This is a genomic window from Massilia sp. 9I (assembly GCF_902506415.1).
Classification (GTDB): Bacteria; Pseudomonadota; Gammaproteobacteria; order Burkholderiales; family Burkholderiaceae_D; genus Telluria.
This window is the reverse complement of the sequence record NZ_LR733275.1, coordinates 1771466-1997917: the sequence shown is the minus strand read 5'-3', so window position 1 is coordinate 1997917 and position 226452 is coordinate 1771466. Positions and strand designations below refer to the sequence as shown.

Below are 226452 nucleotides of genomic sequence, written 5' to 3'. Positions count from 1 at the left end.
CCGCGCCGATGGCGAACAGGGCGTTCGGCAGCGTGATGTCGAGCGAGGCGAAGAAATTATGGACGTTGGCGTAGAAATTATTCAAACCGGACTCCTTTTGGACGGGGCCGCCCATGCGGGAGGCGGCGCCGGCCGCGCGTGCCGGAGGAGCGGGGTAGGGCAAGCGGCGGGCGGCGCGGATGCAGCCTCACCGGTGACGGTGCTGCATGGACGCAGGCCCTCGGGCCCACGGGAATGCTGGATAGGGTGCTGCGGGAGCGGGCGCGCGGCCCGCTCCGTGGATCAGTGCTTCTTCAGGTGTTCACGCACGGCGTCGGCGCTTGGCCCGACCTGTTTCACGGCGCGTTCGAGCTCTTCCTTGCTCACACCCAGCGCCTCGGTCCAGTGGCGCACTTCCCATTCTTCATGCACGTTGATGCGGGCGCGGTCCTGGCCGCCACGGTTTTGCAGGTTGTCAGACATGGTTGTCTCCTTGATCACATTGCCTGGGTCCAGAGTGCCAGTCCCAGCAGAAGGCTTCCGTACGGTGTTTCACGTAACAAGATCATAACGACCAGGAATCGACCCGCAGGCCCGTGCCAGTGGCAACATTTTGAGGTACGCTTGCACTATCAACACCACCACCCGCACCAAGAGGAGGAGACCGCATGTCCGCACCCTATGAAACCGCCCAGCCCGAGCGCAGCGCCGTCGACGCGATGCCCGGCACCGTGATGCTCGATTTCGGCGCCAACTGGTGCGGCTACTGCCGCGCGGCCGAACCCCTGATCGACGAGGCGGTGTCTGGCAGCCAGGCGGTGCGCCACGTGAAGGTGGAGGACGGCCCGGGCCGGCCGTTGGGCCGTTCGTTCCGCATCAAGCTGTGGCCGACCGTGGTCGTGCTCAAGGACGGGCAGGAAGTGGCGCGCGTGGTGCGCCCGGTCTCGGCCGACGAAGTGCGCGTGGCGCTGGCCCAGGCCGGTGCAGCATGACGGTGCAGACAGCAGCAGCGCCCGTCAACAAGCCGCGCACCGTCCTGTTCGCCAGCCTCATCGGCACCACCATCGAGTTCTACGACTTCTACATCTATGCCACCGCCGCGGTACTGGTCTTCCCGCGGCTGTTCTTCCCGGCGGCCGACCCGGCCGCCGCCACCCTGCAGTCGCTCGCCACCTTCGCCATCGCCTTCTTCGCCCGTCCCGTCGGCTCGGCCGTGTTCGGGCACTTCGGCGACCGCATCGGGAGAAAAGCGACGCTGGTCGCGGCCCTGCTCACCATGGGGATCTCCACCATCCTGATCGGCCTGCTGCCGACCTACGCCGCGATCGGCACCCTGGCGCCGCTGTTGCTGGCCCTGTGCCGCTTCGGCCAGGGCCTGGGCCTGGGCGGCGAGTGGGGCGGGGCGGTGCTGCTGGCAACCGAAAACGCGCCGCCGGGCAAGCGCGCCTGGTACGGCATGTTCCCGCAACTGGGCGCGCCGCTCGGCTTCTTCCTGTCCGGCGGCACCTTCCTGCTGCTTAGCCAGTTGATGACGGATGAGGATTTCTTCAGCTACGGCTGGCGCATTCCCTTCCTCGCCAGCGCCTTGCTGGTGCTGGTCGGTCTCTACGTGCGCCTGAAAATCACCGAGACGCCGGACTTCCAGAAGGTGCTGGACAGCGACCAGCGCGTCAAGCTGCCGGTGCTGGCCGTGCTGCGCGAACACCGGCGCGCGCTGGTGCTGGGCACGATCGTCGCGCTCGCCACCTTCGTCGTGTTCTACCTGATGACCGTGTTCGCGTTGAGCTGGGGCACCACCAAACTCGGCTTCTCGCGCCAGCAGTTCCTGACCCTGCAGCTGGTCGCGGTGGTGTTCTTCGGCCTGACCATCCCGCCCTCGGCTCTGCTGGCCGACCGCTATGGCCGGCGCACGGCGATGATCCTGGTGAGCGGCGCGATCGCCCTGTTCGGCCTGCTGTTCGGACCGCTGTTCGGGGCGGCGACCCTGGTCTCGGTGGCGAGCTTCATGATCCTCGGCATGTGCCTGGTCGGCTTCACCTACGGTCCGCTCGGGACCCTGCTGGCCGAGATGTTCCCGGCCGAGGTGCGCTACACCGGGGCTTCGCTGACGTTCAACTTCGCAGGCATTTTGGGCGCTTCGCTGGCGCCCTACATCGCGACCTGGCTGGCCACCAATTACGGCCTGCCGTGGGTCGGCTATTACCTGACGGCGGCAGCAATGCTCAGCCTGTTCGCACTGCTGGCGATTGGCGCAAGCGCTCCGAAGGTACGGGCGGAAGTGGCCTAGGGTAAATATTGCTTGCCAACATGCATATGTCTGCACCAGAATGTATTGACGATAAATACAGTCGGGGCAGACGTGCAGCAGGCAGACATCCAGCAGATTGCGGCGCTCGAACGCGAGGCGCTCCAAGCTTCGTCCAGGAACGATGTAGGTCGGGCCAGCCAGCTATGGGAAAGCATCCTGGCGCGCGTGCCCGGCCACCCGCGCGCCTTGCGCTCGCTCTCGCACATCGCGTTCCAAGCCGGCGACCTGGCGCGCGCACGCAGCCTGCTCGAATGTCTTGTCGAGGCCGATGGACGCGAAGTGCAGCAGTGGCTGAACCTGTCCGTGGTCTGCCTGGCGATGGGGGACGAAGCGGCCGAGGAGGCCGCCCTGCGCGGCGCGCTCACGGTGGATCCCTATGACCTGGTGGCCCTGGTCCTGCGCAGCCGGCTGTGCATCCGCCAGGGCCGGCGCCAGGAAGCGGCCGCCGCCTGCTCGGCGGTGGCGGCGGTCGCACCGCCATTGGAGACCATCGCCCCGGACCTGCAGCCTGCGGTGCGCGAGGCGCTCGACTGGCACGCCGCCTACAACCGCGAATTCGGCAGCTTCCTGGACGACTACCTGGCGCCGTTCTACCGCGAACTGGGCGGTGAACACGGAAGCCGCGAACTGCGGCGTTTTCGCGAGTCGGTCGAGGTGATGACCGGCCGCAAGCGCCGTTACGATCCGCAGCCGCAGCTCTTCCATTACCAGGGCCTGGCGCCGGTCAGCTTCTTCGAACGCAGCGACTTTCCCTGGCTCGATGCCTTCGAGGCCGCCACCGAGCAGATTCGCGACGAATTCCTGGCCGTGCTGGCGGAGGACCGCGGTTTCACGCCCTACATCAATTATTCGGACGACCAGCCGCTGGCCCAGTGGGCGGAGCTGAACCGCAACCTGGACTGGAGCGCCTTCCGCCTGATCGACAATGGCGCGCGGGTGGAAGAGAACGCGGCGCGCTGCCCGCGCACCATGGCCCTTTTGGGGAGCGCGCCCCAGCCGGACCAGCCCGGACGCACGCCGAGCGCGATGTTTTCGCTGTTGAAGCCGCGCACCCGGATTCCGCCGCACACGGGCGTCAGCAACGTGCGCCTGGTGACGCACGTCCCCTTGATCGTGCCGCCGGGCTGCGGTTTCCGGGTCGGGAACGACACCCGCGAATGGGAAGTGGGGAAGGCCTGGGTGTTCGACGACACCATCGAACACGAGGCCTGGAACGACAGCGACGAGATGCGTGCGGTGCTGATCTTCGACGTCTGGCACCCGGCCTTGTCGGCCGCGGAACGGGCAATGATCACGGCGATGAGCGCCGGGATCAATGCCTTCGCGAAGAGCGCAGACGGTTTCGGTCTTTGACTCGGTTTAGAACGAATAGACCATCGTCAGCGAGGTCTGGGTATCGGTGTTCTTCTTGCCGATCGGGACGCTGGTGTCGTTGCGGGCGCTGAAGCCCGCCTTCATCTGCATGGTCGAATTGATCTTGGTGCTGAGGGAGGCCTCGGCCACCGAGTGGGTGTTGGAGGTGCCTTTTTCGACGCTGACGCTCTGGGCGAAGTAGGCCGAGGGGCTGACGCGCCAGCGGAACTGGGCCGCGCCGCGCACGGTCAGGCCGCTTTCTTCTTCACCGGTGGCGCGCTCGCCCGCGAAATAGCCCGGACCGATCTCCACGTCCAGGGTCTTGTTGCCGGTGTTCAGCCACTGCGAACCGTGACCGACGGAAACCGACGAATAGCGGGTATAGGCGCCGAAGCGGTCGTTGACGTGGGAGCCCAGGATGAAGGCGCGCTTGCCTTCGCCCAGCAGCTTGAACGAGGCCTTGGCCGACGCGGCGAAACGCTCGGCCGACTTGCTGCGCTCGATGTTGCCCTCGTCGTCTTCGTACTCGTCTTCCTTGAAGAAGCCGCTCACGACGAATTCGTGGCTCCAGGTCGCGGTCTCGTGACGGGCGTCGATCTTGCCCGTGATCGAGGTACCGGTGGTGTTGCCGGAAGTCGTGATTGCGCCAAGCTCGGCCGACGTGAACCAGCCGCCTTCGGGAATCTCGGGCAGGGCCACCGTAAGCGGTGCATGCGGGTTGCCGATGGGCGGCATGTTGTCATCGGCCATGGCGAGGCCGCAGAAGGTCATGCTGAGGGGCGCGCAGAGCAGGAGCGCCGGCGCCTTTGCCAGGAAGCGGAGAGAGTTCATAAGCCTCGTGTTGCCGACAGGATGCGCGACATTGTAGCGCAAAGACGGCGCGTTTCGATGCTTTCCGACACAATTAACTCAATCCGCGTAGCCGTTCAGGTACCGACGTAGACGATCTTGAAGGTGAACAGGGCCGCAATCACCCACACCACCGGCGCCACTTCACGCGCGCGCCCCGTCAGCAGCTTGAGCACGGCGTAGCTGATGAAGCCGAAGGCGATCCCTTCCGCGATCGAGAAGGTGAAGGGCATCACCAGCGCCGTCACCGCGGCCGGGATGCTCTCGGTGGAATCGCCCCATTCGACTTCGCCCAGGTCGGACAGCATCAGGCAGGCCACGAACAGCAGGGCCGGCGCGGTGGCATAGGCCGGCACCACGCCGGCCAGCGGCGCGATGAACAGGCAGGCCAGGAACAGCACCGCGACGGTCAGGGCCGTCAAGCCGGTGCGGCCGCCCGCCTGCACGCCCGAGGCGCTTTCCAGGTAGGCGGTGGTGCTCGAGGTGCCGAGCAGGCTGCCGGCGACGATGGCGCCGCTGTCGGCCAGCAGGGCCTTGTTCAGGCGGTCCATCTTGCCTTCGACCAGCAGGCCGGCGCGGCGCGCCACGCCCATCAGGGTGCCGGTGGCGTCGAACAGCTCGACCAGGAAGAACACGAGGACCACGTTCAGGACGCCCACCGAGAGCGCGCCCGGGATATCGAGCTGGAGCAGGGTGGGCGAGATCGAAGGCGGCGCCGAGAAGATACCCTTGTAGGTGTTCCCGCCGAAGAAGAACGAGAGCACCGTCACCAGCACGATGCCGATCAGGATCGCGCCTTTCACGCGCAGGCGGTCGAGCGCGACGATGGCGAAGAAGCCGACGATGGCCATGATGGCTTCCGGCTTGTGCAGGTCGCCGGCCTTGACCAGGGTCGGCTCGCTGGCCACCACGATGCCGGCATTCTTCAGGGCGATCAGGGCCAGGAACATCCCCAGGCCGACCGTGATCGCGACCCGCATCGATTTCGGTATGCCGTTGACGATCATGCCGCGCAGGCCCAGCAGCGAAACCAGGATGAACAGGCAACCGGAGATGAACACCGCGCCCAGCGCCGCCGGCCAGGCCACGCCCATGCCCAGCACTACGGCATAGGCGAAATAGGCATTCAGGCCCATCCCCGGCGCCATCGCGATCGGGTAGTTGGCGTACAGGCCCATCACCGCGGTGCCGAGCGCCGCCACGATGCAGGTGGCGACGAACACCGATTCCTTCGGCATGCCGGCGTCGCCCAGGATCGAGGGATTGACGAAGATGATGTACACCATCGTCAGGAAGGTAGTCAGGCCGGCCAGCAGTTCGGTGCGCACGTCCGTGCCGCTTTGGGTGAGCTTGAAGAATCGGTCGAGCATCGAGGGCTCCATGGTTGTTTTGGCTGAAGCATAACATCGCGCAGGCCTGGGGCGCGTGCGCCTGCATGCTAATGCGCTAACATGGCGCTTCCATCATCATCGAAGCATTGTCATGCCAAAGAATAAGCGCCCGCTGCCCCGCACCTCCAACAATCCGCGCGAACCGGACAGCGCGTCCCAGGCCCAGGAACTGGCCGACCTCGCCCTGGCCATCGCCGAGCGCGAAGAAGCGCCCGGCTTCGGCAGCGCGGACGAGCGCGAGGAAGAACTGCTCGCGGCCGTGCGCAAGCTGCTGCGCAAGAAGCGCGACGACGCCTTGTACGAAGCGATCGAGATCGCGCGCTATACCGACCCGGAAGCCTGCCGCCTGCTGCGCGGCCGCATCGAAGAAGAAGCCGCCAACCTGCGCCTTCGGCGCGAGGACGGCAGCGAATACGAGATCGACGCCTTCCTGATTCCGCTGTTCGTGCGCAGCCCGGGCGGGCTGCAGGCCGAACAGGCCTTCCAGGACCCGGATGCCTTCGAGCTGGTGGCCACCAGCTTCCACCCGGCCGGGCTGGAAAGCGCAGGCGGCAAGGTGGTGCTGGTCCAGCATGCCTACGACCTGGCCGAGATCGACCACATCTCCTACTCGACGCTGCAGGAGATGCTGCGCGAGGCCGCCAGTTCGCTGCTCGAGAAGAAGCTGCAGCCGGCGCCGACCATCGAAGCCAGCGTCCGCGGCTGGACCGGCGAGCGCTTCGCGCCGGACGAGTCGGCGCTCGAGCTGCGCTTCCTGCTCGGCTTCTCGCTCAAGCGCCTCGATGATCCCTTCTATGCGGTGCCGGCAGACGAAGCCGGCGCCGACGCCTGGTATGGCGCGCGCGAAGAACGCTACCGCAGCTGGACCATGCAGGCCGCGCCGCTGGTGCGTCGCCTGCTGGCGGCGGATCCGGACGCGATCCACGTCGACTTCCTCTACCAGGACCTGTTCTACGGCGCCAAGGAGCAGGGCGTGAGCGAACTCACCACGCTCGGCGTCCTGTCCGATGTGGCGCGCACCCTGAGCGCGAAGGACCTGGATGCCGATCGCGTGCATGCGGCGGTGGCGCCGCTCGATGCCGGGGAGCACATCGTCCTGCGCATCAACCTGTACGCGCTCGACGGCGGCAGCCCCTGGGGCAGCGTCGAAACCCCGGTCGACCTGGCGGCCGACCTCGGCGCCGAGATCGACAACCTGTGCGACGCGCTGCTCTCGCTCGGCCTGGAAGGGGTGTCGGTAGCCACCGGCTTCAGCGAAGACGGCCATGCGGAAGGCGCGGAACCCTACCAGCCGGGCTGAGTGCGGCGGGCGTTGATCCGACAAGGCGCCCATGAGCTACTTTCCTACTACCTCGACGGTAGCCGGCGGCCGTGCCGCCGGGCTAACCCAAGCATGCTTTCCGAATGAAAAACGTAATATTTGACGCATCGCCAGCGGGCGTTTGCGGGGCTTTCCACGCCCGGGTACGGTAAAAAAAGTGTTGACTTTTCGTAGTGGATTTTCTTGTATGGATGTAGGAAATCCCCTACATGAGTGCGCTCATCCGTCTTCTCTCTCCTATGAGGGCCTGTTGTAACATCTGGTTGCAACATTACCTATTCGAAATATTGCAATGCATAAATGAAAATATTAGAAATTTTGCATGTTACGATTCGGGGGTCCGGTACGCCACAGCGCGTTTCCGGGGACTGGCTCTGAGAGAAAAACTGCCAGGCTTTGCCAACAAAATAGCGCCACGAAGGCGAAAGGAATTGAATATGCCGACCTTGATCGTGTTTTGCCACCTGCGTTGGGACTTCGTCTTCCAGCGTCCACAGCACCTGATGACCCGTCTGGCGGAACACTACGATATCCTGTTTGTCGAGGAACCGGTGTACAGCGAAGGAGAGGCATACCTGAAGAAGACGGCCGTCGCGCCGAACATCACCGTGTGCCGTCCGCATACCGCGATCCATGCACCAGGTTTCCATGACGACCAGCTCCCGACCCTGCAGACCCTGCTGGCCGACCTCGTCCCGAGCGACGAGCAGCCGGTGGTCTGGTTCTACACCCCGATGGCGCTGCCGCTGCTGCAGGGCCTGAACCCGTCCAAGATCGTCTATGACTGCATGGACGAACTGGCGATGTTCAAGAACGCGCCGAAGCAGCTCCTGCAACGCGAAAGCGCGCTGCTGAACATGGCCGACGTGGTCTTCACCGGCGGCCCGAGCCTGTACCAGTCCAAGCGCGACCGCCATGCCAACGCCCACTGCTTCTCGAGCAGCGTCGACGCCAAGCACTTCCGCCAGGCCCAGGACCGCGAGATCTCCCACCCGGACCAGGCCCACATCCCGCATCCGCGCCTGGGCTTCTACGGCGTGATCGACGAGCGCCTGGACGTCGAACTGGTGTCGAAGATGGCCGATGCCCATCCGGAATGGCAGATCGTGATGGTCGGCCCGGTCGTCAAGATCGACCCGGCGACCCTGCCGAAGCAGCCGAACGTCCATTACATGGGCCAGCGCACCTACGACCAGCTGCCGCAGTTCCTGGCCGGCTGGGATGTCTGCCTGCTGCCGTTCGCCATGAACGATTCGACCAAATTCATCAGCCCGACCAAGGTGCTCGAATACATGGCGGCCGAGCTGCCGGCGGTCTCGACCCCGATCACCGACGTCAAGGTCCCGTACGGCGACGTGGTGGCGGTAGCCGCGACCGCGGAAGAGTTCATCGCTGCCTGCGAACGCCAGCTCGCGCTGAGCGACACCGAACGCCAGCAGTTGGCCAAGCGCATGCGCGAAGTCGTTGCCGGCACCTCCTGGGACCTGACCGCATCGCGCATGCACGAGCTGATCGAGCAGGCCGTACCGGGCCGCCACGCGCGCCTGCCGGCCAACCAGGACGCCGCCCGCGCCGACGTGCTGCCGGTGAAAACCAGCGCGGTACCGGTCGCGAAGAGCGCGTAACAGGGTAAGCGGCCAGCGCATCTGCGCTGGCTGGCGACGGCACGGCGGCGGACCCGGAAGGGTACCGCCGCCGTGTTCTTTGGCGCTGTCATCGCTGGGTGTGGAAAAGGCCGATTGCCCTCTCAAGCAGCTGCTCTGGCGCCGCGATGCGCTCGCCGTCCAGTGCCCAGCGCCAGCCGAGATAGTTCGGCAAGTATCGCGAAGCCACGCCGTTGAAACGTGACAACCAGCCCCGCAGGCGCTGGTGGTAGGCGTTCACGTTCTGGACGTGGACCGCGCCCCGCACGCGTTCGCCCGCACGCAGATTGACGAACGCGTGTGCAATACGCGCCTCGCGAGCAAAGGTCCGGTAGGCGCGGTGTCCGTCTGTCACTAATAAAATGTCCGGATCAAGGACGGGCAGCAGGTGCCGGTGCAACTGTCTGGCCGTGACCGCGGCCCGTCCCGTGACGAAGGAGCAGGTCAGGCCGCTGCGGTCGCGGGCAACAAGGATGCAGTCGTGCTGGTGGCCGATGCCCCGGTGAGGCGCCACGCCGCCGCGCTTGCGCGCGGGCCGCTCCAGCTGGCGCGATCCCTTTTGCGATTCGAGCAGGAACATCTCATCCGCCTCGGCAATGCCGGCGAGGCGCTCGGGCTGATCATGACGCACACCGTCGAGGAAGCGGTGGCGCCAGCGAAAGCTGGTGTTGCGATGCACGCCGATCAGTTTCGCCGCTGCCCGTACGCTGCGCGAGCCGAGCATTTCTTTGAGATAGTCCAGCCACTTCGATCGATAGCGCAACCGGGCCAAAGGCGTACCGCTCAGGGCGCTGAAGGTGCGAGAGCAGGCACGGCAGCGGTAGCGCTGCAGACCTCGGACGACACCGTGACGATAATGGCGACTGTTGCCGCAAGAGGGACAGCACAGCGGATCGGGCCGCGCACTGTCGATTGCCTCGCACACCTTGTCCAGGCTAATGGCCGGGCGCAGGGCGTCGACCAGTTTCGAACGCTGTTGCCTGGTGAGCGAATCAACCTGGCGTAGCAAGCGGCGAAAGCCTTCCGACTTCATCGTCCCTCCTGGTCATTTGACTCAGGTTGGACATCCGGTCAGCTCAACAGTTCAATTTCTACACGTAGTGGTGACAGCGCCTGTTCTTTTGTGGGTTTGTGCCGACCAAAAACAAAACCGGCGAAGCTCCGTGAGGATGCTCCGCCGGTTTTCGTGATGCTGCGAAGTTCAGCGCATCCGCTTAGCGGTTGCCGCCACGTCCGCCGCCATTGCCGCGATTGCCGCTTTGCTGGTTGCCATCATTCTTGTGGCTCATGCGGCCGGCCTCGCGTGCTTCTTCCGAGGTGAACTCGTGGGCATTGCCCGAAGCGTGGGCGGCGCGGCCGCCCTGCGAAGCGATTTCGCGCTGGCGCTGCGGATCCATCGACGCGAAGCCGCGGTTGCTGTTGCCGCCGTTGCCGCTTTGCGAATTGCCGCCGCTGCCGCTCTGCGAATTATTGCCACGGCCGCTCTGCGAATTGCCACGGTTGCCGCCGCCGGATGCGCGGCCGCCTGCCGAGGCGATTTCACGTTGCTGCTGCTGGTCCATGGATGCGAAGCCGCGCTTGCTGTTTCCCTGATTGTTCGATGCCATGATGGTCTCCTTTATCGATGACAGGGTTGGTCGGATTCCCTTCCGGCCATTCGCCCCGCGTCCTGCGTGGCGTTTTCCGGAAGAGGTGAGTTCATCTTAGGCCTGCGGTCGCGGCTGCGGAATAGGACTGCCCGGCCCGGCACTGTAGGACCGGTCCGGCGCATACCGCCGTGCTCAATGCTTCAGCACTGGGCCTGCTGCATCCGCTGGCGGCCAGCCGCCTGCCGGGTCGCGGTGGTCGGCCACGCGCACCACCGACAGCGGGTGCGCAAACTGGATGCCTTCGCGCTGGAAGGCGCGGTAGATGTGCAGCAGGATGTCCTGCTGGGCGTCCATGTGCAGGATGTAGTCCGGACTCTTGAAGTGGTACACCACCTCGAAGTCGAGCGACCAGTCGCCGTAGCGGAAGAAGTGGGCGCGCTCGAAGTCGACATCGCTGCGACCCTTGATGATCTCGCGGATCATGGCCGGGATCGCCGTCACCTGGGCCTCGCTGGTGCCGTAGGCCACGCGCAGCACGAAGGCCACGCGGCGCGAGGCCATGCGCTTGTGGTTGTGGATCCGGCTGCGCAGCAGCTCGCCGTTGGAGAACACGATCTGCTCGCCGCCCAGGCCGCGCAGGCGCGTGGTCTTCAGGCCGATGTACTCGACCGCGCCGAGCGCGTCGCCGACGATGATGAAGTCGCCGATCTCGAAGGGCTTGTCGAGCATGATCGAGAGCGAAGCAAACAGGTCCCCGAGGATGTTCTGGGTGGCCAGGGCTACCGCGATGCCGCCGATGCCCAGGCTCGCCACCAGCGTGGTGATGTTGAAGCCGAAGTTATCCAGCATCATCAGGAAGGCGACGGTCCAGACCACCAGCCGCATCATGAAGAACAGGATGGTGCTGGAGGCCTTGCGCGCGCCGTCGCCGGGCGTGGCGAGCAGCTGGCTGCGCCATCCGCGCAGGGCGGTGTCGCCCCAGATGCCGAGCTGCAGGACCAGACCCGCCACCGCGATGCGCGACACCACCATCCGCCAACTTTCCGGCATCACCAGGAAAATGCTGCCCAGGTAGAGGCCGATCGCCAGCTGCGGGGTGACGAAAGTGCGGCGCAGCATCTTGACCACCAGGTCGTCGAGCCGGGTCACGGTGCGCCGCGACAGGTCGCCCAGGCGGCGCAGGGCGATCATGCGCAGGAAATGCATGGTGGCGGTGGCGCCGATGCAGACACCGATCGCCATCATCCAGTTTTCGAGATCATTATTGTGCAACAAGAATTCCATCCACGACTCCCAACGCATTGCAGCAAAAGGAGCCAGTGTGCGGCTCAGACGGCCAGCGGCGCGCACAATTGACAATGCTCGTGGCTGGCCGATACAGTGGACTCACGACATTACCCAGGCCGCCCGCAGGGCGGCAGCGCATGGCAAAACACACCGTCTCCTGCGGCACCCTGATCGTCAACCCGCGCCGCCAGCTGCTGCTGTGCCACGTCACGCACACGCCGAAATGGGACATCCCGAAGGGCATGCGCGACCCCGGCGAAACCGAGCTGGAAGCAGCAATGCGCGAACTGCGCGAAGAAACCGGGCTGGTATTCGAGGCCGAGCAATTTTGCGAGCTCGGCCCCTTCGCTTACCGCCGCGACAAGCGCCTGCACCTCTATATGCTTGAATCGGGGCCCGCGCTGGACAGCCTGGGGCACCTCCACTGCAGCACCAGCTTCCCGCATCACGTGACGGGTGTGCCGACGCCGGAAATGGATGGTTACCGCTGGGCTACGCGCGAGGAGGTCGGCGGCCTGTGCTGGCCGCGCATGGCGGAAGTGCTGCTGTCGCTCGACTGGTAGGACAGGGCCGGATCAGGCCAGCACTTCCTCGATCGCGGCGGTGGTCGCCGGCTTGGTCAGGTGACGGTCGAAGCCGGCGCGGGCGGTGCGCTCGCGGTCGGCTTCGCCGCCCCAGCCGGTCAGCGCCACCAGGCGTACCCCAGTGTGGCGCGGGTCGCGCCGGATCGCCTCGGCCACCTCGAAGCCGGACATGCCCGGCATGCCCAGGTCGAGGAACACGACCTCTGGCTGGAAGCCGGCCATCATGCGCAGCGCCTGGTGGCCGTCGTTGGCGACCAGGGCCTGGTGCCCGAGCTGGCCCAGCACCGCCGACAGGGTCTCGGCGGCGTCGCGGTTGTCGTCGACCACCAGCACCCGCCGCGCCCGGCGCGCCGCCGGATCGGAAGCGCCGTCTGCCGCGGCAGGAGCCGGCGTTTGCGTGATCGGCTCCGCCAGCGGCAGGCGCACCGTGAACACACTGCCGGAATTGGTGCCGGCGCTGGAGGCGCGCACGCTGCCGCCGTGCAGCTCGACCAGGCTGCGCACCAGCGACAGCCCGATCCCCAGTCCGCCCGCCGCATGGCGGCGGCCTTCGCCGATCTGGGTGAACATCGTGAACACGTCATCCAGCCGTTCCGGATCGATGCCGATGCCGTTGTCCGACACGGCGATCACTGCCTCATTGCCGTCGCGCTCCGCGGCCAGCACGATGCTGCCGCCGCGCGGGGTATAGCGCGCCGCGTTGTTGAGCAGGTTGGACACCACCTGGGTCAGGCGGGTGGCGTCTGCGTCCACCACCAGGGCCTGGTCCGGCGGCGGCAGGTGCAGGTCGAGGTGGTGGCGCTGCGCCTCGATCAGGGGCATGCTGGTCTCGACCGCGGCGGCCAGCACGGTGGCCAGGTCGATGCGCTCGCGCTTGAGCGCGATCTGGCCGCGCGTGATGCGGGCCACGTCCAGCAGGTCGTCGACCAGGTGCACCAGGTGCCCCAACTGGCGGTCCATGATCTCGTGGATGCGCGCCACCGCGGCCGGGTCGTGCGCTTCGTGCCGGATGAACTGCAGGCCGCTGCGCAGCGGGGCCAGCGGGTTGCGCAGTTCGTGGGCGAGGGTGGCGAGGAATTCGGTCTTGATGCGGTTCGCTTCTTCCAGGTCGGACGCCATGCGGCGCAAGGACTCTTCGCTGCTGCGCCGTTCGGTGATGTCGTTGAAGACGACCGCGATCCGGTGCTGCTCGGGCGGGCCGATGCGGGCGGCGTAGACGTCGAACCAGCGGCCCAGGTCGCCCGCCTCGTTCACGAAACGCACCGGGGTGCCGGTCGCGGCGACGCGGCCATAGATCTCGAACCAGTTGCGCTCGTGGCGCGGCGCGATTTCGCGGATGGTGCGCCCGACCGTGTCCGACAATCCGGTCTGCTTGACGAAAGCCGGGTTGGTCTCGAGGAAGCGGTAGTCGCAGGGCTGGCCGGCACTGTCGTACAAGAGCTCGATCACGCACACGCCTTCGTCGATCGAGTCGAACAGGGTGCGGTAGCGCTCCTCGCTCAAGCGCAGCTGCTGCTCGGTCTCGAACTGGCGCGAGGCGTCGATGACCACGCCGCGCACGCGCGGCCGGCCGCCATCCTCCGTCCGCACCACGTTGCCGCGCGCGATCACCCAGCGCCAGCCGCCGCCATGACGGCGCACCCGGAAGGTGGCGTCGTAGGGCACGCCGCGCTCCAGCGCGGCGCCCAGCAGGGCCTGGACCGTGGCCAGGTCGTCGCGGTGGATGGCGTTGAAATAGCGCGCCGCCGGCGCCCCGCCGAGCAGCTCCTCGGGCACGCCGAACAGCGCGCCCATGCGGCTGTCGCCCATCACCCGGTCGGCCTCGACGTCCCAGGACCAGATCGCCAGCTCGGCCGCCGCGATGATCGACTCCAGGCGCGACCTGGCGTCGATCAGGGCCGCTTCGGCGCGGCGCCGCTCGGCGCTCGCCAGGAAGGCGTCGATGTAGAAGCGCAGCTTGGCGCGCAGGATCACGGGCGACAGCGGTTCGCCCAGCACGGCGACCGCACCTGCCTCATACAGGGGCTCGACCGAGGGCATGGCCGCGGCGGGCACGCCGAGCGCCACCACCGGGGTATGCACCGAGCGCCGCGTTGCGCGCACCTGGCGCACGGTCTCGGCCAGCGCTGCCGCGTCACCCGCATAACCCACCAGGATGAGGGCAAAATCCTTGTGGCGCGCCTGCTCCAAACCTTCGCTTGATGAACGCGCGTGCACGACGGTTTCGCCGAGTTCGGCGGCGACCCTGCCCAGCACCGGATCCGGGACCGGGCGCTCGCAGATGAACAGCACGCTGGCGTGGCCAGGCGCCGTCAAGTGTTCCTCCAGCGAGCGGATGCGGGTCTCATGCGTGCGTTCTCCTTGGGTCAGGGCGTCAATCTACGGTCCCGATGCCTTCCTGTCAACGCCCAAGCGCGCAAGCGGCCGGGCTCGCGCCGCGCCTTGGCAATTGCCAGTAGTATTTGCGCAGGGTCCCGCCAGGGGCCAGGCTTCATGCAAGGACAGAGGAGGATTCAGCATGGATAGCGGAGCAAGCACCGCACAATACGAAGTGGCCGACATCATGCGCGGCATCTACGGCGACGGCATCATCGCCTGCCGCGGCGCGTTCAGCCGCGAACTGGTCCAGGAACTGCGGGCCGACATCGACCGCCTGTTCGACGAAGCGCTGGGACGCGAGGGCGGGGCCCTCAACCGCGGCCCCAACCGCTACTACGTCGAGGTGCATCCGGAGCGCCTGCGCTCCTTCGTGGCGATCGCCAGCCATCCATGGGTGCACGCGGTGTGCAGCGCGGTGCTGGGGCCGGAGTGGCGGATCGTGGAAGTGGGTTTCGACGTGCCGGGCCCGGGCGCCATGCACCAGCCCTGGCACCGCGACTTCGCCTCGCCGCCGGAAACGGTGCAGCGCCGGCGCCTCAGTTCGCTCGCCTTCAATCTCACCACGGTCGACGTGACCGAAGACATGGGCCCGTTCGAGATCGCGCCCGGCACCCAATGGGACCTGTACGAGGGCGACCCGATGTTCCCGGACAAGGCGCTGTTCCCGCGCTACGAGGCGCTGGCCCAGCGCAAGCTGCCGAAGGTGGGCGACATCTCGGCCCGTTCGGCGCTGACCATCCACCGCGGCACCGCGAACCGCTCCAACCTGTCACGTCCGGTGCTGGTGGTCGGCGCCGACGCGCCGGACGCGACCAACGCCATCAAGCACGACCTGCAGATGTCGCGCGCCTATTACGAGAGCCTGCCTGACGAGGTGCGGCAGCATCTGAACTGCCGCGTGGTGGACCAGCTCGAGCCGATCTACCAGGCCCACACGATCGAGGGCCTGAAGATGGGTGTCACGATGGGCGGCTAAAAGCCAGGCGCCTCATTCCTTGGACGGAATGCCCTGCGAGGGAACGGGCGTCTTGAGGGCGTCCGGTACGGCGTCGGCGATGCCGTTCTCGGACACCTGGCCGACCCGGCGCGCTTCGTCGGAATGCTGGTCGAGGCTGACTTCTTCGGCGACGTCGAAGCGGCCGTCTTCGGCGCCTTCTTCACCGGGAAGCAGGTTCTCGGAACGCTGGTCCTGGCCGCCGCCCGCGATCGGGTTGCTGCCGGATTTGGATTGGTTGGTCTGGGCTTGGGCCATGCTGTCCTCCTGTTGACGGTTTTTCATGGCCCATTATCGCGCCGGCCCCAAGGGCCGGGCGCACGCTAGTCGCGCCGGTCCCTGGGCGGCAGGTTCTTCTCCACGATGGCCCACACGATCAGCCCGTAGGCCGCCACGCGGATCAGGTAGTGCAGCGGCGAATCCTCGCCGGCCTCGTTCAGCACCGCCGAGTAGATCCGGTGCACTCCCTCGATAAAGAAGGACAGCGCGAAATACAGGAAGAAGCGGTCGCCCGTATTGCGCCAGAAGCGCAGGAAAAACAGGGCGATGGTGAGCGAGGCCATCGAAATCGCGCCGTACATCAGCTGGGTCATCGCTTCACTCCTTCTCGTAGATCAGGCCGTAGAGCAGCAACAGGCAGGCAACCAGGGCGCTGATCAGGCGCAGCGGCATGAAATCGACATTCGGGAACACGATCTTGTCGAAAATCAGGAACAGGTTGTTGAAGGTCATCACGCCGAAGCACAGCGCGCTCCAGAACAGCAGGCGGTAGCGCGTGCGGCGGTAGCTGCCCCAGAGGAGCCAGGTACAGGCAAGCGAGGTCAGCATGCACAAGGTATAGATGAGTTCGCCCATTTAAGTATCCTTACGCAGGCGGAAGGCGTCGGCGAACTGCTGCGCCTTCCGGTCGAGTGTGGAATGGATGAGGTTGGTAACGTCCACCAGGTGACGCGCATACAGTTCGGCCAGGCCGTCGATGCGTTCGCGCAGGACGGCGGAAGCGGGCGCATAGCAATAGCAGTGCTGGTGCGGCGGCGGGCAGGGGGCGGCCATGCCGGAGCGGCACAACTCGTCGAGCAGGCCCTGGGCCGTGCGCTCGCTCGTGTACAGCCGGCTCGCCAGCATCTCGCCGGACCATTGCTGGCCGGCATTGGCGCGCAACAGCAGCAGCGCCTCGAGGAAGGGCACGGAGGGGACGCTCGTCAGGACAAAACGGCGCAAGTCCTCTGAGATCGGGGGACGGATCATTCGCTTCGGGTTGAATTTCCCAAAAGGAATCTTTGGTTGAGAAAGGCAAAAGTGTAACGCATTCTTGCTGGAAATGTATTTTCAATTGTGCGCATGTATTTCTCCGGCTGTGTTTGACGGCCCTCAAGGGCCCTCGGCTACAATGCGCGCTATTGATAGCTTGATTATTCTCAAATGTTACGTGCTCAACTGGCTCGCCTTGCGCGCTTCTCCGTCTTCTGCGCATTGCTGGCCACCGGCCTGGTCCAGGCTGCGGATTGTCCTTCCCACTACCTGGACGGCCGCCCGCCCGAGATCCGCAACCCGAAACTGGGCGCCGCCACACGCGAGCTGTGCTACAGCGAATTCGGGGTGATGCACTCGGGCGTGACCCGCACCGCCCTATGGTCGGCCGAGCACCTGGCCCCCGGCCAGCTGGAAGCGGCCCAGGGTTTGGACCGCGACAACGCTTTCCATCCCGAGCCGCGCCTGCCGCGCGGCCAGCGCGCCGAACTCGCGGACTACGCTCGCAGCGGCTTCGACCGCGGCCACCTGGCGCCGAATGGCGACATGCCCGACCGCCGCGCCCAGCGCGAGAGCTTTTCGCTCGCCAACATGGTCCCGCAGGACCGCGAGCACAACCGCCACATCTGGGCACCGATCGAGGGCGCGGTGCGCAAGATGGCGAAGAAGGAGGGCTCGCTGTACGTGATCACGGGGCCCGCCTTCCTGGGCAGCAGCCTGCGCAAGGTCGGCAACGTGATCGTGCCGAGCCACCTGTACAAGGTGGTGTACAGTCCCCGCCAGAGGGCCGCCGCCGCCTGGTTCGTCGAGAACCGGGCCGACGCGCCGATCCAGGTGATTCCGGTCGCCGAGCTGGAGCGCATCATCGGCATCGAACTGCTGCCTTCCTTGAGCCAGCAGCAGAAGGAGCGCATGCTCGCGCTGCCGAAGATCCGCCAGGGCAAGAGCCGCAACCGGGACCGCTACTGAACCGCGGAGAAGACATGAGCAAGAAGAAAAGCTTTACCCCCTTTGCCAACGAGGCCGACGTGCTCGAGATCGGCGACCTGATGCTTGAGAACCGCCTCGACCGCATCACCATCTCGGGCGACCTCGACATTACTGCCGACAAGGCCGGGCTGGAAGCGGCGCGCCGTCTGCACGCGCAGCTCGGCGAGGTAGTCGCGGCCCTCGAAGCGCGCGAGCTGCCGGACCGTCTGCCGCCACCCGAGGTCAAGACCGTCGACAATCCTTTCTCCTAAGATTTCTCCGTCCGCATAGCGCACGTGCCGCCCGTCAAGGGTGTGCGCCGCCTCCACCGTTTGGAGTAGTCTGACCTGCTCGCATATGCGATACGAGGAGGCGGCAGATGTCCAGCAATACCCACGCATCCACGGGCCAGGACGGCCTGCGGATTCCCGTGATCGAGGAACAGCTTGCAGTCGGTACCCGCACCGTCGAGACGGGCCGCGGGGTACGCATCCACAAGACCGTGTCCGAGCAGCCGGTGACCATCGACGAGCGCCTGCTGCGCGACGAGGTGGAGGTCCGGCGGGTCGCGGTCGATCGCGTGGTGGCGGCAGATGAAACGCCCGCCCCACGCTACGAGGGCGACGTCCTGGTCGTTCCCGTACTCGAGGAAGTGCTGGTGGTCGAACGCCGCCTGCGCATCAAGGAAGAACTGCACATCACCCGCATCCAGCGCGAGGAGCGCTACCTCGACACCGTCCCGCTCAAGGCGGAACGCGTCGAGGTGGAACGCTTCGACGACGCCGGTGCGCCGCCTTCGCCATGACAACCATAGTTTCGGAGGTTTGACCATGCAACATACGCTAGTAGCTGTCTTCGACAACCGTACCGACGCCCAGAGCGCCCTGGACGAACTGCTTGCCTCGGGCTTTTCCCGCAACGACGTGCGCCTCTCCGGCGGCGACGCCGGCAGCGCTTCCGCTTCGAGCGCCGATGACGACATCGGCATCGGCGGCGGCATCAAGAGTTTCTTCAGCAACCTGTTCGGCACCGACAATAGCGAGCATGCAAACCGCTACGAAGGCGCCTTGACACGCGGCCAGCACGTGGTGACCCTCACCGCCGATTCGCTGCCGGAAGTCGAGCGCGCGGCCGACCTGATCGAACGTTTCGGGCCGACCGACATCGACGAGCATTCGGACGGCGTCGGCACGGCGGGCGCCGGCGCACTGCTCACGGGCAGCAGCAGCGGCATGGGTTCGCAGTCGATGTCGGCGCAGTCGTCCTCGCTGCAATCGGGATCGCAGCAAGGCCTGTCGAGTGGCGCTTCGCTGCAACGCGACACCGCGATGGAAACCGGCCGCACCGGCGCCAACATCGCCGGCACCCAATCGATTCCTGTGGTGGAAGAGCAGCTGAAGGTCGGCAAGCGCGAAGTACAGCGCGGCGGCGTACGCATTTTCTCGCGCGTCGTCGAGACCCCGGTCAATGAAACCGTCGGCCTGCGCGAGGAACACGTCGACGTCCAGCGCCGTACGGTGGACCAGCCGATCAGCCCCGCGGACGCCACCGCCTTCAAGGAGCAGACCATCGAAATGCGCGAGACCGCCGAGGAAGCGGTGGTCGAGAAGTCCGCCCGCATCGTCGAGGAAGTTACCATCGGCAAGCAGGTGAACGAGCGCCAGGAACAGATCACCGATACGCTGCGCCATACCGAAGTTGATGTGCAGCGCCTTGGCGGCGCGCAGTCGGACCTGCGCGACGACGACAGCTATTTCCGCAGCCACTTCACCAGCAACTATGGAAGCTCCGGGGCTTCCTACGATGACTATGCACCGGCCTACAGCTACGGCTCGCAGATGGCCAGCAGCGGGCGCTACACCGGGCGCCAGTGGGACGACGTCGAATCCGACCTGCGCACCGACTGGGACAGCCGCTACGGCAGCGGCGGCCAGTCGACCTGGGAAAAGATGAAGGCAGCGGTGCGTCACGGCTGGGACCGCATGACAGGCGAGACCAGCAGCAGCGGCCGCACGTACTGAGCGGCTTTGCGTAGCGAAAACGGCGCCTGCGGGCGCCGTTTTCATATCGTTCCCACTGTCCGGTCAGCCGCGCGCGGTTACTGTCGCGATTGGAGTAATCTCGTTTCGTGCATGCGCGCACCAGCAGCTTCGCAGCCCGATTGCGCGCGCCGACCATTACCAAAACGGAGGAACGACCATGCAACATACTCTTGTAGCCGTGTTCGACAACCGGACCGACGCACAAAATGCGATGAACGAGTTGACGTCCTCGGGCTTTTCGCGCGACGAGGTCAAGCTTTCCAACGCCGATCCGACCGGCATGACTGACAGCGTCACCGGCAGCAGCGCCACCACCGATACCGACACCCTGGCCGACGGGACCGGCGCCAGCATCGGCGCCAGCATCAAGCATTTCTTCACCGACCTGTTCGGCGCCGACAACAGCACTCACGCCAGCAAGTACGAAGGCGCGGTCACCCGCGGCCACCATGTGCTCACCGTGCGCGCCGATTCGCTGCCGGAAGTCGAACGCGCCGCCGACATCGTCGAGCGCTACGGCCCGACCGACATCGACGAGCAGGCATCCGGGACCGATACCGGCATCGGCGCGATGGGCGCGGGCGGCGGCCTGTCCGAATCGATGCGCATGAGCGGCGCCGGCGGCATGCAGCAGTCCGCGCAGATGTCGGCGCAGTCCGGCACCGGATCCAGCCAGGGGGGCGGCACCACCAGCACGGGCGCCGCGATCGCATCCACTCCTGTCGGCGCCAGCATGGGGGCAGGGGCGGGACCGGGCTCGATCCAGCAGCTCGACAACCCGGGCGACCGCAAACTGTTCCAGCAGCAGTCGCTGAACCAGGCCGAGCCGATGGGCACCACCTACCAGGAGCCCCAGGGCAAGAGCGGCCTGACCGCGACCGGGGGCACCTCGCTCCAGGCCTCGACCCTGCAAGAGAACTCGGTGCAGGCTTCCGCGCTCGAAGGTACCCAGAGCGACCGTGGCCTGCATAGCTCGGGCATCCAGGGCGGCACCCTGCAAGGCTCCTCGCTGGAAGGCTCGGCCCTCCAGGGGGGCGCCGGCGGCTCGATGCAGCGCGACACGGCCATGGGTTCGGGCTCGGCTTCCTCGAGCTACTCGGAAAGCCAGCGCGGCAAGTCGCGCATCTACTCGCGCTCGGCCGACAGCGGCAGCGGCCTGTCGATCGGCAGCAATTTCTTCGGCGACGATGACGATTATTACCGCAACCACTTCCTCGCCAACTACAGTGGCGACGACTACGACAGCGTCAAGCCGGCCTATGCCTACGGTTCCGAAATGGCGCGCAGCGATAAATACCGCGGCCGCAAGTGGGACGAGGTCGAGAACGACCTGCAAAGCGACTGGAGCGCCCGCAACGCCGGCGCGGCCGCCGGCGCCACCTGGGAAAAAATGAAAGCCGCCGTGCGCCGCGGCTGGGACCGCATGACCAGCGACGATGACGACACCATCTACCGCAGCCACTTCAGCAGCACCTACGGCAGCGCCGACGGTACCTACGACGAGTACAAGCCGGCCTATTCCTATGGCTCGGAAATGGCGATGAACGACCGCTTCCGCGGCCGCAAGTGGGACGATGTCGAAAACGACCTGCGCAGCGACTGGAGCAGCCGCAGCGGCAGCACCGCCGGCGACACCTGGGAAAAGATGAAGGCCGCCGTGCGCCGAGGCTGGGATCGCATGACCCTCGACCGCGATGACGACAGCTATTATCGCAGCCACTACGACAGCAATCTGAGCAGCACCGGGATCGACTACGACAGCGCCAAGCCGGCATATTCGTATGGGTCGGAGATGCGCAAGAGCGAGATGTACCGCAACCGTCCATGGGACGACATCGAGGGCGACCTGGCGCGCGGCTGGGATTCCCGTGTCACCGGCACCACCGGCACCTCCGGCGTGTCCTCCAGCGCCACCGGCGCCGGCGCGGGTGCAGCCGTGGGCGGCGCCTGGGACAAGATGAAGTCCGCCGTCCGTCATGGCTGGGACCGCATGACCGACGACGATGACGACGACCGCGAATACCGCAGCCACTGGAACGCCACCTACAGCACCGCGACCGGCGCCGGCAGCTACGACGAGTACAAGCCGGCCTATTCCTACGGTTCCGAAATGGCGCGCAACGAGAAGTACCGCGGCCGCCAATGGGGCGAGGTCGAGAACGACCTGCGCAGCGACTGGGACAGCCGCTACGGCAGCGGCGACCAGTCGAGCTGGGAAAAGATGAAGTCGGCCGTGCGCCACGGCTGGGATCGCATGACTTCGTAATCCTTGTGCGCCGCCGATAAGGCGGCCATACGAAAATCGGCGCCCGCGGGCGCCGATTTCATTTCGATACCTATCGAAGCGTCAGCTCATTCGGCGAAAGCCTGCGCCGCCGGCGTGATCTTCACCGCCTCCGGCTTGATGCCCAGCTTCATCGAACCGACCTGCTGGTCCTCGTCCAGCAGCGCCTGCGGCTTCTTGGCGTCATAGGCGATCGGCGAGAAGGCGTCGCTCACCAGCTTGTCCTTCATTCCCGCCGCGTCCTTGGTGATGATCACCACCGACAGGTTCTTGCTCGACAAGTGCTTCTTGATCGCCGCGTTGACGTCGTTCACGGTCAGCTTGGCCAGGGCATCACGCATCATGCGCGTGAATTCCGGCGTGCGGTACCACTGGGCGTCCAGCGCATAGCCGAGCTGCTGGTCCTGGGTTGCGGTCATGACGAACACGTTCTTCATCAGGTAGCCGCGGGTGGTCTCGAAGTCCGCCTGCGACAGGCCGTTCGCGATCATCTTGTCCAGCTCGAACAGGGCCGCGCGCAGGGCGAAGTGGCCGTTCTGCGGTGCCACCGGGCGGATCCAGACTTCGAACAGCTGCGCCTTGCGGCCCAGGTTCGGGTTCGGGAAGAACTGGAACATCCCGCGCGGGAAGGCTTCGATGTAGGCGTAATCGCCGTAGTTCATGCCGCGCTCCTCGCGGATGCGCTGGTACAGGCGCGCGCTCGAGGCGCGGTGTTCGCCGAGCCAGGTCTTGGCCATCCACAGGGCGGCGAAGTCCGGGTGCGAACGGGTCACGACCAAAGGCAGGCCGAAGGAAATCGCGGTCGCGCGGGTGTTCTTCTCGATGATCTCGACGTCCAGCCCGTTCGGCATGCGGCCGCGAATGGCTTGCGTGGCCGCGAGGCCGGCGCCACCCGGCAGGCGCGCCAGCGCGCTCTTGAGCGAAGCGACCATCTTGTCCGACACGTCACCCGAGATGCCGACCCGCACCGCGCCCTGCTGATAAGCCTGGCGGTAGAAGTTCTTCACATCGTCCAGGGTGATCGACTCGATGCCTTTCACCGTGCCGAGCACCGGATGGCCGTAGGGCGTGCCGGCGAACACATTGGTCTGCAGCCGCTCCTTGCCGAATTCCTCTTCGTTGTTGTCCTTCAGGTCGAGCACCAGCGCGTTCTTCTGGGCGTCCTTCAGGCGGCGGAAGTCTTCCTCGCGGAAGCCCGGGTCCACCAGCAGCGGCAGGGCGATGCCGAGGTACTGGTCCCAGTTGTCCTTGTGGGTCGAACCGGTGAAGGTGGTCATTTCCTTGTCGGTCTGCTCGCTGAAGCTGCCGGCCAGCGGGAACAGGGCCTTGGTCACTTCATCGATCTTGCGCTCGCGCGAGCCGCTCGACGCCACCATGGCTGCGGTGAGCGCCGCCAGGCCTTCCTTGCCCTGCGGGTCGTGCGCCGAACCGGCCGCGAACAGCAGCTTGAAGCGGATCTGCGGCAGCGCCGACTTCTGCACCAGCACGTCGAAGTTCGCGTCCTTCGCCTTCGGGGTCAGGTCGGCCAGCTTCGGCAGCGTGCCGACGGCCGCCGGCAAGGCCTCATGCGACAGGGTGGTGACCACCATCGAGTCGTCCACCAGATACTTGCGCGCGGCAGCCTGCAGGTCGCCAGGGGTGAGGCTGTCGACCACGCGGTAGTAGCTGTTCAGGGTGTCGTAGGAACGATTGAAGTGGACGTACGAGGCCAGGGTCGAGGCGATCGCTTCGGTATTGTCGAGCGAGCGGATCAGGCCATATTTATTGGCCGACTTGGCGTCCGCCAGCGCACTGGCCGTCACCGGCTCGTCGCGCAGCTTCGCGACTGTCTCCATGATGGCGTCGCGCACGTAGACGGCGTCCGTCGGCTTCTTGACGCGGGCGCCGATGGTGGCCAGGTTCGGATCGACGCGGTTCGGCACGAAGTCGAACAGCTGGTCGACCTTCTGCTCGTCCTGCACCAGGCGCTTGTACAGCGGCGAGGTACGGCCGAAGGAGAGCGACAGCAGCATCGACAGGGCCGCCTGGTCCTTCTGGGTTTCCGAGAAGGCGGGAGAGCGGAAGGCCACCGTCACCAGCGGCAGGGTCGGGGTCGGCCAGTTGACGTGGCGGTACTGGGCGCCCTTGGCGGCCGGCTCGACCGGAACGTTCGACTTGAAGCTGCCGCGCTTCCAGGAGCCCCAGTATTTTTCCACCATCGCCACCGCCTTGCCTGGGTCGACGTCGCCGGCGATGATCACGGTGGTGCGCTCCGGACGGTACCAGCGGTCGAAGAAGACCTTCGAATACTCGTACTGGTTCGGCATGTCCTCGATGTCCTTCAGGAAGCCCATCGTGGTGTGGCGGTAGGTGTGGGTCGAGAACGCGGCTTCGCGCTGGACCTCGAACAGCTTCTGCATCGGATTCGCGCTGTTCTTGTTGTATTCGCCGAGCACGGCGCGCGATTCGGTCTTGAAGGCTTCGATCGGATATGACAGGTGCTGGAAGCGGTCGGCTTCGACCTTCAGCACGGTGTCCAGGTCTTCCTTGGCGAAAGTGGTGTAGTAGTTGGTGAGGTCGTCGCTGGTGTAGGCGTTCTGGCGCGCGCCGGCCTTGGTGATGATTTCCTGGTACTTCTCCGGCGGGTAGCTCGGGGTGCCGCGGAACATCATGTGCTCGAAGAAGTGGGCGAAGCCCGACTTGCCCGGCTCGACTTCGTTGCGCGAACCGGTCTGCACCGGGATGTGCACCGAGACCAGGTTCGGGAAGCCGGTCGGCACCACGATCACCTTCAGGCCGTTCGGCAGCGTTTTCTCGGTGGCTTTGAAAGGCAGCACGTCGCCGCCGGCGGCTTTTGCCGTGGCAGGCTTGGCGGCCGGGGCGGCGCTGGCTGGCGCCGCGAATGCGAGCAGGGCGGCCGTCGCGAGCAGGGTGCGCGACAGTGAGGATATCAACACGTTCTCTCCTTTTTGGAATATTGCTATCCGCAAAGGATAGATTATTCGACAAGGAAAGAACAGGACAATCAGGTATGCATACGTGGGTGTTTACGCCGCTTCGCTCAGGGGCAGGCTGATCCGGTTACGCCCCAGGTGCTTGGCCCGGTACAAGGCGGCGTCGGCCGTGGCCACGAGCTGGCTGGCATTGTTGTCGGGGCCGGCGACTGCGGTGGCGGCCCCGATCGACACGGTTACGTGCCGCGTCGGCGCAGTCGATGGCAGCTGCAGCTGCTCGACCCGGCAGCGGATGCGTTCGGCGACGATGGCGGCGCCCTTGAGCGACTGGTTGGGCAGGATCACGGCAAATTCCTCACCACCATAGCGCGCCACCAGGTCATTGGCCCGCATTTCGCTGGAGACGGCGCGCGCGATGCGCTTGAGGCATTCGTCGCCGCCCAGGTGGCCGTTGGCGTCGTTATAGGCCTTGAAGTTGTCGACGTCGACCATCAAGAGCGACAGCGGCTGCTGCTGGCGCAGGGCGCGCGCCCATTCCGCGTGCAGGGTGTCGTCGAAGCAGCGCCGGTTGGCCAGGCCCGTCAGCCCGTCGCGGGTGGCGAGCTGTTCCAGCGCCACTTGCGCCATCTTTTCATCGGTCAGGTCGCGCAGGGTCTCGACCACCGCCGCCAGTTCGCCGTCGGCCCCGAAGATCGGACTGGCGTCGGCGGCCAGGTAGCGCCGCCGGCCGGCGCGCGGCATGTCGAACCAGCTTTCGATGCACAGGCTGTTGGGAGATCCTTCGATGGTGCAGCGGGGCAGGACGCGGCGCACGTCATCGCTGCGGTTCTGCAGGACCAGGTCGGCGAGGGTGGGGCGGCGGTGGTCGTAGAAGCTGCGCCAATGCTCGCCTGTGCCCAGTACCTCGTGGGCGGGCACGCCGGTCAGCTGTTCGCAGGCGCGGTTCCAGATCATCACCCGCCCGTCCGTGTCGAGCACGAAGACGGGAATCGACAGGGACGCCACCAGCTGGCCGACGAAGGCGCCGTCCTGGACGAGTGCGGTCGGGGCCGGGATGCTGGTGCTGGAACTTGCTGAACTGATCATGGTCGTCCTCTGCGGGTTTCCGGTCGTCGATTGACTGCCGACAGGAAACAATTTTGCTACCACGAGGGTGCAACCTTATTGATTTGCAGCAAGATTCGATCAGGGCTTGTCGTGTCCCCGTATGGACCCCAGGTGGCGGCGCCTACGCATACGTTGTCGTTCGGAACAGGGGCAGGCTTGCGCAGACGACAGTCCCGCCGCGGCGGCCCGGCGCCAGCGTGAGGCTGCCGCCGTAGGCCTCGGTGCGCTCGCGCATGCCGTCGATGCCGCAGCTGCGGACGTCCGGCCGGCTGGCCGGCTGGGTGCCGATGCCATCGTCCTCGATCTTCAGCACCACCTCGCCGGCTGCCTCGGCCAGGGTGACGCAGACCATGGTGGCGCGGGCGTGGCGCGCCACGTTCGACAGCGATTCCTGCAGCACCCGTAACAGCACCGCATCGCGCTCCCGGTCGGCGCTGTCGTCCATCATGCAGCCCGCATCGAAACGGTAGTCGAGTCCGTGCAGGCGGGCGAAGTCGGCCAGGTGGCGTTCGGCTGCCTGGCGCAGGCTCTGGCCGGGGGCGATCGGGCGCAGGCCGCCCACGAGCGCGCGCACCGAGCGGATCGCGGCGTCGAGCTTGGCGATCGCGTGGGTCAGCTTGTCGTACACAGCGGGGGAGGTGCCGCGCACGGCGGCCTGCTGCAAGGCGAGTTCCACCCGCAGCGACAAGAGCCGGTGGCCGAGCTCGTCGTGCAGGTCGCGGGCGATGCGGGCACGTTCGGTTTGTCGCACGCTTTCCTGCTGGCGCACCAGCCGGCACAGTACTTCGTGGCTGCCGGACAGCGCGTTCTCGGCCTCGGCATGGGCGCCGCGTTCGGAGTGCAGCTGCCGTTCGAGGGCATTGCCGCGCTCCTGCGCCGCCTGGGCGCGGCGCTGCTGCAGCAGGGCGACGGCCACGGCGGCCAGGCTCAGCATGGCGGCCGCGACGATCTCGGGCGCTTCGCCGTGCAAGGGCAGGGGGAAGGGCAGCGCGGCGGAAGCCGGCAGGCTGATCGCCAGCGCGGCAAATGCTGATAAACGTATTAGGAATGCAGAGTGGTTGTTCATGACATCCTTCTGACGGGCATTCGGAAGATTCCGTATGAAGGTACATCGGTTTCCGACAGGGAATGTTGCTCATCCTCAATGCATGGAACCGGGGCTGCCCAGCCCCACGGCGTCAGGACAGCGCGTTATAATGGAAGGTTGACGAGAGGCTTACCGTGACTTACAGCATCAAAGAGATCTTCTACACCCTGCAGGGCGAAGGCGCCCATGCCGGGCGCCCGGCCGTGTTCTGCCGCTTTTCCGGCTGCAACCTGTGGACCGGCCGCGAAGCCGACCGCGCGAGCAGCATCTGCCAGTTCTGCGACACCGATTTCGTCGGCACCGACGGCGAACGCGGCGGCAAGTTCCGCGAGCCCGAGCTGCTTGCTGCCGAGATCGACGGCCTGTGGCCTGCCACCCACGCCGCCAGTAAATATGTCGTTTTCACTGGCGGTGAGCCGCTGCTGCAACTGGACCGCCCGCTGATCGACGCGATGCACGCGCGCGGCTTCACGATCGCGATCGAGACCAACGGCACCCTGCCGGTGCCGGAAGGCGTCGACTGGATTTGCGTCAGCCCGAAGATGGGTTCCCAGCTGGTGGTCGCAAAGGGCAATGAGATCAAGGTCGTCATCCCGCAGCTGGGCCAGGACCTGGCCGCCTACGAGGGGCTCGACTTCGAGAACTTCTACGTGCAGCCGATGGACGGGCCGCTCGCCGCGCACAACACGCGCCTGGCGATCGAGACCTGCCGCCAGAACCCCAAGTGGAAGCTCAGCCTCCAGACCCACAAACTCCTCCAGATTCCTTAAGAGATTTACAAGATCGCACCGCAATGCTGACCATTACCCGCAAGCTGGAATTCGATGCCGGCCACCGTATTCCCGACCACAAGAGCCAGTGCCGCAACCTGCACGGCCACCGCTATACCCTCGAAATCACCCTGACCGGCGATGTCATCGACGTTGAAGGAAATTCCGACAACGGCATGATCATGGATTTCTCGGACGTCAAGACGCTGGCCAAGGAACACCTGGTCGACGTGTGGGACCACGCCTTCCTGGTGTACGAAAAGGACGACAAGGTGCGTGAGTTCCTGGCCTCGCTGCCCGGGCACAAGACGGTGGTGATCGACTGCATCCCGACCGTGGAAAACCTGGCGCGCGTCGCCTTCAAGCTCCTCAAGACGGTATTCACCGACCGCTTCGGCACCGGCCTGCGCCTGCACAAGCTGGTCTTGCACGAAACCCCGAATTGCTGGGCCGAAGTCACCGATGCATGATCAGTACATGCAGCTCGCCCTCGAGCAGGCCCGCCTGGCCTGGGCCGAAGGCGAGGTGCCGGTCGGCGCGGTCGTGGTCAAGGACGGCGAGGTCATCGCCACCGGCTTCAACCAGCCGATCGGCCGCCACGATCCGACCGCGCACGCCGAGATCGTCGCGCTGCGCGCCGCCGCCGAGAAGCTGGGCAACTACCGCCTGCCGGGCTGCGAGCTGTACGTCACCCTGGAACCCTGCATCATGTGCTCGGGCGCGATGATGCACGCCCGCCTGGCGCGCGTGGTCTACGCCGCAGTCGATCCCAAGACCGGCGCCTGCGGCTCGGTCGTGAACCTGTTCGACGAAGAAAAGCTGAACCACCACACCGAGGTGGCGGGCGGCGTCATGGCCGAGGAGGCGAGCAGCCTGCTCAAGGCCTTCTTTGCCGAGCGCCGCGCCGCAAGCCGCAAGCTTCCCGCAGCCGACTGAGCACCGCTGCGCGGCCGTAAGACAAATCGTACGACGGCACGAGCGCACCCTCCGTTATGAAAGTGGTATGCTGGCCGCATGCCGCTGGTGCGGCGAAACGAATGCTGCCCCATGCCCACGCTGAACGCCAACGGAATCCGCATCGCCTTCGATACCGCAGGCGACCCCAAGGCCCCACCGCTGTTGCTGGTGCACGGGCTCGGGATGCAGCTGACCGCCTGGCCGGAAGAATTCGTCGATGGCCTGGTCGAACTCGGCTTCTACGTCATCCGCTTCGACAACCGCGACTGCGGACTCTCCACCAAATTCGAACAGGCCGGCGTGCCCAACCTGGGCCTGGCCTGGATCAAGTCCAAGCTCGGCTGGCCCCTGCGCGCCGCCTACCGCCTGGAAGACATGGCCGAAGACGCGATCGGCGTCCTGTCCGCCCTCGGGGTGGCGCGCGCGCACGTGGTCGGGGTCTCGATGGGCGGCATGATCGCCCAGATCCTGGCCGCCCGTTATCCGCAGCGCATCCTGAGCCTGACCTCGATCATGTCGAGCAGCTGCCGGCGCGGGCTGCCCGGGCCGCAAAAGAAAATCAGCAAGCTGCTGGCCCGGCGTCCCGCCGACCCGGCCAACATCGACAGCATCATCGACCATGGCGTCAGCATCATGCGCGCCATCGGCAGCCCGGCCTATCCGACCACGGACAAGCTGCTGCGCAAGCGCGTGGCCCGCTCGGTGCGCCGCAGCTATTGCCCTAGCGGCGTGGCGCGCCAGATGATGGCGATTGCGGCCTCTGGCGACCGCTGCGCGCTGCTGCGCACCATCACCGCGCCGGCGCTGGTGATCCACGGCGCCAACGACCCGCTGGTGCCGGTCGCCTGCGGCGAAGACACGGCCAGCCGCATCCCCGGCGCCCGCCTCGAGATCATCGAGGGCATGGGCCACGACCTCCCGCCGCAGCTGGCCGAGCGGCTCCTCGCCTTGATTGACGCCCACGCCAGGGGTAAGATGTTGCCAGACTCAACACCCAGGCTATTTGTCAAACAGTGATCACACCCCAAATCGGCATCGCCATCGTGGCCCCGGCCGGCCAGGCCCTCGACCCGTGCGCGATCGACCGCGGCATCGCCCGCCTCGAGCAGCACGGCTGCCTCGTCCACAATTACTATGACCACGCCGCCATCCACGAGCGTTTCGGCGGCACCGACGAGGGCCGCCTGGCCCAGCTGCGCGCCGCGGTGGACGATCCGGACGTGCAGATCATCATGGCCCTGCGCGGCGGCTACGGCGCCACCCGTCTGCTGCCGCACATCGATTTCGAGGCGATGGCCGCGAGCGGCAAGCTGTTCGTCGGCTTTTCCGACATGACCGCCATCCACATGGGCCTGCTGGCCCGGACGGGCGCGCTCAGCTATGCCGGCCCGATGATCGCGGGCGACTTCGGCTGCAAGGAGCCGGTCCAGTTCACGCTGGATAATTTCTGGCAATGCCTGGCCGGACCGACCCACACCATCACCGAATGCGCAACCGGCAACCCTGTTCTCGAGGCTACGGGCACCGTCTGGGGCGGCAACCTGGCGATGATCGGCTCGCTGCTCGGCACCCCGTATTTCCCGCAGATCGAGGGAGGCATCCTGTACCTGGAAGACATCGCCGAACATCCCTACCGGGTCGAGCGCATGCTGCTGCAGCTGCACCAGGCCGGCGTGCTGGCGCGCCAGCAAGCGGTGATACTCGGCGATTTCTCCGGCTACAAGCTGGCGCCGAACGACAACGGTTATGATTTCGACACCATGCTGGCCCACCTGCGCGCCATCTTGCCGGTGCCGATTCTCACAGGCCTGAGCTTCGGCCACATCCCGCGCCGGGTGACGATTCCCTTTGGCGCCCAGGGCAAGCTGGTCTCGCATGAGGAGGGCTTCAGCCTGAGCCTGAGCGACTATCCGACCCTGCGGAGCGGCCCGGTCTGCGGCTGAGCCGGGCGGCCAGCGCGGCTCTCCTTTGACGGCGCACACGGGTGCGCCGTTTGCATTCCTGGCCACGATTTCGCCTTGACGATCCTGCGATGGTAAAATCGCGGGTTATCCGGCAACACCGTTGCTAACTCCGCTTCCAAAGGTTTCCTCGTGCTATCCACTGCCAATATTACAATGCAATTCGGCGCCAAGCCGCTGTTCGAGAACATCTCCGTCAAGTTCGGCGACGGCAACCGTTATGGCCTGATCGGCGCAAACGGTTGCGGCAAGTCGACCTTCATGAAGATCCTCGGCGGCGACCTGGAGCCGTCGGCCGGCAATGTCAGCCTCGACCCGGGCGAGCGCCTCGGTAAACTCCGCCAGGACCAGTTCGCCTACGAAGACGTGCGCGTGCTGGACGTCGTCATGATGGGCCACACCGAGCTGTGGAACGCCATTTCCGAGCGCGACGCGATCTACGCGAACCCGGAAGCGACCGACGAAGACTACATGAAGGCCGCCGAACTCGAAGGCAAGGTCGCCGAGTACGACGGCTACTCGGCCGAAGCGCGCGCCGGCGAGCTGCTGCTCGGCCTGGACATCGCCAGCGACCTGCACCAGGGTCCGATGAGCGCCGTGGCGCCAGGCTGGAAGCTGCGCGTGCTGCTGGCCCAGGCCCTGTTCTCGAACCCGGACATCCTGCTGCTCGACGAACCGACCAACAACCTGGACATCAACACGATCCGCTGGCTGGAAGACATCCTCAACCAGCGCAACTCGACGATGATCATCATCTCGCACGATCGTCACTTCCTGAACCAGGTCTGCACCCACGTCGCCGACATGGACTACGGCACCCTGAAGGTCTATCCGGGCAACTACGACGACTACATGCTGGCCTCGACCCAGGCGCGCAACCAGCAGCTGGCGAACAACGCCAAGGCCAAGGAAAAGGTCGCCGAACTGCAGGACTTCGTGCGCCGCTTCTCGGCCAACAAGTCCAAGGCGCGCCAGGCGACCTCGCGCGCCAAGCAGATCGACAAGATCAAGATCGAGGAATTCAAGCCGTCCTCGCGCGCCTATCCCTTCGTGCGTTTCGAAGGCGAGAAGAAGCTGCACCGCCTGGCCGTGGAAACCGAGGGCCTGTCGAAAGCCTATGACCGCCAGCTGTTCAAGAACTTCTCGATCATGGTCGAGGCGGGCGAACGCATCGCGATCATCGGCGCCAACGGCGCCGGTAAAACCACGCTGCTGCGCTGCATCGGCGGCCAGGACATCACCGGCCTGGCGGCCGACCAGGGCCGCGTGAAGTGGGCCGAGAACGCCAACGTCGGCTACATGCCGCAGGATCCGACCGAGGAATTCGCCAGCGGCGACAACCTGACGGACTGGATGAGCCGCTGGACGCAGGAAGGCGACGACGACCAGGCCGTGCGCTCGATCCTCGGCCGCCTGCTGTTCGGCGGCGACGAAGTCAAGAAGTCGGTCAAGGTGCTGTCCGGCGGCGAGAAGGGCCGCATGATGTACGGTAAGCTGATGCTGGGCCGTCACAATGTGCTGCTGCTCGACGAACCGACCAACCACATGGACATGGAATCGATCGAGTCGCTCAACATCGCGCTCGACAAGTACGCCGGCACCATGATCTTCGTGTCGCACGACCGCGAATTCGTGTCCTCGCTAGCCACCCGCGTGCTCGAAGTGCGCGAGAACGAAGTCGTCGACTTCCGCGGCAGCTATGAAGAGTACCTGACGAGCCAAGGCATCGACTGATCCATCCGGGAGACACATCACATGATGACGGTACCGATCAAGACCTACGAATACGACCACCCCCAGGTGGGCGAGTCCTGCACCATCAACCCGGCGACGGCCGAGGCCTGGGCGCGCGTGCCCGCGACCCCGAGCGCCGCCGAAAAGGTGGAACTGAAGGCGCGCATCAAGCGCCTGCTGAAGGAACGCAACGCGGTGCTGGTGGCCCACTATTACGTGGACGCCGAGCTGCAGGACCTGGCCGAGGAAACCGGCGGCTGCGTTTCGGATTCGCTCGAGATGGCGCGTTTCGGCCGTGACCACCCGGCCCAGACCTTAGTCGTAGCCGGCGTGCGCTTCATGGGCGAATCGGCCAAGATCCTGAGCCCGGAAAAGACCATCCTGATGCCGGACCTGGACGCGACCTGCTCGCTCGACCTGGGCTGTCCGGCCGATGAATTCGCCGCCTTCGCCGACCAGCATCCGGACCGCACCGTGGTCGTCTACGCCAACACCAGCGCCGCCGTGAAGGCGCGCGCCGACTGGATGGTGACTTCGTCGATCGGCCTCGACATCGTCAAGCACCTGCACGAGCAGGGCAAGAAGATCCTGTGGGCGCCGGACCGCCACCTCGGTTCCTACATCCAGAAACAGACCGGCGCCGACATGCTGCTGTGGCAGGGTTCCTGCCTGGTGCACGACGAATTCAAGGGCGTCGAACTCGACCTGTTGAAGAGCGAATATCCGGATGCGAAAGTGCTGGTGCACCCGGAGTCGCCAAGCTCGGTCGTGGCCCAGGCCGACGTGGTCGGCTCGACCACCCAGCTGATCAACGCCGCGGTGAACCTGCCGGCGGATACCTTCATCGTCGCCACCGACAACGGCATCCTGCACAAGATGCGCGCCGCCGCGCCGGGCAAGCGCTTCATCGAAGCGCCGACCGCCGGCAACAGCGCCACCTGCAAGAGCTGCGCCCACTGCCCGTGGATGGCCATGAACGGCCTCAAGAATCTGGCCGACGTGCTGGAAAACGGCGCCAATGAAGTCCACGTCGATCCGGAAATCGGCCGCCAGGCCAAGCGCGCGATCGACCGCATGCTCGATTTCGCCGCCGCCAAGAAGGCGCAAGCCCTGCCGAGCGGCGCGCTCGAGCAGAACGCGACACTGTTCAATGGAGTAGGTCCCGCATGACGCTGCTACGCAATCCGCACGATCAATTCGACGAGAAGCTGCAATCAGCCTTCGAGGCCAACATCCTCGCGGCGCTGCTGGAAGACGTTGGCACCGGTGACCTGACCGGCATGCTGGTGCCGAACGACACGCGCGTGAAGGCCCGCGTCATCGTGCGCGAACAGGCGGTCCTGTGCGGCGCGCCCTGGTTCGAAGGCGTCATGCTGGCCATCGATACGGACACCGAGATTACCTGGCAATACGCCGAGGGCGACCTGATGGCCGCCGATTCGGTGGTGTGCACCATCGAGGCCAATCCACGCTCGCTGCTCACCGCCGAACGCGCGGCGCTGAACTTCATGCAGCTGCTGTCGGGCGTGGCCAGCGCCACCCGCAAGTACGTCGATGTGATCGAGGGCACCAAGGCGGCGATCCTCGACACCCGCAAGACCCTGCCGGGCCTGCGCCTGGCGCAGAAATACGCGGTGCGCGTCGGCGGCGGCAAGAACCAGCGCATGGCGCTGTACGACGGCATCCTGATCAAGGAAAACCACATCGCGGCCGCTGGCGGCGTGAGCAAAGCCCTGGCTGCGGCCGAGGCGCTCGGCTCCGGCGCGCCGGTGCAGATCGAAGTCGAGACCATCGCCCAGCTGGAAGAAGCACTCGGCGCTGGGGTGAAATCGGTCCTGCTCGATAACTTCGACCTGGAGATGATGCGTGAAGCGGTGCGCGTGAATGCGGGCCGGGCGCTGCTGGAAGCCTCGGGCGGCATCAACATGCAGACCGTGCGTGCGATTGCCGAGACGGGTGTCGACCGCATCTCGATCGGCAGCCTAACCAAGGACGTGCGCGCGACCGATTACTCGCTTCGCATCGTAGGCTGAACCATGATGGACTGGACCAGACTGCGTATTTCGACGGGCGCGCGCATCCTGTGGCTGGCCTTTGGCCTGTTGCTGGGCGGCCCGACCCTGGTGAACGGCCTGCAAACGGGCGGCACCGCCGACGTGTGCTTCGGCATCGGCATGCTGCTGGTGGGCGTGCGCGGCTTCCTGCGGCCGGTGATGTTCGGGAAGGCCGTGCGCATGGAGATGGATCCGCGCACGGCCCAGGTGTCGATCGGCTCGCCGATGCTGCATGGCGGTCTGTCGCTCGTGATCTTCGCCGCGCTGACGGCGGGGATCGTCATCAAGTACGTCATCAAGGGCTGATTCGCCCGGCTTAGACCCCGCTTTCGCTGGCCTGTGCCAGCGCTTCCGCTTCCGGTGTGCGCATGTGCACCGGTTCCCCGACCTGCGCCGCGATCTCGCCGATTGCGGCCATCACTTTTTCCGGATGCGCGTAGTGCGTCATGTGGCCGACGCCCGCTTGCAGCTGCAGCTGGCTGTCCGGCAGGCGTTCGCTGAGGCGTTCCGAGTTGTGCCCGCAGTCGACGATCTTGTCGCGCGTTCCGGCGACGACGATCGCCGGCACCTTCAGCTCCGCATAACGTGTCGAGAGCGCAAGCGCAGAGGGAATCATCAGCGCCGTCTCCGCCGCGCTCGCGCGCAACTGCTTGGGCCGCAGGGCCATCCAGCGCGGGAAGGCATCAAAGCGTTTGGATACCGGCAGCGGGGAGAAGGTGCGCTTGGCCAGGGCCGGCCACATCAGCCGCGTCAGCACGGGTGACACCGTGTAGCGCAGCAGGTCACCGATGACCGGAATGGCGGGTGTGGACAGCGCCACGTCGAGGCGCACGCTCGGATAGTAGTAACCCGACAGCAGCACCAGTCCGCGCACGACATCAGGCTGCTGCAGCCCCATGGCCAGGGCGACCATCGTGCCCCAGGAGTGGCCGAGCACGATCGCCGATTCGACCCCGATTTGCGCCAGCGCGCGGTGCAGCAGCGCCGCCTGCTTCTCGGGCGTCCACACCGTGCTGCGCGGCCGCTCGCTGTAGCCGAAACCGGGGCGGTCGAAAGCGATCACGCGGTAATGTGCGGCGGCCTGCTGCAACAGGCCGCTCGTTTCGAAATCTTTCGAATAGACGCCATTGCCGTGCAGGAGCACGAGCGTCGGCCCGGTGCCGCGCTCCAGGTAGTGCAGGCGCACGCCGTCCACGTCGACAAACTTGCCCTGCGGCGGGTTCTCCTGCTCCGCTTGTCGCGTTTTGGCGCGCACGTAAAGAAACGAGGCGGCCAGGCCGATGCCGGCCAGGATTGCGGTAGTGCGGTAGCGTGTGGTCACAAAATCCCCCTGTGGTCGATTGTTGGATGTGACTCCTCCGGCTCCTCCGCGTGGAGCAGGTCGGCGACGCGCGGCAGCAACCGCTCGGCCGACTCTTCTATTTTGAGTGCGATCAGCTCATCGGCGCGGGTGCGACCGAGATTGACCGCGGCGATCGGCTTGCCCGCTGCATTCGCCATGCGGCAGAAGCGGAAACCCGAATACACCATCAGCGACGAACCCACCACCAGCAGCGCGTCGGCCGCTTCCATCTGGGCCAGCGCGCAGGCGGTGCGCGGCGGCGGGATGCCATCGCCGAAGAATACGACATCCGGCGACAGCGCGCCGCCGCAATGGACGCAGAAGGGCAAATGGAAGTCTTCGAGCGCATCCGGCTCGATCGCGGCGTCGCCATCGGGCAGCGGGGTCGCCAGCACGTTCGCCAGTTCGGGATTGGCCTCGTTCAGCAGCGTTTGCACGAAGGCGCGCGGAAACTGTGCCTTGCAGTGCATGCAGACCACGCTGTGGACGTTGCCATGCAGTTCGAGGACCGCCAGGCTGCCGGCCTGCTGATGCAGGCCGTCGACGTTCTGGGTCAGCAGGTGGCCAAAGCGGCCGTGTTTTTCCAGCCGCGCGAGCGCCCGGTGCCCGTGATTCGGCCGGGCCTTCGCCATGATCGGCCAGCCGACCATGCTGCGCGCCCAGTAGCGGCGCTGGACGTCGATCGAGCGCCGGAATTCCGGACCCTGGATCGGCATGCGGCCGCGGCGGGTGCCATCACGGTCGCGGTAATCGGGAATGCCCGACGCGGTCGACAGGCCGGCGCCTGTCAGGACCAGCGCGCGCGGATACCGTTCGAGGAATTCCGCCAGCGCCTCGGCCTGGTCTTGAACGGTGAAACCTTCTGCCATGTTACGGTACCTCCATTGGATGGGATCGTAACATCCCCTCCCGGCGCATGGACACACCTTTCCGGCCTGAACGACCGCCAGGCGTCAGCGCGCGGAGACGGCGATCCCGCCCACGATCATGCCGAAGGCCAGCACGTGGTAGAGGTGGGGCGCCTCGCCCAGGAAGGCGGAGGACAGCAGCGCCGTGAACAGCGGCGTCAGGTTGATGAAGAAGGCGCCGATGCTCGGGCCGGCGCGCTGCACGCCGGCGCCCCAGCAGCGCATTGCCAGGATCGCGGGGCCGATCGCCACGTACAGCAGGGCTGCCGCGAGCGGCCAGCTCCAGGCGATGTGCGTGTCGCGCAGCGCCCATTCGCCACCGGCCAGCGCGGCCGACCACAGCACCCCGTAGCCGACCTGGGCCAGCAGGAACGCCGCCCAGTCCGCGCGCAGACCCGGCACATCCTTCTGCTGCATCAGCATCCAGCTGTAGAAGGACCAGGCGATGGTGGCCAGGATCATGTACAGGTCGCCGATCACGAGGCGCAGCTGCAAGAGCTGGTGGATGTCGCCGCGGCACAGCACCACCAGTACGCCCAGGATCGACAGCAACGCCCCGACGATCTGCTTGCGCTTGACCGGCACGCCGTAGAACAGGCGCCCAACCAGCAGCATCCAGACCGGCACGCCGGAGGCCACCAGGGTGACGTTGATCGGCGTTGAACTCTGCAGCGCCAGGTATTGCAGTGAATTGTAGAGCCCCACGCCGAGCAGCCCGAGCATGGCGTAGCGGCGCCAGTTGGTCAGAACGCCGCTGCCGTGCCGCAGCGCCGCGCGCCCGAGCGGCACCAGCACCAAGAGCGCGATCGACCAGCGGATCAGGTTCAGGGTCATCGGCGGCACGGCGTCGCGCACCAGCCGGCCGACAATGGCGTTGCCGGCCCAGAGGATGGGCGGCACGCTCAAGAGGGCGATGGTGGATGGTGTGAGGGCAGGGCGGTTCATGGCGGGGATCCGGCCCACGCGAGCGGGCCGGAGAACAACGATTAGCGGCGTTCCGGCGTCAGCACGCTCGGCAGCGCCTTCGGCAGGGTATCCGGGAAGTCGCGAGAATAATGCAGGCCGCGGCTCTCGTGGCGCGAGAGTGCACTGTTGACGATCAGGGACGCCACCTCGACCAGGTTGCGCAGCTCCAGCAGGTCGTGGGTGATGCGGAAGTTGCGGTAGTATTCGTCGATCTCTTCCTTCAACAGCTTGATGCGGTGCTGCGCCCGCTCCAGGCGCTTGGTGGTGCGCACGATGCCGACGTAGTTCCACATGAAGCGGCGCAGCTCGTCCCAGTTGTGGGCGATGACCACTTCCTCGTCCGCATTCGTCACGCGCGATTCGTCCCAGGGCGGCAGCACCGGATTCTCGATCTTTGGCGCCGCCGCGATCTGGTGCGCGCAGGCGCGCCCGATGACCACGCATTCGAGCAGCGAGTTGCTGGCCAGGCGGTTGGCGCCGTGCAGGCCGGTGCAGGCGGTCTCGCCCACGGCGTACAGGCCCGGGATATCGGTGCGGCCGGCCAGGTCGGTGACGATCCCGCCGCAGGTGAAGTGCACCGCCGGCACCACCGGAATCGGTTCCTTGGTGATGTCGATGCCCAGCTCCAGGCAGCGCGCGTAAATGGTCGGGAAGTGCTCCTTCAGGAATTCCGGGTCCTGGTGGCTGATGTCGAGGTGGACGTAGTCCAGGCCGCGCTTCTTCATCTCGAAGTCGATCGCGCGCGCGACCACGTCGCGCGGGGCCAGTTCGCCGCGCTCGTCATGGGCCGGCATGAAGCGGGTGCCGGCAGCGGGTCCCGCTTCCGGCGGAAGTTTCAACAGGCCGCCTTCGCCGCGGATTGCTTCCGTGATCAGGAAGGATTTCGCATATGGGTGGTACAGGCAGGTCGGGTGGAACTGGATGAATTCCATGTTCGACACGCGGCAGCCGGCGCGCCAGGCCATTGCGATGCCGTCGCCGGTGGCGGTGTCGGGATTCGTGGTGTACAGGTAGACCTTGCCGGCGCCGCCGGTGGCCAGCACCGTGTGCTCGGCTTCGAAAGTGAGCACCTGGCCGCTCTCTTCGTCCTGCACGTACAGGCCGTAGCAGCGTGGCTGCCCAACCAGGTGCGGCGCGCCGCCGTGCACACCCTTGCCGGTGAGCTTGTCGGAAGTGATGACGTCGATCGCGCAGTGGTGCTCGAACAAAGCGATGTTCGGATGCGCGCGCACTTTCTGCTCCAGCGTCACCTGCACCGCGTGGCCGGTGGCGTCGGCGGCGTGGATGATGCGGCGCTGGCTGTGGCCGCCCTCGCGGGTCAGGTGAAAGCCCAGCTCGGCCGAGGCGTCGCGGGTGAAGGGCACGCCCTGTTCGATCAGCCATTCGATCGCGGCGCGGCCGTTCTCGACGATGTAGCGGGTGGCCGCTTCTTCGCACAGGCCGGCGCCGGCCACCAGGGTGTCGGCGATATGCTGGTCGTGGCTGTCGCCCGAGTCGAGCACGGCGGCGATGCCGCCCTGGGCCCAGTTGCTGGCACCGTCCAGCAGCGCGCGTTTGGAGATGATTGCAACCTTGCGCGTCTGCGCCAGGTGGAGGGCCACCGACAGGCCGGCCAGACCGCTGCCGACAATAGCGACGTCAAATTTCATGGCGAGTTAAGTTTTGTACAGAGGCATCACTATAGACGATTTGGCTAGAGCGTGTGAGGGCTGGGCGCAAGGTCAAGGCCGGGTCAGTGTACGCCGACGCACGGATGGGCGGCCTGGCGCAGGCTAGGATCGGGATTCAACCAATCAGCGAGGAATGCCATGCCAGACCATAACGCCCAAGCGCACGCGGCCGCCCTGTCCGAGAAGATCGGCTCGATGCGCTTCGCCATGTTCACCACGCGCGACCAGAATGGCCACCTGGTCAGCCAGCCGATGACCAACCAGCAGGTCGACGCCGAAGGCGGCCTGTGGTTCTACACCCGTACTACCACCGAACTGTGGGACAACATCGCCCACGAGCCCGAGGTCAACGTCAGCTTCGCCAACAACGATGACAGCACCTACGTCTCGGTCAGCGGCCATGCTGAGCGCGTGGTCGACCGCAACCAGATCCACGCGCTGTGGAATCCGATGGTGCAGGCCTGGTTCCCGGCCGGCCCCGAGGACGAGCACGTGGTGCTGGTGCGGGTAATGCCGCACGCGGCCGAGTACTGGGATTCGAACGACAGCAAGATGGTGCGCATGTTCGCGATGGCCAAGGCGGCCGTCACCGGTTCGACGCCGGACGTCGACGCCGATCACGGCACCATCCGCATGTAAGTCAGCTTGCCGGGTCGCCCCGGCTCGCTTACAGTGCTCCCTTATTGACAGGGAGCCTGCATGACCCCGCTCGAAATCGCGGCCAACGCCTTCACCGCCGTGGCGATCTTCCTCGCCGGGCGCAATAGCGTCCACACTTGGTGGACCGGAATCATCGGCTGCACCCTGTTCGGCATCTTGTTTGCACAAAGCCGGCTGTATGCCGACGTTGTGCTGCAGGTGTTCTTCGTGGGGACCAGCATACTGGGCTGGTGGCGTTGGCTGCACGGCAGGCAGGGCGCGCCACTGCCGGTCACCCATGCGGGCTGGCGCACGCTTGGCTGGATAGCGCCGGCAGGGCTTGCCGCCACCGCCATCTACGGCGCGCTGCTGCACCACTTCACCAACGCCTACGCGCCTTTCATCGACTCCGCCGTGCTGGTGTTCAGCGTGATCGCCCAGCTGTTGATGATGCAGCGCCGGATCGAGAACTGGCCGGTCTGGCTGCTGGTGAACACGATCGCCGTTCCCCTCTACGCCAGCCGCGAACTCTATCTGACCGCGGTGCTGTATGGCGCCTTCTGGGTGAACGCGATCGTGTCCTGGATCTGGTGGCGCAAGCTGGCCGCGCGCGACGCCACCGCAAAGGCGGCGCCGGTGATCGAGACGGCCTAGCGGCCGGGCGGCAGGTCGCTTTCGTCCTGGTTGCCGCCGGTTTCCGGCGTACCGAGGCCGGTGCCCGTGGGGCTGGCCTGGTTCGGGCGCGTGTCCTGCGCTCCGCGGCCGACGTTCGTCATCGCGCTGCCTTCGGCCTCCACGTGCTGGCGCTCGCCGGCTACGGCGCCGTCGGGTGCGTTGGTGGTTTCGCCCGCCTGGTTGCGGGTCAGGCCATCGCCGCCGCTGCCGCCGGTTTCCTGCTGGGTTTCATGGGTGGGGGTGGCGCCTTGCTGGCCGCTGGTGACGCCGCCGACGCCAAGCGTCGTCGAGGGATCGTTCTGCTGTGTGCTCATCTCTGGCTCCATCGAAACTGAGAACCCATTATGCCGACGATCCCGCGGGGCCGGCGCAGGCTTACGGGTAGCGCTTGTAGACGCTGGTCTTGCCGCCGTCCTGCACCAGCAGCACCTCGTAGGGATCCTTGCGCGGTCCTTCCATGCCCGGCGAACCCATCGGCATCCCCGGCACCGCCAGGCCGCGCGCCTTCGGTTTCGTGGCCAGCAGGCGCTTGATGTCACTGGCCGGCACGTGCCCTTCGATCGCATAGCCGTTCACGCGGCCCGTGTGGCAGGAGCCATACTCGTTCGGGATGCCGAATTTTTCGCGGTAGTCGGAGGTATTGGGGACGTCCTGGGTTTTCACGGTGAAGCCATTGGCCTCCAGGTGCTTGACCCACTCCTTGCAGCAGCCGCAGGTCGCGCTTTTGTAGACCTCGATCACGGGTTGGGCGGCGCTGGCCGCGAGGGGCAATGCGAGCAGGACGGCGGACGCCGCCTGGGTAAGAAAACGCAGCAACATGTGAGCTCCAAGGGCGACAGAAAAAAACGCATTATGCCGCAGCCGTACGCTTGGTGCCCGTTGTCGAAGCTGCTATACTGTATAAAAACACAGTATCAGAAAGCAACATGCCGACCTTCATCCCGATCGACCTCGACCCGCTGCCGGAAGATTCGCCGCAGCGGCTGGCTGCGAGCGCGCGCGGCGCGGTTTTCCGCAGGGTGAACGACGAGCCGGTCACGGACGCGAAAAGCGACGCCGAACTGGCGCGCGAGTACATCGGCCAGGGTGAACTGAGTCCGAAATCGGTCGCCAACACCCAGAAGGAGCTGTACCGTTTCCTGACCTGGTGCCGGGAAGAGGCGCGCAAGACTTTCCAGCAGCTGACGGTCGCCGACCTGAACGCCTACAAGGAATTCATCCGCAATCCGCCGCCGGAATGGATCTCGACCACCAAATGGCCGCGCAACGATCCGCGCTACCGGCCATTTTCGGGGCCCTTGTCCGACGCCAGCCGGCGCCAGGCCATGATCGCGGTGAAGGGCCTGCTCGGCTACGCGGAGCAGACCGGCTACCTGCGGCGCAACCCGGCGCGCCTGGTGCGCAATGTGCGCGCGAACCAGGCCAAACGCATCTCGCGCTACCTCACGCCGCAGGCGATTGCACACGCGCTCGATGCAGTGTCGAACCGCGCGGCCGATACCCCGGCGGCGATCCGCCAGCGCGAACGCGACCGCTTCCTGCTGATCGCCTTTGCCCAGACCGGGGCGCGCCTCAACGAGATCGTGGGTGCCAGCATGGGCGCCATCTACGACGAGGGCGACGGCCGCTGGTGGCTGGACGTGATGGGGAAGGGCGCCAAGCCGCGCCGCCTGCCGGTGCCGCCGGCGATGCTGGCCGCCTACCGCGACTATCGCCAGGCTTTCGGGCTGCTGCCGCAGGCCAGCCGCGCCGACCGCACGCCGCTCGTGCTCTCGAGCCGCAGCAAGGAAGCGGTGCGCATTACGGACGAAGCGGCGTCGGAAGCGCTGAAAGCGGTGTTCGTGGCAGCGGCCGACCGCGCCGAAGCGCAGGGCGATGGCGACAGCGCCGCGGCATTGCGCCAGGCCTCGACCCACTGGCTGCGCCACAGCATGCTGACCAACCACGCCAACAGCGGAGTGCAGCTCAAGACCCTGCAGGACACCGCCGGCCATGCGAACATCGCGACGACGGCGGGCTACCTGCACAAGCAGGACCACGAACGCCACGACGAAATCGTAGGCTCGAAGAAGGATCTGCTGCCTTGAAAAGCTGGTTGGCGATCAGATCGGCAGTTCGGAGGTGCCGCCGTCCGAGCTGCCGAATTCCTGCAAGGCGTCCAGCGACAGGCGGCCATCGTTCAGCGCTGCGACGATCGACGTGAGCTGTTCCGGGTCAGGATTCAGGTAAATGATGCGTTGCTCGAGTTCGTTGTCCCAGTACTTCGTGTACGGGACGTCGGTCTCCGCCATGACCTTGGCGTCGAACTTCCCGTCCATCATTTCGCCCACCAGGGTGACCTTGGCCGTGTCCGGTGTCGTGTTCTTCACGGTGATGCCCATGCTCTTCCTTTCGAGTGATCAGTTCGCATAGCGCATTCTTACCCACCTAAGCATCGTGACGCAAACGGCTGGAGTTCAGTCGTGCGCGCCCGGGAGGCAGGCAGGCGGACCATCGAGGTAGACCCAGCCGCCAGTCGCATGCTCAATCCTGACCTGGCCTCCCGCGCCACACAGGCTAGTATGCGCCGTCCGGCTATCGGCCTTGAACAGGATTTTCACCGGATGCTGCGGCGATGGATAGGGCGCCACCACGTCGGCGTGGACGGCGCCGTCCTGGTGCAAGGTCCGCTCGATGAAGATTTCCGGCTCGGGCGCGTAAAGGGCAGGGAAGCGCGCCAGCATGAATCGCGCGGCCGGGCTGAACTCGAGGTAGTCATAGCTGCGCGCGAACGTCATGGCGCCGGCCTGTGCCAGCAGGATGGCGGCCACCAGCGCGGGCGGCCAACGCGGCAGGCGCTGCAGGTAGACCAAACCCAGGTAAAGCAGCGGCATGCCGCCCCAGAGGGCGTAGCGCATCATGCCGGAGGCGCCCGAATTCCAGTTGACCGTCGACAGCGTGGGGATCGCCATCGCTACGCTGAACAGGATGGCCACGAGCAGGTGCGGCAGCCAGCGCAGACGGTCCTGCGCCGCCAGCTGGGCCAGCACCAGCAGCATCGCCACCGGGAGGCCCACGATGGCGCCCTGGTTCAGGTCGAAGAAAAAGGACACGAGCCGTCCGAGCGTCATCAGGGAGCGATCGGTCGACAGCACCGCGATCACACTCGGTACGCCGAACTTCGCCAGGTTGAACATGACCGGCAGCGCGGCAAGCGCCACCAGCAGTATCGAGGCCAGCACTGTGTGGCGCGTGACGACCTTGCGCCACGCCGCGGCCCACGACAGGTTTTCCTGCGCATGGACGTACGTGAGCCGGATCAGCGGCGCGAACAGTCCGAAGGCGACCAGCGGCGGATTCTGCATCGCGGCGACGCTGGCCAATAGGGCGCCAGCATACGGACTGCCGGCCAGCACAAAGAAAAGGCCGGACAACAGCGCGCAGGCGCTGAAGAATTCCGGGCTGCCCCAGTTCGCATACAGCAGGCCGCCCGACAGCAGGAAGAACACGGTGCCGAAGATCGCGCGCCGCGGCGTGCCGGTGAAACGGTACAGGGCAATTGTCAGCAGGGCGAGGGCGCCGAGATTCAGCAGCTGGAATGCCTTGAACGGCTTGCCGCCGGCAGCGTCGATCAGCTTGAAGGGAATCGCCGCCAGGGCAGGATAGGCAAAGAAGTGGATCGCGTAATAGCTGCCATCGTGGCCGCGCACGAAGCCCGGGAAGGGATATTCGGCAGCTTGGCGCATGCCGACGCGGAGCTGGTCGTGTATCAGTTCGAAACCTGGCTCGGGCGAGAGGCGAGAGGCGGTGTCGACGTCGGACAGGCGGAGATCGGGTGTCGCGTGGCTGGCGAGGGCGATCGTCATCAGCGCGTACTCCTGGAAGTCGCCGCTCTTCGAAGGGCGGGTCAACAGCAGGGTCGCGAGCGACAGCAGGACAATGAACAGTGCGACGCGGCCAGCGGGCCGGGCGGGCAGAAAGCGCTGCATCGAATCCTTGGAAACGTTTTGGGAACGGCCGAGATTCTAGCTTGCTATCTCTACAATAGGAACGATGCCGCCCGATTTACCTGTCAGGGATTGAAAGTATGTCTTTCCCTAAAGGCGCTGCTGACAAGAGATTTTCTTCCAAATTTCACTCGACATTAGCATATATAATGTCGAGTTCACTTCAAACTGAGTCTTTGGATGGGAATTCGGCTTCCGAAGGGGTCAGTGGTCACGAACGTATCGTTTGGAAGAATGTTCATGCAGATCGAGCTTGTTTCATCCGGCGCAAAGCCGCATCACAACGAAGACTGGGCAGGAAGCTTCCAGGCGCCCGAGCGCCTTGACCTCGTCATCATCGACGGCGGCACCTCGGTCGCCGACCGCGATTACATCGATCCGGAGAACGGCGACGTGGTCTGGTTCGTCACCAGCTTTGCTGCGGCGCTCGGCGCGCGCATCGATGCTGGTCTGGACCAGCAGAGCGCGGTGCATGCGGCGGTCGAATCCGTGTACGCCGCATTCCAGGCGCGCAGCGCCGGCCAGGACGTGCCCGTGTACGCGTGGCCGATTGCGGCCTTGACGTGGATCCGCGCAAGCAAGGTGGGACAAGGCAGCCGGCTCGAGCTGTACTGCCTGGGCGACTGCAAGGCGCTGATGCGCACGCCGGACGGCAAGGTCCACGACCTCGATCCCTTCGTGAATCCGCAGGAAGGCATTCTGCGCGCTGAAATCGCCAGGCTGCAGGCCGAAGCCGTCAGCGATCCGGTCGCCAGGCAGGCGCGCTTGCTCCCGATGCTGCGCGCACGGCGCGAATTCCAGAACACGACGGTCGACACGAACTCCCTGTGCCTGCGCCCAAACGGGCCGTTTGGCGCGCGTACGTTTGCGTTTAATGCGCCGGCAGGTTCTGCCGTGCTCGCAATGACGGACGGCTTTTACCGGCTGGTCGACACCTACGGGCTGCACACGCCGGAGAGCCTGTTCGCGCTGTGCGTCGAGCGAGGCTTGCAGGAAGCGCTGGACGAGCTGCGCGCGTTTGAGGCGGTGCAGGCCACGGCGTCGAAGTCCGTCAAGCGGGCAGACGATGCGTCGGCGATCCTGTGGCGCGCCTAGATCAGCCCACACAGAGCAAAAGAACGTGCACCCGGGGACAATGCCGCATCGGCCGCGCTGGACAGGGGCCTAGGATTGGAGCCGGTGAGAAGCCGATCCCTGCAGCAGGCCCTAAAGGCGTTCATCTACAGATAGCGCATTTAACATAATATAGATTATGCGTACATTGGACGATTTCCTATCTGTGCCCGCTAGCTCGACACCGTCCCGGTCGGCCATTGAAACTCCTGCCTTTTCAGCATGGCCAGCGCCAATAGATCCCGCTGATATGTCAGCAGCCTGATAGCACGGTTCACGAGCATGCCGCCTGTTGCCAAGCCAACGAGCATCGCTAATCCAAGCAAGTACGCTTGGCCTTGCCATGACAAGCTCGATTGAGGAAAATTCTTCCAGACGGTCCATCCCGCACTGACAAGCGCGAACACTGCCACCTTATCCGACCCACCCAGATAGTTCCCGATTCGCATCTTCATTCGTTCGATCTTCAATGCGAGCCATTTATCCGTCAGTTTGAGGATAGCCGGATCAAACCCTACCAGTCCCTCAAGATGCCCCAGATCGTATTCGATCTCACGCTTCCGACGCTGATACGCATAGGTGTCAAACCGCATTACACTGACCGCCACCGGCACGGTGTCTACGAACATCCACGACAAGGCCAAAAGGATCTGCATCAAGCCGATGTATTGCACCAAAATGAATAATTCCCTCGATGGGTGCTGGCTTTGCACGACGCACCATCCAGCAAATCCCATTACAGGAAAACAGGAAACGGAAAATATGCACAAACCTTTGCTGAGCTTCCTCACTCTCCTTTCGAAGCCCGTTTCAAGTAACTCGCTCGGTGCTTCGCGCTTCTGATGCAACATCTCCAGTACTTCTGCCACAGCTTCATTCAGCACGAAAAGGCTCCAGTTTAGGTCGCGACTTGCGTGCCGCGGCATTCCCAAAGGATTCATTTTCGCATGAAGCACTTGCAGCACCTCATACCTGGACGAGACGCTGTGGCTAGTAGCAAGGCACATTCCTAGCGGTCTGCGGTAGTGGTTGCGCTACCTTGGTCCGTGCTAGGGCCGCGCGGATGTCGGATGATTCACTGCACAGTCATTTCGCGCGCCGCTTGACGGCATAGCCATATTGCACCGGCCAATCCGGCTCCTCCTCGAACGCATGCTGGGCCTTCAGCGCCCAGTACGGCTCGCGCAGCAGTTCGCGCCCGACCAGCACAAGGTCGGCGTCGCCACCGGTGACGATCTCGTCGGCCTCTTTCGGATCCGTGATCAGCCCCACCGTACCGGTCAGGATGCCGGCATCGTCACGGATGCGGCGGCTGCATGGCACCTGGTAGCGCTTGGCGACGGGAATGCGAGCGGTCGGCAGATTGCCGCCGGTTGACACGTCGATCAGATCGACGCCGAGGTCCTTCAGGCGTCGCGACAGTTCGACCGACTGCTCGATGTCCCAGCCGCCGGCAACCCAGTCAGTGGCGGATATGCGCACGAACAGCGGCAGCTCGGCGGGAACGATTGCCCGCAAGCGCTCGGTCACGCGCAGCGTGAAGCGCATCCGGTTCTCCAGGCTGCCGCCGTACTGATCCTCCCGCTGGTTACTCTGCGGAGACAGGAACTGGTGGAGCAGGTAGCCATGCGCGGCGTGGATCTCCAGGACCTTGAAGCCGGCCGCCAGCGCGCGCCGCGCGGCTGCTTCGAACGCGTCGACGATGCCGTCGATGCCGGCTTCGGTGAGGGCGATCGGTGCCGGATCGTTCGGATGGAACGGAATCGCGCTTGGCGCGACGACCGGCCAACCGCCCTCCTCCTCGGTCTTCAAGGTCTCGCCGCCTGTCCATGGCGCGGCGGTGCTGGCCTTGCGCCCGGCGTGCGCGAGCTGGATGCCCGCTATCGCGCCCTGGCTGTTCACGAAGCGGGCGATGCGGGCCAGAGCTTCGATGTGATCGTCGCTCCAGATGCCGAGGTCGCCCGGGGTGATGCGGCCGTCCCAGGTGACGCCGGTCGCCTCGACAATCACGAGTCCGGCGCCGCCCACGGCGCGGCTGCCCAGGTGCACCAGATGCCAGTCATTGGCCATGCCTTCTTCGGCTGAATACTGGCACATCGGCGCCATGGCGATGCGGTTGCGCACGGTCAGACTTCGCAGCGTTAAGGGGCTAAGCAAGTCGACTTCCGGCACTTCCTGGTCGTGCGCGGCGCCGGCCATCGCACCGTGCGTGGGTTGGACACTATCCGGGCTCATGGTCTGCCTCCGGGCGAAAAGAATTGTGGATGGGGAGATGCGCCCGGCGGGCCGGGCGTTGTGGTTCAGTAGCGCCTGCGGCGGTTGCGCAGGGCCATGATGCCGCCTACGACTACCGTGGCAATGAGGGCCTTGCGTACCAGGCCGGCCGGGTTGTAGCGCAGCTCGGAGCGGATGCCCATCTCCCCGAGCACGTTGGGTACGTGGCCGTGCGCCAGGTCCTCGACGACGCCCTCGACCATGTTGACGCGGTCCGCGGCAATCAGCATCAGCCAGTGGCGAATGTCGTTCTCGGGCAGCTTGTACGCGAGGCGCCGGATGGCGCCGGACAGCCACTTGGGCGGCTCCGCCGTGCCGAAGATCGGCGTGATGCCGGGCCGTTCAGGCGAACAAAACACTTCGACGGTCTGCGCCTGCTGCACCGGCTGTCCCTGCGGCACGTGGATGAAGCGCGGCGGGGTGCGTTCCATCGGCACAGCCGGCCGGTTCTTCTTGTCGAGATCCGAACCCCAGCCCGGGATGCGCTGAAGCTGTTCGACGGGTGGACTATGCCGGTTCAGGTCGTAGTCCATCTGCCTTTCGTAGCCGACGTGGCCGTGGTGGTGCGGGTCGCGCCGCTGCTCGGCAAGGTCGCGCTTGGCGATTTCTGTGTCCATGGCTGCTCCTTCAATGGATGACGCTGGTCGCCGTCGCGCGCGCCGAGCCTGCGCGTGGAGGAATCAGCACGGTTTTAATACAGTTGTCATACTTGCTCGAGAAGATGTGGTACGCGTCCGACACCTCCTCCAGCGGCACCCGGTGGGTGATGATTTCTTTCGGGTTCAGGTGCCCCTGGCGGATGTGCTCGATCAGGTGCGGCACATGGCGCTTGACGCTGGCCTGGTTCATGCGCATCGTGAGGCCCTTGTTCAGCGCGTTGCCGATGGGGACCGCGTTGAAGGTCGGCCCGTAGACGCCGACGATCGACACGTTGCCGCCCTTGCGCACCGAGTTGATGGCCCAGAACAGCGCGGTCGCGGCGCCCGCCTGCAGCATGGTCCAGCGCCCGGTGAGGGTCTGGGTCAGGCTGCCCGAGGCTTCGCAGCCGACAGCATCGATGCACACGTCCGCGCCGAGCCAGTCGGTCATCTTCTTGATGTGCAGGGCCACGTCGCTCACTTCGCGGAAATTGATGATTTCGCAGGGAGCGTAACGCCGCACGAAGTCGAGCCGGTAGTCGACATGGTCGACCACGATCACGCGGCCGGCGCCGAACAGCCAGGCGGATCTGGCGGCGAAAATGCCCACCGGGCCAGCGCCGAACACGACCACGGTGTCGCCTTGCTGGATGTCGCCCATCTCCGCAGCCTGGTAGCCGGTCGGCAGCGCGTCCGTCAGCAGCACCGCGTCGTCATCCACGATGTCTTCAGGGATCTTGTATGGTCCCACGTCGGCCATCGGGACGCGCACATACTCGGCCTGGCCGCCGTCGTAGCCGCCGGTCGTGTGCGAGTAACCGTAGATGCCGCCCACCGCCGTCGCTTCCGGATTGGTGTTGTGGCAGTTGCTGTACAACTCTTTCTGGCAGAAGAAGCAGTTGCCGCAGAATAGGTTGAACGGTACCAGCACACGGTCGCCCGGCTTGAGCGTCTCGACGGCCGATCCGACCTCTTCCACGATACCAACGAACTCATGTCCGAAGGTGTGCCCGATGCGGGTATCGGGCACCAGGCCGTGGTACAGGTGCAGGTCCGAGCCGCAGATGCAGGCGCGTGTCACGCGGACGATGGCGTCGCCCGGGTGCTCGATCACGGGATCCGGCTTCTGGGAAGCGCGGATACGGTATGGTCCACGATAGTTAGTTGCTAGCATAAAAGCCTCCTGTCAAGATTGTCTTCGCGCTCCCGCATCGGCCGCCATGGGGCGCAAAAAGTTGGACACCAGCGATGGCGGCACGTTCGTCCTCAGGACGCGGGCCCTCCTTGCGGATGAGCGCCCTGCTCCATCAGGAGCCCGGGTGCAGCACCACCTTGGTCCAGCCGTGGTCGCGCGCGTCGAAGTGCTTGTATGCGTCCGGCGCCTGGTCCAGTTTCAATTCGTGCGAAACGATGAACGAGGGCTTGGCGCGGCCGGCGTGGATCAGGTCGCGCAGCTGCCGGTTGTAAGCCTTGACCGGGCACTGGCCGGTGGCGACGCGCTGACCCTTGAACCAGAGCATGCCCCAGTCCAGCGCGATCTTGCCCTCTTTCTCCAGCGGGTCCGGACTGCCCGGATCCTGCGGCACGAACACGCCGACCACCCCGATTCCGCCGGTGAACTTGACCGAGTTGACCAGGTTGTTCATCGTCAGGTTGGGAACCTCTTGCCGGTGATGATGATGGTCGTGGCACTGGTATCCGACGCATTCGCAGCCCGCGTCCGCACCGCGCCCATGCGTCAGGTCCATCACGCGCTGCACCGGGTCCTCTTTCGAATAATCGATCGCGATCGCACCGATCGACTCGGCCAATTTGAGGCGGTCGGAATGGCAGTCGACCACCATCACGCTGCAGGCCCCCTTGATCATCGCCGAGTGCGCCGCCATGAGGCCCACCGGCCCGGCGCCGTAGATGACCACCGCGTCCCCGGGCTTCATGCCCGCCAGTTCGGTCGCATGCCAGCCGGTCGGAAAGATGTCGGCGCACATCACGTAGTCGGTCTGTCGCTGCTCGGCGTCCGGCGGCAGCTTCAGGCACATGAAGTCGGCCCAGGGAACGCGCAGGAATTCGGCCTGGCCGCCCGGGTAGGGGCCCATGTCGGCAAAGCCGAAGGCGGCGCCGGCCACGCCTGGCTCATTCGCCTTCAGGCAGTAGTTGGTGAGGCCGCGTTCGCAGTTCTTGCAGTGGCCGCAGCTGATGTTGAAGGGCATGCACACCCAGTCGCCGGGCTTGAGATTCTCGACCGCCGGACCGACTTCCACGACCACGCCAAGGTTCTCGTGGCCGAAGGTGCGGCCCTGCTCGAAATCGGTCCGGCCCTCGTACATGTGCAGGTCGGAACCGCAGATGTTGGTGCTGGTAATCTTGACGATCGCATCCGTCGGACGTTCGATCTTGGGATCGGGCACGTCTTCAACTGCAACCTGGTTGGGACCTCGGTAGACGACAGCTTTCATAATCTGCTCCTGTGATCTCCCAGGACGCACCTGCCCCGCACGACAGGACGCGGCATCTCCTGGCAGTTGTTGGTGAAACCGCGGGAAGGCCCACAGTCGTATGTGCCGGCGCGTGAGCGTCGGCCCACCGCGAAAGCATTCATTCACAGTGAACGCAAGCCGTCCGATAACAAGGGCAGTGTTCGATTTTTTTTCTTTATTAGTCCACCTATTCAAATAGCCTGCAGTGCGCTTCTTCCCGCGAAGACATTGAACACGCGGCGCCAGTACAAGGTATTTGCGTGTCCTTGTGCGGTTCGGGATGTGCGCCTACACATACATCGTTTTTACCGTGCCAGAATGGCGTCCCCGTAGTGGATTGCTGTCGCTTTTCGAAAGGAAGAGTCATGCGAATCCCACCGATGTTTCTGGCACTCGCCTTCGCAGCAGCCGGCTTGTCCTCGGGCTTGGCGCCGCCGCAAACGCAGGCTGCACGTGCCGTACCGACCGCAGAATCAACACATCGCCGGGGCGATACGGCGCTGCAGCAGGCGGCCCAGTTCGAACACCAGGTCACCGGTGTGACCGTCAGCGAACGGGGCCGCATCTTCGTCAATTTTCCGCGCTGGACGGAAGACTCTCCCGTCTCGGTCGCCGAACTCATGAAGGATGGAAGCCTGCGCCCCTATCCCAACGAACAATGGAATGCCTGGCGCAACGTACGGCGCGATGAGGTCGATCCATCGGACCACTGGGTCTGCGTGCAGAGCGTGGTTGCCGACGGTCGCGGCAGTGTATGGGTCGTGGACCCGGCCGCCCCGGCCGTCGACGGCATGGAGGCGCACGGCACCGGACCGCAATACGCGTATGACCTCGTGAAGCAGGCCTTGCGGCTCGAGACGGACCGCGGCCAGGCCTTGCGCGAGGCCACCATGGCCTGCCGTAAGGGCGGCACGCTGTCGGTGCTCGGCGTCTACGGACTGATCGACAAGTTCCCCATGGGCGTCATCATGAACAAGGGCATGACGGTGCGCAGCGCCCAGCAGCACGGGCAAGCCTATATGGAGCGGCTGCTGGCGCATGCGCAGAAAGGCGAGCTCAACCCGGCCTACCTCGCCACGCACCGGTTCTCGCTCGAGGACGGCCCGCGCGGCTACGACATGTTCAAGTACAAGAAGGACGGCTGCGTGCGCGCGGTGTTCGCCCCTTAGGATCGCCGGAACGACCTCCTAGAGGCGATATGCACAATACCAAATACTTCGACCCCCATCGGCATTCCACCTGGCTCGAGGCGTTCTTCGACCTGATTTTCGTGGTGGCGATCGGTGACCTCACGGAAATCCTGAGCGAAACGCACGAGGGCCATCTCGACCCGCTTCAGTTCTTGAAGTTCGTATTGATCTTCATACCCTTGTGGTGGATCTGGGTGAGCCACACGATGTATGCCAACCGCTTCGACGCGGATGACCGCAAGCACCGGCTGGCCACCCTCTTGATCATGTTCCTGTTGCTGATCATCTCGGGCTTGATCGGCAAGCGCTTCCTGGCCAATTTCGAGCTCATCGTGGCCTGCTACGCAGGAGCCAAGTTCATCATTGCCATCATGTATTTCGTGTCGAGGCAGCGGCACAAGGAAAGCGGCGCCCTGACGACGGTGGTCGGCTGGACGGTCCTCGGCGGCGCCGCAATCAGCCTCGCTTCGGTCCTGTTCGCGGCGCCACAGCGCTATGCGGTGTTCTACCTTGGCATCGCGTTCGACCTGCTTGCGTTCATCGTCTTCCTGAAGCACCGGTTGCGCGTCATCCCGGCGCATACCAAGCACCTGATCGAACGTGTGGGCCTGCTCACGATCATCATCCTCGGTGAATCCATCAGCAGCCTGGCATCCGGACTCGCCGACTTCGAGTGGACCGCGGAAAAGCTGATGACCGCGACCACGGGGTTCGTGATGATCACGAGCATCTGGTGGGTCTATTTCGACAGTTTCAACCTGCTGTCCGAACAGAAGTTCGCGACCGGACACTCGATCCTGTACTCGCACCTGTTCGTCTTCATCGGCCTGTCGATCCTGGCGAGTCTGGTCCGGCACGCAATCGTGGACGACATGGCGCCAGCCGACTTCCGCGTACTATCCGTCATCGGCGCGGTCAGCTTTTTCCTCGGCAAGCAATATGCCTATTTCAAGCAACGTCCCGAGCTGCGCTCCCGACTGGTCGTCAACACCCTCGTGGTCTTTGTCCTGATGGGGCTTGCCCTGCTGTTGCCGAGAACCGATCACATGCTGATGGGCATGACCGCATCGGTGATTTGTTATGCTCTCCTCAGCCTCAGGTACCAGAAGGACACTTCCGCGCGTCACGAACAGCCGCGCAACACGGCCATCGCAGGAGACCGGCCATGAGCGACCCGCTTGTGGCGGGCCCGAATACGACAGGAGCATTCATGCGCAACACGCAATTACCGTCTGGAGAACAACTACCGGTGCTTGGCCTGGGTACCTGGCACATGGGCGAACGTCCGCAGAAGCGCCAGGACGAAATCGGTGCGATACGCTACGCCATCGACCACGGGATGACGCTGATCGACACCGCGGAAATGTATGGCGACGGCGCGGCCGAGGCACTGATCGGCGAGGCCCTCGCCGGCCGCAGGCCCGAAGCGTTCATCGTCAGCAAGGTGTTGCCCCATCATGCGACCCGGCAGGGAACAGTGGTCGCCTGCGAGGACAGCCTGCGCCGGCTTGGCACCGATTACCTCGACATGTACCTGTTGCACTGGCCTGGCCCGGTGCCGCTCGACGAGACGCTGGAGGCCTTCGACGCCCTGCGGCGCGCAGGGAAGATCCGTCATTGGGGCGTCAGCAATTTCGATACTTCCGACATGGAGGAATTGCTCTCCCTGCAAGGAGGGGACGCGGTCGCGACCAACCAGGTGCTATATAACCTGACGCGGCGCGGCATCGAGTTCGACCTGTTGCCCTGGTGCCGGCAGCGCAAGATCCCGGTCATGGCCTATTCTCCCCTCGAGCAGGGCCGCCTGCTCGGCAATTCCGCGCTGCAGCGCCTGGCCGCGGAATATTCCGCCACGCCCGCCCAGATCGCATTGCGCTGGGTGCTGCGGGACGACCTGACGATCGCGCTACCGAAGGCCGGTACACCCGACCACGTCGAGCAGCTTCGCAGCGCGCTCGACATTCCTTTGTCGACGCAGGACTTGGCTGCGCTGGATGCCGCCTTCCCGCCGCCGAAGCGGAAGCGGCCGCTGGAAGTGATCTGAGGCGTGATCCCGGGAACAGACTCGTGGGCTGGCGGTCTACCATCTACCATGTAGGCGTCTCGCAATTACCTGCTGCCATGCCCGAAGACCAGCGTCCAGATGCTCTGCCGTCCGTCGGCGAATCCCCAGGCCAATTTGGCTTCTGGGAGCTGGACTTGCGCGACATGGCGCTCACCCTGTCGGACGCGACGCGCGTCGTCTACGGCCTTGCGCCGGGCGCGTGTCGCTTGGGCGAGCTGCTGCAACACGTACACCCGGACGAGCGGCAGCGGGTCACCGACACGATGCTGGCGACGCTGCACGCCGGGGCGCGGCTCGATGTCGGCTACCGGATCTTTCGCGCTAACAGCCAGGAGCGGCACGTCCGCATGCGCGCCGAGCCCCTGCGTGCGGACCACGGCAGCGTGCGCTACCTGGGCACAGTACAGGACGTGACCGAAGTGGTGCGGCGCGAAGCCGAGGCCGGGCTGAAAGCGCGTCTGCTGCAGATGGCAAGCGCGGTCGCCCACGTCGGCGGCTGGATCTACGACAGGGAGCAGGACCGCGTCATCTGGTCGGACGAAGTGTGCCGCATCCACGAGGTGCCGCCCGGGACCAGGCCCACGGCCGAGGAAGCGATCGCCTATTTTGCGCCGGAATCGCGCGACAGGCTGCGCCGCCTGGTCGAGACCTGCCTGCGCGAGGGCACGCCCTACGACGAAGAGCTGCGGCTGATCACCGCGCGCGGGCGCAGCGTATGGGTACGGGCGATCGGCGAAGCGGTGCGCAGCGCGCTTGGTGCGGTCACGGGCTTGCAGGGCGCGTTCCAGGACATCAACGACAAGCGCAAGGCGGAACAGGAAACCGCCCGCATCGGCGCACTGCTGTCGGACACGCTCGAGTCGATCGGCGACGCCTTCTATACCCTGGACCGGGAGTGGCGCTTCACCTACCTGAACCGGGAAGCCGAGCGGCTGTTCAAGCGCCCACGCGCGCAGCTGCTCGGCGAGGTGCTGTGGGACGAGTTCGCCGCGCTCAAGGGCCAGATCGGCTACTGCGAATTCCACCGAGCGTTGCGCGAAAACCGCAGCGTCGTGTTCGAGGAATACTACGCGCCCCACCAGGCGCTGTCCGAGGTCCGCGCCTATCCTACCAAAGACGGCCTCAGTGTCTACTTCCGCGACGTCACCGAGGCGCGCAAGACCGAGGAGTCGCTGCGCATCAGCGAGCAGCGCTTCCGCACTATCGCCCGCGCCACCACCGACGTGGTATGGGATTGGAACCTGGAAGACGACAGCCTGTGGACCAGCGACAGCATCGAGTCGGTGTTCGGCTACACCACGGTCGATTTTTCCGGGCCGATCCGTGCATGGTCGGACCACATCCACCCGGACGAGCGCGAGCGCGTCGTCAAGCACATCAAATCGGCCATCGAGGGCGGCGAGGAACAGTGGATCGACGAATACCACTTCATGCGCAAGGACGGCTCGCTCGCCCTGGTGCTGGACCGCGGCTACATTATCCGCGACGCCTCCGGACGCGCCCTGCGCATGATCGGCGCGATGGTCGACATGACCGAGCGCCGCCAGGCCGAACGCCGCATCGAATACCTGGCCTATTACGATTCGCTGACCCAGCTGCCCAACCGCCAGCTGCTGATGGACCGGCTGCAGCAGGCGGTCGACGACAGTGCGCAGCGGCGCCATGCCAACGCGCTGTTCTTCATCGACCTGGACAACTTCAAGTCGCTCAACGACACCCTCGGGCATGCGGTGGGCGACCAGATGCTCAAGCAGGTGGCGCAGCGCCTCAGCGGCTGCGTCAACCACGATGACACCATCGCGCGCTTCGGCGGCGACGAGTACGTGGTGCTGCTGCAGGAGATGAGCACCGACATGGTGGAGGCCACCACCCAGGCCCGGACGGTGGGCGAGCGCATGCTGAAGTCCCTGCGCCAGCCCTACAAGCTCGACCAGAACTGCCACCACAGCACGGCCAGCATCGGCATCGTGCTGTTCAGCGGCGCCGGCGACGACATCGGCGAGCTGCTCAAGCGCGCAGACATGGCGATGTACGAGGCCAAGGCCTCGGGGCGCAACACGCTGCGCTTCTTCAACCCCGGCATGCAGGCCGCGCTGTCGGCGCGCATGGCGCTCGAGAACGACCTGCGCCAGGCGGTGCGCCAGTGCGACGCCCAATTCGAGCTGCACTACCAGCCCCAGATCGACCGCCACGGCCTGGTCACCGGCGTCGAAGCCCTGGTGCGCTGGCGCCATCCGGCGCGCGGCATGATCTCGCCGGCCGAGTTCATCCCGCTCGCCGAGGAAACCGGGCTGGTGCTCTCGCTCGGCCAGTGGGTGCTCAAAAAGGCCTGCGGGCAGTTGCTGGCCTGGGCCGCCAACCCGGCGACGGCCCGGATCGAGATAGCGGTCAATGTCAGCGCACGCCAGTTCCACCACCCGCAGTTCGCCGCCCAGGTGCTGGACGTGGTGGCGGCGGCCGGGATCGATGCGCGCCTGCTCAAGCTCGAACTGACCGAAACCTCGCTGCTGGAAAATCTGGCCGACACCATCGCCAAGATGAACGTGCTGCGCACGCACGGTGTGAGCTTTGCGCTGGACGACTTCGGTACCGGCTACTCCTCGCTCGCCTATCTCAGGCAACTGCCGCTGGACATGCTCAAGATCGACCGCTCTTTCGTGCTGGATCTCCTGACCAATCAAAACGACGCGGCGATAGCGCGCACGATGATTGCGCTGGGGCGCAGCCTGGGCTTGCGGGTACTGGCCGAAGGCGTCGAAACGGTTGCCCAGCGCGACTTCCTGTTCGAGCACGGCTGCGACGCTTACCAGGGCTACCTGTGCGCCAGCGCCTTGCCGGCCGATGCAGCGGCCGCGGTCGTCTGCAAGCCGTGAGCAATCCAGCTCTGCGCGGGCTTAAGCCAGATCAAAATTCGCGAAACCGCGAACTGTGCGCGCCGCCGGCGATCCTATAGTGGACGGATTGGTTAACCGAAAAGGAGACGTCATGAAACGCATGATCGCTGTCTTGACGATGTCGGCTGCGCCGCTCTGGGGCGGCCTTGCAGCGGCGCAAACATCGGCGCAATCGAGCGCACAGGCCCCCTCCGCTCCGGTCGCCGGCAGAGCGCCGGTCGGCGTCACCGTGATCGAGATGGAGGCAATTGTCGTTGGCTGGAGCGCCAAGCGCGACCTGCTTGGCAAGACCGTGGTCAATGACAAGAATGAAAAGATCGGCAAGATCGACGACCTGATCGTTTCTCCAAGCAAGGGCAGCGCGCCCGCGGCCCCGTTTGCGATCGTCGGCGTGGGTGGCTTCCTGGGCATGGGCAAACACGACGTCGCCATTCCGATGGCGCAGTTCAAGGTCCAGAATAGGCAGTTGAGCCTGCCTGGTGCGACGAAGGATGCGCTGAAGGCCATGCCGGCTTTCGAGTACCGGAAAAAGTAAGGCTGTCCCGTGGCCTTGCGGGCAGCGCAAGAGTAAGGGCGAACACTATGGCTACGACAAAACTTGATAGAGCGGCTTGGCAGAACACCTTTGACCAGTTGTCGAAAACACAGCTGGCCGGCAAACAGGTCGAAATCGAGGTGACAGGGCTGAGTATCGGCGATCAGATCGAGCAGGAGTGGATCCAGCTGCTCGGCATCGCCTACGACCCCAGGAACGAGCGCATCGAAGTTCTCGTCGAAGGTCTCGACCACCTCATTTCCCGGCCGCGCGAAGTCTGGGTCGAGCACGGTCCCGCCGGACTGGTCAGCATGGAAGTGATCGACGCCGATGACGTGCGCCAGATTATTCGGCTGCGCGATCCCCTCATGCTGCCCTACTCCGGCCCGACATGAGCGCCACCCGCAGCTGATGCTCCGGGCCAGCGCGGTGGAGAACGCGGCGGCCTGGAAGGTGGACTCCCGGGATTTGTAGTGAATCCACTACAAAGATGTACCGCGCGCGGGTCTTGGAAAAGATCGGAATGACGAGCCGTGCCGAACTGACACGCTATGCGCTTGAGCCCGGCTTTCCGGGCTGAGGCCCGGGGCTGCTTGCTTCAGCGCGGGGCTTTCGCCCGCGCCGCGTGCAGCTTGCGGTAGCTGTCGATCAGGCGCGCGTGACGGTCGAGCCCTTCGAGCTTCATGCTGGTCGGCGTGAGACCGTAGAAGCGCACACTGCCGTCCACCGAACCGACCACCGCGTCCATGCGCTCGGCGCCGAACATGCGGCGGAAATTGACGATGTAGTCGTCCAGGTCCATGTCGTCGTCCAGCTCCACTTCCAGCACCGCGCTCACGGCCTGGTAGAACAAGCCGCGTTCGAGCGTGTTGTCGTTGTACTGCAGGAAGGCGCCCACCAGCTCCTGGGCTTCCTCCAGGTCGCCCAGCGCCAGGCGGATCAGGAGCTTGAGTTCCAGGACCGTCAGCTGCCCCCATACCGTGTTCTCGTCGAACTCGATCCCGATCAGGGTCGCGATATCGCCGTATTCATCCAGCTCGTTGTTCTCCAGGCGCTCCAGCAAGGCTTCCAGCTGTTCGTCGTCGAGCCGGTGCAGGTTCAGGATATCGCTGCGGAACAGCAGCGCCTTGTTGGTGTTGTCCCAGATGAGATCCTCGACCGGATAGATTTCGGAATAGCCCGGCACCAGGATGCGGCAGGCGGTCGCGCCCAGGTCCTCGTACACGGCCATATAGGCTTCCTTGCCCAGTTCGTCGAGGATGCCGAACAGCGCGGACGCCTCGTCGGCGTTCGAATTCTCGCCTTCGCCGGAGAAATCCCATTCGACGAATTCGTAGTCCGATTTGGCGCTGAAGAAGCGCCAGGACACGATGCCGCTGGAATCGATGAAGTGCTCGACGAAGTTGTACGGCTCGGTCACGGCCTCGCTCGCGAAGGTCGGACGCGGCAGATCGTTCAGGCCTTCGAAACTGCGGCCCTGCAGCAGTTCTGTCAGGCTGCGTTCGAGGGCGACCTGGAAACTCGGGTGAGCGCCAAAGGAGGCGAACACGCCACCGGTACGCGGATTCATCAGGGTCACGCACATGACCGGGTAGGTGCCGCCCAGCGAGGCATCCTTGACCAGCACCGGGAAGCCCTGCTCTTCCAGGCCCTTGATGCCGGCGACGATGCTCGGGTACTTGTCCAGCACTTCCTGCGGCACGTCCGGCAAGGCGATTTCGCCTTCCAGGATCTCACGCTTCACGGCACGCTCGAAAATCTCCGACAGACACTGCACCTGCGCTTCCGGCAGCGTATTACCGGCACTCATGCCGTTACTGACGAACAGGTTTTCCACCAGGTTCACCGGGAAGTACACGGTCTCGCCGTCTGACTGGCGCACGAAAGGCAGCGAGCAGATGCCGCGCTCGGCATTGCCGGAATTGGTATCGACCAGATGCGAGGCGCGCAGTTCGCGATCGGGATCGTAGATGTCGCGGGTACGGGCATCGAGGATCTCGCTTGGTAGCGCATCCTTCTTGCCCGGCTTGAACCAGCGCTCGTTCGGATAATGCACGAAGGGCGCCTGGGCGATCTCTTCGCCCCAGTAGGAACCGGCATAGAAGTGGTTGCAGTTGATGCGCTCGATGTATTCGCCCAGGCTGGACGCCAGCGCGCTTTCCTTGGTCGCGCCCTTGCCGTTGGTGAAGCACATCGGCGAGTGCGCGTCGCGGATATGCAGCGACCAGACGTTCGGCACGATGTTGCGCCATGAAGCGATCTCGATCTTGATGCCCAGGTCAGCAAGGACCTTCGACATGTTCGCGATGGTCTGCTCCAGCGGCAGGTCCTTGCCCGCGATATAGGTGCTGTGCGAGGCATCCGGTTTGGCCAGCAGCAGGCCCTGGGCGTCGGCGTCGATGCTCTCGACTTCCTCGATCACGAATTCCGGCCCGGTCTGCACGACCTTTTTGACGGTGCAGCGGTCGATCGAACGCAGGATGCCCAGGCGGTCTTTTTCAGAAATATCCGCCGGCAGCTCGACCTGGATCTTGAAGATCTGCTTGTAGCGGTTTTCCGGGTCGACGATGTTGTTCTGCGAAAGACGGATGTTCTCGGTCGGGATATCGCGGGACGAGCAGTACAGCTTCACGAAATACGCTGCGCACAGGGCGGACGAGGCCAGGAAATAATCGAAGGGGCCCGGCGCCGAGCCGTCGCCCTTGTAGCGGATCGGCTGGTCGGCAATGACCGTGAAATCGTCGAACTTGGCTTCGAGGCGAAGCTTGTCGAGAAAATTGACCTTAATTTCCATGGAGTTTCCAAACCAGTGCTAAGTAGAAGACCCGCCATTATCCGTGCTTTTGCCGGAAGCTGAAAGACGATCTTCCGTCGCCGCGGGCTCATCGTCCTGCACGAATTTGGTCTGGCCACCTATCGATGGTAGTGCGCGCGAGGGCTTGAGCTGGACCGAAGCCGCCAGCACCAACGTGACCGCGCCAACCCTGTGCGTGGGCATGGCCGTCTCGTCCGGCAGCAGTACGGCTGCCCAGTCCGCGAGCTTCAATAGGCTCGGCGTCGTGGGCGGCGGCCTGAACTGACACGTAGCACGGGCAGGCCGTCGTGCTGCGGCGCGTCAGCATGCCGGCGCAGGTGCCGGAACCGGCGTCGATTTTCCTGGTAGGCGCAGCGCTTGCCGGGATGGGCGCTCTGCGCCGCAAGCGGCGCCGGTGATGCACGCCGCTTCTATATAGAAGCGGCTTTCGTCAGCCGGCGTTCCCAACCGGCTTCGTGGCGGGACGCTGAGGCGGCCCCATGCGCTGGTTGCCGTTCTCGATATCGGCGGCGATCAGCCAGCGGCCGTCGACCTTGCGCAGCACCAGCACGAACTTGCCGTGATCGCGCTGCTGCCCGGCCGGGCCGTAGGCGCCGACCACATAGGCCAGGTCGCCGGCGGCGCGGTAATCGAGAGCGCGTAGCGTGGTCGGCTGGCCGCCGCCGCCGGAATATGCCTGTTCGATCGCAGTGTGGCCGCGCGCCGGCGGCTGGCTGCTTGGCAGTGCGAAGCCGTCCGGGGCGAACAGCGCGGCCAGGGCGGCGGCATCGTTGGCGGCCCAGGCGCGCTCGTATTGACGCAGGATCTGATCGACCTCGGCCGGCACCGGTACCGATGGCAGGCTCTGGGCAATAGCGGAGGCCGCGGGCATGGCAAGCACGGCGGCGAGGTTCAAGGCGATCAGCAGTTGGCGCATGGTGGTCCTCGTGGGGGAAAGCGCCGATTCTAGCGGTGACTTGCGTGGATGACTACGGAAAATGGATATGCATTGGCGCGGGGACTACGCTAAATGCATATATAGAGACCCATTCTGTGATGTTTCTGGCACCAAAACAAAATATTTAAAAAAATTTCCGTACGGCACTTAATGAAGTTTCCGCGAATGTCGCCTTGTACTTGTGAGCGCGAGTGAGGTACTCGCCACCAGAACAACACTCTTAACGGAACTGACATCATGCTGAGCCTTCACACCAACAACGCTGCACTGTCCGCACAGAATTCGATCAGCCGCACCCAGAGCTCGCTGTCGACCTCGATGACCCGCCTGTCGACCGGCTACCGCATCAACTCGGCAATGGACGACGCTGCCGGCCTGCAGATCGCTTCGCGCCTGAAATCGCAGACCTCGGGCATGGCCGTCGCCATGCGCAACACCCAGAACTCGACTTCGATGCTGCAGACCGCCGAAGGCGCGCTGGACGAAGTCGGCAACATGCTGGTCCGCATGAAAGACCTGGCAACCCAGTCGGCTGACGCTTCGTCGACCGCCGCCGACAAGACCGCCATGCAGTCGGAATTCGACGCGCTGGGCCTGGAACTGAAGAACATCCTGCAAAACACCACCTTCGGCGGCACCAAGCTGCTGGTCGGCGGCACCGTCGCTTCGTCGATGACCTTCCAGATCGGCGCTTCGTCGAGCGAGACCATGGCGGTCAACCTGTCGACCGACATGACCTCGATGGCATCGCAGGTCAGCGCTGCAACCGCGAACTACACCACCACCACCACCGGTACCGAACTGACCGCCAGCGCCAACGCCACCATCGGCAAGCTGGAAACCGCACTGGACAGCGTCAACAAGGTGCGTTCGGGCCTGGGCGCTGCAGCGAACCGCCTGGAACACGTGTACAACAACCTGTCGAACATCAGCACCAACAGCAAAGCTGCTACCGGCCTGATCATGGACGTGGACTTCGCGACCGAAAGCGCGAACATGACCTCGAACCAGATGCTGCTGCAAGCTGGTACCGCGATGCTCAAGCAGTCGAACAGCATGTCCTCGATGGTCATGTCGCTCCTGCAGTAATCGGCTTTCGCTTCACCCTGAAAAGCCAGCCCTAAGGGGCTGGCTTTTTTTCGTGCGCGCGACGCAGCTTGGATAAAAATAAATTTTGTCGAAGGTGCATCCAATTCGCTCTCTCCAGCGTAGAGCCTGTATCGACCCGCGGCAGCCGGCAGGTCGGCAGCAGTATCCATCCAAACTCTACGACAGGAACCGACATGAACGCACGCACTCCTTCCAGGCTTTTCCTCGCCGCCACCCTCACGGCCCTGCTGGCCGCCTGTGGCGGTGACGACGATCCTTCTGCCATGGCGCCGGTGACGACGCCGCCTCCTCCCGTCGCCACGGCCGGCGACGTGGTCGTGCTCACCGCGAGCAACCGCCTGGTCTCGTTCGACCGCGCGACGCCCGGCACGGTGCGGACCTCAGTGGCGGTCACCGGCCTGCAGGCCGGCGAGAACCTGGTGGGCATCGACTACCGGCCGGCGGACGGCCTGCTCTACGGCGTCGGCAGCAGCGGCCGCATCTACACCCTGAATCCGGATACCGGCGCTGCGAGCTTCAAGGCGACCCTGAGCGCCGACGCCACCGACACCACGGCCCCGTACACCGCCCTTGCCGGCACCGACTTCGGGGTCGACTTCAATCCGATGGCGGACCGGCTGCGTGTAGTGAGCAACACAGGCCAAAGCCTGCGCATCAATGTCGACACGGGCACGACGACGACCGACGGCAATATCAACGGCGGCGCCGCGAATAGCGCCATTACCGCGTCCGCATATACCAATGCCTTCGCCGGCACGGCCAGCACGACCCTGTACGCCCTCGACAGCGCAACCGACACCCTATACGTGCAGAACCCGCCGAACAACGGTACGCTGGCCTCGCCGGTGGCGCTGGGCGTGGATGCGGGCGCGGCCAACGGCTTCGACATCGACGCGCAGACCAACGTGGGCTATGCGGTACTGAACGTGGGCGGCGCCCGGACCCTGTATACGATCAACCTTGCGGCGACGGCCAATGCCGCCAGCCCGGCCGGCGCGCTGGCCGTGAGCGAAGATGTGCGCGGCCTCGCCCTGCGCGCCGCGCCGGCGCCGGTAGTGCTCGGACTCACCGACGCCGGCCGCATCGTCGCCTTCCGCCCAGCCACGCCGAACGTGCTGACGCTCGATATCGGGCTGGCGGGACTGAATGCGAACGAGACCTTGGTCGGCTTCGACTTCCGTCCGCGCGACAACATGTTGTACGGGATTACGTCGGCCGCACGGATCGTCACGATCGACGCCGCCACTGGCGTCACGACGGTCAAGGCCACCCTGGCCGCCGATCCGGCCGACACCAGCCAGCCCTATGCGGGCCTGGTCGGCACCATGTTTGCCGTCGACTTCAATCCGGCGGCCGACCGGCTGCGCGTGATCAGCGACCGCGGCCAGAGCCTGCGCATCAACGTGGACACCGGCGCCACCACGACCGACGGGACCATCAACCGTGCCGGTGCGACGCCCGTGGTGACGGCCGCCGCCTACACCAACAGCATCCCGAACGCGGCCTCGACCCAGCTGTTCGACATCGATATCGACAGCGACAACCTGGCGCTGCAGAACCCGCCGAACGACGGCACCCTGGCCAATGTCGGCCCGCTGGGTGTGGCGGTGGCGGGCGACGCTGCCTTCGACATCGGCGGCGGCGCCAACGGCATCGCACTCGCCGCACTGCGCACGGCAGCGGGCGGGCCGTCGTCGCTGTACCGGATCGACCTCGCCACCGGCGCCGCGACCCTGGTGGGCGCCGCGGCGACGCCGGCCAATTCGGTCGTCGGCGCCGGGCTGGGCCTGCGCGACATCGCGATCTCGCTGCGCTAAGCAGCGGCGCCGCGGGCTAGATCAGCTTCACGGCGCGTCCGATGAAGAGGATCGGGCCCGTCGGCCGGCCGAGCGGCGAGCCGGCCGGCGGTTCGAGGGTGATTTCGAACAGCTGGTTCGGCTGCAAGGGCGGGAGGCGATCGAGCGCGACGTCGACCGCCTTGCCCTGTTCCACCAGGCCGAGCGACACCGGACCGGTCCAGCCGTCCGCCTTGGTCCACAATTGCAGGGCGCCCGCGGCAGGCACGCTCGTCGCACGCAGCGGCTGCAGGCGCAGGCGCCCGTCGTCGGCCGACTGCAGGATCCAGCCGGGCGACATCGACCCCGGCGCCGCCAGCACCACCATGTAGCGCGGCGCCGGCGCCTGTAACGGCCGGATCGGAACGCTTGCGAGCAGGATCGCAGCCGCTGCGCCGGCCGTGGCGAGCCCGCGCCACAGCCACAGGCTGTCCCACCAGCGCGTGCGCGCGTCCCCGCGTTCGCGCTGCGCCGCGACGGAACCTGCAATGCGCGGCCACAGCTGCGCCGATGGTTCCTCGGGCGCGACCAGGTCGGTCAAGGGCAGCAGCCGGGCTTCCCATTCTCCGACGGCGATGCGCAGCGCGGGGTCGCGCGCCATCGCCTGTTCGACTTCCCGGCGTACGCCGGCGGGCAAGGTGCCGAGCACATACTCGCCGGCCAGCTCCTGCGGGTCTCGATTCTGTAAGCCGCTCATCCCATGCACTCCCTCAGGGCAGTCAGCCCGCGCTTGATCCAGGCCTTGACGGTGCCGAGTGGCGAGCTCAGGCGCTGCGCGATCTCGCTATGCGAACAGCCGTCGAGATAGGCGTACAGGATGCTGCGCCGTTTGGCGGGATCGAGCCCGACCAGGCAATCGTGCAGGCGGCCGATGTCCTGGCGCAGCGCAATCGTCTCATCGACTCCCCCGGCATGCGCCGCCCCATCCGCGGCCAGATCTTCCAGGACCTCGTCGTCGACCGCGATTTCGCGTTCGCCGCCGCGCACCAGACTGAGCGCCTGGTTGCGCACCACGCTATAAATCCAGCCGCGCCCTGCGCCGCGCGCCGGGTCGAAACTGGCGGCGCGGGTCCAGATGTTCAGGAAGGCGTCGTGCAGGACATCCTCGGCGATCTGGCGATGGCGCACAATGCGCAGCGCAACGCCGAGCAGCCGGCGGCCGTCCCGGTCATAAATGCGGCGCAGCGCGTGCTGGTCGCCGCGCGCACATCCGGCAAGGGCCGCTTCATAGTCGAACTCGCTGGTCACGCTCATCCGGCGCGCATTTGCTTCATGGGAACTCCATTGTCGAGATAGTTGCTATCATGTTAATGTAACACCTGCGCTGAGGGAATGGAGCGGGCACGCGCGGCACGCCAAGCGCGCGTCGGAGGCGGGTCACAGCGCCGCCTACTTGGCGAACACGACTTTTTCCTTTATACATACCCGGTTTTCATCTCTCCAGGCGACGACGTCCCGCATGAATCTCCAGCCCCCTTCCCTGCGCCTGACGGCAAGCACCGTCGTCAGCGCCACCTGCGTCGTCGCCCTGCTGTATTTCGGTCGTGAAGTGCTCGAGCCGCTGGCTCTCGCGCTGATCCTGAGCCTGGTCCTGGCGCCGCTGGTGCGCAGCATGACCCGGATCGGCCTGGCGCGCATGCCGGCAGTGCTGCTGTCGGTGGCCCTGGTTGCCACCTGCGTGGGCGGGGTCGGCGCGGTGCTGTTCGACCAGCTGGTGACGATCACGCGCGACCTGCCGCAGTATCGGGCCGCGATCAAGACCAAGGTGGCCAAGGTGCGTGAACTGGTGGAGCGCCCGATCAGCCGCATCGAGGCGGAACTGAGCGCGGTATCGCCCGTCACGGCGGCGGAGGCGGCGCGCGTGAGGCGCGGCAACCTGGTGGTCAATCCGAACCAGCCGCTGCCGGTGGAAGTGCGCACGCCGCGCACCATGAAGGACACGCTGGGACGCGTGATCAACCTGGTGTGGGGACCGATCGGCGAAGCCGGCGTGGTGCTGATCCTGCTGGTCTTCATCCTGCTTGAACAAGGCTCGCTGCGCGACCGCCTGGTGCGCCTGGCCGGCCAGGCCGAAGTGAGCCGCACCATCCGCACCCTGGGCGACGCCGCCCAGGGCGTGTCGCGCTTCTTCTTCTCGCAGTTCATCGTCAACGCGACCTTCGGGGCAGTGATGGGTGTGTCGCTATGGCTGGCCGGGGTGCCCCACGCGGTACTGTGGGGCGTCCTGAGCGGGGCGCTGCGCTTCGTGCCCTACCTGGGCGTGCTGCTGGCCGGCGCGATCATCGCCGTGTTCGTAGCCGCCATCGATCCCGGCTGGTCGCTGGCCGTCACCTGCATGGCGATGTTCCTCGCTTTCGAACTGGTGCTGGCAAACTTCATCGAGCCCAAGGTCTACGGCCACAGTTCGGGCCTGTCGCCGCTGGCGGTGATCGTCTCGGCCCTGTTCTGGGGCGCGCTGTGGGGCCCGGTCGGCCTGCTGCTGTCCACGCCACTGACCCTGTGCCTGGTGGTGGCGGGCCGCCACGTGCGCGCGCTGGCGCCGATCACGATCCTGCTGGGCGACGCCCCCGATATGTCAGACGCCGAGCGCTTCCACCAGCGCGTGCTGGCGGGCGAAGCCGATGAACTGACCAAGGATGCGCGCACCTACGTGCGCCGCTACAGCTTCGCGCGCTACTGCGACCACGTGCTGCTGCCCGGCCTGCGCATGGCGGTGTCGGACCTGGGCACGGGCACCATCGACAAGGCGCAGGAGGCGCGCATGCGCGCCGTGATCGCCAACATCGCGGAGACGGTCGCTTCGGCATCGAGCGGCAGCGTGCGCAACCGGCGCAAACCGGTGCCGCTGCTGGACGCGAACATCGGCGCCCACCTGCGCCAGATGCGCGAAGCGCGCTTCGGCCGCTGGCAGGGATCGCTCGACGTGCCGCTCGGTTCGATCGTGCTGTGCGCCGGCCTGCCGTCGGAGCGCGACGAATTCCTGACCGAACTCCTGGTGCGCGCGCTGCGCGAAGGCGACGTCGACGCGCGCAGCCTGGTGGTCGGCGCCGAGCTGGAGCGCCCGGAAGGCAGCACCCCGGAGCTGGTTTCGACCGTCTTCATCACCTATCCGCGCCAGGACAACTTCGACGCCTGGCGCGCCGCGGTGGCGGAACTGCGGCAGGACCTGCCGGAGGCCCTGATGGTCACGGTGCTGCTGCCCTATGACGAGCAGTTGCCGAAGCGGGCGCTGGTCGAGGCCTATGTCGACATGATCCTGCGCTCCTTCGAGGAAGGCCTGGCCTTCGTGGCGCCGGACCGCGGCGCGGCGGTCAAGGCAGCCGGGACGCCGGAACTCGCGCGTTAAGCGAGCTGGGTAATCAAATTTGTTGTTTTCCGGCCGTGTTGATGTGAAAAATCACGGCCTTTTTGCGGCAGTCTTTACGGTTGACGATCTTTCCCACGTAAAATGCTTTCCTATCGGCATTAATCTTTCTCGTGGCGGAATATGAAATCGGTTCAACAAGAAGTCGACGAACGCAGCAACCTGACCAGCAATAACAAGTTCGAGCTCCTCCTGTTCCGCCTCGGCGGCGACGAAAACGGCGAGCGCAGCGAACTGTTCGGCATCAACGTATTCAAGATCCGCGAGATCGTGGCCATGCCCGAAATCACGGCCGTGGCCGGCTCGATGCCGCACGTGCTGGGCGTCGTCAACCTGCGCGGCCAGATCATCCAGGTGCTGGACTTGCCGGCGATCGCCGGCGTCAAGCCCAAGACCGGCCTGAACATCATGCTGGTGACGGAGTTCGCGCGCACCACGCAAGCCTTCGCGGTCGAGAGCGTCGAGGAAATCGTGCGCCTGGACTGGAACCAGGTGATGTCGGCCGAGCGCACCGCCGCCAGCGGCATGGTCACCAGCATCGCGCGCCTGCCGGAAGAAGCCGGCCAGCCGGGCCGCCTGGCACAGGTGCTCGACGTCGAGACCATCCTGCGCGACATGAATCCGGATTCGGGTCCGGAGATCAACCAGCAGATGGTCGGCTCCAAGATCCAGATCCGTCCGGGTTCGGTCGTGCTGGCCGCCGACGATTCGGTGGTCGCACGCGCCCTGATCGAGCAGGGTTTCGAAGCGATGGGCCTGCCCTTCATCATGGCCAAGAGCGGCAAGGACGCCTGGGACCAGCTCAACAGCATCGCCAGCAGCGCCGAAGCCGAAGGCAAGAGCATCCACGACAAGGTCGCCCTGGTGCTGACCGACCTCGAGATGCCGGAAATGGACGGTTTCACCCTGACCCGCAACATCAAGAAGAGCGCGCGCTTCACCGGCCTGCCGGTGATCATCCACTCCTCGCTGTCGGGCACCACCAACGAAGAGCACGTCAAGAACGTCCAGGCCGATGCCTACGTCGCCAAGTTCTCGGCGGAAGACCTGGCGAACACCATCCGCCGCGTCCTGCGCCAGTAAATCTCGCGTCAAACAACGGTCGGCCATGCGGCAGCGCCTGGGGGGAAACTCCCCGCGCTGCCGCTATCATTTGCGGCGTCGGTCAACCCGAAGTGCATGAAAGTCGTTCTGTTGTAACAAACGCTAACATAATCGACGAGTGCCCTACTGCCAACGGATATAATATTGACAACAAGCCGGTACGACAGCATCGGGGGTATCGGCCAGGCGGAGGGCAACTTCCGCCGACTGGACAAGCGGGCGCACATCCCCGCGGAAAGCGAACAATGCCGCAACGACGACGAGACGACGACACCGCAGTGACTGCCGAGTACGCCTTCTTCCTGGCGGAGACCCGCGGCCTGCGCTTCGCCCTCGATTACCTCGACAACTGCCACATCCCGCGCGACGTCTTGCTGCGCAGCGTCGACCAGCCCGAGCATCGCCGGCGCACGGAACGGCGCAAGTATCCCCGCAACGACTGACTCCCCAAGCGTCCTGCCCTTTCTCCGGCTCCGTGCTACCTTTAGCTGCTGGAGGAGGACTCGCCCATGCAGCAATCCTACCGTTGGCGGCCCGAGGAAGGGCCCGGACTCGAACACCTGCACCTGGCCTACCGTGAAGACGTGATCGTCGCCGACGCCGTCGTCATCGGCGACCGTGGTGACGGCGCCTTCGGCTGCAGCTACCGCATCTGCTGCGACCTGGGCTGGCGGGTGCGCTCGCTCGAAGTGCACGCGGCCGGCGGCGCCTCCCTCGTGCTCACCAGCGACGGCAACGGCCACTGGCACGACGGCGACGGACGGAGGCAGCCGCAGCTGGACGGCTGCATCGACGTCGACATCGCCGCCACGCCCTTCACCAATACCCTGCCCATCCGGCGCCTGGGCGCTGCGCTGGCGCAGCGCAGCATCATCGCGGTCGCCTACGTTCCACTTCCCTCGCTGAAGGTGGAGCGCGCCGAGCAGGCGTACACCCGGCTCGCAGCGGGCCGCTACCTGTACGAAAACGCCGACGGCAGCTTCGAATCCGAACTGGAAGTCGACGCCGACGGCCTGGTCCTGCGTTACCCCTCGCTGTTCGCCCGGCTCGATACGCCATGAGCGGCGCCGGCGCGCAGGCTTTCCTGCACGCGCTCCAGCAGGGATGCGAGCTGGGCTCGCTCCGCCGCGTCAAGTCCCGCCAGTGCCTGGGCCGCGAGAGTAACCCCATGCCCGTGCAGCTCGGCGTGCACCGCCTGGCCGTCGGCGCTGAGATACAGACGCGTACTGCGACGGTCGAGCTCATCGGCCCGCGCCTCCACCAGGCCCTTCTCGCGCAAACCCTGCACCAGGCGCGTCACCTGCGCCTTGTCGCGCCCGGAACGCTGCACCAGGTCGCGCTGGGTCGCACCCGGGTGGCGGGCGATGTAGCCGAGCGCCCGGTTTTCCATGTGGGTCAGTTCGTGCTGTGTTGCGCGCAGCGAACGGTACTGCTGGGCGCGGTACAAATGCATGATCTCGTGGATCGCTTCGAACACGCCGCCGTCAAGGATGGCCGCACTCTGGTTGACATCATCAACTAATTTTTCCATAATGGGTGACATTATCAACTAATTTGGATCAGTATGGAACACGCACACCGCAAGGGCGTCCAGCGCGTCCGCCGCGAGCTGCACATCCGCGACGTCGCCGTCAGCAACATCCAGCCTCTGGGCGACAGCTTCCTCAGCATTAGCTTCCAGGGCGAGGGCCTGGCCAACTTCGTGTCTAGCTCCTTCGACGACCACGTCAAGTTCATGTTCGACGGCCCGGACGGCCAGCAGGTCCGGCGCGACTACACGCCGCTGTGGTACGACGCCGCCACGCGCGAACTGACCCTCGAATTCGCCCTGCACGACAGCGGTGGCGCTTCCGATTGGGCCCGCAGCGCCACGCTCGGCCAGCCGGCCATTATCGCAGGTCCGCGCGGCTCGATGATCATTCCGGAGGACGTCGACTGGCACCTGCTGACGGGCGACCGCGCCGCCCTGCCCGCCATCCGGCGGCGCCTGGCCGAGCTGCCCGTGGGGAGCCGCGTGATCGCCGTCATCGCCGCCCAGGGCGCCGATCGCCTGCCGCTGTCGACGCAGGCGGATGTCGAGGTGCACTGGGTCGACAGCGACGCGGCGCTGCTCGGCGCGCTGCGTGGCCTGAAGCTGCCCGCGGGCGAAGGTTTCGCCTGGTTCGGGGGCGAGGCGGCCACCGCCAAACAGGTGCGCGCCCTGCTGCTCGACGAGAAAGGCATGCCCAAGGGGGCGCTGCGGGTCTCGGCCTACTGGAAGCAAGGTGTTGCCGATCACCACGAGAATCTCGAATAAACCGGGATTGCTGCCACCCGGGCAATGACTTAAGACCTTGATTTGGCTATAATTTCGGCCTTCGCATCCAGGATCCCCGCCATGTCACTGCTCGACCACCAGCTTGAACTGCTGTCGCCCGCCAAAACCGCCGAGATCGGCCGCGAGGCGATTCTCCACGGCGCCGACGCGGTGTACATCGGCGGCCCGGCCTTCGGCGCGCGTCACAATGCCAGCAATCCACTGGAAGACATCGCCAGCCTGGTCGAGTTCGCGCATCGTTACCGTTCGCGCATCTTCGTGACCATGAACACGATCATGCACGACAGCGAGCTCGAGCTCGCGCGCAAGCAGATCTGGCAGCTGTACGAAGCCGGCGTGGACGCCCTGATCATCCAGGACATGGGCCTGCTGGAGATGGACCTGCCGCCGATCCAGCTGCACGCCAGCACCCAGTGCGACATCCGCACCGTGGAAAAGGCGAAATTCCTGGGCGACGTCGGCTTCTCGCAACTGGTGCTGGCGCGCGAGCTCACCGTCGAGCAGATTCGCAAGATCAAGGCCGAGGTGGACACCCCGCTGGAGTACTTCGTGCACGGCGCGCTGTGCGTGGCCTTCTCGGGCCAGTGCTACATCTCGCACGCCGACACCGGCCGCAGCGCCAACCGCGGCGACTGCTCGCAAGCCTGCCGCCTGCCCTACACCCTGAGCGACGGCCAGGGCCGCGTGGTGGCCTACGAAAAGCACCTGCTGTCCATGAAGGACAACGACCAGAGCCGCAACCTGGAAGCCCTGGTCGACGCCGGCATCCGTTCCTTCAAGATCGAGGGCCGCTACAAGGACATGGGCTACGTGAAGAACATCACGGCTCACTACCGCCTGCTGCTGGACGAGCTGCTCGAGCGCCGCCCGGAATTCGCGCGCGCCGCCAGCGGCAACACGCGCGTGCTGTTCACCCCGGACGTCGACAAGAACTTCCACCGCGGCCACACCGACTACTTCGCGCTCGGCCGCCAGGAAGACATCGGTGCCTTCGATTCGCCCAAGTACATCGGCGTCGAGCTGGGCACCGTGACGCGCATCGGTCCGGACTTCATCGAGCTGGCCGCGAATGCAGCCATGGCCAATGGCGACGGCCTGAATTACATGAACAAGCGCGAGACCGTCGGCATCCAGGCCAACACCGTGGAAAAACTGGGCGAAGACGCCGACGGCCAGCGCTGGCGCGTGTTCCCGAACGAGATGGTAAAAAGCCTGGCCGGCCTGAAGGTCGGCACCATCGTCCACCGCAACCGCGACCGCCAGTGGGAATCGGCGCTGAACAAGAAGTCGTCCGAACGCAAGGTACGCATCGACCTGCTGCTTGCCGAACAGCCGGGCGGCCTGCGCCTGACGATCCGCGACGAGGACGGCATCGAGACGGTACTCGGCGCCGACATCGCCCTGCAGCCGGCCCAGCAGGCGGCGCAGGCGGAAAGCGCGCTGCGCACCAATATCGCCAAGCTCGGCAACACCATGTTCGAAGCGGGTGCGGTGGAACTGCAGCTGTCCCAGCCCTGGTTCGTACCGGCTGCCGCCATCAATGCGCTGCGCCGCGACGCCGTCGCCGCCCACGAAGCGGCGCGCCTGGCCGCCTGGGACCGTCCGGAGCGCAAGGCGCCGGTGGAACCGCCTGCCGTGTATCCGGAGGAGCACCTGAGCTACCTGGCCAACGTTTACAACGAAAAGGCGCGCGCGTTTTATCAAAAGCACGGCGTGCAGCTGATCGACGCGGCTTACGAGTCGCACGAAGAGCCGGGCGAAGTGTCCCTGATGATCACCAAGCACTGCCTGCGCTTCTCCTTCAACCTGTGCCCGAAACAGGCCAAGGGTGTCCAGGGCGTGCAGGGCCAGGTCCGCGCCGAGCCGATGACCCTGGTCAGCGGCAACGAGCGCTATACCCTGCGCTTCGACTGCAAGCCTTGCGAGATGCACGTGGTGGGCGCGATGAAGGACAACATCCTGAAGTCGCCGCCGCCGTCGGCCGTGCCTTACAGCCCGCTGGTCTTCCACAAGCAGCGTCCACGCGCCTGATTTTTTACCGTTCGGTAAAAAAATAACGCCGCCCGGTTGCCCGAGGCGGCGTTTTTCATTGCAGCGAGCGCCTGTCAGTCGACCGTGGCGCCGCTCTGCTTCACGACCTTGCCCCAGCGATCGTGCTCGGCAGCGACGAACTTGCCGAAGTTCTCAGGCGTGTCGCCCACGAAGTCCGAACCGGTATCGGCCAGCACCTTCTGGAACTCCGGACCCTTCATGACCTTGATCGCCTCGGCGTTGATCTTGTCGACCACGGCCTTCGGGGTCTTGGCCGGTGCGAACATGCCGTACCAGGCATAGGATTCGATCTGCGGCAGGCCCGCTTCGGCGAAGGTCGGCACGTCCGGCAGCAGCGGCGAGCGCTTGGCGCTCGAGATCGCGATCGCTTTGACTTTGCCGCTCTTAATGTGCGGCATGATCGCGATGGTACTGTCGAACATGATCGGAATATGGCCGCCCAGCAGGTCGGAAATGGCCGGCGCCGAACCTTTGTACGGCACGTGCGTCATTTCGAGCTTGGTCACGCTGGAGAACAGCTCGCTGGTGAGGTGCTGGGGCGTACCGTTGCCCGAAGAGCCGTAGGAGAACTGGCCCTTCTTCGACTGGATGTAGGCCATCAGTTCCTTCAGATTCTTGGCCGGCACCGAGGGGTGGGCGACCAAGACCAGCGGCACGCGCAGCAGGTTGGTGACCGGCGCCAGGTCCTTCAGCGGGTCGAAGTTCATGTTCTTGTACAGGCTCGGGTTGATCACGATCGGTGCGCTCGAGGTGATCAGGAGGGTCTGGCCGTCCGGCTTGGCGCGGGTCACCGCCGCCGTGCCGATGTTGCCGCCGCCGCCCGCGCGGTTATCGATGATGAAGGTCTGGCCCAGTCCCTGGGTCAGCCCCTTGGCCAGCGGACGCGCCGCGATGTCCGACGGACCGCCCGGTGGCCACGGCACGACCACGGTCACCGTCGAGCTTGGCCAGGCTTGCGCCAGGGCGCTGCAGGAAATCACCGATGCCGCCACGGCGCAGGCAAGTTGTTTGGCGGTGCCAAGAAGTAGTCGCATAGTCTCCGTCCTTGTTAATGAATTGGCATGAGTGGACAGTGTAGCGCATTCGGGGCAGCGCAACACAGCGGCTATTACGTACGTGTTTGCATCGGCGAACGAGCGCCGCCCCGCGCCCGTTAGGCGAATTACAACGCTATCGTCAATTTCCGCAAAAGAAATGTAGATTTATTATTGGAAATATACTACGCTGTAGGAACTCTCCTACTTTCCGATCAATAATGGACCGCAGCTACCCCTACAGCCGCCGCCTGCTAGCACGAGCCCGCCTTCACAAGCGCATGGCTGCCGTCGCTGCGACGGTTATGGTGGGCTCCACTGTTGCATTCATGTTGAGCTGGAAGCCCGACCCGATCGCCAGCGCGATGGAACCGGCGGCAGTCCATCTGGCCCTGGCTGACGGCCCGGCGACCGTGCGCGGCGTGCGCCGCATCTATCCGTATTCCGTGGTTCCCGGCGGCGTCTCGGGGCAGGCCGAACTCAAGCGCGTAATCCGCACCGACCGCGTGGTCGCTGCCCACTACGCCGAATTCGACGTCGACAAGGCGCGCCCCGTCGCGGTCGGGAAAGCGCGTGAAGTCTACGTGTCCTACCGCAAGGGCGGCCAGGTGTTCTGGACCGCGCACAAGGTCAAGCTGGCCGAGGGCGAGACCCTGCTGAGCGACGGCCGCAACGAAATGCGCGCGCGCTGCGCCAACCGCATTTCGGACGTCGCCCAGTACCCGGTGGAGCCGCACCGCCCGGCGATGGAAGAACTCGACGACGCAGCCGACCTCGACGAAGGCGAGGAATATGCGCTCGGCCCGGACGGCCTGCCCGTCTCGACCAGCGGCGGCATCCCGCGCCACACCGGCCAGCGCGGGCCGGGCCGCGGCGGCGCCAGCGGCATCAGCGCGCCAGCCGCCACCGGCCAGGCTGACACCATGCTGGCGAGCAGTGCTTCCTCGCCAAGCGCCGGCATGAGTTCGGCGATGGGCATGTCCGGATCGTCGAGCAGTACCAGCAACCGTCCGCGCCCGGCCGCCACTTCGCCATCGACGACGACCAACCCGAATACCTCGGGCTCCGACGGCAGCGGCGGCAGCTCGTCCGGCGCCCAGCCACCCGTGAGCGGCGGCGCGGACCCGGTTCCCGTCCCCGAGACGGAAACCGTGGTACCGGTGACGCCTCCCGAGCCCATGCCCGACACTGGCCTGCCGCCGGTCACCACGCCGCCGGTCATGGGCAATCCTGACCCGGCGCCCCAGCCGGAACCGGAGCTACCGGTGTTCACGCCGAATCCCCTGCCGCAGCCGGGTACGCCGCAAAGCGGCGGCGGCAGCACCGAAGGCCAGCCGCCGCTGACGCCGCCTGCCGGCCCCGGTCCGCTGTTCCCGCAACCGGGCGGCGATACCGGCCCCTTCATTCCGAAGCCGGACCTGAACCCGCCGCCGCCCCAGGAAAGCGTCGAGGAACCGCAAGCCCCGGCCGACGTGCCGGAGCCGGCCAGCATCTGGCTGTTCGGCGGCGCGCTGGCTGTGCTCGTGGCGCTGCGTCGCCGCGCCCGGATCACCCTGGGATCTTGAGCCCGGCCGCCACGGCTGGACGGGCGCGGAAGACTTCCAGCGCCGCCTGCACCCGCGGGAAATCCTTGAAACCCACCAGCTCGCCCGCGTCGTAGAAGCCGACCAGGTTGTTCACCCAGGGGAAGGTCGCGATGTCCGCGATGCTGTATTCCTCGCCCGCGAGCCACTGGTGCCTGGACAGCTGGCTTTCCAGCACGCCCAGCAGGCGCTTCGATTCCGCCACGTAGCGGTCGCGCGGCCGCTTGTCCTCATACTCACGGCCGGCGAACTTGTGGAAGAAGCCCAGCTGGCCGAACATCGGCCCGATCCCGCCCATCTGGAACATCAGCCACTGGATCGCCTGATAGCGCCCGGCCGGGTCCTGTGGGAGGAACTTGCCGCTCTTCTCCGCCAGGTAGATCAGGATCGCGCCGGATTCGAACAGGGGCAGCGGTTTGCCGCCCGGACCGTTCGGATCGAGGATGGCCGGGATCTTGTTGTTCGGATTGAGCGAGAGGAAGGCCGGCGACATCTGGTCGCCCGTCTCGAAGCTGACCTTGTGTGCTTCGTAGGGCAAGCCGGTTTCCTCTAGCATGATCGAGGCCTTCACGCCGTTCGGCGTGGGCAGCGAATACAGCTGGATACGGTCGGGGTGTTGCGCGGGCCACTTGGCGGTGATGTCGAAAGCGCTGAGCTCGTTCATGGTGTCGTCCACACGAATTGATGGACTGCCAACGATAGCAAACTTCCTACAATCCCGCCGGGGGCGGCCCGGTTTTGCCTTTCTACCCGAACAGCTTGGCGGCGGTCTTCGCGATCAGTTCGCCCTGGTGGCGTGCGCCACCCAGTTCGTTCTCGCTCGGCTGGCGCTGGCCCTGGCCGCCGGCGATGGTCGAGGCGCCGTAGGGGCTGCCGCCGACGATCTCGTCCAGCGTCATCTGGCCCGCATAGCTGTACGGCAGGCCGACCACCGTCATGCCGAAGTGCAGCAGGTTGGTGATGATCGAGAACAGGGTGGTTTCCTGGCCGCCGTGCTGGGTCGCGGTCGAGGTGAAGGCGCCGCCGACCTTGCCGTTCAGCGCACCGCGCGCCCACAGGCCGCCGGTCTGGTCGAGGAAGGCCGCCATCTGCGAGGGCATGCGGCCGTAGCGGGTCGGTGCACCGATGATGATGGCGTCATAGTCGGGCAACTCGTCCACGGTGGCGATCGGCGCGGCCTGCTGCAGCTTGAAGTGGCCGTTCTTCGCGATCTCTTCCGGCACGGTTTCCGGCACCCGCTTGACGGTCACCGTGGCGCCGGCCGCGCGTGCGCCTTCGGCCACCGCATTGGCCATCTGTTCGATGTGGCCGTACGTCGAGTAGTACAGCACCAGCACTTTCGCCATGTCTTCCTCCCTGTGGTGATCGGCAAAACCCCTATTCTGCGGCGAACAGGTTTTTTGCGGCACGCGAGAGGAAAGACCCCGTCAGATCCAGTAGATCAGGGCAGCCAGCGCGACGACCAGCGCCACGCGGGTGATGTTATAGACAGTCTTGTTCCAGGCCTTGAGGCGGCGGCGGTACTGGCCCATGTAGAAGGAAATGCGGAACAGCTTGCTCACCAGGCCGACCTGGTCGCCGGTTTCGTTGGGCGAAGCGGCGGCGGTCATCACGGTGCGGCCGAACCAGCGGTTGAAGGCGCCCATCCAGCGGTAGCGCATCGGACGCTCGACGTCGCAGAACAGGATGATGCGGTCGCTGTCGCTGCCATTGATCGCCCAATGGATGAAGGTCTCGTCGAACACGACGCCCTGGCCGTCGCGCCAGCTGTGGCGTTCGCCGTCGACTTCGATGAAGCAGCGGTCGTCATTCGGCGTGGCCAGGCCCAGGTGGTAGCGCATCGAACCTGCGAACGGGTCGCGGTGCGGGTTGAGCTTGCCGCCCGGCGGCAGCTCGGCAAACATCGCCGCCTTGACCGAGGGAATCGATTGCAGCAGCGCATAGGTCTGGGGGCACAGGCGCTCGGCCGAGGGATGGCTGGCGTCATACCATTTCAGGTAGAAGCGTTTCCAGCCGTTCTTGAAGAAGGAATTGAAGCCGGCGTCGTCGTTCTGCTCGGCGGCCTTGATTTTCTTGAGGGCCAGCAGGTTCTCCGCTTCGGCGCGGATGATCGGCCAGTTTTCCTGCAGGCGCGACAGTTCAGGGAACTCGCTCACCGGAATAAAGGGTGTGCTCGGGACCCGCGAGAACTTGTGCATGAAGATGTTGATCGGCGCCATGAACGACGAGTGGTCGAAGATCTGGCGACGGAAAGGCAGGCGCACACGGCCGCGGAAGTGAATGTGCAGGATCGACAGAAAATAAAACCCGACCACTAACCACTTCATTGCGTCCTCCGCCCTTGCTGGCTTGCCTTGATAAGGGACGCAGGATACCACAACGCCCAGTCAGCCGTCGAAGGCCGGGGCCTTATTCCGCGGAACTATGTTGCGCCGGTTAGGCACTGGGCCGAAACCGGCGCTGGATCGCTACAGGCAGTCCGGCATAGGGCCGGACTCAGGGAAACTCAGTGCTGGACCGAGGTGATCGCATACCCTTTTTCGCTGATCTGGCCTGCCACGTTGTCAATATCGTAGTCTTCCAGCTGGTCGGCGTCGTCGGCCACCTCGATGGCGCGAACTTCGATTTCCCAGTCGGTATTGGTGGCTTCTTCAGGGATGTTGCGGGCTTCCGGTACTGCCAGGTAAGACAGTTTGCCGTCGCTTTCGGGTCGGCGGTAAATATCCAGGCGCATAGTCGTTTCCTCAAAGTCAAAGCCCGCTTTCCCGATGAAAGCGGGCATTTCCACAGTAGAAGATCTAAGCGCTGTCGTCTGTTAATTGACCCACACTCAGCCGGACACCGGTTCAACGGCCAGGCGAGGCGCCGAGTATGCGCGCCGGCAACATGACGATGGCGCGCAGCAGCTCGAATACGGCCTCGACGCCGATGCCGAGCAGCCGGAACGGCAGCAGGAGCAGCCAGACCAGCGGATACAGCACCAGGGCAAGCAGGGCAATGGGCCAGCACAGGAACAGCAGGACCAACCATAGCAGGAAACCTAACATTGTTCTCGTTCCTTTGAGAGTTATTTCTGCCGGTGGCAGAGATGACGGGTAGGAGAACTGTAAGTTACCCAGGTGGGCGCCACAATCCGTGTGCGACGGACGGGGCAAAAGGCGGGGTAAATGGGAGATTTTGCAGGGTAGGCGGATTGCCGCCTACCCCATGGGAGTTACGCGAAGGCCGCGACCTGCTCCGTCACGCGCTGGTTCACCACCTGCGCCCGCAGCGAGGCCTGCAGCGACGGGATCGACCCGCCGGCGCGGTACTGGAAGGCCACGTGCACCAGGTCACCCGCCTGCACCTTCACCGGCTCGGCCAGGGGCAGGGTCATGTAGTGATTGAGCCAGTCGATCGTATTCGATTCTTCCTGGACGATGGCCAGCACGTTCTTGGTAATGAAACGCATGGCATTGAGCGTACCGCTCTTCTCCGCCACGATCCCGCCTTCCCAGGCGAAGATGCTGTCGACCGGCTGGCTGAAGTCGATCAGGCTGTACACGGCCGGCTGGCCCAGCTCGACGGTGCCCGGATAGACCACGCCGGTTTCCTGGAATTGCACGATCGGCGCGTGGAAGCCTTCGAAATCGTATTCCTGCTCGATCGGCTGGGCCGCCATGATCACCGCTTCCGGCAGGAAGATCGGCAGCGGACCGCCGAACTTGGCCAGGTAGCGGCGCTTGAAGGATTCGATCACTTCGACCTGCTTCTCGCGCAGCATGGCGACGTGGATCATCTCGCAGATGACGACGTCCACCGGCTCGGGCGGCAGGTAATCGAAGGCGTCGGCGTGGATCACCTCGACCTTGTGGCCGTTCTGGTTGATCGCCAGGAACTTGCGCGCCTCGCGCACCATGTCGGGATTGAACTCGACGCAGTAGACCTTTGCAGCCTGCTGAGCCGCAAAGAAGGACAGCACCCCGGTGCCGCCGCCCAGTTCCAGCACCTTGGCGCCCGGCTTGACAGCGTAATGGATGGCAGACTTGAAGCTGTGCATCCGGTTCTGGTCCATCAGCATGTTGTGATGGTAGTGCACTGGAATGAACTGCCCCAGGTAGCAGCTTTCGATTTCGCGTTCGTTCAGCATCGGTATCCTCGACGTACGGTTTGTACAGTGAAGCCATTATGGCCAAGGATGCATGCCGTCCAAGCGCGGAGCTGGAGGGTGTTTACCGTCCAGTTCCCCGTGGAAATGTAAAAACGTTAGCGTTTGAAGGAAGAAATGCTCGCCGCAATGTCGGTCTGGCCGGCGCGTTCGGCAATCTGGGCGGCCGTCAGCCCTTCGGTATTCTTGAGCAGCGGATTGGCGCCCTGCTCCAGCAGCAGGCGTACCAGGCCGGGCTGGCCCTCGCGCGCGGCCATCATCAGGGGTGTGTAGGAGCCGCTTTCGCGTGGCGAGACGGCGTCCAGCTTGGCCTTGCGGGAGATCAGGAGGCGCGCGATGTCCTCACTGCCGCTGGCAGCGGCGTAGTGCAAGGGGGTCCAGCCGGCGCGGTTGACCTGTGCACCCTTGGCCAGCAGCGCCTCGGCGGCGCGCTTGTTGTTCTTGTAGGCGGCCATCATCAGGGCCGTGTTGCCATTCATGGCCTTGGCTTCGAGGTCGGTGCCGGGATGCGCCAGCAGCGCATCGAACACCCGCATCGCGCCTTCGCGCACCGCCAGCACCAGGGCCGGCTCGCCGCCGACCGGGTTGATCTCGTTGGCGTTGACTTCCTTGCCAACCATGTCCCGGACCGCGGACACGTTATCGACCTGCACCGCGCGGAAGAACTCCGCGATTTGCTCGGGCGTTGCCGCCGCTGCGGAGGCGGCAGTCAGGAAGGCTGCGAACAAGGAGATGGCGCGGCGCGATAGGGTCATGGCTCAGGCTTTCGCAGTCTGGAATAGCTTGAAGAAGTTCTCGCTGGTCTGCGCCGCGACGTCGCGCAGCGACACGCCCTTCAGGTTGGCGATGAACTCGCCCACGTGGGCCACGTAGCCCGGCTCGTTCATCTTGCCGCGGAAGGGCACCGGCGCCAGGTAAGGCGAATCGGTCTCGATCAGCATGCGCTCCAGCGGCACGTGTCGCGCCACTTCCTGCAGTTCCTTGGCGCTCTTGAAGGTGACGATGCCGGAGAAGGAGATATAGAAGCCCTGCTCCATCGCGGCCTGGGCCACTTCCAGCGATTCGGTGAAGCAGTGCATGACGCCCGCCACGCCGCCCGCATCGGTACCGGCGCCCTCTTCCTTCATGAGGCGGATCGTGTCGGCGGAAGCGGAGCGGGTGTGGATGATCAGCGGCTTGCGGGTCTCGCGCGACGCACGGATATGGGTGCGGAAGCGCTCGCGCTGCCATTCGAGGTCACCCTCGAGGCGGTAGTAGTCGAGTCCGGTTTCGCCGATGGCGACGATCTTCGGGTGGTCGGCCAGCTCGACCAGCTGCTGCACGGTCGGCTCGGGAGTGTCTTCGTAGTCGGGATGGACACCGACCGAGGCAAAGATATGTGGATGCTGTTCGGCCAGGGCGAGCACCTGCGGGAAGTCCGGCAGGTCGACCGACACGCACAGCGCGTGCGTGACCTTGTTCTCGGCCATCTTGGCCAGGATCTCGGGCATCCGGGCAGCCAGCTCCGGGAAATTGATGTGGCAGTGGGAATCGATAAACATCCGGGTATTGTACCCGGAGGAGTGGGGGCAGGCATGACGCCTGCCCTGCGCCACGGGCTTATCCGGCGACGCGCTTGCCCAGGATGATCAGGTCGCGCTCGATCCCGTCCAGGTTGGCCACGCGTGGGAAATGCGCCCACTTCTCGAAGCCGTACTTGCCGAACAGGGCCAGGCTGGGCGCGTTGTGACCGAAGATGAAGCCCAGCAGCGTGTGCACGTTCACGTTCGGGGCAAAGGCGATGGCCAGCTCCAGGCAGTAGCGCCCGATGCCCTTGCCGCGCGCCTGTTCGGCGATGTAGATCGACACCTCGGCCGTGCCCGAATAGGCCGGGCGGCCGTAAAAGTTGGAATACGACAGCCAGCCCAGCACTTCCGGGTGCTCGCTCTTGTCGTCGGCGTCATGGATCACCCACAGGGGCCGGCGCTCCGGCGTATGGTCAGCGAACCATTGTTCGCGCGACTGGACCGTGATGGGTTCCGTATCGGCGGTGACTTCACGCGAGGCGACGGTGGAGTTATAGATGTCGACGATGAGCGGCAGGTCGTCGCGGGTGGCCAGGCGGTGGACGTAGGACGGCATAATTAAGCGCAGCTGATACAAGGACCAGCAAAGATTAGAAATATTGAATCAGAGGGTATGGGTCGCGCGCGACGATCGCAGCGCGGCGCCGAGGATTTCTTCGATGCGCAGCTTGGCGCGCTGCCCGGCTTCGTCGGCCGGAAAATGCACGCCGATGCCCTGCGCCTTGTTGTTGTTCGCGCCCGCCGGGGTGATCCAGGCAACCTTGCCGGCGATCGGGTATTTGTTCGGATCGTCCATCAACGACAGGATCAGGTAGATCTCGTCGCCGATCTTGTAGGGCTTGGTGGTCGGCACAAACATGCCGCCGTTCTTCAGGAAAGGCATGTAGGCCGCGTACAGCGCCGCCTTTTCCTTGATCGCCAGCGACAGCACGGACGGCCGCGGCTGCTGCGGGGCGTTCGGCTCTACGGGGTTGGCGCTCATCGGATTCCTTTCATGCACAGCACGAAGTGTACTCAAGCAACATATCTTCGACAAATAATTTTGCCGAAAGCGGGTGATCGGCCACGGCGCGGCGCTCGTTGGCGGCCTTGATCGCCCGGTTCAGCTTGGCACTCGATACCCGACCCGCCAAGGCCGCAACTTCCTTCTGGTAGCGCGGATAATAGCGGATCCGGCCGGACAGCTTCATCGACAGCACATCGTACAGCCAGCGCTGCTGCCACGCGACCAGCGCCGACAGCTGGGCCTTGGCCAGCTTCTCGGCCGCGCGCAGGGCGCCGTCCACGGCGGGGTTCGCCAGGAAATGCAGCAGCGCGTCCATGTCTTCGCGGCTGCCAGCCTCGGCTTCCGCCAGGGCGGCCAGCGGCGCACCGCCCTGCTCGCGCAGCCAGCTGTCCGCATCCTGCACGCCTTGCGCCTTCAGCCAGGCCAGCGCTTCGTCGTGACCCGGCATCGGCAGCGCGAACTTGCGGCAGCGCGACAGGATCGTCGGCAGCAGCCGGTCCAGGCTGTTCGAGGCGAGCAGGAACACGGTGCCGGGAGGCGGTTCTTCCAGGGTCTTGAGCAGCGCGTTCGAGGCCGGCATGTTCAGCGCCTCGGCCGGGTACAGCACCACCACCCGCAGGCCTTGCCGGTGGGTCGAGATGTTCATGAAGTCGGCGAGCGCGCGCACCTGCTCGATCTTGATCTCTTTCGAGGGCGCCTTGGTCGACTTGGACTTGGTGGTGGACTCCGCGCCTTCCTCGCCCTCGCCCGCCGGCTCGTCTTCCAGCGCCTCGGGGCGCACGCGGCGGTAATCGGGGTGATTATTCTGCAGGAACCAGCCGCAGGATGCGCATTCGCCGCAGGCATGGCCGTCGGGGCGCACGTTCTCGCACAGCAGGGACTGCGCGAAGGTTTCCATGAAGTCGGCCTTGCCAACGCCGGCCGGGCCGTGGAACAGGATGGCATGCGGCAGGCGTTCGCGCATCTGCTGCAGGCGTTCCCACGCCGCTTGCTGCCAGGGGTACATCGTCACAACAATTTCTCCAACACTTCTGCCAGGCGCAACTGGATGGCCTCGATCGTCTGGGTCGAATCGACCACCACGATGCGCTCCGGATGCTCCGCTGCGCGGCGCAGGTATTCGTTACGGCATTTCTCAAAAAAATCGGCCTGCTCGCGCTCGAACTTGTCGAGGGTGCGGGTGGCGTCGAGGCGCTGGCGCGCCACCGCCAAGGGCACGTCGAACAGCAGGGTCAGGTCCGGCTGCAGGGTCGGATGGACCCACTGCTCCAGCGCTTCCATCTTGGCCCGATCGAGGCCGCGGCCGCCGCTCTGGTAAGCGAAGCTGGCGTCCGTAAAACGGTCCGACAGCACCCAGTCGCCGCGCTCCAGCGCGGGCGCGATCACCTGGGCGATGTGCTCACGGCGGCTGGCGAACATCAGGAGCGCCTCGGTTTCCAGGTGCATCTTCTCGTGCAGTAGCAGGTCGCGCAGCTTCTCGCCCAGCGGCGTGCCGCCCGGTTCGCGCGATGAGACGACCGTCTTGCCGCGCGATGCCAGGAACTCGGCGACAAAGCCGATGTGGGTCGATTTGCCGGCGCCGTCGATGCCTTCGAAGGTAATGAACTTCCCGCACTGCGTCATTGGGTGGTCCGTCGCTGGAACTGGTTGACTGCCCGGTTGTGGTCGTTCAGGTTGTCCGAGAACTGGCTGGTGCCGTCGCCGCGCGAGACGAAGTACAGGGCCTGGGTCTTGGCCGGCGCCAGTGCGGCCGACAGCGACTGCACGCCCGGCAGCGAGATCGGGGTCGGCGGAAGGCCCACCCGGGTATAGGTATTGTAGGGCGTGTCGGTCTGCAGGTCCTTCTTGCGGATGTCGCCGCCGAAGCGCTCGCCCATGCCGTAGATCACGGCCGGATCGGTTTGCAGCATCATGCCGACCCGCAGGCGGTTCACGAACACGCCGGCAATCATGTTGCGCTCGCTCTTTTGACCGGTTTCCTTTTCGATGATCGAGGCCATGGTCAAGGCCTCGTACGGTGTCTTGTAGGGCAGGCTCGGATCGCGCGCTTCCCAGGCAGCCTTCAGGTGGTTCAGCATGGCCTGGTGCGCCTGCTTGTAGATCGCCAGCTCGGACGAGCCCTTGGCGAACAGGTAAGTGTCCGGGAAGAACAGGCCTTCGGGCGTGGTGTACTCGTTCGAGATCTTCTTCATCAGCTCTTCATCCGTGAGCTTGACGGTGTCATGGCGCAGGCGGTCGTGGGCGGCCAGGGCGGCGCGCATCTGCTTGAAGGTCCAGCCTTCGACGATGGTGACGGCTTCCTGGGCGAATTCGCCGCGCACCAGTTGGCTCAGCAGGCGGCGCGGCGAGGTGTTCGGCTTGAGCTCGTAGCTGCCGGCCTTGATGCGGCCCGCTTCGCCGGTCACGCGCGCCAGGATGTTGAACAGCTGCGGCTGGACCGGCACGCCGGCCTTGACCATCTGCTGGGCGGCGGCGCCGACGCCGCTGCCCGGGTTGATGCTGAACTCGATTGCCGGGCCTTCCGTCGTCAGCGGGCTCTTGGCCCAGTACGAGAAGCCGGCAACCGCGGCCACCGAGACGATGACGCCGGTGACCAGTAATTTTTTGATGAATGCCATGGATTGTTTTTTTGGTTTTCGCCTTGGGTTTTGCCCCGAGTTTGACCTCTTCGGGCGCGATTTTGCCGACATCTTTATAATGAGCCCGTAATGATAAAGCTTATTTGCTACTGAATTGCTAATACTAACTGGATTTATGAGTAACTGGACAGATACCCTCTCCTCGCTCGGCGCCCGCTTCCATATTGACGAAGCCGCCCAGGTGGAAGATTTCGGCCGCGCCTTGAGCGCCGCCGAGCTGGCCGATGGTTTCGTGGCGACCGTCACCGACCTCGGCATCATCGCCGTCGCCGGCGAAGATGCCGCCAGTTTCCTGCACAACCAGCTGACCAACGACGTCGAGCACCTCGGCCAGGCTGAAGCCCGGCTGGCCGGCTACTGCACTCCGAAGGGCCGCCTGCAGGCCACCTTCCTCTACTGGCGTAGCAGTGAAGAAAATCGGGACGCAGTGTACCTGCAGCTGCCGCGCACGATCCAGCCTCCGCTGCAAAAACGCCTGACCATGTTCGTCCTGCGGGCCAAGGCCAAGCTGCGCGACGCCACCGAGGAAGCGCCGTTTGCGGCCGTGCTCGGCCTGGGCGGCGCCAAGGGCGAGACCGCGCTGCGTCGCCATGTCAATACGCTGCCCGACGCGCCCTATGGCAAGGTCAGTGGAGAATTCGGCACCGTGATCCGCCTGGCGGATGTCTTCGGCGCACCGCGTTACCTGTGGTTCACGAGCGCAGAGACCGCGACCGCGGCCCTGCCCGGTCTGTCCGGCGAGCTGGCCCTGGGCGGAAACCAGGCCTGGCACCTGGCAGCTATTCATGCAGGCGTCCCGCAAGTGACCGCGGCCACCCAGGAACAGTTCGTCCCGCAGATGGTGAACCTCGAGCTGCTGGGCGGCGTCAACTTCAAGAAGGGCTGCTATCCGGGCCAGGAGATCGTCGCGCGCAGCCAGTACCTGGGCAAGCTCAAGCGCCGCACCGCGCTCGCCACCGTCGCCAACCCGGCGGCGCGCGCCGGCGACGAGGTGTTCTCGATGGTCGATCCGGGCCAGCCCTGCGGCATGGTCGTGAATGCGGCCGCCAACGGCCTGGGCGGCGCCGACCTGCTGGTCGAGATGAAGCTCGACGCGCTTGGCGAGGATGTGCGCCATGGTGTGGCCGGTGGACCGGCCCTGGCTTTCCAGCACATGCCCTACCACCTCGACGCGATCGACATTTAGCAATGATCGACCTGTACGTCTACTACAAGGTGAGCGAGCCCAACGCCGCCAGCCTTGCACCCCGGGTGCGCGCCATGCAGGCGCAGCTGGGCCTGCCTGCACAGCTGAAGCGCCGCCCCGAAGCGCGCGACGGCCTGCAGACCTGGATGGAAGTCTATCCATCCGTACCGGGCGGCTTCGCGGCCGCCGTCGAACAGGCGGCGCAGGATGCCGGCCTGCTTGCATACATCGAGGGGCCGCGCCGGTCCGAAATCTTTACGGACCTGGACCTATGTGCCTGATCGTCTTAGCCTGGCAGGTGCTGCCGGGCGTGCCCGTCATCGCCGCGGCCAACCGCGACGAATTCTATGACCGCCCGGCCACCCCGGCCGCCCCCTGGCCCGAGCATCCGCATGTGATCGCGGGGCGCGACCTGCAGGGTGGCGGCAGCTGGATGGGCGTCACCACCACTGGCCCCAACGGCCCGAAGTTCGCGGCCCTGACGAATATCCGCGGCCCGCTCGAACGCCGCGAGAACGCCCCTTCGCGCGGCGAACTGGTGGCCGGCTTCCTGACCGGCGGGCTGTCGGCGGCCGATTACCTGGACGAGGTGATCGCGCGCGGCGACGTCTACAACGGCTACAACCTGGTGCTGGGCGACCGCGACACCCTGTACTGGTATTCGAACCGCGGCGGCGAAGACCCACGCAACGGCAAGCCGCTCGAGCCGGGCCGCATCTACGGCATCTCGAACGGCCTGCTGGACGCGCCCTGGCCCAAGGTCTTGCGCACCAAGGCGCAGTTCGCCAGCCTGCTGTGCCAGGGCGCGCCGGAAGACGCCTATTTCGAAATGCTGGCCGACACCACCCGCGCGCCCGACCTGCGCCTGCCGGAAACCGGCATGCCGATCGAAGTCGAGCGCATGCTCTCGCCGGTCTGCATCGAGATGGAAGGCTATGGCACCCGCACTTCCACCGTGGTGAAGCTGTACCGCGAGGGCGAGCCGGAGCTGCACGAGCGCGTGGTGCAGCCAGATAGCAAAGCGGCTTGAGCTAACTCAGCGAGCGCCCCGATCCCCCCACCCGTGGGGGCATTACATTTACGCGACATATTTACAGCCAGGCCCGATGTTACATTGTTTCCCTGTGGCAACCACATAAGGAAACGATATGAAAACTTCATTCAAGCGCCTGGCAGTGCTCTCCCTGCTGGCCGCAGCCGCGCACACGCCATGGACGGTGCAGGCGGCCGAGCCCGCGACCAAATGGGTGACCGGCTACTACGGCGGCTACTTCTGGGACAACGGCGACTACCAGGCTCCCGAGCATGTTGACATGACCGCGATGACACACTTCGTGTTCGCGCGCATCGGTCCGGGCGGCGGCAAGAGCGGGAAACCGGGCGAGATCGTCCTCGGCGCCGGCAGCGCTCATGACCGCCGCGACCTCGGTCCCGGCGCGGCATGGGACAAGACGGTCGAGGAGTACATGATCATGCGCGCCCACCAGGTGGGCACCAAGGCCCTGATCATGCTGGGCGGAGAAGGCGACAACGCCGGCTTCATCGCCTCCTCGCAGCCGGGCGTGCGCGCCACGTTTGTAAAGAACCTGGTCGACTACATGGTCGCCAAGGGCTACGACGGCGTGGACGTCGACTGGGAAGGCATCGCCGACAAAGCCGTCGAAGAGCAGGCCCTGCTGGAAGCCCTGATCGCCGATATCCGTGTGGAGGCCAATTCGCGCCCGCGCTATCAGGCGCAGCCGGTGATCATCACCTTCCCGGCCGGCATGCTGAACACCAATATCGACAAGGTCCTGGACCACCACAAGCGCGTGGCCAACCTGGTCGACCAGTACAACTTCATGAGCTATGGCATGGGCTGGTTCGGCCAGGGCTGGACCTCGACCACCTTCGCGCCGCTGACCGGCCACAAGGGCTCGCGCCCGATGTCGATCGCCAGCACGATCCAGATGTACGAGGACCAGGGCATCCCCCGCTCCAAGCTGGGCATGGGCCTGGGCTTCTACGGCATGAACTACGCGCCGCCCTACACCGGGCCGGACCAGGAGACCGACGGCGACCTGAGCCAGTGGTCCGTGTTCGACGTGCGCTGGAACTACGCGCAGCTGTACAAGCACGGCTACCTGGACAAGGGCATCTATGCCTGGGACGCCGCGACCCAGACCAGCTACCGCACCTACCCGGGCGGCTACACCCCGGCCACCCGTACCGACTGGGCCACCGGCTACCTGAGCTACGAGGAGCCTGCCACCATCGCCGCCAAGGGCGCCTGGGCCCATTCGAACCGCGCCGGCGAAGGCGCGGCCGGCACCATCATCTGGCTGGTCAACTACGGCACCACCGACGGCGTCAACAATCCGCTGCTGACCGCGACCAAGAAAGCCTTCCTGGATCCGAACGCGGTCGAGCCGGGCCCGTACCCGAACCCGCTGCCGCCGGCCCCTAGGCCGACCGTGTCGGTCACCTTCGATAAGCCGAACGACTGGGGCAGCGGCTGGTGCGGCACCATGACGGTGAAAAACGTGGGTGACGTGGCCGGCTGGTTCGTGGCCGAGACCGACTTCCCGGATACCATCACCGCGCTGTGGAACGGCAGCTACACGCTCGAGAACAAGAAGCTCGTCGTGAAGGGCATGAACTGGAACAAGATGCTGCGTCCGGGCGACTCGACCGAGATCGGCTTGTGCGCGACGCGCCCGGCCAAGCCGGTGGAACCGCCGCCGCCACTGCCGGCAGGTGCGCTCACCGCGAAGCTGGTCATCACCGGCGACTGGGGCAGCGGTTACTGCGCCAAGGTGGCGGTGACCAATACCAGTGCGGTGAAAGCGGTGCGCTGGACCGTGCAGCTACCGGTGCAGGGCACGCCGAGCGGCCTGTGGAACGGCAAGTACACGCTGGAGAACGGCATCATGAGCCTGTCGGGTGCGGACTGGAATCCGGATCTGGCGCCGGGGGCGACCAATGATGATGCGGGGTTCTGCGCGGCGCGTTAATTCGATCCCGATTAGTTAATTAGCAGTACGACCGTCGTCCCGGCGAAGGCCGGGACCCAATTTTGCTGGCGCACCGATAACGCATGCAGAACTTGGGTTCCGGCCTGCGCCGGAACGACGGGCTAAGGGCTTCGTTTAACGCCTGCCTTTGATCCCGGCTCTCAGCATGTCCGTCACCTGCGGCGTCGCCGCATACGGATCGGCCGGCTGGCTTCCCTGCACGATCGCCTCAAACCGCTCCTCCGCCGCCTGCAAAGCCTGCGGATGCGAGTAGATGTAGAAACGCCCGTCTCGGATCGCATCGAAGGTGATCCGCGCCACGTCAGCCGCCGTCACCTTGCCCGACTCCACCGCCTTCTCCGTCAACAACTGCGCCGCCATCTGGCTAGGCGTGATCCGTTCATCGGCCGCCAGTTCATCCGGGCGGTTACGGTGGGACTGCGCGATCCCGGTCGGCACAAAATACGGGCACAGCACCGACGCCTTGATCGGCGCATCGACCAGGCGCAGGTCCTGGTACAGCGTCTCGCTAAGCGCCACCACCGCGTGCTTCGACACGTTGTAGACGCCCATCGCCGGCGGCGTCAGCAGGCCAGCCATCGAGGCCGTGTTCACGATATGTCCTTCGAAATCGCCGTCGCGCGCCGCGCATTCCAGCATCACGCGGGTGAACACGCGCACGCCATGGATCACGCCCCACAGGTTCACGCCGAGCACCCATTCCCAGTCCTGCTCCGAGTTCTCCCAGATCAGGCCACCGGAACCGACGCCCGCATTGTTGAAGACCAGGTTCACCTGGCCGAAGCGGGCGATCGCCGAGTCGGCCAGTTCCTGCACGTGCGAACCCTTGCTGACGTCGCACACCATCGACAGCACCTCGGCGCCCCCAAGCAGCAGCTCCTCGGTGGCGTGTTCGAGCGCCTTGGCCTGGACGTCGGCCAGCACCAGCTTCATGCCAAGGCCGGCCGCCGTGTTGGCGAACTCGCGTCCCAAGCCGCTGGCCGCGCCGGTGATGACGGCTACCTTGCCGCGAAAATCCTTCATGCTCGCTCTCCCCTGTGTACGGTCAGACGGCGGACACGCCGCCATCGACGGCCAGCGTCTGCCCGGTGATGTGCTTGCCGGCGTCGGAAGCGAACAGCACGACCGCGCCTTTCAAGTCCTCGTCGTCGCCCAGGCGGTTCAGCGGCGCATCCTTGGCCAGGTTCTCGGCGCCGAACGCAGCCAGCACGCCCTTGGTCATCTTCGATGGGAAGAAGCCGGGTGCGATCGAGTTCACCGTGATGCCGTAGCGGCCCCATTCGCCCGCCAGCGCGCGGGTGAAGTTCACCACCGCGCCCTTGGAGGTATTGTAGGCGATGGTCTGCATCGTGCCCGGCGGATTGCCGGCCAGGCCGGCGATCGAGGAGATACTGATGATACGCCCGTAGCGGCGTGGGATCATCGACAGTTTGGCGACCGCCTGGGTGACAAGGAAAATGCTGCGCACGTTCAGGTCCATCACCTTGTCCCAGGCTTCCAGCGGATAGTCTTCCGCCGGCGCCCCCCAGCTGGCGCCTGCATTGTTGACCAGGATGTCGACGTGGCCGAGGCGATTGATGGCTTCCTGCACGAAGGCCTGCACCTGGGTTTCGTCCGACAGGTCGGCGGCGATGGCGGACGCGTCGATGCCGCGTTCCGCTAGGTGCGCGACGGCCTGGTCGAGTTCTTCCTGCTTGCGCGAGGAGATCACGACCTTCGCGCCCTGCTCGCCGAGCGCTTCGGCCATCTGCAGGCCGAGGCCGCGCGAGCCGCCGGTGATGATGGCGGTCTTGTCCTTGAGTGAGAAGAGTTCCTGGGTGGTGCGCATGTTGTCTCCGTTAGTTCTTGTATGTTGTCCCGCTAGGCGACTTTGGATGGGAACTTGGGTTCCGGCCTGCGCCGGGACGACGTGCATAATTCCACGGCCTACAGAATCACACCTCGTAATCCATGCACTGCCGCCCTTCCCGGATCGCCCCGATGAAAGGCACCACCGCCTTGTGCGTCGGGTGGTCGATGTATGCCTGCAGCGCCGCCTTGTCTTCGAACTCCGAATACAGCACGACGTCGTAAGTCGCTTCCAGCCCCGGCTGGGCCAGCATCACCTCGAAGCTGATCTGGCCCGGCACGATGTTCGCGCACTCGTCCAGGCGGCGCTTCATTTCGCGCGCATTGGTCAGGCGGTCCGCGCCTTCGGCTTCATCCTTCAACTTCCACATCACGATATGCTTGAGCATCTCTATTCCCTTCACACCACTTCGAACAGCCCCGCAGCGCCCTGGCCTCCGCCGACGCACATCGTGGCAACCACATATTTCGCTCCGCGGCGCTTGCCCTCGATGAGCGCGTGGCCCACCAGGCGCGCGCCCGACACCCCGTACGGGTGGCCGACCGCGATCGCGCCGCCGTTCACGTTCAGGCGATCCATCGGGATGCCCAGACGATCAGCACAATACAGCACCTGCACCGCGAACGCCTCGTTCAGTTCCCACAGGCCGATGTCGTCCACCGTCAAGCCGGCGCGGGCGAGCAGCTTCGGGATCGCGAACACCGGCCCGATACCCATCTCGTCTGGCTCGCAGCCGGCCACGGCGTAGCCGCGGAAGATGCCGAGCGGGCTCAAACCCTTGCTCTCGGCCATGCGGCTGCTCATGACGATGGTCGCGGCCGCGCCGTCCGAGAACTGGCTGGCATTGCCCGCGGTGATGACGCCACCCGGCAGCGCGCTGCGGATCTTCGACACGCCCTCGATGGTGGTGTCGGCGCGGATGCCTTCATCGGCATTAATGGTCACTTCACGACTCAGCAGCATTCCGGAAGCCTTGTCGGCCACGCCCATGGTCACGGTCATCGGGACGATCTCGGCATCGAAGCGTCCGGCGGCCTGCGCGGCAGCTGCACGCTGCTGGCTCTGCGCCCCGTATTCGTCCTGGCGCTCGCGGCTGATCGCGTAGCGGCGCGCCACGGTTTCGGCGGTCTGCAGCATCGGCCAGTAGAGTTCCGGCTTGTGCTGCTTGAGCCAGGTCTCGTACAGCATGTGGCGGTTCATTTCCTGCTGCACGCAGGAGATCGACTCGACGCCGCCCGCGGCGAAAATCTCCCCCTCGCCGGCCAGGATGCGCTGGCTGGCGCTGGCAATGGTCTGCAGGCCCGACGAGCAGAAGCGGTTGATCGTCATGCCCGGCACCGTCACCGGGCAGCCGGCGCGCAGCGCGATCTGGCGCGCGATATTGACGCCAGTCGCGCCTTCCGGATTCGCGCAGCCCATCAGCACGTCTTCGATCTCGCCCGCTTCGATGCCGGCGCGTTCGATCGCGGCCTTCAGCACATGGCCGCCGAGGGTGGCGCCGTGGGTCATGTTGAATGCGCCTTTCCACGACTTGGCAAGGCCCGTGCGGGCGGTCGATACGATGACGGCGTCTACCATGTTGGTCTCCTGGTGGTGGGGTCTGGACCGATCGAGAATAGCATAATTAAGTACGGTCGTTCGTAAATAAATTAGCAAGACATATTGCGCAATGCACCATCAGTTCCCTCTAGAGTGAAGAAGCGTGTTTACGCGCCGAGTTGACAGCTTGTCAAAGCTCATCTGTAAGCTTCGTGTAAGTTTGGAGTAATTATCGTGTAAGGAAACCGGAACACACTCCGCGACAGCTGACAAACAATCAGCATTTCCGGTGACACTAAAACCTATACGGAGACACACATGGCAATCACACCCGGCATGACCGCTGGAGGGAGCGCTTCATCTTCCTCCGCCGGAATCACCAAGGAAGAGCGGAAAGTCATTTTCGCTTCTTCCCTCGGCACGGTGTTCGAGTGGTATGACTTCTACCTCTACGGCTCGCTCGCTTCCATCATCGCCAAGCAGTTCTTCATCGGCGACCCCACCACCACCTTCATCTTCGCCCTGATGGCCTTCGCCGCCGGCTTCATCGTGCGTCCGTTCGGCGCGCTGGTGTTCGGCCGCCTCGGCGACATGATCGGCCGCAAATACACCTTCCTGGTGACGATCCTGATCATGGGCGCCTCGACCTTCCTGGTCGGCCTGCTCCCCAGCCACGCGTCGATCGGCATCGCGGCGCCGATCATCCTGGTGTCGCTGCGCATCCTGCAGGGCCTGGCGCTCGGCGGCGAGTATGGCGGCGCCGCCACGTACGTGGCCGAGCACGCGCCGCACGGCAAACGCGGCCTGTTCACCTCCTACATCCAGACCACGGCGACTGTCGGCCTGCTTCTGTCGCTGCTGGTGATTCTGGGCACCCGTACCGCCATGGGCGAGGACGAGTTCCAGGCCTGGGGCTGGCGCATTCCCTTCCTGGTCTCGGTGCTCCTGCTCGGCATCTCGGTGTGGATTCGCCTGTCGATGGCGGAGTCGCCGGCCTTCGCCAAGATGAAGGCCGAGGGCAAGACCTCGAAGGCGCCGCTGTCGGAAGCCTTCCTGAAACCGAAAAACGCCAAGATCGCTTTCCTGGCCCTGGTCGGCCTGACCATGGGCCAGGCGGTTGTCTGGTACACCGGCCAGTTCTACGCCCTGTTCTTCCTGACCAAGACCCTCAAGATCGATGAACCGACCGCGAACATCCTGCTGATGATCGCGCTCTTGCTGGCCACCCCGTTCTTCATCTTCTTCGGTTCGCTGTCGGACAGGATCGGCCGCAAGTGGATCATCCTCGGCGGCTGCGTTATCGCCGCGGCGACCTACTTCCCGATCTTCAAGGCGATCACGCACTATGGCAACCCGGCGCTCGAGCGCGCGATCCAGAGCTCGCCGGTGGTGGTGGTGGCTGATCCGGCGACCTGCCACTTCCAGGTGGACCCGACCGGCACCAAGAAATTCCCGTCGTCCTGCGACATCGCTACCCGCATGCTGACGGCTGCCTCGGTGAGCTACACCATCCAGGAAGCCCCGGCCGGCACGGTGGCCTCGGTGAAAGTGGGCGACACCACCTTCCAGTCCTTCAATGCCGTCATGACGCCGGATGGACTGAACTTCGACGCCGCGTCGAAGGGCCAGGAAGATGCGATGAAGAAGCAGGTGACGGGCGCCCTGGCTACCGCAGGCTATCCGGCCAAGGCTGATTCGGCCGCAATCAACAAGCCGATGGTGGTGCTGCTGCTGTTCATCCTCGTGCTCTACGTGACCATGGTGTACGGCCCGATTGCGGCGATGCTGGTCGAGATGTTCCCGACGCGGATCCGCTACACCTCGATGTCCCTGCCCTACCACATCGGTAACGGCTGGTTCGGCGGCATGCTGCCGACCGTCACCTTCGCCCTGGTGGCGCTCAAGGGCGACATCTACTACGGCCTCTGGTATCCGATCATCATCGCCTTGATCACCGTCGTCATCGGCGGCCTGTTCATCCGCGAGACCAAGGATAACAACATCTACGCCCACGACTGAGTTTCAACCGGTCGAACGAAAAATGCCGCTGGAGACAGCGGCATTTTTTTTGGCGGGGACGCCTCAGTCTTCGGGCAGCTCGACCGCCGCCAGCTTCCAACTCCACAGGCCGTCGCGATCCAGCACGAAGGCGACACCACCGCCGTCGGCGCGCTGCACCAGCACCTGGTTCCAGCTGCGGTAGGACAGGTCGTAATTCACCTTCTCGCGCGCCCCATCGTTGGAAGCCGCCGGCCCATCCTGCGGCTTCGGCTGCATGCGGATGTCCCCGGATTCCAGCATCGTCGCCACGCCATCCGGCGACACCGCCGCGTCCACTACCGGATTGATCACGGCAAGCGCCATCGCCTGGCCAAACGCCGCGAACGGGTTCGAGCGCGATTCGCGCACCACACCCTGGGCGCCCAAGCGCCGCATGATCTGGCCCTTGACGCTCTCGCGCAAGCGAGGAAAGTCGACGTAGCGCGAAAGCGCCTGCGCATCACGCGCCTCGACGGCAGCGCGCATCCGGTAGAGCTGCCAGTGCGGACTGGCGTACATGGCAGCGGCGATGGCGGCAATGCCGACTGCGGCAACGACGAGCGATGTTCTTTTCATGGCGGTGCTTGGAATGATTGAGCTCAGCCGACAGTATATGCATGCCGGCCACCCGGTGCGCGCACCATGCGCGCCGGGCCTCAGGGAAGCGGCAGCGCGATGGTGAAGGTGCTGCCCTGACCGACGCCCTGGCTGCTCGCGTGAATCGTGCCGCCATGTGCTTCGACCAGCTGGCGCGTGACCCACATGCCCACCCCCAGGCCGCCGGCGCCGGCCCTGGCGAGTTCCGCGTCGTCGCCCCTGGCGAACAGGTCGAACAGGCGCTGGCGCGTTTCCACGGACATCCCAATGCCGTCGTCGCTCACTGCGACCAGTGCGCGGTCACCCTCGCGCCGCACGTCGACTCGGATGTCGGTCCGGGCCGGCGAATACTTGATGGCATTCGTGATGATGTTGGCGATCGCCTGCGTCAGGCGATCCGGATCGGCCTCCACCGCGAGCTCGTCGCAGTCCTCGCTGCATGACAGCAGCTGGTGCTTGGCCGAAGCCGCCGGGCGGGCCGCCTCCACGGCCGACTCCACCACCTGCCACAGCGATACGCGCTCCAAGTGCAGAGACATGCGACCGTGACAGATATACGAGACGTCCAGGACGTCCTCAATCAGGCGTCCCATATGGGTGAATTGCTGCTCCATCAGCTGCACGACCCGGTCCTGAGGGACCGCCGGACCGGCGATCTTCAGAAGGTCCAGCCCATTGCGCACGACCGCCAGCGGGTTGCGCAGTTCATGGGCGAGCACGGCGAGGAAGCGATCCTTTTGCCGGTCCGCTTCGCGCAGCGCCGCGACCAGCCGCAGGCGCTCCATGTGCACCCACGCGCGCTCGCTGACCTCACGCAGGAACTCCCGGTCGGCCGTGCTCCATGGCCGCGGCACGTCGCTGCAGACGGCGGTGATGCCGACGACCCTGCCGTCACTGGTGAAAGAGCACCCCAGCACGGCGCGGCCGGCAGCCGGATACACGGCCTGCGGCGCCGGCTCCGCGAGCAGCTGCTCCAGGCAGTCTTCGTCGAGCCATGGAGGGATATTCTGCAACCGGTCCTCGTCCACCTCCAGCAGCGCACACTCGACGTCCCCGAAATACTGCCGCAGCAAGCGGATCGTGCTCGTTTCGATGTCCGCCGCCGTGGCGGCTTCGCGGATCGCGACGCCCAAGGCCTTGAACAGGAGCAGCCGCCGTTCCTCGGACTTGCGATCGCTGATATCGTAGGAGACCACCAAGGCGCCCAGGATCTCTCCTGCCTTGTCAGTCAGAGGAACGCCGTGGGTAACGAAACTCAGGCCGTTGACCTCGTGCTCGCGCGTGAACTCACCGCCCTGGAGGATCGTCAGGTAATCGCGCTCGTAGTGGGGATAGTCCTCTTCCGGAACCGCGTCCTTCAGCAACCGTCCCTCGAAATCGGACGGAGTGAAACCGGCTGCGTCGAGACTGGCGCCGGCAGCAAGCTGGTAGCGCAGGTCCGGGTCCACCACGAACACCACGCCACCCGGCAGGCACTCGGCGACACGCCGATAAAATGCAATACCGCTGTCCTGCGTCAGGCTGTCGGTGGCCGTGTGATGGAAAGCGGAAGCAAGCTGGTGCACATGTGCTTGTGCAGACCGGTTCTCGGCGGGCGAAGTCGGCATCTTGAGACGTTGGCGATCGGGGACAGAGCAACGATTACCAAGAATCTTATCATGCCAACAACCGATGTGGTCGCCCTGACGTCGCGCAGTGTCAGGGCGGCCCTGCGTCAGCCGTTGAAGCCTTTGCCCTCGCTTGCCAGGCGCTCCAGCAGCGGCGCCGGCGTCCAGGATTCACCGTGACGGCTGCGCGCGTACTTGCGGATGGTGTCGAGGACGTTCGACAGGCCAACTGAATCGGCGTAGAACATCGGGCCGCCGCGGTGCAGCGGGAAGCCGTAGCCGGTCAGGTAGACCATGTCGATGTCCGAGGCGCGCAGCGCGATGCCTTCGTCGAGGATCTTGGCGCCCTCGTTCACCAGCGCGTAGACCAGGCGCTCGACGATCTCGGCATCGGAAATGGCACGGCGCTCCAGGCCGATGTCCGCCGAGTGCTTGACGATCATGTCGTTGACTAGCTGCGAGGGATAAGCCTTGCGGTCGCCCGCCTTGTAGTCGTACCAGCCGGCGCCGGTCTTCTGGCCGAAGCGGCCCTGCTCGCACAGCAGGTCGGCGGTCTTCGAATAGGCGATCTCCGGCGACTCGATGGCGCGGCGCTTGCGGATGTACCAGCCGATGTCGTTACCCGCCAGGTCGCTCATGCGGAACGGGCCCATGGCAAAGCCGAACTTCTCGATGGCGCCGTCGACCTGCTCCGGCAGCGCGCCTTCCTCGAGCAGGAAGAAGGCCTGGCGCAGGTACTGTTCCAGCATGCGATTGCCGATGAAGCCGTCGCACACGCCCGAGACAACACCGGTCTTCTTGATCTTCTTCGACAGTGCCAGGCCGGTTGCCAGCACGTCCTTGCCGGTCTCGCGCCCGCGCACGATCTCCAGCAGCTTCATCACGTTGGCCGGGCTGAAGAAGTGCAATCCGATCACGTCCTGCGGGCGCTGGGTAAATGCAGCGATGCGGTTCAGGTCCAGGGTCGAGGTGTTCGAGGCCAGGATGGCGCCCGGCTTCATGACGGCGTCGAGCTGGCGGAACACCGACTGCTTGACACCCATGTCCTCGAACACGGCTTCGATCACGATGTCGGCCTGGGCGATGTCGGCGTCGGCCAGCGTGCCCTTGATCAGACTGACGCGCTGCTCGGCCTTCTCCGGGGTCAGCTTGCCCTTATTGACGGTGTTTTCGTAATTCTTGCGAATCGTGGCCAGGCCCTTGTCCAGCGCTTCCTGCTTGGTCTCCAGGATCGTCACCGGAATGCCGGCATTGGCGAAGTTCATGGCGATGCCGCCACCCATGGTGCCGGCGCCGACCACGGCGGCACTCTCGATCTTGCGCACCGGCGTATCGGCCGGCACGTCCGGCACCTTGCTGGCGGCGCGTTCGGCCATGAAGGAGTGGCGCAGCGCCTTCGATTCCGGGGTCTGCATCAGGTGCAGGAAGCGCTCGCGCTCGAACTTCAGGCCCTCCTCGAAAGGCTTGGTGACGGAAGCGGCGACCGTCTCGACGCATTCGAGCGGCGCCGGGAACGGACCGGCCATCGCTTTCACGGTATTGCGCGAAAACTGAATGAAGGCTTCGTGGTTCGGGTAGTCGACCTTGCGGTCGCGGACTTTCGGCAGCGGCCGGGTGTCGGCTACCTTATTGGCGAAGTCGATGGCGGCGGCGATCAGATCGGTCCCGGTTGGGAAGACTTCGTCGAACAGCGCGGTGCCCGCCAGTTTTTCGGATGGGATCGGGGTGCCCGAGACCACCATGTTCAGTGCCATCTCCAGGCCCAGCACGCGCGGCAGGCGCTGGGTGCCGCCGGCGCCCGGCAGCAGGCCGAGTTTCACTTCCGGCAGCGCAATCTGGGCGCCCGGCAGCGCGACGCGGTAGTTGCAACCGAGGGCCAGTTCCAGACCGCCGCCCATGGCGACGCTGTGGATCGCGGCGACCACCGGCTTGCTGCAGTCCTCGACCACGCGGATCAGGGTGTGCAGGGTCGGCTCGGTAAGGGCCCTCGGCGAGTTGAATTCGCGGATGTCGGCGCCGCCCGAGAAAGCCTTGCCGGCGCCGGTCAGTACGATCGCCTTGATGGCGGGGTCGGCTTCGGCCTTTCGGATCGCATCGACGGCGGCGCTGCGCGTCGCCAGTCCAAGGCCGTTCACCGGCGGATTATTCAGGGTCACAACGGCAACGCTGCCTTGCACAGTGTAGTCGGCGCTCATGTCTCTTCCTTCTCCTTATAAGTGGTGCTGGGTGCTGCCAATCTTCTTAACTATACATCAAATAAAAGTACGTCCGTATTATTTTCTGGCGGCTTCCGGTATGCCAGAATATCGGGTCCGCACTCGCATACAATGCCGCACATGGAAAAAATGATCGCCCAACTGATCCGCCTCTATCTCATGCCGGGGACAATCGTGCCCGCCGCGCTGGAACCCCAGCTGCAGGGCGGCCAGACACAGGCCGTGCCGCTGGTCTCGAACGAGGGCCTGACCCGCGCTATCGTGATCGACTTCCCGCGCGTGCCCGGGGACGAGAGCCGCCACTGGACCCAGCTGTGCGAGGTCGCCAACGCGCTGCAGGAGAAGCTCGGTTTCCCGGCGCCTGCCGTCAGCATCACGGGCGGCAACAGCTTCCGCCTGTGGATCTCGCTCCTGGAGCCGGTGCCGGTGGCCGACGTGCGCCGCTTCCTGTCGCTGCTGCGCACCGCCTATTTCCCGGAACTGGCTCTGCACGCCGACAGCACGGTCGAGCTGCCGCCTTGCCTGCACCAGGCAACCGGCAAGTGGGCCGCCTTCATCCATCCGGGCATGGGCGCGTCGTTCGCTGGAGAGGAAGGACTGGAGATGGCGCCGCCCGCGGCCGCACAACTGGCCTTCCTCGAGGGGCTCGAGAGCATCGGCACCACGAAATTGCAGGAAGCGATGGCGGCCATGCACCGCCCGCGTGAAGCGGTTTCTACCCTGGCGCCGCTGGCAGCGCCACCGGACGGGCTACTGCTGAAGGACGCGACGCTGGAAGACATTGTGCGCCACCTGCACGCCCTGAACATCGAGCCAACCTTCCGGCACATGCTACCGCGCTGACATGAACCAGGATCCCAGTCTTGGCACGTGTCTAGCTGCGACAGGGCCGCGGACTACACGTGTCTCGAGCCTTCCATGAACCGAGTCGCCCTTGTCGCTAGCATTTTGCTTGCATCACTCTCACTGATATCCGGGTGCAACCACACAGTCAGCAATGTCAGCCCGGCTGGCGTTGTCAAGGCTCCTCTCACGTTGAATCACTACGTCACTCTCACAGATGGGCTCGCGGGGCCAACGACCCAAGAGTACGGAGGGCGTCCAGGTCATGCCGTACTCAGCATGAAATTATGGGCGTCCTCGTCCGAGGAGGCAGCCCACATGACCCGCCTGTTCGCCAAACGAGCTGGATTCCGGATTTTCAAAGAGATTGAAATCTATGCCGGCGGTGAGATTACTGCGCCCGCTCGGCCGGAGCCCTATGGATATGCGATCAACTTCTATCCCTACGATTCGAACACGAAGGAGTGATTACCTCGCCACCGACTAGGAGGCAACTTTTCGATGCGGGTGAAGCAACGGACACTAGGATGCCGAAGGCACTTACTTCCTCGACGATTGCCAAGAACGCATCCGTATTGCACTCGGCTTACAGCCGTTCTGCCCGCTGAATTACACGACCCGATGTTCGAGCGGTCGAACGCAATCGGCAGCTGCTAAAGCTTGCGCATCAGATCCTTCAGCGCCACCACCGTCGACTCAACACCCATCCGCACTGCCGGCCCATGCTCCACCTTGAACAGCGGACTATGATGGCTCGGCAACCGCAGCTTGCCCGCCTTGGCCGCGGCGATGTCCTGCACCGCCGTCCCGCCCACGGTGAAATACACACTCGGGATATACGGATCCGTGACGAACATTGGGAAGTCCTCCGACCCCATTCCCTCACGGAACTCCTCCGCGCCAATGGCGCCGGCGCCCAGCTCCTTGGTCCACGCAGCCTGTAAGCGCCGCACCAGATCGACGTTATTGACCACCGGCGGCGCCGGCGTATCCACCAGTTTCACCTCCGGCAGCTCCGACTCCGACATGCCCACCGCGCGCGCCGTGTTCTCGGCCATGCGCTTGATACCGTCGAGCAGGAGCGCCCGCGTCTTCGGATTCTCGCTGCGCACGGTCAGCTGCAGCCGCGCGTTGTCGCCGATGATGTTGGCCTTGGTCCCGCCGTGGAATGACCCGACCGTAATCAAGCCGGGTTCGCGCGGACTGAGTTCCCGGCTGACGATGGTCTGCAACCCCATCACGATCATCGCTCCCAGCACAATCGGATCCTTGCCGCGGTGCGGCTGGGCGCCATGCGCACCCACGCCCTTGATCGCGATCTCGACGGTGTCCGCGCCCGAGTAAGGCGAGACTTCCGATGCCAGCACCGTCCCCACCGCCATGTCCGCCTTGACGTGGAAGCCCAGCGCGTAATCGGGCTTGCCGAAGTGTTTGTACAGGCCATCCTTCATCATCGCGAGCGCGCCGCCGATGCGCTCTTCCGCCGGCTGCCCGATCAGCATCAAGGTGCCCGACCAGTTAGCGCGTTCCGCGGCCATGCGGCGCGCCGTGCCCACCAGGCTGGTCATGTGGATGTCGTGGCCGCAGGAATGCGCCACCGGCGTCACGTTTCCTTCCATGTCCTTCTGGGTCGCGGTCGAGGCGTTCGGCAGGCCCGATTTTTCGATCATCGGCAAGCCGTCCATGTCGGCCCGCATCATCACCAGCGGGCCCGGGCCGTTCTTGAGGATCGCGACCACACCGGTGCCGCCGACACCTTCGGTTACCGTGAAGCCGGCGGCGCGCAGCTCCTTGGCCAGGCGCGCGGCCGTCTTTACTTCGAGGAAGGAGAGTTCGGGATTGCGGTGGAAGTAGTCGAGCAGCGACTCGAGGTGGGCGTCATAGTCGCGCGCAACGGCCTTCGACAGATCGTTTGGCGCGTCGAACGCACCGGCCGGCAGTACGGCGGCTGCGAGCAGCAGGGGAAGCAGTTTTTTCATCGTTCTCATTCAGGCAGTAGTCAACTCAGGCGGTCGGCAGGCGATGTTCGCCGTATGCGTCCCGCAGCTTGTTTTTCTGGATCTTGCCGGTGCCGCCGACCGGCAGAGCCTCGGTGAATACCACATCGTCCGGAATCCACCACTTCGCCACCTTGCCCTCGTAAAAGCCGAGCAGCTCCTCGCGCGACAGCTCCGTGCCGGGCCGCTTGACGACCACCAGCAGCGGGCGCTCGGCCCACTTCGGGTGCGCCACGCCGATGCAGGCCGCCTGCAGCACCGCCGGGTGCGACATGGCGATGTTCTCCAGGTCGATCGAGCCGATCCACTCGCCGCCGGACTTGATCACGTCCTTGCTGCGGTCAGTGATCGCCAGGTAGCCGTCCGGGTCGATGGTCGCCACGTCGCCGGTCGGGAACCAGCCATCCTGCAGCACGTCGCCGCCCTCGCCGCGGAAGTAGCCCGACACCACCCACGGCCCCTTCACCAGCAGATGGCCGTAGGTACTGCCGTCCCAGGGCAGCTCGCTGCCGTCGTCGTCGACGATCTTCATGTCCACGCCGTAGATCGCGTGCCCCTGCTTGCGCAGCACGGCGCGCTGCTCCTGAGGCGACATGGTCGTGTGCTTGCCCAACAGCGTGCACGCGGTGCCGAGCGGGGACATCTCGGTCATGCCCCAGGCGTGCACCACTTCCACGCCGAGCTTGTCGATCAGGGCGTCCATCATCGCCGGCGGACAGGCCGAGCCGCCGATCACGGTACGGCGGAAGCTCGAGAAACGCAATTCGTTCTGCATGACGTAGTTGATCAGGCCGAGCCAGACGGTCGGCACGCCGGCCGAGAAGGTCACGCCCTCGCTTTCGAACAGCTCGTACAGCGACTTGCCGTCCAGCGCCGGGCCCGGGAACACCATCTTGGCGCCGGACAGCGGCACCGAGTACGGCAGGCCCCAGGCATTCACATGGAACATCGGCACCACCGGCAGCACGGTGTCGGCAGCGGACACGTTCAGCGCGTTCGGCATGGCCGAGGCGTAGGCGTGCAGCACGGTCGAGCGGTGCGAATACAGCGCGCCCTTCGGGTTGCCGGTCGTGCCCGAGGTGTAGCACAGGGCCGCGGCGAAACGTTCGTCGAACTGCGGCCAGACGTAATCGCCGGACGAGGACGCGATCAGATCCTCGTAGCACAGCAGCATCGGGATGGTGGTTTCCTTCGGCATGTGGGCGCGCTCGCACATGGCGACATAGCCCTTGATGGTCTTGCAGTGGCGCGCCATCGCCTCGATCGCGGGCAGGAAAGTCATGTCGAAGAACAGGTACTGGCCTTCGGCGTGATTGATGATGTAGGCGATCTGCTCCGGGTGCAGGCGCGGGTTGATGGTGTGCAGCACCGCGCCCGAGCCCGACACGGCGTAATACAGTTCCATGTGGCGGTAGCCGTTCCAGGCCAGCGTCGCGACGCGGTCGCCCATCGCCACGCCCAGGCCTTGCAGTGCCTGGGCCATGCGGCGGGCGCGCAGCTCGCAGTCGCGGTAGGTGTAGCGGTGGATGTCGCCTTCCACGCGGCGCGAAACGATCTCGCTGCTGCCATAATGGCGGGCGGCGAATTCGATGATGCTCGACACCAGCAGGGGCTGGTCCATCATCTGCCCCATCAGGGGGCTGGTCGGGTAGGCAGGCAAAGCGGCGGTCATCGGGACTCCATGAGCATATTGGCAACAAACAGTGCAGTGTCAACTGTTGACTTACGCTCCGTCAACGGGAATCGATGACGCGCCGCAGCAAGCTTCGCCCTAGCCCGTATCGCCCCTATGCGCGGTGGCTGGAAACAGGCGTGCGCCGATAGAATCTGCCCGGTACGGTAGAATCCTGCCAATACCAGATGCATAAGCGAAGGAACGACCATTACTGCTGACGAACTGCCATTCAACAACTCGTTCGCCGAGTTGCCGCCGGCCTTCTATACCCGGCTGATGCCGACGCCTCTGCCGTCGCCCTACTTCATCGCTGCCAGCGCTCCCGCGGCAGCGCTGGTGGGACTCGATCCGCAAGCCCTGGCGCAGCAGGATTTCGTCGACGTTTTCACCGGTAACAAGGTGGCGGTGCGCTCGCAGCCGCTGTCCGCCGTGTATTCCGGCCACCAGTTCGGCGTCTGGGCCGGCCAGCTGGGCGACGGCCGCGCGATCGTGCTCGGCGACCTGCCGGCCGCGAATGGTTCGATGGAAGTTCAGCTCAAGGGCGCCGGCCTGACGCCCTATTCGCGCATGGGCGACGGCCGTGCCGTGCTGCGCTCCTCGATCCGCGAATTCCTGTGCTCCGAGGCGATGGCCGCGCTCGGTATCCCGACCACGCGCGCCCTGATGCTGACCGGCTCGCACCAGCGCGTGATGCGCGAAACCGTCGAGACCGCCGCGGTGGTGACGCGGATGGCGCCGACCTTCGTGCGTTTCGGCTCCTTCGAGCACTGGCACTATCGTAATAAGCAGGACGAACTGCGCCTGCTGGCCGACTACGTCATCAAGAACTGGTACCCGGAATTCGCCGGCGCCGCCAATCCCTACAAGGAACTGCTTGCCGAGGTGACGCGCCGGACCGCGCGCATGATCGCGGGGTGGCAGGCGGTGGGCTTCATGCACGGCGTCATGAACACCGACAATATGTCGATCCTGGGACTGACCCTGGATTACGGCCCCTTCGGCTTCATGGAAGCGTTCGATGCTAACCACATCTGCAACCATACCGACCAGGGCGGGCGCTATTCCTATGCCAACCAGGTGCCGGTGGGCCACTGGAATTGCTACGCCCTCGGCAACGCCCTGCTGCCGCTGATCGGTACGCCCGAAGACACCGAGGAAGCGCTGGATGTCTACCGCCCCGCCTTCGGCGCCCGGCTGGACGAGCTGCTGCACGCCAAGCTCGGCCTGTTCGATGCGCGCGACGGCGACAGCGCCCTGTTCGACGCCATGTTCCAGCTGCTGCAGGCGAACCATGCCGACTTCACGCTGTTCTTCCGGCGCCTGGGCGATCTCCAGGTGGAAGGCGGCCCAGAACAGGATGCGCCCCTGCGCGACCTGTTCCTCGACCGCGAAGCCTTCGACGCCTGGGCCGTCCAGTACCGCGCGCGCCTGAAAGCGGAAGACAGCCGGGACGAGGTTCGCCGCGCCGCCATGCACCGCACCAACCCGAAATACGTACTGCGCAACTACCTGGCCCAGACCGCCATCGAACAGGCCCAGAATGGCGACTACAGCGGCGTCCACAAGCTGCTGGCCATCCTCGAGCGCCCCTTCGACGAACAGCCCGAGAACGAATCCTATGCGGCCCTGCCGCCCGATTGGGCAGCCCACCTCGAAGTGAGCTGCTCTTCCTGAGACCCGAGAAGACGACCATGAACGACAAAGTGACCAAGAGCGACGCCGAATGGCGCGCACAGCTCGACCCGATGGAATACCAGGTGACGCGCCACGCGGCGACCGAGCGCGCCTTCACCGGCAAGTACTGGGACCACCATGAGCACGGCATCTACCACTGCGTGTGCTGCGACACCCCGCTGTTCGAATCCGACGCCAAGTTCGATTCCGGCTGCGGCTGGCCGAGCTATTTCAAGGCGCTCGACCCGGACAACGTCATCGAGAAGGTCGACCGCACCCACGGCATGGTGCGCACCGAGATCATCTGCGCGGTCTGCGACGCCCACCTCGGCCACGTGTTCCCGGACGGCCCGCCGCCGACCGGCCTGCGCTACTGCATCAATTCCGCCGCGATGCGTTTCGAGCCGCTCTAAGAAAGTACAGATATGATCAAGTTCTTGTTCGACATGCTGCCGGTGATCCTGTTCTTCGGCATCTACAAGTATGGCGAAAACAACCAGGAATGGGCCCACGGCCTGACTACCGACTACCTCGGTTTCCTGATCTCGGGCGGTGCGGTGCCGGCCTCGCAGTCGCCGATCCTGCTCGCCACCGCGGTGACGATCCTGGCCACCGTGCTGCAGATCGTCTACCTGCTGGCGCGCCGCAAGAAGGTCGATGGCATGCTGTGGCTGTCGCTGGGCGTGGTCGTGGTCGCCGGCGGCGCCACCATCTACTTCCACGACGACACCTTCATCAAGTGGAAGCCGACCATCCTGTACTGGGCCTTCGGCGCCGCCCTGCTGCTGGCCCACCTGATCTACCGCAAGAACCTGATGCGCACGGCCCTCGGCGGCGCGATGAACCTGCCGGACGCGGTCTGGAATCGCGTACTGTACGCCTGGATCGGTTTCTTCGTCGGGCTCGGGCTGCTGAACCTCTTGATGGCCTTCGTGGTCTTCCGTAGCGATACCGGCGCCTGGGTCAGTTTCAAGCTGTTCGGCATCACCGGCATCCTGTTTGCCTTCATCATCATCCAATCGCTGTTCCTGTCCAAACATATCCAGGAGGACGCTCAAAATGGAAGCTAACCGCACCGAACGCCTGCGCGAGCGCCTGCAGGCCGAACTTGCGCCGTCCGTGCTCGAGATCACCGACGACTCGCATCTGCATGCCGGGCACGCCGGCGCCGCCTCGGGCGGCAGCCATTACAGCGTGAAAATCGTGTCCGACAAGTTCCAGGGCCTCACGCTGGTCATGCGCCATCGTCTTGTGTATGATGCCGTTCACGAAATGATCAATAAGGCCGAAATCCATGCGCTGGCCATTACTGCCCAGACGCCCTCGGAACAGTCCTGAACTCATCATTTCAGTCAGCTTTAAGAATAGTGGCCGACAATCTATAACGCGAAGTACCAGAACTTGAAGTACAAGAACTAATCAAATCTCGTCCAAGCACATCCCTCCACAGGAATTCCAGAAATGACTTTTAAGCCAGCACGCCTGCTGTTAGCTCTGATCGCCGTTGCCGCAGCACCTGCCTTTGCGCAGAACCTCGCCGTCGTGAACGGCAAAGCCATCCCGACCTCGCGCGTTGACGAAGCCGTCAAGCAGCTGGTCGCTGCCGGCCAGGGCGAGGACTCGCCGCAGCTGCGCATGGCGATCAAGCAGGAAATGATCGCCCGCGAAGTGCTGATGCAGGAAGCCATCAAGCAGGGCTACGACAAGAAGCCGGAAGTCAAGCAGGCGCTCGACAACGCCCGCCAGGCCATCGTCGTCAACCAGCTGGCCCGTGACTACATCACCAAGAACCCGGTGACCGACGCTGAAATCAAGGCCGAGTACGACAAGTTCAAGGCCCAGACCGGCGACAAGGAATACCACGTGCGCCACATCCTGCTGGATACCGAAGCCGAAGCGAACGCCGTGATCGCCAAGATCAAGGGCGGCGCCAAGTTCGAAGACCTGGCCAAGCAGTCGAAGGACACCGGCACCGCCAACACCGGCGGCGACCTGGACTGGGCAGTCCCGGCCTCCTTCGGCCCTGAATTCGCCGCCGGTCTAACCGGCCTGCAGAAAGGCGCCGTCACCGAGAAGCCGGTGAAGACCGCCAACGGCTTCCACGTCATCAAGCTGGACGACACCCGCGCGGCCAAGCTGCCGGCGCTGGAAGAAGTCAAGCCGCAGATCGCCGATGCCATCGCCCAGCAAAAGCTCGCGGCCTACCGTGAGCAAATGGTCAAAAAGGCAAAGGTGCAGTAAGATGTACTACCGCCGGTGCTTGACGGCACCGGTTCTTGCCGCCGCGCGGCGAACTTTTCGTGTTTAGATAGGACTTAACAATGATTTTGAAGCAAGCCCGCCTGTCTTTGGCAATCAGCCTGGCCGTGACCGCGATGCTCGCCGCGCCTGCATTCGCGCAGAACGTCGCCACCGTCAATGGCAAGCCCATCCCGGCGGCAAAGGTTGACCAGCTGGTCAAGCAAGTGGTCGCGCAAGGCCGCGCCACCGATTCGCCGCAGCTGCGTGACGCAATCAAGAAAGACCTGATCGGCCGCGAAGTCCTGATCCAGGAAGCCGACAAGGCAGGCATCGGCGGCCGCGCCGACGTCAAGGCAGCCATCGACAACGCCCGCCAGAGCATCATCATCAATGCGATGCTGGCCGACTACGTCAAGAAGAACCCGATCAAGGACGCCGAGATCAAGGCCGAGTACGACCGCTACAAGGCTCAGGTTGGCGACAAGGAATACCACGCACGCCACATCCTGGTTGCGACCGAAGACGAAGCCAAGGCCATCATCACCAAGCTGAAGGGCGGCGCCAAGTTCGACGAGCTGGCCAAGGCCCAGTCGAAAGACGGTTCGGCGGCCAACGGCGGCGACCTGGACTGGGCAAGCCCGGCCAACTACGTGCCTGAGTTCTCGAAAGCCATGGTCTCGCTGCAAAAAGGCGCCATCACCGACACCCCGGTGAAGAGCCAGTACGGTTTCCACGTCATCAAGCTGGAAGACGTGCGCGCAGCCAAGATCCCGGCCCTGGACGAAGTCAAGCAGCAAGTCGCGGAACAGCTGCAGCAGCGTCAGCTGGCGCAGTACCGCGAAAGCCTGGTCAAGAAGGCCAAGATCCAGTAAGCACGACTTGCCGATCGAAGAGGCGCTCCCGAGGGAGCGCTTTTTTTTCGTCGCGAGAATGCCGCTCAGTCCTCGTCGCAGTGCTTCGGCGCTCCCGGATAGTCGCCGTTGTTGTACTCGTCGAGCACGCTGCCCCAGGAACGCTGCAGCTGGCAGGCGCCCTTGACGCAGGTGCCGGGCACGGCGCTGGCGAACCAGGCGCCGGACGCGAGCACGATCGAGCGCAGGCTGTTCGGCGCCGAGGCGCCGGCGCCGATATTCAGCACCGCCGCGATGTACTGGTGGGCCAGGATGAAGTAGGCGTCGCCCCGTACCGGGCTGTCGAGCACCTGCTGCCAGGTGAGCCCACTGCGGAAGAAGCTCGCGTTGCGGCTATATCCTCTGGGCCAGACCACGCCCGGCTTGTTGCCCCAGTAGCCCTGGGTGCGCACGCAGCCCTTCGGCGGGCAGGTGCAGTCGGCCAGCAGCGCTTCCGGAGTGGCGCCCTCGGCCAGCAGCAGGTTGTCGCAGGCGACCGCCGCAGGCGCTCGCATGATTTCCTGCGCCGACACGGCTGGACTGATGCCGATGCCGAGCACAAGGCCCGCGGCGAGGATGAGTCGAACGGCAAGTTGCGACGAGCGGAAACGGACAATCATGTGTTCCTCCGTGGAAGTTGAGACGGCCCAGGCCGCCTTAGCTTCATCATGCGCTGAGGCCGACATCAAGCCTTGCGTGAACTCATCCTTGCAAACGCTTGATTCTCATAGAAATTTTTCCTGAATGCAGCTGCGGGTTCAGACCCCTCCTACGCCGGCGCGGAACGTGCGCCTATTCAATCTCCTGCCCGGATGACTAAGATCGTCTACAAGGCCAACTACACAGGAGACCATCATGAATACCGATAAACGGAATCAGGACGGAAAAGCACTCGACGGCGGTCGCGAAGGTCCGGGCGAAGACATGTCCTTGCCGGGCGCAGCCGGCGCACCGATGGGCTCCGGCGCAGGCAGCGACCAGTCGGCGGAGCCCGTTTGGCGCTACCAGGTGCCGCCGCCAGGTAGCGGGGCCGGCGCCGCCGAATCGAATGCGGGACACTACACAGCCAATGCGGCGGGACATGGCGGCGGGATCGTCAGCGCACCGCCGGAAAGCAACGTCAATGCGCCAGGACAGCCACTAAGCGGCGCCGGCAGCGCGACCGACCCCACCGGCGCTACCCTGGGCGGCATCCAGGCCAGCCGCGAAGCCCAGGCCAATGGCGGCGCGGCCGGCGGCCCGCCGGACATGGCGAGCAATGCGGACGGCAACATGAGCGGCTCGGCCGGTACCGACCGGTCCTGATCCTCCCTTGGCTCGAGCAGCCCTGCGCCCTCTCCTACGCACGCCTGCTCGCTGGTCCTATTGAACGCCCGCCAGATGGGACTACCATCTATCTGGCGATCGTTCCAACAGGAGGACAGCATGGACAAGGAAAAACCGAACAAGCAAGGCGGGCTGTGGCAATACCAGGTGCCGCCCCAGCAAGCGGGCGCGGGCGCGGTACAGTCGAACGCCGGCCACTACACGGGCGGCGCCCATGGCGGCGACAGCCAGGCGGGCGACTTCCTGCCCTCCCCGCCTGATGCCAACGCCATGCCCGCGGGCGCCGCGCAGACCAGCCGCGGCAGCGCTGGCCGGCCGGAAACGGGCGGCGGCGGTGGCGGTGGCGATACCGGCACTGGCGGTGGCGGCGGCCGTGCCAATGACAGCGGCGGTGCCGGCGGCGGCACACTCGGCGGCGCCGGTGCGGGCGCCGGCAAGACCCCGGGTACGCCTGGCGGCAACGGCACCCCGGACGAGCCGATCTGGGGCAGCTGAGCCTCTGCAGACATGAAAAAAGCGCCTCCGAGGAGGCGCTTTTCGTTGTGGACTCAAACGCTTAGCCGACCCACTTGCGCGCATTGCGGAACATGCGCATCCATGGCGACTCGTCCGGCCAGGTCTCCGGCGCCCACGAGTGCACGACGGTGCGGAACACGCGCTCGCCGTGCGGCATCATGGCGGTGAAGCGGCCGTCCTCGGTCGTCACGGCGGTCAGGCCGCCCGGCGAGCCGTTCGGGTTGAACGGATAGGTCTCGGTGGCCTGGCCGCGGTTGTCGATGTAGCGCATCGCCTTCACCACGCCATTCAAATCGCCGGTCAGCGAGAAGTCGGCGAAGCCTTCGCCGTGGGCGATGGCGATCGGGGCCTGGGTGCCCGCCATGCCGGCAAAGAAGATCGACGGCGAATCCAGCACCTCGACCATGCCGAAGCGCGCTTCGAACTGTTCCGACTTGTTGCGGGTGAACTTCGGCCAGGCGTGCGCGCCCGGGATGATCGACTTCAGGTTGCTCAGCATCTGGCAGCCGTTGCAGACGCCCATGCCGAAGGTATCCTGGCGCGCAAAGAACTTCGCGAACTGGTCCGCCAGCTGCGGATTGAACAGGATGGTCTTGGCCCAGCCTTCGCCCGCGCCCAGCACGTCGCCGTAGGAGAAGCCGCCCACCGCGATGATGCCCTTGAAGTCATCCAGCTTGGCGCGGCCCGCGATCAGGTCGCTCATGTGCACGTCGATGGCCGCGAAGCCCGCTTCGTGCATGGCCCAGGCCGTCTCGATGTGCGAGTTGACGCCCTGCTCGCGCAGGATCGCCACGCGCGGACGCACGCCAGTCGCGATGAATGGCGCCGCCACGTTGTCGCGCAGGTCGAACGTCACGACCGGGGTCATGCCCGGATCGCTTTCGTCCAGCAGGCGGTCGTATTCCTGGTCGACGCAATCCGGATTGTCGCGCAGGCGCGCGATGCGCCAGCTGGTCTCGCTCCACAGGCGGTGCAGCTCGCTGCGCTTCTCGCTATAGATCACCTTGGCGTCGCGGGTGAATTCGATCACGCCACGGTCGTTCAGCTTGCCGATGATGTGGCTGCAGGCGCCCAGGCCCAGCTCGCGCAGGACCGCCATCACGGCCTGCTTGTCGTCTGCCTTCACCTGCAGCACGGCGCCCAGCTCCTCGCTGAACAGCGCGCGCAGGGTCATCTCGTTGCGGCGCTCGCCCACCTGGGAGGTCCAGTTCTTGGCGTCGCCCCAGTCGGAAGCGTGCTCGCCCTCCATGGTCAGGATGTCGAGGTTGACGGACACGCCGGCGCGGCCGGCGAAGGCCATCTCGGCCAGGGTGGCATACAGGCCGCCGTCCGAACGGTCGTGGTAGGCCAGCAGCTTGCCTTCGCGGTTCAAGCGCTGGATGGCGTTGAAGAAGGCCTTCAGGTCTTCCGGTGCATCGACGTCGGGCACGCTGTCGCCGATCTGCTGGGTCACCTGGGCCAGGGCGGAGGCACCGAGACGGTTCTTGCCGCGGCCAAGGTCGACCAGCACCAGTGCGGTGTCGCCCAGATCGGTGCGCAGCTGCGGCGTCAGCGAACGACGCACGTCCGGCACTGGCGCAAAGGCCGAGACGATCAGCGACACCGGCGAGATAACGGACTTGTTGCTACCGTCGTCGTTCCAGGTGGTGCGCATCGACAGCGAATCCTTGCCGACCGGGATCGACACGCCCAGCGCTGGGCACAGCTCCATGCCCACCGCCTTCACCGTATCGAACAGGGCGGCGTCCTGGCCCGGCTGGCCGCAGGCCGCCATCCAGTTGGCCGACAGCTTGATGTCGGAGATGTCGTCGATCGCCGCGGCGGCGATGTTGGTGATCGCCTCGCCCACGGCCATGCGGCCCGATGCGGCGGCGTTGATCACGGCCAGCGGGGTGCGCTCGCCCATCGCCATCGCTTCGCCCACGAAGCCGTCGTAGGACATCGCGGTGACGGCGCAGTCGGCGACCGGCACCTGCCATGGGCCGACCATCTGGTCGCGCACGGTCATGGCGCCCACGGTGCGGTCGCCAATGGTGATCAGGAAGGATTTGTCGGCGACGGTTGGCAGCAGCAGTACGCGGCGCGCGGCTTCCACCAGTTCGATGCCGGTCAGGTCGATGGCCGGGAACTGGTAAGTCACGTGCTCGACGTCGCGCAGCATCTTCGGCGGCTTGCCGAGCAGGACGTCCATCGGCATGTCGACGGGATTGTTGCCCGCCAGCGGGTCAATCACCTTCAGCTGGCGTTCCTCGGTCGCGGTGCCAACCACCGCGTACGGGCAGCGCTCGCGCTCGCAGATCGCGGCGAACTTGTCGAGGTCCATCGGCGCGATCGCCAGCACGTAGCGCTCCTGCGATTCGTTGGACCAGATCTCCTTCGGCGCCATGCCCGACTCTTCGAGCGGGACCTTGCGCAGGTCGAAAATTGCACCGCGCTTGGCGTCGTTGACGATTTCCGGGAAGGCGTTCGACAGGCCGCCCGCGCCCACGTCGTGGATCGAGATGATCGGATTGTCCGCGCCCATCTGCCAGCAGCCGTTGATGACTTCCTGGGCGCGGCGTTCCATTTCCGGGTTGCCGCGCTGGACCGAGTCGAAGTCCAGGTCGGCGGTGTTGGTACCGGTCGCCATCGAGGACGCGGCCGAGCCGCCCATACCGATGCGCATGCCCGGGCCGCCTAGCTGGATCAGCAGGCTGCCGACCGGGATTTCGTCTTTGTGGGTGTGCTCGCTTGAAATGTTGCCGATGCCGCCCGCGATCATGATCGGCTTGTGGTAGCCGTACACGTTGCCGGCGGCGCCGACGTTCTGTTCATAGGTACGGAAGTAACCGCCCAACACCGGACGGCCGAATTCGTTGCTGAAGGCGGCGCCGCCGATCGGGCCGTCGATCATGATCTGCAGCGGCGAGGCGATGCGTTCCGGCTTGCCGTACACCGCATCCACCAGGCCGGCTTCGCCCTTGGTCACGTCGCTCGCGTTCTCCCACGGACGCCGGGCGCCGGGGATCAGCAGGTTCGACACGGTAAAGCCGGTCAGGCCGGCCTTCGGCTTGGCGCCGCGGCCGGTCGCGCCTTCGTCGCGGATCTCGCCGCCGGCGCCGGTCGAGGCGCCCGGGAACGGGGAAATCGCAGTCGGGTGGTTGTGGGTCTCGACCTTCATCAGGATGTGCACCAGTTCCGTCGACGGGCCGTATTCCTGCCCCAGGCGCGGGAAGAAGCGGGTCACGGTAGCGCCCTCGATGATCGAGGAGTTGTCGCTGTAGGCGACCACGGTGCCGCGGGGTTGAAGCTGGTGCGTGTTCTTGATCATACCGAACAGCGACTTGTCCTGCTTCACGCCATCGATGATCCAGTCCGCGTTGAAGATCTTGTGGCGGCAGTGTTCCGAGTTCGCCTGGGCGAACATCATCAGCTCGACGTCGGTCGGATTACGCTGGGCGCGGGTGAAAGCCTCGTGCAGGTAGTCGATCTCGTCGGTCGACATCGCCAGGCCCAGCTCCGTATTCGCACGCACCAGCGCTTCGCGGCCCTGGCCAAGCACGTCCACGGTCTCGAGCGGACGGCCTTCGAGTTCGTCGAACAGGCGCTGCGCCTGGTCGGCGCTGCGCAGCACGGTTTCGGTCATGCGGTCGTGCAGCAGGCTTGCCACGGCCGCGATCTCGTCGTCCGCCAGCTTCTTCGGGGCGCCGATGCCGGTGCCGAGGATGCCGCCCTTGAGCACGACGGTGTAGCCGACGCCACGCTCGATGCGGTGCACGTGCGCCATGCCGCAGTTGTGGGCGATGTCGGTGGCCTTCGAGGCCCACGGCGAGATCGTGCCCAGGCGCGGGATCACGAAGAACTCCTCGCTCACACCTTCGTACAGCGTCTCGGCGGCCGGCTCACCATAGGTCAGCATGGCGGCGAGGCGCTCGGTATCCTCAGTGCTCAGCGGCGCACTGGCGTCGATGAAGTGGTAGAAGCGTGCCTGGACTGCGGCGATCGACGGGGCGACGGCTTGGAGCTGCGACAGGAGGCGTTGGCTACGAAAGGCGGAAAGGGCGTTGGAACCCGGCAGAATCAACATGGCTGAGAAGTTGGTTGATGCAGCGTAGCTGCTAGGGTGGAAGATAGCCCGCCATTATACAGTGTTGCAGTGCAGCGTTGCATTCCCGTCAGGGTTCACCTTGTAGAACGGACATTTCTTGATCCTGCAGGAACTTATCGGTATTGTAAGGGCTACATAATGACACTCGGTGCGTACGCACTTCACGAGGAACGGAGCACATGCAAGAGAACGCCAACCTGTCGGTCCTGATCGTCGATCCCAACCAGGGGATGCGCGGCAGCCTGCAAAACATGCTGAACCAGACCGGCATTACGAAAGTCGAGTCGGCGATCAATGCCAGCACCGCGATCAAGCAGCTGGCCAAGCGCAGCTACGACATCATCCTCTGCGAGTACGACCTGGGCGGCCCGTCCGGCGACGGCCAGGACGGCCAGCAGCTCCTGGAAGACCTGCGCCACCACCGATTGATCACGGCCTCGACCATCTTCATCATGCTTACCTCCGAGGGCGTGTACGACAAGGTGGTCAGCGCGGCCGAGCTGACCCCGACCGACTACGTGCTCAAGCCTTTCACCGTCGAGATGCTCAGCACCCGCATCAAGCGCGCGCTGGAACGCCGCACCGCCCTGCTCCCGGTCTGGCAGCTGGCGGCGCAAGGCAAGCCGGTCGACGCCATCCGCGCCTGCGCCACCGCGGCGATTGCCAGCCCGCGCTACGCGCTCGATTTCCTGCGCCTGAAGGCCGAGCTGCACGTGTCGGTCGGCGAGCATGCCCAGGCCGGGTCGATCTACCGCGACGTGCTGGCGGAGCGCCCGCTGGGCTGGGCAGGCCTCGGGTTGGCGCGCACCATGGTCGCGCAGGGCCAGTTCGAGGACGCGCGCGACACGCTGGAGCAGCTGGTGCAGGCCAATCCGCGCCTGATGGCGGCCTACGACCTGCTGGCGCGCTGCCACGAGCAGCTGGGCGCTTCGAACGATGCGCAGAAAGTGCTGGAAGAAGCGGTCTCGATCTCGCCGCACATGGTGCGCCGCCTGCGCAAGCTCGGCGAAGTCGCCATGGAAAACGGCGACGCGGAAGCGGCCGAGAAATCCTTCAAGCAGGTGGTCACCAAGGCGCGCTACTCGGAATTTCGCAATCCCGAAGACCACGTCAACCTGGTCAAGGCCCTGGTCACCCGCGGCGACGTCACCGGCGCCGGCGGCGTGATCCGCGACCTGGAACGCTCGATGCGCGGCAACGCCAACGTCGACGCCTGCAAGGCCTATTCGAACGCCCTGCTGCAGGAAAAAATGGGCAATGTCAGCGCCGCCGTGGCGGAACTCTCGAACGCGGTCAGCGCGGCGCGCACCAGCAGCGGGCTGTCCTCGAACCTGAAGATCGGACTGGCCCAGGCCTGCCTGGAGCATCAGCTCGACGAGCAGGCTTCCAGCGTCATGATGACCGTCATGCACGACACCGCCAGCCAGGTGTCGGTGGACCAGGCGATGGGCGTGTTCGTGCGCGCCGGCCGTCCCGACCTGGCCGACGGCATGGGCCAGCAGCTGCGCGCCCAGGCCCAGATCCTGCTCGGGGTGGCGGATGAGAAGCGCAATATGGGCGACGTACGCGGCGCCGTCCAGACCTTGCTCGAGGCGCTGCATATGGCGCCGGGAAATCTGCAGGTGATGGTGGCGGTGGCGGGCGGCATCCTGCGCCAGGTGAACGAACTGGGCTGGGATCACACGCTCAGCGAAGTGGCCGCCGAACAGATCGAGCGGCTGCGTGCAATCGACCCGGCGCATCCACGCCTGGCTGCACTGAACGAAGAATTCCAGCAGGCCAAACGCAAGTACGGTATCTCGACCTGAAGCTGATTGCAGCGCTGCAACCAGGACTTGCGCCTGCGCGCATTCCCATTGCATTCGCGCAAACCCTGGCTGCACTGAACGAAGAATTCCAGCAGGCCAAACGCAAGTACGGTATCTCGACCTGAAGCTGATTGCAGCGCTGCAACCAGGACTTGCGCCTGCGCGCATTCCCATTGCATTCGCGCAAACGTAGACTGCGGGCTCCACATACAAGGAGATCCGCAATGAACACTACCGCTGTCTACGCTTCCATGCCCTCGGCCACGCCTGCCGCATCCGAACTTGGTCTTACCCTGCTGCGCGGCGCGCTCGGGCTCATGTGGATCGCCCACGCGCTGCTCAAACTCCTGGTCTTCACGCTGCCCGGCACGGCCCAGTTTTTCGCCAGCGTCGGCTTCCCGGGCTGGATGGCCTACCCGGTCTTCGTGCTGGAACTGGCCGGCGGCATTGCCCTGCTGCTCGGGATCTATGCGCGCCAGGCGGCGCTGCTGCTGGTCCCGGTAATGGTCGCCGCCGCCTGGGTGCACCTGCCGAATGGCTGGGTCCACACCAGCGCCGGCGGCGGCTGGGAGTATCCGGTCTTTCTCGTCGTGGCCTCGCTCGCGCTGTGGCTGGGCGGCGACGGCGCCTGGACCCTGCGCCGCAGCGGGCGTTTCGTGCCGGGCGCCTGAAGCGGGGCGCGTTACCTCAGCCTTGCTCGAAGATGCAGCCGACGTAGGCGACTGTGATCTTCTGCAGGCGGCTGGTCTGGCCGATCTCGCCGGGAAAGCGCTGCGCGGTCGCCGTTGCGCAAACGTCCTCGCGTTCGCGCAGGCGTTCGATGCAGGCGCTTTCGCTCAATCCGAACTTGTTGCGCGCGCAGCTTTTCTCCAGACGCCCGGCGAGTTCCTCCAGCAGCGTGGCGTCGACGCCGGATGCATGTAGCGCCGCGTCGAGCGCCGCCACGCCCGGTACCATGTCTTCGTGTTCGGTCGCAGCGCTGACTTCCTCCGCGGTTCCGCGGCGCTCGAGATACGAGTTCGCGCCCCAGCCGAAGGCCAGCAGCGGGATCGCGAGAATGAGCCAACCCAGCTGCCTGCCTGGCCGCAAGGCGATCTGCGCCTTGTGCGCGGGGCGCGCAGGCACCGGTTCCCGGCCGTTGACCTTGGCATAGCACACCAGGCAGCTGGGGCATTGCCAGTCCGGGTTGGAGGCATCGAGCGGACGCACATGGCTGCACTTCGGGCAAATCACTCGCATGGAAAGCCCGGGTCGAACGAACGGAGCGCAAGTCTAGCAAGCGAATGCCCTGTCAAAAGACGTCAATTCTCACGGCCGGCGCAAAACAGCGGCGGCCCAATCAAGCCTCAGAGAACGACGCTCAGGCGTCCTTCGGGTGTCCGAATCCGCCGCCGCCCGGCGTCTCGATCACGAACACATCGCCCGCCGCCATACCGACCTTGCCGATGTGGCCCAGCGCTTCCACGCTACCGTCCGCACGCACGACCGTGTTGCGTCCGCGCGCGGCCGGTTCGCCGCCCGCCATGCCGAAGGGCGCATGGATGCGGTTGTTCGACAGGATCGCCGCCGTCATCGGCTCCAGGAAGCGGACCTTGCGCACACCGCCGTTGCCGCCGTGCCAGCGCCCGGCGCCGCCCGAGCCCTGGCGAATCTCGTAGCTCTCCAGGCGCACAGGGAAGCGGAACTCGAGGATCTCCGGATCGGTCAGGCGCGAATTGGTCATGTTGGTCTGGACCACGTCGGTGCCGTCGAAGCCCTCGCCCGCTCCCGAGCCGCCCGAGATGGTTTCGTAGTACTGGTAGCGTGCATTCCCGAAAGTGAAGTTGTTCATCGTTCCCTGGCTGGCCGCCATCACGCCCAGTGCGCCATACAGCGCATTGGTGATGCAGGTCGAGGTCTCGACGTTGCCCGATACGACCGAGGCCGGATAGTGCGGGTTCAGCATCGAGCCCGGCGGGATGATCACCTTGAGCGGCTTGAGGCAGCCGCCGTTCAGCGGAATCTCATCGTCGACCAGCGTGCGGAACACGTACAGCACCGCCGCCATGCACACGCTCGAGGGCGCGTTGAAGTTGTTCGGCAGCTGGCCGGAGGTGCCGGTGAAATCGACCTCCGCGCTGCGCCTTAGGCGGTCGACGCGGATCGCCACCTCGATGCGCGCGCCGTTGTCCAGATCGTAGCTGTAGTGGCCGTCCCTCAGCGCCGAGATCACGCGCCGCACCGCTTCCTCGGCGTTGTCCTGCACGTGCCCCATATAGGCGCGCACGACGTCCAGACCGAAATGGGCCACCATCTTGTGCAGCTCTTCGACACCCTTCTGGTTCGCCGCCACCTGGGCGCGCAGGTCGGCCATGTTCTGGTCCGGGTTGCGCGCCGGGTAGCGCGCGCCCGTCAGCAAGGCCCGCGTTTCCTGCTCGCGCAGCACGCCGTCAATGCCGTCGACCAGCTTGAAATTGTCGATCAGGACGCCCTCCTGCTCGATGTGGTCCGAGTCCGGCGGCATCGATCCAGGCGTGGTGCCGCCGATGTCCGCATGGTGGCCGCGCGAGCCGACGTAAAAGAGGATCTCGCGACCGGCTTCGTCGAACACGGGCGAGATCACGGTCACGTCCGGCAGGTGGGTACCGCCGTTATACGGGTCGTTCAGCACGTAGACGTCGCCCGCTTTCATTTGGCCCGCGTTCTTGCGCATCACGGTCTTGATGCTCTCGCCCATCGAGCCCAGGTGCACCGGCATGTGCGGTGCATTGGCGACCAGGTTGCCGTCGGCGTCGAAGATCGCGCAGCTGAAGTCGAGGCGCTCCTTGATGTTCACCGAGTAGGCCGTGTTCTGCAGGCGCAGGCCCATCTGCTCGGCGATCGACATGAACAGGTTGTTGAAGATTTCCAGCATCACCGGGTCGGCCGTGGTGCCGATGGCGCGCCGCTCGGGCAGCGCCTCCACGCGGCGCAGCATTAGGTGATTGTATGGCGTCACCTGCGCCTGCCAGCCCTGCTCCACGACCGTGGTCGCATTCGCTTCAGCGATGATGGCCGGACCGCGCACGATGTCGCCTGGTCGAATGGCGTCGCGCAGGAACACACCGGTATCGACCCAGGCGCCGCCACTGAACATGCGCACCTGCTCGCCCGCCATTGGCTGGGCGCCGCCAGAGGTGGCCTGCGCCTGTGCTTCGGCTGGCGCGTCGGAGTGCCCGATGGCTTCCACCGACACCGCCTCGACCACCAGCCCACGCGAGGGCATCAGGAAGGAGTAACGGCGCTTGTAGGCCTGCTCGAAGGCAGCCTGCATGGCATCCACGTCAGCGAAAGGCACGACGATGGCCGAATCGGTCCCTTCGTAGCGCAGGTGCACGCGCTGCACCAGTTCGATCCTTGCCGCATCCACGCCCTGCCCCAGCAGCTGGTCGCGCGCCTTGGTCCCCAGCGCCGCCAGCCGTGTGGCGAGCGCCTTGCTGCCGGCGTCTTTCAGGCGCTGTTCGACTGCCTGCTCGCGCATCGCGGTCTGGTCGGCCAGGCCCATGCCGTAAGCCGAGAGCACACCCGCAAGCGAGTGGATGAACACCGTCTTCATGCCCAGCGCATCGGCAACCAGGCAGGCGTGCTGGCCGCCGGCGCCGCCGAAGCTGGTCAGCGCGTACTCGGTGACGTCGTGGCCGCGCTGCACCGAGATCTGCTTGATCGCGTTGGCCATGTTGCCAACTGCGATCTGGATGAAGCCTTCGGCCACCGCTTCCGGCGTCGGAACGCTGCCAGTGGCCTCGCCGATTTGCTGCGCCATCGCGGCGAAGCCGGCGCGCACCGCGTCCAGGTCCAGCGGCTCGTCGCCGCCTTTGCCGAACAGGCGCGGGAAGTGCTGCGGCTGGATCTTGCCGAGCATGACGTTGCAGTCGGTGACCGCGAGCGGGCCGCCGCGACGGTAGCTGGCCGGGCCGGGATTGGCGCCGGCGCTGTCGGGTCCCACGCGGTAGCGGGTGCCGTCGAAATGCAGGACCGAGCCGCCGCCGGCGGCCACGGTGTGGATGCTCATCATCGGCGCGCGCATCCGCACACCGGCCACCTGGGTCTCGAACACCCGCTCGAACTCTCCCGAGAAATGCGAGACGTCGGTCGAGGTGCCGCCCATGTCGAAGCCGATCACGCGCTCGAACCCGGCCAGCCGGCTGGCGCGCACCATGCCGACGATGCCGCCCGCCGGGCCGGACAGGATGCTGTCCTTGCCCTGGAAGGCGCGTGCATCGGTCAGGCCGCCGCTCGACTGCATGAACTGCAGGTTCACGCCCGGCAGTTCGCCGGCGACCTGGTCGACGTAGCGGCGCAGGATGGGCGACAGGTAGGCGTCGACCACCGTGGTGTCGCCGCGCGCCACCAGCTTCATCAGGGGGCTGACTTCGTGCGACACCGAGACCTGTGAATAGCCGATCTCGCGCGCGATGCGGGCCGTGGCCGCTTCGTGGGAGCTGTAGCGGTAGCCATGCATGAAGACGATGGCGATCGAGCGCACACCGCGCGCGAAAGCCTGCTGCAGCGCGGCGCGGGTGGCGGCTTCGTCCAGCGGCTGCACCACGTCGCCGTGAGCGCCCATGCGCTCGTCGATCTCGACGACGTCCGCATACAGCAGCTCGGGCAGCACGATGTGGCGGTCGAACAGGCGCGGACGGTTCTGGTAGGCGATACGCAGGGCATCGCGAAAGCCCCGCGTGATCGCCAGCACGGTCGGCTCGCCCTTGCGCTCCAGCAGCGCGTTGGTGGCGACCGTGGTGCCCATCTTGACGGCTTCCACCTGCGCCACCGGGACCGGCTCGCCGTCCGCAAGACCCAGCAGGTAGCGGATGCCGGCCACCGCCGCGTCGCGGTACTGCTCGGGGTTCTCCGACAGCAGCTTGTGCGTCACCAGCTGCCCGTCCGGCTTGCGCGCCACGATATCGGTGAAGGTGCCGCCGCGGTCGATCCAGAACTGCCAATCCATGTAAATACCCCTGCGCTGCTTCTGAAACGACTATTGTAGTCCGGCCGCGCGACCGTTTTGGCGAAAATGCATGACAATACCTTCATGAATACCGACCTCTACTCCGTCGCGCAGCTGCGCGAGATCGAGCGGGCTGCCTATGCTGGAGTGGAGCCCGGCACGCTCATGCGCCGCGCCGGCGAAGCCGCCGCCCGCTTCGCCCTCGAACTGCTGGGCGAGCGGCGCGACCGCCCGGTGCTGCTCTTGGCCGGCCCCGGCAACAATGGCGGCGACGCGCTCGAGATGGCGGCCATCCTGGCCGATGCCGGCGTCGATGCCACCGTGCTGCATCTGCCGGGCCAGCGCGAGACTACGGACGAAGCGGCCAGCGCCCACGAGCGCGCCCGCGCGGGCACCGTCGGCTTCATCGACATGCTGCCGCCGGACGCCGACTGGGCCCTGGTGGTCGACGGCCTGTTCGGCATCGGCCTCACGCGCCCTCTCGACGGTGAATACCGCGAGCTGGTGGCCTCGCTCGACAGCCTGCGCTGCCCGATCCTGGCGCTTGACGTACCGAGCGGGCTGGATGCCGATACCGGCGCCGTGATCGGCCCGGACGGCATCGCAGTGCGCGCCACCCACACAATTACCTTCCTCGCCGACAAACCTGGGCTGCATACGGCTGATGGCCGCGACCACGCAGGCCAGGTGCAGGTGGAAGCGCTCGGCGTCTCACCCGAACTGCTGCCGGCGCCGGCGGCGCGCCTCGCGTCGGCCGACGTATTCGCCGGGCGCCTTTCGGCACGCCGCCACAACACCCACAAGGGCAGCTTCGGCGACGTGGCCATCGTCGGCGGCGCCCATGGCATGGCCGGGGCGGCGGTGCTGGCCGCGCGCGGCGCCATGTATGCGGGCGCCGGCAGGACCTTCGTCGCCATGCTCGATCCCGGCCCTGGCTACGACAGTGTCCAGCCCGAGATCATGTTCCGGCTCGCGGACGACTTCGATCACGCGGGCCGCACACTGGTGATCGGGCCCGGCATGGGCGGCTCCGCCAACGCGATGCGCCCGCTGGCCAAGGCGCTCGGCAGCGACAGCCCCCTCGTGATCGACGCCGACGCCATCAACCTGATCGGCGCCAGTCCGGATCTTCTGGGCCGACTTGCCGGGCGCAGCGCCCCCGCCATCCTGACCCCGCACCCGCTGGAAGCCGCGCGCCTGCTCGGCACGACGGCGGCCGTGATCCAGGCCGACCGCCTGGCGTCGGCGCGCGAGATGGCCCTGCGCAGCAATGCGACGGTGATCCTGAAGGGCTCCGGCTCGGTCATTGCGCACCCCGACGGCGCGCTCCTGATCAACCCGACCGGGAACGCCGGCCTGGCGACGGCGGGCAGCGGGGATGTTTTGGCGGGGATCTGCGGCGCACTGCTCGCGCAAGGCTGGCCGGCATGGGAAGCGGCGGCAGGCAGCGCCTGGATCCATGGCGCCGCGGCGGACCTGCTGGTGGCCCACGGCGTCGGACCGATCGGCATGACGGCGGGTGAATTACCCGCGGCGGCGCGGGCGGTGCTGAACCTGCTGGTGCTGGAGTCGGCGCGGACTTAGGCCAGGCGGCCCGCGGAGATCGTGATGGTGCGGCCGCAGCGCGCCGCCATCGCCGGATCGTGCGTGACCAGCACAAGGGTCGATCCGCGCTCGCGGTTCAGTTCGAACATCAGCCCGATGATCGATTCGCCGGTGGCGGCATCGAGGCTGCCGGTCGGTTCGTCCGCGAACAGCAGCGGCGGCTCGGTAACGAAGGCACGCGCCAGCGCGACGCGTTGCTGCTCGCCACCCGACAGGTATTTCGGATAGTGGCGCAGGCGGCTGCCCAGGCCGACCCGTCCCAGCATCGCCTCGGCCTTGGCACGGGCGTCGCCGTCGCCGCGCAGTTCGAGCGGCAGCATCACGTTCTCGACCGCGTTCAGGTGGGCCAGCAGCTGGAAGGACTGGAACACGAAGCCCAGCTTGGCCTTGCGGAAGGCGGCGCGGCCGTCCTCATCGAGCGCGAAGATGTCGGTACCATCGAGCAGCACCTTGCCTTCGGAAGGCGTGTCGAGGCCGGCCAGCAGGCCGAGCAGGGTCGACTTGCCCGAGCCCGAAGCCCCGACGAGCGCGAGCGTCTCAGCCGGTTGCACGGTAAAATCGATGTTTTGCAGGATGGTGAGTTCGCCGCTGGCGTCCGCCACCCGCTTCGACAGGCCGCTGACGGCGATGGCCGGGGTACGGACATCCGGCGTCCCTGCCGCATCATTGGCCAGACCGTTCTTGTACGCCTCGGGATAATCTCGCATGCTAGCTATTCTGAAAAAGTTGTTCTTCCTTGCGATGCTGGCAGCATCGGCGAGCGCCTATTCTGCACCAAAAACCGTACTCGTGGTGGGAGACAGCCTGTCGGCGGAATACGGCATCACGCGCGGCACCGGCTGGGTGGCACTGCTCGAACAGAAGCTCAAGCGCGAGAAGATTCCGGCCAGGATCGTCAACGCCAGCGTCAGCGGCGAGACCACGATCGGCGGTCGCACCCGCCTGCCCGCCCTGCTGGAGCAGCACAAGCCGGACATCGTGGTCCTAGAACTCGGCGCCAACGACGGCCTGCGCGGCCTGCCGGTGGCCTCGGCCGAAGGCAACCTGCGCGCGATGGTGAGCATGGCGCAGCAGAAGAACGCGAAGGTGATGCTGGTCGGGATGCGCATGCCGCCCAACTACGGCCGTGCCTACACGGAGAGCTTCTTCAACATGTTCAAGAAGGTCTCCCTGGACACCAAGTCGCCGCTGGTGCCCTTCATGCTGGAAGGCGTGGCCGACAAGCCGGCCCTGTTCCAGCAGGACCGCCTGCATCCGCTCGCCGCCGCCCACCCGATCATCCTGAACAACATCTGGCCGCAATTCGCGCCGCTCGTGAAAAAATAATGAAATACCCTGCCGTCCTGAGTTTCGCCGACATCCTCCCGGAGCTCGACTCCTTCGACACCATCATCGACGCGCGCAGCGAGTCGGAATACGCGCTCGACCGCATCCCCGGCGCGATCAATGCGCCGGTGCTGGACGACGAACAGCGCATTCGCGTAGGCACCCTGTACAAGCAGGTCGGCGCCTTCGAAGCCAAGAAGGTCGGCGCGCCGCTGGTCGCCGCCAACATCGCGCGCCATATCGAAGCGCTGTGGGCCGACAAACCGCGCGATTGGAAGCCGCTGGTCTACTGCTGGCGCGGCGGCAACCGCAGCGGCTCGATGGCCCACATCCTGGCCAAGATCGGCTGGCCGGTGGTGCAGCTCGACGGCGGCTACAAGGCCTACCGCGCCCACGTGGCCAGCGCACTGGAGAATCCGCCGGAGCTCGACTTCCGCGTGGTGTGCGGCACAACCGGCAGCGGCAAGAGCCGCCTGCTCGAGACCCTGGACCGCATGGGCGCGCAGGTGCTCGACCTGGAGAAACTGGCGGCGCACCGCGGCTCGGTGCTGGGCCACTTGCCGGACGAGCCGCAGCCAAGCCAGAAGATGTTCGAAAGCCAGATCTGGGACAAGCTGCGTCACTTCGATACGAGCAAGCCGGTGTTCGTGGAATCCGAGAGCAAGAAGGTCGGCAACCTCCGGGTGCCGGATGCCGTGATGGAGCGCATGCGCGCATCGCGCTGCATTTCGCTGTCGCTGTCGCGCGAGAACCGCGTGCGCCTGCTGATGGAAGACTACGATCACTTCTGCAGGAACCCGGACGCCCTCACCAGCCAGCTGGCGCACCTGGTGCAGCTGCATGGCCACGAGAAGATCAAGTCCTGGCACGAGATGGCCAACGGCGGCGCGATGGCGGAGCTGGTGGACCAGCTGCTGGTGGAGCATTACGACCCGGCTTACCTGCGTTCGATCGACCGCAACTTCGTGCAGTTCCCGAAGGCGGAGGTGCTGGAGTTGAAGGACATCGCTGAGGGTGACTTCGAAGCGGCAGCGCGCCGTCTGCACGCCGCTTGAGAGCCGCTCGCCTCGTTCTCACCACCGCAACATAATCCGTCGTCCCGGCGAAGGCCGGGACCCAAGTTCCCATGTATTGCCACGAATGCAGGCGTTCTCACGGTGCACCGGCATTGGATCCCGGCCTGCGCCGGGATGACGTGCTAGGGTAACGGAACGAATCGGGCGCAAGCGTCGGATCAAGCACAAAAAAACAAAAAGCCCGGCTGCTCACACAGCCGGGCTTTTTTACATGCCTCTACCGCTTACTCGGTCTTCGCGCCCAGCTGCGATGGGGTCACGTTGATCTTCGACTTGGCCTTGACCTTCAGCGCCTCGACGAAGTTGAACATCTCGGCCTGGCCCATCATGCCGGCGATGGTCTGCGCTTCCTGCTTGCGGCGGTTCGCGTCCGGTGCGGCCGGTTGCGACACCTTGCCGATGCGGTACACGCCATAGCCCTGGCCTGGAATCTCCACGCCCACATAGGCCGGCAGCTTGCTCGCATCCGCCTTCAGCACTGCGAGGGCCGCGGTCGGGTTGATGGTCGGTTCCTTGGTGCGCGACACCAGCTTCGCTTCGCCGAAGCCGGTCGCATCGCCCGATGCCTTGGCGGCGTTCAGCTTCTGCTCACCGGCGGCGCGCGCCAGGCGGGCTGCTTCCTCGATCGTCACGCGCTGGCGGATCTGGGCGTCGACTTCAGCCAGCGGACGCTTCGCTGCAGGCTTGAACTCGACCACGCGGCCCGAGATCAGCACGCTCGGCGACACTTCCACGGCTTCGGTGTTGCGCTTGTTCTTGACGGCGTCCACGCCGAAAATCGCGGCCAGGAACTTCTCGTTGTTGAACGGCGCCTGGGCCAGCTGCGGGCTCGGCTTGCGGGTCAGGTTGTCGACGGTCTCGATCTTCAGGCCCAGCTTGTCGGCCACCGGTTTCAGGCTCTCCGACTGCTCGTACACCATGTTGGTGAAGATCTCGGCCATCTCCGAATACTTCTTCGACATCTTCTGCTTCTTTAGGTCGGCGGCGATCTCGTCCTTCGCGGCGTCCAGCGGCTTTTGCTGGGCTGCCTTGAGCGAGGTGAGCTTGATGATGTGGTAGCCGAACTCCGACTGCACCACGCCGCTCGTTTCGCCTTCCTTCAACGCGTAGATCACGTCTTCCACCGGCTTGACGAAAGCGCCCTTCTCGACCACGCCCAGGTCGCCGCCGGACGGGGCCGAGCCCGGGTCCTGCGAATTGGCCTTCGCGATCTCGGCGAAATTCGCCGGGTTCTTGCGCACCTCGGCCAGCAGGCTTTCCGCCTTGGCTTTGGCTGCCGCCTGGTCGGCCGGCTTGGCGTCGCGCGCCACCGTGATCAGGATGTGGCTGGCGGTACGCTGTTCCGGCGTGGTGTAGGTCTTGAGGTTCTTGTTGTAGTAGTCGGTGACTTCGGCATCGGTCACCTGCACCTGGCTGGCGACGGCGTCGGCGTCGAACACGACGTACTCGGCCTTGACCTGTTCCGGAATCGTGAACAGGGCGGCGTTCTTGTCGTAATAGGCCTTGACCATCGCGTCGGTGAGCTTCACCTGCGGCAAGAACTGGGCGATCGGGAACACCATCTCCTGGACTTCGCGTTCCTGGTCGTTGATGTCCGACAGGCGGGTGCTCACGCTACGCGGTGCGAAAGCCGTCGCCTGGATCGAGCCAGACAGCTGCTGCACGGTCAGGTCGCGGCGCAGGCGCTGGTCGAACATCGCCGGGGTCATGCCCTGCGCGGCCAGCGCGGCCTTGTACTGCTCCATGTCGAAGCTGCCGTCCGGCTTGCGGAAGGCCTGCACGTCCTGGATGGTCTTGGCCAGCGCGGCGTCGCCCACGGTCATGTGGGTGCGCGCGATCTCGGCGTTGATGGCGCGTTCGGCCACCAGGTTGTTCAGGATCGCCTGCTTGGCTTCCGGGGTCTCGAACATCTTCTGGTCGAACTGCGGACCCATCATCTGGCGCGCCTGGTCGATCTGGCGGCGCTGGGCTTCTTCCCATTCCTGCTGGGTGACCTTCTGGCCGGCCACGGTTGCCACGCCGGCGGCGGCATCGCCGCGGTTCTGGTAGCTCTCGACACCGACGAGCACGAACGACGGCAGGATAATCACGAGCAGCAGACCCTGCATCACGCGCTTGTTATTACGGACAAATTCAAACATGGTCAGCCATTCAAGGTTGAGAATGCTTTAACAGCACAAGTTAAAAAAAAAGGCGAACTCGCGTTCGCCTCTTCTCGTCTTCCGAGACCTTTGCTGGCGTCGGATCTTACTGAATTCTGGCGGAGCGGACGGGGCTCGAACCCGCGACCCCCGGCGTGACAGGCCGGTATTCTAACCAACTGAACTACCGCTCCAGAATCATGTTGTGGACGTTGGCGGAGCGGACGGGGCTCGAACCCGCGACCCCCGGCGTGACAGGCCGGTATTCTAACCAACTGAACTACCGCTCCAACAAACTACACTACATCGCACTGCATTTTCAGCAGCGCCCTCTGCATGTCACTGCAGAGAAGGCATTAGTTTACAGCATCTTTCAGAGCTTTACCAGCCTTAAATTTTGGAACCTTCGCAGCTGCGATCTTGATCGGTTCCTTGGTGCGCGGATCGCGGCCGGTACGTGCGGCGCGTTCGCCCACCGTGAAGGTGCCGAAGCCGACCAGCGTGACGCTGTCGTTGTTCTTCAGCGACTCGGTCACGGCATTGATCATCGCGTCGAGAGCACGCGTGGCCGAGGCCTTGGTAATGTCCGCGGACTTCGCGATTTCTTCGATCAGTTCTGTCTTGTTCACTCTAACCCTCGTTTATACGTTGGACGCCGCAGCGCCTTTCCTGCAAAAGTGCAAGGGCGTATTAAACAAGGGCAACATTGGTCTGTCAAGCAACATCCATGGAGGGTGGGATCAGGTTGCGTGCATGCGTCAATTCAAGGTCCCAACACAAGGCGAAAAAAAACGGGCGCCCGAAGGCGCCCGTCCTATCAATCACTTGATGATCAGTGCTTGACCACCTCGGTCGATGCGTCGGTGCTCGCAGCCGGGGTGACGGCCACGGTCGCGGGCACGTCGGCCAGCGCTTGCGGCTGGCGTTCCAGCGCGACTTCCAGCACCTTCTCGATCCAGCGCACCGGCACGATCTCGAGCTTGTTCTTGACGTTGTCCGGAATCTCGGCCAGGTCCTTCACGTTCTGCTCGGGGATCAGGACCGTCTTGATGCCGCCGCGATGCGCTGCCAGCAGCTTCTCCTTCAGGCCGCCAATCGGCAGGACTTCGCCGCGCAGCGTGATCTCGCCGGTCATCGCCACGTCGGCGCGCACCGGGATACCGGTGAAGGCCGAGACCAGCGCCGTCGTCATGCCGATACCGGCCGACGGACCATCCTTCGGCGTCGCGCCTTCCGGCACGTGGATGTGGATGTCGGTCTTTTCGAAGGCTTCGGCCTTGATGCCGAAACGCTGCGCACGGGAACGCACGACGGTGCGGGCCGCTTCGATCGATTCCTTCATCACGTCGCCCAGGGTACCGGTGCGGATGATGGCGCCCTTGCCCGGCACGTTGACGGCCTCGATCGTGAGCAGGTCGCCGCCGACTTCGGTCCACGCCAGGCCGACCACCTGGCCGATCTGGTTTTCCTTCTCGGCCACGCCGAAGTCGTAGCGGCGCACGCCCAGGAATTTATCCAGGTTCTTGGCGTTCACCAGGATCTTCTTCTCGGCCTTGGTCAGCAGCAGCATCTTGACGACCTTGCGGCAGATCTTCGAGATTTCACGCTCGAGCGAACGGACACCGGCTTCACGGGTGTAGTAGCGGATGATGTCGCGGATCGCCGATTCCTCGACCTTGATCTCGCCTTCCTTCAGGCCGTTGTTCTTGATCTGCTTCGGCAGCAGGTAACGCTGCGCGATGCTGGTCTTCTCGTCCTCGGTGTAACCCGACAGGCGGATCACTTCCATCCGGTCCAGCAGCGCCGGCGGGATGTTGAAGGAGTTCGAAGTCGCCACGAACATCACGTCCGACAGGTCGAAGTCGACTTCGACGTAGTGGTCGCTGAAGGTGTGGTTCTGCGCCGGGTCCAGCACTTCCAGCAGGGCCGAGCTCGGATCGCCGCGGAAGTCCGCGCCCATCTTGTCGATCTCGTCCAGCAGGAACAGCGGATTGCGCACGCCGACTTTCGACAGCGACTGCAGCACCTTGCCCGGCATCGAGCCGATGTAGGTACGGCGGTGACCGCGGATCTCGGCCTCGTCGCGCACGCCGCCGAGCGCCATGCGCACGTACTTGCGGTTGGTGGCGCGGGCGATCGATTCACCCAGCGAGGTTTTACCCACACCCGGAGGACCGACGAAGCACAGGATCGGGGCCTTCAGCTTGTCGACGCGCTGTTGCACCGCGAGGTACTCGAGGATGCGTTCCTTGATCTTGTCGAGGCCGTAGTGATCCGACTCCAGCACCTGCTGGGCTTTCTCGAGGTCGATGGTGACCTTCGACTTCTTCTTCCACGGCAGGCCGACCAGCGTGTCGATATAGTTCCGCACGACAGTGGCTTCGGCCGACATCGGCGACATCATCTTGAGCTTCTTGATTTCGCCCATCGCCTTGTCGAGTGCCTCTTTCGGCATCTTCGCAGCGACGATCTTCTTCTCGAGCTCCTCGATGTCGGCGCCGTCTTCGCCCTCGCCCAACTCTTTCTGGATGGCCTTGACCTGTTCGTTCAGGTAGTACTCGCGCTGCGACTTCTCCATCTGGCGCTTGACGCGGCCACGGATGCGCTTCTCGACCTGCAGGATGTCCAGTTCGCCTTCCAGCTGGCCGAGCAGGTGCTCGAGGCGCTTGGCGACGTTGAAGATCTCCAGGATGACCTGCTTCTGCTCGAGCTTGAGCGGCAGGTGCGCGGCGACAGTGTCAGCCAGGCGGCCGGCGTCGTCGATGCCTGCCAGCGATGCGAGGATCTCCGGCGGGATTTTCTTGTTCAGTTTGACGTACTGGTCGAACTGCTGGACGATGGCGCGGCGCATGGCCTCGACTTCGGAATCGTCACCGATTTCCGATTGCACCGGGGTCAGCTCGGCCGTGAAGTGGGTGGCGCCATCGGTGATCTGGTCGATGCGCGCGCGCTGGGCGCCCTCGACCAGCACCTTTACGGTACCGTCCGGCAGCTTCAGCATTTGCAGAATATTGGCCACGCAGCCGATCTCGTAGATGTCTGCGGCGGAGGGTTCGTCCTTGGCGGCGGCCTTTTGGGCTGCCAGCATGATGCTCTTGCCCTGCTCCATCGCGGCTTCCAGCGCCTTGATGGATTTTGGACGGCCGACGAACAGAGGTATCACCATATGCGGGAACACGACCACATCGCGCAACGGCAGAAGTGGCAGCGTCGTTTGCTCGGTTAATTTCGAAGTTGTCATGGCATACCTTATAGAAACGTGTTGCTGAACTTGGGCGCTCGCAGCTTAAATCTCAAGACCACTGCGAATATATTTTCTAACCGTAACAATTAGGCACTTGGTTATTAATATAGCCGTTCCGATAAAAAACGCGTTTTCAAATGAAAAAGCCACCGCGCAGGGGATCCCGCGAGTGGCTTTTCGATTGAAGCCCGGTTTCTTATTAAGACCTAGTGTACCCTCAAGAATCCGTACGGCAAGACTTTTGTGACAAAAGTGTGGCGCTTTTTCAGTTCTCGCCGGAAGCTTTTGGCGTTTCGCTGTAAATCAGCAAAGGTTTCGCGCCGTTCGTGATCGTATTTTCATCGATCACGACCTTCACGACGTTTTGCTGGCTTGGCAGCTCATACATCACATCCAGCAGCGCGTGCTCGAGAATCGAGCGCAGGCCGCGGGCGCCGGTCTTGCGTGCCAGGGCCTTGCGGGCGATCGCATGCAGGGCCGCAGGACGTATTTCGAGTTCGGAGCCTTCCATTTCAAGCAGCTTCGAGTACTGTTTGATCAGGGCGTTCTTCGGCTCGATCAGGATCTGGATCAAGGCTTCTTCCGTCAGCTCGCTCAGCGTGGCGACGACCGGCAGACGACCGACCAGTTCCGGGATCAGACCGAACTTGATCAGGTCTTCCGGCTCGGCTTCCATCAGGATTTCGCTGTTGGCGCGCTCGGTCTGGCTCTTGACCGTGGCCGCGAAACCGATGCCGCTCTTTTCCGAACGGTTCTGGATGATCTTGGCCAGGCCGTCGAATGCACCGCCGCAGATGAACATGATGTTGGTCGTGTCGATCTGGACGAAGTCCTGGTTCGGATGCTTGCGGCCGCCCTGCGGGGGCACCGAAGCCATCGTGCCTTCGATCAGCTTCAGCAGCGCCTGCTGCACGCCCTCGCCCGACACGTCGCGGGTGATCGACGGATTGTCCGATTTACGCGAAATCTTGTCGATCTCGTCGATGTAGACGATACCGCGCTGGGCCTTCTCGACTTCGTAGTTGCAGCTTTGCAGCAGCTTCTGGATGATGTTCTCGACGTCTTCGCCGACATAGCCGGCTTCGGTCAGCGTGGTCGCGTCGGCGATCACGAAAGGAACGTTGAGCATGCGCGCCAGGGTCTGGGCCAGCAGGGTCTTGCCGGAACCGGTCGGGCCGACGAGCAGGATGTTGCTCTTGGCCAGTTCGACGTCGTCCTTCTTGCCCAAGTGCTTGAGGCGCTTGTAGTGGTTGTACACCGCCACCGACAGGATGCGCTTGGCCGTCTGCTGGCCGATCACGTACTGGTCGAGCAGTTCGGTGATTTCGTGCGGAGTCGGCAGGTCGGACTTGGCGCCCGCCACCGATTCGACGTTCGAGGTCTCGTCGCGGATGATGTCGTTGCACAGGTCGATGCATTCATCGCAGATGAACACCGACGGTCCCGCGATCAGCTTCTTGACTTCGTGCTGGCTCTTTCCGCAGAACGAGCAGTACAGAAGTTTTTCGCCGCTGGAGGATTTTTTGTCAGACATGGGGCAGGTAATTTAATGAATTGCAATGAATATATCGCTAATACGGGTACGCAACAAGTGCGCACACGACCATGCTACCTGAAATAAAAACGAAACGCCCGAACGTAGTTCCGCCCGGGCGTTTTTTGGCAACACCTTGTTGGCTTGGTGTCGACTATTTATGCACGGTTTGTCAGAACGCGGTCGATCATGCCGTACTCGACGGCTTCTTCCGCCGACATGAAGCGGTCGCGGTCGGTATCGCGGTGGATCTGCTCGATGCTCTGGCCGGTGTTGTCGGCCATGATGCGCGCCAGGCGCTCGCGCAGGTACAGGATTTCCTTGGCCTGGATTTCAATGTCCGAAGCCATGCCCTGCGAACCACCGGACGGCTGGTGGATCATGACGCGCGAGTTCGGCAGCGAAAAACGCTTGCCCTTGGCGCCTGCCGCCAGCAGGAAGGCGCCCATCGAAGCCGCCAGGCCGGTGCACAGCGTGGAGACGTCCGGCTTGATGAAGTTCATCGTGTCGAAGATCGCCAGGCCCGCCGAGACGGAACCGCCCGGCGAGTTGATGTACAGCGAAATATCCTTGTCAGGATTCTCGCTCTCCAGGAACAGCAGCTGGGCCACGATCAGGTTGGCCATCTGGTCGTTGACAGGGCCGACCAGGAAGATCACGCGCTCCTTCAGGAGGCGCGAGTAGATGTCATAGGCGCGCTCGCCGCGGCCGCTTTGTTCGACCACCATCGGCACGAGGCCGAGTGCTTGGGTATCCAATGCCGGATTACGAATCATACCTGTCTCGTTCCTTGTAAATAGGGTGAGGACAACTAATCCACAGACAACGTAGGGTGGGCAGCTTCGCTGCCCACGCGGTGATCGGACTCGGCTCCATCATCGAGCACGATGATCTTGCTGCCAACTATCACCGCGTGGGCGGGAAATCCGCCCACCCTACGATTAAACCACAAAGGCTTTTCAGCCGTTGCCTGTTAACCTTGTGGGTTGCCACCCATCAGTTCATCGAAAGCGATGGTCTTGGTGCTGACCTTTGCCTTACCGAGGACATAGTTAACGACGTTTTCTTCCAATACAAGAGCTTCCACTTCGGCCAGGCGGCGGCGGTCGCTGTAGTAGTACTTCAGGACTTCCTTCGGATCTTCGTAGCTCTGCGAGAAGTCTTCGATCTGTGCCTTGACCTGTTCCTGGGTTGCGTTCAGGTTGTTGTCGCTGACCAGCTGCGAAAGGATCAGGCCCAGGCGCACGCGGCGCTCGGCCTTGTCGGCGAACATTTCGGCCGGGAACGGCATTGCCTTGACGTCCATACCACGCTGCATCATGTCCTGGCGGGTCATCTCGGCCAGACGCTCCGAATCCTGCTGGATCATGGCCTTCGGCACTTCCATGTCGGTGGCCTTGACCAGGGCGTCCATCACGGCTTCCTTGTTGCGGGCCTTGACGCGGGCGGTGACTTCACGCTCCAGGTTGGTCTTGATGTCTTCGCGCATCTTCTCGATGGCGCCGTCTTCAATGCCCAGCGACTTCGCGAATTCCGCGTCGACTTCCGGCATGTGCGCCCACTCGAGCTTCTTCAGGGTGATGGTGAAGTCGGCGGTCTTGCCTGCCACGTCCTTGCCGTGGTAATCCTCAGGGAAGGCCAGCGGGAAGGTCTTGCTCTCGCCAACTTTCAGGCCGACGGTGGCGGCTTCGAACTCCGGCAGCATGCGGCCTTCGCCCAGCACGAAGGCGTAGTTGTCGGCCTTGCCGCCCGAGAACTCTTCGCCGTCGATCTTGCCGACGAAGTCGACGGTCACGCGGTCGCCGTTGGCAGCGACGGCGTCGCCGCCGGTGCCGTGCTCGCCTGCCTCACCCTTGGTGTGGTAGTGCACGCGCTGCTTGCGCAGGATGTCGATGGTCTTGTCGATTTCGGCGTCGCTCACGTCGGCAGCGACGGTTTCGACTTCCACATTGGCCAGGTCGCCGATCACGACTTCCGGGTAGACTTCGAAAGTCGCGTCGAAGGCCAGCATGCCTTCCGGCGCGTCCTCTTTCGGCTCGATTTTCGGGAAGCCGGCAACGCGCAGCTGGTTCTCGTTGGCAGCGTCATTGAAAGCACGGCCGACCTTGTCGTTCAGCACGTCGGATTCGATCTGGTAGCCGTATTGGGCCGCGACCATCTTGATCGGCACCTTGCCCGGACGGAAGCCCGGAGCCTTTGCCGTCTTGGCCTGCTGCTTGAGGCGCTTTTCGACCTCCGTACGGACGTCAGCTACCGGAAAAGTGATCGTCAAGCGACGCTCGAGTTTACCCAGGGTTTCGACTGCAGTTGCCATTATAAAAATCGTCCAAAAAAATAATTATTCGTGGTGCGAGGAGGGGGACTCGAACCCCCACACCATTGCTGGCGTCAGGACCTAAACCTGGTGCGTCTACCAATTTCGCCATCCTCGCTCAGGATTGCATTTTTGCCACAAAAACAAAGGGCGCCCGACAGTGAAACCGGCCGCCCTGCACTCCGCTGTTTAGGGGCTACAACTTCAATCGATTATTTTACTGGATTTTCTGACACTATTGGGCGTTTTTTGCTAGGCGTGCGGGGGATTGGAGCTCATCTATATAGACGTAAAGTAACTCGACCGTATGCATAATGAGTCGAACGCGTGGGCGGACAAGCCGCCCACCCTGGCGCCGGGCCACCTTGCAGGTAGGGTGGGCAAGTCTCTTGCCCACGCGGTCAGCAAGCAGACGAGCTTACGCAACTTTCGGGCCGACCGGCTTCTTGACCCTGAACCAGGCCGCGTACAGCGCCGGCAGGAACAGCAGAGTCAAGGCCGTCGCCACCAGCAGCCCGCCCATGATCGCCACCGCCATCGGCCCCCAGAACACGGAACGCGACAGTGGAATCATCGCCAGTGCAGCCGCCGCGGCGGTCAGCAGGATCGGGCGGCAACGCCGCACCGCCGCCTCGACGATCGCATCCCAGGCTTCGGCCCCGGTCGCGATGTCCTGCTCGATCTGGTCGACCAGGATCACCGAATTCCGGATGATCATGCCGAACAGTGCGATCACGCCCAGGTTCGCGACGAAGCCGAAGGGCCGGTCGAACACCAGCAGCGCCATCGCGGCGCCGGCGATGCCCAGTGGCCCGGTGAGAAAGACCAGCAGCGAACGCGAGAAGCTGTGCAATTGGAGCATCAGGAGCGTGAAGACGATGAACAGCACCAGCGGCACGTTGGCCATGATCGAGGCTTCCGCCTCCGAACTGTCGGCCGCGGCGCCCTCCACCGTCACGCGGTAGCCGGCCGGCAGCTTGCTGCGGATCTCGGCCAGTTTGGCGTCCACCTGTCCGGTGACGGTCGGGCCCTGGATGCCTTCGATCACGTCCGACTGGACCATGATGGCCCACTCGCGGCCCTCGCGCCACACCACGCCCGGCTCCCACACGAAGGCGACGCGCGCCACCTGCCCGATCGGCACGGCGCCGCCGCCGGCGGTCGGCACCAGCGCTTCCGACAGGCGCGTGATGGTCGAGCGCTCTTCCAGGGGCTGGCGCACGACGATGTCGATCAGGCGGTTGGTTTCGCGGAACTGGCCCACCGGGGTGCCGGTGAGCGTCGTGTTGATCACACGGCGCACCGCCTGCGAGGTCACGCCCAGCGCGCGCAGCTTGTCCTGGTCGAGGTCGAGCCGCAGCACTTTCACCGCCTCGTTCCAGTTGTCGTTGACGCCCACGGTGTTCGGGTTGGCGCGCATGACTTCCTTCACCTGGTCGGCCACGTTGCGCACGATGCCGATGTCCGGGCCCAGCACCTGGAACTGCACCGGATACGCCACCGGCGGCCCGTTCGGCAGCAGCTTGACGCGCCCGCGCACCTCGGGGAAGTCGTTGCGGAAGGCTGCTTCGATCTTCAGGCGCAGCGCTTCGCGCGCGTGCGCATCGACGGGCAGTACCACCAGCTGCGACACGTTCGACTGCGGGAAGATCTGGTCCAGCGGCAGGTAGAAGCGCGGGCTGCCGGTGCCGACGTAGCTGGTCACGCTCTGCACGCCCTGCTGCCCCTTGAGGAAGCTTTCGAAGCGCTTCACCACCGCCTCGTTGGCGGCGAAGCTGGTGCCTTCCGGCGACCACATCTCGACCATCAGCTCGGGACGGCTGGAATCCGGGAAGAACTGCTTCTCGATGAAGTTAAAGCCGAACACGCCCAGCGCGAACACGCCCAGGCTCAGCGCGATGGTGGTCTTGCGCCACTCGACGCACCAGTTCACCAGCCGGCGGAAACGCTGGTAGGCCGGGCTGTCGAACACGTCGTGCGAGGATTCGCCATGCCCGTGCGGCTTCACGCGCAGCAGGATGTAGCCGATGTAAGGCGTGAACACCACCGCCGCCACCCAGGAAATCAGGAGCGCCAGCGCGTTCACCGAGAACATCGTGAAGGTGTATTCGCCCGCCGCCGACTTGGCCAGGCCGATCGGCAGGAAGCCGGCGGCCGTGATCAGGGTGCCGGTCAGCATCGGCATTGCAGTCGAGGTATAGGCGAAGGTGGCCGCCTCGAAGCGCGACAGGCCCTCTTCCATTTTCCGCACCATCATCTCGACCGCGATGATGGCGTCGTCCACCAGCAGGCCGAGCGCGATGATCAGGGCGCCGAGCGAGATCTTGTGCAGCGAGATGTCGAGCACGCGCATGAAGAGGAAGGTAATCGCCAGCACCAGCGGGATGGTCAGCGCCACCACCAGGCCCGGACGCACGTCGATGCGCAGCTTGGGCTTGGTATGCAGGCCGAGCGCGATGAAGGAGACGGCCAAAACGATGATCACCGCCTCGATCAGCACCTTGACGAATTCGTTCACCGAAGCGGTGACGGCCTGCGGCTGGTCGGTGACCCGTTCCAGCTCGATCCCGACCGGCAGCTGGGCGCGGATGCGCGCCACGGTCGCGTCCAGGCCCTTGCCCAGCTTGATGATGTTCCCGCCCTTCTCCATCGACACGCCCAAGCCGATCACTTCCTTGCCGTTGAAGCGCATCTTGTCCTTGGGCGGATCCTGGTAGCCGCGCTTCACCACGGCGAAGTCGCCCAGGCGGAAGGTGGTGTTCCCGGCGCGCAGCTGCAGGTTTTCCAGCAGCTCGACGTTCTTGAATGCGCCGGTGACGCGCACCTGCAGGTAGTCGCTCGGCGTCACCAGCACGCCGCTGGCTTCGACCTGGTTCTGGGTCGCGATCTGGTTGACGATCTGCTCGAAGGGCACGCCCAGCTGGGCGAACTTCTTGCTGGAGAACTCGATGTAGACCTTCTCGTCCTGCACGCCGAACTGCTCGACTTTCGACACCAGCGGCACGGTGAGCAGCTGCTGGCGCACGAAGTCGGCGTAGTCGCGCATCTCGGCCTGGTTGAAGCCGTCGCCCGAGAGCGCGAAGATCGAGCCGTAGGTATCGCCGAATTCGTCGTTGAAGAAGGGCCCGATCACCCCCTGCGGCAAGGTGGCCGCCATGTCGCCGATCTTCTTGCGCACCTGGTACCAGGTCGGCGCGGTATCAAGCGGCGGGGTCGATTCGCGCAGCTCGAGGATGATGGTGGTCTCGCCCGGCTTGGAGAAGCTGCGGATGCGGTCGATGTAGGGCGTCTCCTGCAGCTTGCGCTCCAGCGGGTCGGTCACCTGCTCGGCCATCTGCACGGCGGTGGCGCCTGGCCACACGGCGCTGACCACCATCGCACGGAAGGTAAAGGGCGGATCCTCGTCCTGGCCCAGCTGCTGGTAGCTCAGGATGCCGCCGATGAGCAGCGCGGCGATCAGGTAGCGCGTGAGCGGGATGTGCTCCAGCGCCCAGCGCGACAGGTTGAAGCCTCTCATCGAGCGCCTCCCCCTACCGCGGCAGCCTCGGTATCACCGCGGCGCGATACGTCGGCGGTCAGGATGCGCACCTTCTGGCCGGGTTTCAGCAGATGCACGCCGGCCGTCACGACCGTCTGCCCGGGCTGCACACCGCTAGAAAGCAGGATGTCGTTGCCCGACTGCCCTGCCACCTGCACGCGGCGCAGCTGCACCGCATCCTTTTCGACCACCCAGACGCTGGTCACACCTTTGTCCTGCACCAGCGCGCTGAGCGGAACGCGCAGCTGGGAATCGCTTTCCTTGCGGGCTCCGGCCATGTCGACCGTCGCCGTCATGCCCAGGCGCGCTTCAGCGCTGGCCGGAATCGACACCTTCACGGTGTAGGTGCGGGTGGCCGGATCGGCCACCGGCGAGACTTCGCGGATCTTGCCGGGAATGAGGACGTCGCGGTTCGACCACAGGCGCACGTTGACGTCGCTCGCGTGGCGCAGCTGCTCGACCCGGTCTTCCGGAATGCCGATCACGACTTCCTTCTCATCGGTGCGGGCTACGCGCACCACCGGCGCACCGGCTGCCACCACCTGGCCAACCTCGGCGTCGACCGCCGTCACCACGCCGTTCGTATCGGATTCCAGATTGGCGTAGCCGGCCTGGTTCGACTGGCCGCGGAAGCCCGCGCGCGCAGCGTCGACGTTGGCCTGGGCCGCGCGCAGCGCCGCCTGCTTCGCATCCAGCACCGCCTGGCTGACGAAATTCTGGGCGCGCAGGTTCTGGTGGCGCTTATAGTCCGCCTGGGCCAGATCGCGCTCGGTCTCGGCGGCGCGCAGGGTGGCGCGGGCTTGCGCCTCGGCCAGGCGCAGGTCCTGCGGATCGAGCCGCATCAAGACCTGGCCGTCCTTGACGTTGGCGCCGACGTCGACCTTGCGCTCGACGATCTTGCCGCCGACCCGGAAGCCCAGGCGCGATTCGTAGCGCGGGCGCACGTCGCCCGAGAACTCGATGCGCTCGGCGCCATCGCCTGCGGCCAGCTTGATCGCGCGCACCGGGCGCACGTCTTCGGTTTTCGGCGCTGGTTTGTCGCAGCCGGCCAGCAGGGCAAGGAGAAGTGGCGCAGCATATGCGGCGCGGGTAAGGCGAAAATGCGGAAGAGCGAACACGGAAGTCCCCTGTCGATGGGTGCCAAGTTAGGGCATTTGTAATCAAGCAATTATAATCAGTGAAACTCTCAAGAACCCGACATTAGAGTCATCAGTCAAATATGCCAGTTGAGCATTACGAGAACTTCCCGGTTGCTTCCTTCCTGCTGCCGCGCCGCCTGGTGCCGGCGGTCGAGGCCATCTACGCCTTCGCACGCAGCGCCGACGACATCGCCGACGAGGGTAATGCCGCCCCGCCCGAGCGCCTGGCCGAGCTCGAGCGCTACGGACGCGAGCTGGCGGCCATCGAGCGCGGCGCCATTCCATGCGAGCCGCTGTTTGCGCGCCTGGCCGACGTGGTCACCGAATTCCGGCTGCCGGTGGCCCCCATGCACGACCTGCTGTCAGCCTTCCGCCAGGACGTGGTGACGGCCCGCTATGCCGACTACACCGCCCTGCTCGATTACTGCCGGCGCTCGGCCAATCCGGTCGGACGCCTCATGCTGGAACTCTACGACGCCGTGGACGAGCGCAACCTGCGCGATTCGGACGCAATCTGCACTTCCCTACAGTTGATTAATTTCTGGCAAGACGTCGCCATCGACCTGGCCAAGGGCCGCATCTACCTGCCGCTGGAAGACCTGGAACGCCATGGCGTGAGCGAAGCCGACCTGGCAGCCAGTCCCGCGACCCCGGCCTGGCGCGCGCTGATGCGCTTCGAAGTGGACCGGGCGCGCGCCCTGATGCTGAGCGGCGCTCCGCTGGTGCGCCGCCTGCCGGGCCGCATCGGCTGGGAACTGCGCCTCATGGTGCAGGGCGGCCTGCGCATCCTGGAAGCCATCGAGCGCGCCGACTACGACGTGTTCCGGCGCCGCCCGACGCTGGCCCCGTCCGACTGGATCGTGGTCGGCTGGCGCGCGCTACGCATGTAGGGTGGGCGGGTCTTCCGCCCACGCGGTGATACCTGGAACACGATTGGCCACGACGGATCTGGCGCCTGTTGACCGCGTGGGCGGGGAACCCGCCCACCCTACAACACCTCCCATCGGCTAAGATAGCGGATTCGCTTCGCATACCAACAGCAATAAATACATGTCCCCCGACGAATACTGCCAGCAAAAGACGGTCCAAAGCGGCTCCAGCTTCTATTACAGCTTCCTGTTCCTGCCCCCGGAGCGCCGCCGTGCGATCACCGCGCTGTACGCCTTCTGCCGCGAGGTGGACGACACCGTCGACGAGACCTCGGACGCATCGGTGGCCCGCATCAAGCTGGCCTGGTGGCGCACCGAGGTGTCGACCATGTACAAGGGCAGCCCAACGCACCCGGTGACGCAGGCGCTGCAGCCGCACGTCGCTGCTTACCACCTCGAAGAACAGCACCTGCAGGCGATCATTGACGGCATGGAGATGGACCTGGACCAGAGCCGCTACCTCGACTACGCCGGCCTGCAGAAGTATTGCTGGCGGGTGGCGGGCGTGGTCGGCATCCTGTCCGCCAGCATCTTCGGCTACAGCGACCCGCAAACCCTGGCCTATGCCGAAAAGCTCGGCCTGGCCTTCCAGCTCACCAACATCATCCGCGACGTCGGCGACGATGCGCGCAAGGGCCGCATCTACATTCCGGTGAACGAGCTCCAGCAGTTCAACGTGACTGCCGCCGACATCCTCAATTTCCGCCATAGCGAGAAGTTCGAGGCGTTGATGCAGTACCAAGACGAGCGCGCCCAGCGCACCTATGACGAGGCGCTCGCCCTGCTGCCGAAGCAGGATCGCCGCGCCCAGCGTCCGGGCCTGATGATGGCGGCGATCTACCGCACCCTGCTGGATGAAATCGCACGCGAGAACTTCCAGGTGCTGAACCAGCGCATCTCGCTGACGCCGCTGCGCAAGCTGTGGCTGGCCTGGAAGACCTATGTCCGCACCTGAGGGGGCCCTAGCGGTCCTGGTCGCCGGCGGCGGGTGGGCCGGCTGCGCCGCCGCGGTCGAGCTAAGCGCCAGCGGCGCCCGGGTCACGCTGGCCGAGAGCGCCCGCACGCTTGGCGGACGCGCCCGGGGCGTCGAGGTGAACGGCAAGCTGCTCGACAACGGCCAGCACATCCTGCTGGGCGCCTACCACGAGACCCTGCGCCTGCAACGCCAGGTCGGCATCGATCCGGACCAGGCCATGCTGCGCCTGCCGGTCCAGATGCGCTATCCGGAGGGTGCCGGCGGGATGGATTTCGTCGCCCCGCGCTGGCCGGCGCCTTTGCACCTGCTGGGCGCGCTGCTTCGCGCCACGGGCCTGGCACGTGAGGACAAGCTGGCGCTGGCCCGCTTCACGACCGCCGCCCGCACCATGGGCTGGGTGCTGTACCAGGACTGTTCCGTCCATGAGCTGCTCGAGCGCTTCGGCCAGACCGAGCGCCTGGCGCGCCTGCTCTGGTACCCGCTGTGCATCGCGGCCCTGAACACGCCGCCTGCGCGCGCTTCCGCCAAGGTCTTCCTCGCCGTGCTGCGCGACAGCCTGGGCGCCAGGCGCCGGGCGGCGTCCGACATGCTGCTGCCACGGATGGACATGGGGGCGCTGTTCCCCCAAGCGGCCGCGCGCTACCTCGGAGAGCACGGCGCAACCGTGCTGACCGGGACCAAGCTCAGCGCCATCGCGCGCGCAGGCGACGGCTGGCAGGTGACGCTGAACGACCGCCAGGCCACGTTCGATGCGGTGGTGCTGGCCACGCCGGCCACGCAGTCGGCGTCGCTCCTCGCCCCGCACGTCCCCGAACTTGCGCAGCAGCTCTCGGCTCTGGGATACGAGCCGATCGCCACCTGCTACCTGCAGTACGAAGCCTCCGTCCGCCTCGACCTGCCCTTTTACGCCCTGTTTGATGACCCGGGCGCCGGCCGCTGGGGCCAGTTCGCTTTCGACCGCGGCCAGCTCGACGCTGCGCAGCCAGGTCTGCTGGCAGTCGTCGTCAGCGCCGCCGGCGACGCCGCCCGGCTCGACCAGGACGCGCTGGCGGCCGCCATTGCCGCCCAGCTGGCCCAGGACCTGCGCCGCCCGGAACTGGCCACGCCCACCTGGACGCGGGTGATCACCGAGAAGCGCGCCACCTTCTCCTGCACCCCCGGCCTGGTCCGCCCCGGCATTGAGACGCCGCTGCCGGGACTGGTGCTGGCGGGCGACTATACGGCCAGCGACTACCCGGCCACGCTGGAAACGGCGGTGCGCAGCGGTGTTACGGCCGCGACGGTTATCCGCTCCTACGGCACCCTGCCCCGCGAAAACCGCAGCCTGTCGCACGGTGGTAGCCCCGTGGACCCGACTTCCGTAAGGTAGCAGCATCGACACACCCCTTACGGATCGTACAACATGAACAACATCCAACTCGGTTTGCGCACCCTCGGCCTGCTGGCCCTGGTGGTCCTCAGCACCGCGGTGCTGGTCAAGCCGGAACTGATCGGCGGCTCCACGTTGGCGATCGGCGCAATCCCGGTGCTGGCGCATCACTGACATTGGAAGAACGGCAGCACATGGGCAAACTGGAATATCTCGACGCGCTCAAGCGGGCCATGACCGGCCTGCCGCCTGAAACCCAGGCCAAGACCCTGGCCTGGTACGAGCAGCGCTTCGTCGACGGCGTGGCCGCGGGCCGCAGCGAGGAAAGCATCGCCGAGGAGCTCGACGACCCGCGCAAGGTCGCGGTGACCCTGCGCACCAGCGCCCACATGAGCGCCTTCAGCGAGAAAAAGAGCCCGGCGAATGCCCTGCGCCTGGGCGTGGCCGGCGTCGGCCTGCTGGTCTTCAACCTATTCATGGCGATCCCTGCGGCGGTCTACGCGGCGCTGCTGGTCGCGGTCTACTGCAGCGCGCTCGGCTTCTACGTGTCGGGCATCGCCATCACGGCGAGCGGCCTGGCCGGCGCCAATGAGCTGGTCCTGAACAATCCGCTGCACCGCATCGAAGTGATGGAGGACGGCGAGCGCCGCGAAACCCGGGAAAACGTGCGCACCCGCGTCTCGATCGGCCAGCAGGGCATCCACATCTTTGAAGAAGATCCGGCCGAGCCGGCGGACATGGACAGCGAGCCGAACGACGAAGCCAAGTCGGCGATGGTGATCCGGCGCGCCGAAAAGGTCGCCGACACCGGCGTGCAGATCACCACCGACATGGATGGCGAATCGCGCACCACCCAGACCCTGTTCGGGCTGGTCATGGTACTGGGCGGGATCCTGCTGTTCCTGCTGTCGCTGGTCATCACCAAGTATACGTTCGCCGGTCTCAAGCGCTACTTCAAGATGAACATGTCGCTGTTGAAGGGGGCCTGAACCATGCGCGCTTTGCTGAAAGTGGGTTTTAGCCTGCTGGTGCTGGCCTTCGTCCTGATCGGCCTGAGCTACGGCATGCTACGCGCCAACGGCGTGACGGCGAAAGCCGAGGGACGCCAGGTGTCGAGCGAGACGCGCGAGATCGCGGGCAGCGTCAGCGCGGTGGAACTGGAGGGGCCGATCAACCTGAGCGTGCGCTACGGCGCAGCGCCTGCGATGAAGGTGCGCGGCGAATCGCGCCTGCTGAACAACATCGACGTCAGCAACGACGGCTCGACCCTGCACATCGGCATCCGCGGCATGGTGCTCAGCCACCGCCATCCGCTCGAAGTCGAGCTGGTGCTGCCGCGCCTGGAAAGCATCACGATCGACGGCAGCGGCGCCAGCACCGTCAACGGCTTCTCGGGCGAGCGCATCGACGTGCGCATGGAAGGCCGCGGCAGCCTGCGCTTCAACGGGCGCTTCCAGGAAGTGGATGCGGCCCTGAGCGGCAACGGTGAACTCGACCTGAACGCCGGCGCCAGCATCGAACGCTTCGAGGCGGTACTCACCGGCTCCGGCCACATGACCATCGTCGGCAGCGTCAAGGAACTGCATGCCAATGCCAGCGGTTCCGGCGAACTCGATGCCCGCCACCTGCGCGCCGACAAGGTCGAAGTGAGCCAAACAGGCTCGGGCCGCAGCACGGTTCAGGCGCGCCAGACCCTGTCGGCTTCGATCTCGGGCAGCGGCGACGTCGAAGTGACCGGCAACCCGGCCGAGCGCAGCGTCAGCCGCACCGGCAGCGGCGCGGTTACTTTTTCCGATTGATCCAGTCGAGCGCGTCGCGTCCCGCGGCCCGGCCGCTGCCGAAGCAGGCGGTCAGCAGGTAGCCGCCGGTCGGCGCCTCCCAGTCGATCATCTCCCCCGCCACGAACACGCCCGGCAGCGCGCGCAGCATGGCGCTGCCGCCTTCCAGTGCTTCGAAACGCACGCCGCCGGCGCTGCTGATCGCTTCATCGATCGGACGCGGGCGCCGTAGCACCACGGGCAGCGCCTTAAGCGCGGCCGCCAAGCTGGCCGGATCTCCGTACGCTTCCTTCGACAGGCATTCGTGCAGCAGGCCCACTTTAACTCCCTTGATGCCGAGGCGGCCCTGCAGGTGGCTGGACACCGAACGCGAGCCGCGCGGCCGCGCCACTTCATCGAGCACACGCCCGGCGTCCAGGTCCGGCAGCAGGTCGAGCCAGATGGTGGCGCTGCCGCTCTGGGCGATCTGGTCGCGCAGGGGCGCCGAGATCGCGTACACCAGGCTGCCCTCGATGCCGGTCGCGGTGACCACGAACTGGCCCTGGCGGCGCAGCATCTCGCCGTTGCGGCCACGCCAGGCGATGGCGACGGTGGTCAAGGGTGCGCCCGCGTGCTTCTCGCTGAAATGCGCGCTCCAGTCGACGTCGAAGCCGCAGTTGGACGGGACCAGAGGCGCGACCTCCACATTCTTGTCAGCCAGCAGCGGCGCCCAGGCGCCGTCGGAACCCAGCCGTGCCCAGCTCGCGCCGCCCAGGGCCAGCACGCTGGCGTCGGCCTCGACCAGGATCTCGCCTTCCGGCGTGGCGATGCGCAGACGCCCGTCCTGCCAGCCGAGCCAGCGGTGCCGCATGTGGAAGCGCACGCCGGCCTCGCGCAGGCGGTGCAGCCAGGCGCGCAGCAGCGGCGCCGCCTTCATCTCAAGCGGGAAGACCCGGCCGGAAGTGCCGACAAACGTATCGATGCCGAGACCGTGGATCCAGTCGCGCACCGCCTGCGGATCGAAGCCGTCCAGCCAGCGGGCGACTTCCCCTGCACGGGCGCCATAGCGGCCGCGGAATGCGGGCAGGTCCTCGGAATGGGTGATGTTCATGCCGCCCTTCCCGGCCAGCAGGAACTTGCGGCCGACGGAGGGCATCGCATCATAGACGTCCACCTGCACGCCACCCGCCGCCAGGACTTCGGCCGCCATCAGGCCGGCGGGGCCGCCGCCGATCACGGCGACGCGTTGAAGGTGGCGAACAGGCTGGTTCATCGGGGAAGTCGAGGGAGGCAGAGGAGCGGCATTGTAGTCGAGATTCCACCTCGCATAGAAATGTAAAGGGAGCTTGACATGTCTAGTTTCCTTGACTACGATGTCAAGCATACTTTACTTCACGGAGGATGTCATGCACGAAAAGCGGGTAGGCCGCGCGTACACACGCGAGATGCTGGGATCGCTGGCGCTGTACACGGTACTGCTGGTCCTTGCGATCCGCTGGGGCCGGCCAATGGAAGAAGGCGTGGCGCGCACACTGGTGCTGCTGTCGCCGATGACCGGCTTCGGCCTGGCGCTGTGGGCCATCGCGCGCCACTTCGGCCGCATCGACGAGTACGTGCGCATGCGCCTGCTGGAAAACGTCGCGCTGGCCGCGGGCATCACCGCTGGCCTGACCTTCACCTATGGCTTCCTCGAGACCGCCGGCTACCCGAAACTGTCGATGTTCACGGTGTGGTGCGTGCTGTGCGGCGCAACCATGCTCGTCCAGCTGGCGCGCAAGCTGCTCGATCGATGAAGAACCACATCCGAGCCCTGCGCGCCGAGCGCGGATGGAGCCAGGCCGAACTCGCCGAGATGCTCGACGTCTCGCGCCAGAGCGTGAACGCGATCGAGACGGGGCGTTACGATCCCAGCCTGCCGCTCGCCTTCGCCGTTTCCCGACTATTCAAGTTACCGATCGAATCGATCTTCACCCCTGACCAGGAGCCCGCATGAAAACCACCTTGTTCGCAGCTGTATTCGCCGCATCCCTGGCTGCCTCGACGCCGGCCCTGGCGCAGACGACTCCCGCACAGCCCAACCGCTTCCTCGCAGCCCAGCCGGCTGCCGCCGAGCGCTTCGAGCTCAAGGGCATGCTGGTCGAGCGCCACGGCAGCGGGCCGCGCGCCCTGATCCTGGTGCCGGGCCTGTCCAGCGGCGGCTGGGTATGGAGCCAGATGGTGCGCGACTTCGCACCCACCCACAGCGTCTACGTGGTCACCCTGCCCGGCTTCGACGGCCGCCCGGCGGTGAGCGGCGACCCGTTCGACGCCAGTCGCGACGCGCTGGCCGAACTGGTGGTTAGCCGCAAGCTGGTGAAGCCGGTAGTGGTCGGCCACAGCATCGGCGCCACGCTCGCCCTCGCGTTGGCCGAAGAACGGCCGCAGCAGATCGGCGGCGTGGTCGCCATCGACGGCCTGCCGGTGTTCCCGCGCACCGAGGACATGCCGCCGGAGCAGCGCGCCGTGATGGCGGAGAAGACCCGCCAGCAGATGGCGGCATTGTCGGCCCCGGCCTTCGCCGCGCAACAGCTGGCCTACATGCGCAGCATCGGCATGGTCGACATGGGCAAGGCCGACGATGCCGCCCGCCTCAGTGCGCGCAGCGATCCGCAGGCCGTCGCCGCCTACATGGGCGCGGCGCTGGCGCGCGACCTGCGCCCGGGCCTGACGCGCATCGAAGCGCCCGTGCTGGTGCTGGCGCCCTACTTCGCGCCCGACGCGCCGCTCCTGAATAACATGACCGCGGCGGACAAGGTGGCGTATTATCGGGAACTGATGGCCGGCACCCCGAAGCTGGAAGTCGAGACCATCGACAAGGCACGCCACTTCACCATGATCGACCAGCCCGAAGCGGTCAGCGAGGCCGTCCGCCGTTTCCTGAAGCGCCTTTGAACCGATAGGAGCACAGCATGCAGAAAATGATCTACTGGGGAGGACAATACCTGCTCGCGGCAAGCACCATGTTCGCGCTGCTGGTCTGCATCGACGTGTTCCTGCGCGGCGAAGCCTTCGCGCGCATCTGGCCGATGTCCCTGGCCTGGTCGCTGATGGCAGCCGCAATCTTCGTCGCCTCACGCTATTACCGCAGCGATGCGGGCGCCCTGCCGCCGCGCCGGCGCTGATCACCACTCCTCCAAGCTGCATCAAGACGGAACCAGGGCGGCAGGCCCATACTGCCGCCCTGGCATATGCATGTATTTGCCATATCTATAAGATTCCGCTTGACAATAGTTTTAACAGGAATATTCTTGTACGCGCAATAACGAACGATGGCTTCCCGCTCGACGAGGAATCCACGATTCGCGAAGGCAGTCCGTTTCAACATCTTGGAGGATGTGTATGTCGGTAATGACAAGGGCAGCAATGTCCCGTAGGACGGTGCTGGGCGCAATCGCGTCCGCGCCACTCTGGATGCAGTCCGCATGGGCGCAGCCAAACAACCTGAAAATCTCCCACCAGTTCCCGGGCGGCAGCATCGCCGAAGGCGATTTCCGTGACCGCTTGTGCCGCATGTTCGCGGCCGACGTCGAACGGCGCACCCGTGGCGGCATGAAGTTCTCGATCTATCCCAACTCGAGCCTGATGGCCCCGAACGCCCAGTTCGCGGCCCTGCGCAGCGGCGGCCTGGACATGGCGCTGGTGCCGCTGTCGTATGCCGGCGCCGAGGCGCCGGAAGCGAACATCGGCCTGATGCCGGGCCTGGTCACCTCGTACGAACAGGGTTACGCCTGGAAGAATGCCCCGGTCGGCAAGGAGCTGACGCGCATCCTGCACGACCAGGGCCTGGTGGTGGTCAGCTGGATCTGGCAGGCCGGCGGCGTCGCTTCGCGCGGCAAGCCGATCCTGCATCCGGAAGACGTGGCCGGCCTCAAGGTGCGTGGCGGCTCGCACGAGATGGATCGCCTGCTCCAGGATGCCGGCGCCACGGTGGTCAACATGCCGTCCAATGAGATCCAGGCCGCGATGCGCGAAGGCAGGCTCGATGCTGCGCTGACCTCCTCGACCTCGCTGATCTCGTTCCGCCTGCAGGAGTCCAGCCGTGCGCTGACCACGGCGCGCGGCGGCGCCTACTGGTTCATGTTCGAGCCCCTGATGATGTCGCGCACCGTGTTCGACCGCCTCACCAAGCAGCAGCAGGCGGCGGTGATGGCGGTGGGCGCCGAGCTGGAAGCCTTCGCACGCAAGGCCGCGCGCGCCGACGATGCGGCGGTGGCGGCGGTCTATGCCAAGAGCGGCGCCCAGGTGGTGGACATGAACGCCGACGCCCTGCGCAAATGGCAGGCGGTCGCGCGCACCAATGCATGGCGCGAGTACGGCGAGCGCAGCGCCAACTGCGCCAGGCTGCTGGAACTGGCCGAGCAGTCGATCGCGATGATCTGAACCCGGCGGCGGGCGCTCAGCCGCCCGTCACTGGAGGGAAGAACGCCACTTCGGCCCCGTCGGCGACCGCCGTCTCGGGGCCGCACATCACCTGGTCGCAGGCCATGCGCACGGCGCGATCCTGGCCCAGCGCTTCCGCCCAGGCGCCGCCGCGTGCGACCAGGGCCTCACGCACCGCGCCCACGGTCGCCGCGCCCTGCGGCAGTTCCAGGCTGTCCTGGCCGGTGCCGAGCGCTTCCCGCACCGAGGCGAAAAATTTCAAGCTGATCTTCATGCTCATCCTAGTGCTGCAGTTCGGCGAAGGGAATGAAGCGCACCAGGTCGCCCTCGGCGATCGGCTGGCCCGGCGGGTTGTCCACCAGGCCGTCGCCCCAGACGGTCGAGGTCAGCACGCCCGAACCCTGGTTCGGGAACAGGTCCAATCCACCGGCCGCGTTCACCCGAACGCGCAGGAATTCGTTGCGGCGGTCGGCTTTCGGCAGCGAGAAGTCGGCGCGCAGCGCGTAGCCACGCGGCTCCACCGGACCAGTCGCCCCCTGCAGGCGCAACAGGAAGGGCCGCACGAACAGCAGGAAGGTGATGAAGCTCGACACCGGGTTGCCAGGCAGGCCAATGAAGAACGCAGAACCTTCTTCGCGGTTGATTTCACCGAAAGCCAGCGGCTTGCCCGGCTTAACCGCGATCTGCCACATGTTCAGACGCCCTTCGGCTTCGACCGCGGGCTTGATGTGGTCTTCTTCGCCGACCGATACGCCGCCCGAGGTAATGATCAGATCGTGCTCTTGCGCCGCCTTGCGCAGCATCTCCTGGGTCGCGTCCAGCGAATCCGGCACGATGCCGTAGTCGGTGAATTCGCAGCCGAAATTTTCCAGCAGGCCGCGCAAGGTGAAGCGGTTGGAGTTGTAGATGGCGCCGGGCTTGAGCGCTTCGCCCGGCATCGCCAGTTCGTCGCCGGTGAAGAAGACCGCGACGCGCACGCGGCGCAGCACCGGCAACTGGGCCAGGCCGACCGACGCCGCCAGCCCAAGTTCCTGGCTGCGCAGGCGCGTGCCCGCTGGCAGGATCACCGAGCCGGCTGCGACGTCCTCGCCCTGGCGACGGATCCATTCGCCGGATCGCGGCGCATGGCGCACGGTGACGCTGTCGCCCACCGCCTCGCACTGCTCCTGCATCACGACCGCATCGGCGCCTGGCGGAATCAGGGCGCCGGTGAAGATGCGGGCGGCCGTGCCCGGCTCCAGCGGCTCGCCGACCTGGCCGGCCGGAATGCGCTGGGCCACGCGCAGGGTCGCGCTGCCGCTCTCGCAATCGGCGGCGCGCACCGCGTAGCCGTCCATTTGGGTGTTGTCGGCGGACGGTACGTCGATGGTCGCCAGCTGGTCTTCGGCCAGCACGCGGCCGTTGGCTTCCAGGGTCGGCACGACCTCGCTGGCCGTGACCGGACGCACCGCGTCCAGCAATTGGGTCAGCGCCTCGCGAACGGACAGCATCGGAGCCTTCATCTCACAGCCCCGTATGCTGGGCGATATAGGCCTTCATGCTATCCACGTCGGGACGCATGACCACGAAGCGCTGCGGCAGCGTTTCGATGTCCTCGAAACCGCTCGGGCGCTCTGCATCGGCCCCCAGCGCTTCCAGGATGGTCTCGTTGAACTTCGCCGCCAAGGCGGTTTCCAGCACGATCATCGGCACGCCCGGCTGCATGTGTTCGCGCGCGACCTTGATGCCGTCCGCAGTGTGGGTGTCGATGGTGATCTCGTAGTCGTCGGCCACGTCGCGGATGGTCGCCAGGCGATCTGCATGGGTCGATTTGCCCGAGGCGAAGCCGTATTGGCCCACCAGCTTCCACTCGTCGCCGTCGCTGCCCTGCGCGCCGGACAGGTCGAAACCGCCATGGGTGTCGACCTTCTTGAACAGCGCATGGGTGCGATCGGCATCGCGGCCCACCAGTTCGTAGACGAAGCGCTCGAAGTTGGAGGCCTTGGAGATGTCCATCGACGGGCTGCTGGTGTGATAGGTCTCGGCAGGTTTGCGCACGCGGTAGACGCCGGTGCGGAAAAATTCGTCGAGCACGTCGTTCTCGTTGGTGGCCGCGACCAGTTTATCGATCGGCAGGCCCATCATGCGGGCGATGTGGCCGGCGCAGATGTTGCCGAAATTCCCGGACGGGACAGTGAACGACACCTTCTGGTCGTTACTGGTGGTGGCGGCCAGGTAGCCGCGGAAGTAATAGACCACCTGCGCGACCACGCGCGCCCAGTTGATCGAATTGACCGTGCCGATCTTGTGACGCGCCTTGAAGGACAGGTCGTTCGACACCGCCTTGACCATGTCCTGGCAGTCGTCGAACACGCCTTCGACAGCGATGTTGAAGATGTTCGGGTCCTGCAGGCTGAACATCTGTGCGGTCTGGAAGGCGCTCATCTTGAGGTGCGGCGACAGCATGAACACGCGCACGCCGCGCTTGCCGCGCATCGCATACTCGGCCGCGCTGCCGGTGTCGCCGGAGGTGGCGCCGAAGATGTTCAGCTCATCGTTGTTCTTGGCCAGCGCGTATTCGAACAGGTTGCCAAGCAGTTGCATGGCCATGTCCTTGAAGGCCAGGGTCGGGCCATTGGACAGCGCCTGCAGGACCAGCTTGCCCTGCGCGCCGTCTTCCAGCACGCGCAGCGGGGTGATGTCGTTCGCGGATTCGTCGGCGCGCGCGTTGCGGTAGACCTCGGGGGTGTAGGTCTTCGCGGTCAGGGCGCGCAGGTCGGCGTCGGGAATGTCGGTCGCAAATTTGCGCAGGATTTCGTAGGCGAGGTCGGCGTAGGAGAGCTTGCGCCAGGCGTCGAGCTCCGCGCCGGTGACCTGCGGGTATTCCTCAGGGAGGTACAGGCCGCCGTCCGGGGCCAGGCCGGCCAGCAGGATGTCGGAGAAACGCTGGGGATTGCGTGCTGCGGACGCGCTGGTCGCGCGGGTGGAGACGTAATGCATACGGTAGGAGATCCGGTTCGGGCCAAAGTTGAACTTTTATTATAGCGTCCGAATGGCTCGTATGCTGTGGTGCAAAAAAGTTGGGGGGCTGCGGTGCGAACTTGAATCCCGGCCTGCGCCGGGATGACGCGCTGGAGCAGCAGGCAAAAAAGTAATACCACTAACTTTAAGACCGTCGTCCCGGCGAAGGCCGGGACCCAAGTTGACCTTGAACTCAGCAGGCCGCGTGATTCACCGTCACCACATGCACCGCAAGACCACCCAGCGAAGTCTCCTTGTACTTCACCTGCATGTCCGCCCCGGTCTGGCGCATGGTCTCGATCACGTTGTCGAGGCTCACGAAGTGGGTGCCGTCCCCTTTCATCGCCAGCGAGGCCGCGGTGATCGCCTTGATCGCGCCCATGCCGTTACGCTCGATGCAGGGAATCTGCACCAGGCCGCCGATCGGGTCGCAGGTCATGCCCAGGTGGTGTTCGATGCCGATTTCGGCCGCGTTCTCGATGCGTTCATTCGAACCACCGAGCGCCGCCACCAGGCCGGCCGCAGCCATCGCGCAGGCCACGCCGACCTCGCCCTGGCAGCCGACCTCCGCGCCGGAAATGGAAGCGTTCTTCTTGCACAGCATGCCGATCGCGGCGGAGGTGAGCAGGAAGTCGCGGATGCCCTTGGCCGCGTCAAGCGGGCGGCAATCCTCGGCGTAGTAGCGCAGCACCGCCGGGATGATGCCGGCCGCGCCGTTGGTCGGGGCGGTCACGACACGGCCGCCGGCCGCGTTCTCTTCGTTCACCGCCATCGCGAACAGGGTCACATGGTGCGTCGCATCATGCGGCAACTCGTTGACGCGCTTGCCCTCGGTGCAGTGGGCCTGCTGCCACAGCTTGGCGGCGCGGCGCTTGACGTTCAGGCCACCCGGCAGCTGGCCTTCGGTGACCAGGCCGTGGGCGATACAGTCGCGCATCACGTTCCAGATCCGGTCCAGGCCCGCGTCGAGATCTGCCTCGCTTATGCGCGACAGCTCGTTCGCACGCAGCATGTGCGGGATCGACAGTCCGTGTTCCCTGCCCTGCGCCAGCAGTTCGGTCATGGTACTGAACGGGAATGGCACCTGCACGCTCGATGCGTCGGCCGCCCGGTTCTGGCCTTCGCCCGCGGCGGTGATGAAGCCGCCGCCCACCGAGTAGTAAATGCGTTCGATGATGCTGCCGTCCGCCAGCTGCAGCACGAACTTCATGCCGTTCGGGTGCTCGGGCAGGGTCGACTGCTTGTGCCATACCAGGCCCGTGCGGTATTGGAAGGCCACTTCCTTCTCGCCCAGGAGCTTGAGCTTGCCGTCCATCTCGGCTTCGGCCAGCTTGTCCTCGACCGTATCGGGGTCGACGCCCTGCGGGGTCTCGCCCATCAGGCCGAGGATCACGGCCTTGTCGGTGGCGTGGCCGACGCCGGTCAGGGCCAGCGACCCATACAGGTGGGCTTCGACGCCCACGGCCTGCTCGAGCGAACCGCATTCCAGCAGGAAGCGGCGCGCCGCCACCATCGGTCCCACCGTGTGGGAGCTCGACGGCCCGATACCGATCTTGAACAGATCAAAAACACTCATGTCCATCGTTGTCTCGACTTTTCAGTTTTTTATTATTGTGTTGATTGCTACGACTCAGGCGGCCACGCCCACGTCGATGTTCTTCAGCATGCTGGCTACCATCTCTTCCACGCCGATGCGTGCCTTCCAGCCCCAGTCGCTGCTGGCGCGGCTGTCGTCCAAGCTCTTCGGCCAGGAATCGGCGATCTGCTGGCGGCTGTCCGGCTTGTAGGCGATCTCGAATTCCGGCAGCGCCTTCTTGATGGCGGCGGCCAGCTCGCGCGGGTTGAAGGAGACGCCCGCCACGTTGTACGAGGAACGGATCGCGATCTTCTCGCTCGGCGCGTCCATCAGTTCGATGGTAGCGCGGATCGCGTCCGGCATGTAGATCATCGGCAGCGTGGTTTCCGGACCCAGGAAGCACTCGTAGGTCTCGCCCTTGAGCGCCGAGTAGAAGATGGCGATCGCATAGTCGGTGGTGCCGCCGCCTGGAGGCGACTTGAAGCTGATGATGCCCGGGTAGCGGATCGAACGCACATCCACGCCGTACTTGCTGTGGTAGTACTCGCACAGGCGCTCGCCGGCCAGCTTGCTGATGCCGTAGATCGAGGTCGGGTCCATCACCGCGTACTGCGGGGCGGGATCGGCCGGGGTGTTCGGGCCGAAGGCCGCGATCGACGATGGCCAGAACACCTTCAGCAGCTTGCCCGCCTCGCCACGCTCGCGCGCCACTTCCAGGATGTTCAGCAGGCCGTCCATGTTCAGGGTCCAGGCCTTGAGCGGGGCCTTTTCACCGGTAGCCGACAGCAGCGCCGCCAGCTGGTAGACCTGGGTGATGGCCTCCTGCTCGATCAGGGAAGACAGGCGTTCGCGGTCCAGCACGTCGAGCTGGGTGTAGCGCGCCGCGCCGTAGACGTTGTTGGCGCCGATGTCCGAGGCGATCACGTTATCCGCGCCGTGCTGCTCCGCCAGTGCGGTAACCAGCTCGCTGCCGATCTGGCCGTTGGCGCCGATGATGAGGATGCGTTCCATTGTTCTGTTCCGATCTTATTGATTCTTGAGGATGCCCAGCTCTTTGCCGGCTTGTTCGAAGGCCTTGAGCACCGTGTCCAGCTGCTCGCGGGTGTGCGCGGCCGACAGCTGTACGCGCACGCGCGCCTGGCCCATCGGCACCACCGGGTAGAAGAAGCCCGACAGCAGCACGCCCAGTTCGAACATGCGGGCGGCGAATTTCTGGGCGATCGGCGCGTCGAACAGCATCACCGGCACCACCGGATGGGTGCCCGGCTTGATGGTGAAGCCGATGCGCTCGATCTCCTTGCGGAAGTAGGCGGTGTTCTCGTGCAGGCGGTCGCGCAGCTCGGTCGACTTCGAGATGCGGTCCAGCACCGACAGGCTGGCGCCGGCGATCATCGGCGCCAGGGTGTTCGAGAACAGGTAGGGACGCGACTTCTGGCGCAGGGTCTCGATGACTTCCTTGCGGCCCGAGGTGAAGCCGCCCATCGCGCCGCCCAGGGCCTTGCCCAGGGTGCCGGTGATGATGTCGATCTTGCCGATCACGCCGCAGTGCTCGTGGGTGCCGCGGCCGGTCTTGCCCATGAAGCCCGATGCGTGCGATTCGTCGATCATGGTAAGGGCGCCGTACTTCTCTGCCAGCGCGACGATCTTGTCCAGCTGGGCGATGGTGCCGTCCATCGAGAACACACCGTCGGTGACGATGATCTTGTGGCGCTTGCCGGCTTCGGTAGCGGCGACCAGCTGCTTTTCCAGGTCGGCCATGTCGTTGTTGGCGTAGCGGTAGCGCGCGGCCTTGCACAGGCGGACGCCGTCGATGATCGAGGCGTGGTTCAGGGCGTCGGAGATGATCGCATCGTTCTCGTCGAACAGCGGCTCGAACACGCCGCCGTTGGCGTCGAACGCGGCCGCGTACAGGATCGTGTCTTCGGTGCCGAGGAATTCCGACAGCTTCTGCTCCAGTTCCTTGTGCACGGTCTGGGTGCCGCAGATGAAGCGCACCGAGGACAGGCCGTAGCCGTATTTTTCCAGGGCGGCGGCGGCGGCCTGGGAGGTCTGCTCGTCGCCGGACAGGCCCAGGTAGTTGTTGGCGCACATATTGATGAGCGTACGGCCGTCCTGCGAAACCACTTCGGCGCCCTGGCGCGAAGCGATCACGCGCTCCGGCTTGAACAGGCCGTCGCTGCGCAGCGTGTCGAGTTTCGCTTGCAGGCCGCTATAGAATGCTCCGTCGCTCATTGTTTACCCCTCCTGGATTCGACCGGCTTGACCGGCGGTTGGCGAATGTCGTATCGTTGGCTCGTTCGATTCAAGAAACCAAGTTCTGTATGTCGAACGTAAATTCAATATATTGAATATTACCCCCAGCTAATGAACTTGGCAAGCCACGCTAATAAGCATATTCAGGTAATGACTAAAACTCTAACAAATAACGCTCCGCCCGAAGTTGGCGCCACGCTACAGCGCCTGCGCCTGGCGCGCGGCCTGACCCTGGAAGATCTGTCGCGGATCGCCGGCGTGTCCAAGTCGATGCTGTCCCAGATCGAGCGCGAAAAGGCAAATCCCACCATCGCCATCACCTGGCGCCTGGCCAACGCCCTGGGCGTGGAGATCGGCGAGCTGCTGTCGTCCGAGGTACGGGCGGTGGACCTGATCCGCGTCGTGGACGCCCACGAGACCCCCACCCTGCCCGGCGCCCACGCCGGCTATTCATTGCGCATCCTGGGTCCGATGGACCTGGCGGGCAAGTACGAATGGTATGAACTGACGCTGGCGCCCGGCGGCGAGATCGCCTCGCAGGCCCACGATCCGGGCACCAAGGAGCACCTGACCGTCATTACCGGCACCATCGAGCTGGAAGTGGGGGCCGAGAAGAAGAAGATCAAGCATGGGGGGACGGCGCGCTATCCGGCGGATCATGATCATGTGATCCGCAATGCGGGGAAGACAGAGGCGAAGGCTCTGTTGGTCGTCGTGCAACGGTAGCGTGGGCGGGTCTTCCCGCCCACGCGGTCAGTGACAGCAAGTTCGGACGCTGCGAGCATGCTTCCGCTAACTATCACCGCGTGGACGGCAAGCCGCCTACCCTACAAAAACAACGGCCACTCATATTGAGTGGCCGTTTTTACATCAAGGCGTCAGCTTAGTTGCTGCCGCCTACCGCCGCCGGAGCGGCTTCGCCCATCTTCAGCTCGCGCGCCAGGAAGCCCCAGCGATCCGCCACCTCTTCGATCTGCTTGGTGGTCGGCTTGCCCGCGCCGTGACCAGCCTTGGTCTCGATGCGGATCAGCACCGGCGCGGCGCCCGCCTGCGCAGCCTGGGCCGCAGCGGCAAACTTGAAGCTGTGCGCCGGCACCACGCGGTCATCGTGGTCGGCCGTGGTGACCATGGTCGCCGGATAGCAGCTGCCCGGTTTCAGGTTGTGCAGCGGCGAGTACTTGACCAGGGCCTTGAACTCATCCGGGTTCTCCGATGAGCCGTAGTCCGAGGTCCAGGCCCAGCCGATGGTGAACTTGTGGAAGCGCAGCATGTCCATCACGCCGACCGCCGGCAGCGCGGCGCCGAACAGCTCCGGACGCTGGGTCATGGCGGCGCCCACCAGTAGGCCGCCGTTGGAACCGCCGCCGATCGCCAGCTTCGACGGCGAGGTGACCTTGTTGGCCACCAGCCATTCGGCCGCGCCGATGAAGTCGTCGAACACGTTCTGCTTCTGCAGCTTGGTGCCGGCCTGGTGCCAGGCTTCGCCGTATTCGCCGCCGCCGCGCAGGTTGGCCACCACGTAGACGCCGCCCATCTCCATCCAGGCCAGGTTGGCCGGCGAGAAGCCCGGGGTCATCGAGATGTTGAAGCCGCCGTAGCCGTACAGGTAGGTCGGGTTCTGGCCGTCCAGCTTCAGGCCCTTCTTCGACACGATGAACATCGGGACCTTGGTGCCGTCCTTGCTGGTGTAGAACTGCTGGCGGGTTTCGTACTGCGACGGATCGAAGTCGACCTTCGGCTGGCGGAACACAGTGCTCTGGCCGTTCTTCAGGTTCAGGCGGTAAATCGTGGTCGGGGTGGTGAAGCCGGTGAACGAATAGAAGGTCTCGCTCTCACCGCGCTTGCCCGACAGGCCGCCCACCGAACCGATGCCCGGCAGCTTGATCTCGCGCACCAGCTTGCCCTTGAGGTCGTGCACGCGCACGACGCTCTGCGCATCCTTCAGGTATTTGAGCACCAGCTGGTTGTTGATGATGTCGGCGCCGGCCAGGGTATCGGCGCCCTCGGCGACGATCTCTTTCCAGTTGCTTTCCGCCGGTTTGCTCACGTCGATCGCGATGATGCGCTTTTTCGGCGCATTGCGGTCGGTACTGAAGTAGAACACGCTGCCGACGTTGTCGATCAGGTTGTAGCCTGCCTCGAAATTGTCGACCAGGTCGACCACTTTCGAATCGGCCTTGCTGAGGTCCTTGTACGAGACGCGGTTCTTCGGCGCGGTGCCCTTGGTGGTGGTGATCACCAGGTAGCGGCCGTCGTCGGTGGTGCTGCCGCCGAAGCCCCATTCCTTCTGGTCCTGGCGGTCGTAGACCAGGGTGTCGCTGCTTTGCGGCGTGCCGAGGCGGTGGAAGTACAGCTTCTGGAAGTAGTTCACGTCGGCCAGCTTGGTGCTTTCCTTCGGCTCGTCGTAGCGGCTGTAGAAGAAGCCCTTGCCGTCCTTGGTCCAGGCGGTGCTCGAGAACTTGACCCACTTGATGTGGTCTTCCAGGTCCGTGCCGGTGGCGATGTCGCGCACGCGGATCTCGTTCCAGTCCGAACCCGAGGCTGCGACGCTGTAGGCCAGCAGCTTGCCGTCCGGGCTGACTTCCATGCCGGCCAGGGCGACGGTGCCGTCCGAGGACATGGTGTTCGGGTCGAGCAGCACGCGCGGGGTGTCGGCCAGGGTCTTGAGGGTGTACAGCACCGACTGGTTCTGCAGGCCGTCGTTGCGGGTGTAGAAGTAGCGGCCGCCTTCCTTGCCCGGGACGCTGTAGCGCTCGTAGTTCCACAGCTTGGTCAGGCGCTCGCGGATCGCCGCGCGCTGCGGGATCTGAGCCAGGTAGGCCTGGGTCAGCTTGTTCTGCGCGGTCACCCACTCCTTGGTCTCGGCGCTGTTCGCGTCCTCGAGCCAGCGGTAGGGATCGGCCACCGAGGTGCCGTGGTAGTTGTCGGTCTGGTCGACCTTCTTGGTCACCGGGTAGGTGACGGACGGTCCTTTTGCCGGGCAGCTTTGTGCCAGCGCCGTGTTGGCGCCGAAGGCCGCGGCCAGCAGGGCGACGAGCGTTGCGTGTCTCAGGGTCATGTCGATCTCATTCGAGTTATTCATGGGGTCGGCTTGCGCCGAAGCCCATCATAACGCGAATTGTCGGGCTCGCATATGCATCGCTGGGCCGTCAATACGGCCGCGCCAAGCCATGCGACCCGCCCTGCATGGAAGGCCCGGGCACTAGCCGCGCGGCTGGTCCTGGCCGGCGGAACGCTGACCCTGGTGCTGGCGCCGCGCCGCCCGCACCCGGCTGGCCAGCGCCCTTCCCCATGGCCCGCCCGTGCCGCTCAGCCGGCCGGCGATGCTGCCGCGTGGGCGCCGCCCTTCCTGCCCGGCGCCGGCCGCCAACAGCATCCACATGTAGGCGCGTAGCGGGTCGCGCTCGACGCCGCGCCCGCTGTTGACCATGCCGCCCAGGTTGTACTGGGCCAGGGCATGGCCCTGTTCGGCGGCCTGGCGGTACCAGTAGGTGGCAAGGGTGTCGTCGTGCGGCACGCCCTGGCCGTTGGCGTACAGGACGCCGAGGTTGTTCTGGGCGCTGGCGTCGCCCTGCTGGGCCGCGCGCCGGTACCATTCGGCGGCGCGCGCCTCGTCGCGCGGCACGCCGTCGCCCTTGGCGTACATGACCCCGAGGCTGAACTGGGCGTTGGCCGCGCCTTGCTCGGCGGCGCGCAGGTAGCATTCGAGCGCGCGCGCCGGGTCGCGCCGGGCGCCGCGGCCGGTGGCGTACATGACGCCGGCGCAGTAATGGGCCTGGGCGTGACCGCGCGCCGCCGCGCGCAGGAAGCACTCGAGGGCCTGGGCGTCGCCGCCGCTGCCGTGGCCGGCCGCGACCAGGGTGCCGAGGGCGTACTCGGCTTCGGTGTCGTGCTGGTCGGCGGCGCGCTTGAGCCAGGCGACGGCGCGGTCCGGGTCGGTCGGCACGCCCTGGCCGTGGGCGTAGGCCAATCCGAGGAAGCGCTGAGCCGACGCGATGTTCTGCGCCGCCGCCTGGCGGAACCAGCAGACGGCCTGGGCCTCGTCGGCCTCGACGCCGTCGCCGCGCCGGTACATGAGCGCGAGGTTGAGCTGGGCCGGGCCGTGCCCCTGGCGCGCGGCCTTGCGGAACCAGGCCATGGCAAGCGGATGGCTCACCGGCGCGCCCATGCCCTGCAGGTAGCACTCGCCCAGCAGGTTCTGGGCGCTGGCCAGGCCCTGCTCGGCGGCGCGGTAGAACCAGCCGAAGGCGACTTCGTGGGATTGGGGTACGCCGCGCCCCTTGCGGAAGAGCTGTCCCAGGTTTTGCTGGGCCGCGGGGTCGCCCTGGGCGGCGGCGCGCCCGAACCAGAGGGCGGCGAGTTCGTCGCTGCGCGGGGCGCCACGGCCGTTGCAGTACATGGCGCCGAGGTGGTTCTGGGCGGCTGCCAGGCCCTGGCGGGCGGCGCGCTGCATCCATTCGAGGGCGCGGACGTCGTCGCGCTCGACGGCCTCGCCATGCTTGTAAAGCAGGCCAAGGTTGAACTGCGCGTAGGGGTCGCCGCCCTCGGCGGCAGGCAGGAACCACTGGAAGACTTCGACCCCCTCGCGGGCAGCGTTCTGGCGATTCATCCCTACCCCCTTGCGGCCCTGGCGCCGTTCAACAAGGCGGATAAAAGAATCATCCGCCGTTGTTAAAATTTTAAGGAGTGCGACCTATCAGCGGTTTGCGTCCGCACAATCGTGGAGACGCGACAAGATTACGAATGCGTGTTACGAATCGCTCCGGATGGGCGTGGACCGGCAGCGTAGACGCAGATGGCGAGCACAGCCAGGCACCAGACAATCAGCGCACCCGACGGCAGGTCGAGCAGCACCGACAGCACCAGCCCGATGCCGTAGCCACCGACGCCCACCAGGTAGGCGAAGGGCAGCTTGCGGCGCTCCGCATAGTGGCGCACCGCAAGGCTCGGCACGATCAGGCTGGCGAACACCAGGTAGACGCCCACCAGCTGCACCGAGGCGGTCACGGCCAGCGCGAACACCAGGTAGAAGCCGAGGCGGCCCAGGCGCTCGCCGAACAGGACCAGCAGCCCCAGGATGATGAGCGCGCCCAGCGCCGGCATCGCCAGCTGTCCGTAGCTGACCCACAGGATCTGCCCGGCCAGCAGGTCCTGCATGTGCTCGCCCCCGTGCGGGTTGTGCGCCACCAGCAGCAGGCCGGCGGTGGCGGCCAGCACGAACAGCACGCCGATCTGGGCTTCCTGCACGTCGGGCCAGCGCTTTTCGGTCCAGGTCAGCAGCAATGCCCCGAGCACGGCGGCGACGCCGGCCGCCACCTGCACGGTCCAGCCGGCGGGATCGAGCCCGGCGGCGCCGGCCACGATCACCCCCAGGGCCGCGATCTGCGCGATCGCCAGGTCGATGAACACGATGCCGCGCCGTAGCACCTGGGCGCCGAGCGGAATGTGAGTAGCGAGCACCAGCAGGCCGGCCAGGAAGGCCGGCAGTACGATCATGAAGTCGAAACCTTCCATGTTTATTTCGCCGCTCCGCTATTGGCCGCGGTGAGACGCGCAACCGTGGTGTCGAACAGGGCGAACAGGTTGCCCGACTGCGCGTCGGCGCCCACCGTGTAGGGCACCACGACCGCCGGAATGTGCGCGCGCTCGGACAGCCAGGCGGACGCACGCGGGTCCTGGTAGGCCGCGCGCAGCACCATCTTGGCCGGCTTGCCCTGCAGTTGCTGCAGCAGGCCACCCAGGTGGGCGGCGCTCGGCTCCACGCCCGGCTTGGCTTCCAGCGTGCCCACCGAGCTCATGCCCAGCCAGTTCAGCAGGTAGCTCATGTTCTTGTGGTGCTCGACCACGGTGGCGCCACGCAGCAGCGCGGCGGCCTGTTCCCACTTGCGCATGGCGGCGTTCCAGCGCGCCGAAAAGTCAGCCTGGCGCGACTGGTAATAGGCGGCGTTGGCCGGATCGATCTCGCCCAGGCGCTTGGCCAGCGCGGTGCTGACGATCGCGATGTTGTGCGGGTTCAGGTGCACGTGCGGATTGCCATAGGCGTGCACGTCGCCTTCGGCGCGGTCGAGGCGCGCCGGCACATCAAGGCGCGGCACGAAGGTCCCGGCTTCGAAGTAGCCGGGCCGGCCGCGTTCGAGCTTGTCGTTGCCCGACTGCTGGACCAGCAGCGGCAGCCAGCCGACTTCCAGGTCCAGGCCCGTGCAGACCAGCAGGTCGGCGTTGCGGGTGCGCGCGATCAGGCCTGGGCGCGCTTCGACGCGGTGCGGATCCTGCAGGGCGGTGGTGGCGCTCGAGGCGCTTACCTTGTCGCCGCCCAGTTCCTGGACCAGGGCCTGCCATTCCGGCTCGCAGGTCAGGACGTTCACGGCGGCGTGGGCGGAGCCAGCTGCCAACAGGGCGGCGGCGAAGAGAGTGTGGTGGATGCGGGTCATGGCATGCTCCTCAGAAGTTGTGCGCGGCGTGGGCGCCGAGGCTCATGATGTACTGCAGGTACACCTGCTTGTCTTTCACGTCGGGACGCGACTGGTCACGCCCGATCTGCAGGCGCAGGCGCGAGAACTCGGACGGGCTGTAGTCGACCATCACACTGGTGCGACGCGGGTTGTAGGCAACCAGCGAGGGGAAGGCGTCAGGCGTGAGCACGCCATCGTCCAGCAGGCCGATGCGGGTGCTGCCGCTCGACAGGCGGTCGTGGCGCAGGCCCGCGCGCCAGTTCGGCGTGAACTGGTAGACGCCCTGCAGGTACCAGCCGGACTGGCGGCTGCGGTAGCCGCCCTCCTCGTCCAGCGCGGCCAGGCGTCCCGATTCGCGGCGCTGCATCCATTCGCCCTGCAGCTTGAAGTTCTGCTGGGTCGGATTGCCGTTCGGCGCCCACTTCCAGACACCGTCCGCCACCACGACCTGGGAGCGGCCGCTGAAGGCTGCCGGGATGCCCTCGTCCTCGTAGCCACGCTCGCCGGCGCGGGTGCGCAGGTAGGACAGGCCGGCGCGCCAGCTCGACGAGCTGCCGATGTCGCCGCCGGCGTGGGCAAAGACGGTAGCGGCCCCGGCGCCGTTCTTGTTGCGGTCATTGCCGGGGAAGTTGCGGCCGCTGGCCAGTTCGGCGCCCAGTTCCAGGAAAGTGTCCGTGGGCGCCAGCCAGCGCGCCTGGATCCCGTCCGGCTTGTACTGGCCACCGAAGAAGGCCTGGTAGGCGTAAGGTGCGTCGACGAAGTCCCAGGTGTGGGCGTGCTGGCTATTCAGGTAACCGATGCCGGACATGAAGCGGCCGGCCTTGATGTTCAGCCCATTGCCGAGCGCGCGGGTGCGGATATAGGCTTCCTCGACCTCGATTTCGTTCTCGCCGGTGATGGCGAAGGTGGCCTGGCCGGCGAAGCTCGGGTCGATGTTGGCCGAGATGGTCATCTCGGATTCGCCCAGGTTGAAGCTGCGCGCGCCGGGACCGATTTCGCCTTCCGGCGGCACGAAGCCCTGCAAGCGCCAGGCGCCCGGGTCCTTCGACAGGTTCGAAAGGGTGCCGCCCAGCACCAGCGAGATCGCCGGATTGAAGGCGTTGTCGCCGCTGGCGGCGGGCGCCGCGACCGGGGCCGCGGGTGCGGCGGGGGCCTGCGCCGCTGCGGCCACATTCTGGGCCTGGGCCACGGCGGCCTGCGCTTCCTGCAGGCGTTGCTCGAGGGCCTGCAGCCGGGCCTCGTAGCTGTCCTTCATTTCCTTGATCTGGGCGCGGATCGCGGCCAGTTCCTTCTCGTTGGCTGCCGGTTCGGCGGCGTGGGCAAACGGGCTTGCGGCAAAGGCGGCAGCCATCGCCGCAGTCAACGCGGTGTTCTTCAACATGGATCGTCCGGTTCGGATAGGGATAGGCGAACGCGCCCGCGGCGATGCCGGCGGGAGTGTTCAGGCTAAGCGGGATCTATCCGAGGACGGGCGGTGCGCGCGAATCGTAGGCGCGCGTCGTATGGAGGCGCCAGACATGGCCGGCGACGTCGAGCGCCAGCACGTCGCCCATCTCGGGCGGCACGAACTGGCGCGGGGAATTGGCAAGCGGGGCGGCAAGCTGGGCCAGCCCGAGACACTGGGCGCAGCTACGGTCCTGGGCAAAGGCGCTGGACAGCTCGGAGTCGCCCGCCAGCTTCTGGGCCGCGGGGCCGCCCAGCTGGCTGGTCCAGTGGCTCAGCGCGTGCGACATCGCCATCTGCTGCGACAGCAGCAGCACCAGCGACAGGAGCACACGGAACACGGAGCGGCGAATCATGATGCCCGCATTCTAATGCGATTGTGACAGTTGTGTAAGACTTTTTGCTCAGGCCGCCTTCAGCTGGGCTTCCCTGCGCTCGCGTTCCAGGCTAGCGTATTTATCCAGGAAGACCGGTACCTTGGCCGCCGCCAGCTTGTTGACCGAGACCAGCAGGTCGGGCGCCACCCGCTGCAGGCCATGCGAGTTTCCGAGCTGGCGCGCCGCATGCAGCAGCACTTCCGCGGCGACTTCGGCATCGGCCTCGGCCCGGTGGGCGGTGCCGCGGAATTGGATGCCCAGGCGGCTGGACAGGTTGCCGAGCTTGTAGCTGGGCAGGCCCGGGAACAGGCGGCGCGACAGCTTCAGCGAGCACACCAGGCCGCAATGGCCGGTCGGACGGCCGATGCGCCAGCCTTCGGCCTTCAGGAACTTCTCGTCGAAGCTGGCATTGTGGGCCGACAGCATGTCGCCGCCGATGAAGTCGAGCAGCTCGGCCACCACCTTCTGGCTCGGCGGCGCGGTATCGACCATGTCCTGGGTGATGCCGGTCAGCTGGGTGATGAAGGATGGGATGCGCACCCCGCAGTTGACCAGCGAGACGTAGCGCTCGCGGATCTCGCCGCCGACGATGCGCAGCGCGGCGACTTCGGTGATGCGGTCGCCCATCTCGGGCGACAGGCCGGTGGTCTCGAAGTCGAGCATCACGATCGGGCGTTCAAACACACTCATGGGCTATCCTCAATGTTGATGCCGCTCAGCCGAATTTGCGCAGCGCGTCCAGGGCCAGCCCGGCGCCGATGCTGCCGAACAGGTCGCCCTCGACCTTGCGCGCACGCGGCACCAGCGCGGCGATGCCTTCGCGCAGCAGCGACACGCCGCTCGAACCGCCCGTAAAGAATACCGTATCCACCGCATCCGGCTCCACCCCCGCTTCGGAAAACAGGCGCAGCACCGTGGCCCCGACGCTGTCGACCAGCTGGGCGATCGCTTCCTCGAAGCCTTCACGCGTCAGCAGCAGCGATTCGGGCGGGGCAAGCCGGTCCAGCGCCAAAGTGACGCTGGGGCTGCCGGACAGCCCGATCTTGGCCGCCTCGACCTGGATCGCCAGCCAGTGGCCGGCGCGCTCGTCGATCAGCTGCTGCAGGCGCGCCATCCTGGCCGGTTCGGCGGCGTCGCGCACCAGGTCGGCCAGCTGGGCGATGTTCTTGCGGGTGTAGGCCTGGTTGATGGTGTGCCAGGTGGCCAGGTTGAAGTAATAGCTGGACGGGATCGCGGCCCCCGACAGCAGCGTGCTGCCGTAGCCGAGCAGCGGCATCACGCTGGCCAGGCTCAGGTACTTGTCGAAATCGGTGCCGCCGATGTGCACGCCGCCGTTGGCGAGGATGTCCTCGCGCCGTTCGACCCGCCCGGCGCGCTCGGGACCGAGGCGTACCAGCGAGAAGTCCGAAGTACCGCCGCCGATGTCGGCAATGAGGACCAGTTCCTCGCGCTCGATGCGCGATTCGTAATCGAAAGCGGCGGCGATCGGCTCGTACTGGAAGCTCACCTCGCGGAAGCCCACCGAACGGGCCACTTCTTCCAGCGTGTCCTGGGCGCGGCGGTCGGCGTCGACGTCGTCGTCGATGAAATACACGGGACGGCCCAGCACGGCGCTGCCGAACTCGCGTCCGGCCTGGCGTTCGGCGCGGCGCTTGACCTCGCCGATGAACTGGGCCAACAGGCCCTTGAACGGCAGCGCGCGCCCGGCCACTTCGGTCTGGCCGTCGATCAGGCTGGTGCCGAGCAGGCTTTTCAGGGAGCGCATCAGGCGGCCCTCATAGCCTTCCAGGTACTCGGCCAGCGCGGCGCGCCCGTAGCTCACCTGGTCGTCGTCCGCGTTGAAGAACACGACCGAGGGCAGGGTCGCCTTGCCGTCCTCGAGCGCGAGCAGCGCGCTGCTGCCGGGCTGCGCACTGCTGCCGGAGAGCCAGCCGACGGTGGAATTGGACGTGCCGAAGTCAACGCCGCAAGCGAGCGCCATAAGAACCTTTTCATTGGGAGGGGCGGTATGGTAACAGATAACCAGCGGCATGGAATCCCCGGGCGTTCCATTTTTCCCGCTTGTGGCAAACTGGCATACACGGTATTGACAGCCCATCAATCCATGGACCCGCACCCTTCCGAATGGCTCATGAAGCGCAACTGCTCGCTGACGCCGCGCCAGGCGCTGGCGGTCTACGCGCTGCTGTGCACGGCCACGCTCGGCATTGCACTGATCTTTACCCTGCGCGGCGCCTGGATGGTGCTGGCCTTCGCCCTGATCGAGACCACGGCGGTGGGCGCCGCCCTGCTCCACTACTGCCGCCACGCCCTCGACCACGAGCGCATCCGCCTGCAGGAAGGCTGCCTGCTGGTCGAGCGCGCCGACGGCACGCGCCACCTGGAGGTCAAGCTCGATCCCAGCCATGCGCGGGTCAGCCTGCCGGATGCCGGCATACGCACCCTGGTCCTGATCGAGGCGCGCGGCGTGCGCGTCGAGATTGGGCGTTTTCTGACACCTTCGGCGCGCCTGGAACTTGTCTCCGCCCTGCGGCGCGCCCTGGGCGGCGCCTCCCTCCTGTATACGGCCCCGGGCCGTCCCCTGTAAGCAACTTCTTACACAAGCACGGCAACGGTACCGATATGGTGCATGCGCGCTGGCACGGATAATGCAGGTCTTAACTGCGTGACAACAAACGCATAGTGCAACGCACCACAACAAGGATTACATGAGCAACATGCATCAGGCTGGCGCTGTCGTCGTACACGGCGGCGCGGGCGCACCGAAGGAGAACGAAGATGGCTGCGTGCTGGCCGCGCGCCGCGCGCTGGGCCAGCTCGAAGTCAACGGCGACGCCCTCGATGCCGCCATTATCGCCGTTACCACCCTGGAAGACGACGGCCGCTTCAACGCCGGCTGCGGCGCCACCCTGGGCCTGGATGGCGAGACCATCGAGATGGACGCCTCGATCATGGATACCCGCGGCAAGCTGGGCGCCGTGGCCTGCGTACGCGACGTGAAGAACCCGGTCAAGCTGGCGCGCGCGATCGCCGATACCCCGCACGTGATGCTGGCCGGCGAAGGCGCCACGCGCCTGGCCCGTACCCTTGGCATGCCCGCCAGCGCGCCGATCTCGGAGCGCCAGCGCAACGACCACCGCAAGCTGATGCAGGAGCTGAGCGGTTCGGTGCCCCTGATGCCGGGCATCGACAACCGCCTGTTCGATCGCTTCTGGAACTACAAGACCCCACTGCAGCTGCCCAAGTCGAGCGCCTGCGACACCGTCGGCGCCGTGGTGCGCGGCCCGGACGGCCACTTCGCGGTAGCGTGCTCCACCGGCGGCTCCGCTCCCAGCCTGCTGGGACGCGTGGGCGACAGCCCGATCATCGGCAGCGGCTTTTATGCCGGCTCGCTGGGCGCCATCGCCGCCACCGGCATCGGCGAACACATCGTGCGCCACCTGCTGGCGCGCACGGTCTACGGCTGGATCGAACACGGCATGTCGCTCGAGGAAGCCCTCAAGCGCGGTGTCGAGCTGTTCGACAAGGACGTCGACGTCGGCCTGATCGGCGTCACCCGTACGGAGGCCGGCGCCTACTGCAACCAGGGCATGCCCTATTCGAAAATGACCCAACGGTAAACCATGAGCGAACAGGAACAGAAGAACGGCCACCTCGTCATCATCGGCGGCCACGAGGACCGCAAGCGCGAGATGGAAATCCTGACGCGTTTCGTTGAACTGGCCGGCGGCGCCGACGCGAACATCGTCGTGATCACCGCCGCCAGCACCATCGCCGACGAGATGTGGGGCATCTATGACGAGGCCTTCGGCACGCTTGGCGTCGAGCGCCGCCGCCACGTCCAGGTGACCAGCCGTCAGGACGCCAACAGCGAGGAATTCGTGCGCCTGGTCGACGAGGCTACCGGCATCTTCATGACCGGCGGCGACCAGAAGCGCCTGCTGGCCCTGATCGGCGGCAGTGCCCTGGACGCCGCGATGCACGTCGCGCTCAAGGTGCGCGGCGCCACCATCGGCGGCACCAGCGCCGGGGCGTCGGCCATGTCGGGCCACATGCTGGCCCAGGGCCGCGCCGAGATCCTGCCCGAAAAAGGCTCGGTGAGCCTGGGCGCGGGCCTCGGCTTCCTGCACCGCGTGGTGGTCGACCAGCACTTCTCGGAACGCCAGCGCCTCTCGCGCCTGCTCAGCGTGGTGGCCCAGAACCCGTATTTGCAGGGCATCGGCATCGACGAGGACACCGCCCTGGTGGTGGACATCGGCTCCGGCATCGAAGTGCTGGGCCAGGGCGCCGTCACCATCGTCGATGGCCGCACCATGATCACCAACGTGGCCGACATCAAGGACCGCGACACCCCGGAGCTGATCGACGTCCGCCTGCACCTGCTGCCGGCCGGCTCGAGCTACCGCCTGCCCGCCCCCGGCAGCGATCCGGCCAAGAGCCTGCCGCTGCCGCTGCTCGATTTTTTGGAAAATGTAACGAAACGGAACCCGATTTCATGAAAATCAAGGAAAAACGCCTGCTGCGCGGCCCCAACCTGTATGCCGGCAGCCCCTGCCTGATGGCAGTCATCGACGACGGCGCGACCAAAGCGGCCGGTTTCGCCGCCCGCCTGTTCGCCCTGCTGCCAGGCTTGCCGCCCGACGCCGCCGTGCGCCTGGCCGACGACGCCCTGCTGGTGGAGGCGGTCGAACCGGTCGTGATGGAACTCCAGCGCCTGGCCGGCGCTCCCGGCGGCGACGTCAAGGCCACCCTGGCGGTGCCGGGCGCCCCGCGCAGCCGCCGCGTGGTGTGCGGCTACGGCATCGAACAGGTCGCCACCGCGTCGCTGCGCATCGCGCTCGACCTGGTCCATGCACTGGCCGAAGACCGCGGCTATGAGCTCGAGGCCGCCCTGCGCGAACTGCGCGAGACTGCCGAAGACTATGCGATCGGCACCAGCACCAATGCGGTGGTGCAGGCAGCCTTGCGCCGCGGCATCCCGGCGCTGCGCCTCACCGACGAAGCCAATCTGTTCCAGCTGGGCTGGGGCAGCCGCCAGAAGCGCCTGCAGGCGACCGTCACCGGCGCCACCAACTCGATCGCGGTCGGCATCGCCAGCGACAAGCAGCTGACCAAGGCCCTGCTGGAAGCGGCCGGCGTGCCGGTGCCGCAAGGTTCCACCGTTCGTACCGAGGAAGAAGCCCTGCGCGCGGCGCGCCGCCTGAACGGCGCAGCCACGGTCAAGCCGCTCGACGGCAACCAGGGCAAGGGTGTGACCACCAACTGCGCCACGCCTGAAGAAGTGGCGCGCGCCTTCGCCCACGCGCGCAACTATGGCCGCAAGATCATCGTCGAAGAGCACCTGGAGGGCCGCGACTACCGCGTTCTGGTGACGGGCCGCAAGATTGCCGCCGCCTCCTGGCGGCGTCCACCCTGTGTCGTCGGCGACGGCCATTCGACCATCCGCGCCCTGGTCGAGACCGAGAACCGCAACCCGGCGCGCGGCGAGGGTCACACCAACATCCTCACCAAGATCCCGATGGACGCGCTGGCCGAGGAAACCCTGGCCAAGCAGGGCTACGACTTCGACACCGTGCTCGATGCGGGCGTGAGCGCCGACCTGCGCGGCAACGCCAACCTGTCCACCGGCGGCACCGCCGAAGACGTGACCGACTTGCTGCCGGAAGAGACGCGCGACATCTGCATCCGCGCGGCGCGCACCATCGGCCTGGACGTGGCTGGCATCGATATCGTCTGCCAGGACATCTCGAAGCCCCTGCGCGCGCAGCGCGGCGGCATCATCGAAGTCAACGCGGCGCCCGGCATCCGCATGCACCAGTATCCGAGCCGCGGCACCCCGCGCGACGCCGGCGCTGCCATCGTCGACGCCCTGTTCGGCGAGTGCGACGGCCGCATCCCGACCGTGGCCATCACCGGCACCAACGGCAAGACCACGACTTCGCTGCTGATCGCCCATGCCACCCGCCTGGCGGGCCTGCGCACCGGCGTGACCACCACCGAAGGCGTATACGTCGACGGCGCCCCGACCATGAAGGGCGACTGCACCGGCTACCACTCGGCGCGCAGCGTGCTGTCCGACCCCTGCGTCGATTTCGCGGTGCTGGAAACGGCGCGCGGCGGCATCCTCAAGCGCGGCCTGGCCTATGACCGGGTCGACGTGTCGGTGGTGCTGAACGTGTCCAGCGACCACCTGGGCCTGGACGGCGTCGAAACCCTGGACGACCTGGCCAAGGTCAAGGCGGTGGTGGCGGGGCGCGCCTCGCGCGCCGTGGTGCTCAATGCCGAGGATGACTACTGCGTGGCGATGGCCGAATCCTTGCGCGATGGCGTGGAGATCATCTACTTCGCCCTCGACGCCGACAACCCGGTGCTGCTGCGCCATCTGGAGAACGGCGGGCGCGCACTCTACCTGCAGGACCATACGCTGGTGCTGGCCAACGGCGTGCGCCACGAGGCCCTGCTCGACGCGCGCGACATGCCGGTCTCGCTGGGCGGTGCGGCGCGCTTCAACATCGCCAATGCCCTGGCTGCGGCGGGCGCCCTCACCGCTCATGGTTTCGGCAACGCCGAGATTGCGGAAGGCTTGAAGAGCTTCGTGTCCGACGCCAAGCACAACCCGATCCGTTCCAACGTGTTCGACGTCGACGGCGTCACCGTGATCGTCGACTACGCCCACAACTGCGCCGCCTATGCGGCTCTGGCCGAAAGCGCGCGCGCCATGAGCGCCGGCCGCCTGGTCGGTGTGGTGGCGGCGCCGGGCGATCGACGCGACGCCGACCTCATCGACATCGGCCGCACCTGCGCCGCCGGCTTCGACGACCTGGTGGTGTTCGAGACCGAGAACCGCGGCCGCCCGCAGGGCGAGACCGCCACGCTGCTGGTGCGCGGCGCCAAGCTGGGCAAGCTGGCCGACGATTCGCTGAGCGTGGTGCTGGACTCGCGCCAGGCGATCCGCCACGGCCTGTCGCTGTGCCAGCCGGGCGACGTGCTGGTGTTCGGCTGCGGCACCACCCTGTCCGAGCTGACCGATGCGATTCGCCCGGACAAGCCGGAACTGGCGCGCAAGATCGAGACCGAAGCGATCTGACCCACCTGTCGCGGAAATGCCAAAACGCCCCTTCCACGGGGCGTTTTTACTTAGATCACCCTTAAATCGATAGTGAACTGGCCATTTATGCGCTCATCTTTTGCATTTCGTTACAAATTGCTATTTTAATGCGCGCGTTCAACTGTTACCTTGCTCATCCATAAACCGGCCTGCTCCCAACGACAGCGGACCGGCCCGAATTCGGAAGGACCAGGTAATGCAAAAAGTGTTGGCCGTTCTCTTCGCAGGTTTGATCGCCGCCGGCGCCGTCCAGGCGGCCGAACCGGTGCGCACCGCCCCGCAGGCCTATGCGGGCGCGGGCGAGTCAGGCGTGGACTACGTCGGCGCCGCCACCAAGGCCAGCCCGAAAGTCTTCGCCGGCTACCAGCTCAAGCCGCAGCTCGCGCTGGAAGGCGGCGCCGTGGACCTGAAGAACGGCTATGGCATGTACATTGCCGTCAAGCCGAGCGTGCCGCTCACCGAGAAGCTGTCGGCCTATGGCAAGGTGGGCGTGGGCCAGACCCGCCGCCAGGCGCTGCCGGTGCCCACGGCCCTCGGCAAGAAGACCGATACCGGCGCCTACGGCGCCTTCGGCCTGCAGTACTCGATCACCCCGAACGCGGCCGTCACGCTCGAAGTCGAACGCCTGCCGCGCGAAAAGCCGAGCGCGCTCAAGCCGAACGTGTTTACCCTGGCCCTGCAGTTCCTGTTCTGATCCTTCGATAGAAGTCGAAATGCCGGTCAGCCACGCTGACCGGCATTTTTCATTCCACCCTCACTTTTTCAGGTGCTTGTCGAGGAAGGCCAGGATCTTCGCACTGGCCTCAATCTGGTTCTTCTTCTTGGAGAAGCCATGCCCTTCGTCCGGGAACACGACATACTCCACTTCCACCCCGTTCTTGCGCACGCCTTCGACGATCTCGTCGCTCTCCGGCTTGATTACGCGCGGATCGTTCGCCCCCTGGATGACCATGAGCGGCTTGCGGATGTTCGCCGCGTGGAACAGCGGTGAGGTCGCAACCAGGAACTCCTTGTCCTTCACCGGATCGCCGATCTCGTCGTACAGCGCCTTGCGCTGCGCTTCCCAGTAAGGCGGAATGCTCTCCAGGGTGCGCACCCAGTTGCTCACGCCGAAGATGTCGATGCCGACCTTGAAGGCCTCCGGCCGGAAGGCCATCGCCGCCAGGGTCATGTAGCCGCCGTAGCTGCCGCCCATGATCGCCACGCGTTCCGGATCGATGTAGCCGAGGCTGGCCAGCCAGGTCTTGGCCTCGACGCAGTCCCACAGCGGCTCGCGGCCATGCTTGCGGTCGTCGGCGGTGAAGAAGGTCTTGCCGTAGCCCGAGCTGCCGCGGTTGTTGATGCCCAGGACTGCGTAACCGTGGTTGACCAGGTACTGGATCTGGGCGTTGTAGCCGCGCGTGGTCTGGCCGCCCGGTCCGCCGTGCACGTAGACGATGGCGGGCACCTTGCTGCTGGAGGATGCGCCCTTCGGCTTGTAGTAGATCGACGGGATTACCATGCCGTCGAACGAACGGAAGCGCACCACTTCGGCTTCGACCAGGTCGTTCGGATCGATTTCCTTGTTCAGGCTCCGGGTCAGCTGGGTGGTCTTCTTGCTGCCGAAGTCGTGCACGTACAGGTTGCTCGGCGAGCGGTCGCCGTTGAGATAGAACGCGACCAGGCGGCCGCTCGGCGAGAAGGTGGTCTGGCGGATTTCGCCGCCCGGCAGCTTGGGCATCGCCACCGGCTTGCCCGCCGCGTCAACCACACGCACGTCGATGCTGCCGTCACGATTGACCACGCTCACCCGGTGCTGGCCGTTGCGCGAATAGCTCGCGCCCAGCAGGTCCCAGTCGGCCTTTTCGACGTCCGCCACCTGGCCGCTGGCGAGGTCGTAGCTGGCGATGCGGGTGAATTCGCCGCCGTCGTTGGTGGTGAACAGCAGGCGCTTCGATTCCGGATCGAAGGTCGAGGCCGAATGGCTGGCGGTGCCCTTGTGCGGCGTGATGTGCTTCATCTCGCGCGTGCCCACGTTGTAGAGGTAGACGTCGCTGTCGGCCGTGGTGTTGGGCTTGTCGAAGGCCAGCCACTTGCCGTCGCGGCTGATGCTCGAGACGTTCATGCCGCTCTCGTTCTGGTACACGGTGCTGCGCTTGTAGTCCTTGGCGTCGTAAAGGTAAAGGTCGAAGAACTTCGGATCGCGCTCGTTGGTCAGGACATAGAAACCGCTGCCGTCGGGGCGCCAGCCGGCGAACATCGCGCGGTGCTTGTCGCCCGGGGTCAGGTCGGTTTCCTTGCCGTCGAGTTCACGCACGAACACGTGGTTGCGCTCATTGCCGCCGCTGTCGCGCGTGAACAGCACGCGGTCGTCGTTGTAGAAGTAGCCGATGGCGTAGGTGCTATCTAGGGTCGAGCGGGTCAGCGCCACCGGCTGGCCGCCGCCGACGGGCATCGTGTAGACATTGAAGATGCCCGAGGCGTTGCTGCTGAAGAGGATGTTCTTCTCGTCCTTGCTGAACGAGGCGCCGGTGACCGAGGTCGTCGCCATGAACTGCTCGATGGTGTAGCGCTTGTGCGCCTTGGGGGCCTTCTCGACCTTGGCGGCAGGCACATTCGCCGCCGCCTGGGCTGGGGCAAAGGCGGCGTGCAGGCACAGGGCGAGCGCGGACAGGTGGACGACGGAACGGACCAGACGCATGGACTTCTCCATAGTGATTAAGTAATGCAACGAATCGAGTGTTGCAAAACTGAATAACCATGTCAACAAGCCGCCAAGCGCTTATGCGTGGCGGCTGGTCAATGCCTCATCACACCTGCGCCGCCACCAGGTCCGCGCTCTCCGGGTCGTTCACGCGCAGCGCATCGACGAACACCTGCAGCGAGGAGCCGCAAGCAAACACCATCACGTCGCCCGGACGACACAGGCTCAGCCCGTGGCGGATCGCCTCGCCTACTTCGATCACGCGGTGCAGGGTGTCGCTGATGCCGGCCGCTTCTTCCGCGCCGTCGAGGATCAGGTCTACCGCATCGCCCACCGCGCGGCCGCGGCTCTGCGATTCGTAGACCACCAGCTCGTCGAAGCGCGCGCCGCAGACGCGGCCGACGTCGCGCAGGTCTTCGTCGCGGCGGTCGCCCGGCGCGGTGACCACGCCCACCAGCTGGCCCGGGAGCAGCGCGCGCGCCATTTCCGCCATCGCCTTGTAGGCGGCCGGGTTGTGCGCATAGTCGACGATCACGGTCACGCCGCGGATGTCGAACATGTTCGTGCGCAGCGGATTGGTGCGGCCGTTCGACACAAAGGTCGACAAGCCGGTGGCGATCTGCAGGTTGGTGAAGCTGGATGCCATCAGCGCTGCTGCCGCGGCCAGGGCGTTGGCGATGTTGAAGCGCGCGCGCCCGCCGAAGGCGACCGGCATGCTCTCGACGCGCAGCAGTTCCTGGTGCAGTTGACCGTCGGCGACCACCACCGCATTGTCCTGCAGGTAGACGCCGCGCCCGCCGTCTTCCAGGTGCTGCAGGAAGACCGGGTTTTCCGCGTCCATCGAGAAGTAGACGATTTCCGCTTCCGGCTTGGCCCTGCGCCCCATGGCCACGCACAGCGGGTCTTCGGCATTCAGCACCACGGCTCTCGAGGCGGAGGTGGCGACCACCGCCTTCACCTGGGCCAGGTCTTCCACCGTATCCACGCCATCCAGACCCAGGTGGTCGGCGGCGATGTTCAGCACCACGCCGACGTCGCAGCGATCGAACGCCAGGCCGCGCTTGAGGATGCCGCCGCGCGCCGTCTCCAGCACCGCGAACTCGACGTCGGGCGAACCGAGCACGGTGCGCGCCGACCAGTAGCCGGTGCAGTCGCCCTTGGCCACCTGCTTGCCGTCGATGAAGACGCCTTCGGTGGTGGTCACGCCCGCCACCTTGCCCGCCATGCGCACGGTGTGCGCGATCAGCAGCGTGGTGGTGGTCTTGCCGTTGGTGCCGGTCACGGCCACGGTCGGGATGCGCCCGTCCGACTCGCCCATCAGGCCCTGCACGATGGCTTCACCGGCGTCGCGCGGCTTGCCGCTGCTGGGGTGCTGGTGCATGCGGATGCCGGGCGCCGCGTTGACTTCGATGACGGCGCCGCGCTGGGCGTCGAGCGGCAGCGCGATATCGCGGCAGACGATGTCGATGCCCGCGACGTCGAGGCCGATCTTGGCGGCCGCGCGCACGCACAGCAGGTGGGTCGATTCCGGCAGCAGGTCGGTCACGTCCTCCGCGGTGCCGCCGGTGGAGAGATTCGCGTTGCCGCGCAGTTCGGCGCTGACGCCCGTCGGCAGCACGCTGTCGAAGTCGAAGCCTTGCTTGCTCAGCATGTCGGCGGCGTGGTCGTCGAGCGAGATCCTGGTCAGGATATTAGTGTGGCCGACGCCGCGCGCCGGGTTCTCGTTCTCGCGCTCGACCAGCTCGCGCACGGTCGAGACGCCGTCGCCCACCACGTGGGCCGGGCGGCGGTACGATGCGGCGGCCACCTTGCCGCCGGCGACCAGCACGCGGTAGTCGCGGCCCTCGACGAAGCGTTCGACGATGATGCGGCGGCCGTACTGGCGCGCGAAATCGAAGGCGCGCGCCACCTGCTCAGGCTCGCGGCAGTCGACCGTGACGCCCTTGCCCTGGTTGCCGTCGAGCGGCTTGAGCGTGACCGACGCCTTCATGCGGCTTGCTGCCCGCTGGGCGTCTTCCACGTTGGTGACGACCGAGCCTTCCGGCACCGGCACGCCGGCTTCCTTGAGCAGGGCCTTGGTCAGTTGCTTGTCGCTGGCGATCTTCACCGCGATGAAGCTGGTGTCGCCGGTGGTGGTGGCCTGCAGGCGCTTCTGCTTGACGCCCCAGCCCAGCAGGAACAGGTTGGCGTCCTCGGTGATGCGCTGGGTCGGGATGCCACGCTCGTGGGCCGCCATCAGCACCGCCGCGGTACTGGTGCCGATCGCATAGCGCGCGGCGATCTCGCGCAGCTCTTCGAGGCGCGGCGCCAGGTCGAAGTCTTCTTCGTTGCCCAGGCTGGTCACCAGGTCGACGGCCAGCTGGAAGGCCGGCTGCACCAGTTTCTCGGACTGGTAGGCGCAGACGATGCGGAACACGCCGGGACGGCCCGCGACCGGGCGCGTACGCCCGTAGCTAGCCGGAGCGCCGGCCTGGGTCTGCAGGTCGAGCGTGACCTGCTCGATCACGCGGCCCAGGTAGGTGCCTTCGCGCAGGCGCTGGGCGAAACCGCCGCGCTGGCCGATCGGCAGCAGCTGGCCTGCCAGCGAAGGCAGCGCCTCCAGCAGCGCTTCATTGAAACCGGGGATGTCTTTCGAGGAGACGCCATACAGCTCCTGCAGGTCGATCACGCTCAGCAGGCAGGGAGAATCGGCATGGACGTTCGGTCCACGCAAGAAGCGTTGTTCCAGGATTTGCACGAATAGATCCTTGTAATAATAATGATGTGCGCACCGGGCGGCTGCCCGGTGCGCGGGAAATCTGGTGCAGCCGGGCCCGGGGCTTCAGGCGTCGAACAGCTGCGTGTACATCCGGGTGGCCATCAGCCCCACCGCCGTATGGTGGATCTCGGGCGCCATCAGGCCGCCCAGCAGCTCCATGGCCTGCTGCTTGCCGGGCGCCGCGGCCACCTGCTCTTCCAGCAGCCGCAGTTCGTTGTCCGGCGCCTCCAGGCGTGGATGGCGGCGGATCAGGCCGCGCTCCGGGAAATGCTCGCTGCGGTCCTGCAGCTGGCCCAGGTTGTCCAGGGTGCGCTGGCGGGCGCGCCAGGTCAGCGCGCGCGGGCCATCGGCACGGCCGCCGTCCGGCTTGCTCGTGATCCAGTCGCGCAGCACCTGCTGCTCGTAGGCGCTGAAGACGCCGAACATCTCGGCCTTTTCGCCGTGCACCAGGCCCCAGAAGCGGCTGTGCTCGACCGCTTCGCCGCGCTTGATCCAGCCGGCCTTTTCCAGCGCCGCCAGGAAGTCGGGGATTTTCGCTGGGTCGCCCAACCAGTCGTTGACCGAGCGGCCCGCGACGCGGCAGTAATCCGAGTGCATGTTCTTGCCCACGCTGCTCTTGGCGGCGAGGATGTTCACCAGCTCGTCCTGCAGGTCGAACTCGGCGATGCTGGACGTAGTGCTGGCGCCGATGTCGTTCAGGCGGTAGCCATCCAGCACGCGGCGGTAGAAGGCCTCGCGGTCGCCCACGCGCGGCATCAGGTTCTTCAGCGCCTGCACCGCCTTCTGGGCATGGCCGCTGGCGGCATTGTCGACCGTGACGTGCAGGGTGAAGTAATACGGGTCGATGCCGAATTCGTTCAGTTCGTACGAGCTGATGAGCAGGTGCAGCGGCAGCTGCTCGTAGCCGAGGTTGTAGCCGATGACTTCCGGCAGGAAGTGCTCGACGTTGTGGCCCAACGCGAGCTGGATCGCCCCCTGCACGAAGTGGTCCTCGTCCAGGTTCTCCCAGCCGTCGCAACCGTGGGTCGCCAGCAGCTTCTGGTAGATGGTGACGTGGTTCTTGCTCGGTACGCCCTCGCCCAGCTCTTCCAGGTAGGTCTTGATCAGCTCGTGGTAGGCCGGGTTGTCCCAGTGCTTGAGCAGGCCATACAGCCAGGCGCCGTCGACCAGCTTGGTCGGGGCCACCGCCTTGATGAAGTACAGGGCGTGCGCGCGGCACGAAAAATAGCGGCGCGGCGCGCCATTCTTGCGTGCGGCCAGGTAGTCGCGGTACTGGGCGCCGACGGCGTCGGTACGTTCCTCGACCCAGGCCGAGAGTTCGGCGATCGAGGCCGGCAGGTCGGCCGGCAAGGCCTGCACGGCGGCGATCTGGTCCGCGAGATAGGCGCGCGCCTCGTCCGCATGCGCAGCCGGATTGTCGTACAGCGAGAAGTACAGGCGCTTCGAACGTGCGCGGGTGGCGCGAGCGCTCGGGGCCGCGACGTTCGTGGCGTCTGCTAACAGCATCGAATTCATGGTCGTGGAATGTGTCTTGAGTCTGATAGGACGATAGACAACATTATCCGGACTGAACTATTTACACGAAATCGGTAGCGGCGCTGTGAGTATGTAAGAAAGGGATTACAAAACGACAAAGGCGGGACAGCCAAAGCTTTACCATTCGATCAAGTTTTACCTTGCGTGTCCATCCCCCGCCGCACTTCCTCCGCTTCCGCGTCGCCTTTTTCGATCGCCTGTTGGTACTGCTCTTTCTGCTTCTCGACCGTATGCGGCGGCAAGGGCGGGATGTTCGGATCGACCAGCACCTCCAGCACGAACGGCCCCTGCGCCGCCAGCGCCCGGTCCCAGGCGGCGCCGAGCGCTTCCGGATCCTCCACCCGTTCGCCGTCGAGCCCGAGCAGGCGCGCGTAGGCGGCGTAGGAAAAATCGGGCAGCTGCTGCGAAGGCTCGTATTTCGGTTCGCCCTGCTGGCCGCGCTGCTCCCAGGTGACGAAATTCAGGTCGCGGTTGTTCAGCACCAGCACGATGAAGGTCGGGTGGGTCCAGCGCTCACGGTGCCAGGCGACCGACATCAGGCCGTTGATGCCGTTCATCTGCATCGCGCCGTCGCCGGCCAGGGCGATTACCGGCCGGCCCGGGTGCGCCAGTTTCGCCGCCAGCGCATAGGGCACGGCCGAGCCCATGGTGGCCAGGCCGCCCGAGAGCGAGGCCAGCATGCCGCGCCGGATGCGCAGGTCGAGCGCATACCAGGCCGCGGCCGAGCCGGAATCGGCTGCCAGTATTACCTCATCGGGCAGGCGCGGCGACAGCTCCGTGAACACGCGCTGCGGATTGATCGGCTTGGCCGGCTCCAGGGCCTTTTCGCCGAGCACGCGCCAGCTGTCGGCGACGTTCTGCTCGATCCGGTCGCGCCAGGAACGGTCCTGCTTGCGTTCCAATAGCGGGATCAGCGCGCGCAGGCTGGCCCTGGCGTCGCCGATCAGGTTCGCTTCCATCGGATAGCGCAGGCTCAGCATGCGGCCGTCGATATCGACTTGCACCCCGCGCGCCTGTCCTTCGGGCGGCAGGAACTCGGCATAGGGGAAACTCGAGCCGACCATCAGCAAGGTATCGCATTCCTGCATCATGTCATTGCTGGCCTGGGTACCGATCACGCCGATCGAGCCGGTCACGAAAGGCAGGTCGTCCGGCAGCACTGCCTTGCCCAGCAGGGCCTTGGCCACGCCCGCGCCCAGCAGCTCCGCCACCTCGACCAGCTCGTCGTGCGCACCGTGGGCGCCTGCGCCGGCCAGGATCGCGACCTTGCTGCCGGCGTTGAGGATGGCCGCCGCCTCGCGCAGTGCGTCTTCAGGCGGCACCAGCGCGCGGCTGGCGGGCGCAGCGCCGGAAAAGGTATAGCCGTGCTCGCGCGGCGGCATCGGCACCGCATCTTCTTCCTGCAGGTCGTTCGGCACGATGATGCAGGTGACGCAGCGCTCGCTCTGCGCGATGCGCACGGCGCGGTCGACCAGGTGGCGCACCTGCTCGGCCGTGGTGGCCATCTGCACGTACTCGCCGGCGACGTCCTTGAACAGCGCCATCAGGTCGACCTCCTGCTGGTAGTTGGCGCCGAGGGCGCTGCGCTTTTGCTGGCCGACGATCGCGACCACCGGCTGGTGGTCGAGCTTGGCGTCGTACAGGCCGTTCAGCAGGTGGATCGCACCGGGTCCGGAGGTGGCGAGGCACACCCCGACCTCGCCGGTGAACTTGGCGTGGGCGCAGGCCATGAAGGCGGCCATCTCCTCGTGCCGTGTCTGGATGAACTCGATGGATTGCTGGCGTCCAAAGGCTGCCATGATGCCGTTGATGCCATCGCCCGGATAGCCGAAGATGCGCCGCACGCCCCAGCCGTGCAGGCGTTCAAGCAGGAAATCGCCAACCGTTGCCATTCGCTCCCCCGTCAAGGTGCGCACGCCCACCGGCGGGCATGCAGGAGCAGGCTAAGCGCTTACAACCGGAGCCACCGTGCGCTGGCGCGCATAGTGTGCTAGAGCCGCGCGCCCAGCTTGGGATCGGCGATCAGGTGGCCGCCGGACAGGCTGACCGGCACCGCGCCCTTGGCCAGCATGCGCGCGATCGCGCGGTCGCCGTCGCCCGGGGCTACCTCGACGGCGCGGGTGCCGTCCAGCGCCAGCAGTACTTCGAAGCCGGCCCCGATCCCGTCCAGTACGGTATTAAGCACGCAGTAGTCGGTGGCCAGGCCGCACACCGTGAGACGGGAGATACCCTCGGCGAGCATGCTGCGCGCCAGGCCCGTGCCATTGAAGGCCGAGTAGGCATCCTCCGCCGCGGTGGTGGCCTTCGACACGATGATGGCATCGTCCGGCAATTGCAGCGCGCCGCTGAACAGCGCGCCTTCGGAATCGGCCACGCAGTGCGGCGGCCAGGGCCCGCCCTGGGCCGAGAACGAGCAGTGGTCGAGCGGGTGCCAGTCGCGCGAAGCGTAGACCGGCAAGCCACGCTCGCGATACAGCGCGACGAGTGCGTTGATGGGCGCGACCACGAGGTCGCCGCGCGGCACCGCCAGGCTGCCGCCGGGAAGGAAGTCGTTCTGCAGGTCGACGATCAGGAGGGCGTCGCCCTTGCCGAGCACGATGGCGCTCATGGAAGCAGTCTTTCGCAAAGCCGCCGCCCGGGATGGCCGACGTTCGCCCTCAAGCTTATCACGGCCCTGTAAAGCAGGACGCCCGGCCCCCTCGCGGGGACCGGGCGTCCTGAGTACGCTAGCGCGCGATTACTGATTGTTCAGCAGCGAGCGCTGGCGCGCGTACAGGAAGTACACCGCCAGGCCGATCGCCAGCCAGATGACGAAGGCTACCCAGGTGTGCCAGCTCAGGAAGGACATCAGGCTCACGCAGAAGATGATGGCCAGGGCCGGGATCACCGGCACGCCCGGGCAGCGGAAGGCGCGCGGCAGGTCCGGACGCTTCTTGCGAAGGATGATCACGGCCAGCGAGACCAGCGAGAACGCGGCCAGGGTGCCGATGTTGACCAGTTCGGCCAGCACGTCGAGCGGGACCAGCGCAGCCAGGATGCCGAACACGATGCCGACCATCCAGGTGGCGAAGTACGGGGTGCCGTATTTCGGGTGCACTTCCGACAGCTTGCTAGGGAGCAGCCCATCGCGCGACATGGCGAACAGGATGCGGGTCTGGCCGTAGGCCATCACCAGCATCACGGTGCTCATGCCCAGGATCGCGGCCAGGTCGACGAAGCCGGCAACCCAGTCCTGGCCGGCGTACTGCAGGGCCAGCGAGACCGGGTGGTCGACGCCCTTGAAGTTCATGAAAGGCACGATGCCGGTCATGATGGCGGCAACGATCACGTACAGCACGGTGCAAACGGCCAACGAGCCGATGATGCCGATCGGGAGGTCACGCGACGGGTTCTTGACTTCCTCGGCGGCCGAGGTCACGGCGTCGAAGCCGATGAAGGCGAAGAACACCAGCGCGGCGGCGCTCATCACGCTGCCGAAGCCGAAGGGCATGAAGGGCTGCCAGTTCTCAGGCTTGACGTAGCTGACGCCGACCACGATGAACAGGATCACGACGCTGGTCTTGATGATCACCATGATGTTGTTCAGGCGCGCCGATTCGCGCACGCCCCTCGACAGGATCCAGGTCAGGAACATCATGATCAGGAAGGCCGGCAGGTTGAACAGGGTGTTCACGCCCGGCTGGGCGCCCGGGGCCGCGCGCAGCGCTTCCGGCAGCACGATGCCAAAGCCCTTGATCAGCGACTGGAAGTAGCCCGACCAGCCCACCGCGACGGTCGAGGTGGCCAGGCCATATTCGAGCAGCAGGTCCCAGCCGATCATCCAGGCGACGATCTCGCCCAGGGTGAAGTAGCTGTAGGTGTAGATCGAGCCGGCCACCGGCACGCTCGAGGCGAACTCGGCATAGCACAGCGCGGCGAAACCGCAGGCGAAGGCGGCGACGATGAAGGAGAGCGTCAGGGCCGGACCAGCAGTCACCGCGCCGGTACCCGTCAGGACGAAGATACCGGTGCCGATGATGGCGCCGATGCCCATCAGGACGAGGTCGAACGGGCCGAGTACCTTCTTGAGGCCGCCCGGCTTCTGGGCCGCCGCGACCATCGTATCAAGATTTTTGGTTCTGAAAAGACTCACTACTTGTTCTCCAATCAATAAATAGGTTGGTTCCGCGTCTTTATTGTGCCGGGACACTGTATGCCCGCGGTAGCGCGTTGCCATGCGGCCGGTAGACCGCATGCTGACCCGTGAACCGACTTCGCCATACTGCTGCTCGCTGCATGCTCGGACAATGCCGCAGCCGTGACATTATCACCAGATTGTTGTTTGGAATCAAAGTAAATGATGAAAGTCGAATAATTCCCTTATTTCAATCGAAAAACCACGTTCGTTGCGTAAACATCTTGTGACATGTGCGGTGCTTGATTTCCACAAGTCAACAGAACATAATCTGAAGCATGCCGTCGGCCTCCCGCCGCCCGCCCTACTTTCAGCACCCGACCACATGACGATCCCACTGGCATCCCGCAAGGCAAGGCGGGCATGGCGCAGGGCCCTCCCGGCCCTGCTGCTGGCGTTGGCATCCAGCATGGCGGTGCCTGGCGTGCTGGCGGCGCCGGACGCGTCGGTGACGGCCGAACTGCGCCTGCGCGAACTGACCCAGCTGGCGGAGCGCAACAACCCCGAGGCGCGCAGCCTGCTGCTGGAAGAAGCCCCTGCCTTTACCAAGGGCGCGCCCTACGCCGTCCAGGTTGCCTATTTGCGCCTGCTGCGCCGTATCCACAGCGATGCCGGCCAGCTGGGCGAGGCCTATGCGGTCGACGAACGCATCATCAAGCTGGCAAGCGCCGAAGGCGACGCCCTGCAGGTGGCGCTGGCCAGCCTCGGGCGCGTGCACAAGCGCCTCAACGACAACGATCCGGCCGCGGCGATGGCGATGCTGGAAACCCTGAACACCCAATACCGCGCGCTCGGCAACACCGAGTTCGAGGCCAATGCGGAAGTGGCCTACGGCGTCATCTACAACACCACCGGCCAGCATGACCGCGCGCTGGCGCACTACCTGCGCGCGCTCGATCTGGTGCAGCGCTTCCCCGAACTGTGGAGCCCGCGCGAGGCCGACCTGCGGCTGGCGCTGGCGCGCCTGTACGTGAACAGCGGCGACTCGGTCAAGGCGCTCGAGAGCACCCACGCCTACCGCCAGGGTCACGAGAAGATGACGCCGCGGGTCGAGGCCCTGATGTACTTCATGGACGGCCGCGCCTACGTCTCGCTGGACCAGCTGCCGCAAGCGCACGCCGCCTTCAACCGCGCGCTGGCGCTGGCGCGCCGCAACGACCTGCGCTGGATCGAGGCCAACGTGCTGGGCAACGTCTCCGATGCCTGGCTGCGCGGCCATAATTACGTCGAAGCCGAACGCGCCGCACGTTCCGCCGTCGCGCTGTCCGAACAGGTGCGCGACCAGAGCGTGATCCAGATGGTCTACGCCAACCTGGGCTTCGCGCTGTTCGGCCAGGGCCGCATGGCCGAAGGTTCCGTCTACATCGACCGCACCACGCAGGAGCTGCGCAAGGCCGGCGCCATGCTGGCGGTCTCGAATATCCTGGCCGAAAAGAGTGAAGCGCTGGAAAAGGCGGGCCTGCACAAGCAGGCGCTGGCCACCGTGCGCGAACGCGAGAAAATCCAGGAAACCCTGGCGGTCGAGGGCCGCAACAAGGCCTTCGCGGCCCTGCAGGAACAGTTCAACGCCAAGGAGCGCGCCGCCCAGATCGAGCGCCTGCGCCAGGAAAACGCGGTCAAGGACGCCGAGATCCGCAACCGCAACCTGCGTTTTGCGCTGGCCTCGCTGGGCGCCGTGCTGGCCCTGGTGCTGCTGGGCTTCGTCTTCATGCTGTACCGGAAATCGCAGGCCACCGGCCGCCGCCTGGCGGAACTGAACGCCGAACTGGCGCACCGCTCGGCGCACGATCCGCTCACCGGCCTGTTCAACCGCCGCTCCTTCGTCGACCGGATGCGCGAGCAGCCGCCGGCGGCGCCGGGCGCGGCTCCAGCGACGGCCAATGACTGCTTCACCCTGCTCGACATCGACCACTTCAAGCGCATCAACGACCAGTACGGCCACGCCGCGGGCGACGCAGTATTGGTTGAAGTAGGCCGCCGCCTGAACGAGGTGGTGCGCGAGACCGACATGGTGCTGCGCTGGGGCGGCGAGGAATTCCTGGTGTATTCGCAGGGCGTGTCCGACGCCCAGCGTCCGCTGCTGGTGCAACGCATCCTGAATGCGATCGCGGCCGCGCCGGTGGTACTGGAAGACGGCACCGCGCTGGCCGTGAGCGCCACCGCCGGCGCGGTCTCGCTCGCGCCCGGCGCCCGTGCGCCCTTCGGCTGGGAGCAGGCAATCGCCCTGGCCGACCGCGCGCTCTACAAGGGCAAGGAAGCGGGCCGCAACCGCGGCTTCATCGTGGAAGGCATCGAAGGCGCCGACAGCCTGGCGCAGGCGCAGGACGTGGGCGAAGAACGCAAGCTGCGGCTGCACCTCGTGTTGCCGGATATGTACTGGCAGCCGGGTTAAGCCTTAGGTCCCGCTGCGGCTGAGCGCACTGCGCGCCGCCATCGCCACCACCGTCTGCACCAGCACCGCCGGCCGCAAAGGCTTGGCCATGTACTCGTCAAACCCCGCCTCCAGCGCCCGCTGCTGGTCCTCGCGCCGCGAGAACGCGGTCAGCGCGATCGCCGGCACCCGCGCCAGCGCGCGTTCAGGCATGGCGCGCACGCGCCGGATCAGCTCGAAGCCGTCCATCAGGGGCATGCCGATATCGCTGATCAGGAGATCCGGGCGATGGCGTTCGAGCATGCGCAGGCCATCGCCGGCGCTCATCGCGGTCACGATGCGGGCCCCGGTCTCGGACAGCACCTGCTGCAGCAGCTCCAGCGAATCGGGTTCGTCGTCCACCACCAGCACGGTCAGGCCGGCCAGGCTGCCGCTGCTCGACTCGGCGTGTTCGCTTGATGGCGGCGCGGTCGGCGCCGCGGTCGGTTCGATGGCGGTCGCGCCCTCGTGGATCGGCAGGTGCAGCGTGAAGGTGGCGCCGCGCCCCACCCCGCCGCTGGCGACCGTGATCGCCCCGCCCTGCAGCTCGACCAGCTGGCGCGCGATGGCCAGGCCCAGGCCCAGGCCGCCGTGGCGCCGCGCGGACGAGGAATCGGCCTGGCGGAAGCGGTCGAACACATAGGGCAGGAATTCCGGATCGATGCCCATGCCGGAATCGGCCACGTCGATCGAGACTTCGTCGCCGTCGCGCGTCACGCTGACGGAGACGCGGCCGCCCGGCTCAGTGAACTTGATCGCGTTCGACACCAGGTTCGACATCACCTGCTGCATGCGCGCGGGATCGGCCATCACCGGCCCCGCATCGTAATCGACGTCCGCCACCAGGTGGATCTGTTTGCCGATCGCCGCCGGGCGCGCGGTCTCGAGCGCGGCGTTGACGAATTCGGCCGGCGTCACCGCTTTGGCTTCCACTCTGATTTTTCCGGCGATCAGGCGGCTCATGTCCAGCATGTCTTCGATCAGCTGCGACTGGGCGCGCGCATTGCGTTCGATGGTCTCCAGGCCGCGCCGCAGCATGGCCTCGTCGCGCGCCCCCTGCAGCAGCAGCTGGGACCAGCCCAGCATGGCGTTGAGCGGCGTGCGCAGCTCGTGCGAGAGCGTGGCCAGGAACTCGTCCTTCAACTGGCTCAGGTGCTCGGCCTCGACCCGCGCCTTCTGCTCGCGCAGGTAGAGCTCCTGGCGCTCGGCGGCGGTCTCGAGCGAGGCGGCCAGCGTCCGGTTGCGCGACTCGAGGCGGCTATCGAAGATGGCGGCCAGCAGTGCGATGCTGAGCACCGCGAAGGTCGCCACCGCGACCAGGATCGCCAGATGGTCCTGGTTGACGCCGCCGTCGGCGGCGCGGCACACGCTGCCGGCGTCGAAGTGCGCGGCCGCCATGCCGGTGTAGTGCATGCCGGCGATCGCACCGCCCATGACCACCGCGGCGCCGACCTGGGTCAGGCGCCGGTGACGGTCGCTTTCGCTCAGACGGAAGCCGATCCACAAGGCGCCGGCCGAGGCGCCGATCGCGATCGCGACCGAGCCCAGGAACAGCCAGGGATCGTAGGTGATGGCGGGATCCATGCGCATGCCGGCCATGCCGGTGTAGTGCATGGCGTTGATGCCCAGGCCCATCAGGACCGCGCCCCAGGCCAGGTGGCGCCCGCCCAGCTCGCGGTGGCGCAGCTGCCACAATGCCAGGCCCGACACCACCACCGGCAGCAGCCAGGACACGAAAGTAATCAGGGGATCGTAGGCCAGCGGCATCGGCAGGCGGAAGGCCAGCATACCGATGAAGTGCATGGCCCAGATGCCGCTGCCCATGGCGAAGGCGCCGCCGGCCATCCAGGCGTGCGGCGCAGAACCATGCGACTGCTTGACCCGGAGCGCCATGCTCAGGGCCGTGTAGGAGGCGAACATCGCCACCAGGATCGATAGGAACACCAGCGTGGGTTGGTAATGACCGATCAGCATAGGAGGTAGTGGGTTTCCTTCGTCTGCCGCAGCGTGCGGCTGCGTTCCTGGCGCTTCCGAGTGTACACGAGCGCACTGCCGGCAGGCGCTCCCGAATCGGCTTTTACCGAGCCGCGTGAGCGGTTCAAAAGCCGTTCGCTACTTTCTCTACAGCAATTCTACAGGATCGCGGCAGACTTGGCGCACGAACGAGGCGCGGGCGCCACAGGGGCCGCGGCGATGCGCTCAGGCCGGCGCCGCCGCGCTGTCGCCGTCGGCCACGACCCGGTCGCGCCCGCCCCGCTTGGCCGCATACAGGGCCTTGTCGGCCGCCTCGATCAGCAGCGCCGGTTCGTTCAGGCGCTCGCGGTCGAAGGCCGCCACCCCGATGCTCAGGGTCACCCAGGGCCGCACCGCCGTGGGCGCATGCGGCATGTTCAGCGCCGCGATGTGTTCGCGTATCGCGTTGGCGTGGGCGCGGGCCTGCTCCAACGTGGTGTCGGGCAGGATCGCGGCGAATTCCTCGCCGCCGTAGCGCGCCGCGACGTCGGCCGGGCGCTTGCACATGGCGGCCAGCGCCTGCGCCACCGCGGTCAGGCAGGCGTCGCCTTCCTGGTGGCCGAAGTGGTCGTTGTAGGCCTTGAAGGAGTCGATGTCCATCAGCAGCAGCGCCAGCGCGCCGCCGTTGCGCTGGGCCCGGCGCAACTCCCGGTCGAGGGCGACGTCGAAGTGGCGGCGGTTGGCGATGCCGGTCAGGCCGTCGATGTACGAGCGGGCGCGCAGCGCTTCGGCGTGGTCGAGCAGACGCCGCTCGCGGTCGGCGGTTCCGCTGACGTCGCGGATTTCGATCAGGCAGAAACGCTCGCCGCCTTCGCTGAAGGGCGTCACGCTGACCGCCTGCTCGATGCGCTCGCCGTCGAAACTGCCGGCTGCGCGCAGCGGGAACGGCGCGCGGCCACTCGATGGCGGCACGGTGGTGGCGAGGTCCTCGGTCAGCGCCGCCAGCACCGCCGACTCGACGCGCGAGCCACGCAGTTCCGGGAAGACCTCGAACAGCGAACGCTCGCGCACGCGGGCGGCGGCGTAGCCGGAACGCGGCGCCATCCAGCCATTCCAGAGCACGATCTCGTAGCCGGCGTCGAGCACGATCAGGCCGCAGTTGGCAAGGTTGACGGCGCGCGCGGCAAACTCGCTGCCGTGTTCGGGCTGGATGTTCATGGCCAAAAGAATGATGTCAGAAAGAAACTAACTGATCATACCCGAGTTTGCCCCGGCGATGTCCTCTTTTAGCCTTCACCCCTCGGCGTGAAAGAAAGAAGCTGCGCCAGCTGCTCCGGCGAGGCCGGCTTGAGCAGATGGTGATCGAAGCCGGCTTCGCGCGAGCGCACCCGGTCCTCCGCCGCGCCCCAGCCGGTCAGCGCCGCCAGGCGCAGGCCATCGAGCTGCGGCAGCGCACGAAGCGCGCGCGCGGTCTGGTAGCCATCCATGCCCGGCATGCCGATATCGAGGAAAGCCAGGTCAGGCGCAAAGGACGGCGCCAGGCGCAAGGCTTCGCCGCCGTCGTACACCGTGCAAACGGTATGTCCGGCCGCCTCGAGCAAGGAGGCGAGCGAATCGGCCGCATCGGTATTGTCGTCAACAAGCAGGATGCGCAGTCCCTGCGCCTGGATGCCCGGGTCGGCGGCTGTAGCGGCCGGCGCCGGCGGGGGCGCGGCAACGGCCTGCGCTACCGGCAGGCGCACGGTGAAGCTGCTGCCCTGTCCCGGCCCACGGCTCTCGGCGCCGACGGTCCCGCCGTGCAGCGCCACCAGGTGCCGCACCAGCGACAGCCCGATCCCCAGGCCGCCCTTCGAGCGGTCCAGGCTGCGTTCGACCTGGGTGAACATGTCGAAGATCGAAGCGATGGCCTCTGGTGCGATGCCGATGCCGGTGTCCGACACCCGGATCAGGACCTCCCCGCCTTCGAGTTCCGCCTCCACCGCGATCCGGCCGGCGCCCGGGGTGTACTTTGCAGCATTCGACAGCAGGTTGCTGAGCACCTGGCTCATGCGCACCAGGTCGACGTCCAGCCACACCGCCTGCTCCGGCATCCGCAGCTGCAGCGTGTGGTGCGCCGCTTCGAGCAGCGGCAGGCTGGTCTCGACCGCGCTGGCGACGACCGCCTGCAGGGTGATCCGCTCGACCTTGAGCACCACCTTCCCGGTCGAGACGCGGGCGATGTCGAGCAAATCGTTGACCAGGTGGACCATTTGCCCGACCTGGCGTTCCATCATCGCGCGGACTTTGGCCGTCGCAGCCGGCTGGCCTTCGCTGATTCGCAGCACTTCCAGGCCGTTGCGGATTGGCGCCAGCGGATTGCGCAGCTCGTGCGCGAGCGTCGCCAGGAATTCCGACTTGTGACGGTCGGCCTCGCGCAGCGCCTCGGTCGAGCGCACGCGCTCGATGTGGGCCCAGCAGCGTTCGACGACTGCGTCGACCAGCGCGATCTCGTCCTCGCTCCAGCGCCGCGGCGTGCGCTGATGTACCGCCATCAAGGCAACCAGCCTGTGCTGCTTGACCAGTGGGCAGCAGATGATGGCCTTGATGCCGATCTGATTGAACATGTCGGCGCCGTCGTCCGGTGCGAGTTCGGCATCGACGTCGTTCACCACGAGGGTGCGTCCGACCCGAAGATTGGAAGTCGCGCGCGAGCCGAACAGGTCCAGCGAATAGACGCCGACCGTGCTGAAGGCGCCCGGCTCGGTCCAGTCGTGGCGAATGGTGAAGCGGTCGTTGTCCGGTTCCAGGTCGGCGTAGGCGACCCGGGTTGCGCCCAGGTGTTCGCCCAGCAGCCGGGTGGCGCCTTCCATGATGGCCTTCGGCTCGGCCGCAATGCGCGTGGCCTCGCCGATGTCGTCGAGGAGGCGCAGGCGCTCCTCGACACGCCGGCGTTCGGTGGCGTCGGTGCCGGTGGCCGACAGGCAGGCCACCCGCCCTGCTTCGTCCAGAAGCGGCGCGATGGTCATGTCGGCGTAGCCGCGCCCCCCCGTCTGCATCGAAGTAAGGAAGCTCACAGCGGAACACGGCGCCGCTCGCCGCTTGCGCCACGCCTGCGCGCACCTGTTCGATCAGCGCCGGCGCGCCGCGCCACCAGCCTCCGTCCCATAAAAATCCACCAAGCACGTCGGCGCGCGTATAGCCCCATGGAGCCAGGGCCTGCCGATTGACCTCGATCACGGTGCCGTCGGGCGCAAGCAGTGCCGCGTACTGCGTGCTCTGCTCGAAAAAGGCGCGAAACATGGCGGCGTGGTGGTACTGGTCGTTCAAGTGCTGTCCTGGTTTGTGCGGCGGCCCATGCCTCCGGACCGCCACCTTAGCACTACTCCGTACCAAAAGTGGCATTTACAAAAAATAGACAATCGTGATTATTCGTGAGCCTTGGAGCATATCTTTCCGGATAGGATCAAGTCTTTGGTGCAGTCCGCCGGGCTGCAAGCGAGGCTCCACATGGGCGAACGGAAGGAACAAGCAATGGCTGGCAAGATGATGGGTGAAGAATTCGGTATCGATATGGTCGGTACGGACGCGGCAGGCGCCGAGCTGGCCGCAGTCACGGCGTCCGCCAACGCGCCCTGGCCCGCCGCGCCGCATGAACTGCGCCGCCTGCGCATCCGCAAGCGCGAGAGCCAGGAGAAATTCTGGAGCCGCTTCGGCGTCACCCAGTCGAGCGGCAGCCGCTTCGAGACCGGCGTCGTGATCCCGCCGCCAGTCGCCATCCTGCTGCGCCTGTACGTCAACGGCACCCTCAACGACGAAGACCTGCACGGCTGATCACCCTCCCCCGGGCCGGCTGCTGCGCGTTCCAGCAGGCGGCCCCAGGATTACTTCCGGTTTTATGAAGTAATAGTTCCGTATTCTTCGCTTTTCCCGGACCTGCCGGGTGCGTTATCCTTATGGATGAGCAGTGGCGGCCATCGCGCCGTCCTGCCGCATTTCGATAACGCACTCAGGATCCATGAAACGCATCGTTCTTCTCGTCGCCACCAACTTCGCCATCATGCTGGTGCTGGGCATCTCCGCCAGCCTGCTGGACGTCAATCGCTTCCTCACCGCCAACGGCCTGAATCTCGGCGCCCTGCTCGTGTTCGCGGGCCTGATGGGCTTCGGCGGCGCCTTCATTTCGCTCCTGATCTCCAGGCCGATGGCCAAGTGGTCGACCGGCGCGCGCGTGATCAAGCAGCCGGCGAACCAGACCGAGGCCTGGCTGCTGTCCACCGTCGGCGCGCAGGCCCGGCGCGCCGGCATCGCGATGCCGGAAGTGGCGGTGTATGAAGGTGCGCCGAACGCCTTCGCCACCGGCGCCTCGAAGAACGCTTCCCTGGTCGCGGTGTCCACGGGCCTGCTGGCTTCGATGACGCAGGAAGAAGTCGAGGCGGTGCTGGCGCACGAAGTCGCGCATATCGCCAACGGCGACATGGTAACCCTGACCCTGATCCAGGGCGTGGTGAACACCTTCGTGATCTTCCTGGCGCGCGTGGTGGCCTACGCGGTCGACAGCTTCCTGCGCAAGGACGAAGAAAACAGCAGCGGCCCGGGCATCGCCTATACCATCACGGCGATCGTCTGCGATATCCTGTTCGGCATCCTGGCCAGCATCATCGTGGCCTGGTTCTCGCGCCAGCGCGAATACCGCGCCGACCGCGGCGCCGCCAGCATCATGGGCACGCCGCGCCCGATGATCGCGGCGCTGCAGCGCCTGGGCGGCATTGCGCAGGGCGACCTGCCGAAGAACATGGCGGCGTCGGGCATCGCCGGCGGCGGCGTGCTGTCGCTGTTCAGCAGCCACCCGTCGTGCGAAGATCGCGTCGCTGCGCTCCAGCGCGCATAAAAGAAAGGGATTCGGGCCAGGATGCGTTATTCGTCACTCGTGCTGCCGGTGCTGTTCGCGATCGCGCTGGCGCTGCTCCTGCAGCACTTCCTCGGCTCGCTGGCCTGGGCCGGCCTGCTGGCAGTCATCACCTGGCCGCTCCATCAACGCCTGCAGGCGCGCGGCCTGCCGCGCCTGGCCAGCGCCAGCGTCCTGCTCGCCGTGCTGGTGGTCGGCTTCTTCGGGCCCTCGCTGCTGCTCCTGAAGGCCCTCGGCAACGAGCTGGTCGGGCTGCAGCGCCTGCTGGCGGAACTGAACCAGGTCGGCGTCGCCGCGCCCGAATGGCTGGCGCGCCTGCCGGTGGTGTCGGAACGCGTGATCGCTTGGTGGAACGAACACCTGGCGGTGCCGGGCGGCCTGAATGCCCTGATCCAGACCACGCTGGGCGACGTCATGCCGCAGCTGGGCGGCGCCGCACGCTTCTGGGGTTCGGCGATCCTGGCCAATGCGCTCTACCTGTTCCTCACGCTCCTGACCCTGTTCATCCTCTACCTGCACGGACCGGCCGTGGTGCGCTACGTCGATGGCGCGGGAGTGCGCGTGCTGCCCGAGCATTACGGCAACCTGCGCCGCATCCTGCCGCTGTCGGTGCGCGGCACTGCGCTCGGCCTGTGCTCGGTGGCCTTGCTCGAGGGCGTGGTGCTGGGCGTGGCCTACTACATCGCCGGCGCCCCGGCCCCGGCCCTGCTGGGTGTGCTGACCGGTTACCTGGCCCTGATCCCGGGCGGCGCGCCGCTGTCCTTCACCATGGTGTCCTTGCTGCTGCTGGGCCAGGGCAATGCCGGCGCGGCGCTGGGCCTGTTCACCTGGGGCGCGGTGGAGCTGTTCATGGTCGACAAGTTCATCCGCCCGAAGCTGATCGGACATCGGGTCAACCTGCCCTTCCTGGCGGTGCTGTTCGGACTGCTGGGCGGCGTATCGACGCTGGGCGTGATCGGCCTGTTCGTCGGTCCGTTCATGATGGCGGTGCTGTTCGGCTGGCTGCGCGCCGGCCAGGCACCTCACTGAACGGCGCCCACAATGCAAAAGGCCCGCAGCGTTTGTCGCTGCGGGCCTTTTTCTGTTCTGGTGGGAAGTGCAAGTTTCGAACTTGCGACCCCTGCAGTGTGAATGCAGTGCTCTACCCCTGAGCTAACCTCCCGAGTGCGCGTATTATGCACTATCCCTTGAGTTTCATCAATATGAAACCGCAATGACAAGCTGGTTTGGAGTGTTTCATTGAACGGGACACCCATGAGCGAAGCTGCGATCCCATTGCCCAAGCGGCGCATGCTGGCGCTGGGCCGGGTCAAGCGCAGCGACGTGGTCTACGACCTGGGTTGCGGCGCCGGCCGCACAGTGGCCGCCCGAGCAGATCGTCCGCATACGCGACAAGACCTTGTATGCATGGACCATCACGCCCGACCTCCAATGGACCGTGACGCAGCGATGAAAAAAAACGCTGCCCACTTGCGCGGACAGCGTTCTTTTCGAATCTGGTGGGAAGTGCAAGTTTCGAACTTGCGACCCCTGCAGTGTGAATGCAGTGCTCTACCCCTGAGCTAACCTCCCGAAGCGAGGCATATTATGCCACAGGATCACTCTGCCGTCACCCCTGCCGGCGAATAATTCCGCCAGACGCAGCTGCCTTTCACATTCTTGTCGAGTCCGGCCAGCACTTCCGCATGTGCAGCGAGCTCGTCGCCGCTTGCAGCCAGCACGATGATCTCGCCCAGCGGACCGGCATCGACCAGTTCACCGCCGGCGCTCGCTTCCACCGCCACGTCCATGGTCAGCGAGTTCTGGCCACGGGTCATCGCCAGGTACACGTCGGCCAGCAGTTCCGAGTCCAGCAGCGCGCCGTGCAGCTTGCGGTGGGCGTTGGAGATTTCGTAGCGGTCGCACAGCGCGTCCAGCGAATTGCGCTTGCCAGGATGGAGTTCCTTGGCATGCACCAGAGTGTCGATCACGCCGCTGCAGTGGGTGGTGAACGGCGGCAGGCCGAGGCGCTGGAATTCGTGGTTCAGGAAGCCCAGGTCGAAGGGCGCGTTGTGGATGATGACTTCGGCGCCCTGCACGAATGCGCGCAGTTCCTCGACAATCTCGTGGAACTTCGGTTTGTCGCTCAGGAACTCGGTGGTCAGGCCGTGCACCGCCAGCGCCGCTTCGTCCGAGTCGCGTTCCGGGTTGATATAGCGGTGAAAATTATTCCCGGTCAGCTTGCGGTTGAAGATCTCGACGCAGCCGACCTCGATGATGCGGTCGCCCGTGCGGGGATTCAGGCCGGTGGTTTCGGTATCGAGGACAATCTGGCGCATGGCGTAGTCTTACTGATGAGTTTGTAGCGAGCCGAAGTATAGCAAAGGCGGTCCGCTGCCGGACCGCCCTGTCGACGATTAACGACGCACCGATGCCGCGCCGCGGTTGGCCAGCACGTCGGCCCGCTCATTGCCCGGATGGCCGTTGTGGCCGCGCACCCAGCGCCACTCGACCGCGTGCTGCTGCTGCGCCAGGTCGAGCGCCTTCCACAGGTCGTCGTTCTTGACCGGCTCCTTGGTCGAGGTCTTCCAGCCGCGCGCCTTCCAGCCGTGGATCCATTCCGAGATCCCCTTTTGCACGTACTGGCTGTCGGTGTGCAGCACGACCTCGCAAGGCCGGTTCAGCACGCCCAGCGCTTCGATCACGGCGCGCAGCTCCATGCGATTGTTGGTGGTGTTCGGTTCGCCACCGAAGATTTCCTTTTCGTGGCCACCCGACACCAGCAGCGCGCCCCAGCCGCCGGTGCCGGGGTTGCCCTTGCAGGCGCCGTCGGTGAATATTTCGACTTTCGTCGAAGCGTTGCTGCTGTTTGCTTTTGGATCGCTCATTCTCTATTCGCCGCCGGCACTGCCGCCGGCCGTTTGCTCGTTTTCTTGTTCCATGCAGGTCCGATGATGTGCATGCCCTTGACCCGCTTGATGGCGTGGACCACGTACACGGCGCCCAGGTAGGGCCACCAGCGCCGGCCGGCCGACTCCATCATCGAGAACCGGCTCAGCCAATGGGCTGTCCGGCACGGCGGCGCGTAGCAGCCGAAGTGGCTGCGGCTGACGCCGAGATTCAGCAATTTTAACCAGTCCTTCAGGCGCGGCATAGAGATGAACTCGCCGGAAGCCGGCAGATAGCCGTTGCGCGTCACCTTGCCCACGCCCTGGCGCATGCCCCACAGGCTGGCCGGATTGAAGCCGCAGATGATCACCTGCCCTTCCGGAATCAGCACGCGCTCGACTTCGCGCAGCACCTGATGCGGCTCGGCCGCGAACTCGAGCACGTGCGGCAGCACCACCAGGTCGATGCTGTGCGAAGCGAAGGGCAGCTCGGCGAAGTCGAGCGCCACCGCGATCTGCCTGCCGCTCGCCGCGAAGGCGAGCTCGTCGTCGGTCGAGGTGCGGGTGGCCGCCTGCCACTTGTTGGGCATGCGGCTGGCCGCCAGCGCATCGAGTTGCGGCACGCCGATCTGCAGCGCGTTGAAGCCGAAGATGTCCGCCGTCAGCTCGTCGAGGCAGGCCTGCTCGAAGGCGCGCACGTAGGCGCCCGCCGGCGATTGCAGCCAGCGGTCGAGCGCTATAATGGATTTTTCCGATGCCGCGCTGTCCATGCCACCCCTTGAGCCTTCATTCATTTGACCACGCACCATGCCGAACCAACAGAACAGTGAACTGTCAGTCCTGACCGTTCCCGCCTTTAACGACAATTACCTGTGGGTGATCCATGATGGTCAGCATGCGGCGGTGGTCGATCCGGGCGATGCCGGTCCCATCCGCGACGCGCTGTCCCAGCACGGTCTTACCCTGACTGCCATTTTACTCACCCATCACCATGCTGACCACATTGGTGGCGTACCAAGCCTGCTGGCGCACACCCAGGTGCCGGTTTTCGGGCCCCGCTATGACGGAATCGAAGGCATCACGCAGGCGCTGGGTGAAGGCGAGCGCATCACTGTGCCGGGGCTGGCGCTGGAGCTCGAGGTGCTCGACGTGCCGGGCCATACGCTGGGGCATATCGCCTACGTGCGGCGCACGCCGGGCGCGCACTGGCTGTTCTGCGGGGATACCCTGTTCGCCGGCGGCTGCGGCCGCCTGTTCGAAGGCACGCCGGCGCAGATGGCGGACTCGCTCGCCAAGCTGGCGGCGCTGCCGGACGATACGCTGGTGTATTGCGCGCACGAATACACAGTGTCGAACCTGCGTTTTGCGCAGGCGGTCGAGCCCGACAACCATGGAGTGGCGCTGCGCATGCGCGACGCGACGGCCAAGCGCGGGACGCGCTTGCCGACGGTGCCGTCGACCATCGGCCTGGAGCGTGGGACGAATCCCTTCCTGCGATATACGGAGCCCGGGATCGTGAAGAGCCTGGTGGATGCGGGACGGTTGAAGTCCGGCGCATCGCCAGTCGACGCGTTCGCGGCGCTGCGCGAGTGGAAGAACGTGTTTTGAAACGTGGGCGGCATTGCCGCCCACGCGATGCACATCAGATCTCTTCGTACAGCGGCAGGGTCAGGAACTCCGCGAAGGTATCCGAGGTCGACATCTGCTCGAAGATCTCGGCCGCGCGCGCATAGCTCGGATTGTCGCCGTTCGCGGCCACCGCCTTCACCTTGGCCAGTTCTTCCGGGATCATCGCGCGCACCATCTCGGCAGTCACCTTGCGGCCATCTTCCAGCACGCCCTTCGGCGTGCGAATCCACTGCCACACCTGCGAGCGGCTGATCTCCGCGGTCGCGGCGTCTTCCATCAGGTTGTGGATCGGCACACAGCCATTGCCGGCCAGCCAGGCGCCCAGGTAGTGGATGCCGACGTTGATGTTGTAGCGCAGGCCGTCCTCGGTGATCGGGGTCTCCGGCTTGAAGTCGAGCAGTTCCGCAGCCGTCACCTTGATGTCGGGACGCTGCTTCTCGATCTGGTTCGGCTTGTCGCCCAGCACCTTCACGAACTCCGTCATCGCCAGCTCGACCAGGCCCGGGTGCGCCACCCAGCCGCCGTCGTAGCCATCGGTCGCATCGCGCGCCTTGTCGTTGCGCACGCCGCCCATCGCGACGTCGTTCTTGGCCGGGTCGTTCTTGATCGGGATCAGCGCCGACATGCCGCCGATCGCCGGTGCGCCGCGCTTGTGGCAGGTTTTGAGCAGCAGCAGCGCATAGGCGCGCATGAAGGGCGCGGTCATGGTGACCTTGGCGCGGTCGGCCAGGCAGAAATCCTTGTCCAGCTTGAACTTCTTGATGCACGAGAAGATGTAGTCCCAGCGGCCGGCGTTCAGGCCGGCGCTGTGCTCGCGCAGTTCGTACAGGATCTCGTCCATCTCGAAGGCCGCCAGGATGGTTTCGATCAGCACGGTCGCCTTGATGGTGCCGCGCGGCAGGCCGAGCGCTTCCTGGGTCATGATGAAGATGTCGTTCCACAGGCGCGCTTCCAGGTGCGATTCCATCTTCGGCAGGTAGAAGTAGGGACCGGCGCCGCGCGCCAGCTGCTCCTTGGCGTTGTGGAACATGAACAGGGCGAAATCGAAGATGCCGCCGGAGACGCGCTTGCCGTCCACCAGTACATGCTTCTCGTCGAGGTGCCAGCCGCGCGGACGCACGACCAGGGTCGCGACCTTGTCGTTCAGCTGATAGGTCTTGCCGTTCTGCTCCAGCGAAATGGTGCGGCGCACGGCGTCGCGCATGTTGATCTGGCCGGTGATCTGGTTGTCCCAGTTCGGGGTGTTCGAATCCTCGAAGTCGGTCATGTAGCTGTCCGCGCCCGAGTTCAGCGCGTTGATGACCATCTTGCGCTCGACCGGACCGGTGATTTCGACCCGGCGGCATTCCAGGGCCTGGGGGATCGGCGCGATCTTCCAGTCGCCGTCGCGGATGTGGGCGGTCTCAGGCAGGAAGTCGGGACGCTCGCCGGCGTCGAGGCGGCGCGCACGCTCGGCGCGGGCCGCCAATAACTCCTGGCGGCGCGGCTCGAAGGCGCGCGACAGCTTCGCGACGAGCTCGAGCGCCTCAGGGGTGAGGATCTGTTCGTAAGCGGGCTGGATGGTGGCCGTGATCTGCATGCCGGCGGGGGTGGCGATGGTCATTGCGTACTCCTGTAAGTGGGAAACCGGTGCGCGCCCGGCGCATGGCGCCTTGGCGTTTGTCATAGCATCAAGTATATTCACTTCAAGATAGCTAAACGATACATTTACGCACTACATCTGTGCGTTTTTGTATCAAATCCGAGGGACCGAATGGACAAATTCAGGCAGATTTCCACCTTCGTGGAAGTGGTGGCGCGCGGCAGCCTGTCGGCGGCGGCGCGGGCCGAAGGCATTGCCCCAGCGATGATCGGCCGGCGCCTCGATGCGCTGGAGGCGCGGCTCGGCGTCAAGCTGCTTCAGCGCACCACGCGCCGCCTGGCGCTCACCGACGAAGGCGCCGCCTTTTTGGAAAACTGCCAGCGCATCCTGAGCGAACTCGAGGAGGCCGAGGCCGCCGCCGCCGAGCGCAGCGCGCATGCCAGCGGCCATCTGTTCGTGTCGGCCCCGGCCGGATTCGGACGCCAGCACGTGGCAACCCTGCTGCCCTCTTTTTTGGCCGAGCACCGCGACGTGACGGTCAACCTGAACCTCACCGACCGCCTGGTCGACGTCGTCGCCGAAGGCGTCGATGTGGCGATCCGCATCGCCAGCCTGAACGATTCGAACCTGGTCGGCACCAAGCTGGCCGATAACCACCGCGTGGTGGTGGGCACGCCCGCCTACCTCAAGCGCCACGGCAGGCCGCGCGTGCTGGCCGACCTGGCGAAACACAACTGCCTGGCGATCAGCAGCGAAGGCAGCCAGCGCGGCTGGACCTTTCTCGACAAGGGCAAGCCGGTGACCTTGAAGGTGGGCGGTAACATGGAGTGCAATGACGGCGCCGTGCTGCACGCCTGGGCGCTGGCCGGCAAGGGCCTGGCCTGGCGCTCGATGTGGGAAGTCGGCGCCCAGATCGCGGCCGGAGAATTGTGCACGGTGCTGGATGAATTCGCGGCGCCGGGAAACGACATTTACGCCGTCTTCGCGCAACGCCAGCACTTGCCCTTACGCATCCGCGCCTTTGTCGATTTTCTGCGCCGAAGCTATGCGCAGCCGGAATATTGGCGGATTTGAGGACGTAAAACGAATGGGCAAAAAAAATCCCCGGCGATCCGGGGATTTTTGCTATCGCTGGAGAGCGATTAGATCGGCTGGATGTTCGCGGCCTGCTTGCCCTTCGGGCCAGTGGTCACGTCGAACGAAACGCGCTGATTCTCTTGCAGCGATTTGAAGCCGTTGGTCTGGATAGCCGAGAAGTGAGCGAACAGATCTTCGCCGCCTTCATCAGGGGTGATGAAGCCGAAACCCTTCGAGTCATTGAACCATTTAACGATGCCAGTTGCCATTACAATTTCCTATTTCAGTTAAGTTGGGCTTACGCCCGTTTAAGATCGTTTGAAGAAGCAAGAAAGGAATGACAGACAGACTGCACTACTACCTACAACCCAACGATCCCACATTATACCGAATAAAAACGGTGGAACACGTACTTCGCAAAATAAAAATGCCCGTGTCCGCAACATTTCCCATAAAAATTCCTGTGTTCAACTTTTATGGCGGCGTTTTTGAATCGGCACAGGACAAAATATAGGCTAACGAGTGGGCGGAAATTTGCGCGGGATCAAACGATTCAGCAGTGACTTATTGCGGATGATCATTATCTCCGCGGCAAATGCGGGTTAAGCGGCCGCGTCTACCAGTTTCAAGCCAGGCCGCGCGGATCGCGCCGCGCCGCTTCCACGAACTGAAGCAGTTCCGCGACCCAGGCCGCCCAGTCGGTGGCGGCCACGGATTCGAAGGTGGTCAGCACGCGCAGGCGCTGTTCGAGCGCACGGGCATGCTGGCCGAGGCCGCGGTAACCGAAGGTGACGGCGGAGCCGGCCATCGTGTGCAGCATCGCCTGCAATTCTTCCGCGGTGGCGGTGGGCACCAGGGGATCGAGCTGGGTGCCCAGCGTCGCCAGGCGCTCAAGGGTCGCCGGCAGGCCGCGGTCGAAGCTGGCGCTCGCCGAAGCCAGGCGCGAGAAGAACTGCTGGTCCGCCCCGTGCATGGTTTCCCCTCCCCTTGTCGGCTTACTTGGTGCCGAAGATGCGGTCGCCCGCATCGCCCAGGCCCGGCACGATGTAGGCGTCGTCGTTCAGGTGCGAGTCGAGCGACGCGACGTAGACCTTCACGTCCGGGTGCGACTTCTGGAACACCTCGATGCCTTCCGGCGCCGCCACCAGGGCCAGGAACAGGATCTGGTCGCTCGGCACGCCGCGCTTCTTGAGCACGTCGACGGCGTGCACCGCCGAATTGCCGGTGGCGACCATCGGATCGCACAGGATGAAGGTGCGTTCGTTGGTGTCCGGCAGGCGCACCAGGTACTCCACCGGCTCGTGGGTGTCCGGATCGCGGAACACGCCGATGTGGCCGACGCGTGCCGACGGCACCAGTTCCAGCAGGCCGTCGCTCATGCCGATGCCGGCGCGCAGGATCGGCACGATCGCCAGCTTCTTGCCGGCGATGACCGGGGCTTCGATGGTCATCAGGGGCGTCTGGACGGTGCGGGTGGTCAGCGGCAGGTCGCGCGTGATCTCGTACCCCATCAAGAGCGTGATTTCCCGCAGCAGCTCGCGGAAGGTGCGCGTCGAGGTGTCGTGCTCGCGCATGTGCGACAGCTTGTGCTGGATGAGCGGGTGGTTCAGGATGAAGAGGTTGGGAAAGCGCGGATCTTGTTTCATGGTCGGTATCGAACGAGTCTGGTGTGAAGCGTAGACCGGCATTATCCCAGCCGCGCGCCCATTTGTCCTTTTTTTCTGCACATTTCGACAAGAAATCGCACGCAGGTGCGATTTTTACCCCTGCAGGGCGCGTTCCAGGATCGCTGCGCAGTCGCTCGCAGCTGGCAGGCGCCCGAAAGCGCCGCCCGGTTCGCGCGCGATGCGCGACGCCACGAAAGCGTCCGACACGTAGGCCGGCGCATGGCGCAGCAGCAGCGCGGCCTGCACCGCCAGCACCAGGCGCTCGGCCAGGCGCCGCGCACCGCCCTCGTCCTGCGCGGCCGCCGGCAAGTCTTCCAGCAGCTGGCCGGCGTAGGCCGCAAAGCGCGCATCCAGCGCAAGCGCCGGTTCGAACTCGGCGCCCAGCGCCGCCCGCGCCTCGGGGAGCGACTTGCCGAGCGCGCGCAGCACGTCCAGGCACATGACGTTGCCGGAGCCTTCCCAGATCGAATTCACGGGGAATTCTCGGTACAGGCGCGCCAGCGGACCGTCCTCCACATAGCCGTTGCCGCCCATGACTTCCATCGCCTCGGCCCCGAAGGCCGGGCCGCGCTTGCAGATCCAGTACTTGCCGGCCGGGGTCAGGATGCGGCCCAGCAGCGCCTGCGCCGGGTCGTCCCCTTCATCGAAGCAGCGCGCCAGGCGCAGGGCGAAGGCGGTGGCGGCCTCGGATTCGAGCGCGAGATCGGCCAGCACGTTCTGCATCAAGGGCTGCTCGCTCAGCATGCGCCCGAAGGCGCTGCGCCCGCGCGCGTGGTGCAGCGCGTGGCACAGCGCGGCGCGCATGATGGCGGCGCTGCCCAGCACGCAGTCGAGCCGGGTGTAGCCGCCCATCTCGAGGATGGTCGGGATGCCCCGCCCAGGCGCGCCGATCATCCAGCCCTGGGCGCCGTGGAATTCGACCTCGGACGAGGCGTTCGAGCGGTTGCCCAGTTTGTCCTTCAGGCGCTGCACGCGGATCGCGTTGCGGCTGCCGTCGGGCAGAAAACGCGGCACCAGGAAGCAGCTCAGGCCCGCGCTGCCGCCTTCGTCCGTTTGCGCCAGGATCAGGTGGGCGTCGGCCTGCGGCACCGAGAAGAACCACTTGTGGCCGACGATGCGCCAGGCACCGTCTGCTCCCAGCATCGGCTCGGCGCGCGTGGTGTTGGCGCGCACGTCGCTGCCGCCCTGCTTTTCCGTCATGCCCATACCGACCAGGGCGCCGCGCTTCTGCGCCACCGGCAGCGAGCGCGGGTCGTACTCGTTCGAGAGGATCTTGGGCAGCCACTGCGCCGCGAGTTCGGGCGCGCGCCGCAGCGCCGGCACCGAGGCGAAGGTCATCGTCACCGGGCACTGCGCGCCGTTTTCCACCTGCCCGAACAGCAGGTACTGGGCGGCGCGCGCCACCTGGGCGCCGGGACGCGGTTCGCGCCAGGGCGCGGCGTGAGCGCCATGCCCCACCAGCAGCGACATCATCTGGTGCCAGGCGGGATGGAATTCGACCTCGTCGACCCGGTTGCCGGCGCGGTCGTAGCTCACCAGGCGCGGGCCGTGGGCGTTCGCCACGCGCGCCAGGTCGAGGATTTCGGCCCGCCCGAGTTCGGCGCCGAGCGCGTCCAGCTGCGCAGCCGCCCAGCCGGCGCCCTCGCGCTCGAGCGCTTCGCGCAGGGCCGGGTCGCATCGGAACAGGTTGACGTCCGCAAACGGGGCGGCCTGGTTCAGCACTTCATGGGTCTCGAACGGGTTCATCGGCATTCTCTCAGGGTGCAGTGTTGCATTCAAGCATCATTCTGACGGCATTCGACGGCGAATATGCCGCTGGGAATTTGATTACTAGATGGAATCGGCGACAATACCAGAGCATCCCTGCTTGTCGAGGCAACAAGACGCTAACGCAAAGGTCGGATCGGCGCAAGCTGCCCAGGCAGCGCAAAGACTGTTTTAACCCCCACCGTCTTTGTGATTTTTAATGCCTTTCAGAATCTTTCAATGCTACAGTCAGCTTCGGTTTGGTAGACTTGCATGGTTTACACGTGGCCTGTCAGCGCGTCCCAGCAACAAGAAGGCAGACATCTAAGAATGCACACCAGTTCCACCGCCGCCAAATTCGAGCCGCGCAAGCAGCCGCCCTCGCTGCTCGACAGTCTGCTCGAAGCGGCCGGCGACATCGTGCTGCGCGTCACCCTCGGTGGCCAGGTACGCGCCGCGAGCCGCCGCGCCCTGACGCTTACCGGGGTGGAAATCGGCGGCCGCGCGGTGGTGTCGCTGGTCCATGACGTTGACCAGCCCGCCCTGCGCAACGCCCTCGTCAGCGCCGGCGCCAGCGGCGACCCGGCGGTGGTCGAGGCGCGCTTCCGCTGCGGCGACCGCGACATCTGGTTCGAACTGCGCATCGGCCTGATCGCCACCGGCGACGACGCCCCGCTCCTGCTCATCGGCCGCGACATGTCGGCCCAGCACGCCACCGAAGAACGCCTGCGCCACATGGCCACCCACGACGCGCTCACCGAGCTGCCGAACCGGGTGCTGCTGTCGGACCGCATCCGCATGGTCATCGCCAACGCGCGCCGTTCCGGCCAGGGCTTCGCGGTCGCCACCATCGGCCTGGACGGCTTCAAGAAGGTCAACGACGGGCTCGGCCACGCCATCGGCGACGCCGTGCTGCGCATGGCGGCAGGCCGCCTGCGCCGCACCCTGCGCGACAGCGACACCCTGGCGCGGGTCGGCGGCGACGAGTTCGTCGCGGTGCTGCCCGGCTCCGCCAACGACGCCCAGATCAAGCTGGTGACGGGGCGCCTGATGGCGGCCCTGCAGTCGCCCTTCGAGATCGGCGGCCACACCATTTACCTGGCCGGCTCGATCGGCGTTGCGACTTACCCCGACCACGCGGAAGACGAGGTGCGCCTGGTGACCCTGGCCGACACCGCGATGTCGCGCGCCAAGGAGACCGGCAAGGCGCGCACCGTCACCTACAGCCCGCGCGACCAGGGCCCGCCCGAACACGACATCTCGCTGGAAGCCGCAATGTTCAACGCGGTACGCGAAGGCGAGTTCCAACTCTACTACCAGCCGATCGTCGACGCCAGGACCCGCACCATCGAGGGCTTCGAGACACTGATGCGCTGGAAGCACCCGACCCTGGGTATGGTGCCGCCGGTGCGCTTCATCCCGATCGCCGAGACCAATGGCCTGATCAACCTGCTGGGCGCCTGGGCCTTGAAAGCGGCCTGCATGCAGATCCGCCAGTTCGAGGAAGTGGCCGGACGCGAACTCTACATCTCGGTCAACATCAGTCCGCGCCAGTTCAGGAGCGACAAGTTCCTGACGGTGCTGGACGATGCGCTGGCGCTGTCCGGCACACCGGGCAGCAAGCTGGTGCTCGAAATCACGGAAGGCACCCTGATGGTTGACCCGACGCATGCCGAGTCGGTACTGACCAAGATGGCCGAACGCGGCGCGCGCATCGCGATCGACGACTTCGGCACCGGTTACTCCAGCCTGGCCTACCTGAAGCGCTTCCCGATCTCGGTGCTGAAGGTCGACCGTGCGTTCGTGAAGGACCTGCCGGGCGCCGAGAAGGACGCGGCGATCTGCAACGCCGTGCTGGCGATGGCCAAGCACCTCGATTTGTCGGTGGTGGCCGAAGGCGTCGAGACCGAAGCGCAGCTGGCCTGGCTCGACCAACTGGGTTGCCATTACGTGCAGGGCTACCTGACCGGCAAACCGATGCCGGCCCACGTCGCCGTGGCCGCGCTCACCGAGAATCTTTACACCGAATTACTGCCGCACGACCTGGGCAAACCATGATGACTTCAAGCGACACCCCACGTTCGCCGCGCGCCGACGCCACCCTCTCCCTGCTGTGGGAACGCATCCGCAGGCAGGGCGACATGCCCGGCTTCACCAAGGCCATCAACGCGATCCTGGCCTCGATGCGCGGCGAAGACGAGCGCGAATTCTCGATGACCCAGACCGTGCTGTCCGATCCTGTGCTGACGCAGAAGGTCCTGCGCCTGGCCAACAGCGGCATGTACTCGGCCTTCGGCCAGCGCATCAACACGGTCTCGAAAGCCGTGCTGGTGCTCGGCACCGAGGCCATCGGCCACCTGGCGCTGGGCCTGAAGCTGATCGAAGAACTGGCCAAGTCCACCCCCGACACCGAGACCGCCCACATCGAAATGGAGAAGGCCGTGCTGGCCGGGATGGTGGCCCAGCAGGTGGCCGCCAGCGCCGTGTCGCGCGATCCGGAAGAAGCCGTGGTGTGCTCGATCCTGCATTCGCTGGGCCGCATGATGGTCACCTTCTACATGCCGGAACACTGGCACCGCCTGCGCGACGCCGCCGGCGCCGGCAGCGAGGAAGCCGCCGCCGAAGCGGTGCTGGGACTGTCGCTGGAAGCGGTCGGCCGCGCCACCGCCGAACACTGGGGCCTGCCGCGCAACCTGATCGCCGGCATGCGCCGCGTCGAACCCGCCGAACGCCAGGAAGGCTTCGGCCACGACGACTGGCTGGCCGCGCTCGGCACCATGTCGACCCAGGCCGCCGACGCGCTCTGGCACGACGACGACGCTGCCGCTGCGCGCGTAGCGGCGCTGGCCGAGAGCTTCGCGCCGATGCTGGGCGTGGAGCCGACCGGCCTGCTGGGCGCGATCGACAAGGCGCGCGCAAGCGCCGCCGCCGACCTGAGCATCGCCCCGCTGGCCAAGCCGGCCGAGAAGCGCGCCAAGCTGGCCGCCGCCACGCGCAAGCGCATGGCCGGCAACAAGGTCTTGATGAGCGGCGTGGCCGACATGCGCGACGCCGGCCTGAACGCGTCGCCAGGCCAGATGATGTCGATGGCGCTGGAGACCATGCACAAGGGCCTGTCGTTCACGCGCTCCTTCGCCTTCCTGCGCAACCGCCGCGACGGCAAATACGCCGCGCGCCTGGGCCTCGGCGAAGGCAGCAAGGCCCTGCTGCCGAACCTGGTGTTCGACGACAGCTACGAGCCGAACGTGTTCCATGCCGCGCTGGGGAGCGACCGCGTCATCTTTATAGAGAATGCCCGCGACCCCAAGTTCGCGGCCAAGCTGCCGGGCTGGTGGAAAGGCACGCTGAGCGAAGCGCGCTGCTTCGTCGTGATCCCGCTGTGCGCGCACGGCCAGCCGGCCGGTTTCATCTACGGCGAATGGGACGACAGCTTCCCGTCGATTGTGCTGAGCCAGACCGAGTTCTCGCTGCTGAACGACCTGCGCGGGCTGGTGGTGAGGACGGTGGAGAGAAGGCACCAGCCGGAGGCGGTGGCGACGCGGGTGTGAGCGTTACGCCTGCCCGTCCTTACATCATTAACCGTTAAGCTGTCGTTCCGGCGAAGGCCGGAACCCAATTTCGTTCCGTAGTTGCAGACGCATCCGCGAAGCGCCGTCACTGGGCATAGGAATTGGATCCCGGCCTTCGCCGGGATGACGGTGGATACTGAGCTGAATTATCCCAGCTTCGGGGTTCCTACCTTCACATCCCCGCACTGCGCCCGATGCATCAGCGCGTGGTCGATCAGCACCAGGGCCAGCATCGCTTCCGCGATCGGCGTCGCCCGGATCCCCACGCAGGGATCATGGCGGCCGAAGGTCTCGACCATCACCGGATTTCCGTCCTTGTCGATCGAACGGCGCGGCGTGCGGATCGATGACGTCGGCTTGATCGCTATCGACACCGTGATGTCCTGCCCGGTCGAGATCCCGCCCAGCACACCGCCCGCGTTGTTCCCGACAAAACCGTCCGGCGTCAGTTCGTCGCCGTGCTCCGAACCCTTCTGCGCCACCGAGGCGAAGCCGGCGCCGATCTCGACGCCCTTGACCGCATTAATCCCCATCATCGCATAGGCGATGTCGGCGTCCAGCTTGTCGTAAATCGGCTGGCCCCAGCCCACAGGCACGCCGCGCGCCACCACGTCGATGCGCGCGCCGATCGAATCGCCGGCGCGGCGCAATTCGTCCATCGCCGCTTCCATCCGCGCCAACAGATCAGCATCGGCGCTCGCCGCAAAGAAGGGATTCGCATGCACGTGCTCGAAGGACTGGAACGGGACGTCGATGTCGCCCAGCTGGCGCATGCACCCGAAGAACTCGGTGCCATAGGTCTCGCGCAGCCACTTCCTGGCGACCGCACCGGCGCCCACCACCGGCGCCGTCAGGCGCGCCGACGAGCGGCCGCCGCCGCGCGGGTCGCGCACACCGTACTTGTGCCAGTAGGTGTAGTCGGCATGGCCGGGACGGAAAGTTTCGGTGATGTTGCCGTAGTCCTTGCTGCGCTGGTCCTCATTCTGGATCAGCAGGGCGATCGGGGTGCCGGTGGTGACGCCCTGGTACACGCCCGACAGGATCTGCACCCGGTCCGCTTCCTGGCGCTGCGTCACGTGGCGCGAAGTGCCGGGCTTGCGGCGATCCAACTCGGGCTGGATGTCGGCTTCGGACAAGGCCATGCCGGGCGGACAGCCGTCGATGACGCAGCCGATGGCCGGGCCATGGGACTCGCCGAAAGTGGTGACGGAGAACAGCTTGCCAAAGGAGTTGCCGGACATGGTGGGTCGGTATCAAAGTAGTGGGTTTGTCATTCTACCAGCCTCACGACGACAAGGCGGGAGCCCGCCTCGATGTCGCTTTACGACCGAAACAGTTGCCGTATGGATACATATTTGCTGAATTGGCCAGTTTGGGGGCTTCCATAATGGCAATTGCATATATACTGGATGCATCAAAAGCCCAGCCATACTGGAGAAGTAGCGCATGTCTGCCCCGATGCCACCCAATGGCTCACTGACGGACGCCCGGAGCGGCCAAGACGACCTGGTCTTTGTCGACGAGGCGGACGCGCCCTCGCTTGCGGGCGCCACGGCAGCCTGGCGCATCCTGGTCGTCGACGACGACGCCGACGTCCACTCGACCACCACCTTCGCCCTGAAGAACGTCGAGATGCAGGGCCGCCCGCTGGAATTCCTGCATGCCTATACGGCGCAGGAAGCGCACGCGATGCTGCGCCAGCACCCCGACATCGCCGTGGTGCTGCTCGACGTGGTGATGGAACGTCCCGACGCCGGCCTGCAGCTGGTGCGCCAGATCCGCGAAGAGCTGGGCATGATCGAGGTGCGCATCATCCTGCGCACCGGCCAGCCCGGCTACGCGCCCGAACTCGAGGCGATCCGCGGCTACGACATCAACGATTACCGCACCAAGTCCGAACTCACCCGCACCAAGCTGTACACCGCGGTGGCGGCAGCGGTGCGCTCCTACCAGCAGCTGCGCGCGCTGGACGCCAACCGCGCCGGCCTCGAACACATCGTCTCCGCCGGCGCGCAGCTGATGTCGCTGCATGGCGTGCGCGACGTGGCCCAGGGCGTGCTGCGCCAGATCGCCACCCTGCTCGGCCAGGAGCCCAGCGGCGTACTGTGCGTGCGCGAAAGCGGCCAGGGCCGCCCCGACGTGCTGCAGGTGGTGGCGGCGGCGGGAGAGCAGAGCGAACTCGCAGGCCGCGAACTGAGTCCGCAGCGCCACGCGGCGCTGGCCGCCGCGGTCGGCCGCACGCTCGGCGCGCGCGCCGGCGTGCATGCCGAGGGCTGGCTCTCGCTGCACTTCCCCGGCAAGGCAGGACGCGATTTCGCCGCCTGCATTCCGTTTGAACGCGCGGTCGGCGACATCGAACGGCGCCTGCTCGACGTGTTCGCCAGCGTCGTCGCGGTGGGCCTCGACAACGTGGAGCTGGTCACGCACCTGAACCAGGCCGCCTTCCGCGACCAGCTGACCGGCCTGCCCAACCGCACCCGCCTGGTCGAGCTGATCGACGCCCTGCTGGCCAGCCCGAAACGCAGCAGCGCCACCCTGGCCCTGGTCGATCTCGACCACTTCGCCGAAACCAACGACGCGCTCGGCCACCATTTTGGCGACCTGCTGCTGGTCGCCGTCGGCAAGCGCCTGAAAACCCGGCTCGATCCGCGCCTGGAAGTGGCGCGCATCGGCGGCGACATCTTCTGCGTGCTGGGCGACGCCGGCTCGGTGCAGCCGGCCGCGATCCAGGCCCTGTTCCGCGTGCCCTTCCACATCGACGGCCAGGACGTGCAGGTATCGAGCACGATCGGCCTGGTGCGCCTGGTCGAACACGACGGCAGTGGTGCCGACGCATTGAAGGATGCGGACATCGCCCTCAAGCGCGCGAAATCGCAGCAACGCGCCGGACACTTCTACTTCTCTCGAAGCATGGGGGTCGAGATCCGCGAGCGTGTGCGCATGATGCACGCGCTGCGCAGCGGCTTCCAGCGCGGCGAACTGTTCCTGGCTTACCAGCCCCAGGTCGACCTGGCCAGCAACCGCGCCTTCGGGGCCGAGGCGCTGCTGCGCTGGCGCACCGAGGACGGCCGCTTGATAGGACCGGACCGCTTCATCCCGATCGCCGAATACTCGGGCCTGATCGTCGACATCGGCGAATGGGTGCTGCGCCAGGCCCTGGCCGAACTGGTGCGCCTGCGCGCCGCCGGCCACGACCGCTTCACGATGTCGGTGAACGTCTCGCAGGTGCAGTTCCGCCACCCGCTGTTCGTCGAGATGCTGCGCCGCGCGCTGGACGACACCGGCGCGCCGGCCGAATACGTCGAGCTGGAGATCACCGAATCGATGGCGATGGAAGAACCGGCGCTGCTGATCGAGAAGCTGGCGCAGGTGAAACGCACCGGCGTGTCGATCGCGATCGACGACTTCGGCACCGGCTTCTCCTCGCTATCCCACCTGCAGCGCTTGCAGGTGGACCGCCTGAAGATCGACCGCACCTTCGTTACCGAGATCACGGGATCGGCGCGCGGCAGCAGCATCGCCGAAATGGTGATCCAGCTGGGCCGCAACCTGGGCCTGTCGGTGATTGCGGAAGGGGTCGAGGACGAGCGCCAGGCGCACATCCTGCGCTCGCTGGGCTGCCCGCTGGCGCAGGGCTTCCTGTTCTCGCGCCCGCTGTCGCCGCAGGCGCTGCTGGAGTGGCTGGGGAATCAGTCGCTGATCGAAGCGGCCTGATTTGCAGGTGGGCGTAATTTCGAGCATTGCCCGAAATTACCCCACCCAACGAACATCAATCTTCGGCGGCTTGTTCGGCCGGCCAATCGCGGATGTAAGCCTTGAGCATGCGGTTCTCGAAGCTCTGCGCTTCCAGCACCGCCTTGGCCACGTCGTAGAACGAGATCACGCCCAGCAAGGTGCGGGCATTCATCACCGGCAGGTAGCGCGCATGCTTTTCCAGCATGATGCGGCGCACTTCGTTGACTTCGGTGTCCGGGGTGACGGTGATCGGGCTGTCGTCCATCACCTTGCGCACGGTGCCCGCACCGAGGGTTCCGCCCTGCGCATGCAGTTCCTTGATCACTTCGCGGAAGGTCAGCATGCCGACCAGGTCGCCGTATTCCATGACGACCAGCGAGCCGATGTCCTTTTCCGCCATCGTCGCGGCAGCCTGCACCAGCGGCATGTCGGGCGTAACGGTATAGAGGATTTCGCCTTTCACCTGCAGGATCTCGGAGACTTTCATGGTGGCCACCCCGTCCGGTTGGTTTGTAATCGCAGCAATATTTGTATAACTCATAACTCCGACTGTAGCCGATGCCCGCCAAAAAATCCAGCATTGCCCCAATTCAGGGCGGAGCCGGTGTTGCGGCGCCTTAAATAAGTGCTACGATGCCGCCCATCGCGTTTCATGGATGAGCAAAGACGATGAGCGGTCCACAGTACCCCGGTTTCGATACGCTGGCCCTGCACGCCGGCAGTGCGCCCGACCCGGCCACCGGCGCGCGCGCCACGCCGATCCATTTCACCTCCTCCTTCGCCTTCCGCGATTCGGACCATGCGGCGGCCCTGTTCAACATGGAGCGCGCGGGCCACGTGTACTCGCGCATCTCGAACCCGACCAACGCCGTGCTGGAAGAGCGCATCGCCGCGCTGGAAGGCGGCGTTGCCGGCATCGCCACCGCCAGCGGCCAGGCCGCGATGCACCTGGGCCTGGCCACCATCGCCGGCGCCGGCAGCCACGTCGTCGCCTCGAGCAGCCTGTACGGCGGCGCCCACAACCTGCTGCACTACACGCTGCGCCGCTTCGGCATTGAAACGACCTTCGTGAACCCGCGTGACCTGGACGCCTGGCGCGCCGCGATCCGGCCGAATACCAAGCTCCTGTACGGCGAGACCCTCGGCAACCCGGGCCTCGATGTGCTCGACGTCCCCGCGATCGCCGCCCTCGCGCACGAACACCACCTGCCGCTGATGGTGGACGCGACCTTCACCACACCTTATTTGCAGCGCCCTTTCGACCTGGGTGCCGACCTGCTGTTCCATTCGGCGACCAAGTTCTTGTGCGGCCACGGCACCGCCATCGGCGGCCTGTTGGTGGACGGCGGCACCTTCGACTGGGAAGCGGCCCACGCCGCCAGCGGGCGCTTCCCGGAACTGTGCGAACCCTACGAGGGCTTCCACGGCATGGTGTTCGCGGAAGAGTCGACCGTCGCTCCCTTCGCGCTGCGCGCCCGCCGCGAAGGCCTGCGCGACTTCGGCGCGGCGATGAGCCCGCACAATGCCTTCGCCATCCTGCAGGGCATCGAGACCCTGGGCCTGCGCATGGAGCGCCATGTCGCCAACACGCGCCGCGTGGTCGAATTCCTCCTGTCGCATCCGGCGGTCGAATCGATCTCCTATCCGGAACTGGAATCGCACCCGGACTACGCGCTGGCGCAGAAACTGCTGCCGAAAGGCTGCGGCGCCGTGTTCACCTTCAAGCTGAAAGGCGACCGCGCCAGCGGCCGCCGCTTCGCCGACGGCCTGCAGGTGTTCTCGCACCTGGCCAACGTGGGCGATGCCAAGTCGCTGGTAATCCATCCGGCTTCGACCACCCACTTCCGGGTGCCGGCCGAACAGCTGGCGGCCTCCGGCATCACCGAAGGCACGATGCGCCTGTCGGTCGGCCTGGAAGACGCGGATGACTTGATCGAGGATCTCAAGCGCGGCCTGAAACTGGCCCAGAAAGGAGCTTGAGATGGAGTTCACCATCAAGGGCGCCACGGCCTACGCCTATACCGGCGGCAAGGCCTTCGATGCGTCGCTGCCGACGGTCGTCCTGATCCACGGCGCCCAGAACGACCATTCGGTCTGGGCGCTGCAGAGCCGCTACCTCGCGCACCACGGCTACGCGGTGCTGGCGGTCGACCTGCCGGGCCATGGCCGCAGCAGCGGCCCCGCTTCGACAAGTATCGAAGCGATGGCCGATTGGCTGCTCGCCCTGCTGGATAGCGCCGGCGTAGGCCGCGCCATCCTGGCCGGCCACAGCATGGGTTCGCTGATCGCGCTGGAAGCGAGCCACCGCGCGCCGAACCTGGTCGCCGGCCTGGCGCTGCTCGGCACCACGTATCCGATGAAGGTCGCCGACGCCCTGCTCGAGACCGCGCGCACCGACGAGCAGACGGCGATCGACATGGTCAACATCTGGTCGCATTCCTCGATTGCGCACAAGCCGTCCTGCCCCGGCCCCGGCTTCTCGGTCATGGGTGGCGCGCGGCGCCTGATGCAGCGCATGTCGGCGCGCAATCCGGAGCAGCTGTTCTACACCGACTTCGCCGCCTGCAACAGCTATGCGAATGGCGAGGCGGCAGCGGCCGCCGTGCGCTGCCCTGCCCTGTTCGTGTTCGGGAAAAAGGATGTGATGACCCCGCCGCGTTCGACGAAACTGCTGACTGGCGCGATCGCGCATGGCAAAATCGTCAACGTGGAAGCCGGCCACCAGATGATGGCCGAAGCGCCCGACGCGGTGCTCGACGCCCTGGCCGGCTTCGCCGCGTCGATTAAATCAACGGAGACCCAGGAGACGCCATGACGGCCCGCTACGCCAGTTTCGCGGAGTTCTACCCCTACTACCTGACCCAGCACGCCGACCGGCGCTGCCGCCGCGCCCACTTCATCGGCACCTCGTCGGCGATCGCATCGATCGCCCAGTACATCGACAGCATGAACGCCTGGTGGCTGCTGTTTGCCGTGGTCAGCGGCTACGGCGGGGCCTGGGTCGGCCACTTTTTCTACGAGAAGAACAAGCCGGCCTCGTTCTCGCAGCCGTGGTTCTCTTTCCGCGCCGACTGGGTGATGTACTGGCAGATGCTGACGGGTAAGCTCAGCTGGTAGATCAGACCATCTCGTGCCAGGTGGCTTTCGACGAGTAGGCGCCCGTGTATTCGCATAGCAGGCTGTCGTATTCCGCCACCTGCTTGCCCTTGTCGGTCAGCACATAGTGGAATTGGCGGCACGGCAGGTCGCCGATCGGATGGGCGCCGACCGCGACCACCTTGCCTTCGTACTTGTTGCCCTTCCACGTGAGACTCTCGCCTTCCTTCAGCGCGACGAGCATCTTCGCGAACTCGTCGGTGTAATTGCCGCCGCGGCTATCCTTCACCAGCGAACGCCAGCCCCAGGCATCCGGCCAGGAGCCGCCTTCGCAATCGTTGCAGCGCACCTTGCTGGCCTCGCGGAACGCGGTCTTGGCAGCGCTGGCCTTGTCGAACTTGAGGTCCGAATAGCTGTAGACCGGGCAGCCGGCGTCCGGCCACAGGGATGCCAACGGGTAGCTCTCGGGGCGTTCGCCCACCACGATGGCGTTCTTGCGCACGCGTCCGCAGCCCGGCGCGGCCGCAGCCTGCGTCGTCCCTTCGGCAGCCGGGGCCGCGGCAGCGGCAGGCTGGGTGACACCCTTCACGGCCGAATCGACCGCGCCATTCACCGCTTTCGTCACCTGGCCGGACACGACCTGGCGCGCGGCATCGGATGCGACGCTCTTGAGGAAGTCGCCGAACTGGGCGTGGCTGTCGAGGGAGACACCGGCGCTCAGCACCAGCAGGAGGGCGAATCGTTTCATGGGCGGTCCAATGGGTTCGTAACAGCCGGCAGTGTAGAACCCTGCCCGCCCGCCGTGACCCATCACCGATGGGGGGACTTCAGGCAGGCGCCGCGAAATGCTCGGCCAGGGTCTGCTCCAGCCCCTCCTCGACCGCGGCCTCCACCTGGCGCGCCAGCGCCGCCGTGTCGAGCGCCAGCGGCGTGCCTGGCAGCGGCTCGTCGGTGTCGCCGGCATCGAACACGAACAGGCGGTAGACGTCGGCCAGACGGATGTTGCCGGGATCGACCAGCAACACCCAGCTGTCGACGTTCTGGCGCGCGCCGCGGCCCCAGCGCGAACGCACCGGGAGTTCGTCCTGCACCCGCCCGACCCAGCCGGCCGCCACCATCTTCTCCAGCAGCATGCTCATCTCGTCGTAGCCGATGCGGGTGTGGACCCGAATCGCCGCGCTCGACACCAGCGCGGTGCCGGTCACCTGCGAGCTGCCGTACAGCACCTTGAGCACCGCCATCGCGTCGACGAAGGCGCTGCCCGGCGTCGGCTGGTGTTTCCAGCGCTCGTACTTCACCACCGGCAAGGCCGCGGCCAGCACGGCGCCCACCAGGGTGATCAGCCAGGACAGGTACATCCAGACCAGAAACAGCGGCAAGGCCGCCAGCGCGCCGTAGATGATGGCGTAGGTCGGGAACTGGCGGATGAACAGGGCGAAGCCGCGCTTGGCGATCTCGAAGGCGATCGCCGCCGCCAGCCCGCCCCACACCGCGTCGCGCCAGTACACGCGGCGGTTCGGCACCGCCATGTAGAGCAACGTGTAGGCGCCGGTGGTCAGGCTCACCGATACCAGCGTGTAGAACAGGGTGCCGAGGATGGGGAAGCTTTTGGTCAGGCCGCCGGTAGCAAGGAACAGCTGCGAGGTGGCGGTCAGCGACAGGCCGAACAGGATCGGCCCGAGGGAGATCAGGGCCCAGTAGACCAGCACCCGTTGCGACCAGGGCCGCGGGCGGCGGACGCCCCAGATCTGGTTGAAGGCGCGCTCGATCATGCCCATCATGGTCGTCGTGGTCAGCAGCAGGAGCACCGCGCCGAGCGCCGACAGGCCCTTGGCCTTGCTGGCGAACTGGGTCAGGTTGGAGCTGATGGTGTTGGCGATGGCCTTGGGCATCAGGGTCTGGACGAACCAGGTGTCGAGCGCGCTGCGCAGCTGGCCGAAGACCGGGAAGGTGGTCAGGATCGCCAGCACGATGGTGAGCAGCGGCACCAGGGCCAGCGTCGTGGTAAAGGTCAGACTGCCTGCCACTTGGGGCAGTTTCTCCTCGCGCAGGCGGCGCCGCGCGAAGCGCAGCAGGTCGCGCGCCTCGAGCAAGGTCAGGCCGCGTGCGCGGTCGACGCCGAGGGTCAGCATGTCGGTGGTGCTGCGCGACAGGGAATGTACGGTTTTAGAAAGCATCCGGCGTTACGATTCGCCCCGCGAAGGGCATGTCATTTGGGCAAAGCGCCCTATAATACCAACGATGAACAACACCCTGACCATCCTCGTGCTGTACTACTCGCGCCACGGCGCCACCCGCAAACTGGCAGAACTGGTTGCCCAGGGCATCGAAAGCGTGCCCGGTGCCGAGGCGCGCCTGCGCACCGTGCCCGCGGTATCGACCGTTGCCGAGGCCACCGAGCCCGACATCCCGCGCGACGGCGCGCCCTATGTCGAGCTGGAAGACCTGCGGGACTGCCACGGCCTGGCCCTGGGTTCGCCTACCCGCTTCGGCAATATGGCGTCTGCGGTCAAGTACTTCCTGGATGGCACCGCGGCCGACTGGGTCAACGGCACCCTGTCCGGCAAGCCGGCGGTCGTGTTTACGTCCACCGGCAGCCTGCACGGCGGCCAGGAATCGACCCTGCTGTCGATGATGATACCGTTGTTGCACCATGGCATGCTAGTGATGGGCCTACCATATTCGCATCCTGAACTCATGAACACCGCCAGCGGCGGCAGCCCCTACGGCGCCTCGCACTGGGCCGGCGCCGACGGCAAGCGCGCCCTGACCGAGGACGAGCGCGTGCTTGCCATCGCGCTGGGCAAACGTCTGGCCACGGCCGCGGTCAAACTGCACGGAATGCACTGATGGATACCGCCAAAGTCTTTCATGCCGGCGCGATTGCAAGCCTGATCTGGCTGATCGGCTGGCTGGTCGCCTGGGAAGTGTTCGTCGCGCCCCTGCATCCGGGCGGGTCGCTGCTCGCCCTCAAGGCCCTGCCGCTGCTGCTGCCGCTGCGCGGGGTGATCAAGCGCGACCTGTACACCCTGCAATGGTCCTCGATGGTGATCCTGGTCTATTTCGCCGAAGGCGTGGTGCGCGCCTGGGCCGACACCTCGCAGGTCTCGCGCGGCATGGCCATGGGCGAAGTGGCCCTGGTGGTCGTGTACTACGCCTGCGCCCTGCTGTTCCTGCATCCCTACAAGAAAGAAGCCAAGCGCCTGGCCAAGGAACTACTCGACAAAGTCAAAGTCCCACATGACTGATTCGTTTCTGGATCGGTTGCGCGCGCTCGTCGGCGACGCGCACCTGGTCACGGACCCGCCCGCCATGACGCCCTACCTGGCCGACTGGCGCGGACGCTTCACCGGACGCGCGCGCGCCGTCGTGCTTCCTGCCGATACCCTTGAAGTGGCCCAGGTGGTGCAAGCCTGCGCCGAGGCGCGGGTGCCGATCGTGCCCCAGGGCGGGCGCACCGGCCTGGTGCTGGGCAGCGTACCCGACGCCAGCGGCGCCGCCATCGTCCTGTCGCTGCGCCGGCTGAACCGGATCCGCAGCATCGACGCCGCCAACCGCACCATGACCGTCGAAGCCGGCTGCATCCTGGAAGACATCCAGCAGGCGGCAATGGAAGGCGGCATGCTGTTCCCGCTGTCGCTGGCGGCCGAAGGCAGTTGCACCATCGGCGGCAACCTGTCGACCAATGCCGGCGGCACTGCGGTGCTGCGTTACGGGAACACGCGCGAACTGTGCCTGGGCCTGGAAGTGGTCACGGCACAAGGCCAGGTCTGGGACGGCCTGCGCGGCCTGCGCAAGGACAATACCGGCTACGCGCTGCGCGAACTGTTCATCGGCGCCGAAGGCACGCTGGGCGTGATCACCGCCGCCGTGCTCAAGCTGTATCCGCAACCCAAGGCAGCGCTGACGGCGCTGGTCGCGCTGGAGTCGCCGCGCGGTGCGCTGGCCCTGCTGTCGCTGCTGCAAGACCGCTGCGGGGCGGCGCTCACCGGCTACGAGCTGATGTCCGACTTCTGCCTGCGCCTGGTCGCGACCCAGTTCCCGGACCTGCCCAAGCCCTTCGCCACGCACTATCCGTTTTATGCGCTGGTCGAACTGTCCAGCAACGAGTCCGAAGACCAGGCCGCGGAGCTGGTCGAGACCGCGGTGGGCGCCGCGCTGGACACGGGCATCGCGCTGGACGCCGTGCTGGCGACGTCAAGCGGCCAGGCGCTCGGGCTGTGGAAGCTGCGCGAGCACATTCCGCTGGCGCAGGCGGCGGCCGGCAAGAACATCAAGCACGACATTTCGCTGCCGGTGTCCAGCATTCCCGAGTTTATCGAACGCACCGACAGCGCACTGCAGGCGGCTTTCCCCGCTTGCCAGGTCGTATGTTTCGGGCATTTGGGCGACGGCAATCTGCACTACAACGTCGCGCCGCCGGACGGCATCGGGCACGACAGCTTCCTGTCGCACCAGGACGCCGTCAACCGCATCGTGCACGACAGCGTCGCCGCCATGAACGGCTCCATCTCAGCCGAGCACGGCATCGGCGCACTCAAACGCGAGGACCTGGTGCGCTACAAGCCGCGTGTCGAACTGGACATGATGCGTGCCATCAAAGCCGCACTGGACCCGCTCGGCATTATGAACCCTGGCAAAATTTTGTGACCGGGGACATCCACATGCGCAACACCATTTTCCTGGCGACGCTCTGTCTCGCCTCCCAGGCCGCCACGGCCCAGACGATCTATAAATGCACCGAAGGCGGCAAGGTGAGCTACCACGACCAGCCCTGCGGCAAGAGCGCGGTGGTGCTGAAGGTACAGGCCGCGCCGCCGGCCCCGGAAGTGCTCGAGCGCCTGGCGCGCGAACGCGCCATGCTGCAGGAAATCGAGGACGCCCGCGCGCAGCACCAAGAGCAGGAAGAGCGCGAAGGCACACGCGCCGAGCGCCTGCGCCGCGCGGCCGCGGCCGGACAGCGGCGCTGCGACAAGCTGCGCCTGCAGCGCAAATGGCTGGAAGAAGACAGCGCACGCGCCGGCCGTGACGGCGGCGACGGCAGCGAGCGCGCACGGACCAAGGCGAGGCGCCAGGCGGAGATGCTGGCGGTGGAATGCCCGGCCTGAACCCCAGCTCCGGCCTCCTTGCTCGCTGGCTGCTGTTCGGCGAGTGGCGCGCCCACCCCGTGCGTGCGCTGCTGGCCATCGCGGCCATCGCGGTCGGCGTGGCGATGGGTTTCGCCATCCACTTGATCAACGCCGCCGCCTTCAATGAATTCTCCGCCGCCGTGAAAAGCCTGTCCGGCCAGGCCGACGTGCAGGTGGCCGGGCGCGAACAGTTCTTCGACGAATCCGTCTACGCGCGCCTGGCGGCGAACCCGCAGGTGGCGGTGGCCTCGCCCGTGCTGGAGCTGTCGGCCGGCCTGGCGGGGGCACAAGGCGCGCTGCGCATCGTGGGCATCGACGCCTTCCGCGCCGGCTTCATTTCGCCCGACCTGACTGGCGTGCCGCAAGAAGGGCGCCTGATGGACGTGCTGGCCGACGACGCCATCTTCCTGTCGCCGGCGGCGCTCACCTGGCTCGGCAAGCAGCCGGGCGAGCGCATCGAACTGCGCGCCGGCGCCGGCGACGTGCGCCTGCGCGTGGCCGGCCAGGTGGCGCGCGCGCGGGCCGGCCAGCGCATCGCGGTGATGGACATCGGCGCCATGCAGTGGCGCCTCAAGCAGTTGGGCAAGCTGTCGCGCGTCGACCTCAAATTGCGCGACGGCGTCGACCGCGGCGCCTTCCAGCGCGCCTTGAGCACGGAGCTGGAACGCGACTACCCGGGCCGCTTCACGGTGCGCCAGCCGAACGACAGCGACCAGGAGGAACGTAACGCCAACCTGAGCCGCGCCTACCGCGTCAACCTGACGGTCCTTGCGCTGGTGGCCCTGTTCACCGGCGCCTTCCTCGTGTTCTCGACCCAGGCGCTGTCGGTGATGCGGCGGCGCAGCCAGTTCGCGCTGCTGCGCGTGCTGGGCCTTGAACGCGGGCAGCTGCTGCGCCAGGTGCTGCTGGAAGGCGCCAGCCTGGGTATCGTCGGCGCGCTGCTGGGTGTGGCCGGCGGCTATGCGCTGGCGGCGCTGGCCCTTCACTTCTTCGGCGGCGACCTGGGCGCCGGCTACTTCCCCGGCATCCGGCCGCAAATCCAGTTCACCCCGGTCGCGGCCACCGTGTTCTTCGCGCTCGGGCTGGGCGTGGCCCTGCTGGGCTGCCTGGCGCCGGCAGTTGAAGCGGCGCGCGCCAAGCCTGCGGTGGCAATCAAGTCGGGCGCCGACGAAGCGGCCTTATCGCGCCTCGCGCGCATCTGGCCATCCCTGGTCTGCCTGGCACTGGCGGCCGCGCTGGCCTTCGCGCCGCCCGTGTTCGAGCTGCCGCTGTTCGGCTATATCGCGATTGCGCTGCTGCTCATCGGCGGCATCGGCCTGATGCCGCGCCTGGCCGCGGAGGCCTTCCGCCGCATGGAGCGCGCGGCCTTGGCAAGCAGGCGCACGCCCCCGATCCTGCTGCTGGCGCTGGCGCGCCTCGCCAACGCGCCCGGCCAGGCCTCGATCGCGCTGGGCGGTGTGCTGGCCAGCTTCAGCCTGATGGTCGCGATGGGCATCATGGTGGCGAGCTTCCGCATCTCGGTGGATGACTGGATGGGCCACATCCTGCCGGCCGACCTGTACATCCGCACCGCCGCGGGCGGCAATACCGGCTTCTTCAGCCCGCAGCAGCAGGCGGCGCTGGCCGGCACGCCCGGCGTAGCGCGGGCGCTGTTCCTGCGCACCCGGCCCGTGTCCCTGTCGCCGGACCGGCCCAACGTGGTCGTGATCGCGCGCGACATCGACCTGCGCGATCCAGGCCGCTTGCTGTTACTCGTGGGCGAAACGGCGCCGGTTCCGCCGGGCGCGCGGCCGGCGTGGGTGTCCGAAGCCCTGCTCGACCTGTACGGGGCGCGTGTCGGCCAGACCCTCAAGCTGCCGCTGGGCGGCGGCCAGGCCGGCTTCTTCGTCGCCGGGGTCTGGCGCGATTACGCCAACCAGGCCGGCTCCGTCGTCATCCGGCTATCGGACTACCGTGCCCTCACCGGTGAAGGCGAAGTCACCGACGCCGCCCTGTTCGCCGCGCGCGGCAGCAGCGTCGAGCAGCTGGAGCAGGCGGTGCGCGCCCTCCCCTTCGGCAAGTCGCTGCAGACCATGTCGGCCGGCGAGATCCGCGCCATGAGCCTCAAGATCTTCGACCGCAGCTTCGCGGTCACCTATCTGCTGGAGGCGATCGCGATCGCCATCGGCCTGTCCGGCGTGGCGGCCAGCTTCTCGGCCCAGACCCTGGCGCGCGCCAAGGAGTTCGGCATGCTGCGCCACGTCGGTGTCACGCGCGGCCAGGTGCTGGGCATCCTGGCCTTCGAAGGCGGCTTCCTGACGCTGCTTGGCGTGGCCTGCGGCTTCGCGCTGGGACTGGTCATCAGCCTGATCCTGGTTTATGTTGTCAACCCTCAGTCCTTCCACTGGACGATGCAGCTGCATTTGCCGTGGACCTTGCTGGGGAGCGTCGCGGCCGTACTGGTCGCGGCGTCCGTCGCGACCGCACTGGTGTCGGGACGCTATGCGCTGTCGGGCGGTCCGGTACGCGCGGTCAGGGAGGATTGGTAATGCGGGCTGTGTTGTTCTGCTTATTGACGCTGGTGGTCCAGTGGGTCCATGCGGATCCGCCGGAGTTCGCGCCCGTGAGGCCGGGCGTGACCCTGTCCTTCCCGCGCGACTTCGGCGCCCATCCGGAGTTCCGCACCGAGTGGTGGTATGCCACCGGCTGGGTCGACACGCCCGACGGCAAGCCGCTCGGCTTCCAGGTGACCTTCTTTCGCAGCCGCACCGAGCACGATCCGAAGAACCCGAGCGCCTTTGCGCCGCGCCAGCTGGTGATCGGCCATGCCGCGCTGTCCGACCCCGAACTTGGCCGGCTGGTGCACGACCAGCGCAGCGCGCGCGAAGGCTTCAGCCTGGCCTGGGCCCGCACCGGCAACACCGACCTCAAACTGGACGACTGGCGCATGGTGAGGGAAAGCTCCGGCGCCTACCGCGTCACGATCCGTTCGAGCGAACTGACGCTGGAACTGCGCCTCGAGCCGACCCAGCCGGTGCTGGTGCAGGGCGAAGGCGGTTACTCGCGCAAGGGCCCCAGCCCGCAGCATGCGAGCCACTACTACAGCGAGCCGCAGCTGAAGGTGAGCGGCAAGGTCGGGCGCACCGGCAGCATCCCCGTGGCGGTGACGGGCAGCGCCTGGCTCGACCATGAATGGTCGAGCGAAGCCCTGCAGCCCGAGGCTACCGGCTGGGACTGGATCGGCGTGAACCTGAACGACGGCGGCGCCCTGATGGCTTTCCAGATCAGGGCCAAGCAAGGTGGTAAACTATGGGCGCACGCTACCCATCGCGACGCTGCGGGCAAGGTGACCCGCTACGCGCCAGACCAGGTGAATTTCACTCCCACCGCACGCTGGAAGTCGCCGCGCACCGATGCCGAGTACCCGGTGGCCACGCTGGTCACCACCGGCCCCTTGCGCTGGCAGATCACGCCCCTGCAGCAGGACCAGGAACTGGATTCGCGCCGCTCGACCGGCGCGGTCTACTGGGAAGGCGCGGTGACGGTCGGCCGTGACGGCAAGCAGCTCGGCCGCGGCTACCTGGAAATGACGGGCTACGTACGCCCGATGAAGCTTTGAACCAACAAGAAACACAAGAACACGAGACGATGACTTCCCGCTCCACCGGCAACACCGATACCGCAGACCTGGACTCTTCCCGCAAAGGCCCGCTGGCCGCCCTCAAGGGCCTGTTGCCGTTCCTGGCGCCCTACCGCCGCCAGTTCGTCCTGGCCGGCATCGCCCTGCTGTTCGCGGCCGGCGCCACACTGGCGATTCCCGCCGCCTTCAAGCAGATGATCGACCACGGCTTCGGCGCCAGCGTCGGGCACCAGGGCATCCAAAACGTCAACGCCACCTTCCTGGCCCTGTTCGGCGTGGCCGCCGTGCTGGCCGTCGCCACCGCGGCGCGCTTCTTCATGGTCTCGTGGCTGGGCGAGCGCGTGACCGCCGATATCCGCGCCGCCGTCTACCGCCACGTGGTGCACCAGAGCCCCGAGTTCTTCGAGACCACCCGCACCGGCGAAGTGCTGTCGCGCCTGACCACCGACACCACCCTGATCCAGTCGGTGGTCGGCACCAGCATCTCGCTCGCCCTGCGCAACACCCTGCTGTTCGTGGGCGGCCTGGTGATGCTGTTCGTGACCAGTCCCAAGCTCAGCGCGATCATCCTGGGCCTCCTGGTGCTGGTGGTGCTGCCGATCGTGCTGTTCGGCCGCCGCGTGCGCAAGCTCTCACGCGACTCGCAGGACCGCATTGCCGACGCCTCGGCCATGGCGGGTGAGATACTGAACGCCATGCCCACCGTACAGGCCTTTACCCATGAAGGCATCGAGGCCGGACGCTTCCAGCAATCGGTGGACAGCGCCTTCGCCACCGCGATCCGGCGCATCCGCGCGCGCGCCACACTGACCCTGCTGGCGATCGTGCTGGTGTTCGGCGCGATCGTGTTCGTGCTCTGGCTCGGCGCCCACGCCGTGCTGGAGGGGACCATGACCGGCGGCGACCTCGGCCAGTTCATCCTGTACGCCTCGATCGTGGCCGGCTCCATCGGCGCGCTGTCGGAAGTGATGGGCGAAGCCCAGCGCGCCGCCGGCGCCACCGAACGCCTGCTCGAACTGCTGGCCGCGCGCTCCGACATCCAGGACCCGCTGCACCCGCAGCCGCTGCCCCCGCGCACCGCCAACGGCGCGCGCGTCAGCCTGGAGGACGTCAGCTTCAACTATCCCTCGCGTCCGGAGACCGCGGCGCTGGCGCACCTGAAGCTCGACATCGCGGCCGGCGAAACGGTGGCCCTGGTCGGCCCTTCGGGCGCCGGCAAAACCACCCTGTTCCAGCTGCTGCTGCGCTTCTACGACCCGCAGGCCGGCAGCATCCGCCTGGACGGCGTCGACATCCGCGACCTGGCGCTGCACACGTTGCGCGGCGCGATCGGCATCGTCCCCCAGGACACCATCATCTTCTCCGCCAACGCGATGGAGAACATCCGCTACGGCAGGCCCCACGCCAGCGACGAGGAAGTGATCCAGGCCGCGAAGATGGCCGCCGCCCACGAATTCATCGAGCGCCTGCCGCAGGGCTACGGCTCCTTCCTGGGCGAGCGCGGCGTGCGCTTGTCGGGCGGCCAGCGCCAGCGCATCGCGATCGCGCGCGCCCTGCTCAAGAACCCACCCCTGCTGCTGCTCGACGAAGCCACCAGTGCGCTCGACGCCGAGTCGGAGCGCCTGGTGCAGCGCGCGCTGGAAGCGGCGATGGTCGGCCGCACCACCATCATCATCGCGCACCGCCTGGCGACCGTGCAGCAGGCCGACCGCATCATCGTGCTCGACGAGGGCCGCGTAGTGGAATCGGGCACCCATGCTTCGCTGGTGGCACAGGGCGGCGTGTATGCCAACCTGGCGGCCTTGCAGTTCCAGGCCCACCTGCCGCTGGAGCAGCTGTCCTGAGCCTGACCCGGTGTTAGTGTTGTCGCAACGCAGCAATGCACGCAAATTCGGCATTTTTCTGGCAATACTTGTTGTCAGATGGAAATAGATGAAAGTATGATGGCGTCCGTGATCGCTCCCATCTACTTTCATGCACAATAATAAATTCCATCCGTCCAACTGGACCCTCGGCACCCGCATCAGTGTGATCACCTTCGCCCTGATGGGCACCACCATCGCCGCTCTGCTGGTGGTGATCACCTTTGCCATTTCCTCGATGCTGGAAGAGCGCGCGGCCGCCAGCGTCGCCAGCGAGCTGCGCAGCGTCGCCAACACCGTGGACATGTTCGACCGCGGCGCCAGCAACCAGGTCCGCAGTTTCGGCAAAATTTTTATGGATTCGCTGCAAGGCGGATTCGAGCTCGATACGGCCAGCCCGGTCGACATTGGCGGCAAATCCACGCCCGCGCTCAAGCTGGGCGGCAAGGTCCTGAACCTCGATTTCAGCGTGCCCGACGGCTTCAGCGCCGAGACCGGCGGCAGCGCCACCGTCTTCGCCGCCGATGGCGAGGACTTCGTGCGCATCAGCACCTCGATGAAAATGGAAAACGGCGAGCGCGCGGTCGGCACCAGCCTGGACCGCACCGGCCCGGCCTACGCCGCCCTACGCCAGGGCCGCAGCTACCTGGGCCTGGCCACCCTGTTCGGCAAGCAGTACCTCACCCACTACGAACCGGTGCGCGACGCCGCCGGCAAGGTGGTGGCGGCGCTCTATGTCAGTGTAGACGTCAGCCAGGACCTGGCGCTGCTGAAGGACCGCATCCGCGCCATGAAGGTCGGCGAGACCGGCTACTTCTACGTGCTGGACGCGGCGCCGGGCAAGAACTGGGGCAATTTGATCGTCCATCCGGCCAAGGAAGGCAGCAACATCGCCGAAAGCCGCGACGCCGACGGCCGTTTTTTCATCAAGGAGATCCTCGAGAAGAAGGAAGGCAGCATCCACTACTTCTGGCAGAACCCGGGCGAATCGAGCGCGCGCGAGAAGTTCGTCGTCTACACCTACGTCAAGGACTGGAACTGGGTGATCGGCGGCGGCACCTACCTCGACGAGATCACCGCGGCCGCCACCCAGTTGCGTAACCGCTTCATCGCCTTCGGCATGCTGGCCCTTGGCGTGCTGGCCTGCGTGCTGTACACCACCATGCGCGCCAAGGTCTCGCGTCCGCTGGCCGAAGTGCGCGACGTCGCCAAGCGCATCGCCGACGGCGACCTGACCGCGCAGGTAGCGGGGCAGCGCCGCGACGAGATCGGCCTGTTGAACGAGGCCATCAACACCATCGGCGCCGGCCTGTCGACCGTGGTCGGCAAGGTGCGCGAAGGCGCTGAGCAGATCGCCAACGCCTCGCAGGAAATCTCGGCCGGCAACCTCGACCTGTGCCAGCGCACCGAAGAGCAGGCAGTCAGCCTGGCCAGCACCGCGTCTTCGATGGACCAGCTCACCGCGACCGTGCGCCAAAATGCGGACAATGCGCGCCAGGCCAACCAGCTGGCGCTGAACGCCTCTACGGTCGCGCAACAGGGCGGCGCCACCGTGGCCCAGGTGATCGAGCGCATGGACGCGATCAGCCAGTCGTCGCGCAAGATCTCGGACATCACCAGCGTCATCGACGGCATCGCCTTCCAGACCAATATCCTGGCCCTGAACGCGGCCGTGGAAGCGGCGCGCGCCGGCGAACAGGGGCGCGGCTTCGCCGTGGTCGCGAGCGAAGTGCGCAACCTGGCCCAGCGCTGCGCCGCCGCGGCAAAGGAAATCAAGGGCCTGATCGATGCGTCCAACGGCGAAGTCGACGCTGGCAGCAAGCTGGTGGCGGAAGCCGGCGTGACCATGAACGAGGTGCTCTCGAGCGTGGCGCGCGTGACCGACATCATGGCCGAGATCACCGCCGCCAGCCAAGAACAGACCAGCGGCATCGAGCACATCAACCGCTCGGTGGGCGAAATGGATGAAGCGACCCAGCAGAACGCCGCCCTGGTCGAGCAAGCCAGCGCCGCGGCGCAGGCGATGCAGGACCAGGCCGCCGAACTGGCGCGCTCCGTGCGTGTATTCCGTATCGGCGACGACGAGCACGGCCTGCCGGCGCCGGCCCGGCGCCCGTCTCTCGCGCTGCGCTGAGTTGTTCATGACAAGGTGACATCGGATTGCTTGCCATGCCGGCAAGTGTGTTGCGGCGCTGCCGCGCCAAAGGGAGGGTTGGCGCAACAAATGTTGCGTTGCGGAAAATCATCAAGGTATGATGCGGGAGCCTTCAGCTCCCGGATCCCCTCATGATTTCCCATCAATACCGCCCTGCCAACTGGAACGTCGGCACCCGGATCAGTGCCATCAGCTTCGTCCTGATGGGTACGATCATCGCCGCGCTGGTCGCGATGCTGACCCTCACGACCTCCAGCATGCTCGAGGAGCGCGCCACCCAGAGTGTCGCGAACGAGTTGCGCAGCGTCGCCAATACGGTGGAGATGTTTAACAAGAGCGTCAGCAGCGAGGCCCGCAGTTTCGGCCGGATCTTCCGCCACGGCCTGCCCGGCAGTTTCGAACTCGACACGGCGAACACCGTCGACATCGGCGGCAAGGCCACGCCCTCGCTCAAGCTGGACGGCAAGCTGCTGAACCTCGATTTCAGCGCACCCGACACCTTCACCGCCCAAACCGCGGGCAACGCCACCATCTTCGCCGCCGACGGCGAGGACTTCGTGCGCGTCACCACCTCGGTCAAGAAGGAAAACGGGGAGCGCGCCGTCGGCACCAAGCTCGATCGCAACAGCCCGGCTTACTCCGTTCTGCGCGCGGGCGGCACCTACATCGGCCTGGTGACCCTGTTCGGCAAGCAGTACATCACCCAGTACGAACCGGCGCGCGACGCCGCCGGCAAGGTCGTGGCGGTGCTCTACGTCGGGGTCGACATCAGCGAAGACATGAAGGTCTTGAAGGACCGCATCCGTGCGATCAAGGTCGGCGATACCGGCTACTTCTTCGTGCTGAACGCCGCGCCGGGCAAGGGGTATGGCGATCTGCTGGTGCACCCGGCCAAGGAAGGCAGCAACATCCTCGACAGCCGCGCCGCCGATGGCCGCTTCTTCATCAAGGAAATCCTGGAGAA

Annotated in this window: 206 protein-coding genes, 5 tRNA genes and 1 pseudogene (2 of these 212 only partly in view); 101 read left to right on the top strand and 111 right to left on the bottom strand. The window is 65.8% G+C overall.

The window, feature by feature from the left end; all coding sequences use genetic code 11:
• Together GV068_RS09090 and GV068_RS09085 are read right to left on the bottom strand one after the other, a co-directional pair.
• Nucleotides 1-85 carry the 5' end (the start) of a mechanosensitive ion channel family protein gene (locus tag GV068_RS09090; protein ID WP_229463950.1) on the bottom strand. 1082 nt of this gene lie to the left of the window's left edge, so only the first 85 of its 1167 coding nucleotides appear in the window; it begins with the start codon at nucleotides 83-85; its stop codon lies beyond the left edge, outside the window.
• Nucleotides 86-282: 197 nt separating this feature from the next.
• On the bottom strand, nucleotides 283-462 hold the full coding sequence (locus tag GV068_RS09085) for a DUF3606 domain-containing protein (RefSeq protein WP_159697012.1): 180 nt from the start codon (nucleotides 460-462) through the stop codon (nucleotides 283-285).
• 185 nt (nucleotides 463-647) lie between these two features.
• On the opposite strand from GV068_RS09085, the gene GV068_RS09080 reads away from it, so the two are divergent.
• Genes GV068_RS09080 through GV068_RS09070 form a run of 3 tightly spaced genes read left to right on the top strand, consistent with a single transcriptional unit; the run spans nucleotide 648 to nucleotide 3640 of the window.
• Nucleotides 648-971: a thioredoxin family protein gene (locus tag GV068_RS09080; protein WP_159697011.1), complete on the top strand. Its 324-nt coding sequence runs from the start codon at nucleotides 648-650 to the stop codon at nucleotides 969-971.
• Nucleotides 968-2266, top strand: a complete 1299-nt coding sequence (locus GV068_RS09075; protein WP_159697010.1) for an MFS transporter — start codon at nucleotides 968-970, stop codon at nucleotides 2264-2266. The genes GV068_RS09080 and GV068_RS09075 overlap by 4 nt, the downstream gene beginning before the upstream one ends.
• A gap of 45 nt (nucleotides 2267-2311) precedes the next feature.
• Entirely contained in the window at nucleotides 2312-3640 is a 1329-nt protein-coding gene (locus GV068_RS09070; RefSeq protein ID WP_229463942.1) for an aspartyl/asparaginyl beta-hydroxylase domain-containing protein, read from the top strand.
• Nucleotides 3641-3646: 6 nt separating this feature from the next.
• Here GV068_RS09070 and GV068_RS09065 read toward each other — a convergent pair whose 3' ends face one another.
• Entirely contained in the window at nucleotides 3647-4471 is an 825-nt protein-coding gene (locus GV068_RS09065; RefSeq protein ID WP_308637061.1) for a YdiY family protein, read from the bottom strand.
• 95 nt (nucleotides 4472-4566) lie between these two features.
• On the bottom strand, nucleotides 4567-5859 hold the full coding sequence (locus GV068_RS09060) for an NCS2 family permease (RefSeq protein WP_159697009.1): 1293 nt from the start codon (nucleotides 5857-5859) through the stop codon (nucleotides 4567-4569).
• A gap of 112 nt (nucleotides 5860-5971) precedes the next feature.
• On the opposite strand from GV068_RS09060, the gene GV068_RS09055 reads away from it, so the two are divergent.
• Together GV068_RS09055 and GV068_RS09050 are read left to right on the top strand one after the other, a co-directional pair.
• Nucleotides 5972-7180, top strand: a complete 1209-nt coding sequence (locus GV068_RS09055) for a hypothetical protein (protein WP_159697008.1) — start codon at nucleotides 5972-5974, stop codon at nucleotides 7178-7180.
• Between the two features lie 458 nt (nucleotides 7181-7638).
• Entirely contained in the window at nucleotides 7639-8826 is a 1188-nt protein-coding gene (locus GV068_RS09050) for a glycosyltransferase family 1 protein (protein ID WP_159697007.1), read from the top strand.
• Nucleotides 8827-8914: 88 nt separating this feature from the next.
• On the opposite strand, the gene GV068_RS09045 is transcribed toward GV068_RS09050, so the two are convergent.
• From GV068_RS09045 to GV068_RS09035, 3 genes are all read right to left on the bottom strand, one after another.
• Entirely contained in the window at nucleotides 8915-9877 is a 963-nt protein-coding gene (locus GV068_RS09045; RefSeq protein WP_159697006.1) for an IS1595 family transposase, read from the bottom strand.
• A gap of 181 nt (nucleotides 9878-10058) precedes the next feature.
• Complete coding sequence (locus GV068_RS09040) at nucleotides 10059-10451, bottom strand: KGG domain-containing protein (protein WP_201303264.1); 393 nt, start codon at nucleotides 10449-10451, stop codon at nucleotides 10059-10061.
• Nucleotides 10452-10625: 174 nt separating this feature from the next.
• Nucleotides 10626-11717 carry a mechanosensitive ion channel family protein gene (locus GV068_RS09035; protein ID WP_159697005.1) on the bottom strand — a complete coding sequence of 364 codons (1092 nt, stop codon included), beginning with the start codon at nucleotides 11715-11717 and terminating at the stop codon, nucleotides 10626-10628.
• 140 nt (nucleotides 11718-11857) lie between these two features.
• Here GV068_RS09035 and GV068_RS09030 point away from each other — a divergent pair, with 140 nt between their 5' ends.
• Nucleotides 11858-12283 (top strand): NUDIX hydrolase, encoded by a 426-nt coding sequence (locus tag GV068_RS09030; RefSeq protein WP_159697004.1) that lies wholly within the window; start codon nucleotides 11858-11860, stop codon nucleotides 12281-12283.
• Nucleotides 12284-12295: 12 nt separating this feature from the next.
• Here the strand turns inward: GV068_RS09030 and GV068_RS09025 are convergent, their stop codons facing one another.
• Complete coding sequence (locus GV068_RS09025; RefSeq protein ID WP_159697003.1) at nucleotides 12296-14620, bottom strand: ATP-binding protein; 2325 nt, start codon at nucleotides 14618-14620, stop codon at nucleotides 12296-12298.
• Nucleotides 14621-14822: 202 nt separating this feature from the next.
• On the opposite strand from GV068_RS09025, the gene GV068_RS09020 reads away from it, so the two are divergent.
• On the top strand, nucleotides 14823-15659 hold the full coding sequence (locus GV068_RS09020) for a phytanoyl-CoA dioxygenase family protein (protein WP_159697002.1): 837 nt from the start codon (nucleotides 14823-14825) through the stop codon (nucleotides 15657-15659).
• 12 nt (nucleotides 15660-15671) lie between these two features.
• Here GV068_RS09020 and GV068_RS09015 read toward each other — a convergent pair whose 3' ends face one another.
• The 4 genes from GV068_RS09015 to GV068_RS09000 form a co-directional block, all read right to left on the bottom strand.
• Nucleotides 15672-15935 (bottom strand): hypothetical protein, encoded by a 264-nt coding sequence (locus tag GV068_RS09015; protein ID WP_159697001.1) that lies wholly within the window; start codon nucleotides 15933-15935, stop codon nucleotides 15672-15674.
• Between the two features lie 65 nt (nucleotides 15936-16000).
• A complete protein-coding gene (locus GV068_RS09010) occupies nucleotides 16001-16270 on the bottom strand; it encodes a DUF5985 family protein (protein ID WP_159697000.1) in 270 nt (89 codons plus the stop codon).
• A 4-nt stretch (nucleotides 16271-16274) separates the two neighbouring features.
• On the bottom strand, nucleotides 16275-16532 hold the full coding sequence (locus GV068_RS09005; protein WP_159696999.1) for a DUF5985 family protein: 258 nt from the start codon (nucleotides 16530-16532) through the stop codon (nucleotides 16275-16277).
• Nucleotides 16533-16898 (bottom strand): hypothetical protein, encoded by a 366-nt coding sequence (locus tag GV068_RS09000; protein ID WP_229463939.1) that lies wholly within the window; start codon nucleotides 16896-16898, stop codon nucleotides 16533-16535.
• Between the two features lie 201 nt (nucleotides 16899-17099).
• Here GV068_RS09000 and GV068_RS08995 point away from each other — a divergent pair, with 201 nt between their 5' ends.
• From GV068_RS08995 to GV068_RS08975, 5 genes are all read left to right on the top strand, one after another.
• Entirely contained in the window at nucleotides 17100-17897 is a 798-nt protein-coding gene (locus tag GV068_RS08995) for a DNA/RNA non-specific endonuclease (RefSeq protein ID WP_159696997.1), read from the top strand.
• Nucleotides 17898-17911: 14 nt separating this feature from the next.
• Nucleotides 17912-18169 (top strand): hypothetical protein, encoded by a 258-nt coding sequence (locus GV068_RS08990; protein WP_159696996.1) that lies wholly within the window; start codon nucleotides 17912-17914, stop codon nucleotides 18167-18169.
• A gap of 107 nt (nucleotides 18170-18276) precedes the next feature.
• Nucleotides 18277-18702 (top strand): DUF2382 domain-containing protein, encoded by a 426-nt coding sequence (locus GV068_RS08985; RefSeq protein ID WP_229463937.1) that lies wholly within the window; start codon nucleotides 18277-18279, stop codon nucleotides 18700-18702.
• A gap of 25 nt (nucleotides 18703-18727) precedes the next feature.
• Complete coding sequence (locus tag GV068_RS08980) at nucleotides 18728-19918, top strand: YsnF/AvaK domain-containing protein (protein WP_159696995.1); 1191 nt, start codon at nucleotides 18728-18730, stop codon at nucleotides 19916-19918.
• A gap of 178 nt (nucleotides 19919-20096) precedes the next feature.
• Nucleotides 20097-22205 (top strand): hypothetical protein, encoded by a 2109-nt coding sequence (locus tag GV068_RS08975; RefSeq protein ID WP_159696994.1) that lies wholly within the window; start codon nucleotides 20097-20099, stop codon nucleotides 22203-22205.
• An 86-nt stretch (nucleotides 22206-22291) separates the two neighbouring features.
• Here GV068_RS08975 and GV068_RS08970 read toward each other — a convergent pair whose 3' ends face one another.
• From GV068_RS08970 to GV068_RS08960, 3 genes are all read right to left on the bottom strand, one after another.
• Nucleotides 22292-25159: a pitrilysin family protein gene (locus GV068_RS08970; RefSeq protein WP_159696993.1), complete on the bottom strand. Its 2868-nt coding sequence runs from the start codon at nucleotides 25157-25159 to the stop codon at nucleotides 22292-22294.
• Between the two features lie 90 nt (nucleotides 25160-25249).
• Nucleotides 25250-26242: a diguanylate cyclase gene (locus tag GV068_RS08965; RefSeq protein WP_159696992.1), complete on the bottom strand. Its 993-nt coding sequence runs from the start codon at nucleotides 26240-26242 to the stop codon at nucleotides 25250-25252.
• Nucleotides 26243-26384: 142 nt separating this feature from the next.
• Nucleotides 26385-27329: a sensor histidine kinase gene (locus tag GV068_RS08960; protein ID WP_159696991.1), complete on the bottom strand. Its 945-nt coding sequence runs from the start codon at nucleotides 27327-27329 to the stop codon at nucleotides 26385-26387.
• 155 nt (nucleotides 27330-27484) lie between these two features.
• Here GV068_RS08960 and queE point away from each other — a divergent pair, with 155 nt between their 5' ends.
• From queE to GV068_RS08915, 9 genes are all read left to right on the top strand, one after another.
• Entirely contained in the window at nucleotides 27485-28120 is a 636-nt protein-coding gene (gene queE, locus GV068_RS08955; protein WP_159696990.1) for a 7-carboxy-7-deazaguanine synthase, read from the top strand.
• A gap of 23 nt (nucleotides 28121-28143) precedes the next feature.
• Nucleotides 28144-28590, top strand: coding sequence for a 6-carboxytetrahydropterin synthase QueD (gene queD, locus GV068_RS08950; RefSeq protein ID WP_159696989.1), 447 nt, complete (start codon nucleotides 28144-28146; stop codon nucleotides 28588-28590).
• Complete coding sequence (gene tadA / locus GV068_RS08945; protein ID WP_159696988.1) at nucleotides 28583-29056, top strand: tRNA adenosine(34) deaminase TadA; 474 nt, start codon at nucleotides 28583-28585, stop codon at nucleotides 29054-29056. The genes queD and tadA overlap by 8 nt, the downstream gene beginning before the upstream one ends.
• 111 nt (nucleotides 29057-29167) lie before the next feature.
• Nucleotides 29168-30094 carry an alpha/beta fold hydrolase gene (locus tag GV068_RS08940; protein WP_159696987.1) on the top strand — a complete coding sequence of 309 codons (927 nt, stop codon included), beginning with the start codon at nucleotides 29168-29170 and terminating at the stop codon, nucleotides 30092-30094.
• Nucleotides 30091-31020 carry a muramoyltetrapeptide carboxypeptidase gene (gene ldcA, locus GV068_RS08935; RefSeq protein WP_159696986.1) on the top strand — a complete coding sequence of 310 codons (930 nt, stop codon included), beginning with the start codon at nucleotides 30091-30093 and terminating at the stop codon, nucleotides 31018-31020. The genes GV068_RS08940 and ldcA overlap by 4 nt, the downstream gene beginning before the upstream one ends.
• Before the next feature lie 150 nt (nucleotides 31021-31170).
• Nucleotides 31171-32772, top strand: a complete 1602-nt coding sequence (locus tag GV068_RS08930; RefSeq protein WP_159696985.1) for an ABC-F family ATPase — start codon at nucleotides 31171-31173, stop codon at nucleotides 32770-32772.
• Between the two features lie 21 nt (nucleotides 32773-32793).
• On the top strand, nucleotides 32794-33942 hold the full coding sequence (gene nadA / locus GV068_RS08925; RefSeq protein WP_159696984.1) for a quinolinate synthase NadA: 1149 nt from the start codon (nucleotides 32794-32796) through the stop codon (nucleotides 33940-33942).
• Nucleotides 33939-34805, top strand: a complete 867-nt coding sequence (nadC, locus tag GV068_RS08920) for a carboxylating nicotinate-nucleotide diphosphorylase (protein ID WP_159696983.1) — start codon at nucleotides 33939-33941, stop codon at nucleotides 34803-34805. Before nadA ends, nadC begins: the two co-directional genes overlap by 4 nt.
• Nucleotides 34806-34808: 3 nt before the next feature.
• Nucleotides 34809-35132, top strand: coding sequence for a hypothetical protein (locus tag GV068_RS08915; RefSeq protein ID WP_229463927.1), 324 nt, complete (start codon nucleotides 34809-34811; stop codon nucleotides 35130-35132).
• 10 nt (nucleotides 35133-35142) lie between these two features.
• Here the strand turns inward: GV068_RS08915 and GV068_RS08910 are convergent, their stop codons facing one another.
• The 4 genes from GV068_RS08910 to nadB all read right to left on the bottom strand — a co-directional run bounded on the left by GV068_RS08910 (nucleotide 35143) and on the right by nadB (nucleotide 39691).
• The gene (locus GV068_RS08910) at nucleotides 35143-36147 is read right to left on the bottom strand and encodes an alpha/beta fold hydrolase (RefSeq protein ID WP_229463918.1); all 1005 of its coding nucleotides are present in this window, start codon (nucleotides 36145-36147) and stop codon (nucleotides 35143-35145) included.
• Nucleotides 36144-37037: an NAD-dependent protein deacetylase gene (locus tag GV068_RS08905; RefSeq protein WP_159696982.1), complete on the bottom strand. Its 894-nt coding sequence runs from the start codon at nucleotides 37035-37037 to the stop codon at nucleotides 36144-36146. Before GV068_RS08905 ends, GV068_RS08910 begins: the two co-directional genes overlap by 4 nt.
• Nucleotides 37038-37121: 84 nt before the next feature.
• Nucleotides 37122-38021, bottom strand: coding sequence for a DMT family transporter (locus GV068_RS08900; protein ID WP_159696981.1), 900 nt, complete (start codon nucleotides 38019-38021; stop codon nucleotides 37122-37124).
• Nucleotides 38022-38062: 41 nt separating this feature from the next.
• Nucleotides 38063-39691: an L-aspartate oxidase gene (gene nadB, locus GV068_RS08895; RefSeq protein WP_159696980.1), complete on the bottom strand. Its 1629-nt coding sequence runs from the start codon at nucleotides 39689-39691 to the stop codon at nucleotides 38063-38065.
• Nucleotides 39692-39850: 159 nt separating this feature from the next.
• Between nadB and GV068_RS08890 the strand changes: the two genes are divergently transcribed.
• Both GV068_RS08890 and pnuC read left to right on the top strand, forming a co-directional pair.
• Entirely contained in the window at nucleotides 39851-40351 is a 501-nt protein-coding gene (locus GV068_RS08890; RefSeq protein WP_159696979.1) for a pyridoxamine 5'-phosphate oxidase family protein, read from the top strand.
• 60 nt (nucleotides 40352-40411) lie between these two features.
• Entirely contained in the window at nucleotides 40412-41005 is a 594-nt protein-coding gene (gene pnuC, locus GV068_RS08885; protein ID WP_159696978.1) for a nicotinamide riboside transporter PnuC, read from the top strand.
• On the opposite strand, the gene GV068_RS08880 is transcribed toward pnuC, so the two are convergent.
• Nucleotides 41002-41340 carry a hypothetical protein gene (locus tag GV068_RS08880; protein ID WP_229463916.1) on the bottom strand — a complete coding sequence of 113 codons (339 nt, stop codon included), beginning with the start codon at nucleotides 41338-41340 and terminating at the stop codon, nucleotides 41002-41004. The genes pnuC and GV068_RS08880 overlap by 4 nt on opposite strands.
• 61 nt (nucleotides 41341-41401) lie before the next feature.
• Nucleotides 41402-41845: a DUF411 domain-containing protein gene (locus GV068_RS08875; protein WP_159696976.1), complete on the bottom strand. Its 444-nt coding sequence runs from the start codon at nucleotides 41843-41845 to the stop codon at nucleotides 41402-41404.
• 107 nt (nucleotides 41846-41952) lie between these two features.
• On the opposite strand from GV068_RS08875, the gene GV068_RS08870 reads away from it, so the two are divergent.
• Nucleotides 41953-43113 (top strand): tyrosine-type recombinase/integrase, encoded by a 1161-nt coding sequence (locus GV068_RS08870; RefSeq protein WP_159696975.1) that lies wholly within the window; start codon nucleotides 41953-41955, stop codon nucleotides 43111-43113.
• Between the two features lie 15 nt (nucleotides 43114-43128).
• On the opposite strand, the gene GV068_RS08865 is transcribed toward GV068_RS08870, so the two are convergent.
• Nucleotides 43129-43407: a hypothetical protein gene (locus GV068_RS08865; protein ID WP_159696974.1), complete on the bottom strand. Its 279-nt coding sequence runs from the start codon at nucleotides 43405-43407 to the stop codon at nucleotides 43129-43131.
• Between the two features lie 75 nt (nucleotides 43408-43482).
• A complete protein-coding gene (locus tag GV068_RS08860; RefSeq protein WP_159696973.1) occupies nucleotides 43483-44994 on the bottom strand; it encodes a hypothetical protein in 1512 nt (503 codons plus the stop codon).
• A 258-nt stretch (nucleotides 44995-45252) separates the two neighbouring features.
• Between GV068_RS08860 and GV068_RS08855 the strand changes: the two genes are divergently transcribed.
• A complete protein-coding gene (locus tag GV068_RS08855) occupies nucleotides 45253-46107 on the top strand; it encodes a protein phosphatase 2C domain-containing protein (RefSeq protein WP_229463913.1) in 855 nt (284 codons plus the stop codon).
• Nucleotides 46108-46298: 191 nt separating this feature from the next.
• Here the strand turns inward: GV068_RS08855 and GV068_RS08850 are convergent, their stop codons facing one another.
• The 5 genes from GV068_RS08850 to GV068_RS08830 all read right to left on the bottom strand — a co-directional run bounded on the left by GV068_RS08850 (nucleotide 46299) and on the right by GV068_RS08830 (nucleotide 51493).
• Complete coding sequence (locus GV068_RS08850) at nucleotides 46299-47009, bottom strand: hypothetical protein (RefSeq protein ID WP_159696971.1); 711 nt, start codon at nucleotides 47007-47009, stop codon at nucleotides 46299-46301.
• Nucleotides 47010-47211: 202 nt separating this feature from the next.
• On the bottom strand, nucleotides 47212-48360 hold the full coding sequence (locus GV068_RS08845; RefSeq protein WP_159696970.1) for an NADH:flavin oxidoreductase/NADH oxidase: 1149 nt from the start codon (nucleotides 48358-48360) through the stop codon (nucleotides 47212-47214).
• A gap of 65 nt (nucleotides 48361-48425) precedes the next feature.
• Nucleotides 48426-49016, bottom strand: coding sequence for a hypothetical protein (locus GV068_RS08840; RefSeq protein WP_308637049.1), 591 nt, complete (start codon nucleotides 49014-49016; stop codon nucleotides 48426-48428).
• A 10-nt stretch (nucleotides 49017-49026) separates the two neighbouring features.
• Nucleotides 49027-50211 (bottom strand): zinc-dependent alcohol dehydrogenase, encoded by a 1185-nt coding sequence (locus tag GV068_RS08835; RefSeq protein WP_159696969.1) that lies wholly within the window; start codon nucleotides 50209-50211, stop codon nucleotides 49027-49029.
• Between the two features lie 133 nt (nucleotides 50212-50344).
• A complete protein-coding gene (locus GV068_RS08830) occupies nucleotides 50345-51493 on the bottom strand; it encodes a glutathione-independent formaldehyde dehydrogenase (protein WP_159696968.1) in 1149 nt (382 codons plus the stop codon).
• A gap of 386 nt (nucleotides 51494-51879) precedes the next feature.
• Here GV068_RS08830 and GV068_RS25165 point away from each other — a divergent pair, with 386 nt between their 5' ends.
• The 7 genes from GV068_RS25165 to GV068_RS25475 all read left to right on the top strand — a co-directional run bounded on the left by GV068_RS25165 (nucleotide 51880) and on the right by GV068_RS25475 (nucleotide 58778).
• Entirely contained in the window at nucleotides 51880-52683 is an 804-nt protein-coding gene (locus GV068_RS25165; RefSeq protein ID WP_159696967.1) for a hypothetical protein, read from the top strand.
• A 29-nt stretch (nucleotides 52684-52712) separates the two neighbouring features.
• The gene (locus tag GV068_RS08820) at nucleotides 52713-53873 is read left to right on the top strand and encodes a low temperature requirement protein A (RefSeq protein WP_159696966.1); all 1161 of its coding nucleotides are present in this window, start codon (nucleotides 52713-52715) and stop codon (nucleotides 53871-53873) included.
• 41 nt (nucleotides 53874-53914) lie between these two features.
• Nucleotides 53915-54748 (top strand): aldo/keto reductase, encoded by an 834-nt coding sequence (locus tag GV068_RS08815; protein WP_159704778.1) that lies wholly within the window; start codon nucleotides 53915-53917, stop codon nucleotides 54746-54748.
• Nucleotides 54749-54912: 164 nt separating this feature from the next.
• Nucleotides 54913-57642 carry an EAL domain-containing protein gene (locus GV068_RS08810; protein ID WP_229464534.1) on the top strand — a complete coding sequence of 910 codons (2730 nt, stop codon included), beginning with the start codon at nucleotides 54913-54915 and terminating at the stop codon, nucleotides 57640-57642.
• Nucleotides 57643-57781: 139 nt separating this feature from the next.
• Nucleotides 57782-58198: a PRC-barrel domain-containing protein gene (locus tag GV068_RS08805; RefSeq protein ID WP_201303370.1), complete on the top strand. Its 417-nt coding sequence runs from the start codon at nucleotides 57782-57784 to the stop codon at nucleotides 58196-58198.
• A gap of 47 nt (nucleotides 58199-58245) precedes the next feature.
• Nucleotides 58246-58593: a DUF5335 family protein gene (locus GV068_RS08800; protein ID WP_159696963.1), complete on the top strand. Its 348-nt coding sequence runs from the start codon at nucleotides 58246-58248 to the stop codon at nucleotides 58591-58593.
• A 71-nt stretch (nucleotides 58594-58664) separates the two neighbouring features.
• Nucleotides 58665-58778: a LuxR C-terminal-related transcriptional regulator gene (locus GV068_RS25475; RefSeq protein ID WP_373888437.1), complete on the top strand. Its 114-nt coding sequence runs from the start codon at nucleotides 58665-58667 to the stop codon at nucleotides 58776-58778.
• An 18-nt stretch (nucleotides 58779-58796) separates the two neighbouring features.
• Here GV068_RS25475 and GV068_RS08790 read toward each other — a convergent pair whose 3' ends face one another.
• Nucleotides 58797-60992 carry an OsmC domain/YcaO domain-containing protein gene (locus GV068_RS08790; RefSeq protein ID WP_159696961.1) on the bottom strand — a complete coding sequence of 732 codons (2196 nt, stop codon included), beginning with the start codon at nucleotides 60990-60992 and terminating at the stop codon, nucleotides 58797-58799.
• 145 nt (nucleotides 60993-61137) lie between these two features.
• Here GV068_RS08790 and GV068_RS08785 point away from each other — a divergent pair, with 145 nt between their 5' ends.
• Together GV068_RS08785 and GV068_RS25470 are read left to right on the top strand one after the other, a co-directional pair.
• Complete coding sequence (locus GV068_RS08785; RefSeq protein ID WP_159696960.1) at nucleotides 61138-61278, top strand: hypothetical protein; 141 nt, start codon at nucleotides 61138-61140, stop codon at nucleotides 61276-61278.
• A 40-nt stretch (nucleotides 61279-61318) separates the two neighbouring features.
• Nucleotides 61319-61411: a PEP-CTERM sorting domain-containing protein gene (locus GV068_RS25470; protein ID WP_373888436.1), complete on the top strand. Its 93-nt coding sequence runs from the start codon at nucleotides 61319-61321 to the stop codon at nucleotides 61409-61411.
• 32 nt (nucleotides 61412-61443) lie between these two features.
• Here GV068_RS25470 and GV068_RS08775 read toward each other — a convergent pair whose 3' ends face one another.
• Nucleotides 61444-61929: an SgcJ/EcaC family oxidoreductase gene (locus GV068_RS08775; protein WP_159696958.1), complete on the bottom strand. Its 486-nt coding sequence runs from the start codon at nucleotides 61927-61929 to the stop codon at nucleotides 61444-61446.
• 258 nt (nucleotides 61930-62187) lie between these two features.
• Between GV068_RS08775 and GV068_RS08770 the strand changes: the two genes are divergently transcribed.
• A complete protein-coding gene (locus tag GV068_RS08770; protein ID WP_159696957.1) occupies nucleotides 62188-63039 on the top strand; it encodes a flagellin in 852 nt (283 codons plus the stop codon).
• 194 nt (nucleotides 63040-63233) lie between these two features.
• Nucleotides 63234-64877: a DUF4394 domain-containing protein gene (locus tag GV068_RS08765; RefSeq protein WP_159696956.1), complete on the top strand. Its 1644-nt coding sequence runs from the start codon at nucleotides 63234-63236 to the stop codon at nucleotides 64875-64877.
• 16 nt (nucleotides 64878-64893) lie between these two features.
• Here GV068_RS08765 and GV068_RS08760 read toward each other — a convergent pair whose 3' ends face one another.
• Entirely contained in the window at nucleotides 64894-65592 is a 699-nt protein-coding gene (locus GV068_RS08760; protein ID WP_159696955.1) for an anti-sigma factor domain-containing protein, read from the bottom strand.
• Complete coding sequence (locus tag GV068_RS08755; protein ID WP_159696954.1) at nucleotides 65589-66149, bottom strand: sigma-70 family RNA polymerase sigma factor; 561 nt, start codon at nucleotides 66147-66149, stop codon at nucleotides 65589-65591. Before GV068_RS08755 ends, GV068_RS08760 begins: the two co-directional genes overlap by 4 nt.
• A 205-nt stretch (nucleotides 66150-66354) precedes the next feature.
• On the opposite strand from GV068_RS08755, the gene GV068_RS08750 reads away from it, so the two are divergent.
• The 4 genes from GV068_RS08750 (at nucleotide 66355) to GV068_RS08735 (ending at nucleotide 70424) form a co-directional block, all read left to right on the top strand.
• Nucleotides 66355-68241, top strand: a complete 1887-nt coding sequence (locus GV068_RS08750; RefSeq protein ID WP_159696953.1) for an AI-2E family transporter — start codon at nucleotides 66355-66357, stop codon at nucleotides 68239-68241.
• A 141-nt stretch (nucleotides 68242-68382) separates the two neighbouring features.
• On the top strand, nucleotides 68383-69342 hold the full coding sequence (locus tag GV068_RS08745) for a chemotaxis protein (protein WP_159696952.1): 960 nt from the start codon (nucleotides 68383-68385) through the stop codon (nucleotides 69340-69342).
• A gap of 266 nt (nucleotides 69343-69608) precedes the next feature.
• Complete coding sequence (locus GV068_RS08740) at nucleotides 69609-69806, top strand: hypothetical protein (RefSeq protein WP_159696951.1); 198 nt, start codon at nucleotides 69609-69611, stop codon at nucleotides 69804-69806.
• Between the two features lie 66 nt (nucleotides 69807-69872).
• The gene (locus GV068_RS08735) at nucleotides 69873-70424 is read left to right on the top strand and encodes a putative glycolipid-binding domain-containing protein (protein ID WP_159696950.1); all 552 of its coding nucleotides are present in this window, start codon (nucleotides 69873-69875) and stop codon (nucleotides 70422-70424) included.
• On the opposite strand, the gene GV068_RS08730 is transcribed toward GV068_RS08735, so the two are convergent.
• Nucleotides 70388-70894 carry a MarR family winged helix-turn-helix transcriptional regulator gene (locus GV068_RS08730; RefSeq protein WP_201303263.1) on the bottom strand — a complete coding sequence of 169 codons (507 nt, stop codon included), beginning with the start codon at nucleotides 70892-70894 and terminating at the stop codon, nucleotides 70388-70390. The two genes, GV068_RS08735 and GV068_RS08730, sit on opposite strands and share 37 nt — an antisense overlap.
• Nucleotides 70895-70927: 33 nt before the next feature.
• On the opposite strand from GV068_RS08730, the gene GV068_RS08725 reads away from it, so the two are divergent.
• On the top strand, nucleotides 70928-71659 hold the full coding sequence (locus tag GV068_RS08725; RefSeq protein ID WP_159696949.1) for a siderophore-interacting protein: 732 nt from the start codon (nucleotides 70928-70930) through the stop codon (nucleotides 71657-71659).
• Nucleotides 71660-71740: 81 nt separating this feature from the next.
• Nucleotides 71741-73711, top strand: a complete 1971-nt coding sequence (locus GV068_RS08720; RefSeq protein ID WP_159696948.1) for a U32 family peptidase — start codon at nucleotides 71741-71743, stop codon at nucleotides 73709-73711.
• Nucleotides 73712-73785: 74 nt separating this feature from the next.
• Here GV068_RS08720 and GV068_RS08715 read toward each other — a convergent pair whose 3' ends face one another.
• Nucleotides 73786-74766 carry a tripartite tricarboxylate transporter substrate binding protein gene (locus tag GV068_RS08715; RefSeq protein WP_159696947.1) on the bottom strand — a complete coding sequence of 327 codons (981 nt, stop codon included), beginning with the start codon at nucleotides 74764-74766 and terminating at the stop codon, nucleotides 73786-73788.
• A 329-nt stretch (nucleotides 74767-75095) separates the two neighbouring features.
• Here GV068_RS08715 and GV068_RS08710 point away from each other — a divergent pair, with 329 nt between their 5' ends.
• Nucleotides 75096-76331 (top strand): PEP-CTERM sorting domain-containing protein, encoded by a 1236-nt coding sequence (locus tag GV068_RS08710; RefSeq protein WP_159696946.1) that lies wholly within the window; start codon nucleotides 75096-75098, stop codon nucleotides 76329-76331.
• On the opposite strand, the gene GV068_RS08705 is transcribed toward GV068_RS08710, so the two are convergent.
• The 13 genes from GV068_RS08705 to mltG all read right to left on the bottom strand — a co-directional run bounded on the left by GV068_RS08705 (nucleotide 76315) and on the right by mltG (nucleotide 85685).
• On the bottom strand, nucleotides 76315-77013 hold the full coding sequence (locus tag GV068_RS08705; RefSeq protein ID WP_159696945.1) for a glutathione S-transferase N-terminal domain-containing protein: 699 nt from the start codon (nucleotides 77011-77013) through the stop codon (nucleotides 76315-76317). The two genes, GV068_RS08710 and GV068_RS08705, sit on opposite strands and share 17 nt — an antisense overlap.
• 82 nt (nucleotides 77014-77095) lie before the next feature.
• Nucleotides 77096-77695 carry an NAD(P)H:quinone oxidoreductase gene (gene wrbA, locus GV068_RS08700; RefSeq protein WP_159696944.1) on the bottom strand — a complete coding sequence of 200 codons (600 nt, stop codon included), beginning with the start codon at nucleotides 77693-77695 and terminating at the stop codon, nucleotides 77096-77098.
• A gap of 81 nt (nucleotides 77696-77776) precedes the next feature.
• On the bottom strand, nucleotides 77777-78676 hold the full coding sequence (gene lpxO, locus GV068_RS08695) for a lipid A hydroxylase LpxO (protein ID WP_159696943.1): 900 nt from the start codon (nucleotides 78674-78676) through the stop codon (nucleotides 77777-77779).
• Between the two features lie 179 nt (nucleotides 78677-78855).
• A complete protein-coding gene (locus tag GV068_RS08690) occupies nucleotides 78856-79083 on the bottom strand; it encodes a DUF6139 family protein (RefSeq protein ID WP_159696942.1) in 228 nt (75 codons plus the stop codon).
• Nucleotides 79084-79195: 112 nt separating this feature from the next.
• On the bottom strand, nucleotides 79196-79396 hold the full coding sequence (locus GV068_RS08685) for a hypothetical protein (RefSeq protein ID WP_159696941.1): 201 nt from the start codon (nucleotides 79394-79396) through the stop codon (nucleotides 79196-79198).
• A gap of 167 nt (nucleotides 79397-79563) precedes the next feature.
• Nucleotides 79564-80478 (bottom strand): methyltransferase domain-containing protein, encoded by a 915-nt coding sequence (locus GV068_RS08680; RefSeq protein WP_159696940.1) that lies wholly within the window; start codon nucleotides 80476-80478, stop codon nucleotides 79564-79566.
• 116 nt (nucleotides 80479-80594) lie between these two features.
• On the bottom strand, nucleotides 80595-81251 hold the full coding sequence (locus tag GV068_RS08675) for an ankyrin repeat domain-containing protein (RefSeq protein WP_159696939.1): 657 nt from the start codon (nucleotides 81249-81251) through the stop codon (nucleotides 80595-80597).
• 3 nt (nucleotides 81252-81254) lie between these two features.
• Nucleotides 81255-82037 carry a TatD family hydrolase gene (locus GV068_RS08670; protein WP_159696938.1) on the bottom strand — a complete coding sequence of 261 codons (783 nt, stop codon included), beginning with the start codon at nucleotides 82035-82037 and terminating at the stop codon, nucleotides 81255-81257.
• A 58-nt stretch (nucleotides 82038-82095) separates the two neighbouring features.
• On the bottom strand, nucleotides 82096-82617 hold the full coding sequence (locus GV068_RS08665; protein ID WP_159696937.1) for a GNAT family N-acetyltransferase: 522 nt from the start codon (nucleotides 82615-82617) through the stop codon (nucleotides 82096-82098).
• 48 nt (nucleotides 82618-82665) lie between these two features.
• Nucleotides 82666-83043, bottom strand: a complete 378-nt coding sequence (locus tag GV068_RS08660; RefSeq protein WP_159696936.1) for a PilZ domain-containing protein — start codon at nucleotides 83041-83043, stop codon at nucleotides 82666-82668.
• 10 nt (nucleotides 83044-83053) lie between these two features.
• Complete coding sequence (locus tag GV068_RS08655) at nucleotides 83054-84073, bottom strand: DNA polymerase III subunit delta' (RefSeq protein WP_159704772.1); 1020 nt, start codon at nucleotides 84071-84073, stop codon at nucleotides 83054-83056.
• Between the two features lie 2 nt (nucleotides 84074-84075).
• A complete protein-coding gene (gene tmk / locus GV068_RS08650; RefSeq protein WP_159696935.1) occupies nucleotides 84076-84690 on the bottom strand; it encodes a dTMP kinase in 615 nt (204 codons plus the stop codon).
• Nucleotides 84687-85685 carry an endolytic transglycosylase MltG gene (gene mltG / locus GV068_RS08645; protein WP_201303262.1) on the bottom strand — a complete coding sequence of 333 codons (999 nt, stop codon included), beginning with the start codon at nucleotides 85683-85685 and terminating at the stop codon, nucleotides 84687-84689. The genes tmk and mltG overlap by 4 nt, the downstream gene beginning before the upstream one ends.
• A 136-nt stretch (nucleotides 85686-85821) precedes the next feature.
• Between mltG and GV068_RS08640 the strand changes: the two genes are divergently transcribed.
• The 4 genes from GV068_RS08640 (at nucleotide 85822) to GV068_RS08625 (ending at nucleotide 89885) form a co-directional block, all read left to right on the top strand.
• Nucleotides 85822-86892 carry a folate-binding protein YgfZ gene (locus tag GV068_RS08640; RefSeq protein ID WP_159696934.1) on the top strand — a complete coding sequence of 357 codons (1071 nt, stop codon included), beginning with the start codon at nucleotides 85822-85824 and terminating at the stop codon, nucleotides 86890-86892.
• A gap of 2 nt (nucleotides 86893-86894) precedes the next feature.
• Entirely contained in the window at nucleotides 86895-87173 is a 279-nt protein-coding gene (locus GV068_RS08635) for a DUF4936 family protein (RefSeq protein WP_159696933.1), read from the top strand.
• Complete coding sequence (locus tag GV068_RS08630) at nucleotides 87164-87922, top strand: NRDE family protein (protein WP_159696932.1); 759 nt, start codon at nucleotides 87164-87166, stop codon at nucleotides 87920-87922. Before GV068_RS08635 ends, GV068_RS08630 begins: the two co-directional genes overlap by 10 nt.
• Nucleotides 87923-88040: 118 nt before the next feature.
• A complete protein-coding gene (locus tag GV068_RS08625; RefSeq protein WP_159696931.1) occupies nucleotides 88041-89885 on the top strand; it encodes a glycosyl hydrolase family 18 protein in 1845 nt (614 codons plus the stop codon).
• A 135-nt stretch (nucleotides 89886-90020) separates the two neighbouring features.
• Here the strand turns inward: GV068_RS08625 and GV068_RS08620 are convergent, their stop codons facing one another.
• The 4 genes from GV068_RS08620 to GV068_RS08605 all read right to left on the bottom strand — a co-directional run bounded on the left by GV068_RS08620 (nucleotide 90021) and on the right by GV068_RS08605 (nucleotide 93333).
• On the bottom strand, nucleotides 90021-90929 hold the full coding sequence (locus tag GV068_RS08620) for an SDR family oxidoreductase (RefSeq protein WP_159696930.1): 909 nt from the start codon (nucleotides 90927-90929) through the stop codon (nucleotides 90021-90023).
• Nucleotides 90930-90951: 22 nt separating this feature from the next.
• A complete protein-coding gene (locus GV068_RS08615; protein WP_159696929.1) occupies nucleotides 90952-91734 on the bottom strand; it encodes an SDR family oxidoreductase in 783 nt (260 codons plus the stop codon).
• A gap of 106 nt (nucleotides 91735-91840) precedes the next feature.
• Nucleotides 91841-92143, bottom strand: coding sequence for a Dabb family protein (locus GV068_RS08610; protein ID WP_159696928.1), 303 nt, complete (start codon nucleotides 92141-92143; stop codon nucleotides 91841-91843).
• An 11-nt stretch (nucleotides 92144-92154) separates the two neighbouring features.
• A complete protein-coding gene (locus GV068_RS08605) occupies nucleotides 92155-93333 on the bottom strand; it encodes an acetyl-CoA C-acyltransferase (RefSeq protein WP_159696927.1) in 1179 nt (392 codons plus the stop codon).
• A gap of 279 nt (nucleotides 93334-93612) precedes the next feature.
• On the opposite strand from GV068_RS08605, the gene GV068_RS08600 reads away from it, so the two are divergent.
• Nucleotides 93613-95313, top strand: coding sequence for an MFS transporter (locus GV068_RS08600; protein WP_229463911.1), 1701 nt, complete (start codon nucleotides 93613-93615; stop codon nucleotides 95311-95313).
• Nucleotides 95314-95376: 63 nt separating this feature from the next.
• Here the strand turns inward: GV068_RS08600 and GV068_RS08595 are convergent, their stop codons facing one another.
• From GV068_RS08595 to GV068_RS08585, 3 genes are all read right to left on the bottom strand, one after another.
• Nucleotides 95377-95910, bottom strand: a complete 534-nt coding sequence (locus tag GV068_RS08595; protein WP_159696926.1) for a DUF2939 domain-containing protein — start codon at nucleotides 95908-95910, stop codon at nucleotides 95377-95379.
• A gap of 80 nt (nucleotides 95911-95990) precedes the next feature.
• Entirely contained in the window at nucleotides 95991-97538 is a 1548-nt protein-coding gene (locus GV068_RS08590; RefSeq protein WP_159696925.1) for an ATP-binding protein, read from the bottom strand.
• Nucleotides 97539-97645: 107 nt separating this feature from the next.
• Nucleotides 97646-99733: a 3-hydroxyacyl-CoA dehydrogenase NAD-binding domain-containing protein gene (locus GV068_RS08585; protein WP_159696924.1), complete on the bottom strand. Its 2088-nt coding sequence runs from the start codon at nucleotides 99731-99733 to the stop codon at nucleotides 97646-97648.
• Nucleotides 99734-99874: 141 nt separating this feature from the next.
• On the opposite strand from GV068_RS08585, the gene GV068_RS08580 reads away from it, so the two are divergent.
• Both GV068_RS08580 and GV068_RS08575 read left to right on the top strand, forming a co-directional pair.
• Nucleotides 99875-100597 carry a hypothetical protein gene (locus tag GV068_RS08580; RefSeq protein ID WP_159696923.1) on the top strand — a complete coding sequence of 241 codons (723 nt, stop codon included), beginning with the start codon at nucleotides 99875-99877 and terminating at the stop codon, nucleotides 100595-100597.
• A gap of 318 nt (nucleotides 100598-100915) precedes the next feature.
• A complete protein-coding gene (locus GV068_RS08575) occupies nucleotides 100916-101065 on the top strand; it encodes a hypothetical protein (RefSeq protein ID WP_159696922.1) in 150 nt (49 codons plus the stop codon).
• Nucleotides 101066-101250: 185 nt separating this feature from the next.
• Here GV068_RS08575 and GV068_RS08570 read toward each other — a convergent pair whose 3' ends face one another.
• Nucleotides 101251-102576: an amidohydrolase gene (locus GV068_RS08570; RefSeq protein WP_159696921.1), complete on the bottom strand. Its 1326-nt coding sequence runs from the start codon at nucleotides 102574-102576 to the stop codon at nucleotides 101251-101253.
• Between the two features lie 25 nt (nucleotides 102577-102601).
• On the bottom strand, nucleotides 102602-104266 hold the full coding sequence (locus GV068_RS08565; RefSeq protein ID WP_159696920.1) for a 3-(methylthio)propionyl-CoA ligase: 1665 nt from the start codon (nucleotides 104264-104266) through the stop codon (nucleotides 102602-102604).
• Nucleotides 104267-104491: 225 nt separating this feature from the next.
• Between GV068_RS08565 and GV068_RS08560 the strand changes: the two genes are divergently transcribed.
• The 6 genes from GV068_RS08560 to GV068_RS08535 all read left to right on the top strand — a co-directional run bounded on the left by GV068_RS08560 (nucleotide 104492) and on the right by GV068_RS08535 (nucleotide 109056).
• Nucleotides 104492-105943, top strand: a complete 1452-nt coding sequence (locus GV068_RS08560; protein WP_267874545.1) for a YdiU family protein — start codon at nucleotides 104492-104494, stop codon at nucleotides 105941-105943.
• A 17-nt stretch (nucleotides 105944-105960) separates the two neighbouring features.
• On the top strand, nucleotides 105961-106356 hold the full coding sequence (gene msrB / locus GV068_RS08555) for a peptide-methionine (R)-S-oxide reductase MsrB (RefSeq protein WP_159696919.1): 396 nt from the start codon (nucleotides 105961-105963) through the stop codon (nucleotides 106354-106356).
• A gap of 15 nt (nucleotides 106357-106371) precedes the next feature.
• Nucleotides 106372-107013 carry a septation protein A gene (locus tag GV068_RS08550; protein ID WP_159704760.1) on the top strand — a complete coding sequence of 214 codons (642 nt, stop codon included), beginning with the start codon at nucleotides 106372-106374 and terminating at the stop codon, nucleotides 107011-107013.
• The gene (locus GV068_RS08545; RefSeq protein ID WP_159696918.1) at nucleotides 107003-107281 is read left to right on the top strand and encodes a BolA family transcriptional regulator; all 279 of its coding nucleotides are present in this window, start codon (nucleotides 107003-107005) and stop codon (nucleotides 107279-107281) included. Before GV068_RS08550 ends, GV068_RS08545 begins: the two co-directional genes overlap by 11 nt.
• A 123-nt stretch (nucleotides 107282-107404) precedes the next feature.
• Entirely contained in the window at nucleotides 107405-108184 is a 780-nt protein-coding gene (locus GV068_RS08540) for a peptidyl-prolyl cis-trans isomerase (protein ID WP_159696917.1), read from the top strand.
• Between the two features lie 80 nt (nucleotides 108185-108264).
• Nucleotides 108265-109056, top strand: coding sequence for a peptidylprolyl isomerase (locus GV068_RS08535; RefSeq protein ID WP_159696916.1), 792 nt, complete (start codon nucleotides 108265-108267; stop codon nucleotides 109054-109056).
• Between the two features lie 65 nt (nucleotides 109057-109121).
• Here the strand turns inward: GV068_RS08535 and GV068_RS08530 are convergent, their stop codons facing one another.
• Nucleotides 109122-109694, bottom strand: coding sequence for a hypothetical protein (locus tag GV068_RS08530; RefSeq protein ID WP_159696915.1), 573 nt, complete (start codon nucleotides 109692-109694; stop codon nucleotides 109122-109124).
• 235 nt (nucleotides 109695-109929) lie between these two features.
• Between GV068_RS08530 and GV068_RS08525 the strand changes: the two genes are divergently transcribed.
• Both GV068_RS08525 and GV068_RS24925 read left to right on the top strand, forming a co-directional pair.
• Nucleotides 109930-110379 carry a hypothetical protein gene (locus tag GV068_RS08525; RefSeq protein ID WP_159696914.1) on the top strand — a complete coding sequence of 150 codons (450 nt, stop codon included), beginning with the start codon at nucleotides 109930-109932 and terminating at the stop codon, nucleotides 110377-110379.
• Nucleotides 110380-110499: 120 nt separating this feature from the next.
• Nucleotides 110500-110895 (top strand): hypothetical protein, encoded by a 396-nt coding sequence (locus tag GV068_RS24925; RefSeq protein ID WP_201303261.1) that lies wholly within the window; start codon nucleotides 110500-110502, stop codon nucleotides 110893-110895.
• A 61-nt stretch (nucleotides 110896-110956) separates the two neighbouring features.
• On the opposite strand, the gene purL is transcribed toward GV068_RS24925, so the two are convergent.
• The gene (gene purL / locus GV068_RS08515; protein ID WP_159696913.1) at nucleotides 110957-114982 is read right to left on the bottom strand and encodes a phosphoribosylformylglycinamidine synthase; all 4026 of its coding nucleotides are present in this window, start codon (nucleotides 114980-114982) and stop codon (nucleotides 110957-110959) included.
• A 200-nt stretch (nucleotides 114983-115182) separates the two neighbouring features.
• On the opposite strand from purL, the gene GV068_RS08510 reads away from it, so the two are divergent.
• Both GV068_RS08510 and GV068_RS08505 read left to right on the top strand, forming a co-directional pair.
• Nucleotides 115183-116811, top strand: a complete 1629-nt coding sequence (locus GV068_RS08510) for a tetratricopeptide repeat protein (protein WP_159696912.1) — start codon at nucleotides 115183-115185, stop codon at nucleotides 116809-116811.
• A gap of 251 nt (nucleotides 116812-117062) precedes the next feature.
• Complete coding sequence (locus GV068_RS08505; RefSeq protein ID WP_229464532.1) at nucleotides 117063-117482, top strand: DoxX family protein; 420 nt, start codon at nucleotides 117063-117065, stop codon at nucleotides 117480-117482.
• 16 nt (nucleotides 117483-117498) lie between these two features.
• Here the strand turns inward: GV068_RS08505 and GV068_RS08500 are convergent, their stop codons facing one another.
• Nucleotides 117499-118050: a hypothetical protein gene (locus GV068_RS08500; protein ID WP_159696910.1), complete on the bottom strand. Its 552-nt coding sequence runs from the start codon at nucleotides 118048-118050 to the stop codon at nucleotides 117499-117501.
• A 121-nt stretch (nucleotides 118051-118171) separates the two neighbouring features.
• Nucleotides 118172-121780, bottom strand: coding sequence for a hydantoinase B/oxoprolinase family protein (locus GV068_RS08495; protein WP_159696909.1), 3609 nt, complete (start codon nucleotides 121778-121780; stop codon nucleotides 118172-118174).
• Between the two features lie 84 nt (nucleotides 121781-121864).
• Between GV068_RS08495 and GV068_RS08490 the strand changes: the two genes are divergently transcribed.
• Nucleotides 121865-123364 carry an NAD(P)H-hydrate dehydratase gene (locus GV068_RS08490; RefSeq protein WP_159696908.1) on the top strand — a complete coding sequence of 500 codons (1500 nt, stop codon included), beginning with the start codon at nucleotides 121865-121867 and terminating at the stop codon, nucleotides 123362-123364.
• Here the strand turns inward: GV068_RS08490 and GV068_RS08485 are convergent.
• Entirely contained in the window at nucleotides 123361-124092 is a 732-nt protein-coding gene (locus GV068_RS08485; protein ID WP_229463907.1) for an ABC transporter ATP-binding protein, read from the bottom strand. The two genes, GV068_RS08490 and GV068_RS08485, sit on opposite strands and share 4 nt — an antisense overlap.
• On the opposite strand from GV068_RS08485, the gene GV068_RS08480 reads away from it, so the two are divergent.
• Nucleotides 124091-124711: an arylesterase gene (locus tag GV068_RS08480; protein ID WP_159696907.1), complete on the top strand. Its 621-nt coding sequence runs from the start codon at nucleotides 124091-124093 to the stop codon at nucleotides 124709-124711. The genes GV068_RS08485 and GV068_RS08480 overlap by 2 nt on opposite strands.
• A complete protein-coding gene (gene mnmH, locus GV068_RS08475; RefSeq protein ID WP_159696906.1) occupies nucleotides 124711-125766 on the top strand; it encodes a tRNA 2-selenouridine(34) synthase MnmH in 1056 nt (351 codons plus the stop codon). Before GV068_RS08480 ends, mnmH begins: the two co-directional genes overlap by 1 nt.
• 245 nt (nucleotides 125767-126011) lie before the next feature.
• On the opposite strand, the gene GV068_RS08470 is transcribed toward mnmH, so the two are convergent.
• From GV068_RS08470 to GV068_RS08420, 11 genes are all read right to left on the bottom strand, one after another.
• A complete protein-coding gene (locus GV068_RS08470; protein ID WP_159696905.1) occupies nucleotides 126012-127928 on the bottom strand; it encodes a SurA N-terminal domain-containing protein in 1917 nt (638 codons plus the stop codon).
• 117 nt (nucleotides 127929-128045) lie between these two features.
• A tRNA-Asp gene (locus GV068_RS08465) sits at nucleotides 128046-128122 on the bottom strand.
• A gap of 19 nt (nucleotides 128123-128141) precedes the next feature.
• Nucleotides 128142-128218, bottom strand: a tRNA-Asp gene (locus tag GV068_RS08460).
• 66 nt (nucleotides 128219-128284) lie between these two features.
• On the bottom strand, nucleotides 128285-128557 hold the full coding sequence (locus tag GV068_RS08455) for an HU family DNA-binding protein (RefSeq protein ID WP_159696904.1): 273 nt from the start codon (nucleotides 128555-128557) through the stop codon (nucleotides 128285-128287).
• Nucleotides 128558-128760: 203 nt separating this feature from the next.
• Nucleotides 128761-131169, bottom strand: a complete 2409-nt coding sequence (lon, locus tag GV068_RS08450) for an endopeptidase La (protein ID WP_159696903.1) — start codon at nucleotides 131167-131169, stop codon at nucleotides 128761-128763.
• 268 nt (nucleotides 131170-131437) lie between these two features.
• Nucleotides 131438-132706 (bottom strand): ATP-dependent Clp protease ATP-binding subunit ClpX, encoded by a 1269-nt coding sequence (gene clpX / locus GV068_RS08445; protein WP_159696902.1) that lies wholly within the window; start codon nucleotides 132704-132706, stop codon nucleotides 131438-131440.
• A 158-nt stretch (nucleotides 132707-132864) separates the two neighbouring features.
• Nucleotides 132865-133482, bottom strand: a complete 618-nt coding sequence (clpP, locus tag GV068_RS08440; protein WP_159696901.1) for an ATP-dependent Clp endopeptidase proteolytic subunit ClpP — start codon at nucleotides 133480-133482, stop codon at nucleotides 132865-132867.
• Nucleotides 133483-133679: 197 nt separating this feature from the next.
• Nucleotides 133680-135020 (bottom strand): trigger factor, encoded by a 1341-nt coding sequence (tig, locus tag GV068_RS08435; protein ID WP_159696900.1) that lies wholly within the window; start codon nucleotides 135018-135020, stop codon nucleotides 133680-133682.
• A gap of 31 nt (nucleotides 135021-135051) precedes the next feature.
• Nucleotides 135052-135138: transfer RNA gene (locus GV068_RS08430), tRNA-Leu, on the bottom strand.
• Between the two features lie 300 nt (nucleotides 135139-135438).
• A complete protein-coding gene (locus GV068_RS08425) occupies nucleotides 135439-138537 on the bottom strand; it encodes an efflux RND transporter permease subunit (RefSeq protein WP_159696899.1) in 3099 nt (1032 codons plus the stop codon).
• Nucleotides 138534-139676 carry an efflux RND transporter periplasmic adaptor subunit gene (locus GV068_RS08420; protein WP_159696898.1) on the bottom strand — a complete coding sequence of 381 codons (1143 nt, stop codon included), beginning with the start codon at nucleotides 139674-139676 and terminating at the stop codon, nucleotides 138534-138536. Before GV068_RS08420 ends, GV068_RS08425 begins: the two co-directional genes overlap by 4 nt.
• Before the next feature lie 101 nt (nucleotides 139677-139777).
• Between GV068_RS08420 and hpnC the strand changes: the two genes are divergently transcribed.
• The 6 genes from hpnC to GV068_RS08395 all read left to right on the top strand — a co-directional run bounded on the left by hpnC (nucleotide 139778) and on the right by GV068_RS08395 (nucleotide 144770).
• Complete coding sequence (gene hpnC / locus GV068_RS08415; RefSeq protein ID WP_159696897.1) at nucleotides 139778-140587, top strand: squalene synthase HpnC; 810 nt, start codon at nucleotides 139778-139780, stop codon at nucleotides 140585-140587.
• Between the two features lie 160 nt (nucleotides 140588-140747).
• Nucleotides 140748-141581: a presqualene diphosphate synthase HpnD gene (gene hpnD, locus GV068_RS08410; RefSeq protein ID WP_159696896.1), complete on the top strand. Its 834-nt coding sequence runs from the start codon at nucleotides 140748-140750 to the stop codon at nucleotides 141579-141581.
• Nucleotides 141568-142971, top strand: coding sequence for a hydroxysqualene dehydroxylase HpnE (gene hpnE, locus GV068_RS08405; RefSeq protein WP_159696895.1), 1404 nt, complete (start codon nucleotides 141568-141570; stop codon nucleotides 142969-142971). Before hpnD ends, hpnE begins: the two co-directional genes overlap by 14 nt.
• A gap of 33 nt (nucleotides 142972-143004) precedes the next feature.
• Nucleotides 143005-143145 (top strand): hypothetical protein, encoded by a 141-nt coding sequence (locus tag GV068_RS24920; RefSeq protein WP_201303260.1) that lies wholly within the window; start codon nucleotides 143005-143007, stop codon nucleotides 143143-143145.
• A 20-nt stretch (nucleotides 143146-143165) separates the two neighbouring features.
• Nucleotides 143166-143960, top strand: a complete 795-nt coding sequence (locus GV068_RS08400) for a DUF1700 domain-containing protein (RefSeq protein ID WP_159696894.1) — start codon at nucleotides 143166-143168, stop codon at nucleotides 143958-143960.
• 3 nt (nucleotides 143961-143963) lie between these two features.
• A complete protein-coding gene (locus tag GV068_RS08395; RefSeq protein WP_159696893.1) occupies nucleotides 143964-144770 on the top strand; it encodes a head GIN domain-containing protein in 807 nt (268 codons plus the stop codon).
• Here GV068_RS08395 and GV068_RS08390 read toward each other — a convergent pair.
• The gene (locus tag GV068_RS08390) at nucleotides 144754-146001 is read right to left on the bottom strand and encodes a TIGR03862 family flavoprotein (RefSeq protein WP_159696892.1); all 1248 of its coding nucleotides are present in this window, start codon (nucleotides 145999-146001) and stop codon (nucleotides 144754-144756) included. The two genes, GV068_RS08395 and GV068_RS08390, sit on opposite strands and share 17 nt — an antisense overlap.
• Before the next feature lie 133 nt (nucleotides 146002-146134).
• On the opposite strand from GV068_RS08390, the gene GV068_RS08385 reads away from it, so the two are divergent.
• From GV068_RS08385 to dctP, 5 genes are all read left to right on the top strand, one after another.
• A complete protein-coding gene (locus tag GV068_RS08385) occupies nucleotides 146135-146521 on the top strand; it encodes a hypothetical protein (RefSeq protein ID WP_159696891.1) in 387 nt (128 codons plus the stop codon).
• On the top strand, nucleotides 146518-146721 hold the full coding sequence (locus tag GV068_RS08380; protein ID WP_159696890.1) for a helix-turn-helix transcriptional regulator: 204 nt from the start codon (nucleotides 146518-146520) through the stop codon (nucleotides 146719-146721). The genes GV068_RS08385 and GV068_RS08380 overlap by 4 nt, the downstream gene beginning before the upstream one ends.
• A complete protein-coding gene (locus GV068_RS08375) occupies nucleotides 146718-147659 on the top strand; it encodes an alpha/beta fold hydrolase (RefSeq protein ID WP_159696889.1) in 942 nt (313 codons plus the stop codon). The genes GV068_RS08380 and GV068_RS08375 overlap by 4 nt, the downstream gene beginning before the upstream one ends.
• A gap of 17 nt (nucleotides 147660-147676) precedes the next feature.
• Nucleotides 147677-147889 carry a hypothetical protein gene (locus tag GV068_RS08370; RefSeq protein ID WP_159696888.1) on the top strand — a complete coding sequence of 71 codons (213 nt, stop codon included), beginning with the start codon at nucleotides 147677-147679 and terminating at the stop codon, nucleotides 147887-147889.
• 241 nt (nucleotides 147890-148130) lie between these two features.
• Complete coding sequence (gene dctP, locus GV068_RS08365) at nucleotides 148131-149147, top strand: TRAP transporter substrate-binding protein DctP (protein ID WP_229463905.1); 1017 nt, start codon at nucleotides 148131-148133, stop codon at nucleotides 149145-149147.
• Nucleotides 149148-149163: 16 nt separating this feature from the next.
• On the opposite strand, the gene moaD is transcribed toward dctP, so the two are convergent.
• The 6 genes from moaD to kbl all read right to left on the bottom strand — a co-directional run bounded on the left by moaD (nucleotide 149164) and on the right by kbl (nucleotide 155955).
• Nucleotides 149164-149421: a molybdopterin converting factor subunit 1 gene (gene moaD, locus GV068_RS08360; RefSeq protein ID WP_159696886.1), complete on the bottom strand. Its 258-nt coding sequence runs from the start codon at nucleotides 149419-149421 to the stop codon at nucleotides 149164-149166.
• Nucleotides 149422-149428: 7 nt separating this feature from the next.
• A complete protein-coding gene (gene glp, locus GV068_RS08355; RefSeq protein ID WP_159696885.1) occupies nucleotides 149429-150637 on the bottom strand; it encodes a gephyrin-like molybdotransferase Glp in 1209 nt (402 codons plus the stop codon).
• 13 nt (nucleotides 150638-150650) lie between these two features.
• Complete coding sequence (gene thrC, locus GV068_RS08350; RefSeq protein WP_159696884.1) at nucleotides 150651-152126, bottom strand: threonine synthase; 1476 nt, start codon at nucleotides 152124-152126, stop codon at nucleotides 150651-150653.
• 214 nt (nucleotides 152127-152340) lie between these two features.
• Nucleotides 152341-153729, bottom strand: coding sequence for an L-serine ammonia-lyase (locus tag GV068_RS08345; RefSeq protein WP_159696883.1), 1389 nt, complete (start codon nucleotides 153727-153729; stop codon nucleotides 152341-152343).
• Nucleotides 153730-153777: 48 nt separating this feature from the next.
• Entirely contained in the window at nucleotides 153778-154734 is a 957-nt protein-coding gene (locus GV068_RS08340; protein WP_159696882.1) for an NAD-dependent epimerase/dehydratase family protein, read from the bottom strand.
• A gap of 15 nt (nucleotides 154735-154749) precedes the next feature.
• On the bottom strand, nucleotides 154750-155955 hold the full coding sequence (gene kbl / locus GV068_RS08335) for a glycine C-acetyltransferase (protein ID WP_159696881.1): 1206 nt from the start codon (nucleotides 155953-155955) through the stop codon (nucleotides 154750-154752).
• 171 nt (nucleotides 155956-156126) lie between these two features.
• Between kbl and GV068_RS08330 the strand changes: the two genes are divergently transcribed.
• Nucleotides 156127-156702 (top strand): helix-turn-helix domain-containing protein, encoded by a 576-nt coding sequence (locus GV068_RS08330; RefSeq protein WP_159696880.1) that lies wholly within the window; start codon nucleotides 156127-156129, stop codon nucleotides 156700-156702.
• A gap of 157 nt (nucleotides 156703-156859) precedes the next feature.
• On the opposite strand, the gene GV068_RS08325 is transcribed toward GV068_RS08330, so the two are convergent.
• From GV068_RS08325 to GV068_RS08290, 8 genes are all read right to left on the bottom strand, one after another.
• Nucleotides 156860-159034: a prolyl oligopeptidase family protein gene (locus GV068_RS08325; protein WP_159704754.1), complete on the bottom strand. Its 2175-nt coding sequence runs from the start codon at nucleotides 159032-159034 to the stop codon at nucleotides 156860-156862.
• A gap of 144 nt (nucleotides 159035-159178) precedes the next feature.
• Entirely contained in the window at nucleotides 159179-160585 is a 1407-nt protein-coding gene (locus tag GV068_RS08320; RefSeq protein ID WP_159696879.1) for a tetratricopeptide repeat protein, read from the bottom strand.
• A 128-nt stretch (nucleotides 160586-160713) separates the two neighbouring features.
• Nucleotides 160714-161490: a metal ABC transporter permease gene (locus GV068_RS08315; RefSeq protein WP_159696878.1), complete on the bottom strand. Its 777-nt coding sequence runs from the start codon at nucleotides 161488-161490 to the stop codon at nucleotides 160714-160716.
• A gap of 2 nt (nucleotides 161491-161492) precedes the next feature.
• The gene (locus GV068_RS08310) at nucleotides 161493-162407 is read right to left on the bottom strand and encodes a metal ABC transporter solute-binding protein, Zn/Mn family (RefSeq protein ID WP_159696877.1); all 915 of its coding nucleotides are present in this window, start codon (nucleotides 162405-162407) and stop codon (nucleotides 161493-161495) included.
• A gap of 10 nt (nucleotides 162408-162417) precedes the next feature.
• A complete protein-coding gene (locus GV068_RS08305) occupies nucleotides 162418-163809 on the bottom strand; it encodes a hypothetical protein (RefSeq protein WP_159696876.1) in 1392 nt (463 codons plus the stop codon).
• Between the two features lie 76 nt (nucleotides 163810-163885).
• A complete protein-coding gene (locus tag GV068_RS08300; protein ID WP_159696875.1) occupies nucleotides 163886-164227 on the bottom strand; it encodes a hypothetical protein in 342 nt (113 codons plus the stop codon).
• A 48-nt stretch (nucleotides 164228-164275) separates the two neighbouring features.
• Nucleotides 164276-164938: a PolC-type DNA polymerase III gene (locus tag GV068_RS08295; protein WP_201303259.1), complete on the bottom strand. Its 663-nt coding sequence runs from the start codon at nucleotides 164936-164938 to the stop codon at nucleotides 164276-164278.
• Between the two features lie 25 nt (nucleotides 164939-164963).
• Nucleotides 164964-166229: an Hsp70 family protein gene (locus GV068_RS08290; RefSeq protein WP_159696874.1), complete on the bottom strand. Its 1266-nt coding sequence runs from the start codon at nucleotides 166227-166229 to the stop codon at nucleotides 164964-164966.
• Between the two features lie 150 nt (nucleotides 166230-166379).
• Here GV068_RS08290 and GV068_RS08285 point away from each other — a divergent pair, with 150 nt between their 5' ends.
• The 5 genes from GV068_RS08285 to GV068_RS08265 all read left to right on the top strand — a co-directional run bounded on the left by GV068_RS08285 (nucleotide 166380) and on the right by GV068_RS08265 (nucleotide 172050).
• Nucleotides 166380-166835, top strand: coding sequence for a DUF2244 domain-containing protein (locus GV068_RS08285; RefSeq protein WP_159696873.1), 456 nt, complete (start codon nucleotides 166380-166382; stop codon nucleotides 166833-166835).
• A 121-nt stretch (nucleotides 166836-166956) separates the two neighbouring features.
• Entirely contained in the window at nucleotides 166957-167868 is a 912-nt protein-coding gene (locus tag GV068_RS08280; RefSeq protein ID WP_159696872.1) for an isoaspartyl peptidase/L-asparaginase, read from the top strand.
• Between the two features lie 3 nt (nucleotides 167869-167871).
• Nucleotides 167872-168747 (top strand): cyanophycinase, encoded by an 876-nt coding sequence (locus tag GV068_RS08275; RefSeq protein WP_159696871.1) that lies wholly within the window; start codon nucleotides 167872-167874, stop codon nucleotides 168745-168747.
• The gene (gene cphA / locus GV068_RS08270; RefSeq protein ID WP_159696870.1) at nucleotides 168744-171335 is read left to right on the top strand and encodes a cyanophycin synthetase; all 2592 of its coding nucleotides are present in this window, start codon (nucleotides 168744-168746) and stop codon (nucleotides 171333-171335) included. Before GV068_RS08275 ends, cphA (GV068_RS08270) begins: the two co-directional genes overlap by 4 nt.
• A 217-nt stretch (nucleotides 171336-171552) precedes the next feature.
• Complete coding sequence (locus tag GV068_RS08265) at nucleotides 171553-172050, top strand: outer membrane beta-barrel protein (RefSeq protein WP_159696869.1); 498 nt, start codon at nucleotides 171553-171555, stop codon at nucleotides 172048-172050.
• A gap of 60 nt (nucleotides 172051-172110) precedes the next feature.
• On the opposite strand, the gene GV068_RS08260 is transcribed toward GV068_RS08265, so the two are convergent.
• The 6 genes from GV068_RS08260 to GV068_RS08235 form a co-directional block, all read right to left on the bottom strand.
• Entirely contained in the window at nucleotides 172111-174036 is a 1926-nt protein-coding gene (locus GV068_RS08260) for a S9 family peptidase (RefSeq protein WP_159696868.1), read from the bottom strand.
• A gap of 109 nt (nucleotides 174037-174145) precedes the next feature.
• Nucleotides 174146-176776, bottom strand: coding sequence for a cyanophycin synthetase (cphA, locus tag GV068_RS08255; RefSeq protein WP_159696867.1), 2631 nt, complete (start codon nucleotides 176774-176776; stop codon nucleotides 174146-174148).
• Between the two features lie 84 nt (nucleotides 176777-176860).
• Nucleotides 176861-178303 (bottom strand): iron-containing redox enzyme family protein, encoded by a 1443-nt coding sequence (locus GV068_RS08250; protein ID WP_308637034.1) that lies wholly within the window; start codon nucleotides 178301-178303, stop codon nucleotides 176861-176863.
• 158 nt (nucleotides 178304-178461) lie between these two features.
• Complete coding sequence (locus GV068_RS08245; RefSeq protein ID WP_159696865.1) at nucleotides 178462-180225, bottom strand: thiamine pyrophosphate-requiring protein; 1764 nt, start codon at nucleotides 180223-180225, stop codon at nucleotides 178462-178464.
• A gap of 98 nt (nucleotides 180226-180323) precedes the next feature.
• A complete protein-coding gene (locus tag GV068_RS08240) occupies nucleotides 180324-180941 on the bottom strand; it encodes an isochorismatase family protein (protein ID WP_159696864.1) in 618 nt (205 codons plus the stop codon).
• Between the two features lie 129 nt (nucleotides 180942-181070).
• A complete protein-coding gene (locus GV068_RS08235) occupies nucleotides 181071-182465 on the bottom strand; it encodes an amino acid permease (RefSeq protein ID WP_308637032.1) in 1395 nt (464 codons plus the stop codon).
• Nucleotides 182466-182832: 367 nt separating this feature from the next.
• On the opposite strand from GV068_RS08235, the gene GV068_RS08230 reads away from it, so the two are divergent.
• Nucleotides 182833-184899, top strand: a complete 2067-nt coding sequence (locus tag GV068_RS08230) for a diguanylate cyclase (protein WP_159696863.1) — start codon at nucleotides 182833-182835, stop codon at nucleotides 184897-184899.
• A gap of 3 nt (nucleotides 184900-184902) precedes the next feature.
• Here the strand turns inward: GV068_RS08230 and GV068_RS08225 are convergent, their stop codons facing one another.
• The 4 genes and pseudogenes from GV068_RS08225 to GV068_RS25465 form a co-directional block, all read right to left on the bottom strand.
• The gene (locus GV068_RS08225) at nucleotides 184903-186891 is read right to left on the bottom strand and encodes an MHYT domain-containing protein (protein WP_159696862.1); all 1989 of its coding nucleotides are present in this window, start codon (nucleotides 186889-186891) and stop codon (nucleotides 184903-184905) included.
• 225 nt (nucleotides 186892-187116) lie between these two features.
• Nucleotides 187117-188088, bottom strand: a complete 972-nt coding sequence (locus GV068_RS08220) for a GGDEF domain-containing protein (protein ID WP_159696861.1) — start codon at nucleotides 188086-188088, stop codon at nucleotides 187117-187119.
• Between the two features lie 68 nt (nucleotides 188089-188156).
• The gene (locus tag GV068_RS08215) at nucleotides 188157-189923 is read right to left on the bottom strand and encodes an ATP-binding protein (RefSeq protein WP_229463903.1); all 1767 of its coding nucleotides are present in this window, start codon (nucleotides 189921-189923) and stop codon (nucleotides 188157-188159) included.
• 97 nt (nucleotides 189924-190020) lie between these two features.
• Nucleotides 190021-190149, bottom strand: a pseudogene (locus GV068_RS25465) (PAS domain S-box protein); the annotation flags it as partial.
• Between the two features lie 231 nt (nucleotides 190150-190380).
• Between GV068_RS25465 and GV068_RS08205 the strand changes: the two are divergent.
• The 3 genes from GV068_RS08205 (at nucleotide 190381) to GV068_RS08195 (ending at nucleotide 192784) form a co-directional block, all read left to right on the top strand.
• Nucleotides 190381-190680: a DNA-binding transcriptional regulator gene (locus GV068_RS08205; RefSeq protein ID WP_229463901.1), complete on the top strand. Its 300-nt coding sequence runs from the start codon at nucleotides 190381-190383 to the stop codon at nucleotides 190678-190680.
• 184 nt (nucleotides 190681-190864) lie between these two features.
• Nucleotides 190865-191737, top strand: coding sequence for a protease HtpX (gene htpX, locus GV068_RS08200; RefSeq protein WP_159696860.1), 873 nt, complete (start codon nucleotides 190865-190867; stop codon nucleotides 191735-191737).
• Nucleotides 191738-191758: 21 nt separating this feature from the next.
• The gene (locus GV068_RS08195; protein ID WP_159696859.1) at nucleotides 191759-192784 is read left to right on the top strand and encodes an AI-2E family transporter; all 1026 of its coding nucleotides are present in this window, start codon (nucleotides 191759-191761) and stop codon (nucleotides 192782-192784) included.
• 58 nt (nucleotides 192785-192842) lie between these two features.
• Here GV068_RS08195 and GV068_RS08190 read toward each other — a convergent pair.
• From GV068_RS08190 to GV068_RS08170, 5 genes are all read right to left on the bottom strand, one after another.
• Nucleotides 192843-192917, bottom strand: a tRNA-Val gene (locus GV068_RS08190).
• Nucleotides 192918-193252: 335 nt separating this feature from the next.
• A tRNA-Val gene (locus tag GV068_RS08185) sits at nucleotides 193253-193327 on the bottom strand.
• A gap of 26 nt (nucleotides 193328-193353) precedes the next feature.
• Nucleotides 193354-194073 (bottom strand): DNA polymerase III subunit epsilon, encoded by a 720-nt coding sequence (dnaQ, locus tag GV068_RS08180; RefSeq protein WP_159696858.1) that lies wholly within the window; start codon nucleotides 194071-194073, stop codon nucleotides 193354-193356.
• Between the two features lie 78 nt (nucleotides 194074-194151).
• The gene (gene rnhA, locus GV068_RS08175; RefSeq protein WP_159696857.1) at nucleotides 194152-194622 is read right to left on the bottom strand and encodes a ribonuclease HI; all 471 of its coding nucleotides are present in this window, start codon (nucleotides 194620-194622) and stop codon (nucleotides 194152-194154) included.
• Nucleotides 194619-195392, bottom strand: coding sequence for a class I SAM-dependent methyltransferase (locus tag GV068_RS08170; RefSeq protein ID WP_159696856.1), 774 nt, complete (start codon nucleotides 195390-195392; stop codon nucleotides 194619-194621). Before GV068_RS08170 ends, rnhA begins: the two co-directional genes overlap by 4 nt.
• 37 nt (nucleotides 195393-195429) lie before the next feature.
• On the opposite strand from GV068_RS08170, the gene gloB reads away from it, so the two are divergent.
• On the top strand, nucleotides 195430-196230 hold the full coding sequence (gene gloB / locus GV068_RS08165) for a hydroxyacylglutathione hydrolase (protein ID WP_159696855.1): 801 nt from the start codon (nucleotides 195430-195432) through the stop codon (nucleotides 196228-196230).
• 34 nt (nucleotides 196231-196264) lie between these two features.
• Here gloB and aceB read toward each other — a convergent pair whose 3' ends face one another.
• Nucleotides 196265-197854 carry a malate synthase A gene (gene aceB / locus GV068_RS08160; protein WP_159696854.1) on the bottom strand — a complete coding sequence of 530 codons (1590 nt, stop codon included), beginning with the start codon at nucleotides 197852-197854 and terminating at the stop codon, nucleotides 196265-196267.
• A gap of 150 nt (nucleotides 197855-198004) precedes the next feature.
• Between aceB and GV068_RS08155 the strand changes: the two genes are divergently transcribed.
• Entirely contained in the window at nucleotides 198005-198907 is a 903-nt protein-coding gene (locus tag GV068_RS08155; RefSeq protein ID WP_159696853.1) for a LysR family transcriptional regulator, read from the top strand.
• A 68-nt stretch (nucleotides 198908-198975) separates the two neighbouring features.
• On the opposite strand, the gene GV068_RS08150 is transcribed toward GV068_RS08155, so the two are convergent.
• From GV068_RS08150 to GV068_RS08135, 4 genes are all read right to left on the bottom strand, one after another.
• A complete protein-coding gene (locus tag GV068_RS08150; protein WP_159696852.1) occupies nucleotides 198976-199179 on the bottom strand; it encodes a cold-shock protein in 204 nt (67 codons plus the stop codon).
• Nucleotides 199180-199535: 356 nt separating this feature from the next.
• Complete coding sequence (locus GV068_RS08145; protein WP_159696851.1) at nucleotides 199536-199883, bottom strand: Hpt domain-containing protein; 348 nt, start codon at nucleotides 199881-199883, stop codon at nucleotides 199536-199538.
• Between the two features lie 22 nt (nucleotides 199884-199905).
• On the bottom strand, nucleotides 199906-200556 hold the full coding sequence (gene upp, locus GV068_RS08140; protein ID WP_159696850.1) for a uracil phosphoribosyltransferase: 651 nt from the start codon (nucleotides 200554-200556) through the stop codon (nucleotides 199906-199908).
• 114 nt (nucleotides 200557-200670) lie between these two features.
• A complete protein-coding gene (locus GV068_RS08135; protein WP_159696849.1) occupies nucleotides 200671-202323 on the bottom strand; it encodes an isovaleryl-CoA dehydrogenase in 1653 nt (550 codons plus the stop codon).
• A gap of 330 nt (nucleotides 202324-202653) precedes the next feature.
• On the opposite strand from GV068_RS08135, the gene GV068_RS08130 reads away from it, so the two are divergent.
• Both GV068_RS08130 and GV068_RS08125 read left to right on the top strand, forming a co-directional pair.
• Nucleotides 202654-204381, top strand: a complete 1728-nt coding sequence (locus tag GV068_RS08130) for a bifunctional diguanylate cyclase/phosphodiesterase (RefSeq protein ID WP_159696848.1) — start codon at nucleotides 202654-202656, stop codon at nucleotides 204379-204381.
• Complete coding sequence (locus GV068_RS08125; protein WP_373888435.1) at nucleotides 204381-205871, top strand: HDOD domain-containing protein; 1491 nt, start codon at nucleotides 204381-204383, stop codon at nucleotides 205869-205871. Before GV068_RS08130 ends, GV068_RS08125 begins: the two co-directional genes overlap by 1 nt.
• Nucleotides 205872-206038: 167 nt before the next feature.
• Here GV068_RS08125 and aroC read toward each other — a convergent pair whose 3' ends face one another.
• Nucleotides 206039-207133, bottom strand: coding sequence for a chorismate synthase (aroC, locus tag GV068_RS08120; RefSeq protein WP_159696847.1), 1095 nt, complete (start codon nucleotides 207131-207133; stop codon nucleotides 206039-206041).
• Nucleotides 207134-207338: 205 nt separating this feature from the next.
• Between aroC and GV068_RS08115 the strand changes: the two genes are divergently transcribed.
• Nucleotides 207339-209606, top strand: coding sequence for an EAL domain-containing protein (locus tag GV068_RS08115; protein ID WP_159696846.1), 2268 nt, complete (start codon nucleotides 207339-207341; stop codon nucleotides 209604-209606).
• Nucleotides 209607-209661: 55 nt separating this feature from the next.
• On the opposite strand, the gene GV068_RS08110 is transcribed toward GV068_RS08115, so the two are convergent.
• Nucleotides 209662-210114 carry a CBS domain-containing protein gene (locus GV068_RS08110; RefSeq protein ID WP_159696845.1) on the bottom strand — a complete coding sequence of 151 codons (453 nt, stop codon included), beginning with the start codon at nucleotides 210112-210114 and terminating at the stop codon, nucleotides 209662-209664.
• Nucleotides 210115-210296: 182 nt separating this feature from the next.
• On the opposite strand from GV068_RS08110, the gene GV068_RS08105 reads away from it, so the two are divergent.
• The 3 genes from GV068_RS08105 to GV068_RS08095 are packed head-to-tail and all read left to right on the top strand — an operon-like array spanning nucleotide 210297 to nucleotide 212744.
• Nucleotides 210297-211607 carry an O-acetylhomoserine aminocarboxypropyltransferase gene (locus GV068_RS08105; RefSeq protein WP_159696844.1) on the top strand — a complete coding sequence of 437 codons (1311 nt, stop codon included), beginning with the start codon at nucleotides 210297-210299 and terminating at the stop codon, nucleotides 211605-211607.
• 1 nt (nucleotide 211608) lies between these two features.
• Nucleotides 211609-212442 carry an alpha/beta fold hydrolase gene (locus tag GV068_RS08100; RefSeq protein ID WP_159696843.1) on the top strand — a complete coding sequence of 278 codons (834 nt, stop codon included), beginning with the start codon at nucleotides 211609-211611 and terminating at the stop codon, nucleotides 212440-212442.
• Nucleotides 212439-212744 carry a DUF962 domain-containing protein gene (locus GV068_RS08095; protein WP_159696842.1) on the top strand — a complete coding sequence of 102 codons (306 nt, stop codon included), beginning with the start codon at nucleotides 212439-212441 and terminating at the stop codon, nucleotides 212742-212744. The genes GV068_RS08100 and GV068_RS08095 overlap by 4 nt, the downstream gene beginning before the upstream one ends.
• Nucleotide 212745: 1 nt before the next feature.
• Here GV068_RS08095 and GV068_RS08090 read toward each other — a convergent pair whose 3' ends face one another.
• Both GV068_RS08090 and GV068_RS08085 read right to left on the bottom strand, forming a co-directional pair.
• Nucleotides 212746-213471, bottom strand: coding sequence for a hypothetical protein (locus GV068_RS08090; RefSeq protein WP_159696841.1), 726 nt, complete (start codon nucleotides 213469-213471; stop codon nucleotides 212746-212748).
• 79 nt (nucleotides 213472-213550) lie between these two features.
• Nucleotides 213551-214855 carry a YihY family inner membrane protein gene (locus tag GV068_RS08085; protein ID WP_159704736.1) on the bottom strand — a complete coding sequence of 435 codons (1305 nt, stop codon included), beginning with the start codon at nucleotides 214853-214855 and terminating at the stop codon, nucleotides 213551-213553.
• Nucleotides 214856-214964: 109 nt separating this feature from the next.
• Here GV068_RS08085 and wrbA (GV068_RS08080) point away from each other — a divergent pair, with 109 nt between their 5' ends.
• The 9 genes from wrbA (GV068_RS08080) to GV068_RS08040 all read left to right on the top strand — a co-directional run.
• A complete protein-coding gene (gene wrbA / locus GV068_RS08080) occupies nucleotides 214965-215573 on the top strand; it encodes an NAD(P)H:quinone oxidoreductase (protein WP_159696840.1) in 609 nt (202 codons plus the stop codon).
• Entirely contained in the window at nucleotides 215573-215971 is a 399-nt protein-coding gene (locus GV068_RS08075) for a DUF2069 domain-containing protein (RefSeq protein WP_159696839.1), read from the top strand. Before wrbA (GV068_RS08080) ends, GV068_RS08075 begins: the two co-directional genes overlap by 1 nt.
• Nucleotides 215964-217373, top strand: a complete 1410-nt coding sequence (locus tag GV068_RS08070; protein WP_159696838.1) for an FAD-binding oxidoreductase — start codon at nucleotides 215964-215966, stop codon at nucleotides 217371-217373. Before GV068_RS08075 ends, GV068_RS08070 begins: the two co-directional genes overlap by 8 nt.
• A gap of 14 nt (nucleotides 217374-217387) precedes the next feature.
• Nucleotides 217388-217831 carry a DUF4124 domain-containing protein gene (locus tag GV068_RS08065; protein WP_159696837.1) on the top strand — a complete coding sequence of 148 codons (444 nt, stop codon included), beginning with the start codon at nucleotides 217388-217390 and terminating at the stop codon, nucleotides 217829-217831.
• Nucleotides 217819-220380: an FtsX-like permease family protein gene (locus GV068_RS08060; RefSeq protein ID WP_159696836.1), complete on the top strand. Its 2562-nt coding sequence runs from the start codon at nucleotides 217819-217821 to the stop codon at nucleotides 220378-220380. The genes GV068_RS08065 and GV068_RS08060 overlap by 13 nt, the downstream gene beginning before the upstream one ends.
• On the top strand, nucleotides 220380-221450 hold the full coding sequence (locus GV068_RS08055) for a lipocalin-like domain-containing protein (RefSeq protein WP_159696835.1): 1071 nt from the start codon (nucleotides 220380-220382) through the stop codon (nucleotides 221448-221450). Before GV068_RS08060 ends, GV068_RS08055 begins: the two co-directional genes overlap by 1 nt.
• A 29-nt stretch (nucleotides 221451-221479) precedes the next feature.
• Entirely contained in the window at nucleotides 221480-223315 is a 1836-nt protein-coding gene (locus GV068_RS08050; RefSeq protein WP_159696834.1) for an ABC transporter transmembrane domain-containing protein, read from the top strand.
• A 130-nt stretch (nucleotides 223316-223445) separates the two neighbouring features.
• Complete coding sequence (locus GV068_RS08045; RefSeq protein WP_159696833.1) at nucleotides 223446-225467, top strand: Cache 3/Cache 2 fusion domain-containing protein; 2022 nt, start codon at nucleotides 223446-223448, stop codon at nucleotides 225465-225467.
• Nucleotides 225468-225619: 152 nt separating this feature from the next.
• Nucleotides 225620-226452 carry the 5' portion of a Cache 3/Cache 2 fusion domain-containing protein gene (locus GV068_RS08040; protein WP_159696832.1) on the top strand. The gene runs 1195 nt beyond the window's last position, so only the first 833 of its 2028 coding nucleotides appear in the window; the start codon lies at nucleotides 225620-225622; its stop codon lies beyond the right edge, outside the window.

Excerpts from the sequence above, each read along its gene's own strand:
- GV068_RS08535 (WP_159696916.1), top strand. The coding sequence starts at position 108,265 with ATGATTTTGAAGCAAGCCCGCCTGTCTTTGGCAATCAGCCTGGCCGTG.
- GV068_RS09035 (WP_159697005.1), bottom strand. The coding sequence starts at position 11,717 with ATGGAATTCTTGTTGCACAATAATGATCTCGAAAACTGGATGATGGCG.
- GV068_RS08265 (WP_159696869.1), top strand. The coding sequence starts at position 171,553 with ATGCAAAAAGTGTTGGCCGTTCTCTTCGCAGGTTTGATCGCCGCCGGC.
- GV068_RS09060 (WP_159697009.1), bottom strand. The coding sequence starts at position 5,859 with ATGCTCGACCGATTCTTCAAGCTCACCCAAAGCGGCACGGACGTGCGC.
- tig (WP_159696900.1), bottom strand. The coding sequence starts at position 135,020 with ATGGCAACTGCAGTCGAAACCCTGGGTAAACTCGAGCGTCGCTTGACG.
- GV068_RS08205 (WP_229463901.1), top strand. The coding sequence starts at position 190,381 with ATGGCTGGCAAGATGATGGGTGAAGAATTCGGTATCGATATGGTCGGT.
- GV068_RS25470 (WP_373888436.1), top strand. The coding sequence starts at position 61,319 with ATGCCGGCGCAGGTGCCGGAACCGGCGTCGATTTTCCTGGTAGGCGCA.
- GV068_RS08715 (WP_159696947.1), bottom strand. The coding sequence starts at position 74,766 with ATGCGACTACTTCTTGGCACCGCCAAACAACTTGCCTGCGCCGTGGCG.
- GV068_RS08805 (WP_201303370.1), top strand. The coding sequence starts at position 57,782 with ATGTCGGCTGCGCCGCTCTGGGGCGGCCTTGCAGCGGCGCAAACATCG.
- htpX (WP_159696860.1), top strand. The coding sequence starts at position 190,865 with ATGAAACGCATCGTTCTTCTCGTCGCCACCAACTTCGCCATCATGCTG.
- GV068_RS08330 (WP_159696880.1), top strand. The coding sequence starts at position 156,127 with ATGACTAAAACTCTAACAAATAACGCTCCGCCCGAAGTTGGCGCCACG.
- GV068_RS08310 (WP_159696877.1), bottom strand. The coding sequence starts at position 162,407 with ATGACCCGCATCCACCACACTCTCTTCGCCGCCGCCCTGTTGGCAGCT.
- mnmH (WP_159696906.1), top strand. The coding sequence starts at position 124,711 with ATGAAATACCCTGCCGTCCTGAGTTTCGCCGACATCCTCCCGGAGCTC.
- GV068_RS08055 (WP_159696835.1), top strand. The coding sequence starts at position 220,380 with ATGCGGGCTGTGTTGTTCTGCTTATTGACGCTGGTGGTCCAGTGGGTC.
- lpxO (WP_159696943.1), bottom strand. The coding sequence starts at position 78,676 with ATGAAGTGGTTAGTGGTCGGGTTTTATTTTCTGTCGATCCTGCACATT.
- GV068_RS08525 (WP_159696914.1), top strand. The coding sequence starts at position 109,930 with ATGAATACCGATAAACGGAATCAGGACGGAAAAGCACTCGACGGCGGT.
- GV068_RS08690 (WP_159696942.1), bottom strand. The coding sequence starts at position 79,083 with ATGCGCCTGGATATTTACCGCCGACCCGAAAGCGACGGCAAACTGTCT.
- GV068_RS08740 (WP_159696951.1), top strand. The coding sequence starts at position 69,609 with ATGCCGCAACGACGACGAGACGACGACACCGCAGTGACTGCCGAGTAC.
- GV068_RS08085 (WP_159704736.1), bottom strand. The coding sequence starts at position 214,855 with ATGCTGACCCTCGGCGTCGACCGCGCACGCGGCCTGACCTTGCTCGAG.
- GV068_RS08860 (WP_159696973.1), bottom strand. The coding sequence starts at position 44,994 with ATGCAGCGCTTTCTGCCCGCCCGGCCCGCTGGCCGCGTCGCACTGTTC.
- GV068_RS08625 (WP_159696931.1), top strand. The coding sequence starts at position 88,041 with ATGAAAACTTCATTCAAGCGCCTGGCAGTGCTCTCCCTGCTGGCCGCA.
- clpP (WP_159696901.1), bottom strand. The coding sequence starts at position 133,482 with ATGATTCGTAATCCGGCATTGGATACCCAAGCACTCGGCCTCGTGCCG.
- GV068_RS08495 (WP_159696909.1), bottom strand. The coding sequence starts at position 121,780 with ATGGATTGGCAGTTCTGGATCGACCGCGGCGGCACCTTCACCGATATC.
- GV068_RS08370 (WP_159696888.1), top strand. The coding sequence starts at position 147,677 with ATGCAGAAAATGATCTACTGGGGAGGACAATACCTGCTCGCGGCAAGC.
- GV068_RS09075 (WP_159697010.1), top strand. The coding sequence starts at position 968 with ATGACGGTGCAGACAGCAGCAGCGCCCGTCAACAAGCCGCGCACCGTC.
- hpnC (WP_159696897.1), top strand. The coding sequence starts at position 139,778 with ATGCCAGTTGAGCATTACGAGAACTTCCCGGTTGCTTCCTTCCTGCTG.
- GV068_RS08880 (WP_229463916.1), bottom strand. The coding sequence starts at position 41,340 with ATGAGCACACAGCAGAACGATCCCTCGACGACGCTTGGCGTCGGCGGC.
- GV068_RS08800 (WP_159696963.1), top strand. The coding sequence starts at position 58,246 with ATGGCTACGACAAAACTTGATAGAGCGGCTTGGCAGAACACCTTTGAC.
- GV068_RS08470 (WP_159696905.1), bottom strand. The coding sequence starts at position 127,928 with ATGTTTGAATTTGTCCGTAATAACAAGCGCGTGATGCAGGGTCTGCTG.
- GV068_RS08285 (WP_159696873.1), top strand. The coding sequence starts at position 166,380 with ATGAAGCGCAACTGCTCGCTGACGCCGCGCCAGGCGCTGGCGGTCTAC.
- GV068_RS08755 (WP_159696954.1), bottom strand. The coding sequence starts at position 66,149 with ATGAGCGTGACCAGCGAGTTCGACTATGAAGCGGCCCTTGCCGGATGT.
- GV068_RS08105 (WP_159696844.1), top strand. The coding sequence starts at position 210,297 with ATGAGCGGTCCACAGTACCCCGGTTTCGATACGCTGGCCCTGCACGCC.
- GV068_RS08305 (WP_159696876.1), bottom strand. The coding sequence starts at position 163,809 with ATGTTGAAGAACACCGCGTTGACTGCGGCGATGGCTGCCGCCTTTGCC.
- tmk (WP_159696935.1), bottom strand. The coding sequence starts at position 84,690 with ATGACGCAGTGCGGGAAGTTCATTACCTTCGAAGGCATCGACGGCGCC.
- nadA (WP_159696984.1), top strand. The coding sequence starts at position 32,794 with ATGATGACGGTACCGATCAAGACCTACGAATACGACCACCCCCAGGTG.
- GV068_RS08060 (WP_159696836.1), top strand. The coding sequence starts at position 217,819 with ATGCCCGGCCTGAACCCCAGCTCCGGCCTCCTTGCTCGCTGGCTGCTG.
- GV068_RS08070 (WP_159696838.1), top strand. The coding sequence starts at position 215,964 with ATGACTGATTCGTTTCTGGATCGGTTGCGCGCGCTCGTCGGCGACGCG.
- tadA (WP_159696988.1), top strand. The coding sequence starts at position 28,583 with ATGCATGATCAGTACATGCAGCTCGCCCTCGAGCAGGCCCGCCTGGCC.
- GV068_RS24925 (WP_201303261.1), top strand. The coding sequence starts at position 110,500 with ATGGACAAGGAAAAACCGAACAAGCAAGGCGGGCTGTGGCAATACCAG.
- GV068_RS08530 (WP_159696915.1), bottom strand. The coding sequence starts at position 109,694 with ATGATTGTCCGTTTCCGCTCGTCGCAACTTGCCGTTCGACTCATCCTC.
- GV068_RS08610 (WP_159696928.1), bottom strand. The coding sequence starts at position 92,143 with ATGCTCAAGCATATCGTGATGTGGAAGTTGAAGGATGAAGCCGAAGGC.
- GV068_RS08170 (WP_159696856.1), bottom strand. The coding sequence starts at position 195,392 with ATGGACAGCGCGGCATCGGAAAAATCCATTATAGCGCTCGACCGCTGG.
- hpnE (WP_159696895.1), top strand. The coding sequence starts at position 141,568 with ATGTCCGCACCTGAGGGGGCCCTAGCGGTCCTGGTCGCCGGCGGCGGG.
- GV068_RS08425 (WP_159696899.1), bottom strand. The coding sequence starts at position 138,537 with ATGAGAGGCTTCAACCTGTCGCGCTGGGCGCTGGAGCACATCCCGCTC.
- queD (WP_159696989.1), top strand. The coding sequence starts at position 28,144 with ATGCTGACCATTACCCGCAAGCTGGAATTCGATGCCGGCCACCGTATT.
- GV068_RS08600 (WP_229463911.1), top strand. The coding sequence starts at position 93,613 with ATGGCAATCACACCCGGCATGACCGCTGGAGGGAGCGCTTCATCTTCC.
- GV068_RS08300 (WP_159696875.1), bottom strand. The coding sequence starts at position 164,227 with ATGATTCGCCGCTCCGTGTTCCGTGTGCTCCTGTCGCTGGTGCTGCTG.
- GV068_RS08100 (WP_159696843.1), top strand. The coding sequence starts at position 211,609 with ATGGAGTTCACCATCAAGGGCGCCACGGCCTACGCCTATACCGGCGGC.
- GV068_RS08615 (WP_159696929.1), bottom strand. The coding sequence starts at position 91,734 with ATGCGCACCACCCAGGAACTCTTCTCACTCAAGGACAAGACCGCCATC.
- thrC (WP_159696884.1), bottom strand. The coding sequence starts at position 152,126 with ATGCATTACGTCTCCACCCGCGCGACCAGCGCGTCCGCAGCACGCAAT.
- GV068_RS08130 (WP_159696848.1), top strand. The coding sequence starts at position 202,654 with ATGCACACCAGTTCCACCGCCGCCAAATTCGAGCCGCGCAAGCAGCCG.
- lon (WP_159696903.1), bottom strand. The coding sequence starts at position 131,169 with ATGACAACTTCGAAATTAACCGAGCAAACGACGCTGCCACTTCTGCCG.
- GV068_RS08980 (WP_159696995.1), top strand. The coding sequence starts at position 18,728 with ATGCAACATACGCTAGTAGCTGTCTTCGACAACCGTACCGACGCCCAG.
- GV068_RS08750 (WP_159696953.1), top strand. The coding sequence starts at position 66,355 with ATGAATCTCCAGCCCCCTTCCCTGCGCCTGACGGCAAGCACCGTCGTC.
- GV068_RS08820 (WP_159696966.1), top strand. The coding sequence starts at position 52,713 with ATGCACAATACCAAATACTTCGACCCCCATCGGCATTCCACCTGGCTC.
- GV068_RS08770 (WP_159696957.1), top strand. The coding sequence starts at position 62,188 with ATGCTGAGCCTTCACACCAACAACGCTGCACTGTCCGCACAGAATTCG.
- GV068_RS08760 (WP_159696955.1), bottom strand. The coding sequence starts at position 65,592 with ATGAGCGGCTTACAGAATCGAGACCCGCAGGAGCTGGCCGGCGAGTAT.
- GV068_RS08375 (WP_159696889.1), top strand. The coding sequence starts at position 146,718 with ATGAAAACCACCTTGTTCGCAGCTGTATTCGCCGCATCCCTGGCTGCC.
- GV068_RS08845 (WP_159696970.1), bottom strand. The coding sequence starts at position 48,360 with ATGAGCCCGGATAGTGTCCAACCCACGCACGGTGCGATGGCCGGCGCC.
- GV068_RS08890 (WP_159696979.1), top strand. The coding sequence starts at position 39,851 with ATGCCAGACCATAACGCCCAAGCGCACGCGGCCGCCCTGTCCGAGAAG.
- GV068_RS08840 (WP_308637049.1), bottom strand. The coding sequence starts at position 49,016 with ATGGACACAGAAATCGCCAAGCGCGACCTTGCCGAGCAGCGGCGCGAC.
- GV068_RS08580 (WP_159696923.1), top strand. The coding sequence starts at position 99,875 with ATGGAAAAAATGATCGCCCAACTGATCCGCCTCTATCTCATGCCGGGG.
- GV068_RS08150 (WP_159696852.1), bottom strand. The coding sequence starts at position 199,179 with ATGGCAACTGGCATCGTTAAATGGTTCAATGACTCGAAGGGTTTCGGC.
- GV068_RS08295 (WP_201303259.1), bottom strand. The coding sequence starts at position 164,938 with ATGAGTGTGTTTGAACGCCCGATCGTGATGCTCGACTTCGAGACCACC.
- GV068_RS08965 (WP_159696992.1), bottom strand. The coding sequence starts at position 26,242 with ATGATCAGTTCAGCAAGTTCCAGCACCAGCATCCCGGCCCCGACCGCA.
- pnuC (WP_159696978.1), top strand. The coding sequence starts at position 40,412 with ATGACCCCGCTCGAAATCGCGGCCAACGCCTTCACCGCCGTGGCGATC.
- GV068_RS08710 (WP_159696946.1), top strand. The coding sequence starts at position 75,096 with ATGTTGAGCTGGAAGCCCGACCCGATCGCCAGCGCGATGGAACCGGCG.
- GV068_RS08915 (WP_229463927.1), top strand. The coding sequence starts at position 34,809 with ATGATGGACTGGACCAGACTGCGTATTTCGACGGGCGCGCGCATCCTG.
- GV068_RS08725 (WP_159696949.1), top strand. The coding sequence starts at position 70,928 with ATGGAACACGCACACCGCAAGGGCGTCCAGCGCGTCCGCCGCGAGCTG.
- GV068_RS09020 (WP_159697002.1), top strand. The coding sequence starts at position 14,823 with ATGGATAGCGGAGCAAGCACCGCACAATACGAAGTGGCCGACATCATG.
- GV068_RS08280 (WP_159696872.1), top strand. The coding sequence starts at position 166,957 with ATGAGCAACATGCATCAGGCTGGCGCTGTCGTCGTACACGGCGGCGCG.
- GV068_RS08325 (WP_159704754.1), bottom strand. The coding sequence starts at position 159,034 with ATGACCCTGAGACACGCAACGCTCGTCGCCCTGCTGGCCGCGGCCTTC.
- GV068_RS09005 (WP_159696999.1), bottom strand. The coding sequence starts at position 16,532 with ATGGGCGAACTCATCTATACCTTGTGCATGCTGACCTCGCTTGCCTGT.
- GV068_RS08380 (WP_159696890.1), top strand. The coding sequence starts at position 146,518 with ATGAAGAACCACATCCGAGCCCTGCGCGCCGAGCGCGGATGGAGCCAG.
- GV068_RS08315 (WP_159696878.1), bottom strand. The coding sequence starts at position 161,490 with ATGGAAGGTTTCGACTTCATGATCGTACTGCCGGCCTTCCTGGCCGGC.
- hpnD (WP_159696896.1), top strand. The coding sequence starts at position 140,748 with ATGTCCCCCGACGAATACTGCCAGCAAAAGACGGTCCAAAGCGGCTCC.
- GV068_RS08585 (WP_159696924.1), bottom strand. The coding sequence starts at position 99,733 with ATGAGCGCCGACTACACTGTGCAAGGCAGCGTTGCCGTTGTGACCCTG.
- GV068_RS08250 (WP_308637034.1), bottom strand. The coding sequence starts at position 178,303 with ATGCTGTTAGCAGACGCCACGAACGTCGCGGCCCCGAGCGCTCGCGCC.
- GV068_RS08835 (WP_159696969.1), bottom strand. The coding sequence starts at position 50,211 with ATGCTAGCAACTAACTATCGTGGACCATACCGTATCCGCGCTTCCCAG.
- GV068_RS08545 (WP_159696918.1), top strand. The coding sequence starts at position 107,003 with ATGGAAGCTAACCGCACCGAACGCCTGCGCGAGCGCCTGCAGGCCGAA.
- GV068_RS08810 (WP_229464534.1), top strand. The coding sequence starts at position 54,913 with ATGGCGCTCACCCTGTCGGACGCGACGCGCGTCGTCTACGGCCTTGCG.
- GV068_RS08570 (WP_159696921.1), bottom strand. The coding sequence starts at position 102,576 with ATGAAAAAACTGCTTCCCCTGCTGCTCGCAGCCGCCGTACTGCCGGCC.
- moaD (WP_159696886.1), bottom strand. The coding sequence starts at position 149,421 with ATGAAGATCAGCTTGAAATTTTTCGCCTCGGTGCGGGAAGCGCTCGGC.
- GV068_RS08790 (WP_159696961.1), bottom strand. The coding sequence starts at position 60,992 with ATGGAAATTAAGGTCAATTTTCTCGACAAGCTTCGCCTCGAAGCCAAG.
- nadB (WP_159696980.1), bottom strand. The coding sequence starts at position 39,691 with ATGAAATTTGACGTCGCTATTGTCGGCAGCGGTCTGGCCGGCCTGTCG.
- GV068_RS08260 (WP_159696868.1), bottom strand. The coding sequence starts at position 174,036 with ATGCGTCTGGTCCGTTCCGTCGTCCACCTGTCCGCGCTCGCCCTGTGC.
- GV068_RS08385 (WP_159696891.1), top strand. The coding sequence starts at position 146,135 with ATGCACGAAAAGCGGGTAGGCCGCGCGTACACACGCGAGATGCTGGGA.
- GV068_RS08230 (WP_159696863.1), top strand. The coding sequence starts at position 182,833 with ATGACGATCCCACTGGCATCCCGCAAGGCAAGGCGGGCATGGCGCAGG.
- mltG (WP_201303262.1), bottom strand. The coding sequence starts at position 85,685 with ATGGCATTCATCAAAAAATTACTGGTCACCGGCGTCATCGTCTCGGTG.
- GV068_RS08605 (WP_159696927.1), bottom strand. The coding sequence starts at position 93,333 with ATGGTAGACGCCGTCATCGTATCGACCGCCCGCACGGGCCTTGCCAAG.
- GV068_RS08225 (WP_159696862.1), bottom strand. The coding sequence starts at position 186,891 with ATGCTGATCGGTCATTACCAACCCACGCTGGTGTTCCTATCGATCCTG.
- GV068_RS08985 (WP_229463937.1), top strand. The coding sequence starts at position 18,277 with ATGTCCAGCAATACCCACGCATCCACGGGCCAGGACGGCCTGCGGATT.
- GV068_RS08500 (WP_159696910.1), bottom strand. The coding sequence starts at position 118,050 with ATGCGAGTGATTTGCCCGAAGTGCAGCCATGTGCGTCCGCTCGATGCC.
- GV068_RS08395 (WP_159696893.1), top strand. The coding sequence starts at position 143,964 with ATGCGCGCTTTGCTGAAAGTGGGTTTTAGCCTGCTGGTGCTGGCCTTC.
- GV068_RS08095 (WP_159696842.1), top strand. The coding sequence starts at position 212,439 with ATGACGGCCCGCTACGCCAGTTTCGCGGAGTTCTACCCCTACTACCTG.
- GV068_RS08480 (WP_159696907.1), top strand. The coding sequence starts at position 124,091 with ATGCTAGCTATTCTGAAAAAGTTGTTCTTCCTTGCGATGCTGGCAGCA.
- purL (WP_159696913.1), bottom strand. The coding sequence starts at position 114,982 with ATGTTGATTCTGCCGGGTTCCAACGCCCTTTCCGCCTTTCGTAGCCAA.
- GV068_RS08275 (WP_159696871.1), top strand. The coding sequence starts at position 167,872 with ATGAGCGAACAGGAACAGAAGAACGGCCACCTCGTCATCATCGGCGGC.
- kbl (WP_159696881.1), bottom strand. The coding sequence starts at position 155,955 with ATGAGCGACGGAGCATTCTATAGCGGCCTGCAAGCGAAACTCGACACG.
- GV068_RS08245 (WP_159696865.1), bottom strand. The coding sequence starts at position 180,225 with ATGGCAACGGTTGGCGATTTCCTGCTTGAACGCCTGCACGGCTGGGGC.
- GV068_RS08995 (WP_159696997.1), top strand. The coding sequence starts at position 17,100 with ATGTTACGTGCTCAACTGGCTCGCCTTGCGCGCTTCTCCGTCTTCTGC.
- clpX (WP_159696902.1), bottom strand. The coding sequence starts at position 132,706 with ATGTCTGACAAAAAATCCTCCAGCGGCGAAAAACTTCTGTACTGCTCG.
- GV068_RS08510 (WP_159696912.1), top strand. The coding sequence starts at position 115,183 with ATGCAAGAGAACGCCAACCTGTCGGTCCTGATCGTCGATCCCAACCAG.
- GV068_RS09030 (WP_159697004.1), top strand. The coding sequence starts at position 11,858 with ATGGCAAAACACACCGTCTCCTGCGGCACCCTGATCGTCAACCCGCGC.
- GV068_RS08670 (WP_159696938.1), bottom strand. The coding sequence starts at position 82,037 with ATGTTTATCGATTCCCACTGCCACATCAATTTCCCGGAGCTGGCTGCC.
- GV068_RS24920 (WP_201303260.1), top strand. The coding sequence starts at position 143,005 with ATGAACAACATCCAACTCGGTTTGCGCACCCTCGGCCTGCTGGCCCTG.
- GV068_RS08705 (WP_159696945.1), bottom strand. The coding sequence starts at position 77,013 with ATGAACGAGCTCAGCGCTTTCGACATCACCGCCAAGTGGCCCGCGCAA.
- GV068_RS08390 (WP_159696892.1), bottom strand. The coding sequence starts at position 146,001 with ATGAACCAGCCTGTTCGCCACCTTCAACGCGTCGCCGTGATCGGCGGC.
- GV068_RS08900 (WP_159696981.1), bottom strand. The coding sequence starts at position 38,021 with ATGAACCGCCCTGCCCTCACACCATCCACCATCGCCCTCTTGAGCGTG.
- GV068_RS08155 (WP_159696853.1), top strand. The coding sequence starts at position 198,005 with ATGGACAAATTCAGGCAGATTTCCACCTTCGTGGAAGTGGTGGCGCGC.
- GV068_RS08320 (WP_159696879.1), bottom strand. The coding sequence starts at position 160,585 with ATGAATCGCCAGAACGCTGCCCGCGAGGGGGTCGAAGTCTTCCAGTGG.
- GV068_RS08680 (WP_159696940.1), bottom strand. The coding sequence starts at position 80,478 with ATGCTGAACGAACGCGAAATCGAAAGCTGCTACCTGGGGCAGTTCATT.
- GV068_RS08345 (WP_159696883.1), bottom strand. The coding sequence starts at position 153,729 with ATGGACATGAGTGTTTTTGATCTGTTCAAGATCGGTATCGGGCCGTCG.
- GV068_RS08975 (WP_159696994.1), top strand. The coding sequence starts at position 20,097 with ATGCAACATACTCTTGTAGCCGTGTTCGACAACCGGACCGACGCACAA.
- nadC (WP_159696983.1), top strand. The coding sequence starts at position 33,939 with ATGACGCTGCTACGCAATCCGCACGATCAATTCGACGAGAAGCTGCAA.
- GV068_RS08815 (WP_159704778.1), top strand. The coding sequence starts at position 53,915 with ATGCGCAACACGCAATTACCGTCTGGAGAACAACTACCGGTGCTTGGC.
- GV068_RS08575 (WP_159696922.1), top strand. The coding sequence starts at position 100,916 with ATGACCCGCCTGTTCGCCAAACGAGCTGGATTCCGGATTTTCAAAGAG.
- GV068_RS08720 (WP_159696948.1), top strand. The coding sequence starts at position 71,741 with ATGTCACTGCTCGACCACCAGCTTGAACTGCTGTCGCCCGCCAAAACC.
- GV068_RS08565 (WP_159696920.1), bottom strand. The coding sequence starts at position 104,266 with ATGACCGCCGCTTTGCCTGCCTACCCGACCAGCCCCCTGATGGGGCAG.
- GV068_RS08940 (WP_159696987.1), top strand. The coding sequence starts at position 29,168 with ATGCCCACGCTGAACGCCAACGGAATCCGCATCGCCTTCGATACCGCA.
- GV068_RS08540 (WP_159696917.1), top strand. The coding sequence starts at position 107,405 with ATGACTTTTAAGCCAGCACGCCTGCTGTTAGCTCTGATCGCCGTTGCC.
- GV068_RS09010 (WP_159697000.1), bottom strand. The coding sequence starts at position 16,270 with ATGACCCAGCTGATGTACGGCGCGATTTCGATGGCCTCGCTCACCATC.
- GV068_RS08870 (WP_159696975.1), top strand. The coding sequence starts at position 41,953 with ATGCCGACCTTCATCCCGATCGACCTCGACCCGCTGCCGGAAGATTCG.
- GV068_RS08125 (WP_373888435.1), top strand. The coding sequence starts at position 204,381 with ATGACTTCAAGCGACACCCCACGTTCGCCGCGCGCCGACGCCACCCTC.
- msrB (WP_159696919.1), top strand. The coding sequence starts at position 105,961 with ATGAACGACAAAGTGACCAAGAGCGACGCCGAATGGCGCGCACAGCTC.
- upp (WP_159696850.1), bottom strand. The coding sequence starts at position 200,556 with ATGAAACAAGATCCGCGCTTTCCCAACCTCTTCATCCTGAACCACCCG.
- GV068_RS09015 (WP_159697001.1), bottom strand. The coding sequence starts at position 15,935 with ATGGCCCAAGCCCAGACCAACCAATCCAAATCCGGCAGCAACCCGATC.
- GV068_RS08505 (WP_229464532.1), top strand. The coding sequence starts at position 117,063 with ATGCCCTCGGCCACGCCTGCCGCATCCGAACTTGGTCTTACCCTGCTG.
- GV068_RS08485 (WP_229463907.1), bottom strand. The coding sequence starts at position 124,092 with ATGCGAGATTATCCCGAGGCGTACAAGAACGGTCTGGCCAATGATGCG.
- GV068_RS08730 (WP_201303263.1), bottom strand. The coding sequence starts at position 70,894 with ATGGAAAAATTAGTTGATGATGTCAACCAGAGTGCGGCCATCCTTGAC.
- GV068_RS08050 (WP_159696834.1), top strand. The coding sequence starts at position 221,480 with ATGACTTCCCGCTCCACCGGCAACACCGATACCGCAGACCTGGACTCT.
- GV068_RS08990 (WP_159696996.1), top strand. The coding sequence starts at position 17,912 with ATGAGCAAGAAGAAAAGCTTTACCCCCTTTGCCAACGAGGCCGACGTG.
- GV068_RS08775 (WP_159696958.1), bottom strand. The coding sequence starts at position 61,929 with ATGCGCCAACTGCTGATCGCCTTGAACCTCGCCGCCGTGCTTGCCATG.
- GV068_RS08115 (WP_159696846.1), top strand. The coding sequence starts at position 207,339 with ATGTCTGCCCCGATGCCACCCAATGGCTCACTGACGGACGCCCGGAGC.
- GV068_RS08905 (WP_159696982.1), bottom strand. The coding sequence starts at position 37,037 with ATGGCAGAAGGTTTCACCGTTCAAGACCAGGCCGAGGCGCTGGCGGAA.
- aroC (WP_159696847.1), bottom strand. The coding sequence starts at position 207,133 with ATGTCCGGCAACTCCTTTGGCAAGCTGTTCTCCGTCACCACTTTCGGC.
- GV068_RS08090 (WP_159696841.1), bottom strand. The coding sequence starts at position 213,471 with ATGAAACGATTCGCCCTCCTGCTGGTGCTGAGCGCCGGTGTCTCCCTC.
- GV068_RS09085 (WP_159697012.1), bottom strand. The coding sequence starts at position 462 with ATGTCTGACAACCTGCAAAACCGTGGCGGCCAGGACCGCGCCCGCATC.
- GV068_RS08660 (WP_159696936.1), bottom strand. The coding sequence starts at position 83,043 with ATGAGCGCCAACCCCGTAGAGCCGAACGCCCCGCAGCAGCCGCGGCCG.
- GV068_RS08685 (WP_159696941.1), bottom strand. The coding sequence starts at position 79,396 with ATGTTAGGTTTCCTGCTATGGTTGGTCCTGCTGTTCCTGTGCTGGCCC.
- GV068_RS08635 (WP_159696933.1), top strand. The coding sequence starts at position 86,895 with ATGATCGACCTGTACGTCTACTACAAGGTGAGCGAGCCCAACGCCGCC.
- cphA (WP_159696870.1), top strand. The coding sequence starts at position 168,744 with ATGAAAATCAAGGAAAAACGCCTGCTGCGCGGCCCCAACCTGTATGCC.
- aceB (WP_159696854.1), bottom strand. The coding sequence starts at position 197,854 with ATGACCATCGCCACCCCCGCCGGCATGCAGATCACGGCCACCATCCAG.
- GV068_RS08855 (WP_229463913.1), top strand. The coding sequence starts at position 45,253 with ATGCAGATCGAGCTTGTTTCATCCGGCGCAAAGCCGCATCACAACGAA.
- GV068_RS08745 (WP_159696952.1), top strand. The coding sequence starts at position 68,383 with ATGAAATCGGTTCAACAAGAAGTCGACGAACGCAGCAACCTGACCAGC.
- GV068_RS08960 (WP_159696991.1), bottom strand. The coding sequence starts at position 27,329 with ATGAACAACCACTCTGCATTCCTAATACGTTTATCAGCATTTGCCGCG.
- GV068_RS08135 (WP_159696849.1), bottom strand. The coding sequence starts at position 202,323 with ATGAACCCGTTCGAGACCCATGAAGTGCTGAACCAGGCCGCCCCGTTT.
- GV068_RS09055 (WP_159697008.1), top strand. The coding sequence starts at position 5,972 with ATGCCAAAGAATAAGCGCCCGCTGCCCCGCACCTCCAACAATCCGCGC.
- GV068_RS25165 (WP_159696967.1), top strand. The coding sequence starts at position 51,880 with ATGCGAATCCCACCGATGTTTCTGGCACTCGCCTTCGCAGCAGCCGGC.
- GV068_RS08595 (WP_159696926.1), bottom strand. The coding sequence starts at position 95,910 with ATGAAAAGAACATCGCTCGTCGTTGCCGCAGTCGGCATTGCCGCCATC.
- GV068_RS09065 (WP_308637061.1), bottom strand. The coding sequence starts at position 4,471 with ATGAACTCTCTCCGCTTCCTGGCAAAGGCGCCGGCGCTCCTGCTCTGC.
- wrbA (WP_159696840.1), top strand. The coding sequence starts at position 214,965 with ATGAACAACACCCTGACCATCCTCGTGCTGTACTACTCGCGCCACGGC.
- GV068_RS09040 (WP_201303264.1), bottom strand. The coding sequence starts at position 10,451 with ATGGCATCGAACAATCAGGGAAACAGCAAGCGCGGCTTCGCATCCATG.
- GV068_RS09045 (WP_159697006.1), bottom strand. The coding sequence starts at position 9,877 with ATGAAGTCGGAAGGCTTTCGCCGCTTGCTACGCCAGGTTGATTCGCTC.
- GV068_RS08220 (WP_159696861.1), bottom strand. The coding sequence starts at position 188,088 with ATGAACATCCAGCCCGAACACGGCAGCGAGTTTGCCGCGCGCGCCGTC.
- GV068_RS08830 (WP_159696968.1), bottom strand. The coding sequence starts at position 51,493 with ATGAAAGCTGTCGTCTACCGAGGTCCCAACCAGGTTGCAGTTGAAGAC.
- GV068_RS08490 (WP_159696908.1), top strand. The coding sequence starts at position 121,865 with ATGAATACCGACCTCTACTCCGTCGCGCAGCTGCGCGAGATCGAGCGG.
- GV068_RS08340 (WP_159696882.1), bottom strand. The coding sequence starts at position 154,734 with ATGGAACGCATCCTCATCATCGGCGCCAACGGCCAGATCGGCAGCGAG.
- dctP (WP_229463905.1), top strand. The coding sequence starts at position 148,131 with ATGTCCCGTAGGACGGTGCTGGGCGCAATCGCGTCCGCGCCACTCTGG.
- GV068_RS08620 (WP_159696930.1), bottom strand. The coding sequence starts at position 90,929 with ATGAAGGATTTTCGCGGCAAGGTAGCCGTCATCACCGGCGCGGCCAGC.
- wrbA (WP_159696944.1), bottom strand. The coding sequence starts at position 77,695 with ATGGCGAAAGTGCTGGTGCTGTACTACTCGACGTACGGCCACATCGAA.
- GV068_RS08590 (WP_159696925.1), bottom strand. The coding sequence starts at position 97,538 with ATGCCGACTTCGCCCGCCGAGAACCGGTCTGCACAAGCACATGTGCAC.
- GV068_RS08765 (WP_159696956.1), top strand. The coding sequence starts at position 63,234 with ATGAACGCACGCACTCCTTCCAGGCTTTTCCTCGCCGCCACCCTCACG.
- glp (WP_159696885.1), bottom strand. The coding sequence starts at position 150,637 with ATGCTGTCCGTTCGCGAGGCGCTGACCCAATTGCTGGACGCGGTGCGT.
- GV068_RS08065 (WP_159696837.1), top strand. The coding sequence starts at position 217,388 with ATGCGCAACACCATTTTCCTGGCGACGCTCTGTCTCGCCTCCCAGGCC.
- GV068_RS08735 (WP_159696950.1), top strand. The coding sequence starts at position 69,873 with ATGCAGCAATCCTACCGTTGGCGGCCCGAGGAAGGGCCCGGACTCGAA.
- GV068_RS08865 (WP_159696974.1), bottom strand. The coding sequence starts at position 43,407 with ATGGGCATCACCGTGAAGAACACGACACCGGACACGGCCAAGGTCACC.
- GV068_RS08045 (WP_159696833.1), top strand. The coding sequence starts at position 223,446 with ATGCACAATAATAAATTCCATCCGTCCAACTGGACCCTCGGCACCCGC.
- rnhA (WP_159696857.1), bottom strand. The coding sequence starts at position 194,622 with ATGAGCGATCCAAAAGCAAACAGCAGCAACGCTTCGACGAAAGTCGAA.
- GV068_RS08675 (WP_159696939.1), bottom strand. The coding sequence starts at position 81,251 with ATGACCCTATCGCGCCGCGCCATCTCCTTGTTCGCAGCCTTCCTGACT.
- GV068_RS08290 (WP_159696874.1), bottom strand. The coding sequence starts at position 166,229 with ATGGCGCTCGCTTGCGGCGTTGACTTCGGCACGTCCAATTCCACCGTC.
- GV068_RS08075 (WP_159696839.1), top strand. The coding sequence starts at position 215,573 with ATGGATACCGCCAAAGTCTTTCATGCCGGCGCGATTGCAAGCCTGATC.
- GV068_RS08655 (WP_159704772.1), bottom strand. The coding sequence starts at position 84,073 with ATGTACCCCTGGCAGCAAGCGGCGTGGGAACGCCTGCAGCAGATGCGC.
- gloB (WP_159696855.1), top strand. The coding sequence starts at position 195,430 with ATGCCGAACCAACAGAACAGTGAACTGTCAGTCCTGACCGTTCCCGCC.
- GV068_RS08665 (WP_159696937.1), bottom strand. The coding sequence starts at position 82,617 with ATGCCGTCCTACGTCCACCGCCTGGCCACCCGCGACGACCTGCCGCTC.
- GV068_RS08195 (WP_159696859.1), top strand. The coding sequence starts at position 191,759 with ATGCGTTATTCGTCACTCGTGCTGCCGGTGCTGTTCGCGATCGCGCTG.
- GV068_RS08630 (WP_159696932.1), top strand. The coding sequence starts at position 87,164 with ATGTGCCTGATCGTCTTAGCCTGGCAGGTGCTGCCGGGCGTGCCCGTC.
- GV068_RS08240 (WP_159696864.1), bottom strand. The coding sequence starts at position 180,941 with ATGAGCGCCATCGTGCTCGGCAAGGGCGACGCCCTCCTGATCGTCGAC.
- dnaQ (WP_159696858.1), bottom strand. The coding sequence starts at position 194,073 with ATGCGCCAGATTGTCCTCGATACCGAAACCACCGGCCTGAATCCCCGC.
- GV068_RS08875 (WP_159696976.1), bottom strand. The coding sequence starts at position 41,845 with ATGTTGCTGCGTTTTCTTACCCAGGCGGCGTCCGCCGTCCTGCTCGCA.
- GV068_RS09050 (WP_159697007.1), top strand. The coding sequence starts at position 7,639 with ATGCCGACCTTGATCGTGTTTTGCCACCTGCGTTGGGACTTCGTCTTC.
- GV068_RS08145 (WP_159696851.1), bottom strand. The coding sequence starts at position 199,883 with ATGCACGGGGCGGACCAGCAGTTCTTCTCGCGCCTGGCTTCGGCGAGC.
- GV068_RS08110 (WP_159696845.1), bottom strand. The coding sequence starts at position 210,114 with ATGAAAGTCTCCGAGATCCTGCAGGTGAAAGGCGAAATCCTCTATACC.
- GV068_RS09080 (WP_159697011.1), top strand. The coding sequence starts at position 648 with ATGTCCGCACCCTATGAAACCGCCCAGCCCGAGCGCAGCGCCGTCGAC.
- GV068_RS08640 (WP_159696934.1), top strand. The coding sequence starts at position 85,822 with ATGAGTAACTGGACAGATACCCTCTCCTCGCTCGGCGCCCGCTTCCAT.
- GV068_RS08400 (WP_159696894.1), top strand. The coding sequence starts at position 143,166 with ATGGGCAAACTGGAATATCTCGACGCGCTCAAGCGGGCCATGACCGGC.